225 protein-coding genes, 3 tRNA genes and 1 pseudogene (1 of these 229 cut by a window edge) are annotated in these 227,341 nt (G+C 55.5%); 89 read left to right on the top strand and 140 right to left on the bottom strand.

Annotated elements, in window-relative coordinates; translation table 11 throughout:
• Positions 1–1,892, top strand: the final stretch of a protein-coding gene (locus ACR0NN_RS13365) for an efflux RND transporter permease subunit (protein ID WP_170724004.1). It extends 1,924 nt beyond the left edge of the window; only the last 1,892 of its 3,816 coding nucleotides appear in the window; its start codon lies off the left edge, out of view; its stop codon occupies positions 1,890–1,892.
• 46 nt (positions 1,893–1,938) lie between these two features.
• Here ACR0NN_RS13365 and ACR0NN_RS13360 read toward each other — a convergent pair whose 3' ends face one another.
• The 3 genes from ACR0NN_RS13360 to ACR0NN_RS13350 form a co-directional block, all read right to left on the bottom strand.
• Complete coding sequence (locus ACR0NN_RS13360) at positions 1,939–2,262, bottom strand: hypothetical protein (RefSeq protein ID WP_170724003.1); 324 nt, start codon at positions 2,260–2,262, stop codon at positions 1,939–1,941.
• Positions 2,263–2,386: 124 nt separating this feature from the next.
• The gene (locus ACR0NN_RS13355) at positions 2,387–4,198 is read right to left on the bottom strand and encodes an ABCB family ABC transporter ATP-binding protein/permease (protein WP_170724002.1); all 1,812 of its coding nucleotides are present in this window, start codon (positions 4,196–4,198) and stop codon (positions 2,387–2,389) included.
• A gap of 61 nt (positions 4,199–4,259) precedes the next feature.
• Positions 4,260–5,606, bottom strand: a complete 1,347-nt coding sequence (locus tag ACR0NN_RS13350; RefSeq protein WP_170724001.1) for a LysM peptidoglycan-binding domain-containing protein — start codon at positions 5,604–5,606, stop codon at positions 4,260–4,262.
• A 126-nt stretch (positions 5,607–5,732) separates the two neighbouring features.
• Here ACR0NN_RS13350 and ACR0NN_RS13345 point away from each other — a divergent pair, with 126 nt between their 5' ends.
• Positions 5,733–6,284, top strand: a complete 552-nt coding sequence (locus ACR0NN_RS13345) for a TIGR00730 family Rossman fold protein (protein WP_170724000.1) — start codon at positions 5,733–5,735, stop codon at positions 6,282–6,284.
• 46 nt (positions 6,285–6,330) lie between these two features.
• Here the strand turns inward: ACR0NN_RS13345 and ACR0NN_RS13340 are convergent, their stop codons facing one another.
• The gene (locus ACR0NN_RS13340) at positions 6,331–6,783 is read right to left on the bottom strand and encodes a host attachment family protein (protein ID WP_170723999.1); all 453 of its coding nucleotides are present in this window, start codon (positions 6,781–6,783) and stop codon (positions 6,331–6,333) included.
• A gap of 283 nt (positions 6,784–7,066) precedes the next feature.
• Entirely contained in the window at positions 7,067–7,666 is a 600-nt protein-coding gene (locus ACR0NN_RS13335) for a superoxide dismutase (protein ID WP_170723998.1), read from the bottom strand.
• A gap of 101 nt (positions 7,667–7,767) precedes the next feature.
• Between ACR0NN_RS13335 and ACR0NN_RS13330 the strand changes: the two genes are divergently transcribed.
• Together ACR0NN_RS13330 and ACR0NN_RS13325 are read left to right on the top strand one after the other, a co-directional pair.
• Entirely contained in the window at positions 7,768–8,529 is a 762-nt protein-coding gene (locus tag ACR0NN_RS13330; RefSeq protein ID WP_170723997.1) for an FkbM family methyltransferase, read from the top strand.
• 99 nt (positions 8,530–8,628) lie between these two features.
• Positions 8,629–8,787, top strand: a complete 159-nt coding sequence (locus ACR0NN_RS13325) for a hypothetical protein (protein WP_480684856.1) — start codon at positions 8,629–8,631, stop codon at positions 8,785–8,787.
• 266 nt (positions 8,788–9,053) lie between these two features.
• Here ACR0NN_RS13325 and ACR0NN_RS13320 read toward each other — a convergent pair whose 3' ends face one another.
• From ACR0NN_RS13320 to ACR0NN_RS13305, 4 genes are all read right to left on the bottom strand, one after another.
• Entirely contained in the window at positions 9,054–9,620 is a 567-nt protein-coding gene (locus ACR0NN_RS13320; protein ID WP_170723996.1) for a sarcosine oxidase subunit gamma family protein, read from the bottom strand.
• Positions 9,613–12,627: a sarcosine oxidase subunit alpha family protein gene (locus ACR0NN_RS13315; RefSeq protein WP_170723995.1), complete on the bottom strand. Its 3,015-nt coding sequence runs from the start codon at positions 12,625–12,627 to the stop codon at positions 9,613–9,615. The genes ACR0NN_RS13320 and ACR0NN_RS13315 overlap by 8 nt, the downstream gene beginning before the upstream one ends.
• 67 nt (positions 12,628–12,694) lie before the next feature.
• Positions 12,695–13,024: a sarcosine oxidase subunit delta gene (locus tag ACR0NN_RS13310; protein ID WP_170723994.1), complete on the bottom strand. Its 330-nt coding sequence runs from the start codon at positions 13,022–13,024 to the stop codon at positions 12,695–12,697.
• An 88-nt stretch (positions 13,025–13,112) separates the two neighbouring features.
• Positions 13,113–14,357 carry a sarcosine oxidase subunit beta family protein gene (locus ACR0NN_RS13305; RefSeq protein WP_170723993.1) on the bottom strand — a complete coding sequence of 415 codons (1,245 nt, stop codon included), beginning with the start codon at positions 14,355–14,357 and terminating at the stop codon, positions 13,113–13,115.
• Positions 14,358–14,533: 176 nt separating this feature from the next.
• Here ACR0NN_RS13305 and ccmI point away from each other — a divergent pair, with 176 nt between their 5' ends.
• Genes ccmI through ACR0NN_RS13290 form a run of 3 tightly spaced genes read left to right on the top strand, consistent with a single transcriptional unit; the run spans position 14,534 to position 16,466 of the window.
• On the top strand, positions 14,534–15,754 hold the full coding sequence (ccmI, locus tag ACR0NN_RS13300) for a c-type cytochrome biogenesis protein CcmI (protein WP_170723992.1): 1,221 nt from the start codon (positions 14,534–14,536) through the stop codon (positions 15,752–15,754).
• Positions 15,751–16,215, top strand: a complete 465-nt coding sequence (ruvX, locus tag ACR0NN_RS13295) for a Holliday junction resolvase RuvX (RefSeq protein WP_170686238.1) — start codon at positions 15,751–15,753, stop codon at positions 16,213–16,215. The genes ccmI and ruvX overlap by 4 nt, the downstream gene beginning before the upstream one ends.
• Before the next feature lie 17 nt (positions 16,216–16,232).
• Positions 16,233–16,466 (top strand): DUF1289 domain-containing protein, encoded by a 234-nt coding sequence (locus ACR0NN_RS13290; protein WP_170723991.1) that lies wholly within the window; start codon positions 16,233–16,235, stop codon positions 16,464–16,466.
• 492 nt (positions 16,467–16,958) lie between these two features.
• Here the strand turns inward: ACR0NN_RS13290 and ACR0NN_RS13285 are convergent, their stop codons facing one another.
• The 6 genes from ACR0NN_RS13285 to ACR0NN_RS13260 form a co-directional block, all read right to left on the bottom strand.
• A complete protein-coding gene (locus ACR0NN_RS13285; protein ID WP_170686240.1) occupies positions 16,959–17,687 on the bottom strand; it encodes a SpoIIAA family protein in 729 nt (242 codons plus the stop codon).
• A 36-nt stretch (positions 17,688–17,723) separates the two neighbouring features.
• The gene (locus ACR0NN_RS13280; RefSeq protein WP_170723990.1) at positions 17,724–18,509 is read right to left on the bottom strand and encodes a hypothetical protein; all 786 of its coding nucleotides are present in this window, start codon (positions 18,507–18,509) and stop codon (positions 17,724–17,726) included.
• Positions 18,503–19,327 carry a sulfite exporter TauE/SafE family protein gene (locus ACR0NN_RS13275; protein WP_170723989.1) on the bottom strand — a complete coding sequence of 275 codons (825 nt, stop codon included), beginning with the start codon at positions 19,325–19,327 and terminating at the stop codon, positions 18,503–18,505. Before ACR0NN_RS13275 ends, ACR0NN_RS13280 begins: the two co-directional genes overlap by 7 nt.
• Before the next feature lie 29 nt (positions 19,328–19,356).
• Positions 19,357–20,376, bottom strand: a complete 1,020-nt coding sequence (dusA, locus tag ACR0NN_RS13270; protein WP_170723988.1) for a tRNA dihydrouridine(20/20a) synthase DusA — start codon at positions 20,374–20,376, stop codon at positions 19,357–19,359.
• A gap of 91 nt (positions 20,377–20,467) precedes the next feature.
• A tRNA-His gene (locus ACR0NN_RS13265) sits at positions 20,468–20,544 on the bottom strand.
• 47 nt (positions 20,545–20,591) lie between these two features.
• Entirely contained in the window at positions 20,592–21,074 is a 483-nt protein-coding gene (locus ACR0NN_RS13260) for a GNAT family N-acetyltransferase (RefSeq protein WP_170723987.1), read from the bottom strand.
• Between the two features lie 78 nt (positions 21,075–21,152).
• On the opposite strand from ACR0NN_RS13260, the gene ACR0NN_RS13255 reads away from it, so the two are divergent.
• Positions 21,153–21,341, top strand: coding sequence for a DUF6324 family protein (locus ACR0NN_RS13255; protein ID WP_170686245.1), 189 nt, complete (start codon positions 21,153–21,155; stop codon positions 21,339–21,341).
• On the opposite strand, the gene ACR0NN_RS13250 is transcribed toward ACR0NN_RS13255, so the two are convergent.
• Positions 21,338–21,769 (bottom strand): MmcB family DNA repair protein, encoded by a 432-nt coding sequence (locus tag ACR0NN_RS13250; RefSeq protein ID WP_170686246.1) that lies wholly within the window; start codon positions 21,767–21,769, stop codon positions 21,338–21,340. The genes ACR0NN_RS13255 and ACR0NN_RS13250 overlap by 4 nt on opposite strands.
• A gap of 113 nt (positions 21,770–21,882) precedes the next feature.
• Between ACR0NN_RS13250 and ACR0NN_RS13245 the strand changes: the two genes are divergently transcribed.
• Both ACR0NN_RS13245 and ACR0NN_RS13240 read left to right on the top strand, forming a co-directional pair.
• Positions 21,883–22,203 carry a metalloregulator ArsR/SmtB family transcription factor gene (locus ACR0NN_RS13245; protein ID WP_170693695.1) on the top strand — a complete coding sequence of 107 codons (321 nt, stop codon included), beginning with the start codon at positions 21,883–21,885 and terminating at the stop codon, positions 22,201–22,203.
• A complete protein-coding gene (locus ACR0NN_RS13240) occupies positions 22,200–22,625 on the top strand; it encodes an SRPBCC family protein (RefSeq protein ID WP_170723986.1) in 426 nt (141 codons plus the stop codon). The genes ACR0NN_RS13245 and ACR0NN_RS13240 overlap by 4 nt, the downstream gene beginning before the upstream one ends.
• 215 nt (positions 22,626–22,840) lie before the next feature.
• Here ACR0NN_RS13240 and ACR0NN_RS13235 read toward each other — a convergent pair whose 3' ends face one another.
• Genes ACR0NN_RS13235 through ribB form a run of 4 tightly spaced genes read right to left on the bottom strand, consistent with a single transcriptional unit; the run spans position 22,841 to position 25,360 of the window.
• Positions 22,841–23,146: a hypothetical protein gene (locus ACR0NN_RS13235; protein ID WP_170723985.1), complete on the bottom strand. Its 306-nt coding sequence runs from the start codon at positions 23,144–23,146 to the stop codon at positions 22,841–22,843.
• 59 nt (positions 23,147–23,205) lie between these two features.
• Positions 23,206–23,688, bottom strand: coding sequence for a transcription antitermination factor NusB (nusB, locus tag ACR0NN_RS13230; RefSeq protein ID WP_170723984.1), 483 nt, complete (start codon positions 23,686–23,688; stop codon positions 23,206–23,208).
• Positions 23,685–24,236 (bottom strand): 6,7-dimethyl-8-ribityllumazine synthase, encoded by a 552-nt coding sequence (locus ACR0NN_RS13225; protein WP_170723983.1) that lies wholly within the window; start codon positions 24,234–24,236, stop codon positions 23,685–23,687. The genes nusB and ACR0NN_RS13225 overlap by 4 nt, the downstream gene beginning before the upstream one ends.
• A gap of 2 nt (positions 24,237–24,238) precedes the next feature.
• The gene (ribB, locus tag ACR0NN_RS13220) at positions 24,239–25,360 is read right to left on the bottom strand and encodes a 3,4-dihydroxy-2-butanone-4-phosphate synthase (RefSeq protein ID WP_170686252.1); all 1,122 of its coding nucleotides are present in this window, start codon (positions 25,358–25,360) and stop codon (positions 24,239–24,241) included.
• A gap of 599 nt (positions 25,361–25,959) precedes the next feature.
• Between ribB and ACR0NN_RS13215 the strand changes: the two genes are divergently transcribed.
• Positions 25,960–26,748 (top strand): phosphatase PAP2 family protein, encoded by a 789-nt coding sequence (locus ACR0NN_RS13215; RefSeq protein ID WP_480684850.1) that lies wholly within the window; start codon positions 25,960–25,962, stop codon positions 26,746–26,748.
• 3 nt (positions 26,749–26,751) lie between these two features.
• On the opposite strand, the gene ACR0NN_RS13210 is transcribed toward ACR0NN_RS13215, so the two are convergent.
• On the bottom strand, positions 26,752–27,339 hold the full coding sequence (locus ACR0NN_RS13210; RefSeq protein WP_170723982.1) for a riboflavin synthase: 588 nt from the start codon (positions 27,337–27,339) through the stop codon (positions 26,752–26,754).
• Positions 27,340–27,480: 141 nt separating this feature from the next.
• Between ACR0NN_RS13210 and ACR0NN_RS13205 the strand changes: the two genes are divergently transcribed.
• The 3 genes from ACR0NN_RS13205 (at position 27,481) to ACR0NN_RS13195 (ending at position 31,995) form a co-directional block, all read left to right on the top strand.
• Positions 27,481–28,779: a capsular biosynthesis protein gene (locus ACR0NN_RS13205; protein ID WP_170723981.1), complete on the top strand. Its 1,299-nt coding sequence runs from the start codon at positions 27,481–27,483 to the stop codon at positions 28,777–28,779.
• Positions 28,780–28,902: 123 nt separating this feature from the next.
• Positions 28,903–29,994 carry a polysaccharide biosynthesis/export family protein gene (locus ACR0NN_RS13200; RefSeq protein WP_480684847.1) on the top strand — a complete coding sequence of 364 codons (1,092 nt, stop codon included), beginning with the start codon at positions 28,903–28,905 and terminating at the stop codon, positions 29,992–29,994.
• 3 nt (positions 29,995–29,997) lie between these two features.
• Positions 29,998–31,995 (top strand): capsular polysaccharide export protein, LipB/KpsS family, encoded by a 1,998-nt coding sequence (locus ACR0NN_RS13195; protein WP_170723979.1) that lies wholly within the window; start codon positions 29,998–30,000, stop codon positions 31,993–31,995.
• Positions 31,996–31,998: 3 nt separating this feature from the next.
• Here the strand turns inward: ACR0NN_RS13195 and ribD are convergent, their stop codons facing one another.
• The 6 genes from ribD to ACR0NN_RS13165 all read right to left on the bottom strand — a co-directional run bounded on the left by ribD (position 31,999) and on the right by ACR0NN_RS13165 (position 35,464).
• Positions 31,999–33,099 (bottom strand): bifunctional diaminohydroxyphosphoribosylaminopyrimidine deaminase/5-amino-6-(5-phosphoribosylamino)uracil reductase RibD, encoded by a 1,101-nt coding sequence (gene ribD, locus ACR0NN_RS13190; RefSeq protein WP_170723978.1) that lies wholly within the window; start codon positions 33,097–33,099, stop codon positions 31,999–32,001.
• The gene (nrdR, locus tag ACR0NN_RS13185) at positions 33,096–33,566 is read right to left on the bottom strand and encodes a transcriptional regulator NrdR (protein WP_170686258.1); all 471 of its coding nucleotides are present in this window, start codon (positions 33,564–33,566) and stop codon (positions 33,096–33,098) included. The genes ribD and nrdR overlap by 4 nt, the downstream gene beginning before the upstream one ends.
• A gap of 119 nt (positions 33,567–33,685) precedes the next feature.
• Positions 33,686–34,096 carry a secondary thiamine-phosphate synthase enzyme YjbQ gene (locus tag ACR0NN_RS13180; protein ID WP_170686259.1) on the bottom strand — a complete coding sequence of 137 codons (411 nt, stop codon included), beginning with the start codon at positions 34,094–34,096 and terminating at the stop codon, positions 33,686–33,688.
• A 5-nt stretch (positions 34,097–34,101) separates the two neighbouring features.
• Entirely contained in the window at positions 34,102–34,401 is a 300-nt protein-coding gene (locus tag ACR0NN_RS13175) for a hypothetical protein (protein WP_480684846.1), read from the bottom strand.
• 174 nt (positions 34,402–34,575) lie between these two features.
• A complete protein-coding gene (locus ACR0NN_RS13170; protein ID WP_480684844.1) occupies positions 34,576–35,214 on the bottom strand; it encodes a DUF4166 domain-containing protein in 639 nt (212 codons plus the stop codon).
• Positions 35,120–35,464, bottom strand: a complete 345-nt coding sequence (locus ACR0NN_RS13165) for a thiol-disulfide oxidoreductase DCC family protein (protein ID WP_480684901.1) — start codon at positions 35,462–35,464, stop codon at positions 35,120–35,122. The genes ACR0NN_RS13170 and ACR0NN_RS13165 overlap by 95 nt, the downstream gene beginning before the upstream one ends.
• A gap of 418 nt (positions 35,465–35,882) precedes the next feature.
• Here ACR0NN_RS13165 and ACR0NN_RS13160 point away from each other — a divergent pair, with 418 nt between their 5' ends.
• On the top strand, positions 35,883–36,902 hold the full coding sequence (locus tag ACR0NN_RS13160; RefSeq protein WP_170723975.1) for an AraC family transcriptional regulator: 1,020 nt from the start codon (positions 35,883–35,885) through the stop codon (positions 36,900–36,902).
• Positions 36,903–37,077: 175 nt separating this feature from the next.
• Here ACR0NN_RS13160 and rpoD read toward each other — a convergent pair whose 3' ends face one another.
• From rpoD to ACR0NN_RS13120, 8 genes are all read right to left on the bottom strand, one after another.
• Positions 37,078–39,066: an RNA polymerase sigma factor RpoD gene (gene rpoD, locus ACR0NN_RS13155; protein ID WP_170723974.1), complete on the bottom strand. Its 1,989-nt coding sequence runs from the start codon at positions 39,064–39,066 to the stop codon at positions 37,078–37,080.
• Between the two features lie 112 nt (positions 39,067–39,178).
• Entirely contained in the window at positions 39,179–41,131 is a 1,953-nt protein-coding gene (gene dnaG / locus ACR0NN_RS13150) for a DNA primase (protein WP_170723973.1), read from the bottom strand.
• Between the two features lie 80 nt (positions 41,132–41,211).
• Positions 41,212–41,508, bottom strand: coding sequence for a hypothetical protein (locus ACR0NN_RS13145; protein ID WP_170597918.1), 297 nt, complete (start codon positions 41,506–41,508; stop codon positions 41,212–41,214).
• 35 nt (positions 41,509–41,543) lie between these two features.
• Complete coding sequence (locus ACR0NN_RS13140) at positions 41,544–42,089, bottom strand: sarcosine oxidase subunit gamma family protein (RefSeq protein WP_170723972.1); 546 nt, start codon at positions 42,087–42,089, stop codon at positions 41,544–41,546.
• Positions 42,082–45,015, bottom strand: coding sequence for a sarcosine oxidase subunit alpha family protein (locus ACR0NN_RS13135; RefSeq protein ID WP_170723971.1), 2,934 nt, complete (start codon positions 45,013–45,015; stop codon positions 42,082–42,084). The genes ACR0NN_RS13140 and ACR0NN_RS13135 overlap by 8 nt, the downstream gene beginning before the upstream one ends.
• Positions 45,012–45,275, bottom strand: a complete 264-nt coding sequence (locus ACR0NN_RS13130) for a sarcosine oxidase subunit delta (RefSeq protein WP_170724243.1) — start codon at positions 45,273–45,275, stop codon at positions 45,012–45,014. The genes ACR0NN_RS13135 and ACR0NN_RS13130 overlap by 4 nt, the downstream gene beginning before the upstream one ends.
• A gap of 55 nt (positions 45,276–45,330) precedes the next feature.
• On the bottom strand, positions 45,331–46,584 hold the full coding sequence (locus ACR0NN_RS13125; RefSeq protein WP_480684840.1) for a sarcosine oxidase subunit beta family protein: 1,254 nt from the start codon (positions 46,582–46,584) through the stop codon (positions 45,331–45,333).
• A gap of 195 nt (positions 46,585–46,779) precedes the next feature.
• Entirely contained in the window at positions 46,780–48,210 is a 1,431-nt protein-coding gene (locus ACR0NN_RS13120; protein ID WP_170723969.1) for a Glu/Leu/Phe/Val family dehydrogenase, read from the bottom strand.
• A gap of 327 nt (positions 48,211–48,537) precedes the next feature.
• Here ACR0NN_RS13120 and ACR0NN_RS13115 point away from each other — a divergent pair, with 327 nt between their 5' ends.
• Genes ACR0NN_RS13115 through ACR0NN_RS13105 form a run of 3 tightly spaced genes read left to right on the top strand, consistent with a single transcriptional unit; the run spans position 48,538 to position 51,410 of the window.
• Positions 48,538–50,235 carry a TadE/TadG family type IV pilus assembly protein gene (locus ACR0NN_RS13115; protein WP_170723968.1) on the top strand — a complete coding sequence of 566 codons (1,698 nt, stop codon included), beginning with the start codon at positions 48,538–48,540 and terminating at the stop codon, positions 50,233–50,235.
• A complete protein-coding gene (locus ACR0NN_RS13110) occupies positions 50,235–50,765 on the top strand; it encodes a TadE/TadG family type IV pilus assembly protein (RefSeq protein ID WP_480684838.1) in 531 nt (176 codons plus the stop codon). Before ACR0NN_RS13115 ends, ACR0NN_RS13110 begins: the two co-directional genes overlap by 1 nt.
• Before the next feature lie 3 nt (positions 50,766–50,768).
• The gene (locus ACR0NN_RS13105) at positions 50,769–51,410 is read left to right on the top strand and encodes a pilus assembly protein (protein WP_170723966.1); all 642 of its coding nucleotides are present in this window, start codon (positions 50,769–50,771) and stop codon (positions 51,408–51,410) included.
• An 11-nt stretch (positions 51,411–51,421) separates the two neighbouring features.
• Here ACR0NN_RS13105 and ACR0NN_RS13100 read toward each other — a convergent pair whose 3' ends face one another.
• On the bottom strand, positions 51,422–51,892 hold the full coding sequence (locus ACR0NN_RS13100; RefSeq protein WP_170723965.1) for a hypothetical protein: 471 nt from the start codon (positions 51,890–51,892) through the stop codon (positions 51,422–51,424).
• A 159-nt stretch (positions 51,893–52,051) separates the two neighbouring features.
• On the opposite strand from ACR0NN_RS13100, the gene ACR0NN_RS13095 reads away from it, so the two are divergent.
• On the top strand, positions 52,052–52,963 hold the full coding sequence (locus ACR0NN_RS13095; RefSeq protein WP_170723964.1) for a pirin family protein: 912 nt from the start codon (positions 52,052–52,054) through the stop codon (positions 52,961–52,963).
• A gap of 7 nt (positions 52,964–52,970) precedes the next feature.
• Here ACR0NN_RS13095 and ACR0NN_RS13090 read toward each other — a convergent pair whose 3' ends face one another.
• Complete coding sequence (locus ACR0NN_RS13090; protein WP_170723963.1) at positions 52,971–53,558, bottom strand: TetR/AcrR family transcriptional regulator; 588 nt, start codon at positions 53,556–53,558, stop codon at positions 52,971–52,973.
• 100 nt (positions 53,559–53,658) lie between these two features.
• Here ACR0NN_RS13090 and ACR0NN_RS13085 point away from each other — a divergent pair, with 100 nt between their 5' ends.
• The 6 genes from ACR0NN_RS13085 to ACR0NN_RS13060 all read left to right on the top strand — a co-directional run bounded on the left by ACR0NN_RS13085 (position 53,659) and on the right by ACR0NN_RS13060 (position 58,491).
• Positions 53,659–53,907, top strand: a complete 249-nt coding sequence (locus ACR0NN_RS13085; protein ID WP_170723962.1) for a hypothetical protein — start codon at positions 53,659–53,661, stop codon at positions 53,905–53,907.
• A 128-nt stretch (positions 53,908–54,035) separates the two neighbouring features.
• Positions 54,036–55,322 (top strand): homoserine dehydrogenase, encoded by a 1,287-nt coding sequence (locus ACR0NN_RS13080; RefSeq protein WP_170723961.1) that lies wholly within the window; start codon positions 54,036–54,038, stop codon positions 55,320–55,322.
• Positions 55,323–55,393: 71 nt separating this feature from the next.
• Positions 55,394–56,377: a class II fructose-bisphosphatase gene (gene glpX, locus ACR0NN_RS13075; RefSeq protein ID WP_170723960.1), complete on the top strand. Its 984-nt coding sequence runs from the start codon at positions 55,394–55,396 to the stop codon at positions 56,375–56,377.
• 91 nt (positions 56,378–56,468) lie between these two features.
• The gene (gene recJ, locus ACR0NN_RS13070; protein ID WP_170723959.1) at positions 56,469–58,211 is read left to right on the top strand and encodes a single-stranded-DNA-specific exonuclease RecJ; all 1,743 of its coding nucleotides are present in this window, start codon (positions 56,469–56,471) and stop codon (positions 58,209–58,211) included.
• A 109-nt stretch (positions 58,212–58,320) separates the two neighbouring features.
• A tRNA-Glu gene (locus ACR0NN_RS13065) sits at positions 58,321–58,395 on the top strand.
• A 21-nt stretch (positions 58,396–58,416) separates the two neighbouring features.
• Positions 58,417–58,491 (top strand) — tRNA-Glu (locus tag ACR0NN_RS13060).
• 183 nt (positions 58,492–58,674) lie between these two features.
• Here ACR0NN_RS13060 and ACR0NN_RS13055 read toward each other — a convergent pair.
• Entirely contained in the window at positions 58,675–59,139 is a 465-nt protein-coding gene (locus tag ACR0NN_RS13055) for an NUDIX hydrolase (RefSeq protein WP_170723958.1), read from the bottom strand.
• A gap of 226 nt (positions 59,140–59,365) precedes the next feature.
• On the opposite strand from ACR0NN_RS13055, the gene ACR0NN_RS13050 reads away from it, so the two are divergent.
• The 6 genes from ACR0NN_RS13050 to ACR0NN_RS13025 are packed head-to-tail and all read left to right on the top strand — an operon-like array spanning position 59,366 to position 64,590.
• Positions 59,366–60,220 (top strand): DeoR/GlpR family DNA-binding transcription regulator, encoded by an 855-nt coding sequence (locus tag ACR0NN_RS13050; RefSeq protein WP_170723957.1) that lies wholly within the window; start codon positions 59,366–59,368, stop codon positions 60,218–60,220.
• Between the two features lie 13 nt (positions 60,221–60,233).
• Positions 60,234–61,208, top strand: a complete 975-nt coding sequence (gene phnD, locus ACR0NN_RS13045) for a phosphate/phosphite/phosphonate ABC transporter substrate-binding protein (RefSeq protein ID WP_170686282.1) — start codon at positions 60,234–60,236, stop codon at positions 61,206–61,208.
• A 58-nt stretch (positions 61,209–61,266) separates the two neighbouring features.
• On the top strand, positions 61,267–62,061 hold the full coding sequence (phnC, locus tag ACR0NN_RS13040) for a phosphonate ABC transporter ATP-binding protein (RefSeq protein ID WP_170723956.1): 795 nt from the start codon (positions 61,267–61,269) through the stop codon (positions 62,059–62,061).
• Complete coding sequence (phnE, locus tag ACR0NN_RS13035) at positions 62,058–62,873, top strand: phosphonate ABC transporter, permease protein PhnE (protein ID WP_170723955.1); 816 nt, start codon at positions 62,058–62,060, stop codon at positions 62,871–62,873. The genes phnC and phnE (ACR0NN_RS13035) overlap by 4 nt, the downstream gene beginning before the upstream one ends.
• On the top strand, positions 62,873–63,688 hold the full coding sequence (gene phnE, locus ACR0NN_RS13030) for a phosphonate ABC transporter, permease protein PhnE (protein ID WP_170686285.1): 816 nt from the start codon (positions 62,873–62,875) through the stop codon (positions 63,686–63,688). The genes phnE (ACR0NN_RS13035) and phnE (ACR0NN_RS13030) overlap by 1 nt, the downstream gene beginning before the upstream one ends.
• On the top strand, positions 63,652–64,590 hold the full coding sequence (locus ACR0NN_RS13025; protein ID WP_170723954.1) for an HAD-IIA family hydrolase: 939 nt from the start codon (positions 63,652–63,654) through the stop codon (positions 64,588–64,590). Before phnE (ACR0NN_RS13030) ends, ACR0NN_RS13025 begins: the two co-directional genes overlap by 37 nt.
• Before the next feature lie 300 nt (positions 64,591–64,890).
• Here the strand turns inward: ACR0NN_RS13025 and ACR0NN_RS13020 are convergent, their stop codons facing one another.
• From ACR0NN_RS13020 to ACR0NN_RS12995, 6 genes are read right to left on the bottom strand one after another with little or no spacing between them, the layout of a single operon-like run.
• Positions 64,891–65,643 carry an ABC transporter ATP-binding protein gene (locus ACR0NN_RS13020; RefSeq protein WP_170723953.1) on the bottom strand — a complete coding sequence of 251 codons (753 nt, stop codon included), beginning with the start codon at positions 65,641–65,643 and terminating at the stop codon, positions 64,891–64,893.
• Between the two features lies 1 nt (position 65,644).
• Complete coding sequence (locus ACR0NN_RS13015; protein ID WP_170723952.1) at positions 65,645–66,493, bottom strand: ABC transporter ATP-binding protein; 849 nt, start codon at positions 66,491–66,493, stop codon at positions 65,645–65,647.
• Positions 66,490–67,401 (bottom strand): ABC transporter permease, encoded by a 912-nt coding sequence (locus tag ACR0NN_RS13010; RefSeq protein WP_170723951.1) that lies wholly within the window; start codon positions 67,399–67,401, stop codon positions 66,490–66,492. The genes ACR0NN_RS13015 and ACR0NN_RS13010 overlap by 4 nt, the downstream gene beginning before the upstream one ends.
• On the bottom strand, positions 67,398–68,456 hold the full coding sequence (locus tag ACR0NN_RS13005) for an ABC transporter permease (protein ID WP_170686290.1): 1,059 nt from the start codon (positions 68,454–68,456) through the stop codon (positions 67,398–67,400). Before ACR0NN_RS13005 ends, ACR0NN_RS13010 begins: the two co-directional genes overlap by 4 nt.
• A complete protein-coding gene (locus ACR0NN_RS13000; protein ID WP_170723950.1) occupies positions 68,457–70,052 on the bottom strand; it encodes an ABC transporter substrate-binding protein in 1,596 nt (531 codons plus the stop codon).
• Between the two features lie 35 nt (positions 70,053–70,087).
• The gene (locus ACR0NN_RS12995; protein WP_170723949.1) at positions 70,088–71,143 is read right to left on the bottom strand and encodes a dipeptidase; all 1,056 of its coding nucleotides are present in this window, start codon (positions 71,141–71,143) and stop codon (positions 70,088–70,090) included.
• 115 nt (positions 71,144–71,258) lie between these two features.
• Between ACR0NN_RS12995 and ACR0NN_RS12990 the strand changes: the two genes are divergently transcribed.
• The gene (locus ACR0NN_RS12990) at positions 71,259–72,176 is read left to right on the top strand and encodes a LysR family transcriptional regulator (RefSeq protein ID WP_170723948.1); all 918 of its coding nucleotides are present in this window, start codon (positions 71,259–71,261) and stop codon (positions 72,174–72,176) included.
• A 112-nt stretch (positions 72,177–72,288) separates the two neighbouring features.
• Here ACR0NN_RS12990 and ACR0NN_RS12985 read toward each other — a convergent pair whose 3' ends face one another.
• Positions 72,289–73,158, bottom strand: coding sequence for an amidohydrolase family protein (locus ACR0NN_RS12985; RefSeq protein WP_170723947.1), 870 nt, complete (start codon positions 73,156–73,158; stop codon positions 72,289–72,291).
• The gene (locus ACR0NN_RS12980) at positions 73,155–74,159 is read right to left on the bottom strand and encodes an ester cyclase (RefSeq protein WP_480684899.1); all 1,005 of its coding nucleotides are present in this window, start codon (positions 74,157–74,159) and stop codon (positions 73,155–73,157) included. Before ACR0NN_RS12980 ends, ACR0NN_RS12985 begins: the two co-directional genes overlap by 4 nt.
• Before the next feature lie 164 nt (positions 74,160–74,323).
• On the opposite strand from ACR0NN_RS12980, the gene ACR0NN_RS12975 reads away from it, so the two are divergent.
• The 15 genes from ACR0NN_RS12975 to ACR0NN_RS12905 all read left to right on the top strand — a co-directional run bounded on the left by ACR0NN_RS12975 (position 74,324) and on the right by ACR0NN_RS12905 (position 88,975).
• Positions 74,324–75,370: a sn-glycerol-3-phosphate ABC transporter ATP-binding protein UgpC gene (locus ACR0NN_RS12975; protein ID WP_170723945.1), complete on the top strand. Its 1,047-nt coding sequence runs from the start codon at positions 74,324–74,326 to the stop codon at positions 75,368–75,370.
• Positions 75,371–75,443: 73 nt separating this feature from the next.
• Complete coding sequence (locus ACR0NN_RS12970; RefSeq protein WP_170723944.1) at positions 75,444–76,655, top strand: extracellular solute-binding protein; 1,212 nt, start codon at positions 75,444–75,446, stop codon at positions 76,653–76,655.
• A gap of 67 nt (positions 76,656–76,722) precedes the next feature.
• On the top strand, positions 76,723–77,745 hold the full coding sequence (locus tag ACR0NN_RS12965; protein ID WP_170686298.1) for a carbohydrate ABC transporter permease: 1,023 nt from the start codon (positions 76,723–76,725) through the stop codon (positions 77,743–77,745).
• Between the two features lies 1 nt (position 77,746).
• Positions 77,747–78,901: a carbohydrate ABC transporter permease gene (locus ACR0NN_RS12960; RefSeq protein ID WP_170723943.1), complete on the top strand. Its 1,155-nt coding sequence runs from the start codon at positions 77,747–77,749 to the stop codon at positions 78,899–78,901.
• A 128-nt stretch (positions 78,902–79,029) separates the two neighbouring features.
• Positions 79,030–79,560: an ester cyclase gene (locus ACR0NN_RS12955; RefSeq protein WP_170723942.1), complete on the top strand. Its 531-nt coding sequence runs from the start codon at positions 79,030–79,032 to the stop codon at positions 79,558–79,560.
• A gap of 10 nt (positions 79,561–79,570) precedes the next feature.
• Complete coding sequence (gene hisD, locus ACR0NN_RS12950; protein ID WP_170723941.1) at positions 79,571–80,902, top strand: histidinol dehydrogenase; 1,332 nt, start codon at positions 79,571–79,573, stop codon at positions 80,900–80,902.
• Positions 80,899–81,951, top strand: coding sequence for an ester cyclase (locus ACR0NN_RS12945; RefSeq protein ID WP_170723940.1), 1,053 nt, complete (start codon positions 80,899–80,901; stop codon positions 81,949–81,951). The genes hisD (ACR0NN_RS12950) and ACR0NN_RS12945 overlap by 4 nt, the downstream gene beginning before the upstream one ends.
• A complete protein-coding gene (locus ACR0NN_RS12940; RefSeq protein WP_170723939.1) occupies positions 81,951–82,715 on the top strand; it encodes an SDR family oxidoreductase in 765 nt (254 codons plus the stop codon). The genes ACR0NN_RS12945 and ACR0NN_RS12940 overlap by 1 nt, the downstream gene beginning before the upstream one ends.
• On the top strand, positions 82,715–83,758 hold the full coding sequence (locus ACR0NN_RS12935; protein ID WP_480684828.1) for a LacI family DNA-binding transcriptional regulator: 1,044 nt from the start codon (positions 82,715–82,717) through the stop codon (positions 83,756–83,758). Before ACR0NN_RS12940 ends, ACR0NN_RS12935 begins: the two co-directional genes overlap by 1 nt.
• A complete protein-coding gene (locus ACR0NN_RS12930; RefSeq protein ID WP_170686304.1) occupies positions 83,755–84,744 on the top strand; it encodes a nuclear transport factor 2 family protein in 990 nt (329 codons plus the stop codon). The genes ACR0NN_RS12935 and ACR0NN_RS12930 overlap by 4 nt, the downstream gene beginning before the upstream one ends.
• Before the next feature lie 154 nt (positions 84,745–84,898).
• Positions 84,899–85,858 carry a cupin domain-containing protein gene (locus ACR0NN_RS12925; protein WP_170686305.1) on the top strand — a complete coding sequence of 320 codons (960 nt, stop codon included), beginning with the start codon at positions 84,899–84,901 and terminating at the stop codon, positions 85,856–85,858.
• Positions 85,855–86,457, top strand: coding sequence for a class I SAM-dependent methyltransferase (locus ACR0NN_RS12920; RefSeq protein WP_170686306.1), 603 nt, complete (start codon positions 85,855–85,857; stop codon positions 86,455–86,457). The genes ACR0NN_RS12925 and ACR0NN_RS12920 overlap by 4 nt, the downstream gene beginning before the upstream one ends.
• Before the next feature lie 9 nt (positions 86,458–86,466).
• Positions 86,467–87,591: a cobalamin-independent methionine synthase II family protein gene (locus tag ACR0NN_RS12915; protein WP_170723938.1), complete on the top strand. Its 1,125-nt coding sequence runs from the start codon at positions 86,467–86,469 to the stop codon at positions 87,589–87,591.
• A complete protein-coding gene (locus tag ACR0NN_RS12910) occupies positions 87,588–88,283 on the top strand; it encodes an alpha/beta fold hydrolase (RefSeq protein WP_480684825.1) in 696 nt (231 codons plus the stop codon). Before ACR0NN_RS12915 ends, ACR0NN_RS12910 begins: the two co-directional genes overlap by 4 nt.
• Positions 88,280–88,975 (top strand): RraA family protein, encoded by a 696-nt coding sequence (locus tag ACR0NN_RS12905; protein ID WP_170723936.1) that lies wholly within the window; start codon positions 88,280–88,282, stop codon positions 88,973–88,975. Before ACR0NN_RS12910 ends, ACR0NN_RS12905 begins: the two co-directional genes overlap by 4 nt.
• 85 nt (positions 88,976–89,060) lie before the next feature.
• Here ACR0NN_RS12905 and ACR0NN_RS12900 read toward each other — a convergent pair whose 3' ends face one another.
• Together ACR0NN_RS12900 and ACR0NN_RS12895 are read right to left on the bottom strand one after the other, a co-directional pair.
• Positions 89,061–89,774, bottom strand: coding sequence for a response regulator (locus ACR0NN_RS12900; RefSeq protein ID WP_170723935.1), 714 nt, complete (start codon positions 89,772–89,774; stop codon positions 89,061–89,063).
• Entirely contained in the window at positions 89,767–91,998 is a 2,232-nt protein-coding gene (locus tag ACR0NN_RS12895) for a hybrid sensor histidine kinase/response regulator (RefSeq protein ID WP_480684823.1), read from the bottom strand. The genes ACR0NN_RS12900 and ACR0NN_RS12895 overlap by 8 nt, the downstream gene beginning before the upstream one ends.
• 287 nt (positions 91,999–92,285) lie before the next feature.
• Here ACR0NN_RS12895 and ACR0NN_RS12890 point away from each other — a divergent pair, with 287 nt between their 5' ends.
• The 4 genes from ACR0NN_RS12890 (at position 92,286) to ACR0NN_RS12875 (ending at position 95,510) form a co-directional block, all read left to right on the top strand.
• The gene (locus ACR0NN_RS12890) at positions 92,286–93,098 is read left to right on the top strand and encodes an alpha/beta fold hydrolase (RefSeq protein ID WP_480684821.1); all 813 of its coding nucleotides are present in this window, start codon (positions 92,286–92,288) and stop codon (positions 93,096–93,098) included.
• Between the two features lie 78 nt (positions 93,099–93,176).
• Complete coding sequence (locus ACR0NN_RS12885) at positions 93,177–94,007, top strand: class I SAM-dependent methyltransferase (protein WP_170723932.1); 831 nt, start codon at positions 93,177–93,179, stop codon at positions 94,005–94,007.
• A 117-nt stretch (positions 94,008–94,124) separates the two neighbouring features.
• Positions 94,125–94,484, top strand: coding sequence for a group I truncated hemoglobin (locus tag ACR0NN_RS12880; RefSeq protein WP_170723931.1), 360 nt, complete (start codon positions 94,125–94,127; stop codon positions 94,482–94,484).
• Between the two features lie 3 nt (positions 94,485–94,487).
• A complete protein-coding gene (locus ACR0NN_RS12875) occupies positions 94,488–95,510 on the top strand; it encodes an adenylate/guanylate cyclase domain-containing protein (protein WP_170686315.1) in 1,023 nt (340 codons plus the stop codon).
• A gap of 81 nt (positions 95,511–95,591) precedes the next feature.
• Here the strand turns inward: ACR0NN_RS12875 and ACR0NN_RS12870 are convergent, their stop codons facing one another.
• The 3 genes from ACR0NN_RS12870 to ACR0NN_RS12860 all read right to left on the bottom strand — a co-directional run bounded on the left by ACR0NN_RS12870 (position 95,592) and on the right by ACR0NN_RS12860 (position 98,431).
• Complete coding sequence (locus ACR0NN_RS12870; RefSeq protein WP_170723930.1) at positions 95,592–97,223, bottom strand: FAD-binding oxidoreductase; 1,632 nt, start codon at positions 97,221–97,223, stop codon at positions 95,592–95,594.
• A 29-nt stretch (positions 97,224–97,252) separates the two neighbouring features.
• Positions 97,253–97,729: a nuclear transport factor 2 family protein gene (locus ACR0NN_RS12865; RefSeq protein ID WP_170723929.1), complete on the bottom strand. Its 477-nt coding sequence runs from the start codon at positions 97,727–97,729 to the stop codon at positions 97,253–97,255.
• 81 nt (positions 97,730–97,810) lie between these two features.
• Positions 97,811–98,431 carry a glutathione S-transferase gene (locus ACR0NN_RS12860; RefSeq protein ID WP_170723928.1) on the bottom strand — a complete coding sequence of 207 codons (621 nt, stop codon included), beginning with the start codon at positions 98,429–98,431 and terminating at the stop codon, positions 97,811–97,813.
• Between the two features lie 115 nt (positions 98,432–98,546).
• On the opposite strand from ACR0NN_RS12860, the gene ACR0NN_RS12855 reads away from it, so the two are divergent.
• A complete protein-coding gene (locus ACR0NN_RS12855; RefSeq protein WP_170723927.1) occupies positions 98,547–99,446 on the top strand; it encodes a LysR family transcriptional regulator in 900 nt (299 codons plus the stop codon).
• Between the two features lie 7 nt (positions 99,447–99,453).
• Here ACR0NN_RS12855 and ACR0NN_RS12850 read toward each other — a convergent pair whose 3' ends face one another.
• The 9 genes from ACR0NN_RS12850 to ACR0NN_RS12810 form a co-directional block, all read right to left on the bottom strand.
• The gene (locus tag ACR0NN_RS12850) at positions 99,454–100,557 is read right to left on the bottom strand and encodes a Gfo/Idh/MocA family protein (protein ID WP_170723926.1); all 1,104 of its coding nucleotides are present in this window, start codon (positions 100,555–100,557) and stop codon (positions 99,454–99,456) included.
• Positions 100,554–101,630 carry a Gfo/Idh/MocA family protein gene (locus ACR0NN_RS12845; RefSeq protein ID WP_170723925.1) on the bottom strand — a complete coding sequence of 359 codons (1,077 nt, stop codon included), beginning with the start codon at positions 101,628–101,630 and terminating at the stop codon, positions 100,554–100,556. The genes ACR0NN_RS12850 and ACR0NN_RS12845 overlap by 4 nt, the downstream gene beginning before the upstream one ends.
• A 15-nt stretch (positions 101,631–101,645) precedes the next feature.
• The gene (locus ACR0NN_RS12840; protein WP_170723924.1) at positions 101,646–102,653 is read right to left on the bottom strand and encodes an ABC transporter permease; all 1,008 of its coding nucleotides are present in this window, start codon (positions 102,651–102,653) and stop codon (positions 101,646–101,648) included.
• Positions 102,650–103,588, bottom strand: coding sequence for an ABC transporter permease (locus ACR0NN_RS12835; RefSeq protein ID WP_170723923.1), 939 nt, complete (start codon positions 103,586–103,588; stop codon positions 102,650–102,652). Before ACR0NN_RS12835 ends, ACR0NN_RS12840 begins: the two co-directional genes overlap by 4 nt.
• Complete coding sequence (locus tag ACR0NN_RS12830; protein ID WP_480684816.1) at positions 103,585–105,006, bottom strand: sugar ABC transporter ATP-binding protein; 1,422 nt, start codon at positions 105,004–105,006, stop codon at positions 103,585–103,587. Before ACR0NN_RS12830 ends, ACR0NN_RS12835 begins: the two co-directional genes overlap by 4 nt.
• 138 nt (positions 105,007–105,144) lie before the next feature.
• On the bottom strand, positions 105,145–106,173 hold the full coding sequence (locus ACR0NN_RS12825) for an ABC transporter substrate-binding protein (RefSeq protein WP_170723921.1): 1,029 nt from the start codon (positions 106,171–106,173) through the stop codon (positions 105,145–105,147).
• 53 nt (positions 106,174–106,226) lie between these two features.
• Positions 106,227–107,141, bottom strand: coding sequence for a sugar phosphate isomerase/epimerase family protein (locus ACR0NN_RS12820; protein WP_170723920.1), 915 nt, complete (start codon positions 107,139–107,141; stop codon positions 106,227–106,229).
• A gap of 10 nt (positions 107,142–107,151) precedes the next feature.
• Positions 107,152–108,306 (bottom strand): Gfo/Idh/MocA family protein, encoded by a 1,155-nt coding sequence (locus tag ACR0NN_RS12815; protein WP_170723919.1) that lies wholly within the window; start codon positions 108,304–108,306, stop codon positions 107,152–107,154.
• A 12-nt stretch (positions 108,307–108,318) separates the two neighbouring features.
• Positions 108,319–109,047, bottom strand: a complete 729-nt coding sequence (locus ACR0NN_RS12810; RefSeq protein WP_170723918.1) for an SDR family oxidoreductase — start codon at positions 109,045–109,047, stop codon at positions 108,319–108,321.
• 66 nt (positions 109,048–109,113) lie between these two features.
• On the opposite strand from ACR0NN_RS12810, the gene ACR0NN_RS12805 reads away from it, so the two are divergent.
• Positions 109,114–110,277: a LacI family DNA-binding transcriptional regulator gene (locus ACR0NN_RS12805; RefSeq protein WP_480684815.1), complete on the top strand. Its 1,164-nt coding sequence runs from the start codon at positions 109,114–109,116 to the stop codon at positions 110,275–110,277.
• A gap of 1 nt (position 110,278) precedes the next feature.
• Here ACR0NN_RS12805 and ACR0NN_RS12800 read toward each other — a convergent pair whose 3' ends face one another.
• Both ACR0NN_RS12800 and ACR0NN_RS12795 read right to left on the bottom strand, forming a co-directional pair.
• On the bottom strand, positions 110,279–111,058 hold the full coding sequence (locus ACR0NN_RS12800; protein ID WP_480684813.1) for an SDR family oxidoreductase: 780 nt from the start codon (positions 111,056–111,058) through the stop codon (positions 110,279–110,281).
• Positions 111,055–112,092: a LacI family DNA-binding transcriptional regulator gene (locus tag ACR0NN_RS12795; RefSeq protein WP_480684812.1), complete on the bottom strand. Its 1,038-nt coding sequence runs from the start codon at positions 112,090–112,092 to the stop codon at positions 111,055–111,057. The genes ACR0NN_RS12800 and ACR0NN_RS12795 overlap by 4 nt, the downstream gene beginning before the upstream one ends.
• A gap of 297 nt (positions 112,093–112,389) precedes the next feature.
• Here ACR0NN_RS12795 and ACR0NN_RS12790 point away from each other — a divergent pair, with 297 nt between their 5' ends.
• The 3 genes from ACR0NN_RS12790 (at position 112,390) to ACR0NN_RS12780 (ending at position 115,001) form a co-directional block, all read left to right on the top strand.
• Positions 112,390–113,526: a fatty acid desaturase family protein gene (locus ACR0NN_RS12790; protein WP_170723916.1), complete on the top strand. Its 1,137-nt coding sequence runs from the start codon at positions 112,390–112,392 to the stop codon at positions 113,524–113,526.
• Between the two features lie 26 nt (positions 113,527–113,552).
• Entirely contained in the window at positions 113,553–113,861 is a 309-nt protein-coding gene (locus ACR0NN_RS12785) for a MocE family 2Fe-2S type ferredoxin (protein ID WP_170723915.1), read from the top strand.
• 87 nt (positions 113,862–113,948) lie between these two features.
• On the top strand, positions 113,949–115,001 hold the full coding sequence (locus tag ACR0NN_RS12780) for a hypothetical protein (RefSeq protein ID WP_170723914.1): 1,053 nt from the start codon (positions 113,949–113,951) through the stop codon (positions 114,999–115,001).
• A gap of 21 nt (positions 115,002–115,022) precedes the next feature.
• On the opposite strand, the gene ACR0NN_RS12775 is transcribed toward ACR0NN_RS12780, so the two are convergent.
• The 29 genes from ACR0NN_RS12775 to ACR0NN_RS12635 form a co-directional block, all read right to left on the bottom strand.
• Positions 115,023–118,415 (bottom strand): sialidase family protein, encoded by a 3,393-nt coding sequence (locus ACR0NN_RS12775; RefSeq protein ID WP_170723913.1) that lies wholly within the window; start codon positions 118,413–118,415, stop codon positions 115,023–115,025.
• Between the two features lie 152 nt (positions 118,416–118,567).
• Positions 118,568–118,879 (bottom strand): hypothetical protein, encoded by a 312-nt coding sequence (locus ACR0NN_RS12770; RefSeq protein ID WP_170686334.1) that lies wholly within the window; start codon positions 118,877–118,879, stop codon positions 118,568–118,570.
• Positions 118,880–119,123: 244 nt separating this feature from the next.
• The gene (locus tag ACR0NN_RS12765) at positions 119,124–120,350 is read right to left on the bottom strand and encodes an MFS transporter (RefSeq protein WP_170746976.1); all 1,227 of its coding nucleotides are present in this window, start codon (positions 120,348–120,350) and stop codon (positions 119,124–119,126) included.
• A 382-nt stretch (positions 120,351–120,732) separates the two neighbouring features.
• The gene (locus tag ACR0NN_RS12760) at positions 120,733–122,007 is read right to left on the bottom strand and encodes a TAXI family TRAP transporter solute-binding subunit (protein ID WP_170723911.1); all 1,275 of its coding nucleotides are present in this window, start codon (positions 122,005–122,007) and stop codon (positions 120,733–120,735) included.
• 119 nt (positions 122,008–122,126) lie between these two features.
• Positions 122,127–123,143: a LacI family DNA-binding transcriptional regulator gene (locus ACR0NN_RS12755; protein ID WP_170723910.1), complete on the bottom strand. Its 1,017-nt coding sequence runs from the start codon at positions 123,141–123,143 to the stop codon at positions 122,127–122,129.
• Between the two features lie 5 nt (positions 123,144–123,148).
• Entirely contained in the window at positions 123,149–124,318 is a 1,170-nt protein-coding gene (locus ACR0NN_RS12750; protein WP_170723909.1) for a dihydrodipicolinate synthase family protein, read from the bottom strand.
• A 4-nt stretch (positions 124,319–124,322) separates the two neighbouring features.
• Positions 124,323–124,631 (bottom strand): Dabb family protein, encoded by a 309-nt coding sequence (locus ACR0NN_RS12745; protein WP_170723908.1) that lies wholly within the window; start codon positions 124,629–124,631, stop codon positions 124,323–124,325.
• Positions 124,632–124,633: 2 nt separating this feature from the next.
• Positions 124,634–126,220, bottom strand: a complete 1,587-nt coding sequence (locus tag ACR0NN_RS12740; RefSeq protein WP_170723907.1) for a GMC family oxidoreductase N-terminal domain-containing protein — start codon at positions 126,218–126,220, stop codon at positions 124,634–124,636.
• Between the two features lie 16 nt (positions 126,221–126,236).
• On the bottom strand, positions 126,237–126,995 hold the full coding sequence (locus ACR0NN_RS12735; protein WP_170723906.1) for a 3-ketoacyl-ACP reductase: 759 nt from the start codon (positions 126,993–126,995) through the stop codon (positions 126,237–126,239).
• Positions 126,992–128,482 carry a GMC family oxidoreductase gene (locus tag ACR0NN_RS12730; protein WP_170723905.1) on the bottom strand — a complete coding sequence of 497 codons (1,491 nt, stop codon included), beginning with the start codon at positions 128,480–128,482 and terminating at the stop codon, positions 126,992–126,994. The genes ACR0NN_RS12735 and ACR0NN_RS12730 overlap by 4 nt, the downstream gene beginning before the upstream one ends.
• Positions 128,479–129,591 (bottom strand): sn-glycerol-3-phosphate ABC transporter ATP-binding protein UgpC, encoded by a 1,113-nt coding sequence (locus ACR0NN_RS12725; RefSeq protein ID WP_170723904.1) that lies wholly within the window; start codon positions 129,589–129,591, stop codon positions 128,479–128,481. The genes ACR0NN_RS12730 and ACR0NN_RS12725 overlap by 4 nt, the downstream gene beginning before the upstream one ends.
• Positions 129,592–129,597: 6 nt before the next feature.
• Complete coding sequence (locus ACR0NN_RS12720; protein ID WP_170422333.1) at positions 129,598–130,479, bottom strand: carbohydrate ABC transporter permease; 882 nt, start codon at positions 130,477–130,479, stop codon at positions 129,598–129,600.
• Complete coding sequence (locus ACR0NN_RS12715; RefSeq protein ID WP_170686349.1) at positions 130,479–131,372, bottom strand: carbohydrate ABC transporter permease; 894 nt, start codon at positions 131,370–131,372, stop codon at positions 130,479–130,481. Before ACR0NN_RS12715 ends, ACR0NN_RS12720 begins: the two co-directional genes overlap by 1 nt.
• A 100-nt stretch (positions 131,373–131,472) precedes the next feature.
• Positions 131,473–132,723, bottom strand: coding sequence for an ABC transporter substrate-binding protein (locus ACR0NN_RS12710; protein ID WP_170723903.1), 1,251 nt, complete (start codon positions 132,721–132,723; stop codon positions 131,473–131,475).
• A gap of 56 nt (positions 132,724–132,779) precedes the next feature.
• Complete coding sequence (locus tag ACR0NN_RS12705) at positions 132,780–134,303, bottom strand: aldehyde dehydrogenase family protein (RefSeq protein ID WP_170723902.1); 1,524 nt, start codon at positions 134,301–134,303, stop codon at positions 132,780–132,782.
• A gap of 4 nt (positions 134,304–134,307) precedes the next feature.
• A complete protein-coding gene (locus ACR0NN_RS12700; protein ID WP_170723901.1) occupies positions 134,308–135,075 on the bottom strand; it encodes an enoyl-CoA hydratase/isomerase family protein in 768 nt (255 codons plus the stop codon).
• Entirely contained in the window at positions 135,072–136,643 is a 1,572-nt protein-coding gene (locus ACR0NN_RS12695; RefSeq protein WP_170723900.1) for a CoA-transferase, read from the bottom strand. Before ACR0NN_RS12695 ends, ACR0NN_RS12700 begins: the two co-directional genes overlap by 4 nt.
• A complete protein-coding gene (locus ACR0NN_RS12690; protein ID WP_170723899.1) occupies positions 136,643–137,644 on the bottom strand; it encodes a Gfo/Idh/MocA family protein in 1,002 nt (333 codons plus the stop codon). Before ACR0NN_RS12690 ends, ACR0NN_RS12695 begins: the two co-directional genes overlap by 1 nt.
• A gap of 190 nt (positions 137,645–137,834) precedes the next feature.
• Positions 137,835–138,656 carry a TauD/TfdA family dioxygenase gene (locus tag ACR0NN_RS12685; protein ID WP_170723898.1) on the bottom strand — a complete coding sequence of 274 codons (822 nt, stop codon included), beginning with the start codon at positions 138,654–138,656 and terminating at the stop codon, positions 137,835–137,837.
• Between the two features lie 217 nt (positions 138,657–138,873).
• Complete coding sequence (locus ACR0NN_RS12680) at positions 138,874–139,290, bottom strand: universal stress protein (RefSeq protein WP_170723897.1); 417 nt, start codon at positions 139,288–139,290, stop codon at positions 138,874–138,876.
• A gap of 119 nt (positions 139,291–139,409) precedes the next feature.
• The gene (locus ACR0NN_RS12675) at positions 139,410–140,588 is read right to left on the bottom strand and encodes a UxaA family hydrolase (RefSeq protein WP_480684805.1); all 1,179 of its coding nucleotides are present in this window, start codon (positions 140,586–140,588) and stop codon (positions 139,410–139,412) included.
• Positions 140,589–140,600: 12 nt separating this feature from the next.
• Positions 140,601–140,906 (bottom strand): UxaA family hydrolase, encoded by a 306-nt coding sequence (locus tag ACR0NN_RS12670; RefSeq protein ID WP_170723896.1) that lies wholly within the window; start codon positions 140,904–140,906, stop codon positions 140,601–140,603.
• Between the two features lie 18 nt (positions 140,907–140,924).
• Positions 140,925–141,887, bottom strand: a complete 963-nt coding sequence (locus tag ACR0NN_RS12665) for an alcohol dehydrogenase catalytic domain-containing protein (RefSeq protein ID WP_170723895.1) — start codon at positions 141,885–141,887, stop codon at positions 140,925–140,927.
• Positions 141,884–142,621: an SDR family oxidoreductase gene (locus tag ACR0NN_RS12660; protein WP_170723894.1), complete on the bottom strand. Its 738-nt coding sequence runs from the start codon at positions 142,619–142,621 to the stop codon at positions 141,884–141,886. The genes ACR0NN_RS12665 and ACR0NN_RS12660 overlap by 4 nt, the downstream gene beginning before the upstream one ends.
• A gap of 8 nt (positions 142,622–142,629) precedes the next feature.
• On the bottom strand, positions 142,630–143,937 hold the full coding sequence (gene hisD / locus ACR0NN_RS12655) for a histidinol dehydrogenase (protein WP_170723893.1): 1,308 nt from the start codon (positions 143,935–143,937) through the stop codon (positions 142,630–142,632).
• A 36-nt stretch (positions 143,938–143,973) separates the two neighbouring features.
• Positions 143,974–145,305, bottom strand: a complete 1,332-nt coding sequence (locus ACR0NN_RS12650; protein ID WP_170686360.1) for a TRAP transporter large permease — start codon at positions 145,303–145,305, stop codon at positions 143,974–143,976.
• A gap of 15 nt (positions 145,306–145,320) precedes the next feature.
• Positions 145,321–145,836: a TRAP transporter small permease gene (locus ACR0NN_RS12645; RefSeq protein WP_170392538.1), complete on the bottom strand. Its 516-nt coding sequence runs from the start codon at positions 145,834–145,836 to the stop codon at positions 145,321–145,323.
• A 103-nt stretch (positions 145,837–145,939) separates the two neighbouring features.
• Entirely contained in the window at positions 145,940–147,085 is a 1,146-nt protein-coding gene (locus ACR0NN_RS12640) for a TRAP transporter substrate-binding protein (RefSeq protein WP_480684802.1), read from the bottom strand.
• 33 nt (positions 147,086–147,118) lie between these two features.
• The gene (locus ACR0NN_RS12635) at positions 147,119–147,310 is read right to left on the bottom strand and encodes a hypothetical protein (protein ID WP_170723891.1); all 192 of its coding nucleotides are present in this window, start codon (positions 147,308–147,310) and stop codon (positions 147,119–147,121) included.
• A gap of 170 nt (positions 147,311–147,480) precedes the next feature.
• Here ACR0NN_RS12635 and ACR0NN_RS12630 point away from each other — a divergent pair, with 170 nt between their 5' ends.
• Positions 147,481–148,515, top strand: coding sequence for a LacI family DNA-binding transcriptional regulator (locus tag ACR0NN_RS12630; RefSeq protein WP_170723890.1), 1,035 nt, complete (start codon positions 147,481–147,483; stop codon positions 148,513–148,515).
• Between the two features lie 231 nt (positions 148,516–148,746).
• On the opposite strand, the gene ACR0NN_RS12625 is transcribed toward ACR0NN_RS12630, so the two are convergent.
• The 8 genes from ACR0NN_RS12625 to ACR0NN_RS12590 form a co-directional block, all read right to left on the bottom strand.
• Positions 148,747–150,675 carry an amidohydrolase gene (locus tag ACR0NN_RS12625; RefSeq protein ID WP_170723889.1) on the bottom strand — a complete coding sequence of 643 codons (1,929 nt, stop codon included), beginning with the start codon at positions 150,673–150,675 and terminating at the stop codon, positions 148,747–148,749.
• Between the two features lie 361 nt (positions 150,676–151,036).
• Entirely contained in the window at positions 151,037–151,696 is a 660-nt protein-coding gene (locus tag ACR0NN_RS12620) for a DUF2461 domain-containing protein (RefSeq protein ID WP_170723888.1), read from the bottom strand.
• A gap of 12 nt (positions 151,697–151,708) precedes the next feature.
• A complete protein-coding gene (locus ACR0NN_RS12615) occupies positions 151,709–152,053 on the bottom strand; it encodes a TfoX/Sxy family protein (RefSeq protein ID WP_170723887.1) in 345 nt (114 codons plus the stop codon).
• Positions 152,053–152,451, bottom strand: coding sequence for an MAPEG family protein (locus ACR0NN_RS12610; protein ID WP_170723886.1), 399 nt, complete (start codon positions 152,449–152,451; stop codon positions 152,053–152,055). Before ACR0NN_RS12610 ends, ACR0NN_RS12615 begins: the two co-directional genes overlap by 1 nt.
• A 24-nt stretch (positions 152,452–152,475) precedes the next feature.
• Positions 152,476–152,862, bottom strand: a complete 387-nt coding sequence (locus tag ACR0NN_RS12605) for a VOC family protein (RefSeq protein WP_480684799.1) — start codon at positions 152,860–152,862, stop codon at positions 152,476–152,478.
• Between the two features lie 68 nt (positions 152,863–152,930).
• A complete protein-coding gene (locus ACR0NN_RS12600) occupies positions 152,931–154,166 on the bottom strand; it encodes a sigma-70 family RNA polymerase sigma factor (protein WP_170723885.1) in 1,236 nt (411 codons plus the stop codon).
• A 3-nt stretch (positions 154,167–154,169) separates the two neighbouring features.
• Complete coding sequence (locus ACR0NN_RS12595) at positions 154,170–154,541, bottom strand: YciI family protein (RefSeq protein ID WP_170723884.1); 372 nt, start codon at positions 154,539–154,541, stop codon at positions 154,170–154,172.
• A gap of 146 nt (positions 154,542–154,687) precedes the next feature.
• Positions 154,688–155,566 carry a LysR substrate-binding domain-containing protein gene (locus ACR0NN_RS12590; RefSeq protein WP_170723883.1) on the bottom strand — a complete coding sequence of 293 codons (879 nt, stop codon included), beginning with the start codon at positions 155,564–155,566 and terminating at the stop codon, positions 154,688–154,690.
• 119 nt (positions 155,567–155,685) lie between these two features.
• Between ACR0NN_RS12590 and ACR0NN_RS12585 the strand changes: the two genes are divergently transcribed.
• The 6 genes from ACR0NN_RS12585 (at position 155,686) to ACR0NN_RS12560 (ending at position 162,110) form a co-directional block, all read left to right on the top strand.
• Positions 155,686–156,435 carry an SDR family oxidoreductase gene (locus tag ACR0NN_RS12585; RefSeq protein ID WP_170686371.1) on the top strand — a complete coding sequence of 250 codons (750 nt, stop codon included), beginning with the start codon at positions 155,686–155,688 and terminating at the stop codon, positions 156,433–156,435.
• 17 nt (positions 156,436–156,452) lie between these two features.
• Positions 156,453–156,842, top strand: a complete 390-nt coding sequence (locus ACR0NN_RS12580; RefSeq protein WP_170723882.1) for an ectoine synthase — start codon at positions 156,453–156,455, stop codon at positions 156,840–156,842.
• A 415-nt stretch (positions 156,843–157,257) separates the two neighbouring features.
• Positions 157,258–157,965, top strand: a complete 708-nt coding sequence (locus ACR0NN_RS12575; RefSeq protein ID WP_170746977.1) for a hypothetical protein — start codon at positions 157,258–157,260, stop codon at positions 157,963–157,965.
• A gap of 249 nt (positions 157,966–158,214) precedes the next feature.
• Positions 158,215–160,137: a DUF3604 domain-containing protein gene (locus ACR0NN_RS12570; RefSeq protein WP_170723880.1), complete on the top strand. Its 1,923-nt coding sequence runs from the start codon at positions 158,215–158,217 to the stop codon at positions 160,135–160,137.
• 159 nt (positions 160,138–160,296) lie between these two features.
• On the top strand, positions 160,297–161,127 hold the full coding sequence (locus tag ACR0NN_RS12565) for a peptidyl-prolyl cis-trans isomerase (RefSeq protein ID WP_170723879.1): 831 nt from the start codon (positions 160,297–160,299) through the stop codon (positions 161,125–161,127).
• The gene (locus tag ACR0NN_RS12560) at positions 161,124–162,110 is read left to right on the top strand and encodes a HupE/UreJ family protein (protein WP_170723878.1); all 987 of its coding nucleotides are present in this window, start codon (positions 161,124–161,126) and stop codon (positions 162,108–162,110) included. The genes ACR0NN_RS12565 and ACR0NN_RS12560 overlap by 4 nt, the downstream gene beginning before the upstream one ends.
• 7 nt (positions 162,111–162,117) lie before the next feature.
• On the opposite strand, the gene ACR0NN_RS12555 is transcribed toward ACR0NN_RS12560, so the two are convergent.
• From ACR0NN_RS12555 to ACR0NN_RS12530, 6 genes are all read right to left on the bottom strand, one after another.
• Positions 162,118–162,813: an ABC transporter ATP-binding protein gene (locus ACR0NN_RS12555; protein ID WP_170723877.1), complete on the bottom strand. Its 696-nt coding sequence runs from the start codon at positions 162,811–162,813 to the stop codon at positions 162,118–162,120.
• Positions 162,806–163,537: an ABC transporter ATP-binding protein gene (locus tag ACR0NN_RS12550; RefSeq protein ID WP_170723876.1), complete on the bottom strand. Its 732-nt coding sequence runs from the start codon at positions 163,535–163,537 to the stop codon at positions 162,806–162,808. The genes ACR0NN_RS12555 and ACR0NN_RS12550 overlap by 8 nt, the downstream gene beginning before the upstream one ends.
• Positions 163,525–164,466 carry a branched-chain amino acid ABC transporter permease gene (locus ACR0NN_RS12545; protein ID WP_170723875.1) on the bottom strand — a complete coding sequence of 314 codons (942 nt, stop codon included), beginning with the start codon at positions 164,464–164,466 and terminating at the stop codon, positions 163,525–163,527. The genes ACR0NN_RS12550 and ACR0NN_RS12545 overlap by 13 nt, the downstream gene beginning before the upstream one ends.
• The gene (locus ACR0NN_RS12540) at positions 164,466–165,392 is read right to left on the bottom strand and encodes a branched-chain amino acid ABC transporter permease (RefSeq protein WP_170723874.1); all 927 of its coding nucleotides are present in this window, start codon (positions 165,390–165,392) and stop codon (positions 164,466–164,468) included. Before ACR0NN_RS12540 ends, ACR0NN_RS12545 begins: the two co-directional genes overlap by 1 nt.
• A gap of 30 nt (positions 165,393–165,422) precedes the next feature.
• The gene (locus ACR0NN_RS12535; protein WP_170723873.1) at positions 165,423–166,715 is read right to left on the bottom strand and encodes an ABC transporter substrate-binding protein; all 1,293 of its coding nucleotides are present in this window, start codon (positions 166,713–166,715) and stop codon (positions 165,423–165,425) included.
• 91 nt (positions 166,716–166,806) lie between these two features.
• Positions 166,807–168,099 carry a hypothetical protein gene (locus tag ACR0NN_RS12530; protein WP_170723872.1) on the bottom strand — a complete coding sequence of 431 codons (1,293 nt, stop codon included), beginning with the start codon at positions 168,097–168,099 and terminating at the stop codon, positions 166,807–166,809.
• 135 nt (positions 168,100–168,234) lie between these two features.
• On the opposite strand from ACR0NN_RS12530, the gene ACR0NN_RS12525 reads away from it, so the two are divergent.
• Positions 168,235–169,002, top strand: coding sequence for a copper chaperone PCu(A)C (locus tag ACR0NN_RS12525; protein WP_170723871.1), 768 nt, complete (start codon positions 168,235–168,237; stop codon positions 169,000–169,002).
• 75 nt (positions 169,003–169,077) lie between these two features.
• Here the strand turns inward: ACR0NN_RS12525 and ACR0NN_RS12520 are convergent, their stop codons facing one another.
• A complete protein-coding gene (locus ACR0NN_RS12520) occupies positions 169,078–169,881 on the bottom strand; it encodes a ferredoxin--NADP reductase (protein WP_170723870.1) in 804 nt (267 codons plus the stop codon).
• Positions 169,882–170,104: 223 nt separating this feature from the next.
• Here ACR0NN_RS12520 and ACR0NN_RS12515 point away from each other — a divergent pair, with 223 nt between their 5' ends.
• Positions 170,105–171,271, top strand: a complete 1,167-nt coding sequence (locus tag ACR0NN_RS12515; protein ID WP_170723869.1) for an amidohydrolase family protein — start codon at positions 170,105–170,107, stop codon at positions 171,269–171,271.
• A 47-nt stretch (positions 171,272–171,318) separates the two neighbouring features.
• On the opposite strand, the gene ACR0NN_RS12510 is transcribed toward ACR0NN_RS12515, so the two are convergent.
• From ACR0NN_RS12510 to ACR0NN_RS12480, 7 genes are read right to left on the bottom strand one after another with little or no spacing between them, the layout of a single operon-like run.
• The gene (locus tag ACR0NN_RS12510) at positions 171,319–171,744 is read right to left on the bottom strand and encodes a MarR family transcriptional regulator (protein WP_170723868.1); all 426 of its coding nucleotides are present in this window, start codon (positions 171,742–171,744) and stop codon (positions 171,319–171,321) included.
• Between the two features lie 8 nt (positions 171,745–171,752).
• Positions 171,753–172,337 carry an amino acid synthesis family protein gene (locus ACR0NN_RS12505; protein WP_170723867.1) on the bottom strand — a complete coding sequence of 195 codons (585 nt, stop codon included), beginning with the start codon at positions 172,335–172,337 and terminating at the stop codon, positions 171,753–171,755.
• Positions 172,334–172,915 carry an amino acid synthesis family protein gene (locus tag ACR0NN_RS12500; RefSeq protein ID WP_170723866.1) on the bottom strand — a complete coding sequence of 194 codons (582 nt, stop codon included), beginning with the start codon at positions 172,913–172,915 and terminating at the stop codon, positions 172,334–172,336. Before ACR0NN_RS12500 ends, ACR0NN_RS12505 begins: the two co-directional genes overlap by 4 nt.
• Complete coding sequence (locus ACR0NN_RS12495) at positions 172,902–173,765, bottom strand: UPF0280 family protein (protein ID WP_170723865.1); 864 nt, start codon at positions 173,763–173,765, stop codon at positions 172,902–172,904. Before ACR0NN_RS12495 ends, ACR0NN_RS12500 begins: the two co-directional genes overlap by 14 nt.
• On the bottom strand, positions 173,762–175,246 hold the full coding sequence (locus tag ACR0NN_RS12490; protein WP_170723864.1) for a 6-hydroxynicotinate reductase: 1,485 nt from the start codon (positions 175,244–175,246) through the stop codon (positions 173,762–173,764). The genes ACR0NN_RS12495 and ACR0NN_RS12490 overlap by 4 nt, the downstream gene beginning before the upstream one ends.
• A complete protein-coding gene (locus ACR0NN_RS12485; protein WP_170723863.1) occupies positions 175,246–177,981 on the bottom strand; it encodes a molybdopterin cofactor-binding domain-containing protein in 2,736 nt (911 codons plus the stop codon). The genes ACR0NN_RS12490 and ACR0NN_RS12485 overlap by 1 nt, the downstream gene beginning before the upstream one ends.
• Positions 177,981–178,808 carry an FAD binding domain-containing protein gene (locus ACR0NN_RS12480; protein WP_170723862.1) on the bottom strand — a complete coding sequence of 276 codons (828 nt, stop codon included), beginning with the start codon at positions 178,806–178,808 and terminating at the stop codon, positions 177,981–177,983. The genes ACR0NN_RS12485 and ACR0NN_RS12480 overlap by 1 nt, the downstream gene beginning before the upstream one ends.
• 167 nt (positions 178,809–178,975) lie before the next feature.
• Between ACR0NN_RS12480 and ACR0NN_RS12475 the strand changes: the two genes are divergently transcribed.
• The 7 genes from ACR0NN_RS12475 to ACR0NN_RS12445 are packed head-to-tail and all read left to right on the top strand — an operon-like array spanning position 178,976 to position 185,460.
• A complete protein-coding gene (locus ACR0NN_RS12475; protein ID WP_480684792.1) occupies positions 178,976–179,713 on the top strand; it encodes a GntR family transcriptional regulator in 738 nt (245 codons plus the stop codon).
• Positions 179,714–179,718: 5 nt separating this feature from the next.
• Complete coding sequence (locus tag ACR0NN_RS12470; RefSeq protein WP_170723861.1) at positions 179,719–180,744, top strand: ADP-ribosylglycohydrolase family protein; 1,026 nt, start codon at positions 179,719–179,721, stop codon at positions 180,742–180,744.
• A complete protein-coding gene (locus ACR0NN_RS12465) occupies positions 180,741–181,673 on the top strand; it encodes a PfkB family carbohydrate kinase (protein ID WP_170723860.1) in 933 nt (310 codons plus the stop codon). The genes ACR0NN_RS12470 and ACR0NN_RS12465 overlap by 4 nt, the downstream gene beginning before the upstream one ends.
• 41 nt (positions 181,674–181,714) lie before the next feature.
• The gene (locus ACR0NN_RS12460; RefSeq protein ID WP_170723859.1) at positions 181,715–182,755 is read left to right on the top strand and encodes an extracellular solute-binding protein; all 1,041 of its coding nucleotides are present in this window, start codon (positions 181,715–181,717) and stop codon (positions 182,753–182,755) included.
• Positions 182,756–182,783: 28 nt separating this feature from the next.
• On the top strand, positions 182,784–183,647 hold the full coding sequence (locus ACR0NN_RS12455; protein WP_170723858.1) for an ABC transporter permease: 864 nt from the start codon (positions 182,784–182,786) through the stop codon (positions 183,645–183,647).
• Entirely contained in the window at positions 183,644–184,429 is a 786-nt protein-coding gene (locus ACR0NN_RS12450; protein ID WP_170723857.1) for an ABC transporter permease, read from the top strand. The genes ACR0NN_RS12455 and ACR0NN_RS12450 overlap by 4 nt, the downstream gene beginning before the upstream one ends.
• Positions 184,429–185,460, top strand: coding sequence for an ABC transporter ATP-binding protein (locus tag ACR0NN_RS12445; protein ID WP_170723856.1), 1,032 nt, complete (start codon positions 184,429–184,431; stop codon positions 185,458–185,460). The genes ACR0NN_RS12450 and ACR0NN_RS12445 overlap by 1 nt, the downstream gene beginning before the upstream one ends.
• Positions 185,461–185,468: 8 nt before the next feature.
• On the opposite strand, the gene ACR0NN_RS12440 is transcribed toward ACR0NN_RS12445, so the two are convergent.
• Positions 185,469–185,957, bottom strand: coding sequence for a GNAT family N-acetyltransferase (locus ACR0NN_RS12440; protein ID WP_170723855.1), 489 nt, complete (start codon positions 185,955–185,957; stop codon positions 185,469–185,471).
• A gap of 101 nt (positions 185,958–186,058) precedes the next feature.
• On the opposite strand from ACR0NN_RS12440, the gene ACR0NN_RS12435 reads away from it, so the two are divergent.
• Positions 186,059–187,225, top strand: a complete 1,167-nt coding sequence (locus ACR0NN_RS12435; protein ID WP_170723854.1) for a 4Fe-4S double cluster binding domain-containing protein — start codon at positions 186,059–186,061, stop codon at positions 187,223–187,225.
• Between the two features lie 315 nt (positions 187,226–187,540).
• On the opposite strand, the gene ACR0NN_RS12430 is transcribed toward ACR0NN_RS12435, so the two are convergent.
• A complete protein-coding gene (locus ACR0NN_RS12430) occupies positions 187,541–188,161 on the bottom strand; it encodes an SDR family NAD(P)-dependent oxidoreductase (RefSeq protein WP_480684897.1) in 621 nt (206 codons plus the stop codon).
• 23 nt (positions 188,162–188,184) lie between these two features.
• Here ACR0NN_RS12430 and ACR0NN_RS12425 point away from each other — a divergent pair, with 23 nt between their 5' ends.
• Positions 188,185–188,391 carry a helix-turn-helix domain-containing protein gene (locus ACR0NN_RS12425; protein ID WP_480684789.1) on the top strand — a complete coding sequence of 69 codons (207 nt, stop codon included), beginning with the start codon at positions 188,185–188,187 and terminating at the stop codon, positions 188,389–188,391.
• Positions 188,392–188,482: 91 nt separating this feature from the next.
• On the opposite strand, the gene ACR0NN_RS12420 is transcribed toward ACR0NN_RS12425, so the two are convergent.
• Positions 188,483–189,469: an aldo/keto reductase gene (locus ACR0NN_RS12420; protein WP_170723852.1), complete on the bottom strand. Its 987-nt coding sequence runs from the start codon at positions 189,467–189,469 to the stop codon at positions 188,483–188,485.
• 81 nt (positions 189,470–189,550) lie between these two features.
• On the opposite strand from ACR0NN_RS12420, the gene ACR0NN_RS12415 reads away from it, so the two are divergent.
• Entirely contained in the window at positions 189,551–190,378 is an 828-nt protein-coding gene (locus ACR0NN_RS12415) for a LysR family transcriptional regulator (RefSeq protein WP_170723851.1), read from the top strand.
• Positions 190,379–190,395: 17 nt separating this feature from the next.
• On the opposite strand, the gene ACR0NN_RS12410 is transcribed toward ACR0NN_RS12415, so the two are convergent.
• A complete protein-coding gene (locus ACR0NN_RS12410) occupies positions 190,396–191,763 on the bottom strand; it encodes a dipeptidase (RefSeq protein WP_170723850.1) in 1,368 nt (455 codons plus the stop codon).
• Positions 191,764–192,184: 421 nt separating this feature from the next.
• The gene (locus ACR0NN_RS12405) at positions 192,185–193,105 is read right to left on the bottom strand and encodes a LysR substrate-binding domain-containing protein (RefSeq protein ID WP_170723849.1); all 921 of its coding nucleotides are present in this window, start codon (positions 193,103–193,105) and stop codon (positions 192,185–192,187) included.
• A 180-nt stretch (positions 193,106–193,285) separates the two neighbouring features.
• Between ACR0NN_RS12405 and ugpB the strand changes: the two genes are divergently transcribed.
• The 5 genes from ugpB (at position 193,286) to ACR0NN_RS12380 (ending at position 198,402) form a co-directional block, all read left to right on the top strand.
• Positions 193,286–194,596: a sn-glycerol-3-phosphate ABC transporter substrate-binding protein UgpB gene (ugpB, locus tag ACR0NN_RS12400; protein ID WP_170723848.1), complete on the top strand. Its 1,311-nt coding sequence runs from the start codon at positions 193,286–193,288 to the stop codon at positions 194,594–194,596.
• Positions 194,597–194,657: 61 nt separating this feature from the next.
• The gene (ugpA, locus tag ACR0NN_RS12395) at positions 194,658–195,539 is read left to right on the top strand and encodes a sn-glycerol-3-phosphate ABC transporter permease UgpA (RefSeq protein WP_008758537.1); all 882 of its coding nucleotides are present in this window, start codon (positions 194,658–194,660) and stop codon (positions 195,537–195,539) included.
• Between the two features lie 20 nt (positions 195,540–195,559).
• Entirely contained in the window at positions 195,560–196,396 is an 837-nt protein-coding gene (ugpE, locus tag ACR0NN_RS12390) for a sn-glycerol-3-phosphate ABC transporter permease UgpE (RefSeq protein ID WP_170685423.1), read from the top strand.
• A gap of 3 nt (positions 196,397–196,399) precedes the next feature.
• Complete coding sequence (gene ugpC, locus ACR0NN_RS12385) at positions 196,400–197,455, top strand: sn-glycerol-3-phosphate ABC transporter ATP-binding protein UgpC (protein ID WP_170723847.1); 1,056 nt, start codon at positions 196,400–196,402, stop codon at positions 197,453–197,455.
• Positions 197,455–198,402, top strand: a complete 948-nt coding sequence (locus ACR0NN_RS12380; RefSeq protein WP_170723846.1) for a glycerophosphodiester phosphodiesterase family protein — start codon at positions 197,455–197,457, stop codon at positions 198,400–198,402. Before ugpC ends, ACR0NN_RS12380 begins: the two co-directional genes overlap by 1 nt.
• A 629-nt stretch (positions 198,403–199,031) precedes the next feature.
• On the opposite strand, the gene ACR0NN_RS12375 is transcribed toward ACR0NN_RS12380, so the two are convergent.
• Complete coding sequence (locus ACR0NN_RS12375; protein WP_480684788.1) at positions 199,032–200,681, bottom strand: winged helix-turn-helix domain-containing tetratricopeptide repeat protein; 1,650 nt, start codon at positions 200,679–200,681, stop codon at positions 199,032–199,034.
• Positions 200,682–201,437: 756 nt separating this feature from the next.
• Positions 201,438–202,634, bottom strand: coding sequence for an alpha/beta hydrolase (locus ACR0NN_RS12370; protein ID WP_170723844.1), 1,197 nt, complete (start codon positions 202,632–202,634; stop codon positions 201,438–201,440).
• 151 nt (positions 202,635–202,785) lie between these two features.
• Here ACR0NN_RS12370 and ACR0NN_RS12365 point away from each other — a divergent pair, with 151 nt between their 5' ends.
• The 3 genes from ACR0NN_RS12365 (at position 202,786) to ACR0NN_RS12355 (ending at position 204,603) form a co-directional block, all read left to right on the top strand.
• Positions 202,786–203,322 (top strand): cupin domain-containing protein, encoded by a 537-nt coding sequence (locus tag ACR0NN_RS12365; RefSeq protein ID WP_170723843.1) that lies wholly within the window; start codon positions 202,786–202,788, stop codon positions 203,320–203,322.
• Between the two features lie 187 nt (positions 203,323–203,509).
• Positions 203,510–203,848 carry a cupin domain-containing protein gene (locus tag ACR0NN_RS12360; RefSeq protein ID WP_170723842.1) on the top strand — a complete coding sequence of 113 codons (339 nt, stop codon included), beginning with the start codon at positions 203,510–203,512 and terminating at the stop codon, positions 203,846–203,848.
• A gap of 185 nt (positions 203,849–204,033) precedes the next feature.
• Positions 204,034–204,603, top strand: coding sequence for a peroxidase-related enzyme (locus ACR0NN_RS12355; RefSeq protein WP_170723841.1), 570 nt, complete (start codon positions 204,034–204,036; stop codon positions 204,601–204,603).
• 552 nt (positions 204,604–205,155) lie between these two features.
• On the opposite strand, the gene ACR0NN_RS12350 is transcribed toward ACR0NN_RS12355, so the two are convergent.
• The gene (locus ACR0NN_RS12350; RefSeq protein ID WP_170723840.1) at positions 205,156–205,446 is read right to left on the bottom strand and encodes a hypothetical protein; all 291 of its coding nucleotides are present in this window, start codon (positions 205,444–205,446) and stop codon (positions 205,156–205,158) included.
• 14 nt (positions 205,447–205,460) lie between these two features.
• Entirely contained in the window at positions 205,461–206,183 is a 723-nt protein-coding gene (locus ACR0NN_RS12345) for a hypothetical protein (protein ID WP_480684787.1), read from the bottom strand.
• Positions 206,184–206,366: 183 nt separating this feature from the next.
• On the opposite strand from ACR0NN_RS12345, the gene ACR0NN_RS12340 reads away from it, so the two are divergent.
• Both ACR0NN_RS12340 and ACR0NN_RS12335 read left to right on the top strand, forming a co-directional pair.
• On the top strand, positions 206,367–206,840 hold the full coding sequence (locus tag ACR0NN_RS12340; RefSeq protein ID WP_170723839.1) for a toxin-activating lysine-acyltransferase: 474 nt from the start codon (positions 206,367–206,369) through the stop codon (positions 206,838–206,840).
• 41 nt (positions 206,841–206,881) lie between these two features.
• Positions 206,882–210,076 carry a hypothetical protein gene (locus ACR0NN_RS12335; protein ID WP_170723838.1) on the top strand — a complete coding sequence of 1,065 codons (3,195 nt, stop codon included), beginning with the start codon at positions 206,882–206,884 and terminating at the stop codon, positions 210,074–210,076.
• 145 nt (positions 210,077–210,221) lie between these two features.
• Here ACR0NN_RS12335 and ACR0NN_RS12330 read toward each other — a convergent pair.
• Positions 210,222–210,613, bottom strand: a pseudogene (locus ACR0NN_RS12330) (integrase core domain-containing protein); the annotation flags it as partial.
• 34 nt (positions 210,614–210,647) lie between these two features.
• Between ACR0NN_RS12330 and ACR0NN_RS12325 the strand changes: the two are divergent.
• Positions 210,648–210,803 (top strand): SRPBCC domain-containing protein, encoded by a 156-nt coding sequence (locus tag ACR0NN_RS12325; protein WP_170723837.1) that lies wholly within the window; start codon positions 210,648–210,650, stop codon positions 210,801–210,803.
• Between the two features lie 161 nt (positions 210,804–210,964).
• Here the strand turns inward: ACR0NN_RS12325 and ACR0NN_RS12320 are convergent, their stop codons facing one another.
• The 7 genes from ACR0NN_RS12320 to ACR0NN_RS12290 all read right to left on the bottom strand — a co-directional run bounded on the left by ACR0NN_RS12320 (position 210,965) and on the right by ACR0NN_RS12290 (position 216,708).
• Positions 210,965–211,714 (bottom strand): proteasome-type protease, encoded by a 750-nt coding sequence (locus ACR0NN_RS12320; protein WP_170723836.1) that lies wholly within the window; start codon positions 211,712–211,714, stop codon positions 210,965–210,967.
• Between the two features lie 11 nt (positions 211,715–211,725).
• Positions 211,726–212,523 (bottom strand): transglutaminase-like domain-containing protein, encoded by a 798-nt coding sequence (locus tag ACR0NN_RS12315; protein WP_170684477.1) that lies wholly within the window; start codon positions 212,521–212,523, stop codon positions 211,726–211,728.
• Between the two features lie 4 nt (positions 212,524–212,527).
• Positions 212,528–213,469: an alpha-E domain-containing protein gene (locus ACR0NN_RS12310; RefSeq protein ID WP_170723835.1), complete on the bottom strand. Its 942-nt coding sequence runs from the start codon at positions 213,467–213,469 to the stop codon at positions 212,528–212,530.
• 2 nt (positions 213,470–213,471) lie between these two features.
• Positions 213,472–214,890 carry a circularly permuted type 2 ATP-grasp protein gene (locus ACR0NN_RS12305; protein WP_170723834.1) on the bottom strand — a complete coding sequence of 473 codons (1,419 nt, stop codon included), beginning with the start codon at positions 214,888–214,890 and terminating at the stop codon, positions 213,472–213,474.
• Positions 214,891–215,316: 426 nt separating this feature from the next.
• A complete protein-coding gene (locus tag ACR0NN_RS12300) occupies positions 215,317–215,598 on the bottom strand; it encodes an HlyU family transcriptional regulator (RefSeq protein WP_170723833.1) in 282 nt (93 codons plus the stop codon).
• Between the two features lie 90 nt (positions 215,599–215,688).
• The gene (locus tag ACR0NN_RS12295; protein ID WP_480684786.1) at positions 215,689–215,811 is read right to left on the bottom strand and encodes a hypothetical protein; all 123 of its coding nucleotides are present in this window, start codon (positions 215,809–215,811) and stop codon (positions 215,689–215,691) included.
• Between the two features lie 189 nt (positions 215,812–216,000).
• Positions 216,001–216,708: an IS6 family transposase gene (locus tag ACR0NN_RS12290; RefSeq protein WP_170723832.1), complete on the bottom strand. Its 708-nt coding sequence runs from the start codon at positions 216,706–216,708 to the stop codon at positions 216,001–216,003.
• Between the two features lie 220 nt (positions 216,709–216,928).
• On the opposite strand from ACR0NN_RS12290, the gene ACR0NN_RS12285 reads away from it, so the two are divergent.
• Positions 216,929–217,681, top strand: coding sequence for an SDR family oxidoreductase (locus ACR0NN_RS12285; RefSeq protein WP_170723831.1), 753 nt, complete (start codon positions 216,929–216,931; stop codon positions 217,679–217,681).
• A 107-nt stretch (positions 217,682–217,788) separates the two neighbouring features.
• Here ACR0NN_RS12285 and ACR0NN_RS12280 read toward each other — a convergent pair whose 3' ends face one another.
• A complete protein-coding gene (locus tag ACR0NN_RS12280; protein ID WP_170723830.1) occupies positions 217,789–218,397 on the bottom strand; it encodes a DJ-1/PfpI family protein in 609 nt (202 codons plus the stop codon).
• Positions 218,398–218,460: 63 nt separating this feature from the next.
• On the opposite strand from ACR0NN_RS12280, the gene ACR0NN_RS12275 reads away from it, so the two are divergent.
• Complete coding sequence (locus tag ACR0NN_RS12275) at positions 218,461–219,477, top strand: AraC family transcriptional regulator (protein ID WP_170723829.1); 1,017 nt, start codon at positions 218,461–218,463, stop codon at positions 219,475–219,477.
• Here the strand turns inward: ACR0NN_RS12275 and ACR0NN_RS12270 are convergent.
• From ACR0NN_RS12270 to dctP, 9 genes are all read right to left on the bottom strand, one after another.
• Positions 219,474–219,620 (bottom strand): hypothetical protein, encoded by a 147-nt coding sequence (locus tag ACR0NN_RS12270; protein WP_480684783.1) that lies wholly within the window; start codon positions 219,618–219,620, stop codon positions 219,474–219,476. The two genes, ACR0NN_RS12275 and ACR0NN_RS12270, sit on opposite strands and share 4 nt — an antisense overlap.
• Positions 219,621–219,785: 165 nt before the next feature.
• Entirely contained in the window at positions 219,786–220,391 is a 606-nt protein-coding gene (locus tag ACR0NN_RS12265) for a flavin reductase family protein (protein WP_480684781.1), read from the bottom strand.
• Between the two features lie 50 nt (positions 220,392–220,441).
• The gene (locus ACR0NN_RS12260; RefSeq protein ID WP_170723827.1) at positions 220,442–221,077 is read right to left on the bottom strand and encodes a YbhB/YbcL family Raf kinase inhibitor-like protein; all 636 of its coding nucleotides are present in this window, start codon (positions 221,075–221,077) and stop codon (positions 220,442–220,444) included.
• A 55-nt stretch (positions 221,078–221,132) separates the two neighbouring features.
• Positions 221,133–221,666: a YbhB/YbcL family Raf kinase inhibitor-like protein gene (locus tag ACR0NN_RS12255; RefSeq protein WP_170723826.1), complete on the bottom strand. Its 534-nt coding sequence runs from the start codon at positions 221,664–221,666 to the stop codon at positions 221,133–221,135.
• 103 nt (positions 221,667–221,769) lie between these two features.
• Positions 221,770–222,585: a helix-turn-helix transcriptional regulator gene (locus tag ACR0NN_RS12250; protein ID WP_480684778.1), complete on the bottom strand. Its 816-nt coding sequence runs from the start codon at positions 222,583–222,585 to the stop codon at positions 221,770–221,772.
• Positions 222,586–222,640: 55 nt separating this feature from the next.
• Positions 222,641–223,426, bottom strand: coding sequence for a maleate cis-trans isomerase family protein (locus tag ACR0NN_RS12245; protein ID WP_480684776.1), 786 nt, complete (start codon positions 223,424–223,426; stop codon positions 222,641–222,643).
• A gap of 24 nt (positions 223,427–223,450) precedes the next feature.
• The gene (locus tag ACR0NN_RS12240; protein ID WP_170723825.1) at positions 223,451–224,767 is read right to left on the bottom strand and encodes a TRAP transporter large permease; all 1,317 of its coding nucleotides are present in this window, start codon (positions 224,765–224,767) and stop codon (positions 223,451–223,453) included.
• Between the two features lie 2 nt (positions 224,768–224,769).
• The gene (locus ACR0NN_RS12235; RefSeq protein WP_170723824.1) at positions 224,770–225,318 is read right to left on the bottom strand and encodes a TRAP transporter small permease; all 549 of its coding nucleotides are present in this window, start codon (positions 225,316–225,318) and stop codon (positions 224,770–224,772) included.
• Positions 225,319–225,382: 64 nt separating this feature from the next.
• Positions 225,383–226,363, bottom strand: a complete 981-nt coding sequence (gene dctP / locus ACR0NN_RS12230) for a TRAP transporter substrate-binding protein DctP (protein ID WP_170724208.1) — start codon at positions 226,361–226,363, stop codon at positions 225,383–225,385.
• Positions 226,364–226,494: 131 nt separating this feature from the next.
• Between dctP and ACR0NN_RS12225 the strand changes: the two genes are divergently transcribed.
• Positions 226,495–227,136: a GntR family transcriptional regulator gene (locus tag ACR0NN_RS12225; RefSeq protein WP_170723823.1), complete on the top strand. Its 642-nt coding sequence runs from the start codon at positions 226,495–226,497 to the stop codon at positions 227,134–227,136.
• The last annotated feature ends 205 nt before the right edge of the window (positions 227,137–227,341 follow it).

Raw genomic sequence — 227,341 nt, 5'->3', positions numbered from 1 at the left:
ACCTGTCTCTGGCCGAGAAAGACGAGATGGTTCTTGAGGCCGAGCGCGTCATCAGCGCACACCCGGCCGTGATCAACGTATTTGCCTTTGCGGGTGAAGGCGGGCTGAATCAGAACAATGGCGGTGCCGAAGCCCCTGCCGACACCATTGGCCGTGTGCAGTTCGAGCTTATTCCTTGGGAAGATCGCCCGATCAGCTCTGAACAGATCACCGGTTGGTTCTGGGGGCCGATTGCAGGCCTGCTTGGTTTTGCAAAGGAAGAAGTCGCAGCCGAATATGACGGCAATTATGTTCTGGAAGAGCTTACCGCCGAGCTGGCAACCCTTCCCGGGTTCATCGTTGATCTTCAGGCGCTGGAACAAGGCCCCGCTTCGGCCAAGCCCGTCCACCTGCGGATCAAGGGTGATAGTTGGGAAGAACTGACGGCGGCCACGCTTACAGCGCGGGATGCGTTCGATACGACCCCAGGCCTGATCAAGATCGAAGACACCCTGCCCCTGCCCGGTATCGACTGGCAGATCGACGTTGACGTCGCCAAGGCAGGCCGGTTCGGCGCAGACGTGGCAACCGTTGGTGCGATGGTGCAGCTTGTGACGAGGGGTATCCTGCTGGGTGAGATGCGCCCGGATTCAACCGATGAAGAGGTCGAAATCCGCGTCCGCCTGCCCGATCAGGACCGTGTCTTGTCGACGCTGGATACGCTCAAGGTGCGTACGCCCGACGGGCTGGTACCGCTGTCGAACTTCGTAACCCGCAAACCGGTGGCCAAGTTGGCCGAGATTAACCGTGTGGACCAGCAACGCTACTATGACGTCAAGGCGGATGTTGAACCGGGGTTGAGCAAGATCGTCACCACCGGCCCAGATGGTGCAGAGTTGCGTCTGGCCACTGTGCGCGCGGTGGTCGACGGCGTAACGCCCTCTGGCACCACAATCACAAGCGCAGATGGGGCCGAGTTTGAACTCGTGCAACTGACAGGTGCCGAGAATGTGGGCGAGGTACGCTCTGCTATCGAAAGCGGTGACGCCCGATTTGCCCTGATCAATCCAAATGAACGAATCGCGGTGCTGACGGAATGGCTGCAAAACGACCCGTTCGGCCGTACAATCACGTGGGAATGGACCGGCGATCAGGAAGACCAGGCCGAAAGCCAAGCCTTCCTGTCCAGCGCGTTTCTGGCCGCTTTGGGCCTGATGTTTGTGATCCTGCTGGCGCAGTTCAACTCGTTCTACAACTCGGTTCTGGTACTGCTGGCCGTGGTTCTGTCGACCACGGGCGTGCTCTTGGGAATGATGGTGATGCAACAGCCGTTCTCGATCATCATGACCGGGACCGGGATTGTCGCACTGGCCGGGATCGTTGTGAACAACAACATCGTTCTGATCGACACCTATCAGGAATACAGCGGCTACATGTCTCGCATCGATGCCATCGTTCGAACGGCTGAGGCGCGTATCCGCCCTGTTCTGTTGACTACTCTGACCACAATGGCGGGTCTGACCCCGATGATGTTCGGCCTGTCGCTGGACTTTATCGGTGGCGGCTATTCGATCGACAGCCCTACTGCGCTCTGGTGGAAACAGCTGGCTACGGCTGTGGTCTTTGGCCTCGGCACGGCCACGGTACTGACGCTGATTGTAACGCCCTCATTCCTGGCGCTGCGCGTATGGGTCACCACCTACGCGATATGGCTGGGTAAGGCGCTGGCGCGTGCAACAGCAGGCCGGTCCAGCCAGATCGCTCAGGACATGGCAATCGGCCAAAGCGCGCGTGATGTGCAGGCTGCCGAGATGATCTGGACTGATGAGCAGAGCAAAGTCGCCCAAGGTCAGGACACCTCGGATGACCGCCCCGATCATCCGCCGACCACACCGCTGAAGGCCGCAGAATAAAAAAAGGCGAGCCCAAGGGCTCGCCATTTAATTTCTGGTTTGGGGGTTACTCGACGAAAGCGTATTCGCCCAGATCACACAAGTTCAGGCCATAATCTTCAACCGCTTCCCCGTCGCTGAAGACACCACGGATATCGTAGACACAGGTGGTCAGCCCGTCCGCGATGAGAACGCCCACTTCATAATCCGCGCCCAGATAGCCACCCTGAAGCAGGTTCCCTTCCCAGCTGCCGGACGATGCAGGCGATACGTTGAATTCGACCAGATCATAGCTGGTTTCGTTGATAATCAGAAACTCCAGGTCCTCGGCCGCTGCCGAAGTTGCCATTAAGAGTGTCGCAGTCAATGCAACCGCTGCTCGCATTTTCATAAGGTTTTCCCTAGTCTTTGTTTCGGTCTGCACACTGTCTCGACTATAGGTCGGCGTCAAACGCAAAACCGTGCTGCAACGACAGTTTTTAAAGCTCCACCTCTGTGTTTGGAGATCGCCGCGTTCACGCCGCCTCACTGTCGGCTTGCTGGCGATTCCACAGTTGCGCGTATCGCCCTTCGTGCCCCAACAGCTCAGTATGCGTGCCTTGTTCGATGATTTCACCGCGTTCCAGCACGACAATCAGATCAGATTCAGCGATCGTGCTCAGCCGGTGAGCGATGGTTAGGACCGTCCGGCCCTCACCTGCACGTGCCAGTGCGTCTTTGATATCCTGCTCGGTATCCGTATCCAGGGCCGAGGTCGCCTCGTCCAGCAACAGGATCGGAGGGTTCTTCAGCAGAGTCCGGGCGATGCCAACGCGCTGTTTCTCACCGCCTGACAGTTTTAAGCCCCGCTCGCCAACCTTGGTGTCGTACCCTTCGGGCAGGCTGACAATGAAATCGTGGATCTGTGCAGCCTTTGCCGCAGCTTCCACATCATCCTGAGTTGCCCCTTCGCGCCCATAGGCGATGTTGTAGCGGATCGTATCGTTGAACAGCACCGTGTCCTGCGGAACGACGCCGATCGAGGCGTGCAGGCTGGCTTGACTGACGTCGCGCACATCCTGACCATCGATCTTCAACGCCCCGCCGGTGACGTCGTAGAACCGGAACAGCAACCGACCAATGGTTGATTTGCCCGAGCCTGTAGCCCCGACAATCGCCACAGTCTGTCCCGCCGGTACGTTCAGCGATACGCCTTTCAGGATTTCGCGATCAGGCTCATACCCAAAATGCACATCTTCAAGCGTCACCTCACCCCCATTGACCTTCAGGTTCGGCGCGCAGGGTTTGTCCGTCACCTCAGCAGGTTGCTCAAGCAGATCGAACATCTGCCCCATGTCCACCAGTGATTGCCTTATTTCGCGATAGACGGTGCCAAGGAAGTTCAGAGGCACGGTTATCTGGATCATATACGCGTTGACCATCACGAAATCGCCGACTGTCAGCGACCCGTTCTGTACGCCCATTGCCGCCAAAACCATCACCCCGATCAGGCCGCAGGTGATCAGTAGAGATTGACCGAAATTGAGGAAGGCCAGAGAATACGCTGTCTTAAGCGCAGCCTTGGCGTAGCCCTTCATCGAAACATCATAGCGTTCAGCTTCGCGTGTTTCGGCATTGAAATACTTGACTGTTTCAAAGTTCAACAGGCTGTCGATGGCGCGCTGGTTGGCCTCGGTATCTTGTTCGTTCATCTCGCGCCGCAGCTTCACGCGCCATTCGGTCACAGCGAACGTGAACCAGATATAAAGCGCGATCGTCACTGCCACGACGACCAGATACCAGACGTCGAACAGCCACAGCAGGATGATTGACACCAATAGCAGTTCCAGGATCAGCGGCCCGATTGAAAAAAGCAGAAAGCGCAGCAGGAATTCTACGCCTTTCACCCCCCGTTCGATAATACGGCTCAGGCCACCCGTGCGGCGGGTCACATGATAGCGCATCGATAGCTGGTGAATATGCTGGAAAGTCTCAAGCGCCAGCGCCCGCAGCGCCCGTTGTCCAACCGGGGCAAAAAATGCATCCCGCAATTGCTGGAAGCCCACGGTCATCATGCGGGCCACGCCATAGGCCACGGTCAGCCCGATCGCGCCTAGCGCAAGCGGTGGCACACCCTCGCCCGCCAAGCCGTCAACAGCGCCCTTGTACAGGATCGGGGTATAGACAGCGATCAGCTTGGCCAGCACCAACATTGCCATTGCCAAGACAACACGGCGTTTCACCCATGGCTGATCTTCGGGCCAAAGATAGGGGGCGACTTTGCGGATGGTGCGCCAGCCCGAGCGGTGCTCGTCAGGCTCGGCTTGGATCGCGGAGGGTTGTCTCATCACGTACCTTAACTGCGGTCAGAGATTGAACTGGCCCACCGAAAAGGGCCAGTGGAAATGTTCATTCGGGAATAGTGAAGATTTGTCCCGGATAGATCAGGTCAGGATCGCGGATCGAATCCTTGTTGGCCTCAAAAAGTTTGACGTACAGCACGCCATCCCCAAACCGATCCCGCGAAATCGCCCAAAGTGTATCGCCCTTTTGAACCGTGACAGAGCGAATAGCCGGGGTTTGACCCACGGTTTCTCCGGATTCACTGGCTTCGGCTGCACGCAGCGCTTCCACAGGCTCGCGTTTGAACGGCGTCTCAAGTCGGCTCACAACGGTGCCGTCCGGAGAAACCTCATCCACCCGCAAGGTATAAACTCCGGGATCGATCCCTTCGACCTCGCCACGCCACTGCCCATCCGTCGAGGGCCCAAGATCTGCCACAAGCTGATTGTTCAGATACAGACGAACCGCTGATCCATCTTTGGCACGCCCGGTCAGCTCGACATCCCCGGTGTCCGAATAACCGATAGTATCCAAGGCGATCTGCTTTGGCGGTGTGTCCTGCACGGTCGGGGGTTGGACAAGCTCAACCCCTTCTTCGCCCGAGCGCAAGATCGCAACCTGCTGATCAGGTGCGTTTTCCGGTTCAGGCTGCGTTTCTGCTGCCGGTTCGGTCGCGTCGGTCGAAGGCGTCGCGACGCGTGCAACATCGGTCTCGCTCCCTTCGGTCGCGTTATCATCGACGACTTCCGTTTCGGCGTTCGCTGCTTCGGCAACCTCAACATCCGCCTGATCGTCAGCGGGGTCAGACGGTTCTGGTACAGCCGGAGCTGGCAGGGCTGCGATCAGGTAATCGTCGGAGCGGCTGGACTGTTCACCACCACGGGTTTCCAGAACCAACCCACGAGCGTCGTTAGAAAATGGGATCGAGACGAATTCGGCGAACTGCCCGCTCTCATCGACAGTAAAGCTGTGAACGGCTTCTCCATCTAACAGCACGCTGACCTCGGAACCTGGCTCAGCATTGCCGGACAGCAGTGCGTTTCCGTCGGGTTCAACGAAAATCTGATCCAAGACCGGTGCAAGCGCGACAGGGCTTTCAGCATCTGCGCTTTCTGCCGCCTGTTCTTCAGTCTCTTGTACCTGCTCGGTCCCAATGGCTGGAGAGTCATTGGTTGCGGCCTCTTCAACTTCTGAAGCCTGCGCTTCGGGCTCCTCTTCCGTTGGTTGAGTGTCTTGCTGCGCGACGCCTTCCACCGGTTCGGATGTTTCAGTCGCTTCGACCTCGGCACTCTCGTCAAGACCGCTGAACATCCCCGACAGGTACAACCCGCCAGCGACAAGCACCACGACGATTCCAGCGACCAGGCCCCATATGAAGGTACCAGAGCCTCCGCTTCCCGAATTGGCGTTCATTCTTTTCCTTTCACTCCGCCCGGTAAATACCCAGATTGGCGTGCATTCCAACGGACGGTTGAGCCAACCTATCAATCCCGCTATCAGGGGTCAAAACCCCTAACACAAGAGCAGAGAGCCCAAATCATGTCCCAGAAATCCGTCTGTGTGTATTGCGGGTCACGCAATGGTGTAAATCCGGCATATTCTGCCGCGGCTCAGACGTTTGGCACGCTGCTGGCTAACGAAGGCTGGCGACTGGTTTATGGGGCCGGAGATGTGGGGCTCATGGGTGAAGTCGCCCGCGCCGCGCAATCATCAGGTGGCGACACATTCGGGGTGATCCCGGTCCACCTGCTTCAGCGCGAAGTGGGCAAGACCGACCTCACGCGCTTCATCGTGACTGAAACCATGCACGAGCGTAAGAAGGTCATGATCATGAATGCCGATGCCGTGGTAGTGCTGCCCGGCGGGCCCGGATCCTTGGACGAGCTGTTCGAAGCGCTGACTTGGCGGCAATTGGGGCTGCATGACAAGCCCATTCTGGTGATGAATGTTGATGGATATTGGGACACACTGCATACATTGCTGGACCAGTTGATCGGTCAGGGGTTTGCAGACGGGTCTCTGGCAGAATTCATTACTTGGGTCGATACACCGGCATCGGCAATGTCGGCGCTTCGTCAGTTGCTTAACTGACAGTGCGTAATCGGGCGGTAAGAACCGCCCGAACATCCGCACTTGTTTAAGCAGGTTTAGCCAATTGGGTCCGCAGTATTCGCTCAACCTTGTGCAAAGGGTGATTTGTAAGCGTCTTGTCGACCTCGGCCACGACCTTTGCCAACACTTCGCTGTGCAATCGGCGACGCAAAAGCCCCAGAACATGCGGGCTGGCCACAAGTACCAAACGTTTATACGCCCCTTTCAGACCCTTACGATTCAGCAGGTTGGCGACATCCTGAACGAAAAGAGATTTGGCGTGGGCCTTCCAGCTGTCCTCTTCAACAGCTGATTTCTGGTTCGGGCCTGTATCTGGCCGTCGACCAGCTCGGTCGGTTGGTTTGGCCGGTGCCCCGTCCTGTTCTTCAACAGACACGACAACCAAATTCGGGTCTTGCGCGTCGGTGATATTCTCCATCACCAGCGCCTTTTCACCATCAGCAATGATAACCCATGTTCCCTGTTCAAGTGCAGCCATTCGTGATCTCCTGTATCGCTTGGATTGGCTTTCACCTGTCCCTCAGACACACCTGCTTGGAGATGCGGCGTTTGTATTTCGCACGCATTCTAACTGGTACTAAGTTGATTGGCGGTTCTCTCCCTCCGCCTAACTTAGGTAAGGGCTGAAGGGCCCCACTCAATAGGCCATTTGCCGAAAGTTGACATACCGGCAGATTTTCACCAATTGCTCATCTTAAACAAAGAAAAGGCCCGCCGGTATTGCTGCCGGCGGGCCATTGACTTGTTGCGCTAAGCGCAGATCACATGCGCGATGCCACGTTTTCCCAGTTCACCAGATTGTCGAGGAAGTTCGACAAGTAAGCAGGACGCTTGTTGCGGAAGTCGATGTAATAGGAATGCTCCCAAACGTCGCAACCCAGCAGGGCGGTTTGACCAAAGCACAGCGGGTTTACACCGTTTTCGGTCTTGGTCACGGCCAGCGATCCGTCCGCGTTTTTGACCAGCCATGCCCAGCCCGAACCGAATTGACCGGCACCGGCCGCGCTGAACTGCGATTTGAATTCGTCAATCGAGCCAAAGCTTTCGGTCAGTGCTTTTTCCAACTCACCCGGCATTGCGCTGCCGCCGGGGCCCATCATCTCCCAGAACTGGTTGTGGTTCCACAGCTGGCTGATGTTGTTGAAAACACCGTTCTGCGCCACAGCGTTCGCGTCATAGGTGCCAACGATGATTTCTTCCAGCGACTTGCCGTCCCACTCGGTTCCGGCGATCAGCTTGTTGCCGTTGTCGACATAGGCCTTGTGGTGCAGGTCGTGGTGATATTCCAGCGTTTCCGCGGACATGCCCTTGGCTGCCAGCGCGTCATGTGCATAAGGAAGATCAGGAAGTTCAAAAGCCATCTCGGCCCCCTGTTGAAAATGAATGTTGCGGTTCCAAAGGTTAAATGCTTTGACAGCCGCCGCAGGTCAAGGGCTGCGACACAAAAACCCGGAGGTCCGCGATGCTGACACAGGCGCGCAAAATGTTCTATCGCGCCCGCGGGTACTATGCGGGCAACCTGAACGGCGAACCGTTTCGCCTGGACCCGTATCATTCGAAATTCTGGCGCAAGGCCGCCGCTGGTGACTGGGAACCGGAAACCTTTGAAGTTTTGGATCGTTTCTTGTCCCCGGAAAGCGATTATCTGGATATCGGAGCCTGGATCGGCCCGACCGTCCTCTATGGTGCCCGCCGCGCTCGTCAAGTCTATTGCTTTGAACCCGACCCGACCGCTTTCCGTCACCTTGCCTGGAACCTAGACCTGAACGAGATTCGAAACGTTTCGGCCTTCAGCGTGGCGCTGTCCGATCGGTTTGGGGTCGCGAGAATGGCATCGACTCGCGGAGAACCCGGGGATTCCACCAGTTCATTGCTGCACGACGCAGATCATGGCACCGATGCACTGACCATCGCGTGGGATCAATTCGAAGCGGCAAATGATCTGTCCGGAGTAACGCTGGTAAAGATGGATATCGAAGGGGCGGAATTCTTTGTTCTTCCGACTTTGGTGCCTTGGTTGAAAACACATAAACCTGCGTTGTTTCTGTCCTTGCACGCGCCCTTGCTACCGGATCATGACAAGCAAAAGGCAACGAAGACACTGCTTGACCTACTGGCGTTCTATCCCAGCATCAGCGATCAAAACTTACAACCTGTGACCGCTGATCAACTGCTTGAACCCGATGCTCTTTCAAGGTTCCAGACGGTTCTTTTGCACGGCTGAACAGGCCTGCCTCCAATTCTCGTAAATCGGTAATGTGAGCTTGTCATCTCGCGCCTAAAGTGTTGTCTGTCCGGTATCAAACGAAGACGACGGATACCCATGAAATATATAACTCTTTCTTTTCTGATGTTGCTGGGTGCGCAAGCAGCCTCAGCCGAAACCACGAATTATTTGTGTACGATGACCAAGCAAGACAGTCACGGTTGGATCGCACCCGAATACGCGTTCAGATCGATCCGACGGCAAGTGCCGCCTTAGCGGCAAGCTCCCATCACAACTTGGAAGAAGCAAAGTTCAAGAATCGAGGCTCAAAAGGGTATCGACTAGTCTGGAACATGGATCAGACAATGGCGGCAGGCGGAAATGTCCGCGTCCGCTACCAAGCCAATCAGGATCCGACCGATAACACTATCAAAGTGCGTATGGCGTTCTTGCAGGGAAATTTTTTGAACAAGCCATATGGCGTTGGGACCTGCGCCGCGCAATAGCAAAAAAGCCCCGGTCGAACCGGGGCTCTTTTCGTCTCAGTAAACCCCGACCTCACTGCCGGGTTGCGCCGCAACCTTAAGCAGTTTGAACACATAGTCCGCAGCCGAGCGGAAGCAGACGATGCGGAAGCTTTCAGCGTCTTCCATCCAGAATGCACCAGCCACCTGCGCCAGGCGTGAGCGGCGGATGTGCCCTGGTTGAAACGCTTCGGGCGACAGGTCAACCGGTGTCAGCTTGCCCAGGACTTCGCGTGCACTGCGCCCCGAAACCCGAAATACTGCGCGCGCATCCGAAACATTCACGGCCAACGCGTGTATACCGCTAAGCGCATTGGTCATTGTCGCCAGCTTAGCCTCGACTTCGGCGTAGGGCACTAGCACTAGCAACTCATCAGTGGACATCCAGCAAACGCCGGTTTCTCCGTCGACAAAAGCTTCGCGTTGGCCCGGCACTTTCTGCCCTGTGGCGTCTTTCACGGCCTTGGCCAGCACTTTGTCCGACAGATCCCCGCGCAGGGTGATCATTCCCTGCAGGCCGCATTCTTCGATCTTTGCAATGCCGTCATAGGAGGCGTGGTTCAGTGCGCTGATGGGTTCAGACATTCTGCTTCTCCCCGTCCTTGTCGTAGAAGATCGGGTCCACGATCTTGGCTTTGTAAGTTTTGCCATCGGTGCCCGGGAACTCGACCACTTCACCCATGCGATCCGGGCCATGCTTGATCAAGCCCATGGCGATGCCTTTACCCAAATTGGCCGAGTAATAGGTCGAGGTAACACGTCCGATCATGTTGCGTTGACCGTTGGCATTCACGCCCTCGCCCACTGCATAGGCACCGTCCGGCAGAACCGATCCATCCACAGTCTCAAGACCAATCAGTTTCCAGCGCTCCGGATCGGCCATATGGGTCCGTGAATGGGCGCGTTTGCCAAGGTAGTCCTCTTTCTTTTTCGACAGCGCCCAGTGCAGCCCAAGATCCTGCGGGATCACGGTGCCATCGGTCTCGTCGCCGATCATGATAAAGCCCTTCTCGGCCCGTAGAATGTGCAGACACTCGGTGCCATAGGGCATCACTCCGAACTCCTGCCCTGCCTCGATCAGTGCGTCCCAGAACGCCTGACCCTGCGAGGCCGGAACGGCAATTTCGTAGGACAGTTCACCAGAGAACGAGATGCGATAGGCGCGTGCATCGAAATCACCGATCTTGCCATCGCGCCACTCCATGAAGGGCAGCGCCTCTTTCGACAGGTCCATGCCGCCCAACTTCTCAAGCACCTTGCGCGCGTTCGGGCCCACGACGGCGACTTGAGCGTATTGCTCGGTCACGTTGGCGACGTAGACTTTCCAGTCCCACCATTCGGTCTGCAGCCATTCTTCCATGTGGCCATGAATGCGCTCGGCGCCGCCGGTTGTTGTGTGGCACAGCCATGTATCCTCGTCGATGCGGGCAACAACGCCGTCGTCGATCAGAAAGCCATTCTCGGAACACATCAGGCCATAGCGGCATTTGCCGACCTTCAGTGTCGACATCATGTTGGTGTACATCATGTCCAGAAACTTGCCCGCGTCGGGACCTTTGACGATGAGCTTGCCCAGCGTCGATGCATCCAACAAGCCGAGGTGTTCGCGGGTATTCTTCACCTCACGATTCACCGCGTCATGCACAGATTCACCGGGGCGCACATAGGCATAGGTTCGGCGCCAATGGCCGACCGGCTCCCAATCGGCACCGTTCTTGTCATGCCAGTTATGCATCGGCGTTTGACGGATCGGCTGGAATACCTCACCCCGCGCTTCACCCCCGATCGCCGCCATCGATATTGGCGTATAGGGCGGGCGGAAAGTGGTGGTTCCAACTTTCGGGATCTCTGAATCCAATGCATCAGCAAGGATCGCCAGACCGTTGATATTACTCAACTTACCCTGATCTGTTGCCATGCCCAACGTGGTGTAACGCTTGGTATGCTCAACGCTTTCGTATCCCTCGCGCGCAGCCAGTTGTACGTCCGAGACTTTGACGTCGTTCTGGAAATCCAACCACGATTTCATGCGCAGGCTAATCTCGGCATTTGAGGGCATCAACCAAACGGGCGCCATCGGTGCCTCTGCCATGGTCTCTCCAACCGGAGCCTTCGTCCGCTTGGCGGTGCACCCGGCCGCCTTCGCTGCCGCCTTACCCGCTGCATCTGCGTCGGTCAGAACCTCGCCCAATGCCAGCGGACCGTTAGACGACCCCGCCGCCAGCACGAACCCTTCGCCATCAGCACCTAGAGGAGGTCGTGACGGATCGGGGCGGAAATGTGCGTTCGCTTCGTCCCAAATCAGTTTCCCGCCGCAATGCGACCACATGTGCACCACCGGAGACCAGCCACCTGACATGGCAACCGCGTCGCATTCGACCTCTTCCCGAGCGCCGCCGATCCCCTCTTGGTTGCAGATCGCAACCTTCTTGACCCGCTTGCCGCCTTTGACTTTGGCGATCGCCTTGCCCGGATCAACGCGGATACCCAGCTGGCGCGCCTCTTCGGCTAGGGGGCCCGCAGTGTCGCGTGCATCAACAACCCGCAACACATCGACACCAGCCTGTTTCAGAATGATCGCAGTGCGGTAGGCATCGTCATTATTGGTTGCAACAATCACACGCTCACCCGGAGTGACACCCCAGTTGACGACATAGTCGCGCATCGCCGATGCCAGCATGACGCCCGGCACATCGTTGCCCGCAAACGACAGCGGGCGCTCGATGGCCCCGGTCGCGGTCACAACCTGTTTTGCGCGGATCCGCCACAGACGGTGACGCGGGCCTTGGGTGCCGGGCTTGTGGTCTGTCAGACGCTCATATCCCAGCACATAACCGTGGTCATAGACCCCCGCGCCCATGCAGCGGCTGCGCATGGTTACGTTATCCATTGTTTCGAGTTCGGAAACTAATTGTTCCACGAACTTATCCACAGGCTCACCACCCACGGTTCCACCATCGACCGGAGCGCGCCCACCCCAATGTGCGGTCTGTTCGATCAGCATCACCTTGGCACCGGACTGCGCCGCCACCTTGGCGGCCTGCAGGCCTGCTACTCCGCCACCGATCACAAGTACATCGGTGAAGGCGTAAAAATGTTCATAACTATCCGCATCGCGGCTGTCCTTGTCGGGCGCTTTGCCCAGACCCGCCGACTGACGGATGAAGGGCTCGTACACATGTTTCCAGAACGGCTTGGGATGGATGAACATCTTGTAGTAGAAACCCGCTGGCAAAAAGCGGGAAAGGTGCGTGTTGATCGCGCCTACGTCGAACTCGAGGTTCGGCCAGTGGTTCTGCGATACCGATGTCAGACCATTGAACAGCTCAGTCGTTGTGGCACGTTGGTTCGGCTCGAACCGGTTGCCCTCGCCCAGACCGACCAGTGCGTTCGGTTCTTCCGCACCGCTGGCAACCATGCCGCGGGGACGGTGATACTTGAACGACCGACCGACCATCATCTGGTCATTGGCCAATAGGGCTGACGCGAGTGTATCGCCCTCGTAGCCCTGCATCGAGGTGCCATTGAAGGTAAAGGTTACCTGTTTTGACCGGTCGATAAGGCGACCATGTTTTGCGAGGCGGGTGCTCATGATGCGGACCTTTCGCAGGTGGAAGCATCGATGCCTCCGGCGGGAGTATTTTCAAAAAGATGAAGCATCAGGAGAAGTCTCTCCATGCCCATCCCGGACGTTTTGCGGTGATGGCGTCCTTGATCTCTTGAGGCGGTTCGGTGACCTGGGCGGAATAAGTTCCAAAAACCTCAAGCGTATTCGTACAACGCGCGGCATGGAACCACTTGCCGCACCCATTGGCATGGCGCCAACGTTCGAAATGTACGCCTTTGGGGTTTTCGCGCATGAACAGATAGTCGTGGAACTCATCATCTGACGAGCCCGGGCCGTAACGCTTTAGATGCGCCTCGCCACCTGCGGCCAGTTCCGTTTCTTCGGCGTCGACGCCGCAATAGGGACAGTTCAGGATCAGCATATGGTCATCCTTTTGGCAGCAGGCGAGACTGATCTACCTGCGAAATTTGCTTGACGGGCGCGCCAGATTTTTCGACGAAAAATCTTCATCAGTGCGCCACCCCAGCGGCGACGCTTTCGTCGATGAAGCGGCCCTCTTTGAAGCGGTCCAGCGAGAACGCTTCGGTCAGCGGTGAATGGCCTGTTGCCATCAGCTGCGCCATACCCCAGCCAGAGCCTGGAATGGCCTTGAAGCCGCCGGTACCCCAGCCTGCGTTGATAAAGCAGCCATTCAGCGGCGTTTTTGACAGGATGGGCGAGCGGTCGCCTGTCATATCCACAATGCCACCCCATTGGCGCAGCATCTTCAGACGCGAGATCATGGGGAAAGTCTCGACCAGGGCGCGGACTGTCTCTTCAATATGATGGAATGAACCGCGCTGGGTGAAGTTGTTGAATCCGTCAGTACCACCGCCGATCACCATCTCGCCCTTATCGGACTGAGACATGTAGCCGTGAACGGTGTTGGCCATCACCACCACATCCATGCAGGGCTTGATCGGCTCTGAGACCAGAGCCTGCAGCGCAACGGCCTCAAGCGGCAGACGGAAGCCCGCCATCTCTGCAAGTTGACCGGAATGACCAGCAACCACGATCCCAAGCTTGTCGCAATCGATGGCACCCTTGGTGGTATCGACCCCTACAACGCGACCGTTCTCGGACCGCACGCCCGTGACTTCGCATTTCTGGATGATGTCCATGCCCATGGCCGAACATGCGCGGGCATAGCCCCAAGCCACGGCATCATGGCGTGCTGTGCCGCCGCGTTCCTGCCAGAGACCGCCCAGAACCGGATAACGCGGGCCTTCCAGATTAATGATCGGCACCAGCTCTTTCACGCGCTCGGGCCCGATCCACTCGGTCTGAACACCTTGCAGCGCATTCGCATGTGCCGTGCGCTGATAGCCGCGAATCTCGTGCTGGGTCTGCGCCAGCATGATCACGCCGCGCGGGCTGAACATGATGTTATAGTTCAGCTCCTGGCTTAGATCTTCATACAGCCCTCGCGCCTTTTCATAGATCGCAGCTGACGGGTCCTGCAGATAGTTCGACCGGATGATGGTGGTATTCCGGCCAGTATTCCCACCACCAAGCCAGCCTTTTTCGATAACGGCGACATTCTGGATGCCATAGTTCTTGCCCAGATAATACGCCGTCGCCAAACCATGACCACCCGCACCGACGATGATGACGTCATATCGCTTTTTCGGCTCAGGTGACCGCCAGGCGCGTTCCCACCCGGTATGATGGCGCAGCGCTTCCCGCGCAACAGCAAAGGCTGAGTAGTGTTTCATGATCGAATCCATCCGGCTCGGTAATTGGACGCAGATATGCCGCGCCCTGACATTTTAACCCTGCCACGCAACGTCGCAATAATACACTATTGCGACATGAGCGCCCTTCGCGGCCATTTGTCCCTTTTTTCTATGCCCTAAGAGGTCTAAGTCAGGACAACCAATTTGGAGGGACCATGTCGTTCTGGGTTCTGATCTTCCTGATCGCGCTGCTGATTGCCGTTTTTCTGGGTTGTACTATGCTGCGTGGGCGTCGCGACAATGGCCCGACTGCGGCCTATGATCTGCGTGTCTATCGCGAACAACTGGCGGGGGTAGATCGCGATCTTGCGCGCGGAGTGATCGCAAAAGGTGATGCTGAGCGTGTTCGCACCGAAATCTCGCGCCGCATTCTTGCTGCGGATGCGCAGATGCGTGGCGAAGTGGAGAATACTGGGCCGTCGCGTACTGTTACGATTATCGCTTTCCTTGCGATGGCCGCTGTTCTGGTGGGTGGGGCACTCGCGATGTATCGCCAACTCGGCGCTGCCGGTTTTCCCGATATGCCCCTGTCGGTCCGCTTGGAAATGGCAGAAGATCTTCGTGAAAATCGACCCAGCCAGATCGATGCCGAGGCCATCGCCACTCCGATTCAGGCACCCCCACTTGAAGAAGGCTATGAGGCACTGCTGCATCGACTGCGAGAGACAGTAGCTGAGCGGCCAGATGATCTGCAAGGCCATACATTGCTGGCACAGCATGAAACCAATGCCGGAAATTTTAAAGCAGGCTATGAGGCACAGACGCGCGTGATCGAGTTGTCGGGCGAGAATGCGCCCGCACATGCCTACTCGGATCAGGCCGAGATGATGATCCTTGCAGCCGGTGGTTATGTCTCCCCCGAAGCGGAAGCAGCCTTGATGCAAGCGTTAGAGCGCAATCCACGCTTAGGCCCTGCACGGTATTACTGGGGACAAATGCTGGCACAAACCGGGCGGCCTGACATGGCCTACCGCGTTTGGGTCGAAACCCTGAACGATGCACCCGCCGGTGCGCCATGGGCAGATGCGATCCGATCTCAGATCGATGAGCTGGCGTTTCGTGCTGGGGTGTTCAATACCCCTGATTTTTCGGCACCCCCCGGCCCCAGTCAAGACGACGTAAATGCAGCGGCCGAGATGACTGCGGAAGAGCGGCAGCAAATGATACGCGGCATGGTCGATGGCCTCTCGGATCGTCTGGCGACCGAAGGCGGAACCCCCGAGGAATGGGCCCGGCTTATTGCGGCATTGGGCGTCTTAGGTGAAGGGCAAAGGGCCATCGCCATCCGGGATGAGGCCATGGCGGTGTTCGCTGGTAATTCCGAAGCGTTGCAGATGATCGACGCCGCAGCGCTGCAAGCCGGGATTGCGCAATGATCCACGACGCTTTTGAAGATTTCGCCGCGTCCTTGACGCCTATGTCCGCCCTGATGGGGCTGGATCTGGGCGAGAAGACCATTGGCGTTGCCGTCTCGGATCGGATGCGCGGCGTGGCAACCCCGCTCGAAACAGTTCGTCGCAAGAAATTCACATTGGATTCGGCTCGCTTGATCGAGATTGTGACCGAACGTGAGATCGGCGGTATCGTCCTTGGTCTGCCCCGCAACATGGATGGCAGCGAAGGCCCCCGGTGTCAGTCAACTCGCGCATTTGCAAGAAATATGACCCGTTTGTCCGACATTCCAATTGGTTTCTGGGATGAACGGCTGAGCACAGTTGCTGCAGAAAAAGCACTGCTGGAGGCGGATACGACACGAAAACGTCGCGGACAGGTTATTGATCACGTCGCAGCGGGTTATATTTTGCAAGGCGCGCTGGATAGGTTGCGCTTTCTTTGACGGATCGGAAAACGCCCATGACGAATATGGTTTGGAAACGGGACGAGGTCGAAAGCCCTTGCATCCAGATCTGTGTCGTTCATCCCACCGAACGTATCTGCACCGGTTGTTATCGCACGATTGACGAGATTACCCGTTGGTCCAAAATGGACAGCACCGAGCGGGCTGAGATCATGCAAGACCTTCCAGAACGTAAACCCCGTTTGGCAAAGCGCCGTGGCGGGCGGGCTGCGCGTTTGAACGGAACCTGATTTTCTATCTAAGTTTTCGGTGCCGGTGGTGTTCTGAGATCATTTAGCCGGTCACGATGGCGGAGTTCTGCACCAAACAGCTCGACCAGCTCAGTTTGGGTCGTTGACCGCTTAACAGTTCTGTCGAACTCTCCCTCCAACTCGGCTAGTTCGGGTCGTTCATGCGTATTTTTGGAGAGTATGCGCTTAAGGACAGTACGGAGTATCATAGAATTTATAACTTAGAGCAATCGACGCGCCACTGCAGGTCCATTCCGAACCCCGAGGGGGTAATGAGCCCGGATTCTGTGGTTGAGTGAGTGGTAGCCCACAGCGGCGCGAAACAGTTTGATACCAATCCCTTATGAAGTGGGAAGGTTCAAACTTTCTTAAGTTATTTGATCAACCAGTCAATAATGCTGTTAGCGACAACCTGCATTCCGTGGCGTCAACCTTAGATTCAACAATAACGGGCAAAATAAAGCATTGTTTACAATGTGTTATTCAACCCATTCACCCAACAGACAGCCAAGCCTTCGCTTCGTCGAATTCTTCAGCCGGAAAATACTGAGTTCGGGTTCCCAGAACATGGCTGGCCATTCTCTGCGCCATCTTTTGCCAGGACTTGTCGCCGACAATCGCCGCACGATCCAACATTCCAATATGACCTGCCGCCAGTCGAAAATGCGCAGCCATGGCCGTTAACCCCTGCCAGCCATCAAATTCGCGCAGGTCAATCAGCAAGCGGAACCCATCACGCCCGCGCAACAGTGCGTCAAGATCGGTTTGCGCCTGGCTGTACTCCTCTGAATCCAGTTTGCCCATCAAGCTGATCTGCACACAAGGGCCACCCAAATCTGTCACGTGAATCGACCCAAGTGACTCGCGCATCCAACGTCGCGCCTCTTCCAGCTCATCCATTCCGAAGACATGCACAGGACAAGGAAGAATTGGTGCAGCCAGTCGAATGCTGGTTTGAACCCACCCTTGATCCGCAACCACTCCGATACGGTCAAAGCCGCGCCAGTGACTGAGCCCAAGCTTCGTGTCTGACCACGCTGCGCCAAGATCATATCCTTTGAATTCCGGCGTCACGATCGCCAGCAGGCGTACCGAATCGTGCTCTTTCAATGCAGCCTCAATGGCAGGCACCAAGGTTGTCGCGTAATCCGCGCTCGTCACTTCGCCCGAAAGCTCGACTTCAATCAAACTACCGTCAGAATTTGTATGGACCGTAATCATCTAACTCATCCTCCAAAGCCAAATAATGACAGGAGGCTAAGGGGATTCGAGCCATTGCGCCACTCCACCGGGAAGCTCGGGTCGGAAATAGGCAATCATCCGTCCATCCGGCCCTGCGTTAGCGTCCGCGCCCCAGGGGGCAACGCCATGCAAGCAATGGCGATGTAACAGATAGGCCTCACCCGGTCGTGCCGGCAATTCGATGCGAGTGCAGGTCTCAAACACTTGGCGGCGGGCGGCCTGGTAGATGTCAGTAATATCAGCGCTGGCCAACTGGTCTTTCGGTAAATCCCTTAACGCATCACGGAATGCCTCTCCGAGGATTTTGTGGCTGCCATCCCAAAGTACCATCGGTGCTGCGTCAGCGCTGGCTTCGGTCAGAGGGATCCCCAGTATCCATGCATGCGGTTCATCAATGCGGCGGCGCCGGTCAGGGCCCATCGGCCTTAGCCCGTCCACATGCGCCGCGTCCCGTCGTGCACGATACCGCGCCGCGCCTTCACTTTCGCCTCGCCGGGGCTTCGGGTAACCTGGATAGATCACCGACACCTGTCCTTTGTGCAAATCGATCGGCCCGTAGTGCCGATGCGCAAAGTCAATTGCAGCACCCGGCAAAACTGAGGAGCCAACCACTCTGCCCTGCGCATCATTGTCCAGGGCATCGACGCCGATGAACCACGTGCCTTCACAGTCGTGCCATTCAGCATGTTTGAGATCACAAACAGATGCCTTTGCAGCTGGTAGAACCTCTGCCACCCAGTTTGCCAACGCCTGATCGTAGGGAAACTTTAGCCAGCCCCGTTCAAAAAAGGCCTCTACCACCCCAGCGCCTTTCTCAGCATGTTCAACGCGACAAGCGTCAGAAATACTGCGAAGACCCGTTTCAGCGGTTTGGGATCCATCGCGTGGGCCAGCTTTACACCCCAAGGTGCTGTGATCATGGTCATCGCAACGACTATACCGAAGGCAACCAGATTGACCGCCCCGATCGTCAGCGGCGGGCGATGTTCCGGGGCGATGTTCAGGAACAGGAACCCGATTACCGAGGGCACTGCGATGATCACTCCGAACCCAGCAGCAGTGGCCACAGCGCGATGGATGGGTGTGTTGTACAGGCTCATCAATGGAACACCGAAACTACCGCCACCGATGCCCATGAGTACCGACAAGAACCCCACCGAAGGCGACAGAGCTGCGCGACGCAGCCCCGTCGGCATTGCATCTCCCAGCCTCCACTCGGATTTTCCAAGCCCGAGATAGAGCCCAATGACCATACCAAGTAAACCAAACAGCGCCTGCAGCCACTCCGTGCGCAGCGCTGAAGCCGCCAGTACGCCAAGCACCGCACCCGCCGCGATGCCCGGGCCCCAACTGCGCAGGATGTCCCAATCTACCGCGCCTTTTTTGTTGTGGCTCAGGACGGACCGGATCGAAGTTACGATAATCGTTGCAAGCGAAGTAGCCAGACACAGTTGCATCAGCTGAGGTCCGCCATAGCCAAGCGTTTGGAATGCATAGAAAAACGCGGGCACAAGAACGATACCGCCCCCGACCCCAAGCAACCCTGCCAGAACCCCAGCCAAAGCGCCGATCACAAGCAAAAGGCCCAGCATCTGGGCCAGCAACATCGTCTCGGGCATCATTCCCCCAATACCGGCCCTAAGCCGTCTTAGCCTACCTGTTCCACCTGCGACAACGCCGCGACAGAGTCCAGAGCCTGCAGGATCACTTCTGGGCCAGCATTCTCGCGCACGGCACCCTCAGAGAGCATCCGCCGCCACCCACGCGCACCCGGACGTCCGGCAAACAGACCCAGCATATGCCGCGTGATCTGGTGCAAACGTCCACCTTCGGCAAGATGCGCCTCAGCATAGGGTAACATGTTCTGTACCACTTTGACCGGATCGGCGATCTCACCGGTTCCAAAGATCGACGTATCAGCGCCAGCCAGAATATCCGTCGGCTGATGATAAGCCGCGCGTCCGATCATGACGCCATCCAATCCGGCCTTCAGATGCTCGTGCGACTCCGCAAGTGAGGTGATGCCGCCATTGATCGAAATATGAATGTCCGGAAATTCAGCCTTCATCTGGTGTACCAGACCATAGTCCAAAGGCGGAATATCCCTGTTCTCCTTAGGGCTTAGCCCTTGCAACCACGCTTTGCGCGCATGGATCGTGACCCGTTTGCACCCTGCAGCTTGAATCTGTCCGAGAAAAGCGGGCAGCACCTGTGCGGGCTCTTGTTCATCGACCCCGATGCGACATTTAACCGTGACCTCAACATCCACTGCCTCGCGCATCGCGGCCACGCAGTTAGCAACCTTTTCAGGCTCGCGCATCAAGACGGCGCCGAACGTGCCGGACTGCACCCGATCTGACGGGCACCCGCAGTTAAGGTTAATCTCGTCATATCCCGCATCAGCCCCCAGTTTTGCCGCCTGCGCAAGTTCCTGCGGGTCCGAGCCTCCCAATTGCAACGCAACCGGATGCTCTTGCGGATTGTGATCCAGCAAATGCAACGCACCACCGCGCACCAACGCAGGTGCGGTCACCATCTCGGTATACAGCAGGGTTTCAGAGCTAAGCAGGCGATGCAGATAACGGCAGTGGCGATCCGTCCAATCCATCATGGGCGCCACACTCAAACGTGCGCTTTTCTGGATATCTTTGGGGTTCTTTTCCGGCATATCATGCTCGCGTTATCAGAATACGGGTTTCACCAGAAACCGGATATACTGAAAGACCCGCATCCGGCAAACTGTTCTGTATATCGGGAAATGGTACCGCCTCCCTGGCTTGAACAGGGGACCTCTGGATCCACAATCCAGCGCTCTAACCAACTGAGCTAAGGCGGCACTCGTGAGGGGCGATTTAGCGAAGGCGTGCGGGGATTGCAAGGGGATTAAAGCTGAATTCGCCAGCTTTGTTCGACCAAATCACATCCAAAAGAACGCACAGGCTTACTGTCAATCAGCTGCCACCCAAACGACTGGTAGAGCCCGCAAGCAGCGGTGTGGCTTTCATGCGTCCACAGCACCATATCGCGATATCCGATCTCGCGGGCAAAACCCATACAAGTGGTCAACAACTGCTTGCCCAACCCCTGCCCTCGTGCTTCGGGCACCAAGAGAAACAAGCGCAGCTTGGCGGTTTGGTCCGTCTGCTTGACACAAAAGATACTGCCTAACCTTTGGCTAGCGTTCTCGGCGATCCAACCTTGCTCGTAAGCAGAGTCATGATTGGCAACGAAGTCATCAAGAATGCGTGCGACCAGTGGGCCGAAACTGACGTCAAACCCTTCGTCACGGGAATAAAGCGTATCATGCTGCTGAACCAGCCAAGGGGCATCTTCGGCACGGAAGGGTCTGAGGGTCGTCGTTTCCATGCCCTATCTGACCCCATAGCTGACTTGATTCTCAACCCATCGCACGTTAGCACCAAATCTCATTTCCCGGAGGCGAACATGGGCATCAACACCGAACGCGATATCGAAGCGAACTTACAAATCGGGCCAACCGATCATGGCATGGTGCGCCTGTTCATCGAAGGCAGCGGGATCGAGATTCCAATGGACTTTGATCCTGAAGAGGCAGAAGAAATCGCCGAGGAAATCCGAGCAGCGGCCCAAGCCGCACGCGCCGTCAAAGGCTAGATCCTGGGATCGCGCAGCGCCTGCAATCGCCGTGCCGCGTCTGATGCGAATTTCTGCACCATCTTCTTGCGGCGTGCGGGGGCCAGCTTACTTTCAGGCCCCATGCGGATGATCTCGGCGTCATAAGCATCGGCGATAATCAAACCCGTTTCGGCGGGCAACAGCTCGGTCGGGAAATCGGTATCCACCGCCCAGAAGAATCGATCACACCAATCCAGATAACCCTGCCACTTGGAATCCGACTGATAATCAGCGCGGCTAGATTTACATTCCACCACCCAAATCTCGCCCTTGGGACCCAGCCCCATGACATCTACCCGCAGCCCGCGGGACGGGACGAATTCTTCAATCGAAACATAGCCATGGGTCAACAAGTGACGCGAAACACCACGGGCAAGTTTCTGTCCAGGCTGCATATCCAGAGTCATTCTGAAAATGTGAACAATTCGTGAACAAAAATCAAGCACTCAAACAATTCTTGACATGATACCGTTTGGTATCTCAATTATATGATACCCAATGGTATCACATGGAGTTTATAATGAACTCACAAACTCAAAACGCATTCCGGGCGCTCGCCGACCCGACCCGGCGGGACATTGTTCAAATGCTTGCCGCCCAAGACATGACGATTGCCCAACTGACCGAGCGTTTCGACATGACCCGCGCGGCGGTCAAGAAACACCTGACGGTCCTGTCAGATGGCGGTCTGATCACGGTCGAGGCCAGAGGTCGCGAACGCATCAATCGGCTTGAACCACAGGGGATGGCTCCGGTTCTGGACTGGCTCAGCTATTTTGACCGGTTCTGGGATGATCGCCTCGCCAATCTGAAAAAAGCTATCGAAGGGAACAAGAAATGACAGACGCAGTTTTGCAGAAAACAATCTTTCTCCGCGCCACACCGGAAGTCGTTTGGGACTATTTGACCGATCCCGACCGGCTGGCCGAGTGGTTTCACAAACCCGAACGCCCCCTGGCCGCAGGACAAAAGCTTGAGATGTTCGGGACGACCAGTGGCGACCTTCTAATTTGGGGTGAAGTGCGTGAAGCGAGGCGTCCTGAATATCTTGAATATACATTCACCATTAAACCGATGGGCGGCGCCGAAAGCGTGGTCAAGTGGACGCTGGACCCCGTCGCTGGTGGCACACGTCTTGGACTGCTGCACGAGGGCCTACCTCAAGGGGCTGACGCCTTTGGCCTGATCCTTTCGCTGGATGCCGGATGGGATGAACATTTCGGCAAGATGCGCACCGCTTTGCACGAAACTGTTGATGCTTAACCCCTTGTGCGAACCTGCTTCAGGCCCTACTTAGGCCCGTGGCGGGTTCTGCCCTTCTTGTGACAGGTAGCATTCTGGTGGCCTTAAGCAATTCCGAGGGGGCTGGCTCTGTTCAGGTCCTGGCCTGATTACCTGGCGCCCACCTGTACATACAGGTCCTCGGGAATCAAACCGCACGGTTGACTGGTGGTCCCGCCACATATTTAGCAGAAATATCAGCGTCCTGCGCGCACTTCCTGCTTGATCGGCGCAGGCTTCAAACCATGCGCAATCGGTGTTCCGCCACGTGGTTTGTTCGACTTTTCAGCCATACTCATGATCGCATAGGCGAACTGCACGCCCGCAAAGACGATTCCGTTCATGAACCAGATCATCACCAAGGCGATCAGACCGATTTCCGAGCTGGTGATCAGATGACGCAGATTGGCCACGTTCAGCGCCAGCAGTACCCCGACAAAGACGGCCGAGATCACAAAGCCCCAAACGACTTGCGTGATGTAGAGACGGACCAGTTTGGGCATGGCGAACCTCCTTGCGCTGTGATGGTGAGTCTAGCGCATGTGGGCTCACGGTAAAGGCGTCAGAACGCCTCGGGCTGGGCCTCTCGCGCCATGTGGTCGAGAACGGCGTTGACGAATTTGGGCTCTTTGCCTTCGGGGAAGAACGCACGTGCAACATCGACGAATTCGGTGATCACGACCTTTGGCGGAGTGTCGCTTTGGGTCAGCTCCGCTCCGGCGGCTCGAAACAGGGCGCGCAGGGTTGGATCGATGCGCGCGATGGGCCATTTCGCCACCAGCGCGCGGTCGGTCATCTGGTCGATAGGGGCCTGATAGTTGACGGCATCATCCACCAGCTTGCGGAAGACACCGATATCGCCATCCAGCATTTCTTCGCCCTCGTAGACCGCGCCAAACCGGTGATCCAGAAACTCGGTCACGACTGCTTGGGTCGTCTGGCCCGACTGCTCCATCTGGAACAGCGCCTGCACGGCATAGAGGCGTGCGGCGGATTTCATCAGGCGTTTCTGGTTGGCCGGTTTCGGCGCGTCTGTCTGGGTCATGCTGTCGAGGGTCCGTTGCTGTCGCCCGCCACAAGGATGGACTCGGACGGCGGCTTGAACCCGACGCCCTTCTTGGAAGAGCCCCACTTACGGCTGAGCGCAATCAGATGCAAGGCCGCAGCAGCAGCCCCGCCGCCTTTATTCATCTTTTCGGGATTTGCACGAACCTCGGCCTGATCGTCATTCTCAACCGTCAGAATTCCATTGCCGATGCACAGGCCCTGAAGGCCCATCAGTTGGATGGCACGGCTTGAGTCGTTGCAGACAGTCTCATAATGCGTGGTCTCGCCTCGAATGACGCAGCCCAGTGCGACATAGCCGTCAAAGTTACACTGGCGATCTGCCATCGCGATCGCAGTTGGGATCTCCAACGCACCCGGGACTTCAACGACTTCGCAGGTGCCGCCAGCGGCCCCAATCTCTGCCTTGGCACCAGCGATCAGGTTGTCGGCGATGGCCCGATAGAACGGAGCCGCCACGATCAGCAGTTTCACCGGTTTGTCGAATGTGGGCGTTGGCAGCACGCCATGCTTGTCTTGTTCAGCCATGATCAATCATCCTTGGAGATGGCGCGGGTTCCGACGATGGACAGCCCAAATGCGTCGAGCCCGAGATAAACGGTTTCCGGTGAGTCCGTCAGAAGAATCAACTCTTGCACACCCATCTTGGACAGAATCTGGGCCCCAAGGCCAGTTTGCTTGATAGTGCGCGGCCCTTCGTCATCAGCGGCATAAAGCGAGTTGCGGGGTTGGCGGAACAGGCAAACCACGCCGCGCCCTTCTTCCGCGATCTTCTCCATTGCACGCGGCAGCTCACGAGGCGATTTCGGACCAAGCCCCAGAATGTCCGGAGCTTCGTGCAGTGCGTGGGTCCGCGTCAGAACCGGTTCGGGTGTGGTGATATCCCCTTTGACCATCACGACGTGTTCGATACCATGGGTCTGATCGGTGAAAATGCGCATCTCCCATTCGCCGCCATATTCCGAGTTTACCTTTTGGCGCGATGTTTCGACGACCAGATTGTCGTTGCGCGAACGATAGGAAATCAAGTCGCTGATCGTGCCGATCTTCAAGCCATGTTCTTTGGCAAACGCTACCAGATCGGGAAGGCGGGCCATCGTGCCGTCTGGGTTCATGATTTCGCAGATCACGCCCGCTGGGTTCAACCCCGCCAAACGCGAGATATCCACTGCGGCCTCGGTGTGCCCCGCGCGCACCAGAACCCCCCCGCGTTTGGCCCGCAACGGAAAGACGTGACCAGGTGTCGCGATATGCGCCATCGTGTTCTGTTCGTTAATCGCCGTCGCCACGGTCAGCGCTCGGTCGGCTGCGGAAATACCGGTCGAAACCCCTTCGCGCGCTTCAATCGAAACCGTAAAGGCGGTTTCGTGACGAGAAGAGTTGTTCACGGCCATCATTGGCAGACCTAGATGATCGATCCGTTCTGCTGTCATCGGCAGGCAGATCAATCCACGCCCGTGCGTGGCCATAAAGTTGATGGCGTCCGCGTCAGCAAACTCGGCCGCGATCACCAGATCACCCTCATTCTCGCGATCCTCATGATCCACAAGAATATACATCCGACCTTTGCGCGCCTCTTCGATGATATCTTCGATCGGACTGATCGCCTCGCGCAGTTGGGCCTCAACTGGTCCAGGGGTTTCAAAACTCATATGGCAGCCTTTCGCACAACGGGTTTGTATGGCGGGATAGACCAGTGTGAACGCAAAGACCAGACCTCTGGGAAGAAGCCGATCGGCAAGCTTGGCGTCAACGCCCTCTAGGGCAAGTTGAATGTTTGCCTTTTCTCAGCGCTATGGATGATCTGTAGATCGGTCACAGCGATGAAGGCCGCACAACACCCAGCAATTGTTCGCTTTGCTCGAACGTTCAGATCAATTCGAGCCGCTTTGTCCACAAAATGCCTCATTCAGGCCTCTGGATCGCCCAAGCTTGACCTCAGTAACTTAACGGAACTCTTGTAAGCGCGCGAGATACAACTGCCGTGTTATACTCAACGGAATTGCCCCAACAGTCCTCTCTCTTCGCTGGCGCATTGCGGCGAAACAGGCTGCTTCTCTCGATCGTCCTATTGTATGTTCTCGCCGGTATCGCCGTTAGTTCTTATACAGGCAATTCTTTCTGGGCATCGACGGCATCAAGGATCCTGAGTGCCTTTAGTATGTTGTCAGCCATTATCGCTGCCAACTACTTCCTTTGGCGCCTGTACGTTGCAGCTTTCAGGGTCAAACCAAAGAAGCCCATCCACTGGATGCTATCTGATCTGCGGACGACGCTATCGGATCGGGTAAGAGCCCCTGACGCGCTTGTCAGCTTTTTAAGCATCGTTCCACTCATCGTGACATATTCATATCTCAAAACTGAGATCCCGAATGTGGTTCCCTATTCGTGGGATCCAATCTTTGCTGAGCTGGACCGATTGCTGCACGGTGGCCATGATGTCTGGACACTGCTTTGGCCTCTGCTTGGATCACCATACGTCACGACCGCAATCAATGCCGCCTACAATCTGTGGTTCGTTTTCATCTACATGGCTGTTTGCCTTGCCTGCATCGATCGTCGCGACCCTGATCGTAGTACAATATTCCTTGTAGCTTTCGCGCTAAGCTGGGCGGTCGGCGGCAACCTTCTTGCAACAGCATTCGCATCGGTAGGACCGGTGTATTATGAGATTTTCGGGTTCGGCGATACGTTTGCGCCGCAGGTTGAACTTCTTCATCTCTCGCACCAGACAAGCCCGGTTTGGGCGCTGGAGTGGCATCAACTCTTGCTCGATGGGCATTTCAACGATGGCCCTGTGGGCGGTATTTCTGCCATGCCCAGCATGCATGTTTGCACCAGTGTAATTCTGGCCCTTTTTGGGTTTACCTATTCACGCTGGATTGGTTGGGCAATGACCGCGTTTACCGCAGTCATAATATTGGGTTCTGTCCACCTCGCGTGGCATTATGCGGTTGATGGTTATGCCTCCATCCTACTCGCGCTTGCGCTGTGGTGGCTGTCCAAAAAGTTGACGGCCAGATTTGGCCCTTCGACTTGACGATCAGGACATCTCGGCCAACCGCGCCACGTATCGAGCCAAAGTGTCAATCTCAAGGTTCACGCGATCACCGACCGCGACATCGCCCCAGGTGGTGACCTCTTTGGTGTGAGGGATGAAGTTGATGCCGAAATCGCAGCCTTCCACATCATTGACCGTCAGCGAAGTGCCATTCAATGCCACCGACCCCTTCGGAGCAATGAACCGAGCCAGATCTTCTGGCGCCCGCAAGGTCACCCGCGTGCTATCGCCTTCGTCGACCACTGCGACCACCTCAGCAACACCATCTACATGGCCCGAGACGATATGGCCGCCCAGTTCATCCCCAACTTTCAAGGCCCGCTCCAGGTTGACACGCTTGCCGAGCTCCCAACTGTCAAGATTGGTTTTTGAAACCGTCTCGGCGCTGATCTGTACGTCGTACCAATCATCGCCAAGTGCAATCACGGTCAGGCAAACGCCATCGCTTGCGATCGAGGCGCCGATATCAATGCCCGCGGTATCGTAACGTGTCTTAATCCGAGCCCGCAGGTCGCCCTGCTGGTCCAGTTCGGTAACAGTGCCGATATCAGTGACGATCCCTGTAAACATTTCATCAACCCTCTGAACCTAACTTCAACCGCCGAGGTAAAGGCCCGCGACCCCACCGACAAGCCCTGCCTTGCCGTGAAACCAAGAAACAGGCATATTTTTGTGCAAACGCACCACAAAGCGATCACCCGAGCAGACAGCATGTCACAATTTACCGCTAGCCCCGATCGGCGTGTGTTCCTGTTTCTGCAGGGACCACATGGCCCGTTCTTCAACGCGCTTGGTCGGATGCTTCGTGCGGCCGGGGCTCAGGTCTGGCGAGTTGGTTTCAACGCGGGTGATCAGGCCTTTTGGGGCGACAATGCGAGCTATATTCCGTACCTTGGCGAACCCGACGATTGGTCTGAAACTTTTGGCGAACTGATTACGCACCACGGTGTGACTGACATCGTGCTTTATGGCGATACTCGACCTATCCATGCCCACGCAATCCAGATCGCTAAAACGCGTGGGATCACCGTGCATGTGTTTGAAGAAGGATATTTGCGCCCTTGGTGGGTGACTTATGAACGGAACGGGTCGAATGGGAACTCGCGTCTTATGGAGTTGGACGTTGCGCATATGCAAGCAGCACTCGCGCAATCCGAAGGCCATGCACCTCCGCCACCGACCCATTGGGGGGATATGCGGCAGCACATCTTTTATGGTGCGCTTTATCATTGGTTCGTTCTGTTTCTGAACAGACGCTACAGAAATTTCCGCCCTCATCGAGAGCTTCCGGTCTCAAAAGAGTTTCGCCTGTATTTCAAGCGCTTAGCATTGATGCCAATTCATAGGTTGCAACGCGGTTGGGCCACAGCACAGGTCAGGTGGAGCGGTTTCCCCTATCATCTTGTGTTGCTGCAATTGGGGCATGATAGCTCGGTCCAATACCACTCGGGCTTTTCGTGCATGGCTGATTTCCTGGAGCAGGTCATTGCGGGATTTGCAAAAGGCGCTCCGTCGCACCATCACTTGGTCATCAAAGAGCATCCTCTAGAAAACCACCGTGAGCCACTACGGCAAAGGGCGCGTCAGATTGCAGAGCAGCACGGCATAGCGGATCGTCTTCACTATGTCCCCGGCGGAAAGCTGGCAAAACTGCTTGGCGATGCAAAATCTGCAGTGACCGTCAATTCAACTGCGGGTCAGCAAGTTCTCTGGCGCGGCATTCCGTTGCGAATTTTCGGGCAATCGGTCTATGACAAACCGGAATTCGTATCGCAGCAATCGATCAAGGCGTTTTTCGCCCGTCCGGATGCCCCGGGTGGCAAAGCCTATCGGGCCTATCGCCAATTTCTTCTGGAAACCTGTCAGGTGCCCGGCGGATATTACTCTCGCCGGGGACGTCGTCAATTGCTGAGGCGGGCTGTCGACATGATGTTGTCGCCTCAGGACCCTTATGAGGTGCTGCTTTCGGATAAAGAGGCCACAACGCCACAGTTGCGCCTTGTTGATTGAACGAGGCCAACCTGTTGCTGGATGTTTCAAAGCGAAGCGGATAACCTTTCCAAAATAAAAGACGACTGAGGTAAATTGGCAGTGCATTGCTTTCCTACCCGATGGATCCGGGGGGCGTCGCTTGTGGCGGCCCTTTGCCTGCTGGCGGCGTGTCAGCTGCCCAAATCCGGACCGAACAAGACCGAGATTCTGGCCGGTTCGGTCGAGAATGGCGGCAATGCCTTCGTTGTCGAAGTCGACGACCGCGTCGCGCGCGCAACCTCGGCAGTTCCGCAATATGGGTTCTCGCAGTCATTCCGCAGCGCACAAAGCGTCGCGTCGGACACCGTGCGACCGGGTGATGTACTGAGCCTGAGCATTTGGGAAAACGTCGATGACGGTCTGCTGACTTCGGAAACCGGTGGAGCGACCATTCTGGACCAAGTGCAGGTCGACAGTGAGGGCTATATCTTCGTCCCCTACGCCGGGCGCCTGCGGGCGTCGGGGAACACACCCGAACAGCTGCGTACATTGATCTCCTCGAAACTGGAAGAACAGACACCAGACCCCCAGGTTCAGGTGACCCGCACGCCGGGCGACGGATCGACCGTATCCCTGACCGGGACCATCGGCGCGCCGGGTATTTATCCGATTGAACGTCCGACCGGCACCTTGTCGACCATGCTTGCACAGGCAGGCGGCGTTGCGGTGGCGCCGGATATTGCGTTGGTGACGGTGATACGGGGCAAGCAGAAGGGAACCATCTGGTACAACGATCTGTTCCGCAACCCGGAAACCGATATCGCCCTGCGTGGTGGTGACCGTATTCTTGTCGAAGAGGATAGCCGTTCTTACATCGCGCTGGGTTCGACCGGCGGCCAATCCCGCGTCGCCTTTGAAAGTCAGGATTTGTCAGCCCTTGAAGCGTTGGCGCAGGTTGGAGGCTTGCAATCGCTGTCCTCGGACCCCACCGGCATTTTCGTCCTGCGCAATGAACGGCAGGACATCGCGCGCAATGTGATGGGACGGCCAGAGCTGAATGGCGATCAGCGTATGATTTATTTGTTGAACCTGACCGCACCCAACGGGCTGTTTGTAGCCCGCGATTTCGTAATCCGCGACGATGACACGATATACGTCACCGAGGCCCCATATGCACAGTGGAGCAAATCCGTCTCGTTGATTGCCGGAGGTTTGACGCCATTTGCCAATGTGGCGACGCTGACGGGTAACTGATAAATGCTCTCTGAACCGGAGAACATGGCCGGGGGCGAGCGCTCCCGGCTTTTTGTTTACAACGGCGGTTTCCTGACACAGCGGCGTGTGCGGCGCATGCTATCTTTGGCGGGATATGACATACGGCTAGGGCTGCCTCAGCCGGATGATCTGGTTGGGGTCTGGGGCAACAGTCCGACAGCCCATCGCGGCCTTCGTATCGCGCAGAAACACAATGCGCCTCTTCTCAGGGTCGAAGATGCGTTCCTTAGGTCGCTGCATCCCGGAAGAACCGGAGACGCCCCGCTGGGCTTGCTTCTGGATCGATCAGGACTGCATTTTGATCCGAGCTCATCCTCGGATTTGGAGACCCTGCTGGCCACACATCCTCTGGATGACACCGCCCTGCTGGATCGCGCACGGGGCGCAATCGCGCGGGTCCAAGAGCTGCATCTAAGCAAATACTCGGCATTTGATCCTGATCTTGCCCCCCCCGATCCCGGTTACGTCCTGGTCGTTGACCAGACCCAAGGAGATGCCGCCGTCACTGCAAGCAATGGCGATTATGCACGGTTCCGCGAAATGCTTGTCATCGCGCAAGAGGAAAACCCCGGCGCGCGCATCATCATCAAAAGCCATCCCGAAACCATATCAGGACACCGAAGCGGGTATTACTCGGATCAAGACCTCACCGATCGTGTATCAATTCTGGACAGCCCCATCAGCCCCTGGTCGCTGCTGGAGGGGGCCATCGGCGTCTATACTCTGTCATCACAAATGGGGTTCGAGGCCATCTTGGCAGGGCACAAACCGCGCGTGTTCGGGCAACCCTTCTATGCCGGATGGGGGTTGACCCAAGACGAGGCGCCCCTGCCCCGTCGGCAACGCAACCTCACCCGGGCGCAGCTTTTTGCAGCTGCCATGATCCTCTACCCTTGTTGGTATGACCCTTATCATGATCGTCTGTGCGAATTGGAAACCGTGCTCGATACGCTTGAGGCGCAAACCCGCGCCTGGAGGCAAGACCACAAGGGCTGGACCGCATCCGGGATGCGGGTGTGGAAGCGCCGCCACCTGCAGCGCATGTTCGGGCAACATGGCAAGCTGCGTTTCGTGTCTGAGCAACCGAAAGATACTGCACAACCGCACATGGTCTGGGCCAGCCGAGCCGCTGATACCGTGAACGCAACTCGGGTCGAGGATGGCTTTCTGCGTTCGCGTGGATTGGGGGCGGAACTGGTGCCGCCGCTGTCGCTGGTGACCGATGATATCGGCATCTACTACGACCCTACGCACCCATGTCGGCTGGAAGAATGGATCACCACGCGCGAGACCTTGCGCCCGGATCAAAGGCTTCGTACCGAACGGCTAGCGGCCCAACTAATTGCTGAGGGTCTGAGCAAGTATAACGTCGGCCACCCTGCCCCGGATCTGCCGAAGGGGCATCGTATTCTTGTGCCGGGTCAGGTTGAGGATGACGCTTCGATCCGCTTGGGAACCAGCAATATTCGCACCAATCTGGACCTGTTGCACGCCACACGTGAAGCCAATCCTGACGCTGTTTTGATCTACAAGCCGCACCCAGATGTTGAAGCTGGATTGCGCGAGGGCAAGATCGAAAGTGATCTGGCCGATATCATATTGGAAGGCACGGATCCCGCGACCCTTCTGACGCATGTGGATGAGGTCTGGACCATGACCTCACTTCTGGGGTTCGAGGCATTGTTGCGCGGCGTGAAGATCACGACGCTGGGCGCGCCATTCTATGCCGGTTGGGGGCTGACGACCGATCTTGGGGCCGTGCCTGCAAGACGTGGCGCGCGGCCTTCATTGATGGGGTTGGTCCATGCAACGCTGATCGATTATCCGCGTTATTTTGACCCCGCGACTGGGCAGGCCTGTCCTGTCGAAGTCGCGGTCGAACGGCTTGCACAAGGCACGCCGTCCCCCACCGGCCCTCTCAATCGCATTCTATCAAAGCTACAGGGTGCACTGGCGACCCATGCACGGTGGTGGCGCTGAGCCTTAGTGCGTCACACGTCCCCAGCGATGCAGGACGTCACCATCGACAACCTGTGTTTCGATCAGATCGAACCTCGGTGCTGTCTCCAAAGTCTCAAGACCAAGCGCCCCGAGTGCGGGGAGGCCCTCGGCCCCGATCGTCAAACCGGCTGTGAATCCAACCAGCTCATCCACCAGATCACGCTCCAGCAAGGACGCCGCCAACGCTGATCCGCCCTCACAAAAGATGCGCGTCAGCCCGACCTGCCCAAGTTGCTGCAACAGATCCGAGGCATCAATGTGATGATCATCCAAAACGCAGGGGATCAATCTTGCGCCCAGCCCTTCCCAGGCGCGCGCACGTTCAGGGTCTGGATGAGGGCCATGGCAGAGCCAGACCGGGACCTTGGACGCTGTGCGAGCGAGATGTCCCATCAAAGGCAAGTCCAAATGACGAGACACGACCACACGCACCGGCTGATATTCGATGCCAAGATCGCGAACGGTCAGCGATGGGTCATCGGCGCGCGCCGTTCCAGCGCCGACCATGACCGCATCATGTCGAGAGCGCATGGCATGCACCACGCGGCGCGCCTTAGGGCCGGTGATCCATTGGCTATGACCGGTTTCCGTAGCAATGCGTCCATCAAAGCTGCTGGCTAGTTTCAACGTCACAAACGGGCGGCCTTGTTCGGTTTTCAGAAAGAAACCTGCGTGGTCAAGTGCCGCCTGTTCTGCCAGCACCCCGGTCGTGACCTCTATCCCGGCCTCGTGCAACATGGCAAACCCTTGGCCTGCGACGCGTGGGTCACTGTCTTCAATTGCTGAGACAACGCGCGCAACACCTGCCTTGATCAAAGCCTCGGCGCAGGGCGGCGTTTTTCCGTAGTGAGAACAGGGCTCAAGTGAGACATAGGCTGTAGCCCCCCTTGCAGCCTCACCCGCCTGGGCAAGCGCCTCGGGTTCAGCATGTGGGCGTCCTCCGGGCTGTGTCCACCCACGCCCGACGATGCGCCCATCGCGCACGATGACACACCCGACAGACGGGTTCGGCCAGCACGTGCCTTGTCCGCGCCGCCCCAATGACAGAGCCAGCGCCATAAATCGCTTATCTGTTTCGCTCACTCGTCCGTCGAAGGCTGCGGCGGGCGCAACTCGTGGACAAACTCCTCGAAATCGTCGGCCGCCTGGAAATTCTTGTACACACTCGCAAAGCGAACATAGGCGACAGTATCGATCCGGGCCAGCGCTTCCATGACGATTTCACCGATTTTGTTGGATGGGATATCGGTGTCCCCCATGCTTTCCAGACGGCGTACGATACCCGAGATCATCTGATCGATCCGATCAGGTTCAATGGGTCGTTTCTGCATCGAAATGCGTATCGAACGCTCAAGCTTGTCGCGGTCGAAATCTTCGCGTTTGCCGTTGGTCTTGATCACGACCAGATCGCGCAGTTGCACACGCTCATACGTGGTAAAGCGTCCACCACAAGCCGGGCAAAACCGGCGCCTGCGGATCGCGACGTGATCCTCTGCCGGGCGTGAATCCTTGACCTGAGTGTCGATATTTCCGCAAAACGGGCAGCGCATCCGCCGTCTCCTCGTCCCTAGCTGGCCTCTTTTTGTAAGCGCTGCGGCTTACTTATCCACAACTATAGGGCAGCCGCTAGGGTTTGGGTAGTCGGAATTTTTCACCGCAATATAAAGCGTCACATAAAATGCGCAGCGACCTTTCGCGCGTGCGGCGCGCTGCGATGTTCAAACAGGTATAATCCTTGCCAAGTGCCCAGCCTGGGAACCCCGCCCGAAACCGGTATCGATAAGGACACAGGCATAACGGCGGCCTTGATATGGGCGGGCATGTCGTCCGGCCCTTCATAAGTATGGCGCAGGTAAGACATTGAGGGATGATCCGATGGCGGGACAAGCCGCTCAAAGAAGGCATGCAGATCGGTCTGGACCTCGGGATCTGCGTTTTCCTGAATGAGCAAGGAACATGAGGTATGCCGTACAAAGAGCGTCAGCAGACCGTCTGAAACCGGGCTTAGCCAACTGCGCACAGGGGCGGTGAACTCATAAAGCCCCGCGCCCTGTGTCTGGATCGTGAATTCCGTTTGCATCGGGATCAGTTGATAAAGGGGCGGACGCCGCAGCGCCCATTCGCGCCTTGAACCGACATGCTGTCACCCGGCTTGAACCCAGAAGAAAAACTGCTCTGCTGTTGAACATTGGCGGGCTGCGTCAAAGTGAACTGGACGGCTGTTCTGCGCCCTGTCGTCACGCTGGGCCCATAGCCTCGCAGGACATAGATTTGTTGCTGCCAGCCAGCGCCCAGCTTGCGCCGCGCAAAATCAGCCGCCGCACACCAGTACCCGTCGATATCCTGACGTGTCCTTGGAATGACTTCAAAGTTGTCACCACTCATGAGTTCAGTTCGATACCCGTTCGGCGCCGCTTCAACCACGACTGGGGAACTTGCCATGAGCATCGCTGCAAATGTACATAGTACTGTCTGTTTCATCGCAATCATCTTTCTGTTTCTACCTGAAATATAGACTAGCGCGCCGATATCGTCAGCAAAGCGAACTTAACGATCATGTCAGTTCGACCCTCTTTGTTCGTGATCAGATGTCAACCATCCCTTGTATCGGATCAGCTGTCCCAATCCGGGCGCGTGCGCCGAGATGTCGAACCGAAATCGCAATTGCGCATCCTCGCTTTCTGTCGATGCAGAGCTAGGAAGCAGAAACCCCGGGCATGGTAGGCCAAACAGACTGAGGCGTCGGATCTCGACGCCCAATCCCATATCGGTTTGAATTGGCTGCAACCAAATTGTCAGCCCACCAATCTGCTCTCGCACGCATTCTAGGCGCGAGTCATAACTGATCCGTGAACGGGTTCGATGCCCTGCAAAATCACGATCCCACTGCCAGTTCGAGCCGCTCTTTTTGATGCGAAGGTTGACCAGCAAATCCCTTCCTTCGGGTGGAAACCGCCCGATGCGCAACATCAAGGCAACCAGCCGCCCTCGACCTCGCGTGACGCTGCAGCGGCCGGAATACCGCCCTTCGCGGCTGTGCAACTGCTGGATCGATGCGGGTAGGCCGTTGTACTCGCCAAGCGCCTGAAGGAATGGATCAGCGTCAGAAGCCATCAGGCGCGAACCTAGACCTGAGACGAGTATCCGGCACCAGACATTTATCCTGCCGTCCGAACAAAGCGTATCGATTTCGGGCAATCACGCGATAGATCGGTTCTTTCAAAAACTTAGGCAAGAAGCGACAGATGGAGAGCACGCGCCATGGCCCGGGCAAAGCCCTCATTGCTGCGGCAAACGCGTCGAGCTTTTGATGAACCTCACCATCTACGATCACCAGATTGGTTTCGAACTCATCCGTTGGCAGGTTCAGGTGGGAATATAAATTTTGCCCAAGCGGGGATTGGGCAGTCGCAAAACAAAACCTCTCGTCCCGATCATGTTGCAGCATGAAGTGAAAGAACCCCGAGCACAGCACGCATTCACCGTCAAAGGCGATTAAATCAGTATTTATGGGCAGATTTAGGGGCACAAGAATTCAAATTTTTAGCATGCTGTTGCGCGGATGCTTTCATGCGAGATACCTCGCGACAATGCGACATGACAGACCAACCATAAGGATAGAGTGTGCCGGGGAACCCGTTGAAACGGTTTGGTGGACCGTTCGCCCAGGCTCTGACCTTATCCCCAAAAGGCGCTGACCCGACAACACCGGCTATTTAGGTATCCGATCACACGACTAACATGGCCATTTCAGCCAAATCCTTGTGATAAACAGACAGGCCTCGCGCGCGGCCTTCAAGACTGGCGCATTGAAACGAATTGCCGCTAAGGTAACAGGATTACAGGAATGAGTTTTGGACTAGGTTATGGATGTCGATGTTTCGCGTATTCAACTGCTAACTCAGACGCTTGAGAAATACGCTGACGCGCAGATGGTGAACCGGGCACTGAAAGACAGTGCGCTGACCCGCGCTGATATCGATCCGCCAGCCGAGCAGTATAGCGCCCACAAAGAGGCACTCTTTGTTCGCAATGCCTGTGATGCGCTTGGTGATATCACCTTTGGTGCCCGCGCGGGGCTGGAGTTCAGCTCATCCTCCAGCATCACTGCCTATATCAGTAAATACTCGCGCGATCTTAGACAGGTCATGGAAAACACCACGCGATTCCACGGTATCATAGACCCGGCTCTTGTCTTCAATCTGCGTGTGTCGGGTAACGCCGCCTCGCTTGAGGCGGATTGGAAAGATCCAAGCTTCTCCCGGTACCATCGGCGGACCGAGTTCCTGCTGTTCGCCGCCATCGCGCGAATGCGCGCACTGACGCAGCGGGATCTGAACCCAATCGAAATGCGGTTTCAGCACAGCGTTGGACAGCACGCCGCAACCTATCAAAAGATCGGAGGGTTTCCGGTGACCTTTGGTGCTGAGCGTCTGGAGATCATCCTGTCTCTTCCTTCGCTCGATGTCCCGATCCCAACTTATGATCCCAGCCTGCGCGCGCATCTTGTGGAATATGGCGAACGTTTGCTGGCTGAGAGGCAATTTCCCAAACAAAAGACACGGGCACAAATCGAAGGGTTGGTCACGCGTTCCATGCCCGGAGCCATTATTCACGCAGATGATGCAGCGGCACAGCTTGGTCTCAGCCCTCGGACTTTGGCGCGCCGCTTGTCCGATGAAGGAACCTCGTATCGAGAAATCGTTGAGGATCTGCGCTCCGATCTGGCGCAAACATTTATCAAGAACGGCATGCACTTATCCGAGGTTTCTTACGCGCTGGGCTATTCCGATCAGCCTGCGTTCTCAACCGCCTTCAAACGATGGACCGGGCAGGCCCCCAGTTCATTTCGCAAGCGCGTATCGCACCCGCTGTCTCGCGAATGAGAGTGGCCGGGGGTCAACAGCTCCATCACCTCGCCCCGGCCTGTCCATGAGTGGACACCAGCGATATAGGCAAAGCCTGGGGACTGCTCTTGTGAGTTCTCGCCAATTTGAATCGAAGTTCAGACAATGTGATCGGCGCAAAGTAAAAAGGCGCCTCGGATGAGGCGCCTTTGATTTACTGATCCAGGAAAGACCGCAATTTTCGCGACCGGCTGGGATGCTTGAGTTTCCGCAGCGCTTTTGCTTCGATCTGACGAATACGTTCACGTGTCACGCTGAACTGCTGGCCCACTTCTTCCAGCGTATGATCGGTATTCATGCCGATGCCAAAGCGCATCCGCAGAACCCGTTCCTCACGCGGCGTAAGCGAGGCCAGAACCCGTGTGGTGGTTTCCTTGAGGTTCTCCTGAATGGCGCTGTCCAGCGGCAGCACGGCATTCTTATCCTCGATGAAATCACCCAACTGGCTGTCTTCCTCGTCACCAATTGGCGTTTCGAGGCTGATCGGTTCTTTGGCGATTTTCATCACCTTGCGAACCTTCTCCAGCGGCATCTGCAGCTTTTCGGCCAGTTCCTCCGGCGTCGGCTCGCGGCCAATTTCATGCAACATCTGGCGGCCGGTGCGGACCAACTTGTTGATCGTTTCGATCATGTGCACCGGAATACGGATCGTGCGCGCCTGATCCGCGATGGACCGCGTGATGGCCTGACGGATCCACCAGGTCGCGTAGGTCGAGAATTTGTAGCCGCGGCGGTATTCGAACTTGTCCACCGCCTTCATCAGGCCAATGTTACCTTCCTGAATAAGATCAAGGAATTGCAGGCCACGGTTCGTGTACTTTTTGGCGATCGAGATCACCAGACGCAGGTTGGCCTCGACCATTTCTTTCTTGGCCTGCCGCGCCTCTTTCTCACCCTTCTGAACCTGCTGCACGATGCGGCGGAACTCAGGGATATCGAGGCCGACATACTGCCCGACCTGAGCCATGTCGTTGCGCAGTTCCTCAACCTTTTCGGTCGAGCGTTCGATGAACATCTGCCAGCCCCGGCCCGGCTTTTCGGCCATCTCAGCCAGCCAGTTCGGATCAAGCTCGCGCCCACGATAGGCGTCAATGAATTCACGGCGGTTGATCCTGGCCTGGTCGGCAAGCTTGACCATCGCACTGTCCAAAGACATGACGCGGCGGTTGATGCCATAAAGCTGGTCAATCAGTGCTTCGATCCGGTTGTTGTGCAGGTGAAGGCCGTTCACCAGTTCCACAATTTCGGCCCGCAGCTTTTGATAGGTTTCTTCATCTTGCGCACTAAAAGTGCCGTCTTCGTTCAACGTGGCCGAAATCCGGCTATCCTGCATCTCGCTTAGCTGAGCGAAGTCGGTCGAGATGCGCTCCAGCGTGGTCAGCACCTGATCCTTCAGCGCCGCTTCCATCGCGGCCAGAGACATATTGGCCTGATCGTCATCGTCGTCGTCATCATCGCTGGCAATCGGGTTGCCATCAGCGTCAAGCTCTGGCCCTTCATCCTTTGCTGGTTTAGCTGCCTGAACCGCTGACGTATCAACCACCGGTTCTTCGACTTCGCCATCTTCACCCATCTGATTGCCGAAGGTGGTTTCCAGATCGATAACATCGCGCAGCAAAATGTCTTCGGATAGAAGTTCGTCGTGCCAGATTGTGATCGCCTGAAAGGTCAGCGGGCTTTCACACAGCCCCGCGATCATCGTGTTGCGCCCGGCTTCGATCCGCTTGGCGATGGCGATCTCGCCCTCACGGCTCAGCAGTTCGACCGACCCCATCTCGCGCAGATACATGCGAACTGGGTCATCTGTGCGGTCCAGCTTTTCGGTAGCAGCCCCAGCCAGAGCAACTTCGCGCGGGCCTTCGGTCGTGACTAGTTCGGTCGAGCCTTTGTTCTCTTCCTCTTCGGCCTCTTCATCTTCGATGATGTTGATGCCCATCTCGGACAGCATCGACATAACGTCTTCGATCTGTTCCGAGCTGACCTGTTCAGGCGGCAGAACCTGATTGAGCTGGTCGTAGGTGATGTAACCTTTCTCGCGAGCCTCGGCGATCATCTTCTTGACCTGGGCCTGGCTCATGTCCAGCGAGATTTCCTGTTCCTGCTCGTCGGATTTGCGGTCTTCGTTCGTATCCTTGGCGGCCATTCAATGCTCCTGCAGGGATGGGTGATTCGTTAGAACCGAATCATTAGCGCGTAGAAGTGATTCGGCCACCCGTTTACCTGTTTTTCTTTTCCAGTGCCTTACGAAAACACCACTAACGGCGTTTCCGCTCGAAATTGATACCCGACATGATGGCCTCAAACGCGTCTTTCTCGTCGCGGTTGATTCGCGCACCATTGTCAGCGATGTCGAAAACGGCCCTGTCTTCATTCTGGCTGCGGCTTGTACGGTTGCGCTCTTCGGCGGCTTGCGCCAGCCGATATGTCAGCGCCTCATCGGCCAGATCAGACTGTTGTTCCTCCGCCGCTTCGGCAATCTCAGCATCCAACCCCCGGAGCGCTTTGATCTTTGCGAGTTCCTCGGCCAGCGTCATCTCGGCCTTTTCAACGTCGCCCGGTTTGTACACACAGGGGATCACAGCGACATGGCGAAGGGCCAGAAGGTTTTCAAGGGGTTCTGGCCCCAAAGTTTGCATGATGTGGTCTTGCAGATTCTCAGGATCGTCGATTGCATGGCGCAGGATTGCGTGACGCAACGCGGCGTGATCGGGATCGAGACAATCCATTTCCTCAAGCTGGTGTTCGAATTGCACCACAACCTGCGGATTTAGAATGGCAATTGCCAGAATGGCCGCTTCGCGCAACTGAATGTCAGCATTCTCGGCCGAGGCCAGAAAAGATGCCCGCGCGCCGGGCGTGGCGGGCTGAGCCGGCGGTTGCCACTTGCCGCGCGGTTGCCATGGACGACTTGGCGATTGTCGCTGCGGGCGAAACAATTGCCACCGTAGGTCCTTAATTTCCTGTCCGTAATGCGACCGGATTGAGGGATCGCGGATCAGCTTGATCTTCTCACGCAGGGATTTATCCAACGCCGCCTTTCGTTCGGGGCTGTCAAAAACCTTACCCTCTGTCTCACGCTGCCACAGCAGTTTGACCATCGGGATCGCACCTTCCAGCACCGCTTGAACTGCCCCCGGCCCGTCAGCGCGCAGCAGATCGTCGGGATCTTTGCCTTCAGGCATTAGCGCAAAGCGCAGAGATTTCCCGGCCTCTAGCAACGGCAAGGCCAAATCGACCGCCCTCATCGCCGCGCGCAATCCTGCAGTATCGCCATCCAGCGCAATGATTGGCTCATCAGAAATGCGCCACAGCAATTGCAACTGATGCTCGGTGATCGCGGTTCCCAAGGGCGCGACCGCAGCGCCAAAGCCAGCCTCAGCCAGCGCGATCACGTCCATATACCCTTCGGCCACGATCAACGGTTGCCCCATCCCCGCTGCCTGGCGCGCCGGCCCGTGATTATAGAGGCTTCGCCCTTTGTCGAATAACTCGGTCTCGGGTGAGTTCAGATATTTGGCGTTGTCATTGGGGTCCATCGCCCGACCGCCGAACGCAATACAGCGCCCGCGCGGGTCGCGGATCGGATACATGATCCGGTTGCGGAATGTGTCATAGGGTTTCTTACCCTTGTTCGATGGCTTGGCCAGCCCGGCCCCGAGGATCAGATCTTCGGCCACGTTCTTGCCGGTCAGATGATCCCATAGCGCCTGCCAGCCATCGGGGGCAAACCCGATCTCCCACCGATCCAATGCCTGTGCTTCCAGCCCGCGCCGCGCAAGATAATCGCGCGCGCCTGTCCCGGCTCCGGTCTTGAGTTGAAGGCGGAAGAATTGCACCGCCTGCTCCATCACATCGGCCAGTTGCGAGCGGCGATCCTGTTTTTCCTGCGCTTTCGGATCACGCGCGGGCATTGGCATTCCGGCCTCGCGCGCCAAAATCTCAACCGCTTCGATGAACGAGACATTCTCGGTCTCTTTCACAAAGCTGATTGCGTCGCCTTTAGCGTGGCAGCCAAAGCAGTAGTAGAATCCCTTTTGGTCATCGACGTGGAACGAGGCGGTTTTTTCATGGTGAAACGGGCACGGTGCCCACATGTCTCCTTTGCCCTGATTGGATTTACGCTGGTCCCACATGACCTTACGCCCAACAACCTGAGACAGGCTGAGGCGCGTGCGCAGTTCATCCAGAAATCCGGGGGGCAAAGACATGGGTCAAACCTGCCAGAAATGAAAACGCGCGCCAAGGGGATGGCACGCGGTTGTCCACAAAGAAATGATCTGGCTGTGGATTATTGCTGCAAACACAGCTCCAGCCATGCGGCGCCGAGGTCTTTCTTACGCACATCGCGCATCTTTTGTTCATAGACCCAAGGTGTGATCAGCGGAACCGCCGCGTTGTAGTTTTCCGGCCAAGTCGGGCCGCTATCTGCCACTGCCTGCGCCACATCACGCTCTTTCACCCGATCAAGGCGCGCCTGCTGAATCGCAGCAACAACATCGGCCTGATACTTGCAGCTCTGCTCTTTGGTTTCCTGAGCAAACGCAGGGGTGGCAAGCAAGGCCGTGACAATGGCGATACGCAACATGAAGGTCTCCGAGGATTCGTTTCGTTCAAAGAAGTCTACCCGCGCGCGGCGATGCCTTCCATCGCCCTTTTCAGATCGTGAATCAACGTCTCAGCCATTGACCGGAAGACCATGATCTGAAACGTATTTTCGCCGACACGCGTGATCGAAGCGGTCATGTGGAACAGTAAAGTCCGGGCGGTATGGCCCCGCTTGAACTGCGTTACGCGCAAATCAACTGGTACGACACGAGCCAGCACGTCCTCGACATCAGCGCCCTCTAATCGGACAACCGTCCACGCATCCGATTGATCCACGATGGCCGCATGCTCCAACAACCCAGCATCAGGCACCGGCCCCATCAGCATCGCATGCGCCGGTCCAAACCATATTGCCCGAGACCCTGCCTTTCCGGTCGCCCGGTTAGCCGACGGATAAGCCATCCCATGCGCCGCTTTCAAAGCCTCAGACACAGTCTTTTGCTTGCTTTTCAAAGGCGAAATCGAATGGATCGCCCCTGCATCCTCTTCGCTGAGCGTGACGGAACCAACGGTCAGAGGCAACATCCCGTCGCAAGGCGATTTAGCGATCAGTTTATCCACGAACGCGTCCTCCTTCAGGGTCAAAGAAGACCGGGTTTACGACTTCACACAGGGTTGTCACACCACGCAGATGGTCAACCATCTTTACGATTTCTCCATACCTTTCTGGTCCGTCTGCCAGGAATCCCAGCCCCAGCATAGATTCCATCGTTGGTGAATAACCGACCGAGGTCAGATAGCCCTGATCATTTGTCCGAACGGGCTCAGCCTCTTCGTTGTAAAGATGCGCTCCGGCCAGCAGTTCCCTGCTTTCACCGATTGGTTTCAACCCGACCAATCGCTCACGACCCAGCTCTTCGAGCCCGGGACGTTCGGACATGGTCTTGCCGATGCAGTCTTTCTTCTGAGACACCATCCGGCCCATGCCGATATCATAGGCCGTTATGCGCCCGTGAATCTCGGAATGCGTAATAAAGCCCTTTTCGATCCGCAGAACGTTCAACGCTTCCATCCCATAAAGACCTCCACCCAGCGCTTCTGCACGCTCGGTCAGAATGTCGAACAGGCTTGCGCCATAGCGGGCAGGTACGGCGATCTCATAGGCATGTTCACCCGAGAACGAGATGCGGAACAAACGCCCCTGAACCCCCAGCACTGAGATCGGGCCACAGGCCATAAAGGGCCAGCTTTCATCATCCAGAGGTGTATCGAGCAGACCGTTCAACAGCTCTCGCGATTTTGGACCCGCCACTGCAAACTGCGCCCACTGCTCGGTAACCGACGTGAACGAGACATCCCAATCCGGGCGCAGGCCTTGATGTACGAATTCCAGATGCTTCATGACGTCGCCCGCACCGGCGGTCGTCGTGGTCATCACGTAATGCGTTTCACCCAGCCGCGCGGTCGTACCGTCATCCATGACGAACCCATCCTCACGCAACATCAGGCCATAACGTGCGCGGCCGACTTTGAGGGTGGAGAACATGTTGGTATAGACAAAATCCAGAAACGCACCCGCATCCGGTCCCTGAATGTCGATCTTGCCAAGGGTCGAGACATCGCACACCCCAACAGACTGGCGCACCATATTGACCTCACGGTCGCACGACTGCCGCCATGTCGTCTCGCCATCCTTGGGGAAATAGCTGGGGCGATACCACAAACCTGCTTCGATCATCGGAGCCTTACGCGCCACTGTCGCTTTATGCGATGTGGCAAATCGCTGGGGTTTGAACCCCTCGCCTTCGGCTCCGGCACCCAATGCGGCCATGGCAATCGGAGAATATGGCGGCCGGAATGTGGTGGTCCCGGTTTCCGGTATTCCACGACCCGTCGCATCGGCCAGAATGGCCAGCGCTGCCACGTTCGAGTTTTTGCCTTGATCCGTCGCCATGCCCTGAGTGGTGTAACGCTTCATATGCTCGACCGACCGGAAGTTCTCGGTCGCGGCCTGCTTGACGTCTTTCACTGTGACATCGTTCTGGAAATCCAACCACGCGCGCCCTTTGCCGGGAACAGACCACAGCTGAGTTATTTCGTATGGCGTATCTTCAGCTTGCGGCAGCGCGGTTTTGACAACCTTCAAACCAAGGTCAGCAGCAACGGCTTCTCCCGCTTCAACCCCGTCGCGCATGCACGCCGCGGTCGAGAATGAACCGTTACACGCCCCTGCCGTCATCATACCCGGCACCGCCCCCGGTGAGGGCACAAAAGCTTCGATCTCACGCTTCCAAGTTGGGCGACCGTTCATGTGACACGTTAGATGCACCGAAGGATTCCATCCGCCAGTCATCGCCAAACAGTCGGTATGAATACGCTCCTCGCCGCTGGCGCGACGCACAGTGATCGCCTCCAGCCCTTTGCGCCCCGAGCTTCCGCAGACCTGCGCACCACGCAGCACTTCATAGTCATCTGACAATGGGGCATCATGTCGGCTGTCGATCACGGCGGCCACGTGGACGCCTGCCTCCAACAAATCCCGCGCAGTGCGGTGGATGTCATTGGTGTTGCCAAAGATCGTCACGTTCTGCCCTGGGCTGACACCCCAGCGATTCAGATAGGCCCGCACGGCACCAGCCGTCATGATCCCCGGCCGGTCATTGTCGCGGAACGCCACTGGGCGCTCCAGCGCCCCCGCTGCCAGAACCGAGCGTTTGGCCACGATCCGCCAGTATGTCTCCAGCGGCGCCCCGTTCGGTCGCCGATCCGTATGATGCAGCACTCGTTCCAACGCCGCATAAGTGCCTTGATCGTAGGCCCCTGCCACGGTCGTGCGGGTCATCAGGCGCACGTTGTCCATGCCGCCGAGTTCCGCCAGAACCTCATCCGCCCATACGTGACCCGGTTTTCCGTCAATCTCATAAGTCTCTGCCAGCAACCGCCCGCCCATGCGCGCATTCTCATCGGCCAGTATGACGTCTGCCCCGGCACGCGCGGCTGTTAAGGCCGCCATCAGCCCGGCAGGCCCCGCACCAATGACCAACACATCGCAGAAGGCATAGGCGCTTTCATATTTGTCGGTGTTATCGTCACCGGACAACGCGCCCAGGCCCGCCGCGCGACGGATTACAGGCTCATAAAGCTTTTCCCAAAAGCTCTTGGGCCACATGAATGTCTTATAGTAGAACCCTGCACCCAGAAACGGAGCGGCCAGATCATTCACGGCCATCACATCAAATCCGAGGCTGGGCCAACGGTTTTGGCTGCGCGCCTCAAGCCCTGAATAAATTTCCTGCATCGTGGCCCGCACGTTCGGTTCCTGTGCACCTCCCTGCCCCACTGTCACCAAGGCGTTAGGCTCTTCACTTCCCGCCGTCAGAACGCCGCGCGGGCGGTGATACTTGAACGACCGCCCCATCAGTCGCACGCCATTGGCCAACAAGGCCGACGCCAGAGTGTCGCCTTGAAACCCTTCATAGCTGACACCGTCAAATACAAACGGCACCGTTTTCGTACGATCAACCAGCCCCTTGCCTGCGATCCTCATGCGTTCACCTCTGAGGCCAATTGCGTGCCCAATATCTCATGCGTAACCGTGTTGCGTGTAACCACGATCCAGGCACCGCAGCCGCCCTCGTGATACCAAAGCTCGCGGGTCACTCCGGCCGGATTGTCGCGCAGATAGACAAAGTCATCCCACGCAGCTTCACCCGCGTCCGGGGCGGGGCGTTCCAGATCAACGGCTGCCCCGCGATAATAGAACTCGCGGCGATCCCGCTCACCACAACATGGACAGGTAATCCTCACACCCGCACCCCCAACTTCATCTTTCCAGAAATACTCGAATCCGACATCGCCGATCTCAATGCAGATTGTGTTGAGAGCCCTTGCCCTCTTCATCGATGATCCCGCGACCAGTGCGGAAGCGATCGAGTTGGAATCCGGTCGCATTCTCATGATACCGATCCGTTGCGATCAGATGCGCAAACACATTGCCCGAGCCCGGAACCGCCTTGAACCCACCATAGTTCCAGCCACAATTCAGATAGAGGCCTTCGATATCCGTTCGGTCGATGATCGGTGAGCCATCGGGTGACATATCCATGATACCACCCCAGGACCGCAGGACCCGCGCCTTACCAATCATTGGCATCAGGGCCATCCCGGCCTCCATCACGCTCTCCACGGTCGGCAGGTTACCCCGCGCCGCGTAGGAAGCGTAGAAATCCAGATCACCACCGAAGACCAGCCCGCCTTTGTCCGATTGGCTGATATAGAAATGCCCCATGCCAAAGGTCACGACATGATCAATGCAAGGCTTCAGCCCCTCGGTCACAAAGGCCTGCAGAACATGGCTTTCGATTGGCAAGCGCATGCCAGCCATCGCCGCCACTTGCCCTGACCGGCCTGCCGCAACCATCGCAACCTTCTTTGCCCGGATCGGCCCACGCGTGGTCTGAACCCCGCGCACCGCCCCGTTTTCTATATCTATCCCGGTAACTTCGCAGTTCTGGATAAGGTCTACACCGCGTTGATCCGCGCCACGTGCATACCCCCACGCAACCGCATCATGCCGCGCCGTGCCGCCGCGCGGATGATAAAGCCCGCCATAGAGAGGAAAGCGCAAATCATCGTAATTCAAATAGGGCAACATCTCGCGCAGTCGATCCCTGCTCAGCAGAACGGCATCATCCCCCTGGCTGATCATCATGTTTCCACGCCGCGCAGCCGCGTCGCGCTGCCCGTCCGAATGAAACAGGTTAATGATCCCCCGCTGAGAATGCATGACGTTGTAGTTCAGATCCTGTTCAAGGCTTTCCCACAATCTCAGCGAGTGTGAATAGAACTCGGAATTGCCCTGCAGAAAGTAATTTGCGCGCACAATCGTCGTGTTGCGCCCGACATTCCCTCCGCCGATATACCCCTTCTCCAGCACTGCCACATTGGTAAGGCCGTGTTCTTTGGCGAGATAATAGGCCGTGCTCAACCCATGTCCTCCACCGCCGATGATGACGATGTCATATTCAGATTTCGGCTCGGGTTCACGCCAGTGCGGTGACCAGCCTTTGTTGCCGGACAAGCCCTCTTTCAGGACACGAAGGCCGGAGAAACGCATACAGAACTCCCTACGAGTATGTTGGTATCAAACCAATTTCGCCAAGAAGTAACAATGTCGGTGTCCGACGCCACCTCTATTTTCGACTGAAACTTGTCAGTTGGCGACTAATCCACCCACGCGGGCGACATCCTCGAAACACAAAACGACCGACCCAAAGGCCGGTCGCATCTTTGTAATTGGTTTGTAGGGGGCTTAAAGCCCTTTGGCGCGATAGCTTTTGGAAACGCGGTCGATGGCAACGATATAGGCCGCTGTCCTCAGGTCATCGACGTCAGCACGATTATGCCAGACTTCACTCATGGCCTGATAAGCAATGCGCATCGTGTCATCGAGACCCGAACGTACCAGCTCCAACTCACCCGCGCCCTTCAGATATTTGGTTTTGAAGTCGGGTGACATCGTCCAAGCGTCCCCTAGATATCGATCCAACCGCTCCAGTTCGCTGACGATCAACTCGTGCCGCGCCTCTTCCTGGCGGCGCTGCATCCGGCCAAAACGAATGTGGCTCAGGTTCTTGACCCACTCAAAATACGAAACCGTCACACCGCCCGCATTGGCATACATGTCCGGAATGATGACGGTACCTTTTTTGCGCAAAACCTCATCCGCACCAGCAGTCACCGGGCCGTTCGCGGCCTCGATAATCAGCGGCGCCTTGATCCGTTCGGCATTCGACAGATTGATCACGCCTTCCAATGCGGCAGGGATCAGGATGTCACATTCTTCTTCAAGCACTGCGCCACCTTCAGCCGAATGCGTCGCATCGGGATAGTCTTTGACCCCGCCATGCTTAACGATCCATTGCCGCACGGCTTCGACGTCAATGCCGTCGGGATTGTACAGCGCACCATCCCACTCGATGATCCCAATGACACGAGAACCGTCTTCTTCGCTCAGGAATTTGGCGGCGTGATAGCCCACGTTGCCAAGCCCCTGCACAATAACGCGCTTGCCGTCCAGCGTACCTGACATGCCTGCCTTGGCAATGTCTTCCGGGTTTCGGAAGAATTCGCGCAATGCATACTGGATGCCCCGCCCGGTTGCTTCGACCCTGCCCGCGATACCGCCGGCATTCAAAGGTTTACCGGTCACACAGGCGCGCGCGTTGATGTCGGTCGTATTCATCCGCGCATATTGGTCAGCCATCCACGCCATTTCACGCTCGCCTGTCCCCATATCGGGCGCTGGGACGTTCTGAGACGGGTTGATCAGATCACGTTTGGCCAACTCATAGGCAAAACGCCGGGTGATCTGCTCCATCTCATGCTCTTCATATTGGCGGGGATCAATGCAGAGCCCCCCTTTCGAGCCACCGAAGGGCGCTTCGACCAATGCACACTTGTAGGTCATCAGAGCAGCGAGGGCTTCGACCTCATCCTGGTTCACTGCCAAGGCATATCGAATGCCGCCCTTTACGGGCTCCATATGTTCTGAGTGAACCGAACGATATCCCGTGAAGGTGTGGATATCTCCCCTCAAGCGTACCCCGAACCGAACGGTGTAGGTTGCATTACAAACCCGTATCTTTTCCTCAAGCCCGGGCGGCAAGTCCATCAGAGACGCCGCTCTGTTGAACATGAGATCAACACTTTCACGAAAGCTGGGTTCTTTAATGCCGGTCATAAAATCCTCCGTGCCGTTAGACGGGATACGTCATGACTTTTTGTCGCACTGCTTGTGTAATACCGCAATCAGTAACTGCACGTATTTTGATCAGTTTGAGAACTTCACGCCAACGATAAACAAGTGAGTCGGTCGTTAACGATTGCCACGCGATTGTCCACAAGCCAAAGACAGAGACGCGCCTAGTCGCCAAATTATCTACGAAAAGTCCGCAAACTGGCCAAAAGCAAGCATATTTCGCCCAATTCCCGCCATGTTTGAAAACTAGTTTAGTACAGTAAATTTTTCCTTGGGGGCTTTCGGCCTGCTCAGTGGAGTCACTCAGATATGAAAAAAAATCTAATAGAAAATGGCTCTGCCAAGCCAGTGAACAAATTTACAGCCATCCGGCAATTCGCCAAAAATGAGGAAGGCTCGTTTACAGTTTTCGTCTTGATCGTCTTTATAGCGGTACTTGCCGCGACTGGGATAGGCGTCGATTTGATGAACTATGAGCGTGATCGCGCAACGCTGCAGTCAACGCTTGATCGCGCTGTTCTGGCGGCCGCTGACCTTGACCAGACCGAGCCGCCGAAAGCTGTTGTCGAAGCCTATCTCGAAAAAGCGGGCCTTGGCGACAAACTAAAATCCGTCAAGGTTGTAGACAATTTTGGCACGCGCACAGTCTCTGCGACTGCAGAAACAGTGGTCAGCACCAATTTTATGCGCCTAACGGGTTACGACACGTTGACTGCGCCAGCAGCAAGCGTTGCGGAAGAATCGATCGGTGCCGTAGAGATTTCTCTTGTTCTGGACATATCCGGATCGATGAGCGAACGCTCTGCTGACCCGTCGTATTCGAAGATCGCGGTCCTGAGAGATGCAGCGACCGATTTTGTGAACCTGATGCTGAACAAGCCGGGTGAAAGCGAGATTTCGATCTCGATTATCCCTTACGCGACTCAGGTAAATGCAGGCAAAGACCTGTTGGACAAATTCACAAATGTGACTCAGGAACACAGCTATTCTCACTGTGTTAACTTTATTCCGGAACAGTATAGCGACGCAGATTTGCATCGTGCTGACACTCTGGAACGTACGGCGCATTTTGATCCGTTCACGTACTCTGAGAACGGTATTAGCATCCCGGTTTGTCCGGTGCGCGCAGGAAGTGCGATCACCGCCGTCACCAACAATCGTGCAAAATTACTGAAGCATATCAGCCAGTTGACACCCAACGGCAACACTTCAATCGATATCGGCATGAAATGGGGCGTTGCGCTGTTAGATCCCAGTATGCGTGATGTTGTGGGGCTGCTGGCTCAGCAAACAGATCCAGATCCGGAGTTTTCGTCTAATAAGATTGTTCCAGCGAATTTCAGCCAACGTCCGACCAACTATGACTCTGACGTACTGAAGATCGTTATCGTCATGACTGACGGCAAAAACACCAATCAGTACATGCTGAACCCTTCACTTCGCCAAGGCTACTCAGATGTTTGGTACAACCCGGATTCTGGTAACACCACCAACTGGCGCCCCTATTCTTACGGTTCCACTAAGACTGCTCATGGCGACTACTCAGTTTATCACTCACAAGGGAAGCCGAATTTCTTTTGGCCCCAGCGTGATCAATGGGCAGATCATCCCTATGGCACACCTGACCCTGAGAACGCTGATAACAACGAGCCCGGTGAAGCTGTGCGCCTGACTTACCCGGAACTGTTCAATCGCGTTTCGTTGGCCTGGAATGCACAGTACAACTACTACTGGCAATCCAGTGCATGGGCCGAATGGTACAGTAAAGCATTCTCGAAGGTGGAAACGTCCGCCAAAAATCAGCGCACGAAACACGTTTGCGGCGCGGCTAAAGACAAAGGAATCGTCGTTTACGGTATTGCCTTCGAAGCTCCCCGAAGCGGATATCGCCTGCTAGAGGATTGTGCGAGCTCGAAGAGCCACGTCTACAACGTAAAAGGATTGGATCTCGAAGACGCATTTGCGTCGATCGCCTCTTCAATCCGCAAGCTTAGATTGACACAATGATGGTTAAGCTCGCTTCTTTCACACGGCGTTTTTGCCGATCAGAAGATGGGAATGCGACCATTGAGTTTGCGCTAATATTCCCCGCCATAATGTTCTTCATCCTGTCAGCAGCAGAGCTAGCCCTGGTAACGATGCAGCAATCCATGCTTGAAAGAGCAGTCGACTTGACCGTTAGAGACATTCGTCTTGGAACAGGCACTGACCAGCAGCATGATGACATTAAAGATTCCATCTGTGAACGCGCTAAATTCATTAATAACTGCTCTAAAAACATGCGTCTTGAGATGATCCAGCAAAGTGCGTTTGATGGCATAAAACTGGATGAGGTACCAGACTGCACGGACAACTCTGAAGAAGTCAAACCCGTCAGAAACTTCGTCAATGGCCGGTCGAATGAATTGATGATCCTGCGTGCTTGTGCCCGGATCACTCCGATCTTTCCAACCTCGAAGCTTGGTAAAGTGATCGTTGACGATACTGGCCAATATTCTTTGACGGCCACTACGGCCTTCGTTCAGGAGCCGACTTAACCCATGAAACAAGTAAGAAAACTCCTAAGAAATTTCAGATTGTTCAAGCGCAGTGAATCCGGGTCATTGACTGTTGAAGCCGTTCTTGTTTTTCCACTACTGCTTTGGACTGCGACTGCAACCTTCGTCTGGTTTGATGGTTTTCGTCAAAGTGCCTTAAATGCGAAAGCCTCGTACACGATCGGAGACCTCATCTCACGCGAGACCGAGACCATAAATGATACGTATATCACTTCGCTCTATTTGTTGATGCAACGAATGATCAACAATGAATCGCGATTGTCGATGCGCGTTTCCCTTCTGGTTTATGACGGGGACGACAAACGCCACTATGTTCAGTGGTCGACTGCCCGTGGCTATAGTTGGATATGGACTGACGACAATGTCGGGCAGTTGCGCGATGCGCTACCGCCGATGCCGCATCGTGACACATTGATCCTTGTTGAAACATCGAACAAATATGATCCGGTTTTCAGCGTAAATCTTTTGAACGCAAACCTTTCCAAAGATATTTCATTCGAAAATTTCGTCTTTACGCGCCCGCGTTTCACAAATGAAATAGCGGCAGTGTTCAAAACCCTGATTATTGATCAGGAAGATGTCGGTAATGACCTTGATGACGCCGAAGAAGCGACCGGCACCTGAGTGGGGTTGTACTAGACCCTCTCAGCCAACATCGCTGATAGCATTTCTGACATGAACTTGGTCTCGGCGGCGGCCGTCATTCCGCCGATGCCAACCCTGCGGCCCACGCGCCACCACAGCCCTGGTGCCCAGCGATTTGAACTCGGTGCCTGCGTTTTCAGCAAAAATCCGTTTGAAGGCTTAAAGGCGAACACGCCGCGATCGACGGCTTCCACATCCTCGACATTGCAGATCACTTGCCCCGAGCCCGTTCGCAACTGGGATGGGGTGAGTTCAATCCTGTCTTGGGTTGCGTACCACATGCGATGTGCAAGCCAGAATGCGGCAGCTCCGATGACAAACAAGAATACTTGCCAGCCGAACTGAGGTGGTGATGCAAGAGCCACGTAAATCACCAGCGTTCCGACAGTGGCCAGCATCCCTACCCCGGTCCAGCGTCGTGCCGCTGAGGCCGCGACCGTGGCCAGCACTTCTTCTTGCATGTCATTCTCCTGATTGCATGCCTGCTCTAGCCGCTTTGATACGCAAAGGACAGGGCCGCGTCACCCGTCTGAGCATCTTTGCACAGCATCGGTGTTCCTGCGCAAATTGATTGCTTCAGCCCACAGCATATTTTGCGGTCAAAGGATCAGGAGGCTGCAATGTCACTCAGACCAACTCTGGAATTCCGCAAAGCGGTTCCCACGATCGAAGGTGCCGGCGTCAAGCTGCATCGGGCCTTCGGGTTTCAGGACCCATCGGAGCTGGACCCGTTCCTGCTGTTTGATGATTTCCGAAATGACAATCCTCAGGACTATATAGCTGGTTTTCCATGGCATCCGCATCGGGGCATCGAGACGATCACCTATGTCTTGTCCGGTTCGGTTGATCACAGCGACTCGTTGGGAAACAGTGGCACGCTGGGGGCTGGCGACGTTCAGTGGATGACAGCCGGGTCGGGTATCTTGCATCAGGAAATGCCCAAAGGTGCTGCAAGTGGTCAGATGCACGGGTTTCAGCTGTGGGGCAATTTGCCGTCGGATCAGAAGATGACATCCCCGCGTTATCAGGATGTTCAAAGCACCGATATTCCAGAGATTATTGATGATGACGGCACCAAGGTGCGCGTGATCGTTGGGTCCTTCTGGGGGCGAACCGGCCCGGTCGATGGGATTGCGGCGGATCCTCAATATCTGGATATCAGTATACCGGCTGGCGTGAAAAAGACTTTTCGTATCGATACGTATCGCCGGGCCTTCGCTTATATCTTCGAAGGCAACGCTGCATTTGCGGATGCGTCCAAACCAACCGGTGTTCTTCTGGAAAAAGAAGTTGCCGGGCAAGAGGTCAACATCCGCGACATGTCGGGTGACAGGACGCTGGTTCGGTTCGGAACGGGGGATGAAATCACCGTTCAGGCCGGGCCAGAAGGTGTGCGATTTCTTTTGATATCAGGCGCTCCGATTGACGAACCAGTCGCGTGGCACGGCCCAATCGTCATGAACACGCAAGAAGAATTGCAACAGGCTTTTCGCGAGTTGCGAAATGGAACCTTTATCCGTCCGGCCCACTAAGGGCCGGTCAGGCGGTAACCGCCTTGCGCACCATGTCCCAATAAACTTGTTCAACCTCGTCAAGCGACAAGCGCCCGCCACTGCGATACCAGGTGATCACGCCGTTGAGCATGGCAATCACCGCAAGGGTGGCGATCTTGGTATCGGTCACCGAGAACTGGCCGGATCGCTGACCTTCGCACAGAATACGCTCAAGCGAATCTTCATAGCGACGGCGCAGGGCCTCGATTTCGGTAAAGTTTTCGGGGTTCAAGTTGCGCAGTTCCATATAGGCGATGAACACCTCATCTGGGCGCTGTAGGTGAAAGCGAATGTGAAACCCAACAAATTGGCGCAAGGCATCTTGCGGGTCGTCAAACCGGTCAAGGTCGTCGTAGGCCGCCATCAGATCTTGCATATGCTCACGCATCAGGCGGAACAGCAGGCTTTGCTTGTCTGGTGTGTAATTATAGAGCGCCCCTGCCTGAACGCCCACCTCGCCCGCAATCTGCCGCATCGACACGGCGGCATAGCCGTGACGGGCAAATAGCCTGAGTGCCGCTTCGCGAATGCGAGGGCCGGTGATGTCGGAATGAGAACCTTGTGTACGCGCCATATCGCCACTCTATCTGAACGACCGTTCAGATAGAACCCCGCTTGAACCAATCCAGCAAAACGTGCATCACGTGGGAAACACTCGAAATCAAAGGTCAGCGATGAAGCGATTGCCACCGATATTCCTTATGCTTGCTGCAGCAGGTTGCGCGAATATCCCTGAGTTGGAAGGCAGCGAGACCGCCGCCCTGCGCAAAGCGCCCTATCCCAAACTCATCGCACTGGATCCGGCACTTGGTGCCCCCGCAGACCCGATCAGCGAAGCCGAAGAGGTTGAGGAAGATCTGACCACACGCAGCGAAGCGTTGGCGAAAAAGGCAGAAGCGCTGCAAAATGCCGAGATTGAATAAGAATTCGATCACGCCATTCCCTCAGACAGCTTAGACGGATTGCACCCCTGCCCTGAACCCGCTAAGGCAGCCCGCAAAGGACGTTTCGCCATCGCGGGCGGTATTTCGAGCAGAAAGGACCCAAGGGAATGACACAGGCGCTGAGGCTGGGAATTGCCGGATTGGGAACCGTAGGCGTGGGCGTGGTCAAAATCGTACGCCGTCACGCGGATCTTCTGCAAGCACGCACCGGACGGCCGATTGAAATCACTGCTGTCTCGGCCCGTGATGCGAACAAGGATCGCGGCGTGAACCTGTCTGATTACGCGTGGGAGATCGATCCCGTTTCTCTGGCCAAACGCGATGACGTGGATGTGTTCGTTGAGCTGATGGGCGGTGAAAACGGACCAGCGAAAGCTTCTGTAGAAGCCGCTTTGGCAAGCGGCAAGGATGTTGTCACAGCCAACAAGGCGCTGCTGGCAATCCATGGTCAGGAACTGGCAGAAAAGGCGGAAGCCGCGGGTCGCGTCATTCGGTTCGAGGCTGCTGTCGCCGGTGGCATCCCGGTTATCAAATCTTTGACCGAAGGGTTGGCAGGTAATGAAATCACACGCGTCATGGGCGTGATGAACGGGACCTGCAACTACATTCTGACCCGGATGCAATCGCAAGAATTGGGCTATAACGCTCTGTTCGAGGAATGCGCACAGCTTGGTTATCTCGAGGCTGATCCCAATCTGGACGTCGGAGGCATCGACGCGGCGCATAAACTGGCGCTGCTGTCTTCGATTGCCTTCGGCACCAAGCCCAACTTTGGTGGTATCGAGATTGAAGGCATTCAACAGATCAGCCTAGATGACATTCATCAGGCTCATGACATGGGATATCGCATCAAATTGCTGGGCGTTGCACAACGCACCCCGCGGGGTCTGGAACAGCGGATGCAGCCCTGTCTGGTACCCAGCGACTCGCCGCTGGGTCAGTTGGAAGGCGGCACCAATATGGTTGTGCTGGATGGCGACGCGGTTGAACAGATTGTGCTGCGTGGTCCGGGCGCGGGCGAAGGTCCGACCGCGAGCGCCGTAATGGGTGATGTTTGCGATCTTGCGCGCGGTCTGCAGATACCGACTTTTGGCCGCCCCGCCACATCTCTGCAGGAGGCAGCACCTGCCGTAACCGGGCTGCCTGCACCCTACTATCTGCGGCTCGGCTTACTGGACAAGCCCGGCGCGCTGGCCAAAGTGGCGGCCATTCTGGGCGACGCCGGAGTGTCCATCGATCGGATGCGCCAATACGGACATACAGAGAGCACGGCGCCTGTATTGATCGTGACCCACAAAACCACTCGGACCACGCTGGACCATGCCCTGGACGGCCTGCGCGCCACCGATGTTGTGGCCGGAGAGCCCGTCGCATTGCGCATCGAACAGGTCTGACCCCTTGCGGCCTGCACCGAACGCAGGCTATGCCGATTATAACGCCTTAGCTGTCCAAAGGATTTTCGAAGATGAACGCTGCCAAGATCGATTTCAACGACCGCCTGCTCTCTCTGGGGTTGGCAAGGGTGGCGGAACAGGCCGCTCTGGCCTCTGCCTCGCTGGTTGGTCGCGGAGACGAAAAAGCCGCTGATCAGGCTGCTGTGAACGCCATGCGCGAGCAGTTGAACCTGCTGGATATCGAAGGCGTTGTCGTGATCGGTGAAGGCGAGCGCGATGAGGCGCCGATGTTGTATATCGGCGAAGAGGTTGGCACCGGCAATGGCCCGGGCGTGGATATCGCGCTAGACCCGCTTGAGGGCACCACCTTGACCGCCAAGGACATGCCCAACGCCTTGACCGTGATCGCCATGGGGCCGCGCGGTTCGATGCTGCACGCCCCGGACGTCTATATGGACAAGCTGGCCGTAGGGCCTGGCTACCCCGAAGGTGTCGTGAGCTTGGACATGAGCCCGCGCGAGCGCGTTGAGGCCTTGGCCAAAGCAAAAGGGTGTGAGCCTGCCGATATCACTGTCTGTATTCTGGAGCGCCCGCGCCACGAAGCAATAATCGCCGAGGTCCGCGACACTGGCGCCTCGATCCGACTGATCACAGATGGTGACGTCGCTGGCGTCATGCATTGCGCCGAAAGCGAAGTGACCGGCATCGATATGTATATGGGCCAAGGTGGCGCGCCCGAAGGTGTTCTGGCCGCTGCGGCACTGAAATGCATGGGTGGTCAGATCTTTGGCCGCCTGCTGTTCCGCAACGATGACGAACGAGGCCGCGCCGCCAAAGCGGGCATCACTGATCTGGACCGGGTCTATGCCCGTGATGAGATGGTGACGGCTGATGTTATCTTTGCCGCCACTGGTGTGACTGGCGGCTCTTTGCTGCCGCGCATCAAGCGGGAACCGGGCTGGGTTGAAACAACAACGCTGCTAATGCGTTCGAAAACCGGCTCGGTCCGTCGCATGTCCTATCGCACACCGATGTGGTCGCATACGGACACATAGCGGCTTGCGCCGCTGCCTTCGGCGAGAGTATTTGTGAAAAGATGAAGAGGCCGGGTCCGAAGGGGTCCGGCCTTGGTACATGAGGTGAGATGTGGCGTTTCTGGGAGTAGAGCAGTCATTGACTGGTCGACGTTGGGTTGGACCGGGTATCGAGGTCGAGCGGTCGGCCGAGATGATGGCGCAGCAGACCGATCTGCCACGGGCGCTGTGTCAGGTTCTGGCACGGCGCGGTGTACCGGTGATGGAGGCCTCAGGATTTCTTGAGCCCAAGCTCAAAGAACTGCTGCCCGACCCACGCTCAATGAAGGATATGGAGGTGGCGGCGACCCGGTTTTTGGAAGCTGTCCGCAACCGCCAAAAGATCGCGATATTTGCCGACTACGACGTCGATGGAGGCAGCTCGGCGGCGCTGTTGCTGGTGTGGTTGCGCCAAATGGGGCTTACTGCGACGCTCTATGTGCCCGACCGGATCGATGAGGGCTATGGGCCGAATGTGCCCGCCATGCAGGAGTTGGCTGCCAGCCATGACCTGATTATCTGCGTGGATTGCGGGACCCTTAGCCACGAGCCAATCGCGGCTGCAAAGGGTGCGGATGTCATCGTGCTTGACCACCATTTGGGCGGAGAGACCCTGCCCGATTGTGTCGCCGTGGTGAACCCGAACCGACAGGATGAAAGCGGCGATCTGGGCTATTTCTGCGCTGCTGCTGTGGTGTTTCTGATGCTGATTGAGGCGGGTCGCCAATTGCGCGAGGCTGGTGCCAAAGGGCCCGACCTGATGGCGATGTTGGATCTGGTGGCGCTGGCCACGGTGGCCGATGTTGCGCCGCTAATTGAAGCCAACCGGGCCTTGGTGCGGCAAGGGCTGAAGGTGATGGCTCAGAGGCAACGGCCAGGGTTGGTCGCGTTGTCGGACGTGGCGCGTATGGATACAGCGCCCAATAGCTATCATCTCGGGTTTCTGCTGGGCCCGCGCGTGAATGCGGGTGGGCGCATCGGTCAGGCCGATTTGGGTGCTCGGTTGCTGAGCACGGACTCGGTCACCGAAGCGCAGGCCTTGTCCGAACGGCTGGATGCCCTGAACTCTGAACGGCGTGAGATTGAGAATGCTGTGCGTGCGGCGGCGTTCGCGCAGGCCGAAGAACGAGGGTTGGACGCGCCGCTGGTCTGGGCCGCCGGTGAAGGCTGGCACCCCGGCGTTGTCGGCATCGTCGCATCGCGGTTGAAAGAGACCGCAAACCGCCCCGCTATCGTGATCGGATTCGATAGGAACGAAGGCAAAGGCTCGGGCCGGTCTGTCGCGGGCGTCGATCTGGGCGCGTCGATCCAGCGCCTTGCGTCCGAAGGGCTGCTGATCAAAGGCGGCGGCCATAAGATGGCAGCCGGTCTGACAGTGACGCGCGATCAGTTGGAACCCGCAATGGCGCGCCTTTCAGAGATGTTGGCCAAACAGGGCGCAGGGCAGAGCGGGCCCGCTGACCTAAAGCTGGACGGGGCACTGATGCCGGGCGCCGCGACGGTCGATCTGATTGAACAGATTGAAAAGGCAGGCCCTTTCGGCGCTGCGGCCCCTGCCCCGCGCTATGCTTTGCCCGATCTGCAGGTACGCTTTGCCAAACGCGTGGGCGAGACACATTTGAAGCTGTCGCTGTCGGATGGCATGTCCAGCGGTCTGGACGCCATCGCCTTTGGGGCCTTTGATGGGCCACTTGGCGACCGGCTGTCCAATCACGGCGGCGCGCGGTTTCATTTCGCAGGTCGGCTTGAGGTCAATTCCTGGGGCGGACGGCAAAGCGTACAACTCAGATTGGAAGACGCGGCAGAAGCGGTCTGACACCTGTTTCAAACCGCCCCGAATACGGTCAAAAAAGTTTCGCAAGCTTGCGTTTTTCGGCTTGCGGGGGGGAAAGGTAAACCGTAAAAGGCCCTCCACAAGCCAGCGTGGCCCGTTCGTCTATCGGTTAGGACGCCAGGTTTTCAACCTGGAAAGAGGGGTTCGATTCCCCTACGGGCTACCATTTTGCTTGTCTGGTCTAGTTGGCCCGTTCGTCTATCGGTTAGGACGCCAGGTTTTCAACCTGGAAAGAGGGGTTCGATTCCCCTACGGGCTACCATTTCTTATGAAAGCCAAATCGTCACGGGGCAACTGCCCATTCGGGATTACTCAGCGCGCCGATCCTGTGTTCTGTATTTAATTGGCAAGTTTCGTGGCATTACTAGAATGTTGAAAATCCACGGTTATGGGACGTTCTAGGCTCGTTGCGCTATGGAAATTTTCAGGTTCAAAAATCACTTCCTCATGCAGCCTTTCGCAGCTTTCTAATGGCAGCCACGGTCTTTTGATCTTCTGACAAGCCCTTTAGCAAACGCGCCAGTTCTTTCTCTTCGACAAGCTTCGCGGCCTTGGCAGGTGAGAACCAGTGGCGCTTGCGCTCGTCGCGTTCTTTCCAATGCCGCTTGAGCTTTTCTACAATCAGCGGGTACAACGTCACGCGGCATGGAACGCTGTTCTTTCCTTCATACCGCTTGTCATAGTGAAAACGTCCGATCGGATTATGGGAAATGAAACCGACTGCGCCGGCCTCTTCCAGTGCTTCGATTTCGGCCGCATGCCACGGCTTTTTTCCATCCATCATCCAACCTTTGGGTATCACCCAGCGGCCACGATCACGTGAGGTAACCATCAGAACTCGCAGCTTGTTTGACTTGTCCCAACGTATCGGAAGCGCGCCAATTTGATCTGTGAACGCGACTTTACTCATGCACGTCCCCAACGCACCAAACCTGTGCGAACGGTCAAAGCGATGCCCGGATCACACCGGTTCATTTGTCTGGCTTTGCGATAACGTTGGCACACATTGAATTCTGCACCTCGAAATTGAACATGTCACCTAAAGTCTCACAATGAATCGTGACCTTTGCAACAGATTTTGTTGCAAAACGCCCGAAACCCCACAAAGCTGAGCGAAAGCCGAGTCGGGTTGCCACATGTCCAAAACAAATACGCGCGGTGAGAATTCCAACAGCGGGCAGAGTCGAATTAAGAAATCCGACCGTCGCCGCGAGATATTGTTAGAGCTGAAGCTTCGTCCGCATGTCCGGATCAGCGAACTGGCGCAGCGCTTCAATGTTTCGGCTGAAACGGTGCGCAGGGACTTTGATGCGCTGTCGGATGATGGCCTGATTTCCAGGGCCCATGGTGGAGCTTCGGCTCCAATACAGGGACGTTACCCAAGTTTGAACGAACGCACGCATTCGCGCCTTGAAGAGCGTGAAAAGATTGGAAAATGCGCCGCCGACCTGATTCAGGAAGGCGAAACCTTGATGATCGATTCCGGGTCTACCACGATTGAGATGGCGCGTATGCTCGCCTATCGTGGCACCCATTGTACGGTAATTACAAACTCGATACCGGTGGCCATGACCTTGGGCCACGCGCCGGTCGAAGTCATACTGTGTCCAGGCGAATATATGGCGGCAGAGTCTGCCACGATCGGCACGGAAACATTGGATTTCCTGGCACGATACAGCGTCGATCGGTGCGTGATCGGTGCGTCGGGTATTTCGGAAGAAGGCCCATCAGAAACTGTACGCGGATTTGCCGCCGTCAAACGAATGATGCTGGGGCGCGCCACAACACGGCATCTTGTGATCGGGTCCGAGAAATTCGGCCGCAAAGGACTTAACCAAATCAGCGCGCTTGATGGGTTGGATTCGATTTTGACAGATACCGAACCAACAGGCGACCTATTGCGTGCGATCAGTAGTGCTGGAGTGAAGATCGACGTCGCCAAGCAATCCTTACAAAGAATTACAAACCGTGGACAGGTTAGCCACGCATGACTGGGAGGAAGAAATGAATTTGGATATCAAACTACTAATCGGGGCTTCGGCCATCGCGCTATTGTCGCTTTCTGGTACGGCATCGGCGCAGGATTGCCCGCGCGGTGATCTGGATGAGCGGTTTTGTGATGCAGATGGCGATCTGATCGCGGACATCCCCACCGATCCTTCTGAACAGATTGATCCTGACACGTTGATCTTCGCTTATACCCCAGTTGAAGACCCCGCCGTTTACAAGACGGCCTGGTCTGATTTCCTGGATCACCTGAAGGCGGAAACCGGCAAGGATGTTGTCTTTTTTCCGGTTCAGAACAACGCAGCCCAGATCGAGGCCATGCGTTCGGGGCGGTTGCACATCGCGGGTTTCAATACTGGTTCCAACCCGCTGGCCGTAAACTGTGCCGGTTTCCGGCCGTTCACGATCATGGCCTCAAAGGATGGCAATTTCGGGTATGAGATGGAGATCATCACCTATCCCGGTTCAGGCATCGAAAAGGTCGAGGATATCAAGGGCAAGCAATTGGCCTTTACTTCCCCTACTTCGAACTCGGGCTTCAAAGCGCCCTCGGCGATCCTGAAAAGCGACTTTGATCTGCTGCCCGAACGCGATTTTGAGCCGGTTTATTCGGGCAAACACGACAACTCGATCTTGGGTGTCGCCAATAAGGACTATCTGGCTGCCTCGATCGCTAATTCGGTCAAATCGCGGATGATCTCGCGCGATGTGATCAACGAAGACGACGTCATCACGATCTACAAGTCGCAGACCTTCCCGACGACAGGCTTTGGAACCGTGTACAACCTGACGCCGGAACTGCAGGAGAAAATCCGCAATGCCTTCTTCAGCTTCGACTGGGAGGGAACGACGCTTGAGGCTGAGTTCTCGAAATCGAATGAAGGTCAGTTCCTTGAGATGACCTATCAGGAGTTCTGGGACGTCATCCGCAAGATCGACGCGGCCAACGGCGTTTCCTACGCCTGCCAGTAATCGATACTACATCCAACGGGCCCTGCGGGGCCCGTTACCACCCGAACCGGGGGCGTAAATGCTGCGGCTTCAAAAGCTTACAAAAACTTATAAAACTGGTGACCAGGCCCTGAAGGCAATTGATCTTGAGGTTCCCAAAGGTCAGGTTCTGGCGCTGATCGGCCCGTCCGGCGCGGGCAAATCCACTATGATACGGTGTATCAATCGTTTGGTTGAACCGACCAGCGGCGAAGTTCTTCTGGACGATGTGGACTTGGTCAAACTCGGCTCGGGTGCGCTGCGGAAAGCACGTCGTGAAATGGGGATGATCTTTCAGGAATACGCTCTGGTCGAACGCCTAACGGTTATGGAAAACGTGCTGTCCGGGCGATTGGGCTATGTCGGGTTCTGGCGCAGCTTTCTGCGGCGCTATCCGCAATCCGATGTGGACGATGCATTCCGCCTGCTGGATCGCGTCGGGCTGTTGCACATGGCCGACAAACGCGCGGACGAGCTTTCAGGTGGCCAGCGTCAACGCGTCGGCATCTGCCGCGCCTTGATCCAGAATCCCAAGCTTTTGTTGGTGGACGAGCCGACCGCCTCGCTGGACCCGAAGACCAGCCGTCAGATCATGCGGTTGATCACAGAGCTCTGCCAAGAACGCGGACTGGCCGCGATTATCAACATTCATGACGTGGCGCTTGCGCAGATGTTCGTACCACGTGTCGTTGGCCTGCGCTTTGGCGAGATCGTATTTGACGGCCTGCCCTCTGGCCTAACACCCGACATGCTGACCGAGATTTACGGCGAAGAAGATTGGGAAGCGACCATCGAAAAAGTCGATGAAGAAGAAGAGATCGAGGCCGCAGAATGAGCCATCCCGAACTTGACGACCTGCTGGGCAAAGGCTGGCGCAAACCTGCCTTTGTCAAGAACCCAGTGCTCCGTGGGACATTGATCTTTGGGTTCGTCGCCTACTTGGTCGCAGCTTTCATGACAATCACAGTCGATTGGGGCCGGGTCTATGAAGGGCTGGACCGTGGATGGGCCTTTGTTCTTGCCTTCACCAGCCCTGATTTCACATCGCGCTGGAGCGATATCTGGAGCGGCCTTTTGGAAAGCATCGTGATGACGGTCGCCGCCTCTGTCGTGGGCATTCTGATATCAATCCCTATCGGTCTTGGGGCTGCACGCAACATTGCACCGCTTCCCGTGTATGTCATCTGCCGGGGCATCGTCGCCATCAGCCGTGCCTTGCAAGAGATTATCGTCGCCATTCTATTGGTGGCCATCTTCGGCTTTGGGCCCTTGGCTGGTTTCTTGACGCTCTCCTTTGCGACCATCGGCTTCCTCTCCAAACTTTTGGCGGAAGACATCGAAGCCATGGACAAAGTGCAGGCCGAGGCGATCAAAGCCTCGGGCGCGCGTTGGATGCAATGGATCAACTATGGTGTGCAGCCGCAGGTCATGCCCCGACTGGTCGGGCTGTCGATGTACAGGATCGACATCAACTTTCGCGAAAGTGCAATTCTTGGACTTGTTGGAGCCGGAGGCATTGGGGCAACGTTGAATACGGCGTTTGACCGCTATGAGTACGATACCGCAGCAGCCATTCTGATCCTGATCATCGGGGTTGTTATGGCGCTTGAATACCTCTCGGGCATTATCCGCGCGAGGGTTCAGTAATGCCGGTCATCGAAACAGATAATGCTCCGATCTGGCGCAAACGGACGACTGGTCAAAGCCTGGTGCGCTGGTTCTGCTGGCTTTTAGGAGTCGCCGTCTTTGTCTATTGCTGGCAAATCATTTCAGCCTCGACCACATGGTTCTTTGTCTGGGATGCGCCCAGAATAGCGAACGATATCTGGACCCGGGCAACACCGCCAAAATGGGATTACATCACCCAGCTAGGGCGCCCGATCTGGGATACGCTAAACATCGCCACATTGGGGACGATCATCGCACTCATTCTTGCGGTTCCGGTTGCTTTTCTGGCGGCGCGCAATACGACACCATCTGCTTTGTTGGTTCGTCCGATCGCTTTGTTGATTATCGTCTCGACCCGGTCGATCAACTCGTTGATCTGGGCCCTTCTTTTGATTGCAATCATCGGCCCCGGAGTGTTCGCGGGCGTCATTGCCATCGCGATCCGTTCAATCGGATTTTGCGCCAAGCTTCTGTATGAAGCCATCGAGGAAATCGATCACACCCAGGTCGAAGCAATCACCGCCACGGGCGCATCACGCTGGCAGGTCATGGCCTACGGTATCGTGCCACAAATCTTGCCTGCCTTTGCGGGCATCGCGGTCTTCCGCTGGGATATCAACATTCGCGAGTCCACAGTACTGGGACTTGTGGGCGCAGGCGGCATCGGGCTGCAACTATCAGCCTCGCTGAACGTTCTGGCCTGGCCGCAGGTCAGCCTGATCCTGATCGTCATTCTGATTGCTGTCATGATCAGCGAATGGGTTTCTGCCAAAGTGCGAGGGGCAATCATTTGACCGGCTTCTCGGCCCAAGAAGCATTCGAGGCTTACGAGGCCGTTCGTCATCGGCTTCCGGTCGCAGACGCGGACACTCAACCCTATCGTTTTGCGGAAACGCTTGAGGATATTGCTGAAGGCTTCGATGTCTTCCTTCTAGATGCCTTTGGTGTTCTCAATATCGGTGAAACCGCAATCCCTGGCACGGCTGATCGGATCAAGGCCTTGAGAGCCATGGGCAAGCGGGTCCTCGTTGTCTCGAACGCCGCGGGCAAGTCGCATGGCGCGCTTGTCGAGAAATACAGGTGGCTAGGTTACGATTTCGAGCCCGAAGACGTTATTACAAGCCGCGCAACGCTTTTGGCGGGTCTGAATAGTAAACCTGAAATGCATTGGGGATTGATGGCCGCACCCCGCGCAGGTCTTCGCGATTTCGAAGACTTGAAACTAACCTATCTAGAAGAGGATTCCGCGCCCTACGCTAACGTAGATGGGTTTTTGATGATTGGCTCTTCAACCTGGACCGGGCCGCGTCAGGCCCTTCTGGAAGCCGCCCTGCAAAATCGCCCGCGACCGGTGTTTGTTGGAAATCCTGACATTGTTGCACCTCGTGAGCACGGGTTTTCGACTGAACCCGGGCTATTCGCCCATCGCCTTGCTGATCGAACCGGAATTGTTCCTCAGTTCTTTGGGAAACCATTCCGGAACATCTTTGACCTGGCTTTCGCACGACTTGGTCGCGTCGACAAATCGCGAGTTCTGATGGTCGGCGACAGCCTGCACACTGACATCCTGGGCGCGCAGGCTGCTGGGATCGCATCTGCGCTGATTGCAGGCTATGGCTTCTTCGCAGATCAAGACGTCGAAGCGGCGATCGCACGCGCAAAGATCGTACCGGACTTTGTGGTAAATCGACCATGAATTTTGGAACGCTCAAAGGTTATCACTAAAGCAGCTGCATCGCCACAGAACCTCGCCGATAACCCCCCAGTGTTCAGTCAGCAAATTCATCGCAAGTCGACGTCGGCTCGTTACTCCCCAAATTAAATAATAGACCCAAGTGGGAACTTGGGTGGGCCGATAGCGACGTGCCGGGTGATTTGGGGATCAATTCAACCACCGGATGAATCGCGACTTCAGAGCCATTGGGAAGTAGTAAAATAGCGGCATCGCTGAAATCAAGCGCGCGCCTGAGCGAACCACATACCATTGTATGGCCTGCTATTGAGTAGCAACTGAAGCCATGAGAAGTTCTTGCGAATACGCGTGTTTGGGATTGCCCGCGCGGAGAGTATCAGAAGACATCACTTCGACGATCTCGCCATTCCGCATGACTGCCAGTTGGTCACACATATGCGCAATTACAGGTAAATCGTGAGAGACCATCAGATAGGTTAACCCCCTCTGCGCACGCAGATCGGTCAGCAAGTTCAGTACCTCCGCCTGAACGCTGACATCCAGGGCTGAGGTCGGTTCATCCAGCAGCAATATGTCCGGCTCGCCAGCAAGCGCTCGTGCAATAGCGACCCGCTGACGTTGACCACCCGAAAGCTGATGCGGGTAACGAAACCTGAACCGATGCCCAAGGCCAACATCATTCAGCAGCCCGGTTACACGTTTGTCGATCTGGTCAAGCCCGTGCAAATGCAGTGTTTCGCTTAGCACCTGATCAACTGTGTGACGTGGGTGAAGCGACGCGTATGGATCCTGAAAAACCATCTGTACGGTTCTGAAGAAACTTCGATCTCGCTTCGCCCCCGGAAGCGCCTCGCCTTCGACTTGAATGGTGCCCGACCATTGCGAAGCCAGACCGGTTATGGCTCGCAATATGGTCGACTTTCCCGATCCGCTTTCGCCGACCAATCCGAAACTATCACCCTGCTTAACGCTAAGACTAGCATCCATGACCGCATCCACGCGATCATGCGCGTAACCAAACCATACGTTCAGGTGGTTGATCTCCAATGCGGTCATTTCACCCCCTCACGCTCGGCGCTTCTGACCAATCGGGATCGCGGGTCAGAACACTTAGATGCGAGCACTTTTCGTCAAGGCGCGGCAGCGAGTTCAGCAGCCCTTGGGTGTACGGATGTTGCGCCTGATGTAGCTTGTCCGCTTCACAGACTTCAACGATCCGGCCTGCGTACATAATAAGGACACGATCACAAAACTCGGACACCAGATTCAGGTCATGACTGATGAATATCAGGCCCATCCCCCGTTCTTTGACCAATCCGTCCATGATGTTCAGCACTTGACGCTGGACACTGACATCCAATGCCGAGGTCGGCTCATCCGCGATCAGAATCTTGGGGTTCGGGATCAGCATCATGGCAATCATGATACGCTGCCCCATACCACCTGACACTTCATGCGGGTAAGCCCGCATTACCCGTTCGGGATCACGGATCGAGACATTTTCGAGCATCTCGATCGCCATCTTTTTGGCCCGCGGTTTTGAGCCGGAATTGTGCTGAAGGTATGCCTCCATGAGTTGCTCGCCAACTGTGACCACGGGATTCAAAGAGAACTTTGGGTCCTGCATGACCATCGAAATCTGCTTGCCCCGCACGCTGCGCATTTCGCGCTCTGTAAACTGCAAAAGGTCGCGACCTTCCAGATTGATGTGGTTTGCCTCGACTATACCCGGTTTGCGGATCAGGCGCAGAATGGCCCGCCCCGTCATCGACTTCCCGGACCCGCTTTCGCCCACGATCCCCAGACGTTCACGCCCCAATGAGAACGAGACACCGCGTACAGCATCGAACACGCCCTGACGGGTTGGGAAGCGGACCCAAAGGTCTTCGATGTCGAGTAACTTCATTGCCCACCATCCTTTGGGTCCAGAGCATCTCGCAGCCCATCGCCCAATAGGTTGAAGGCCAGGGAAACTGTGAAAATTGCAAGCCCGGGCACAGTGGCAACCCACCAATGGTCAAGGATGAACCTGCGACCTTCGGATATCATCGCCCCCCATTCCGGGCTCGGAGGTTGCGCCCCCAGCCCAAGAAACCCAAGACCGGCTGCCGCCAGAATGATCCCAGCCATGTCGAGTGTGACCCGCACGATCAGTGATGAAATACATAGCGGCCAAATGTGTCGGGTGATGATCCGCAGTGGCCCGGCCCCTTGAAGGCGGATCGCGTTGATATAGTCGGTCGACCTGATCGTAAGTGTTTCCGCCCGCGCCATGCGCGCGTATGGTGGCCAGGCTGTTAGCGAGATTGCCAGAACCGCGTTTTCAATCCCTGCCCCGAGTGCAGCAACAAAAGCCAACGCCAGAACCAGCCGTGGGAAGGCGAGAAATATATCGGTGATCCGCATAAGGATCACATCTGTCCATCCCCCAGCATACCCCGCAACCGTACCAACCAACAGCCCAGCAATCGGCGCAATAATCGCGACCAGTGCAACGATATAAAGGGTGATCCGTGCCCCATAGATCAGACGTGATAGAAGATCGCGTCCCAGACTATCAGTCCCCAGCAAATGTCCTTCGGACCCGAGAGGAAGGAGTCGGCTGGACAGATCCTGAACAAATGGATCATGCGGCGCGAGGATAGGCGCAAAAACTGCAGTCAGAACAAGGATAACAAGGATCGCCAACCCAACCATCGCCATCGAGTTTGATCGCAAGGTCAGCCATCCTTTGTACAAGCTGGCCAATCTGGCATGGCGGCGTGATGTGGGTTCGTCGGTCAGCAGCCACTGACGCAAAGTCATGTCGCTCATTTCGACCTCGGATCAAAGAAACGGTACAGAAGGTCGGAGAATATGTTCAGGCAGATGAAAATCAGCCCAACCACAACAGTTCCTCCGAGAACGGCATTCATATCAGCACTCAGCAAAGCGGTCGTGATATAGCTACCGATCCCCGGCCAGCTAAAGATGATCTCGGTCAGAACAGACCCTTCCAGAAGATTGGCGTAGCTTAGTGCGATGACTGTAATAAGCTGCACTCGAATATTCTTGAAAGCATGGCGCCAAATAACCTGTCGCTCGGAAAGGCCTTTGACGCGAGCGGTGATGACATATTCCGCCGATAACTGCTCCAACATGAAGGATCGCGTCATCCGGCTGATGTAGGCCAGCGAGTAATACCCCAGCAGAGCGGCGGGCAGGATGATGTGTGACAGTGCATTGCGGAAGACGTTCCAGTCTCGGGCGATGGCACTGTCGACCAAGATCATCCCGGTACGCGTGGGCACGATATCCTCGTAGAAAATATCCAGCCGCCCCGGCCCACCAACCCAGCCAAGAATGCCGTAGAAGACCAGCAGTCCCATAAGCCCCAGCCAAAAGATCGGCATTGAGTAACCAACAAGGGCAACGACACGCGCAATCTGGTCGATCCAGGACCCGCGCTTAACGGCAGCAATCACTCCCAATGGAACTCCTAGAAAGATGCCGATCATTACACCCAGTGTCGCGAGTTCCAGCGTCGCTGGAAAAACGCGCGCAATATCTTCGGACACCGGACGCGCATTCAGCAGCGAGTCTCCAAAGTCTCCGTGCAAAACATCCCAGAGGTAATACCCAAACTGCACCAGCAGCGGCTTATCCAAACCGAGTTCCTGGTAGACTGCGTCGTAAGTCGATTGCGAGGCGCGTTCACCCACGATCGCCAAGACCGGGTCGATCGGCATGACCCGCCCGATTATAAAGGTCACGAACAATAGTCCGAGCATCGTAATTGCAATTGTACCAAGAGTTTTCAGGATACTCTTGATCCAATGGATAAGAGGCGCCGCGCGGCGCCCCTCAGTTGGTCTTTCGGCCAGAGCCATTTACTTGGTCACCTGCCAATATGACGCCGACGTGATCGCCTGACCGGTTGAGAAATCCGTCACATTCTCACGCATTGCTGATTGTTCGATTTGCTGGAACATCACGACAAATGGTGATGTCTCACGGAACTGAGCCTGGATTTCCTTGTACATATCTGCACGCTTCAAAGTGTCGTTCTCTACCACTGCTGCAGCCGTTTTCTCGGTCAGCCCGCCGGTATCCCACGAATTCCGCCATGCCAACAATCCGGTCGCATTGGCCGCATCCGAATTGTCCGGATTATAGGCAAACGTCCCTGCGTTGGTCTGCGGGTCAGGATAATCCGGCCCCCATGCACCAAGATAGACGTCCAACTCTCGTGCACGATAGCGTGCCAGAATTTGTTTCGCGGTACCAACGGTGATGTTCATCGTGATACCAACCTGACCTAGCGCATTTTGCAGTGACTGAGCGATCTCAATCCGCTCCTGTGCTTCGCGCACGCCAACTTCGATTTCTAGCCCACTTACACCGGCTTCATCCAGCAAGGCCTTGGCTTTTTCGACGTTGAAACTAAAGGGATTTTCATCAGACGCACCAAGATAGGTTTGCGGCAAAAAGTTCTGATGAATAGTGTACTGACCTTTCAGGAAACTATCGCGCATCCCTTCATAGTCGATCAGATATTTGAAAGCCTGGCGGACCTGAGGTTTGCTGAGCTCAGGGTGTTTCTGGTTCAGCGAGACATACATCAGACGGCCTTTCAGCTCGTCCGCGATCTTGACGCCAGCAACCGATGACACTCCAGCAACGTCCTCGGGGTTCAGGTTGCGGGCAACGTCGATATCACCACGTTCCAACAGCAGACGCTGACTGGCGCTTTCCTGTACGTGACGAACGACAACGCGCTCCATCGATGGGGCACCCAGATAGAAATCGGGGTTGGACTGCAGGGTCACACTTTCATTAGGCTTCCAGCTTACCAAACTGTAAGCGCCGGAACCTGCCGTGTTGGTCTTGAGCCATTCGTTCCCCAGATCCCCGTCCTTGTCGTGTTCCATCACCGTCTTCTTGTCGACGATACCGCCGATCGTGGCCGTCAGGCAGTTCAGAACGAAGGATGTCGCGTAGGGTTTGTCTGTCGTGATCGTCAGCGTGTTGCCATCGGCAACAATCGTTTGCTCGACGTTTTCCGGCGTAAAGCCAAACTGGGTTAGGATAAATGCCGGAGTTTTGTTCAAAATGATCGCGCGGCGCAGCGAAAACTGAACATCCTCAGCAGTCACGGGGTTACCGGAATGAAAGGTCAGCCCTTCTCTGATTTTGAAGGTTATCGATTTGCCGTCATCCGATACATCCCAGCTTTCAGCAACGTCCGGCTGATACCCAGCATCCAGTTCCAGCGGATCAAAATTAACGAGTTTTTGGTACACATTCCGGCTGACATCCGACCCGGCAAATTCAAAACTTTCAGCAGGATCCAGTGTTGTAATGTCGTCAATACGGTTCGCAATCACCAGCATGTTCGGCGGCGTTTCCGCCATCGCCGAAGTCGAGGTCACGGCCAGCGCCAGCCCTAGCGCAGCACCGGTAAGCAATCTATTAAATGCGTTCATTTTGTCCTCTCTGTCATCAAGTTATTCAATAACGGTTACGATCCCCAGGTTTTCTCAAGTACACGCAACCAGTTTTCGTGGCAGAGCTTCTTGATGAGCTCTTCGCCATATCCATGGTTTTCCATGGCATCTCTCAATCGGGGCAGCATCGAGACGTCAGTCACATCATCGGGAACCACTGCCCCGTCATAATCTGATCCAAGTCCTACGCGGTCCTCTCCTATTATCCCAATCATGTGGTCGAGGTGCCGTAGAACTTGGGTCAACGGCACGTCGGACAGCATCCGCCCATCTTCGCGCAAAAACGCCGCTGCAAAGTTCAGACCAACCATCCCATCGCTTTCCGCGATGGTGCGCAGCTGGTCATCCGTCAGATTTCGGGCGTGCGGGCATATCGCATGCGCATTTGAATGCGTGGCCACCAGTGGTGCATCGGAATGCCGCGCCACGTCCCAGAACCCTTTTTCATTGAGGTGAGACAGATCAAGCATGATGCCAAGGGCGTTGCAGCGCTGCACAAGTCGCAACCCATGATCCGTTAACCCCGGCCCGGTATCCGTCCCGGATGGATATCTGAACGGCACACCATGGCCAAAAATGTTAGGCCGACTCCAGACGAGCCCTAGTGACCGCAACCCTGCTGCATGGAAAACATCAAGTGAATGCAGATCAGCATCAATCGCTTCGGCGCCCTCAATATGGAAAATGGCAGCCATGCGACCATGCGCAATACAGTCCCGGATATCGGCGACAGACCGAACCACCTTCAATGCACCCAACCGTTCCAGCTCAAGCAATATTGCAATCTGGCTCAGGGCGGCAGGCAACGCGTCTTCGGCATCAATTGGACCAGGAAGCGGGAGGTCATAGCTCGGCTGAACCATTTCTTCCATCTTTGCGTCGGCATCCATTGGCGATGGAACCCAGATCGCAAAGAAGCCACCGCCGAACCCACCGTGCTGGGCTTTGACCAGATCAATCGCGCCATCGAGGCCGGTTAGAAAGCGGCCAGCCTCAGGCAGGCCCGCTGAGGACGACAATTTCGACAAAACGTCGTTATGTCCGTCAAAGATAGTAGGGGAAGTACTCAACCTCGCGCCACCCAAGATAGTATCATTTCGATACACGTTAGCAGGAGGTATCATCATGATTGTAAAAAAATTCGATGAGTTTTACTCATAGAGCTAGTCAAATTTGAGAGGGTGCATGGAACCCAAAAAACCACGCAATTGGCATTCGTTACCCGAATATCAGGCGTTGCGTGCACTCATGCAGGCCGGAACGACCGCGGCAGCCGCACGGCAGCTCGGATTGTCTCAGTCTGCGGTAAGCCGATCTGTCGGCAGCTTGGAATCCCGGCTAGGTAAAACCCTGTTCGAACGGGATGCCGGAAGGTTGCGACCGACACAGGAGGCCGTAAGGCTCAATATGCGTTTGGATCCGTTGTTCGAGGCCTTGGACAGGATAGACGGACCGGGTGAGACCGTGCAGGAGACGCTGCGACTTGTCGCCCCGCCCAGCTATGCCCACCGTTACATCGTTTCACTGATCGCAAGCTTTTTGCGGGGAAATCCCGGTTTTTTTGTCAATCTGGAGGTGACGACGTCAGATATGGTGACGCTTGGGGTGTTGGAAAATCGCTTTGATCTGGCGGTAACCGGCATTGAACAAAGCCGTGCAGGTATAAAACTAATTCCCTTCAGGGAATCCCCCGCTGTCTGCGTGATGCGGCCAGAGCATCCGCTGGCAAATCGCAGCAATCTTTCTCCATTGGATCTGCACGAGCAGGATTTGATCGCATTAACCTATCGCCACGGCAGGCGCGGTCAGCTTGACCGCTTGCTCCATCAGGTGCGGGCCGAACCAAAGATAGTCGCCGAAGTTTCAACGTCGTTTGCCGCCGCCGACATGGTGCGCGAAGGATTGGGGCTGGCAATCATCAACCCCTTTCCGGTCTACATGTATCGCTCACCAGACCTGACCTTCATCCCGTTTGAATCACCGATGAGATATCGTGGTCACTTTGTCGTATCAGACCAGAGGCCGGTTCCAAGAATTGCGCGCGCCTTCATGCGTCATCTTCGCTTGAACACCCCGCCAGATCCGTTCTCTGAGAAAGCCTAGCTATACAGCTCATAAAGCCGGGTTAACCTAATGGTGTCCGGCTGCAGCAGCCGCCAACAATAGATTTTTGTGCACCGCCTTTGGGCGCCAAACTAAGCGCCAAACGTCGCCGTTAAATACGGTAGAACCGTTTCGCCGTATTGTAGAATACATCATCCTGAATAGGAAACGGCACAAGTTCCAGATGCCGCAAGACGGTCTCTTCATACGTGGCACTCAGGCTGTCGACAGGGAAGTTCGAGCCAAACATGCAACGATTGGCTTCGAACTGCGACAGACATGTTGATACGATTGGCGCGACGCTTTCGGCACTCCAACCGTGATCGAACATTCCAAGCCCCGAGAGCTTGCAATAGACATGCGGCAAATCCGAAAGCGTTTTCAAGGCGTCCGCCCAAATCTGCAGGCCCTCTGGCGTTCGATCATGCGGCGATCCGGCGTGACATAGCGCGACTTGAGTGTTCGGTGCTTGCGCCAGAACACTCGCCGCTTGCGTCATCAGTTCCGGCAAAAGCTGAAGGTCAAAAGTCAGGCCACGTTCGCCCAGCTGCCTGAGGCCAGACAAGAATTTTGGGTCCTCAAGCAACGCGTTAGTGCCCGTTGCGGCATCCTCACCCGGAGCGCGGCCGATGATCTGACGAACCCCGCGTAGGGACGGCAAACTCTGAAGCCGGTCGAGTTCTTCGCTCAGATTGTACGCCGTCAAGTCGCAGAATGCGACCTGCACCAGAGGCCAGTCCGGGGATTTGTCAGCCACAGACTGGACCCACTGCGCCTCGGCCCATGGGTCGGCAGCACCAACCTGAATATGGACCGAAGCGGTAAAACCCTGAGCCTCAGCAGCAGCACGAAATTCAGGCACTAAATAGTCCCGCTGGATCGGAGCAGGATCGCCGAAAAAACGGACAATGCCTTTCTCGCTGAGCCATGGGTAGTCTACGGCACTAAGATCCCATAGGTGATGATGCGCATCGATTCTCATGAGGTTTCAATCCCTGCAGTACGTTCTAGGATATCGATGCCCTGCCCCTTCCAGAAATGCAGCAGGTCGATGAAAATCCAGTTTTCAGCCAGCTTGTCGCCCTCGCGGCGATAGATATCGATCACGCGGAATTCACCGGCTTTACCTGTCGCTGGCATGCCCATGAACCCTCCGGCCGGAACTGCGGTGAAATTGGGCCAGCCAAAGAAGCCTCCATAGTGTCCTTCGGCCAGACGACAGATATGTTTTGTCTTCGCGCGTTCAGTAAACCCGGCGCGGAACGGGCCAGCGTGCTGTTTCGCATATCGCTCAATGGTGTAGGTCGCGCCGATCCCTTCCGGGCCCCACCAGATCATATCCTTGTGCCAAGTTCGCGCCAGTTCATCCTCAAGCGACAGCCCGCTATTCCACTGCCCAAGGTCTGCGATCATCGCGTTGATAAGGTCGAGCGTCATGTGGCTCGCTTCCTGCGGCTGTTCGTCGAACAAAAGGCCATCATGGGTCGCAGGTCCGGGCTGCACGAGGTGAGCCGCTGTTTGTGGAGGGAACGGGTTCTGCCCTGCCTGCACCATCAGATGTGGAATGTCGAAATACATCGCAGTTTCGACTATTCTGCCATCAACAACTTTGTAAAACGCGCAATAGCGCAGGAAGGCCATTTTCCCGGTCGGTCGAATCCCCAACCACGAATGGTCAAACAAGCCCATCAGATGTCCCATGGTCACCACCCAGACATCGGCGTCTTCCGATAGTGAATTCTCACCGGCAAACAGAATATCCATGCGATTGCGCAAGCTAGTCAGACTGTTTTTGAGCGGCTGCCAGAATTCCTGCGCGACCTGCTTGGCACCGGTGATTTTGTTAAAGGGATGAAATCCGTGCCACTCCAATTCCGGCGCGCAGAATCGGTTCATGACATCTGGAGTTTCTTGCACGCCCGCTGTCTCCAAGGCCTGATGGAAAGCGGTGATAAGTTTTTTTTCTGCTTGGAAGGTCACGATATTTGCCATTGTGGTCAGCTGTTTACGTTTGGCGATGGGCCGGTTTGAGTCGGGGCTTTTCCAGATAATTGCATACGTATGCAAAAATGTCTTGCCTGATTTGATACATGCGAATTACAGTTTTGCAATCGTATGCAAAATAGTGATTCCTTGCAGGGGGCTCCATGGCGGAAATTCAGTTACGGAACGTCGGAAAGAGGTGGGGCTCATTTATTGGGGTCCATAACTTTGATCTGACCATTGCGGATCGCGAATTTCTGGTGCTGTTAGGCCCCTCGGGCTGTGGCAAAACCACGACGATGCGCATGATTGCGGGCCTTGAGGACGTAACCGAAGGCGAAATCCTCGTTGATGGCAAGGTTGTCAACGATCTGGAACCCAAAGATCGCGATGTGGCGATGGTGTTCCAGAGCTACGCGCTCTACCCCAATATGAACGTCTACGAAAACATCCGTTTTCCACTGAAAGTGCGTGGCATCGACCCATCGACACACGACGAAAAGGTTCGTCGTGCCAGTGCGATGGTGGAACTGGATGACTTCTTGCATCGCAAACCCGCCGAATTGTCGGGTGGTCAGCGGCAGCGAGTTGCGCTGGCGCGGGCAATCGTTAGGGAACCCAATGTGTTCCTTATGGACGAGCCGCTGTCGAACCTTGACGCCAAGCTGCGCGTCTCGACACGGGCGCAGATCAAGAATCTCAGCCACGAACTGGCGGTGACAACGATCTACGTGACCCATGACCAGATCGAGGCGATGACACTGGCCGACCGCGTTGTCGTGATGAAACAGGGTGTGGTGCAGCAAGTGGGCAGCCCGACCGAAATCTATGACCGTCCCGCCAATACATTTGTTGCCAGCTTCATCGGCTCGCCTGCGATGAACCTGATGGATGGCGAAGTGTCTGGCGGCGTATTCCGCGCTGAAAACGTGGCTATTCCGGTCGATGCCGCAGACGGTCCGATGACCCTGGGGTTCCGCGCCGAAGATGCCAGCCTTGCAGAAAGTCAAGGCGAAATCACTGCTCCAATTTATACGCTGGAGCTGTTGGGCGACGCGACCATGATCTCGGTCCGGGTTGGCGGTGCTCTGGTTTCCGTCAAAGCTGACAAAGCATTCCGCGCCGAAATCGGCGAGCCTGTCTCGTTCTCGGTGCCCAAAGAAATCTGTCACCTCTTCGAAGCTGGAAGCGGTGCGCGGATCGGGGGCTAACCCCATCACGCCCAACCGGGCAAATCACCGGTCCGGACGTCGACGACGGACCGATCCTGACAGGGAGACATTTATGAAACTCAAGACAATCCTCATGGCTGGTGCCATGTCCATCGCCTCAAGCGTCGCTTGGGCGGACTGTGCATATGACAATACAGTCGATATCAAATCACTGACAGCCAGTTTCGAAGCCTGGAAGGCGGTCACCGATGCGATGGCCGAATGCGGTAACTTCAGCGCTTCGCTGGACAATGAGTTCCGGGAAAAGCAACCCGAAGCGTTCGCAGCCAGTCCATCGCTCTATCAGATCGGCGGCGTCTCAAATGCGACCATCATTCCGCTTCTGAACGCAGGCACCATCCGCCCGCTGGACGATCTGATCGAGAAATATGGCCAGAATTTGCAGCCGAACCAGCTTATCAAAGTTGACGGTCAGACCATGGCGGTCGCGTTCATGGTGAACGCCCAGCACATGATGTATCGCGACGACGTTCTTGCCGAGCTGGGCATCGAAGAGCCAAAGACCTATGCCGATGTTCTGGCTGCAGCGGCCAAGATCAAAGAAGCCGGTGTCATGGACTATCCAATCGGCGGTACGTTCAAGACCGGTTGGAACCTGGGTCAGGAATTCGTGAACATGTACCTGGGTGAAGGCGGTTCGTTCTTTACCGACGGCAACATGCCCGCGATCAACAACCCTCAAGGTGTTGCGGCGCTTGAAACCATGAAAGCGATGACCGAGTTCATGGACCCGGAATACCTGGTCTCGGATTCGACCTATGTTCAGCAGCAGTTCCAGCAGGGCAAAATCGCTATGGCGAACCTATGGGCCAGCCGCGCCGCTGCGATGAATGATGAGGCCGAAAGCCAAGTTGTGGGCAAGGTCACCATGTCGGCAGCGCCCATGGGCTCGGCGGCACCTGCCACGACCATCTGGTGGGACGGCATCGTTTTGGCGTCGAACATCAGCGACGAAGAGGCTGAAGCTGCATTCCAGGTCGCACTGGAAGGTATCGACGGTGAAATGGTTGCAGCCAATAACGACACAGCCGTTTGGTTGAACACAGCCTACACACCCGGCGATCTGGCTGCTGGTGCTGCGGCGTCGGCTCAGAACGGCGCAAGTGCTTATCCGTCCTCTGGTCCGATGGGTATCATGCACACCGAACTGGGCAATGGTCTGGCGGACTATCTGACCGGCGCCAAGGATGCCGAGACCACGCTGGCAGATATCGAAGCGGCCTATATTACCGCCGCGAAAGAAGCTGGTCTGATCAACAACTAACACTCCCCTGCGGGAGGGCCTCGGCCCTCCTGCTCCTTTTTTCGAGAACCATGAGAAAGGCAGAGCCATGAATTTCAGGACATTTGCCGCCTTTGTAGGCCCCTCTGTCTTTATGATGCTTCTCTTTATCGCGTTCCCTCTGGTGAGCGTTTTTCAGCAGAGCTTCTATGTTACTCAACCGGTTTACGAGACGGTTGAAAAGGAAACCTGTACACCGGGATTCCTGACCCAGACCTGCGTGACCGAAGAAGTTTCGCAGCCCGTGCTGGATGAGCATGGCGAAATTGTCACCCGAACCGAATATGTCGGGCTGCAGAGCTATCGGAACGTGCTTGAGCCCGAGCGTGCCTGGCGCGCGGTGACGGAAGGCAATTGGAGCGTTCTGTCCACGATCAACTTCTGGAAAGCGCTGCGTTTTACGCTGACCTTCACACTGATCACCCTACCCTTGGTGATTGTCTGTGGATTGGGGATCGCGGTGTTGATCAACAATGCGGCGAAATCAATCCGTGGGCCAGTGATCTTCATTTCGCTGCTGCCCTTTATCATCACGCCTGTTATTGGCGCCCTTTCGATCAACTGGTTGTTCCGGGGCGATGGTATCATGACGGCCTTCCTTGAATGGTGGCTGCAACGCGATATCGCATTGTTCGCACAAGCCTGGACCATCGAAGTGCTGATGATGTTCTACCGCGTCTGGCACGTGGCCCCATTTGCCGCCATCGTCTTCTATGCCGGCCTGCAGACCGTCAATCAGGACAGCTTGGAAAGTGCTGTCATTGACGGGGCAACCCGTTGGCAACGCATGAAATACATCGTGATCCCGCACCTGATGCCACTGATCATCTTCATCTCGATGATCCACCTGATGGACTCGTATCGGGTATTCGAAGAAGTCGTCGGCTTCTCGAGCCAGGGCTACGTCATCTCGCTGCAATGGCTGACCTTTGATTTCCTTGTTCCGGATCAGGCTGGAAACCGGTCAATCAGCCGGGCCTCGGCCAGCGCGATGCTGACTATGATCGGTATCGTCATCCTGCTTATCCTTCCGCTGCGCCGGACCTGGCGCGATCACAAAGGAGGTCACTAACATGTCCTCGCGCGCCCTTCGCCAACCCCTTAGCCTGCGGCTGACCTCGAACATCTTCCTCGTGATCTGGTGTCTGATTGCCGCCTTCCCGATCGTGTGGATCACGGTTATGAGCTTTAAGTCTCCGGTTGATGCCTACGACAGCAACGCGCTTAACGTGATCCTGGGCCCTGCGACGCTTGCGACGGGCAATGGGTTATCGATACTCGACATCATCGTAGGCATCGCGGCGATCTGGGCGGCCGCGCTTCTGGTCATGAAAAAGCTGCCGTCGATGATCAAATCCTACAGCAAACCCGGGCAAGAGTGGTTGGGTTGGGTTATCGGTGTCCTGGTCACGCTGATCGCGCTGTTGCTGGTCTTCGTCGTACTTTTGCCCACTGCACTCAACATTTTGAACCCCCTGTTGGGACCGCTTGGTCGTGACGTATTGGGCCTGACCACCGAACACTACGAAACCGTATGGATTGATCGGGGGTTTACGAACAACTTTAAAAATTCTCTGATCGTGACAACCGGGGTTGTGACTGTATCACTGACTGTGGGTACTCTGGCGGGCTATGGCCTTGCGCGGTCGGGTTCAACGCTGGCATTTTGGCTGTTGATCGTCGCGTTGATCTTTCGCGCGCTGCCGCATTCGGTTCTGGTTGCAGGCTACCTGCCGGTTTTCATCAACTCGGCCGAATGGCTGTCGCCGATCCTTGGCGAAAATGCACCAACCCTGTACGGAAAACCCTTTGCCGTAATTGCGGTTCTGGTTGCGATCAATCAGCCTTTCACGATCTGGATGCTGCGCTCGTTCTTCCAGAACATTCCTGCCGAACTTGATGAGGCTGCCCGAGTTGATGGCTGCAACCACTTCCAGGCATTCCGCCGCGTGATCATGCCTGTCATGTGGCCGGGTGTGATCACCACGGGTCTGTTCAGCTTTCTGCTGGCTTACAACGACTTCCTCGTGACCTCGTTGCTCTTGGATGCGCAGAACCAGACCATGGTTCCGGCAATCGTCGGCATGTTCAATCGTGAAACCACCACCACAGACCAGGTTGTCGCTGTTGCCGCAGCTGTGTCGATCATTGCACCTCTGTTCTTCCTTGTGATGATCTTCCAGCGCCAGATTGTCAGCGGTCTGACCGCAGGTGCGGTGAAAGGCTAATGAGCAATCATGCTCGCCATAACGCCATGTCGCGCCATCCGGCGCTGAACAGGATGCCCAGGGATTTTCTGAGCGTTGGGGGACCCCTCTCCCAATCTCTTCCCTGGAAATCCTGAAAGGATATAGACATGAAAGGTTCCCGTCCCGAACAGGCGGTTCTAACCCGCGATACGGACCTGAGCAAAACTGACGATACGCGCCGCGTTATCGAGACCATGGTGGACGGTCTGAATGACCACCGGATTGACGACATCGGCGAGTTTTTCTCGCAAGGCTTTCGCTGGATGGGCAATCAAGGCTGCGGGACCAAAACCGGCCTGAAGGAATTTCAGGACAACTGGCAGCGCCCATTTCAAGCGGCGTTTTCAGACAAGACCTGCATCGATGAGGCGCGTCTTTACATGGGCGAATGGGCCGCCGCGTTTGGCCGTCAGGAAGCCACCCATTCAGGCGAATTTCTGGGTATCGCCCCCACCGGCAAGCGCGTCGAGATCCGCTATATGGATTTTTGGAAAGTGGTCGACGGCAAGATCGTCGACAATTGGGTGAATGTCGATTTCGCCCATGTCGCCGCTCAGCTGGGTGTCGACCTGTTTAACGGTGAAGGCTGGGAAGCATTTGACCGGGGGGAAAAGGTTCCGCCCCGGCCCGAAAACTGAGGATTGAAAAATGACAATCGAGTATCTGAAACGCGGTAAGTCTGACGCTGACCGGGCTGAAGATGACGCCAAAACCCGTGCAGTGGTCGAAGCAACGCTGAAGGACATTGAAACGCGCGGCGACGCAGCCGTGCGCGAGCTGAGCGAGAAGTTCGACAACTATTCGCCCGAGTCGTTTCGCCTGTCTCAGGAACAGATTGATGAGCTGATCAGTCAGCTGACTGACCGGGAACTGGCTGATATCAAATTCGCGCAGGAACAGGTGCGCAATTTTGCGCAGGCACAGCGCGATTCGATGTTGGATATCGAGGTCGAAACCCTTCCCGGTGTCATTCTGGGCCACAAGAACATCCCGGTTCAGTCGGTTGGCTGCTATGTGCCCGGCGGCAAGTTCCCAATGGTGGCTTCAGCACACATGTCTGTGGCGACAGCCTCGGTTGCCGGGGTTCCGCGCATCATCGCCTGTACTCCTCCGTTCAACGGCAAGCCCAACGCAGCCGTGATCGCGGCGATGCATCTGGGTGGAGCGCATGAGATTTACGTCATGGGCGGCATTCAGGCCATCGGCGCCATGGCGCTGGGAACCGAGACGATCGATCCCGTGCATATGCTGGTCGGTCCCGGCAATGCGTTCGTTGCCGAGGCCAAGCGCCAGTTGTTTGGTCGCGTGGGCATCGATCTGTTTGCGGGCCCCACAGAGACGATGGTGATCGCTGACGAGACCGCCGCTGATGCCGAGCTTTGTGCCACCGACCTGCTGGGACAGGCCGAGCATGGATACAACAGCCCCTGCGTTCTGCTAACCAACTCGCGTAAACTGGCCGAGGATACACTGTCCGAAGTCGACCGCATTCTGGGCATTCTGCCGACTGCTGGGACCGCGAAAGTGTCGTGGGAAGAATACGGTGAAGTCATCGTCTGCGATACTTATGATGAGATGCTGCAAGTCGCCGATGACATCGCGTCTGAACATGTACAGGTCATGACGGATCGCGACGATTGGTTCCTTGAGAATATGACGTGTTACGGCGCGTTGTTCCTTGGGCCAAGGACCAATGTCTCGAACGGTGATAAGGTGATTGGCACCAACCATACGCTGCCGACGAAGAAAGCAGGTCGCTATACCGGTGGCCTCTGGGTTGGCAAATATCTGAAAACGCACAGCTATCAGAAAGTTTTAACAGACGAAGCCGCGACGTTGATCGGCGAATACGGCTCGCGCCTATGCATGCTGGAAGGTTTTGTGGGACACGCCGAACAATGCAATGTCCGCGTGCGTCGCTATGGCGGTATCAATGTACCCTATGGCGAACCCGCGCCTTATCGGGACGCTGCTGAATGACTGACAGGCACACGCAGCACAAGGCCCTGATCGCTCCGCTCAGGGCCGCCATGTATGACTTCTCCGAGGCCGGCGTTCGTAAGACGCTGGCCGAGTTGACTGAACCGGACGCTGTGTTTCACCTATGTCACCCTTTCGGGGACAGCACAGGCAGCGATGCCTATTACAACAGCGCCTACAACGACCTTTTGACCGCATGGCCCGATCTGGAGCGCCGCGATTACATCGTCATGGCTGGCCCGGACGAAGCTGGTGCGGATTGGGTCGGTTGCGGTGGCTATTACACAGGCACCTTTAAAGGACCATGGCTGGACATTCCGCCAACAGGTCATCAGGTGACGATACGCTTCCACGAGTTCTATCGATTTGTGGACGGCAAAGTTGTGGAGATGCAGGCACTTTGGGACATTCCCGAAGTGATGATGCAAGCCAACGCATGGCCGATGGCACCCAGCTTGGGGCGCGAATGGCATGTCCCCGGCCCCGCAACGCAGGATGGGATCGTAACCGGTCCATATGATGCTGCGAAAGGCAAAGCGACCTGCCAGCACATCATCGACATGTTGGAGCACCTAAAGAAACACCCATCACAAGGCGGTCCCGAATTGATGGAGATGGAACGGTTCTGGCATCCGCGCATGAATTGGTACGGCCCATCGGGGATCGGAACCGGGCGCGGCTATGCAGGCTTTCGCAACTGGCACCAGATCCCATTCCTCAGCGGGATGCCAGACCGCGGTCAGTATGTGGACGAAATCACCTATCACTTCTTTGGTGATGGTGAATATGCCGCTGTGACCGGCTGGCCCAACATGATCCAGACCGTCACGGATGACGGTTGGATGGGCATCGCACCGTCAGGCAAGAAAATCACCATGCGCAGCCTTGATTTCTGGCGGCTGGAGAATGGCAGAATCCGTGAGAACTGGGTCCTCGTCGATTTGCTGGACGCCTATCGGCAGCTAGGTGTTGACGTTTTTGCCCGTCTGCGGGAATTCAACAAAGCCCGAAACATGGGCCGCATTGAAATACCGGATGGAATGAGATGATGACCGACCTCCCCCGCACCCCTTCGTTTTCCCTGAAAGGAAAAACCGCTCTTGTCACTGGGGCATCCTCGGGCATCGGGCAAGGCTGCGCTGTTGCATTGGCCGAAGCTGGGGCTCACGTGGTCTGTGCGGCGCGCGGTGCAAATCGATTGAACGAAACCGTTGCTGCGCTAAAGGCACAGGGCTGGTCGGCCGAGACGCAGGTGCTGGATCAGGGTGATCTAGGTGCCATGCAAGCCTTGTTTGACAGTCATACTTTCGAGGTCGTGGTAAACTCTGCTGGCCTGGCCCGTCACGGGCCAGCTGTCGAAACAACACCCGAAGACTTTGACGCGGTAACGGCGGTTAACCTACGATCGGCCTATTTCCTGTCATCATATGCGGCCAAGGTATTGATCGCGGCTGGCAAGCGGGGTTCGATCATCCATATCTCAAGCCAAATGGGTCATGTGGGGGGCGTCGACCGCGCGGTCTATTGCGCCACCAAGCACGGGCTTGAAGGGATGGTCAAAGCCATGGCAATCGAATGGGGCAAGCAAGGCGTTCGGATCAATACCGTCTGCCCAACTTTCATTCGCACGCCGTTGACCCAATCCACTTTCGACAATCCCGAACGGGCTGCCTGGATTATGGAGAAAATCAAGCTGGATCGCGTGGGTGAGGTCGAGGATATCATGGGCGCGGTCGCCTATCTGGCCTCGGACGCATCAGCCTTGGTCACTGGCACTTCGATGCTTATCGACGGGGGGTGGACAGCGGACTGATGGCCGAAAAAGTCACCTCTCTTCAAGTTGCGCAACTGGCAGGCGTCAGCCAGTCGGCGGTCAGTCGGGTGTTTACGCCCGGCGCATCGGTCAGCAAGAAGACCGAAGAGAAGGTGCGTAAAGCTGCAGCCAAGTTGGGCTATCGACCCAATGTTCTGGCAAGGGCGATGGTGTCGGGTAAAAGCCGGATCATAGGCCTGGTGGTCGGCTATCTGGACAACTACTTCTACCCCGAAGCGCTTGAGAAGTTGTCGAACAGATTGCAGGAACAGGGGTACCACGTTCTAATCTTCATGGCGTCTCGCTCAGCGGGCAATATCGATGACGTGATGGACGAGATTCTGGACTATCAGGTCGATGGGGTCATTCTGGCGTCGGTCCCGATGTCCTCAGATATCGCCACGCGCTGCCAACAAGCGGGCGTACCGGTGGTTCTGTTCAACCGTAGTCAGGATATCGAAGGCATTACCACGGTCACCTCAGATAACTATGCCGGGGGTCGCAAAGTCGCCGAGTTTCTGGTGGCCGGTGGCCACAAACGGATCGCATATATTGCCGGTTGGCAGGGTGCCTCAACCCAGCGCGACCGCGAGGCGGGATTTCGGGCCGCATTGGGCGAAGCGGGGCAGACCCTATTTGCCCATGACGTCGGTGAGTTCCATACCGAAAACGCACGCGCAGCCGCCCGCCGCATGTTTGACGTGGCACCAGAAGATCGGCCCGATGCTGTGCTGGTCGCAAATGACCACATGGCCCTTGCCGTGATGGATGTTATTCGGTTCGAGCTGGGCCTGCGCGTGCCCGAGGATGTCTCGGTCGTGGGGTACGACGATGTGCCACCTGCCGCGTGGCCTGCCTATAATCTGACAACAATCCGGCAGCGCGCCAATCTGATGGTGGCGGAAACAGTTGCTGCGCTTTTTGAACATATCGACACCCCTGAGACAGCCAAACCACGCAAGGTGGCCATTGATGGGCCGCTGATCGTGCGCACTTCAGCGCGGCTGCCAAAGGGCTGGACACCACAAAGGACCAATGGATGAGAGGCTTTTCCAACAAGTTCAAGGACTTTCCCGAGTATATCATCGGGATAACCAAGGAAATCTGGGAAGATCGCGGAATTTCGACGCTGCACCAGTATTATGCCCCGGATATCGTTGTGCGGATGCCCGGCAGCGTTTCTACCGGGAATATGGGCGTCATCGGTTCGACCATGGCGACTCTGGCCGAGTTTCCTGACCGGACGTTGTTGGGCGAGGATGTGATCTGGTCCGGCACGCCCGAAGACGGAATGTTGTCCAGCCACCGCATCATGTCCACCGCAACGCATCTGGGCGACGGCGCATTCGGACAGGCTACAGGCGCAAAGCTGCAATACCGCATTTTGGCCGACTGTCACGCCATCAACAACGCGATTGATGACGAATGGCTGATCCGAGACAATGGTGCAATCGTGCGGCAGATGGGATGGGATCCGAAAGAGTTCGCCCGCGATCTGATCGTGCGCGAAGGTGGCCCGGAGAGTTGCGTCAAGCCTCTTACGCCGGCCGATGATATCGCGGGCCCCTATTCAGGTCGTGGTAACGACAACGAATGGGGGCAGCGTCATGCCGAATTGCTGACGTCGATGATGGAAGCCGATATGGCCGCTGTCGAGCGCACTTATGACCGCGCCGTGCAATCGGAATATCCCGGAGGCGCAACCGGATATGGTCGTGAGCCGGTGGACAAGTTCTGGATGTCGCTGCGTTCGGCCTTGCCCAGCGCAACTTTCACCATCCACCACCAGATCGGCCGCGACGATCCCAATATGCCGCCACGCTCTGCGATCCGTTGGAGCCTGCATGGCAAGCATGACGGATGGGGCGCATTTGGTGCACCCACTGGTGCCGAACTGTATGTTCTGGGCATCAGCCATGCCGAATGGGGTGAGTTGATCGGCGGTGACATCAGGCTGCGCCGCGAATGGACGCTGTTTGATGAAACCGCGATCTGGAAACAGCTTGTGCTGGCAACCGGGGACGTTTGATGCCTCTGGTGCCTCACTTTCTTGACGCCCGTGAAGCGACCCGGCGGTATCATTGCCACCGGGCGTCGCTGCGGGCTAAGCGTTTGAACAATCGTCCTCCCGGTGCGCGATAGGCCAAGTCCCTATCGCATGCACCAAACCAATGGAGAGATTTATGAGCACTATCCAACAACGCATCGTCCGCTACGGTGAGCTTAAGCCCTGTAAAACCGCGTTTATCGACGCCCATACACCGGGCAGCGATCAGAAAGAGAATTTTACTATCGTCGGCGGCGGCGTGTCGGAATCACCCGATCAACACGTGCACATCACCGACAAGATCGGCTTTAACATCGGCGCGGCGGGTCAGCCTCCGAAATGCCGCAACTCACTGCACAGCCACACAACTGCCGAGGTCTTCTTTGTCGCCAAGGGCCGCTGGCGGTTCTTCTGGGGCCGTCATGGCACAGCAGGTGAGTTCATCGCTGAAGAGGGTGATATCTTTAACATCCCGACCGGTATCTTCCGTGGTTTCGAGAATGTTGGCCAGGACTACGGCATGATCATGTCGATCCTTGGTGGAGATGACGCAGGCGGCGGCGTGACTTGGGCACCGCAGGTGATCGAGGACGCGCGGGCGCATGGTCTGATGCTGGGTGACAACGGCGTTCTCTACGATTCTAAAAAGGGTCAGGAACTGCCCCACAATGTGCGCCCAATGCCGCTGCTGACCGAAGAGCAGTTGAAAGATTACCCTGAGGTCCCGGTCGAGGATGTGGTGGGCAAATACGTCGCTCGTTACTGGGACCTGATGGCTCTGTCGGCCAACAAACCGGCGGTGGTGATCGGCGAACATGGTCTGATCAAAGACAAACCGGGGTTCGAGGTCGACTTCCTCGGGCGCGGCTCGAGTGCGACCGAAGCGGTCAAAGCCGATAAGCCGGTGGTTCTGATGCCCGCCAGCGGTCATTGGCTAGTGTCGGTCGACGGGTTTGAGACTACCCTGTCCAATGGCGATACAGCTGTGGTTCTGCCCGGTGAATCTTACAGTGTCCAACCTTCGATGACAGGACAGGCAGGTCTATACCGGATCACTGCAACCGATGATCCTGCCGGGGCAACCTGGACAGGATGAGCGCAGGTCCTGACGATACGCACGGTGTCTATGAGCGGCAGGCGTCAGAGTATGACAAACGTCGCTCGAAGGCTTTGTTCGAAGCGCGCTGGTTGGCGCGCTTTACCGCCAGCCTTACACCGGGTGACCACGTGCTGGACCTTGGATGTGGCACGGGCGATCCGATCGCCCGCTGGTTCATGGCCGAGGGCTTTACTGTCACCGGTGTCGATTTTTCGGAAGCGATGCTAAAGATCGCGCGCGACCGTTGGCCGGACGGGGATTGGCGCAAAGCGGATATGCGGGAATTCGAACTGGATCAGCAGTTCGACGGGATCATTGCCTGGAACAGTTTCTTCCATCTGACGGCAGATGAACAACAGGTCTGTATCGCACGGATGGCGCGTCATCTGCGGCCCGGTGGTGTGCTGATGCTGACTGTCGGTCCCCGCGCCGGTGAGGTTACCGGCACTGTTGGCACAGAGCCTGTTTATCACGCCTCGTTGTCCCCTGCTGGCTATGCCATGTGTCTGGAAGAAAACGGGCTGCAAATGACTGGCTTTCTGGCCGAAGACCCTGAAACACAAAGCCATACGATCCTGATGGCAAGAAAGAACTAAGGTACCCTTATGACCATAAAAACCACACATGTTGGGTCTCTTCCCAGAACGCAAGAGGTCGTGGATTTCATCTTTGCCCGCGAAAACGAAGAAGCCTTCGACGCCGACGCATTTGATGCTTGTATGGCTGATGCCGTCGCTGAAACTGTGCGCAAACAGGCCGAGGCCGGTGTCGATATCGTGAGCGATGGCGAGACCTCAAAGATCTCATATGCGACTTATGTCAAGGACCGTTATACTGGCTTCTCGGGTGACAGCCCGCGCAACGCACCTGCGGACCTGAAGATGTTTCCTGGTTTCTTGCAGCGGCTGGCAGACGATGGTGGCACACCCCAATATGCCCGCCCCATGTGTACCGGCGAGGTCCGCTCGAAAGGGCAAGGTGAGCTGGAGAAGGATATCGCCAACCTCAAAGCCGCTATGGCACAGCATGGGGTTGAACGCGGCTTTATGAATGCCGCATCGCCCGGCGTGATCTCTCTGTTTCTGCAGAATGATTTTTACCCCACGCGCGAGGCTTATCTGGCCGCCTTGGCCGATGCGATGAAAGAGGAATACGAAACAATCGTAGCCGCCGGGCTGGATCTCCAGCTTGATTGCCCAGATTTGGCTCTCTCACGCCATATGCTGTTTACCGATCTGTCTGATGATGAATTCCTCAAGATCGCCGACATGCATGTCGAGGCCCTGAACCATGCGCTGCAGAACGTCCCGCAGGATCGGGTTCGGGTGCATATTTGCTGGGGCAACTATGAAGGCCCACATTGCTGCGATATCGCGATGGACAAGGTGTTCAGCACCCTGATGGCGACCAAGTCGCGCTATGTTTTGTTCGAGACCTCAAACCCCCGCCATGCCCATGAATGGACCGTGTTTCGAGACCGTAAGGCCGAAATACCTGATGACAAAGTATTGGTGCCCGGAGTGGTCGATACGACCACCAATTTCGTCGAGCACCCTGAACTGGTAGCTCAGCGGATTGAACGGTTTACCGGGATTGTGGGTGCCGATCGCGTGATTGCAGGTAGCGATTGCGGGTTTGGTACCTTTGCGGGCTTCGGTGCGGTCGATCCGCAGATCGCCTATGCCAAACTGGCAAGCTTGTCCGAAGGGGCAAAACTGGCATCGGCATGACACCCCTCATCCTTCTGCCCGGGATGATGTGCGATGCGCGGCTGTTTGGTCCCCAGATAAACGCGCTGTCGAACAGCCGACCTTTGATGACCTTTCCGCTAAGCCAGCATGACAGTGTTGAGGCGATGGTTGACGACATCCTGCGAAACGCCCCGCCATCGTTCGCGATCGCGGGTCTGTCGATGGGCGGTATCATCGCCATGGAGGTGCTGCGTCAGGCGCCTGACCGAGTCTCACACCTTGCGTTGCTTGACACCAATCCGCTGGCGGAAACGCCCGAGGTAAAGGCACGCCGCGCGCCTCAAATGGTCGCCGTGCGCGAGGGGCGTTTGCGGCATGTCATGCGCGACGAGATGAAGCCCAACTATCTGGCTGATGGGCCGCGGCAGGGCGCAATTCTGGACCTTTGCATGGAAATGGCGACCGATCTGGGCCCCGAGGTTTTCCTGCGCCAGTCGCAGGCCCTGATGAACCGTCCCGACCAGTGTGAAACCCTGGCGGCCTACTCTGGCAAAGCGCTGGTCTTATGCGGGCGCGACGATGGGTTGTGCCCGGTTGCACGCCACGAGCTGATGCACGACCTACTGTCCAACAGCACGCTCCAGATTATCGAAGGGGCGGGTCACCTGCCCACACTTGAACAACCCAATGAAACGATAGCGGCGCTGTTCCGCTGGCTGGAGGACACATGACCCCGTCCCTTTTAACCCTGCTCCGCAAAGTTGATACACCAACCGTCTGCAACGCCATCGAAGTGGCGCAAGGCAAGCGTGGGTTTGACCGGTTTACGCGCGGCACAATGCTATGCTCGGCCCCAGAAGAGCCCGCGATAGTCGGCTATGCGCGCACCGCCAAAATCGCTGCGGTCAACCCGCCGACCGAAGCCGCAGATGTCATCAAGGCCCGCCGCATGGCATACTATAGATACATGGCCGAAGCCCCCAGCCCATCGGTCGCCGTGATCGAGGATCTGGATTTCCCCGATTGCATCGGCGCTTATTGGGGTGAGATCAACACGACGGTCCACAAAGGGTTCGGCATGTCCGGCGCATTGACCAATGGCGTCATGCGTGATCTCGGGGACGTACCCGAAGGCTTCCCCGTTGTCGCCGGTTCTGTGGGGCCAAGTCATGGTTTCGTGCATATCCGTGAGATTGACACGCCGGTTTCTGTGTTCGGCCTGACCGTCCAACCAGGCGAGCTGATCCATGCTGACCGTCACGGCGCGCTGGTGGTGCCCAAAGACGTCATTGATCAACTGGAAGGCGCAATTCAAAAGCTCTTGTCGACCGAGCGGATCGTCCTGGACGCGGCCAGCAAGCCCGGCTTTGACTTCGACGCTTTCGAACAGGCGTGGACAGCGTTCGAAAAAGCACGCGTCTGACGACTGCATCTGAAGCGATTGCCACAGCTAGTCATCAGACTGATAGAAATTGCGGTTCCCGGCCAAACAGAGTCGGGAACCACACCTATTTCGGATCATACAGGTATCCGATTCCGCGCACTGTTCTGATGATCTCGGGCTTTTCCGGGTTGCTTTCAAGTTTCCGGCGCAACCGAGAAATCCTGATATCGATGCTGCGATCAAATGGGTCCCAGGACCGATCATGCGCTTGTTCAAGAAGCTGGTCGCGGTTCAACACGCGCCCTTTGTTTTCTGCAAAAACCTTGAGCAAACTGTATTCCATCGCCGTCAGCGGAACCTCGGAACCGTCGGACGCAAGGAGTTTTGCTGCCTCCTTGTCTAGCGTGTAGTCGCCGAAACTTGCCTGATCGCCGTCAGAGCTGTCGCCTGACCCCTGATCGTTGATCGCCCCGCGGCGCAGGATTGCCTTGATCCGTGCTTCCAGTTCACGAAGGTCCACTGGTTTACCCAGATAATCATCGGCTCCCATCTCCAATCCGATGATCCGGTCAACAACGTCCCCTGCTGCTGTCAGCATGATCACGGGCGTCGTATTCTCAGGACGCAGAGACCTGAGAATGGAAAGCCCGTCCTCTTTTGGCATATTGATGTCCATGATCATGACGTCGACCACAGTCGACGAAATGATGGACCTGAGCTCATCTCCGCCAGAAGCAGCCGAGACTTTGTAACCGCGCTTATTCAGGTATTCCTGAAGCATCTCACGCACGTCGACCTCATCGTCGCAGACCAAAATATGGGTCTGTTGATTATCCATCTGATTGATCCTTCTGGTCGGCGAGAAGTTTTGCGACAAGACTTCTGAGTTCGGATGGCGATACCGGCTTTTCCAGATAAGGAAGGCCAGATTCCTTGAGTAAGCCCAAAGAGCTTTCGCCCATTGTGTCGCCCGTGATGTAAGCGGTTCGTTGCAACATGTTCGGGAAGCGCGATGTCAGCGCCTCGTAGATTTTGCGCCCGTCGACACCGGGCATGTTCATGTCACTCAGAAACACGTCATAAGTGTTGGATTGCAGGCAATTCAGCGCCTCTTCGCCCGACGAGACGAAATCAACGTGAAATCCATCTCTCCTGAGAATCTCGGCATTGATCTCACCCACTTCGATCTCATCATCGACCACCAGAGCCCGGTGTTTGCTCAGAGTCACGACCGGCTCGGGCGTCTCTTCTTTTACGCCGTTTTGTGGAACAGCAACCGGCAACGTGATACGGAAACAGGTGCCCGATTTCGCGGTCTGATCAAGCCTGATGTGCCCACCATGAGACAGAATGATCCGGTGGCAAAACGCAAGGCCGATCCCGGTTCCATCACCAACTTCTTTCGTGGTGAAAAACGGCTCGAAAATACGGGGTCGTATAGCTTTGGGAATTCCCGGTCCATTGTCTTCAACCGCGATCTCAACCAAGCCTTTGTCAATCTTGACTTCGGCCGAGATTCGGATGTGATCGCCAATTCCAGATGATGTCATCGCCTGTTCAGCGTTGAAAATAAGGTTCAACACGACTTGCGTAAGTTGGTCAGTGTCCCCCGCAACAGGCGGCAAATCATCAGGCAAATCTCGTTTGATTTGAATTTCGCCCGACGTACTTCCATACCCGGCAACATCAGCAGCGGTCTCGATCATGCCGGTCACGTCAACCTGTTCGATCTTGCTGGGTTGCTGGCGCGCCATCGCAAGGAAGGTTTTGACGATCTTCGCACAGCGCTCTGCCGCGTTACCGATCTTTTCGATCCTTGTCGTCAGGTCGGGATCGGTGATCTCTTCTTTCAACATCAACGAATGACCGACAACTACAGACAAAGGGTTGTTGAGCTCATGCGCCACTCCAGCTAGCAACTCACCCAGAGCCGACATCTTTTCGTTCTGAAACAGAAGCTCGCGCTGCTTCTCCAACTCAGCTTCGATGGCCAATTCATCTGTCAGATCACGCGTATTGGATACGATGACTTCTTCGCCGTTAAATTCGATCAACCGAGAAGAATCCGCGCCCCAGAACTTGCGCCCTTTTGCGTCGACGAACTCCATCCGCCGATCCTTTAGCGCACCGGCTTGTCGAAGGTCCCTTAGATACCGTTCGCGTTCATTCGGGTCCGCGTAATATGATTTTGAGCTCTCGGCCTCGCCAAACAGTGCCTTAATCTCAGGCGTGGCAAACAGCACCTTGCCTGTATTGGCGTGCGTCATGTTTATGGCGGCAGGATAGGCCTCCATCACTTGCCGGATCAGCGCGTCAGCCTCTTTCTGGACCGTCAAATCGATGACGCTGGTAACGATGACCTCTTCACCTTTGTAGTCAATCAGCTGTGATGAAATCGTTGCTGGAAAAGGAGTTCCATCCGCTCTTAAAAGATCGAGTTTGTAGTCGTCGACGCGACCATCAGCCAACAGCTGAGTAACAAAATCCGCCCGCTCTTCGGGATTCAGATAATGCTGTCGTGCCGATTTGGATGGACCGAACATCTGCAATGCAGCAGGCGTACGATACAATATCTGGCCATCGCCGATACGCGCCATCGTGACGATTGCCGAACTGGCATCCAGCACCTTGCGGATCAGAAGGTCGCCATCACGCTCTTCAACTTCGGCTTGTTTGCGTTCGGTAATGTCTTCTCGTGTTACAACGAAACCGCCGAATTTGGTTGGATGCACTGAAACCAGATAGGTACGCCCGTCCGTTTCAGTCAGTTCAAAATCCTGAATGAACTCGACCCCATTGGCCAACCTGTCTGAAACCCATTTCTGTTCGTTGCCAATGGCGTCCGCATATATCCCGCGGCGTGCCGTCTCACGCATCAGGATTTCCCAGTCCAGCCCCGGTTCCAGAAGGTCGGCAACCCCCTTGTTCATTTCGGCATATCGTTGATTGAACAGGACAAGGCGGCGGTCGTCATCATAGAGGGCGAACCCTTCTTTGAGAGACTCGATCGCATCACGAAGAAGGTTCCTCGCCTTCTCGATTTCTTCAAGATCGTTCGCCATGCCCATCGTCATCCTGAATTTTTAGGATATCATTGTTTCAATGCCATTTCAAAATCGGCGTCGTGTGTTTCAATTGTTTCAGTAAGTGCCAAATCCGCCAAGCACCGGTCTAAATTCCTGTTTGTTTTCGAACCCCATAGCGCGTTGTGTGACCTGCTTCACAGAGCAACAACTGAAACACTGGGCACCGCTTCCAGACATCACAATGAAACATAAAAAGGTCAGTTATTACCCATCTTAAATACGAGTGGGTAAGAACGATGACTATTTCATTTAAAATTACTGAGATGACCAACGCACCTATTTTTGCGTTGCATTCTTCGGCGTCCAATAGCGGACAATGGGACCAACTGATTAATGATCTTGAAGGTCGTTTTGAGGTTCATGCTGTCGATATGCCCGGTTACGGTCGCGCACCGTTGAATGGTGACATGTCCCAAAAAGGTGCTGCAATTTCCGCAGTTGCCGTTATCCGGGAAATCGAGGCTTTCGGACGTCCAGTACATCTGGTCGGGCATTCCAACGGCGGCGGTGTTGCCATCAAGGTCGCGCTGATGCGCCCTGATCTTATCAAAAGCCTGACAGTCTACGAGCCTGCAGCGTTTCATTTCCTCAAAGACGGCAACAATGTCAGCCAAAAGCTGCTCCAGCAAATCCAACTCCTCTCGGGTGTGGTGACTGCGGCGGCAGCGGACGGCAATGCCGCCGCAGGGATGCAGCAATTTCTGGACTTCTGGAACGAAGATGGTTTCTGGGATTCACTGCCCGCGCAGGTTCAGGATCGGTTCGCTGAAATGATCCCCTCGGTCATGTCTGATTTTGCCAATGGCTTTGCTGAAAGCTGGCGCCTGAAGGATTTGTCCAAGCTTGAAATTCCGACACTGGTGATGACCGGTTTGGAGTCGCCTGAGATCGCTCAGCACGTTTCAGTCGAGATCGCAAAAGCGATGCCAAATGCGCGGATCGCGCTGCTGCCAGAGCTTGGCCACATGGCGCCGGTTTTCCAGCCCGAGTGGGTCAACGCACGAATTTTCGAACATGTGGCCAATGTCGAACGGCCCATCGAAGCCGTCAGCTGGCCACAGCAGCAAGCTGCATAATCCTACCCGCATTTCGCGATGCGGCACTTCATCAAACCACTGGTGTTGAACCAGAACTACATCAAAAGGAGCAAGAACATGGGTATTCAAACATCAATCAATGCCACCACAGACTTTGCAGCGATCAAAGCAAAACAGAATGTCGCCTGGGGGTCCGGAGATTACAGCAAGGTTGGCGTGACATTGCAAATCACCGGCGAAGAACTGGCCGAGGCCATGGATATGATGCCCGGCGCCAAAGTTCTTGACGTGGCCGCCGGGAATGGCAACGCCACGCTGGCCTTCGCCCGCCGGTTTTGCGACGTCACCTCGACCGATTACGTCGAGGCCCTGCTGGATGCCAGCAGCCAACGTGCCAAAGCCGAAGGCCTTTTCGTCTCTTACAAGGTTGCCGATGCCGAGGACCTGCCGTTCGAGGATCAGTCGTTTGACGCAGTAGTATCTACATTCGGAGTGATGTTCACACCGAACCAACAGCAATCTGCAGCGGAACTGCAGCGTGTGGTGAAATCTGGCGGCAAGATTGGCATGGCCAACTGGACACCAGACAGTTTCATTGGCCTGCTGTTCAAGACGATCGGCAAGCATGTACCGCCACCCGCTGGCGTCAGCTCTCCGGCACAGTGGGGTAGTCGGGATTGGGTAGAAGATACCTTCGGTGCTGAGTGCGATATCGTTTCGTTCCGGCGCAAAAACTTCATGTTCCGCTACCGGTCTGCTGAACACTTCCTGGATTATTTCCGGACGTTCTATGGCCCGATGCAAAAGGCCTTCGACGCACTGGATAATGCGGGGCAAGAGGCGCTGCGTAGCGATATCATGGCTTTGATCGAGAAATTTGACATTTCGACCAATGACACGCTTTGCATTTCATCCGAATATGCAGAAATAACCCTGCGACGTGGTTGATACCGCAACTAACCCGCTCATCGTTCTTTGACCTTGATGGCAGAGAACGATGAGAGATGCCGAGTGTAGGCGATCCACCATTTTCTTGTTATTAATTGGTTTAAGGGGGATTTTGTTATGGCTGAACGCACACTTTACGAAAAATACGGTGGGTTCTCACAGATCAGCAAGATCGTGTTCTCATTCTATGACATCCTTCTGGACAATGATGAGGTTGGCCCTTTCTTCGACGACGTGGACATGAGCCGGATGGTCGATCATCAGACCAAGTTCATTGCCTCGCTGCTGGGTGGCCCCGCCTCCTACACAGACAATCAGCTGCGCCAGCTACACTCGCATCTCACAATCACAGATGACCATTTCGACGAGTTGGAAGTTGTGCTCCGCGATGCGCTGGAGAAACACAGCGTGGATGCCGAGGATATTGATGTCGTCGTCGCGGAATTCAGCAAACGCCGTCCCCTGATTGTTAGGTAAACCATGACCATCGAAGCCATTAATGAACAGCTCCTTCGTGCAATTGGCGTGGGCGTCGCGCTTCTGGATCGCCAGTCGCTAAAATTCGGGTTTCGCAATGACACCTTTGATGAATGGTTCAGCGCTGATGGCCCTGCGGATCAATTGCAGCAGCTTTTCCCCGATCTCGAAATCGATACTGTTCAGACAAGCCTATCCAGCACAGGCAGACACACATCCGAAATCACGTTCAAAAAGAAACGCCGAACGCTGGTGATCGCACTCGATTTCACGGTCGCGCATGATGATGTGCTCGTTCTGGTGTGCCAGAATATCACCCGCATCAAAGAGCTGGAGTCCATGATCGATTCATATTCGATGATGGTCGAGCGGAACACACGCGAGCTAAAGCGGGAGAAAGAGCAAGTTGAAAAACTGCTGCTCAACCTGATGCCGCGATCTGTGTACGAAGAGTACAAAACATTTGGCGTCGTCACACCTCAGCTCTATGATCCCGTATCCGTCCTGATGCTGGATTTCGTCGGTTTTACCGAGATGGTTGCCTCGCAAGATCCAAGCGTCACGGTCACCGAGTTGAATGACATCTACAGCGCGTTTGATCGCATTGGTGAGCAATTCGGCTGCGAACGCATCAAGACCATCGGTGATGCCTATATCACTGTTGCAGGTCTACCCGACCCGACACCGGATCACGCCAAATCGATTGCGAATACAGCCATTCGCTTCGTTCGCTATCTGAACCGCCGCAACCTGAGCCATCCGCATCAGTGGCGTTGCAGAATTGGATTGGCTACCGGGTCTGTTGTCGGATCAGTCGTGGGCATCCAGAAATACGTTTACGATATCTTCGGACCGGCAGTGAACTTGGCGTCAAGACTTCAGGAATTCTCTGATCCGATGAACATCACGGTCCAAGACGAAGTTGCGCAGGTTCTCAAGGATCAGTTTGACCTTGAGCACGTCGGCCCACGCGAGATTCGAGGATTTGGTGAACAAGAGGTTTGGAGTCTGACCGACAAGAGCTAAAACGACCGGCCCTGCTCACTTAGATCGCCAGAAACAATCCGCCTCAAAAGCCATGCGCGTCAGAGAATAAACCATTCCTTGTCATGCTGTTGCGCCGAAGGTTTCAAAAGCAATTCGGTCTCTGCTGATCCCAACCGTTTCCAATCCTGTTGCCAATTCGGTTAAAAGACCCGATGGGCCGCACAACAAATAATGGGCCCTGACACCGGCGTTCAAACCCAACAGATATTCCGCCGAAATCCGGCCTTCAACATCGAAGTCCTGCCCAGCAATATCGCTGTCATCAGGCCGGCTGAAAAAGACCCGTTTCATGACATTCGAACTGGCTGCGATCAGTCCACTAACTTCATCGCTCAGAGCATGATAGCGCCCATTGCGGGTTCCGTGAACAAACCAAACCGGGCGATCAGGATCGTGATCCGCAATCTGGTGGAGCATCGCAAGCATCGGAGTAAGACCAACACCTGCGCTGACAAGAACCAATGGTTCATCCCCAGCGGGGATCACGAAATCACCTGCAGGTGGCTTGGCCTCAATTACATCCCCAACTTTGATCTGATCGTGAAGATAGCGCGACGCCAGACCACGGGCTTCGCGCTTTACGGTAATCCGATAGTGATCCGCGTCTAACTTCCCAGACAATGAATATGTCCGCCTCACTTTCGTGGCCTGCGCGGGAATATCAAGCGCGATTGGCAAATGCTGCCCTGCTTTGAATGATGCCAGCGCGTTGCCCTGGGACGGGGCCAGGAGAAACGATGTAATACCTTCGGCTTCTACAACTTTCTTGGCGACGACCAACCTGGCCGATGGCGTCGGATCGGTTGACCACCTTAGTGAAATCGCCTCGTTCCGCTCGACTACGGCGTCGATTTCGACATCGATCACACGAAAAATGTTTGGATCACGGGCCTCTGGCGGTGTCCAATCGATCTTGGCGCGCCCGGTCAGGTGCAACAGCCCTCCGGTTGCGAAATCGATGAAAAGAAGCCCGATGCGCGGATCTTCGATGATGTTACCGATCGTATTGAAAAAATTGTTGCCCGAATAATCAGGTATGCGCAGTCTGGATGGGCTCATGACACGGACAAACCCCGCCTCGCCCCCCCGATGCGAGGCATCATATCCATTCGATGCCGCCCCTTTCGATCCATATCGTCCCGACCCGATAAACAGCGTATCCGCCGCGCTGATACGCGCGATCTGCTCCGGGCTCAGACGGTCAGACACCACCGGTTGTGACGTGGGAGTATGGCTGACCCGCCACCAATCCCGTTCGCTGATGTTTTGCGGGCAGTTCCCGAATGATTGACGAATGTCGATTGAGATCCCGCTTTCGGTTCGCCGCGCTCTGCCGCTCAGACGATTGCGGCGCCGGGTTGCAAGCTCGATCCCGATGACGCCGATATCAGCGTCTTCGTCAAAGGTCTGCGCCAACGGGTCGGTCGGATCGATCTTGGTGTCCAGGGTCATACGACGCGGATCGGGGGATTGAATGAAGCCATCAGCCCCTTCAAGTAGTGTCGTCCATACCCGACCGTCCGCGTCGCTTGAGGACACAATCAGAAATGGTTGATCCTGATAGAATTGACGATGCTGATCAGGCATGAAATCGCGAATGAACGGGGCGATCTTGGCAGCAACTTCCCCTACACCGGCGCGGTGCTGCGCGGCAAGTTCACCTGAATGGAATGGGTTATCTCGGGTCGACATCGCCCTGCCCTCTCTAAACTTCTAAAACGTCACAGACCAAGATCGCTGAGACCTGGGTGTTCGTCCGGGCGCCGACCCAAGGGCCAGCGGAACTTTCGTTCGATTTCAGTGATCGGGTGTTCGTTGATGCTGGCAAAGCGATAGGCCATATACCCTTGTGCATCGAACTCCCAATTCTCGTTGCCATAGGCCCGGAACCAGTTGCCGCTATCGTCGTGATATTCATAGGCGTAACGCACCGCGATCCGATTGCCTTCGAAGGCCCACAATTCTTTGATCAGGCGATAATCCAACTCTTTAGCCCATTTGCGGGTCAGAAACGCCTGAATCTCGGCGCGCCCCTTGGGAAACTCGGCCCGATTCCGCCACTGACTGTCAGGTGTGTAGGCCAGCGTGACCTTGGCTGGATCACGGCTGTTCCAGCCATCTTCGGCCAGTCTGACCTTCTGGATGGCTGTCTCACGCGTGAATGAAGGAACGGGATGCCGAGGCGCTTCGGATGTCATAGGGGGCCTCCTAACGGCCTTAGAACGATGGGGAGCGGAGAGCTTGGAGGCCGGGAAAGCCGACCCCCGGCCAATATGGCATTAGGCGACCAGACCAGCGGCCGTGGCGGGCATCGGTTCGAACCCATCCAATGCCTCGAAGCGAGCGATCCAGGCGCGCACATTGGGATATGGATCAAGCGAAACGTTCCCTTCGGGCGCGTGTGCTGTATAGGAATAGGCCGCAACATCCGCGATGGTCGGACGCTCACCTACAAGCCATTCGCGCCCCTCCAGCCCCATCTCAAGCTTCTGCATGGCCTTGGCCGCAGTCGCTGCTGTAAATTCAGGGCTCAGAGGGGCACCAAATACTGTGATAAGCCGCGCCGCCGCTGAGCCAAACGCAATTTCCCCTGCGGCGAGGGTCAGCCACCGCTGAATCTCGGCTTCACCAACCGGATCATTGGCGATCCAATTCGGCGCGTATTTCCGTGCGAGATAAACAAGAATGGCATTCGAATCCGATACAACGACATCACCGTCTTCCAGAACTGGCACCTGACCATTTGGGTTCATTGCCAGAAACTCGGGCGTTTTATGCGCTCCGGCAGCCAGATCGACAAAGACGGGCTCATGCGTGATCCCGGCAAGCTTGGCAAAAACCAAGGCACGATGGGCATGGCCGGATTTTGGGAAGTGGTGGATACGAACTGCGGTGGACATTGTTGAGCTCCTGTCATTTTCGAACTGCGATCTGCCGCCACAGATATCGCTTGCCAACATAGATGATAATTGCCACTTTCGGCGGATCATTAAGCCCTGAAAGGGCGCAATTGACATGGACAAAATTGACCGCATGCGCGCCTTTGCGCTGGTTGCAAAACATGCCTCGTTCACCCTGGCTGCCCAGCGGCTGGGTCGGTCAGCACGCCTGATCAGCAAATATGTCGCCGATCTAGAGGACTCGTTGGGCGTTCAACTACTAAACCGCACGACCCGCAGCGTGTCCCTGACAGACGCAGGCGCCACCTATCTGGCCATGTGCGAACCACTTCTCGACGGGTTTGATGAACTGGAGGAGACGGTCAAAAACGCGCAAAAATCATTACGCGGTATCATCCGAATTTCCGCTCCAACTGGATTTGGGTCGGTGCGGCTGGCCCCATCCCTTGCTGCCTTCGCAACGAAACACCCAGAGGTCGAGATCGACCTCAACCTGTCGGACCGGCGTGTATCGATTATCGATGAGGGTCTGGATCTTGCGATCCGGATCGGCCCGATGCGCGATAGCTCACTCAAAGTTCGTCAGTTCGGTCCGATGCCCTTGGTTATCTGCGCTTCACCTGCCTATTTGGCGCGTGCAGGTACACCCGAACACCCGAGTGCCTTGGCAACGCATGAGTGCATTTTGGACGGCAACGCCACTGAGCCGACGATCTGGCGTTTCAACATCGAGGGCAAGGAATTGGCGGTTCCGGTAAACGGGCGGCTTCAGGGAAACGCACCTGCAGCATCGGCTCGTCTTGCGGCGGCCGGAGTGGCGGTAGCCAGATGTCCCGCCTATACTGTCGCAGATGCTCTGAAATCAGGAGAATTGGTCGAGCTTTTCGCCGAGCACCGCGTCACCCCCTACGTCGTAGCCGCGCTGTTTCCCCAGAACCGTCGACTGACCACTCGGGTGCGCGCGCTTATTGATCATCTGGCGGGAGATGATCTGATCTGCTCCGCTGGCGCATGACCTGAGCTTATGCCTGAGTGTCAACCGCTGCCGGCTGTCCACTGCGCTGTGATTTGAGCGCGGCAAAGGTAAGCGCCAAAGATTGCAGGTTTTTCCTTGCCGAATTGTCGGGTGAGCGATTTTCTTCGATGGCGCAGAGCAATTCACCCATTGCACCCTGAAATCCATCGTTGAACCACTTTCCTTGCAGCGCGGGCCGGGCAACTCCGTTTGCGGTTGTCAGAGTAATGGATTGCTGCCCCAAGTCGGGTCCTTGGGAAACTATGCTTCCGTCGGTTCCGGAAATATAAGTTGTATCCATTGGCCCATGTTTCGTGCTGCCGTCAAAGACAAGGCTTGCCTGCCCGCCGCCCAGTTGAACCACAGCCTGCGCCAAGAGCGGCACTTTGTTGGATTGGTCCAAGGCATGCGATGCGCTTGCGAAAACCGATTTCGCCCGATTGCCGACGATCGACGAAACGAAATCAAACCAATGAATCCCGAAGTCATAAAGTATCAAATCTTCGATTTCATCGAAATGTGTTCCTGCCGTCCAACCATGATCCCAATGAATGGCCGTATGGATGGTTTGAACCTTTCCAACATGGCCTGCACGACAAGCTTCGCGCATCCATGCCATGTGAGGAGACCACCGCCCATTTTGGTTCACGGCGAGCTTTAAGCCTTGAGAATCTGCCAATTCGACCAATGCTCGCCCGGTTTCCAGATCGGGCACGAAGGGCTTCTGGCTGAGCACATGCTTCCCCGCTTTCAAGGCAGCTTTGATTACGGGCGCACGTATTTCGGTTGGCAGAGTAATGTCCACCACGTCGATCTCAGGATCATCTAGTAGGTTCTGAAATTCTTCTTCAATGCGAGCGTCAGGATAGAATTCAGCTGCCTTTTCTTCAGCTTTCACGCGGCTGCGATTCCACAGCGCCACAACCTCCCATCCGGCAGTGCGATAGGCATCAAGATGACTGTTTGAAATCCCGCCAGTTCCTATCATCCCGATGCGTGGCCGATAGGTCGTTGGTTTTGGGGGATAATAGTCGACATCTGGAGCAGGGATTTCAGCCAGTTCTTTCGACTTCAATGCATAGGTGTCGGTATCGGCGGCGTCCTCACTCATGGCAACAACTCCAGAGTGCGTTTCTGAGCGGATGATTGAACCGCGGTATCGACGATCCTTTGAGCCGTTAGGCATAGTTGCGGATGCAGCGGGCCAGCCACCAGCTCACCACTTTCGATACATCCCAATACATACTCGATCGCGTTGGTCTGACCCTTTGGCAGCGGATCAGCAGGAATCTCGTGCCGCTCGGGCCGCGCCCGTGTCTGGACAGTGATGTGGTCAGCGTAGTCGGGTGAAGCGATCGTTCCGTCTGTCCCGACGAATACAAAGCCGCAGGTGGGTTGTGGTTGCGTGGTCCAGGGATCAGTGAAAGTTCCCCAGCGGGTTTCCATCTTCGACAATCCGCGCGAATAGCGACACACGGCGATGGCATGTTGATCAACTTCGATGCCCTGAGTTTCATCAACCGTACAGGTTACCTCGATCGGAGCTTCGCCATTCATGTACCAAGTTCCCAGAGTCGCCCCATACCCCAGGTAGTCCAGCAGCGAGCCGCCCCCCGAAGATTTCTTGTACCACCAAGAAGTTGGTTTTTGTTGTTCAACCTCTTCGGGGTTGACCTCAACCTTGTCGGCCAGATGGAACAATGGCCCCCGGTTGCCGTCGTAGAAATGAACCTCTCGCAGTTCCCCGATCATTCCTTCGTCGATCAAACGCTTGGCCGTGACATGGCTTTCCACCCATCGCAGCGGCCAGTTGATGATCAGTTGCCTGCCCGTCCCTTCCATGGCCGCTATCATGCGGCGGGCCTCATCCGCCGACGCCGCGAATGGTTTTTCGACGAAGACATGCAGGTTGTGGTCTGCCAGCTTTTCAGTGTAGTCGGCGTGGGACGCGGTGGCGACGCAGAGTATGGCCATGTCGTACGGTCCGGCTGCCATGCAGGCATCAAAATCGGTGAACACGCGGTCGCTTGATAGGTCAAATGTCTCGATAGCCGATGCCATCTTGGACATGTCTGGATCAAATATCCCGGCAATCTCGGCGTTGGGATGGTCGTGCACCATGCGAAGCAGGTCGCCCATGTGCATGTGGTCAAAGCTTATTCCAACAATTCGAAACCTGGACATGGGCCCTCCTCCCTTTTACCGGTTTCCAGTGATCCTGACATAGATGGCAGTGACCGCCAAAATGATCAGACCAAACAGCGCGGTTCTTGCGCCTTCGGGCATTTGCATTAGCGTCAGCATTGTATCCAATACCCTGATAATCAACGCGCCCACGATGGCGCCCGCAAAGCTTCCACGCCCTCCAAAAATCGAGGTTCCGCCGATCACCGCTGCGGCCACAGAGGGCAGCAAGAGTGGATTGGCAAGGCTAAGCGAAGTTTGCCGGATCATGCCAAGATACAGCAAACCGGCGACCGCCGCGATCACGCCCGAAAGCGCGTACAAAGCAAGGTACACCTGCCAGGATTTGACCCCCGACAGCTTGGCGGCATTTTCGTTCGAACCGAGCGCGAACAGCAACCTGCCAAATCCAGTGAACCGCATCAGCCAGAAGATGAACAAGGCGAAGGGAACGAACAGAAACAGACCGTTGGGCATAGACATAGTACGCCCGGTTCCAAGCCAGGCCAGAAAGGCTGGTATCTCGGACCCCGCGTTGATCACCATTCGCTGATACACCTGCAGACACCCGGTGGCGATTAGGCCAGTGCCCAAGGTCATGATCAACGGGTGCACCCGTACCAACCCGACGCCCAGGCCATTGACGATCCCAACGAGCAAACCGGATGCCAGAGCGATCAGCACCGCCGGGGCGACACCCCAAATCGAACTTAAGGTCGCACAGACGAAGGCCGCCACAGTCGCGACGATGCCAGCCGACAAGTCGATCCCGGCGGTTAGCATGGTCAGCACCTGACAGGCTGACAGCATCGCCAGCGGGATCGCAAACTTGATCAGATTACCGACCCAGAAGGTTGAGACCAGCCCATCGCGCCCGGCCCGAAATGGGGTGACGATTCCGGGTCGCATGATCTCTAGAACAGCGACCAGCAACACCAGAAAGGCGATCAGTGGGATCACAGGGTTATCCCGCAGATATCGGCCAAAGCGCACCATGGGCGGGTCGTTTACGGCCATACTCATCGCCCTGCTCCTCGCATGGTTGCTGCTGTTCCAAGCAACACGACTGCCACCATGATCGTACCTTCGATGATTGTGGTGACATTGGGATCGACAGCCAGAAAGGTCAGGATCGTTCTGACGATCCGGAGAATGAAAACAGCGACGATTGGACCAAGCAGGCCGCCACGTCCCCCGCCCAGAACAACACCGCCCAAAACAACTGCCGCGACCGAGGCAAGAAGGTAGGGGCCCGGCACCGGCTCGCCGATCCCTGTCAAGGCAGCAAGGCTTAGCCCTCCGAAGGCACAGAATACTCCGCAGATCCCGTAGGCCGCGATTCTCACGCGCCCGACGGATACGCCCGAACGGAAGGCTGCAAGCTCATCTGATCCTGTGGCGTAGATCGAAATGCCCAGCTTGGATCGCCGCAAAGGAAGCCAGATCAGGGCGATGCAACCAATCATGATGGCCAGCGCACTCGGTAATCCGGGCACTACACTGCCGCGAATGCTCTGCTGTACCCAATCGGTCGTCGATCCGCCTGGCGTCTCAAGGATCAACAGGGCGATCCCTTCCCAAACAAACAGCATGGCCAGTGTCACCACAATGTCAGGGACCCGCGTCAATACAATGAGCGCGCCATTGATCAAACCCATGGCCAGTCCGATACCTAACACGACAACAATGGCCGGCAACCCGGACATCCTCTCCATCAAAACAGCCGCTGAGACCGCACACACCGCCATCATCGACGCGACTGACAGGTCAATCCCACCGACGATAACAACAACGGCCATACCCGCCGTTGCAAAAGCAAAGGGCAGTGCGGCACGTGCGATGCTTTCAAGCCCGGATGCTCCGAAAGAAGGCTGTATGAGTTTAGTGATCGCCAAAAGAACCAGTAGCAGTGCAACCAAACCAATCAGCCACGCGTGTTTACGTAAAGCTTCAGTCACGCTGCACTCTCGTTTTCTGTTAGCCCATAAGCCGCGCGCAATAAGGTTTGTTCGTCAGCGTCTGTTGCTTCGATGACATCCACAACGCGGCCATTGAAAATGACCAATGCACGGTCGCAGGCTAGCGGAACCTCTTCCAATTCGGAGGTGTAGAACAGAACCGAAGCCCCGTTCTGGGCCAATTCGCGTACAAGCGGGTAGATCTGGCGCTTGGTGCGCACGTCGATTCCTCGGGTCGGGTCGAACAGTAAAAGCGTCTCGACGCCGGTGGCAAGCCATCTGCCGATGGTCACTTTTTGCTGGTTACCCCCAGACAAACGCTGCACCTCGCCCTGCGCGCGCGTGTCGATCTGCAACTTTTCGATGGCATAATCGACCCGCTCACGCTCGCGCCGCAGATTTAGTTGACCCCAATTCCGCAGGCGCGCAGAAAACGGCAGGGCAATGTTCTCGCGTACCGAACGTTGCGCCAGTAATGCTTCGGCCCGATCACCCGGCACAAAGGTCAGCCCGGCGGCAATTGCATCGGCGGGATGCCGAAAATCTGCGGACGATCCGTTGACTTTGATCTCACCCGAAGTCGGCGACAGAAATCCGGCCAGACATTCGAAAAGCTCGTCCTGGCCCTGCCCCTCAAGCGCCACAACACCAAGAACTTCGCCGGGATATAGCTCAAACGAGATGTTTGAAACTTTCGGCGCTATCGCCAGCTTCTTCGCGGACAGACGCGGGCGTTCTTTTGCGGTGGAATGTGCCGCCCTGTCTTCGCGGTCACCCAGGTCCAGCTTTTGCCCAAGCATAAGCTCAACTGCTTTTTCTTCGACGCCCGGCTCAATCATCAGATCACCAACGGTCATCCCGTCACGCAAAACCGAGGCGCGGTCGCAAAGCTCTGAGATTTCGCTGAACCGATGCGAGACATAGATGACGCCCATGCCTTTGTCCGCTTGCTCGCGCACGACTTTGAGAACCCGCTCGACAAGATCAGTGGGCAGAGCGGCCGTCATCTCGTCCAGTAAAACCACGTCGGGCTTGGACGCCAGAGCGCGCGCGAGATCAAGAATACGCAGCGTGGCCAGCGGGAGGTCGGCGATCATGTCCGAAAGGTTCAGCTCGCCAATTCCAAGTTCGCTGACCCAATGCCTGAACGGCTCAGTCGGTGTATTTGTAAGGCGAAGATTGTCGGCCACATCCAGATCGGGGATCAGCGAGGGTTCCTGATACACTGGCACAAGACCCGATTTTCGCGCCTCTGCCGGGCTTCCAACGCGCGCCACTTGCCCCCGGATCAGCACCTGACCGCTATCTGGCTTTAAGGCACCAGTGATGATTTTCACGAAGGTGGATTTGCCAGCCCCGTTTGCCCCCATCAAAGCGACAACCTCGCCTTCTGAGACGCGAAGACTGGCTTTAGTCAATGCACGGACGGCGCCGAAACTTTTGGCAATACCCGTAGCATCGAGGAGGTTTGTCACTGTCATCGGCACGCATTATTCCACATTAGCCGCTCCCCGCCCGAATTGGGCAGGGAGACGTTTTACAGTTTTCACAATGGCTTAGCTGTCGCCCGGACCTTTGCAGTCGATGATCTGTTCCATCGAATAGTCAGTCCAACCTGGCACCGTGACCGAGACGGGCCATTCAGGATCAAGGTTCGGGTTCTGGGCGGCGGTGATCGTTGCGACACCGTCATCAGTGGCGTTTTCCCAAAGCACCGGGTCCACCAGAACAGTCTTATCGCCAGGTGCGTTGCCATTCAGAATGTCGACCGCCAAGGCAATACCAGCCCCGCCCACGGACCCCGGATTGGTCACCGCAGCCCCCTGCAAGCCATCGACTTCGGTCAGGTATTGCACAAAGCCGGCATTATCCGCACCGACGATGGGCACCAACGGCGCGCCGGATTCCACGAACGCATCCACAATGACGTTATCGATGCCGCTGGTCCAAACACCATCGAACGGAATTCCAGTGGCCAGGAAGTCAAACATCTGCTGTTTGCCCTGATCTTGCTGCCAGCCTGTGAACACTTCATGAACCACATTGATGCCGTCATATTCGGCCAAGGCGCGCTTGAATCCGTTATCGCGATCGGTATCCGCCGACACACCGGCAATACCGCGCATATAGACTACATCGCCGGAACCGCCCAACTGCTCGAACAACCATTTGGCACCAAGATAGGCGTATTCTTCCTGATTGTTTGACAGAATGTAAGCTCCGTCCGCGGTCACGCCTGCGTCAACGGCAACGACCACGATGCCCTTTTCCATCGCCGCATCCAATGCGGAATTCAGCGCATCCGGGTTTGACGGGTTCAAAACGATAGCGTCCACACCGGCTTCGATCAGGTTGTTGATATCTTCCAACTGCCCCGCTGAATCGGTGTTGCGGTGAGCGACGATCAGATTTGAAACATCCGCTTCGACCAGAGCCTGTGCGCGCATCGCGCAGATCATCTGTTCGCGCCATCCATTCCCCTGAACGGTGTTGGACACGCCGATCGTGTAATCAGCGGCAAACGCCGCCGGAGTAAACGACGCAGCAACAGCTATCGCCGCCGCACCTGTGAATAGCTTTTTCATGTTAGTACCTCCCATTTGAACAGTCTTTGCTATGTTCCGAGCCTTTCAACCTTCTACTTGATGAACGGTTGCAGCACGTCGCGTGCCAGCAGAAACCCGCGCTTTACCTTTTCGTCGGTTCCCTCAAACAGCCTGTCTTCATGTTCGATGATGATCGGGCCATCATATCCAGCGCGATAAAGGCCTGAGAAGAAATCAGACCAATCAACATCGCCCAACCCGCAGAGGCGTGGCACCTGCCAGCCCATGCCCGCCGACATAATCCCGTGTTCGTACAGCCCATCGCGATCCACCATCAGGTCTTTGGCGTGGACATGTGCTATGTGCGGGCCGAACTCCTTGATGAACCTGGTTTGATCGATGAACTGCCAGATCAGATGGGACGGGTCAAAATTCATCCCGACGTCATCCTCCCATTGATCAAAAATCCTGCGCCAGATTTTTGGGGAGTAGGCTATGTTGTGTCCCCCGGGCCATTCATCATAGCTGAAGATCATCGGGCAGTTTTCAAAGCACAACCGAACACCCTGACCACGGGCATGATCTACGACCGGAGATAAGATGTCTGTCGCACGCGCCCAGTTTTCATCGATATTCAACGTCCGGTCGCCACCAACGAAAGTGTTGACGATTGCAAGCCCCATCGCCCCTGCAGCCGTGATCACCTTCTTGAGGTGCTCGATCACCTCATCCCTGTGCGATGCATCCGTGTGCAGCGGGTTAGGATAGTACCCCAGACCTGAAATCTCGATGCCCTTGTCGTGTAATTCGTCAACGATGTCTTTTCCCTGCACCGCTGTCAGACCGTCGACATTGATGTGGCTGGTCCCTGCATAGCGCCGCTTTTCACCACCCGCATACGGCCAGCACGCGATTTCAAGCGCGGAAAAACCATTCCCAGCGGCCCAAGTGGCAACCTCGGTCAGTTCGGTATCCTCAAATGGCGCAGTTAACAGCCCTAGCTTCATCGCAAACCCCCTACACCTCGTCCAATTCGACCCAACGACTTTCGCGGGCAGATTTCACAACCGCATCGCAGAACCGCATTTCATAGTGACCATCTTCAAAGCTGGCCCATGTGCTGTCAGGGCCGCGATGTCCGGCGCAAATATCCGTGTAGACGGCGCGAAAGAAGTTCAGAAAGCTATCTGCGAACCCTTCGACATGACCAGGTGGCAATGTTGCCGCCCGGGTCCCTGTGGGGTTCATGAGGGTGAAATCACGCATCAACACCTGATTGGCGCAGTCTCGATGGCCGACGAACAGGTGATCTGGCGTTTCGCTATCCCATGCGGCACTTGCTTTGCTCCCAGCAACATCCCAGACAAGCGAATTTTTGCGCCCTACGTTGATCTGAGATGTTGTCATCACCCCTTTCGCCCCGCCTTCGTAGCGTAGCATGATGGCGGCGGCATCATCAGTATCTACAGCGACCGGCTCGGTCGTTCCTTCTGCGCTTGAAAACGTCTCGACCGGCCCTTTGGGGCGCTGCCTCGTAGGCAGGAAAGTCGTCAGATCGGCAAAAACGGATTTGGCCTTCAGCCCGGTGACAAAGCTGGTCAGATCCACCCAATGGGTTCCAATATCCCCAACTGAACGCAAGGTGCCACCGATCTCGGATTGTAGACGCCAGTTCCAATCGGTTGGCTTCGCGAGCCAGTCTTGATGGTAGTGACCTGTGACATACCGGATGTCACCCAGTTCTCCCTGCTGAACCATTCCGTGAGCTTGCTGGTTCAGGGGGTAGAACCGGATGTTGTAGCACACAGCGCATACCATGCCTGATGCCTTCGACATCTCGACCATTTCAGCCGATTCCTTGCTGGTCATGGCCAGAGGCTTCTCGCAAATCACATGCTTGCCTGCCTTAAGGATCGCCATGACCTGCGGGTAATGCGCATGGTTCGGAGAGGTCACATGCACGACGTCGATACTGTCATCCTCCAACATGTCCTCCAATGTCGGATAGGCTTTGGTTACGCCGATTTCACCGGCGCGCTTTGCTCCACGATCGGCGGATGAACCAAGAACGCCGACCACCTGGACACCCAAACGACGCAATGCCTGAATGTGTACCGTCCCAATGAATCCGGTTCCGATGACTGCGGCGCGGATTTGTGTGAAATCAGTCATGTGAAACCACCCTCAAACAACCGAATATCCTCCGTCTACGGGGATACAGACACCTGTGACAAAAGCGGCCGCATCAGAGGCCAGAAAGAGAGCCGCTCCCACAATGTCTTCAGGCATCCCCCATCGCGCCATGGGTGTTCGGGTTTCGATTGACTTTGTGAATTCCGGATCCTGTCTAGCCCGGGCGGATTGCTCGGTGATGATGAAGCCCGGAGCGATTGCATTGACGCGAATACCGTCCGAGGCCCATGCAGCCGCCAGAGACTTGGTCAGTTGCGCAACCCCAGCCTTGGACGATCCGTAAGCCGGGTTTTGCGGTGAGCCAAAGAAAGCATACATGGAAGCGATATTGATCACGCGGCCACGACGCGATGACAGAGCTGAGTGCAAAGCCTGAGCACAACGCATTGTCCCTGCAAGGTTCACATCCAGAACGTGACTGAAAAAATTCGGCTCCATCTCCTCGCCACGCCGCGTGATGGATGCGCAATTCACCAGAACGTCCAATTCGTCACGTTCCTGACCAAAGGTCTGAACCGCTTGGGTGTCGACAATATCGAGCTGTGTGTAAGGAAATCGCGCTGCATCTTCGGGCAAGCAGCTTTCCTCGACGCCGGTAATCTCAACCTCGGCTCCCGCGTCTTGGAACGCGCGCGAGATCGCTGCCCCGATACCACCACGACTTGCACCAATCACGGTGACCTTTGCGCCGGAATAGTCAAACTGAGCGGCAGCCGTCAAACCTCTTCCTCCGTCGTCAATGTGCAATTCGCAGCGATCGCAGCATCAATCATCACACTCCCCAGATTGCAGCAGAAACAAGCTGCAAACGATTACATTTTGAGAAATTCATCCTTTTCACAATTTGAAATCGATTACATAATCGACAACACCAGAGATTCGAGTCAATTAAAATCTCATTCTGCGACCAGGATCATGATTCAGAAAGCAGCAACCATTCAAGACGTCGCCCGAGAGGCTCGCGTATCCACGGCCACGGTCAGCCGGGTTTTGTCCAGCCCCGATCTTGTCAAAAAATCCACGAAAGAGGCCGTTCTACAGGCCATCCAAAGTACCGGCTACAGGGTCAATCAAGCGGCTAGAAACCTAAGGATGCAGCGGGCGAATGCGGTGCTTATCTTGGTCCCGAATCTTGGTAAGCCTTTCTATTCCGGCATCCTTGCGGGCATCAGTGAGGCTTTTTCAGGCACGGGCTATGCTGTGTTGATCACCGATACCGAAAGCAACCCCATCCAAGATTCAGCATTGGCCGAATACTTCCTTGATGGGCGCATTGATGGCGCCATCTCGTTGGATGGTCAGCTTTCCAATACCGTGCTGAGCACATGCATCCAAGCCGGGGCGAAAGATCGGATTGTCTTTTTGTGTGAATGGGTTGAGGATCATTCCTTCCCTGTCATCAAAAGTGACAATGTCGAAGGCGCGCGCTTGGCCATTCGCCACCTATACGAACTAGGACACCGAAAAATCGCCCACGTCACTGGGCCGCAGGGCAATGTTCTAACAGCTGCGCGTCGCGAAGGAATGGTATCGGAACGCACTCGTCTCGGGCTTCCGGCTCCACCCGAATGGATCATCCGCGGTGATTTTTCCCTCGAATCCGGCTTTGAGGCCGCTACAAAAATTTTGGCTATGCAAAGCCGGCCCACGGCTGTTTTTTGTTCGGCTGATATGGTGGCCTTTGGTTTGATCTCTGGATTGCAGGCTGGCGGTGTGCGCGTTCCTGAAGATATCTCTGTTGTCGGATTCGACGATATCGAGATGTCGGAATATTACGTACCCGCTCTGACAACCATCCGGCAGGATAGGCATCTGTTAGGCCAACGCGCAGCAAAACTATTGCTCGACCGCCTGTCTTCGGGGCTGAGCACGCATGAGTCAGAAGCGCCAATACCAGTCGAACTCATCAAGCGGGCCAGCACGGCAACGCCCAAGCCAAGCAATAATTAGGCTATCGCGGTGCCCCCACGACTGCCTGTTCAAGGTCGATGTTTGCGCCCGTCATAGGAAATGACGCAGGACTCAATAGAAAGACAGCCAAACGCGCCGCTTCCTCTGGCATCAACAGGCGCCCCAGCGGACGGTTCTGCCCTGCCCTTTCCGCCCAATCCTTTCCCTGTCTCAGTGACTTGGTCTGAGTTTCATGTTCTGACTCCGTTAGGACCCAGCCCAAGTTGATCCCGTTTACCCGAATGCCATCGTGTAAATGTGCATTGGCAGCATTCTTGGTCAGAGTTTGCAGCGCACCTTTCGAAGCAGCGTAGACCGCCAAGTCAGGTTCGCCACAATGGGCATTCATTGACTGAATGTTCACGATCCCACCACCCGCGCCACGCGCTTTCATATCTCGAATTGCTTCGCCCATCAGCAGAAATGGCGCGCGGGTATTTGTCGAGAAAATCTTATCAAAGTCTTCAGCAGTCCCATTAATGAAACTAGCCCTGGTCGTGATACCTGCGGCATTCACCAACCCGTCGATCCGCCCAAATGCCTTACGTGCGGCGGATGCGATACCGGCACACGTGGCAACCTCGGCCAGATCCGCTACAACGGTTTCAACACGCGCAACGCCAGACAATTCCTGTGCGAGTTTTTGCAGTCCGGCACCATCTTTGTCACTTATCACAATCTCACGAACCCCTTGTCGGGAAGCTTCTTGAGCGATTGCCCGACCAATGCCCTTGGCCGCCCCGGTGACGACAACAGACATATTTTCCAGTTGCTCATTCACACGGACACCCGACCAACAGGTATATTCTCTCTCAGGATAATTCTTGGTTCGACATGCTCCACCGGCAATTGGACTGGACCCGATGCTATTGCGCCCAACAGTCTTATAACCGCTTGTTCACCGATAAGATGAGCGTTCTGGTCAATTACCGCATGGATCAAACCGTCCGCAAGCCATCGCCGCGATTCCTCAGTCAAATCATGCGTGACGACAAAGGGCCTTTCTGGTTGAGGCACCTCTTCAAGCGCTTGCACCAGCCCTTTTCGACCAGCGCCCACGCAATATACACCGACCAGATTGGCGGTCGTCCGACGCAAACGGGTCAGTTCCCGTTTCAATCGCTCTCCATTTTCACCGGTTTCGACCGAGGACAACGCATGTAGGTTCGGGGCGTAAGTGGGCAGACATGATCGAAATCCAGCCTCGCGTTCGCTGTGGCCGTGATAGGCAGGGCTCCCGAAAAAGATCGCCACCTCACCTGCCCTACCCCCGGCGAACATGCCAAGGATTTGAGCGGCGGTTCGCCCGGCCACCAAGTTGTCGACGCCAACATAGTCCGATCTGGGGGTTGCCAGCACATCTGAGGCCAGCGTGACCACGCGAATCCCAGATTCACAAACCCGGCGCAGAGCATCGCGGCTTCGTGGATCGTCGGTTGCCACTACGCCAAGCCCATCTGTGTCGGGTGGAAGGCTATCCAGCGCCTCCATCAACGCATCCGGGCCTATGCCTTTGACGGCCAAGACGGTGCAACGCGCTACCAAGGGCTGCGTTTCAGAGAACCGTATTATCGCATCTGCGAGATCTTGCAGGAAAGCATTCCCGGCTGAGGGGATCAAAAAAGTCAGGCGCGCTGGTCGCGAGGGTAATGCGAGCAGACCCTCGGACGGCAGATATCCTAAAAGCCGCGCAGCGCGCATAACGCGTTGCCGGTTGGCCGCGCTGACCCCTTTGCGCCCGTTCAGGGCCCGGTCAACCGTTGCCGTAGAAACTCCCGCCCGTTCGGATATATCTGCGATTGTGGCGCGCACCATGCGTTTGAGAATCCTGGTTCTGTGAGGCCGTAACTTCCAATCTTACACGGAAACGGAAATTCGTCTTGATCCTTGCACATCAGATTACATCGCCAATCAGGACTGGGCACCAAAAGTTGGTATGAAGTAGACGGCAATACTCGTGGTCGGCGGTCCTGTCTGATGTAATCTGATGGAGGCTGGGCTTGATGCTTTGGCACGAATTTTCAAAACTGGTTGTCTGTACGCAAGCCACTATCGTTGGCTTTTTAGAGCTAACAGACTTGGGAGAACCCGAAATCCATTGAGCCTGTACATATGACTGATATCCAACAACCAGTTTCGAGGCAGATCGCGAACCGGGACTATGCGCTAACGGGTGCATCTGGCAAGAAAGCCCAAGAGATCGGGCTTGCGGCGGCAGAGTGGTACCACAGCGAACTCCCTCGCAAAACGATGAAATCCCTTATGAAACGCCGCGATGCCCCTGCCTTGCGCGACACGGCGATTTGGCTTTTGCTTCACTTCATGTTCGCCGCGGGCGGCATATATTTTTGGGGAAGCTGGTTCTCGCTTCCGTTTTGGCTGGCATATGGGGTGGTCTATGGCTCTGCCTGCGACAGTCGCTGGCACGAGTGCGGTCATGGAACCGCTTTTCGGACACGCTGGATGAATGACGTTGTATACCACATCGCCTCATTCCAGATTATGCGAAACCCGGTGAACTGGCGCTGGAGCCACGCGCGTCATCACACCGACACGTTGATCGTTGGCCGTGATCCGGAAATCGCATGGATGCATCCAATCAATTTGATGCTGAAGGCAATCGCTTTTGTCGGCATTTATGACACTTGGCAATCGCTTGGGGTCTTATTTCGCAATGCGTTGGGCCATCTATCACCGGACGAAATGGATTACATCCCCAAGTCCGAATGGCCAAAGGCTGTCTTTTGGGCCCGGGTTCACATGCTTATCTACGCAGTTGTCTTAGTCGGCTCGGGAGCCATGTTCGCAAGCGGCATGGGATGGCGATCAACGATCCCAATCTTGTTGATCGGAGGACCCAGAATTTACGGCTGCTGGCATTTTGTCATGACCGGGTTGCTTCAACACGGTGGTCTGCCCGAGAATGTCATCGACCACCGGTTAAATTCCCGCACAGTCTATATGAACCCCATCAGCCGCTGGCTGTACTGGAACATGAACTATCACGTCGAACACCATATGTTTCCAATGGTGCCATACTATGCGCTTCCGGCCTTGCACGAGGAAATCAAGGACGATCTGCCCGCTGCAAATGCCTCAATCTGGGAGGGCTACAAAGAGATGATGGGCGCAGTGAAGCGGCAGCGTGCGGACCCGAGTTATACACTTGTCAGAGCGCTCCCGGCGACCGCGCGGCCATACAAAGCCCATCTTCATGCGCATGTGCCGGATCGGAGCGGTGATGTTTAAAGTAGTGCCATAGGCTGGAGGGACCAATGCCTTGGATCGAAGCAATAGCCGTCGATGATGTTGAGGAAGAAGATGTTATTCGTTGGGACCATGCCAACAAGACCTACGCGATTGTCCACAGCGCCGACCGGAAGTTCTTTTGTACTGATGGGTTGTGTACGCACGAGCAGGTTCACTTGGCCGATGGTCTTGTGATGGACAATGAGATCGAATGCCCAAGGCACAATGGGATATTCGATTATCGGTCAGGTGAAGCTTTACGTGCCCCCGCCTGTGAAAAGCTGGGAACTTACCCAACCAAGATCGAAAACGGTAAAGTAATGGTTCTTGTCTGACCCTGCTACGCACGGATATTTAACAGCCGAGAGCGTGCAGGGCCGCGCAGAGACAATCACATCAATTTCGGATGGAAGTTCCTTGAAATGATAGACTTATTTGCAATCAAGATTCGGCTGTCATTCGACCCTGAAATCGGCATGATCAATGGCTTTACCGTGACGGATGGCGAAGCCGAAATTTCTCCGCTGCATCGCGCCCCTTGGGTCGGATCAGACGAAGCTCTGCCAGAAGGTTTAGCGCCGCACCTGTACAAACTCGGAGGCGACTTTTTCTGTGCCCCATTTGGGCAGGAAAAAGATGGGGCTCCGTTGCACGGGTGGCCTGCCAATGCGCCCTGGTCAGTCACGGATACATCCGGCGATAGTCTTTCGGCCCGACTGGAGCATCGAGTGAATGACGCTGAGGTGATCAAAGAGCTATGGCTTTCCTCGGGTCATCCCTTTGTCTATCAGGAACACAGTTTCATAGGCGGCGCCGGATCAGTTCCCGTGGCAAACCATGCGAATATCTCACTGCCAAACGGAGGGTTAATCCGCACGTCTTCTAAATCCTGCTGGATGACGCCTCCGACACCGCAGGAATCCGATCCGAAACGCGGAAGATCAGGCTTGATCTACCCCGCATCTAGTGAGGACCCAACCCAGTTCCCGGCGAATAATGGCTGCGCAGATTTGACACGCTATCCTTGGTTTCCACAACACGAAGACTTTGTGGTCGGAATTGATGCACCAGGCCAAGAACTGGGATGGACGGCTGTAACCCGACCGGTTGAGGGCGACGTATTCATCTCACTGAAACAATCAACTTCGCTCCCCATGACGATGCTGTGGCATTCAAATGGCGGGCGGGATTTCCCGCCCTGGTCGGGCCGCCATTACGGATGCCTGGGAATCGAGGAAGGGTCTGCGGCACATATTCTAGGCCCTGATCGCGATGTATCGCTTAGTGGACTAGGTGCCTTGGCTCTTTCCGATGGCACAACAAGAACTGTCAAACATGCGATTGGCGCCATCGCCTGGCCTTCGGGGTCTGCCGTCCGATCGATCGACCTTGTCGGGGATCAGTTGGAAGTGATCGGAGAATGCGGGACCAGAAAACGCGTTGGTTTTCACCCAGGATTCTTCAGCGCTTCATAACGCCTTGGCATCGATAAGCCATTAACCCCAGTGAGGCCTCGGCGCATACCGGAACACAATCTTCTCGGGGCGTCTGTGATCATCGGGGTTAGCAAACACCGCAACAAGAATACGCTCGCGCCACGCTGTTTCAGCTAGGTCTTCGATAGTATGCTCCCGGCTTTCGAACCGTAACTTGCGACCGCCGGTGTCCAGGATAAACCCTTCGAAATCCCCCCAACGATCATAAAGCAATGAGATTACTTTACCTTCGGCAGATCGCCGAGGCTTGGTCGGATCTGGACCGTCTGGGTCTTTGATGCCGAAACCGCCTGGCAGGCCGTTTGGATCCGGCTTCACCGATCCCGGATCACCGCCAAAGCCCCCAACTCGTTGTCCGACTTCGGCAACATAGCGCTTGAAGGGCAAGAACCAGCGATCACCGGCGGGAATGCCACCCAATATCCATCGCAGAACTGACAGAAGCCTGGTCTCAGGTTCAAACAACAGGGATCGCGTGGAAACAGGGATCGCAACTTCGAAGGCGCCTGTAACCTCCTCCCAGATCGCAAATCTGCTTGTTGGCTTCGTCGCGGCGGCGACTGTAGCGGTTGTCGTCACCGCTGCCAGCCCGACAACGGCGTCGGTTGCCGTATCGACTGCCCCGTTGGTGGACTTCCGCGCACGTGCCTTATGTGTAAGCTGTCGCACGACCGCGCGGAACGTCTGACCGCGTTTCACACCTTCGGGCAAATCGATCGTCAACAATCCGGCCTGAGGCAACGAAGTTCCCGGCGGGATGGGGATATAGCTGATACCGCCAGCGTTCAGCTGGATAGTGTGCGAATCCACACGCGTCAGATCACGTGCCCGATAGAGGCGCTTGGCGAGGTCCAGCACTTCATCCGGTGCCGTGCCCGGCAGGTAAACACGCCCAACAGCGCCTTGAGGCACATTCCCCCAGTCGATCATCAACTCGTCATGGAAACCGGCCGCGGCATGTGTGGTTGGCGTCGGCTTCACCTCGAAAGTATTTGGAACTCTCCGAGAGCCAACCGCACCGGGGTTGTCGGATTCGACCTGTGTCAGATTGCGCTGCGCCAGCTTGTCTGAGGTTGAAGGCGTCTGTCCTGTTTGAATGGCATCGGGGTCAAAAGCGATCTCGGCAACCAGGCACTGGTGAGCGTTGCGTGTCAGCGCCAGGATCGACTGCAGCGTGCCGCCAAAGGGCCCATCATTCGTTGGGTTCAACGGAAACTCTGTCTCCCCCGGCTGATTGACGTCCAGGATGCAACCAAAGAAAGCCTCAACCTCGATCCCGGTGGGATCATGTATGATGTCTTGCACATTTGCAGGGTCTGTTTGGGTCGTCATGCTGACCGAAGAGGCGTCGACCCGTGGCTCTGCAAAGCAGGGAATGGATAGGATATTGCCGTTAACCTGTCCAAGCAGCGGGATGGCTTGACCATTCAGCGCGCCATCCGAGAACCGCCGGTAAGTTGTGCTCTGATCAAAGTCCAGTGACACGGCAAGCGCCGGGAACAGACGGAAGAACACCCGGACGGTTTCGGCGTCATCGACCAATGCGCGGTAACGCACGCGCGCCAGTGCAAAGTTGAAAACTGCTGTGCCCGAACTGTCAGTTTGGTAAAGCGCAATCTCATTTGCGGAATTGGTCGGGAGGTTGTCAAAATCATCGGTCGTCGATCCGTCGTTAAGATTGGAAATCGCCGCCTTGATGTAATTTGAGGCCGCACCGATCGATGACCCTGATAGCGTCGCACCAAACCTGCCGTCGCCATCTTTGACCTGAAAGACCCGCAGGTCGGTGGACAACCAGTGAGTTTGACCATCCACTTCATAAGGGTTGGGCTCTTGCCTAAGCTCAAAGACTGCCGCTGCTGTGGTGCCCCCAATCGAGGCTGATAGACCTATGTTCACAAGCGTTGCGGTGAAATCAGCGTCACTGCTTACCGTGATGTCATAGACCCACGTGAACCGCTGGGTCAGGTTTGTTGGCAGCGAGGGATCTTCTGCGATTAGTTGGGTGGGTTCACCGAAGGAAATTCCGCTCAACGCCGGAGTCGTCGTGAGATTTGGCCTGGTCGTCGGTACCCCGCTTAGATCAGACGCAGTAATGCCCAACTCGGATGCCGTAAAACCATCCACAACGACATAGACGCTCGCCGACAAGGTGAACGGGCTCGCCTGCGCAAGCATAGCGTTGACCTCGTCTTGCCCCAGTGATGAGCGATCCAAAATGAAATAGCTCTGCTTAAGGACCAGCGATAGGCGGTCGCTCCATATCTCTTCAACGCCATTACGAAAATCGGTCCAGCATGGGTAGAAAGTGCCGTGATGGCCGTGCAGCCCGTCGTAGTCACCATAGCCAAACCCATTCGGGTCGACCGCAGCACCGGTCGCGTCGCTGGGTTGGGTCGTGATTTGAGTTGCCGCGCTCCAGGTCTGCCCGTCGTCAGACGAGGTCTGATAGTAGACATGGCTCTCAATCCGGTCCGAATCTGCCACCGTGTCGTGATAGGTCACAACGATCAATCCATTGGACTGGTCAACGCAGAGACGGGAATGGAACTGGTCATTCAACCCTGACTGGTTGTTGATCATCACAGGCGCTGACCAGGTGTTACCCCCATCAGTGGAACGAGTGAACCAAACCCTGGTTTTGCATGTGGACGTGGCATCCGGGCCGGGCCCTCCTCCGGTGGTACATCCGGTTTCCCCACTCAGATCAGACCAGACGGCATAAACCATGTTCCTGGTCGCGGTGCGATAAGCGTCAGCAGAGACATAGACACGCAGCCGCCGCGAACTGCCTGCAGGGATGTTCAACCGCCGTGTGTTGGCAAATGTCGTCGCAATGACCTGAGGCGCGGTAAATGTATTGCCGCCATCGACTGAGCGCACGAAGACGATATTCCTGCTTCCATCCGCATCCGGCCAGAAGACGAATACATCGCCATTTGCGTTGGTCCGTACATCCGCGCCGATACCAACCACCGTTGTCTCGGCACCGCTGATCTGAACCGGCGCCGACCACGTGCCTCCGGGTCCGGGGGTACGGCGCGAAAAGAAGACAGGCGTGCCATTGTGCCAAACCGAGTAGACCTGATCGCGGAACGGCGAGGTCGGGCTTTTGTCAACCCAGATGATTTGCCGGTCAGCAGCCAGTTGTGCGCCCGAGACGGTTGCGTCAAAATTCCAGGTCGCTCCGTTGTCTGGTGAGCTAAACGCATAGTTCCGAATATTGAATGAGCCATCAATACCCAAGGCCAGTGACCAGGCTGTACCGTCCGAGGCCCAATCCACCTCGGGGTCGGATTGTGCTATGTCCCCTGCTTGCGCGGGTAAATTGGTCGTGGTCCAATTTGCACCGCCATCGGTCGAGACGAAGTGCGGCATAGTCGTATCGTTCAAATCGTTCGAAGCGGCAATCACACGGTCAGAATCATATATGTTCAGTCGAATGTCTGATTCACTGCGATCGTTGCTGGAAGCGCCGGAAATTCTGAAATCGGGCATAACATTTCTCGCTGAATAAAAATTACGATTGGGCTGTGCACCCGGGCTTATTTCTGCTCGGATTTATCCGGCAGATTAAGCCAAGCCTTGTTTGGTTCGGCGACCATACGTTTATGGATTTGCGACAGAGCCTCTGGATACGCCGCACCTGGATTTGTGTCGGGCATCGTGATTTCAGGATGCTGCTTTCTCCACAAAACACGCAACCACAGCGGCAAAGAGTAATCGTCGTCGAACTCGGTGGCTCCCAGAACGTCGAAATCTTGGTTGTCGCGAATTAATGTTTCTAGATTGCTGCCTTTCGGGGCCTTCGCAGCCCGGATTTGTGCGGCAACAGTCGGTGCTTTCTTATCGGCCATTCTATCCCCCATTGCCCCACCGAGCACGACTTGCGAATTCTCAGCAAAGGGGCGGTTAAATAGTTGGAAACGATACCATAAGTAACTGATATATATGCACTTTTAACAAATTATTAATTTAGATACTCTATCACGATTCGAGACATTTTGCAATATTGTCTGCACATAAGACACTTGCGCTCCGTTCTTTAACCGATGAAACCCGCCGTTCAATCCCTGCCAATGTCCGGCCGTTCAGACATGATCATCCATCTCTCAGCTTGGCGGGTTCAGCCTCTGATCTGCTGAGCAGGTTTAGCTTCAGATAAAGCATCGGAGCGAGAGCGATCAACGGGAAAACAGCCAGTGCTGAAAAGGCAAATGGAGCGGAGAAAAATGTCGTGAGGCCACCCGCGGCTATTGGGCCTACAATCTTTCCCGCATTGCGCAGCGACCCAATGACACCATATGCCAGACCGAGATGTGGAGCAGGTACGGTGTTGGCAACGCTCGATAACGCAGCGGGTCCAAAGGCACCCTGCCCGCTTCCAATCAAAACCGCAGCGATCAACATCGATGCACCTTGCCCAGTGGCTGCGATAGTCAACAACCCCGCCGACACGAGGATCAGACCCAAAACCATAGGTGTTCTTGGCCCCATACGATCAGACAAGCGCCCCATGACCGGGCGTAAGATCGCTGCCACTGCCTCTTGGGTGGCCAGGAAGGTCCCGACAGCGATGGGATGGCCCCCGCTCAACAGCATCAGGACAGGGGCAAACCCTTTCACAGCATAGATCGCAATGTGCACCGTGAATTCGACTGTACCGATTAAAATGATGGTGCGATTGGCTGCTTTCAGCTGCCGCCATCCGCCACGCAGCCCGGTGCGTAGACGCGTCTGTTCCTGCCGTTTAGGCTCATTGAGCGGTAGCAGGAAACAAAAGGCAGCCGCTGCAAAAAAACTGGTAGCGGTGTAGATGCTTTCTGGTTCAGCGACCATCAGTGCAGCGCCACCGATCATAGGACCTGCGATGTTCGCAGCAGTGCGCGCAAGGCCGAACCATCCGAATGTCTCGGCCACACCCACACGACGCGTCGCAGCAATATAAGCCAGCGTGACTGGGCCATATATCGCGGTGGCCAGACCGTGGAACAAACGCAGCGCAACAAGATCGCCAGGCGTTTCGACAAAATTGTAGAGCAGAGGCACACCGGAAAATAGAGACGCGCCAATGATAAGCCAGATCCGACGCCCAATCCGATCAGACAGCACACCGAATACGGGTTTGAGAAAGAAACCAGTGGCCGTGGAAATCGACGCAATGGTCCCCAAAAACAGCGGCGCCATGTTGAGGTCTATCGCAACACTTGTCAGAACTGGGGCCTTACCGATCTGATAGCTTGTTCGAACGATCAAGTCGGCGCAAAACAACGCCAAAATTGCCGCACTGCCATCAACTGCGTGGCTTCTGATCCACCGATGCGCCATCAGGGCATCACCAAATTATAACACTGCAGTAGGCCTTCAGTAATCGCCACCAGCAGCGGGTCGCATGAAATTTTGCAGTCAAAAAAAGTTTTATCAGCAGTCATGAATTCGCTCCCAGAAAACGAAACGCATTCAATTCGCATAGAATGAAATACTCGCACGAATGCTTAAAGACTGCCGTTAAACGTGCGTTGCGTCAACAATGACGAGTGAGGAGGCGAATTCTCCCGAAATGGTTTGGGACCCTATGCGGATGGTCGAGACCTTGACCAAACAGATTCGTTTGCGGCGCAAGTTAGGTCTTGTTGACAAATGGAATAGAGGTCTGGACATCTTTTTTTCGAACGCCAATCCACTCTCCGTCTCACATCTTACGATAATATTACGGTTCACTAAGTTTGCTCAACCGGCGGCGTTCAATATCCTGACTGATAAGCTCGATATGCAGTCGCGCGTCATAGGCTTTTTGGCGATAGGCGAGGGGCAAATTCAAACTTGCGAGCGTGGCAGCAACCTCGTCCAGTTTTTTTGCGACGGCATCAATCTCGTCTGTTGTGGTCGCTTCTTCAATCGCCGCCTCAAGCGCGGATATGCGCTGATAATGGCGCCAAACTCTTCGGTTTTGGAACCATACGTAAATTGCCGGAACGAATCTCAACAATGGTGCAAGGAAGACCAGCGGCAAAAGAAACAGCAATACTCTGCCAAACTGGGCCGCAATCCAAAATGGAAAAATGTCGTGAAGAATGCTTGGGCCAGAGTTTATCATGTGCCAAGCCACATCGTTAATTGGAGCCGGAGGTGAGTTGGTGTTTGGAAACTCCTTCGCCTCTTGTAAAACGGAGCGATCGCCGTGGATCTTATTCGCACTGTGAACGAGCCGATCAACAATCGCGGGATGTATCTGGCTGGTCGCAATCATGGACGCGGTCAACGTTAGTATTTTGACATCCTGAACAGGTCGTGGCGGTGCCAATGTGGTTGAACCTGCTGGCACCACTGCAGAATGGGCGCTGGCAAAACTGAATGAAAGTGCATCAATCAAAGCCATCTTGATCATGTCCAGTTCTGGATCAATGATCGCCTCGGTCAAGTATGGTGCCTCAAGCGGCGACACGAACAAAGCCGCGTCGACTTCCTGAGTGCGCAGTGCATCGATAGCTTCAAACCCACCAATTTCCTGCAACACAATCCCAGATTCCTGAAGGCCTGCAGCCTCGATTAGCGCAAGGGCTGCGGCCCGCGCGCCTGACCCCTCTCGCCCCGCGGCCAAGCGAAGCCCACGCCAATCGCCGGGGTACCGGCCAACCTGCGCCGAGGCACGTTTGAAAATGACCAGAGGTTCCGGAAAAAGCGCCCCGAGAGATTCAAGATTGTGTCCCTTAGGAAGCGGGATACCCCCCTGCACAAAAGCGACATCAGCCTCTCCGTCTGCCAGTTTTTGGATGTTCTCAATTGAACCCGCTGTCTCGACCAACTCCAAAGAAATGTTATCTTTGGCAAGCTTAGCTCGATATTCTGCTCCTATCTTCCAATAGCCTCCATCCTTAGGCCCGGTCGCAAGACGTATTTTGTCGGGCGGTGTAAGACTGCTGATGAGTAGAATGACCAGAACAACGACAAGGACGGGTACAAGAAGGGTCAGAAAGAGTCGCATCCGTATTCTTCGCAGTTAATGAGGACCGATCAATGCTTTGCTATGGAGCGACTCTTTGTCAATTGTAGAACGTTTAATTCCAGAATTTGATAATCCTACCTTACACCGTTTGGTTTAGCTTACCTTGGCGGTTCGATGGCCTTCGTGGTTTGCCTCAATACCAAACGGGTCGCTGACTTCCTGTGTTTTGAAGGCGTCGTTCCATCCTGCAGCCATCGCAATACGGTATCCGCAACCAGTTCTCCGAATTCAGAAACTCCACAATGCACAGTAGACAGTGCTGGCCAGCATTCTGAGGCTTCCTTGATGTCGTCGAAACCGATAATTTGAAACTCTTCACCAATCTTAATTTGAGTTTCATGGCAGGCATTGATCATGCCGAAAGCCACCAGATCGTTGAAGCAAACCGCAGCATCGCATTCCGGATGCTGGCGGAACAATTCGGTGGCGGCAGAGTGCCCAAATGATCGGCTTGATTTCCCTGTTATTACAATAGGATGCAGGCCATTTTCCTTCATCGCCTTCAGATAGCCTGAAAGCCTTTCCTGCGTGACTTCAGCGCCTTCAAGCCCTCCGACAAACGCGATCTGCCGCGAACCGGTTTCGATCAAGTGTTGAGTGGCCTCCTGCCCGCCTTTGGCATAATCAGGAGCGATAAAAGGGAACCTGCCCGTTTCGCAATCAACTTGCCGCAGCACCTGCATGGCGGGAATGCCCGCGCGCTCGACGGTCAATAGGGTTTTTGACACATCACCATATGCCGGGGAAAGTATGAGCGCCGACACGCCGTGTTCCAGCATCGCGCCCACAACCTGATCCTGGATCTCAGGGTCTTCATTTGTATTGGCCACGACAACTGCATAGCCCCGAGATCCCAGTGCCATCTGTAGCGACGTAGCAAATTCGGTAAAGAACGGGTTGGTCAGATCGTTGATGACCAAACCGATCAACGCGGTTCCCGTCGATCGCAGATTGGCCGCAGACCTGTTATAGACATACCCGATCTCTTTCATCGCGGCATGAACCAGCTTGCGCGTCTCTGGCTTCACCTGCGAACTGCCCTGCAATACAAGGCTGACCGTCGATTTTGAAACGCCTGCTGTGCGGGCAACATCTATGATCGTCGGTCTGCGCATTCAGGCTATTGTTCGACTCCGTGCAAACTGAGAAGCGTCGTCAACCGTGCTTTAGCCAGTTCCGGGTCCGATAGCAAACCGGCCTGATCCGCCAGCCGGAATACCTGTGCGTAGTGACAAATGTCGCGGCTCGATTGGAAACCACCCGGCATAATGAAATGAGATTGGGATCCGTTGAGCCACGCCAAATAGGCAATTCCAGCCTTGTAGAACCGGGTTGGCGCGCGAAAAATTTCGCGGCTGAGAGGCACAGTTGGTGTGAACAGTGCATGGTAGCGATCCATGTCGTTCTGCGCCAGTGCTTCCAGCGCCTGACTTGCCGCCGGGGCGATCGCTGCAAAAATCCCCAGAAGTGCATGGGAGTAGTGATCCCCATCCCCGGCGATAAGATCAGCATAGTTGAAATCATCGCCGGTATATAGGCGAACACCTTCCGGCAACCGCGCGCGGAAGGCTTCTTCATGCGCCTGATCCAGAAGTGAGATTTTGATCCCATCCACTTTAGCCGGGTTTTCATTGATCAATGACAGCACAAAATCGCTTGCCGCTTCGACATCTGTGCTGCCCCAATAGCCGGTCAGGGCGGGATCGAACATATCCCCCAACCAGTGCAGGATTACCGGTTCAGCCGCCCCGTCGATCAACGCACGATAGACATCATGGTACGTGTCCGGGCCAGCATTAATCGCCGGGAATGCGCGAGATGCCATTAAGATCAGTTGCCCTCCGGCGGCTTCAATCGCCTCTGCTTGATGCTCGTAAGCTGACAGGATTTCGCCTGCGGTATTCAGCGCGCTCAGCGGCAGGTGATCCGTGCCTGCCCCGCAAGCCACCCGTGGTGACAAAGGATGTGCCTGCGCCGCCTTCATGGTGCGCTGGATCAACTCTAATGCTGTTTCCCAATCGACCCCCATGCCGCGCTGCGCGGTGTCCATGGCCTCGGCCAGACCCAACCCTTGATCCCACAGACCCTGTCGGAATTGCAGGGTCGTGTCCCAATCCACTGCGGGTCGGCCATCCCATGGGTTGCGTTCGGCCAGAGGGTCCGAGACCACATGCGCCGCAGCAAAGACCGTCCGTGTCAGGGAAACTTTCGGCGCGCGCGGTATCAGCGGGGTACCAGTCAACGCATATGTTTCCAGCCGTCCATCCTGAGTTGGCAATACCAGTTGCATCGACTTAGACCTCCAAATCCAGAACCAGAATACCGTCGATACCGTCCACGGCGTTTTCGACGAGCTGCGCACCCAGTGCCTTGTGCGTTTCGTTATTCTGATAGGTTTCCAACGCGGCCCAATCTTCGAAATCAATCACGAAGCCGTGCATATATCCGCGCTCTATCTGTTCGGGGCTTTTGCTCCGACCTCCGGTAAATCCGCTGGCACCCGGCAGGGCCTCGGACAGATCAGCGAGACCTTTGTAGATGGTCCCGATGGTCTCTTCAGTCACATCGGGTCGAAATTTGGTCAGTACAATATGGCGGATCATTTTCAGAAACCTTGGTCTTGTCTGATCATGTCAGCAGCTTTCTCGCCGATCATGATGGTTGGAGCGTTGGTGTTCGAAGAATTAACGGTCGGCATGATCGATGCGTCGGCGACACGCAGCCCCTCGATCCCATTGAAGCGCAATCGCGGGTCCAGCACCGCCTCGGGATCGCTGCCCATCCGGCAGGTTCCTGCACAATGGTGAGAAGTCTTGGAGTGTACGCAGATAAAGTCGAAATATTCTTGCTCGGACTTTACGTTCGGCCCCGGCAAACGTTCAGCAAGGATGTAAGGTTTCAGCGCGTCCTGGGCCAATATGTTCTGCACCAGTTTCAGACCCCGAATGGACATTTCGCGATCATATGGGTCAGCCAGATAATTCGGGTCTATCAGCGGCATGGCCGTAGGATCAGCGCTTTGCAACTGGACGGTACCTCTGGACCGAGGGCGCAGGAAACACGCATTGAGGGTCACGCCGCCATTGGGCATTGCTTCGACCCCCGCTTCGATCCCGGTGCCGAGCCCAAGGTGCATTTGCAGGTCTGGTGAGCGCGCATCGGGGTCGGCGTACCAGAACCCTCCTGTTTCAAACAAGCTGGATGCCACTGGTCCCTTGCGTGTGAACAGGTATTGCAGACCCGCCAATGCCGATAGGTGCAGTTTGGCATAACGGTCATAGGTATGCGGCCCTGTTACTTCGCAGATCGAGTATAAATCCAGATGGTCTTGCAAATTCGCGCCCACCTGAGGCTGATGATAGACTGCATCGATACCAATACTGTCCAAATGATCCGCCGGGCCAATACCCGAAAGCTGCAGCAAGCGTGGCGAGCCGATGGCTCCAGACGACAAGATGACCTCTTTCGAGGCAGTGATCTTGTCGCCGTTCATCATCTCGATACCGGTCGCCCTGCCCTTGTCCACAACGATCCGGCGTACCTGAGCCGCCGTACGGACCGTGAGGTTCGGGCGGCTGCGGTTGGGTGCGATAAACGCCATAGCGGCAGATGATCGCCGAGCGTTGCGCTGGGTCAGCTGATAATATCCCGCACCATCTTGTTTCGCGCCGTTCACGTCGCGCGTTTCGGGAATTCCCACTTCCCCAGCAGCCTTGATATAGGCATCGCAGATCGGCAAAGGCGCTGCAGGCATGGACACGCCTAAGGGCCCGCCCTTGCCATGGAACTCATTTTCGTAGGTATCGTTGTCCTCGGACTTCTTGAAATAGGGCAACACGTCGGCATAGCTCCAGCCTTCGCATCCCATTTGCCGCCAATCATCATAATCCTGGGCTGCGCCCCGAGTGTAGATCTGCGCGTTGATCGCCGACCCTCCGCCAATCACTTTGGCTTGGGTGTAGTTGAACACCTTATTCTGCATGTGTTTTTGCGGAACTGTAGACCAGCCCCAACTGCCAATGCCCTTGGTCATCTTCGCGAACCCGGCTGGCAAGTGGAAAAACGGATGGCGATCACTTGATCCTGCTTCAAGCAGCAGCACTTTCGCCGAGGGCTCTTCGGACAGGCGCGCAGCTATGACCGAACCCGCCGATCCGCCCCCGATGACAATGAAATCAAATCCTTCAGACATGCTGATGCGCCCTAAGCTAAAGACGTGAGATCGACAGGCCGCCATCCACCGGGATGGCTGCACCGGTCGCAAAATGCATCTGGCCCCGAACCAACGGAACGACGACGGACCCGATATCTTTGGGCTCACCCCAGCGCGCAGCAGGAACAAGGCCACCTTCGATGCGGTCGGAATATTTGTCGCGCACGCCTGCGGTCATTTCGGTGGCGATGATACCGGGCCGCAACTCGAACACGCCGATGCCATGCGGGGCCATGCGCACCGCAAACAATTGCGCCATCATCGCCGCGGCCGCTTTGGACACGCAGTATTCGGCCCGTTCGATCGACACCATCGTAGCGCTGACCGACGTAACAAAGGTGATCGACCGATAAGCATCACTCGACTGCTCCAGCATGCGCCGCGCGACGTCTTGCGCCAGAAAAAATGCACCGCGCAGATTGATGTTCTGCACAAAGTCCCAGTTCTCCGGCTTCAAATCCAACATGTCACCGCGGACCGGTGCCCCGACACCTGCGTTGTTGACTAATGCAGTGATTGGTCCCAGTTGCGCCTCAACCTGATCCAGCAATGCAGGCACGTGATCGATGTCGGACACATCATGCTGCAGATAGATCGCGTTTGGGCCCAGGTCGGCCAACGCCGATTGCACAGCCGGTTTGTCGGGGGCAGAGCGTGAGGCCACCGCAACCTTGCAGCCTGCCGCAATCAAGGCGCGCGCGACCCCAAGACCAATGCCCTGCTGCCCTCCGGTCACCAATGCTGTTGAGGTCATGCGGAAAACTCCGTTTCAATAATATGGCGGCCCGCCCTGAGGGCCAGTGCAGCTATCGTCAGGGCCGGATTGACCGCTGCAGAGGTCGGAAGAACCGACGCGTCAACAATGAACAGGTTCTTGTGGTCATGGCTGCGGCAATAGGTGTCGACAACGCTGGCTGTAGGGTCAATTCCCATCCGGGCCGTGCCACATTGATGTGATGGTGTACGCCGATCAAAAGGCCGAGACAGAACCACAGGGAATCCCGCTTGCTTCAGGTGGCCTTTAAGCCGCGCGACAAGTGCCTCATGCGCCGCCCAGTTCGAACGTTTCCAATCAAGCCGTATCTGATCGCCCTCGACCGTCACCCGGCTATCGGGGTTGGGCAGGTCTTCGGACATGGCATAGAAATCAAAACTGCGGTTTGCGATCATCGCCGCGATTGGTCTGGGCAGTTGGGTTTGCGACGCAAGGATCGGTCCGGTGATCTTGCCCAGCATCTGAATGTTGCCCAAGGGCAGGCCGCCCCGCCCGTCGCTGTTGTAATAGTCGTTGAACATCAACGTCTTTTGATAGACCGCTCTGTTTCGACGAAAGGGGTGCAATGCCATTACAGCCGAGCAATTGTGGTTCATGAAGTTCCGTCCGACCTGATCGGACCGGTTTGCGAGGCCCGTTGCGCAATTGTCGTTCGCAGATTGCAGCAACAAGGCTGAGGACTGTACCGCACCCGCCGCGAGGACGACAATCGGTGCATTAAATGTACCGAGCCCATCGACGTCTACGTTCGCTATCCGACCGTCATCGCCCGCATGCAGCTTTCTAACGCGTGCGTTGGTAAACAGCTCAATATTCTTGTGTTTCAAAGCCTTAGAAAGCGCAATGGTTTCGGCATCCATTTTGCCGCCGCATGTGTTTGGATAAGCGTCCCAGGTTGTCTGGCCCCCTGCCAGCCACTTTTTGATGTCCACTCCCAGCGGAACCGAAGATGGCTTCAGACCAGCACGGCTTAACCGAACCCTCAGGTCCGCGATGTCCGGTTCGTCTGGCACGGGCGGAAATGGGTAATTGCCGCTATGTGGCGGTTCGGTAGGGTCTTCTTGGGTGGTTCCACGCACATCGTAAAATGCTTCCGCCGCTGAGTAGTCGGCTTCCAAATCGTCGTAAGGTATCGGCCACCCGGGCGCTTGACCGCCCATATGCTGACGCGGCTCAAAATCCTCTTTTCTGTAGCGGATCAAAGCCGCGCCGTAGAATTTGGAGTTTCCACCGACGCAGTAGTAGTTTCCAGGATTGAAGGACTGCCCCGCCCCATCCAACCAGGTTTCATCCGGGCGAAAGTGTCCGTTGGCGAAGATGGCCTGCGGATCCCGATCTTGTGGCGAGGGCTGCAGGCGCTCCCCTCTTTCCAGAACAAGGATGCGACGGCCCGATGGAGCCAAGGCAGCCGCCAAGGTGGCACCACCCATTCCGGACCCAATAATTATGACGTCGGCACGTGTCACGGAAGAATCCGCATCTCGCTTTCAGGATCAAAGGCCACCGCCTTTTCCATGTTGACGGCAAAGGCAAAATCCTGACCCGGAGCAACTTCGGCATCCGAACGCATCCGCGCGATCACGTCGCGCCCACCTAATTGCATTGAAACGAAAGTGTCCGATCCAGCAGGCTCGGTCACGACAATCCGATTGGTCATCTGTGCGATGTTCGAAGACTTTCTGTCGGCACCATCCATGTCAGTGATCGTTTCCGGGCGAATGCCCAAAAGGATCTCGCGTCCATCCCAGGCGGCCAGATTGTCCTGACTGAAGGGAAGCTGCGCCATCGACCCATCATGAACAGCAACCTCGGCATGTGGGCGTCCGTTCAACATTGTAACCTTCGCAGGAACTACATTCATTGCGGGCGAACCCATGAACGTTGCCACAAAGATATTGGCCGGGGTGTCATAGATTTCCTGTGGCGTCCCCAGCTGTTGCACATAGCCGCCATTCATCACAGCGATGCGGCTGGACAGAGTCATTGCTTCGATCTGATCGTGCGTGACGTAGACAATGGTGGTGCCAAGATTCTGGTGCAGCTTCTTGATCTCGGTCCGCATGTCGACACGTAGCTTGGCATCTAGGTTCGAGAGCGGTTCGTCGAACAGAAACACATCGGGGTTCCGCACCAAAGCACGACCCATCGCTACACGCTGACGCTGACCGCCCGAAAGTTGACCGGGCTTACGATCCAGCAACTGTTCGATCTGCAATAGCTTAGCGACTTCTTGCATTGCCGTGTCGCGTTCGGCCTTGGGCACGCCATGCATCTCAAGCCCGAAGGTGATGTTTTGCCCGACCGTCATGTTCGGATAGAGCGCATAGCTTTGGAACACCATTGCGATGTTGCGGTTTGACGGGTGCACCCCGTTCATCACCTGATCCTTGATGCGTATCTCGCCGCTGGTGATTTCTTCGAGCCCGGCAATCATGTTCAGCAAGGTAGATTTGCCACAGCCTGATGGACCGACAAGAACCAGGAACTCTCCTTCCTGCACCGAGATGTCGACCTTGTGCAGCACCTCGACCAAACCGTAGGATTTAGTCGCGTTATCTATGTCAAGAAAACCCATCAGGCCTTATCCTTTCACGGAACCCGCCATCAGGCCGCGGACGAAGTATCGACCGGCCACGATGTAGACGAGCAGAGTTGGCATGGCGGCCAGAATGGCGCCAGCAAAATGAACGTTGTATTCCTTCACACCGGTTGACGACTGCACCAGGTTGTTCAGAGCGACCGTCATCGGTTGACTGTTGGCATCTGCAAAAGACGCACCAAACAGAAAGTCATTCCAGATGTTGGTGAACTGCCAGATGATTGACACCACGGCGATCGGCCCAGAGCTGGGTAAGAGGATGCGCCAGAAAATCTGGAAGAATCCGGCGCCATCGATTTGGGCGGCTCGGATCAATTCAGTCGGGAAGACGGCGTAGTAGTTGCGGAAGTACAGCGTGGTGAAGCCGATCCCATAGACCACATGCACCAGCGCCAGCCCCCAGGTGGTACCTGCCAGCCCGATGATACCCAGCATCCGCGCCATAGGAATAAGCACGATCTGGAACGGAATGAAGCAGGCAAACAGCATCAGGCCGAACAGAATGGTGTCGTATTTAAACCGCCACTTGGTCAGCACATAACCGTTCAACGCACCAAGGATGGTCGAGACGATCACGGCCGGAACCACCATCTTAATCGAATTCCAGAAATAGGGCTTCAACCCGGTTGGATCGACACCGATCTGGGCCGAAGACCACGCCTTGAGCCATGGCTCCAACGTGAAGACCTGTGGCAAGTTCATCATGCCGCCACCGGTGATTTCTTCCAGTGGTTTCACCGAGTTCACCAGCATCACATAAAGCGGCAGCAGGTAGAACAGACCGAACAAGAGCAGCACCAGATAGATCAGCGTGCGCGTGACCCGGCCCGTGCGAATTGCGGTATCCTGAGTTGCTTGGGACATCAGCGTTTCTCCCGCAATTCGGCGTAGAGGTAGGGGATCATGATCGCCGCGATGGTCATCAGCATGATGGTGGCCGAGGCCGCGCCGATCCCCATCTGGTTCCGCGTGAACGTGTAGGAATACATGAAGGTTGCGGGCAGTTCGGTTGCGCGTCCTGGCCCGCCTCCGGTCAGAGCGATCACAAGGTCAAAGGTCTTGATCGCGAGGTGACTTAGGATCACGAAGGCTGACAGGAACGCAGGACGCAGCTGTGGAATAATGATCCGACGATAGAGGTTCCAGTTCGAAGCTCCGTCCATCTGTGCTGCGCGCAGAATTTCGTTATCGATCCCGCGCAAACCGGCGAGAAACATTGCCATCACGAAGCCGCTGGTCTGCCAGACGGCGGCCAGAACGACAGTATAGATCGCGTAGTCGCGGTTTTTGATCCAGTCGAACTCGAAGCTCGTCCAACCCCAGGTGTGCATCACGTTCTCAAGGCCGATACCGGGGTCAAGGAACCACTTCCAGGCGGTACCTGTAACGATGAAACTCAGCGCCATCGGATACAGGTAAATCGGACGCAACAGCCCCTCACCGCGGATTTTCTGATCGAGAAAAATGGCAAGACCGAGCCCAATACAGGTGCAGATCACGATATAAAGGCTCGCGAAGATCCCCATATTGATCAGTGAGGTTTCCCAATGACTTAGGCGCCAAAGTTTGTCATAGTTTTCCCAACCGACCCAACCATAGGTCGGCAGAATGCGGCTGTCGGTGAAGGACAGGTAGACCGAAAACAGAATGAATCCGTAGACAAAGACCAGCATCATCGCCAGTGATGGTGACAGGACCAGCTTGGGTATCCAGTTCTGAAGGCGTGTCTTGAAATCCGCGTCGGCTGAAGCAGCCATGGCGCGCCCTCCTCGTTCGAGTTTGTAAGATCAGAGCTTATGCGCCCTTTGGGTGACAGGGCGGCCAGTCCGCCGCCCCGTCGGGAGGATCACTTTGGGATCATTTGGCGATAGATACAGCGTCGACCAGTTCAACCACGGCCGTTTCGCTGTCATATTCACCATTGAAATGTGCGGTCACCACGTCATAGACCGCGTTCTTCACCGATGCCGGCGCAGCATGCCCGTGCGCCATCGAACCGAACAGATTGCCGGACGAAGCCGCAGCCGCTAGATCTTTCATGCCTTGCTGACCGCATGCATCCAGATCGCTGCTGTCCACGTCAGTACGAGCAGGAACCGAACCCTTCACCTTGTTGAAGGCAATCTGGAACGACGGCGACAAGATCGCGCTGGCAAGTGCCGCCTGCTCAGCCGATACCTCACCGCCCTGGTCGAACATCGCAAACTGGTCTGCATTGAATGTCACCTGATCGGCTGTTCCGGGGAAACGGAAGCACAAGAAGTCTTCTCCGGGCACCTTACCTGCGTTCAGGAATTCGCCCTTGGCCCAGTCACCCATCATCTGGAAACCAGCCTCGCCATTGATCACCATCGCAGTCGCCAGGTTCCAGTCACGGCCCGAGAAGTTCTCATCCACATTGTCACGAATGAAAGCCATCCGGTCGAAAGCCTCTTTCATGGCATCGCCACCCAAGGTCCCTTCGTCCAGATCAACAAAGGCCGCTTTATAACCATCAGGACCCAACGTCGACATTGCGACCGCGTCGAATATGGTTGCGTCCTGCCAGGCCTGACCACCATGTGCAATCGGCGTTACACCCGCGGCTTTCAGCGCATCAACTGCCGCGACGAATTCGTCCCAGTTGGTCGGTTGCGCAATGCCGTTTGCGTCTAGAACCGCCTTGTTCGCCCAGACCCAGTTGGTTGAGTGCACATTGACCGGAGCAGAAACCCACTTGCCGTCATGCTTGGCAAACGCCTTCAGTGCATCCGGAACGACATCGTCCCATCCTTCTTTGGCGGCAACTTCGTTCAGGTCAGCCAAAGAGCCCTGATTGGCCCAATCCAGAATATCAAAACCCAGCATCTGAACTGCGGTTGGCGCATTGCCTGCAGTAACGCGGGCGCGCAGAACGGTCATGGCTTGTTCGCCACCGCCGCCCGCTACAGGCATGTCGGTCCATCCGATGCCCTGACCGGACAGGTCATCTTTCAAAACGTTCAGCGCTGCAGCTTCACCACCTGATGTCCACCAGTGCAGAACTTCAACCTCTTCGGCTTGCGCCAGGCTGGTCGTGCACAGCAGACCCGCCACAATCAACGATTTTGTCTTTAGCAGATTACGCATTCTTGTTTCCTCCCTTAATGCGTTCTTCTTTTTCGGACCCAATTCGGTGCCCTGTCTTAGTCTTGCGGAACCCATGGCGCGCGGCTGTTGCCGATGCGCATGACCACTGATTTCACTTCGAAAAATTCCTCGAACCCGTAGCGTCCGATTTCCCGCCCCTGCCCAGATTGCTTGAACCCACCGAAAGCAACCTCGGGGAATCCGTCCATCCAGGTGTTGGTCCAAACCGTTCCCGTTTCTGCACGACGGGCAAATTCCAGGCAGGTATGTACGTTCTCGCTCCAGACCCCTGCCGACAGACCGTAAGCGCTATCATTGGTCAGCGCGATCGCTTCGTCCAGTGATTTGAACGTCAGCACGGACAAAACAGGACCAAAAACCTCTTCGCGGGCAATCGGCATATCGGGTTGAATGTTGGTGACAATGGTAGGCTGATAGAACTGATTGCCCAGCCCCTCGACTTGCATTGTATCACCGCCCAGCTCAACCGTTGCACCTGACGCTTGAGCATCTTTGACAAAAGCATCGATCTTGGTGTTGTGTTCGGGCGTAACGATCGCCCCGACTTGCGTTGTGGGATCCAGCGGATCGCCAAACTTGACCCTGCGTGACAGGGCAACAATGCGTTCGCGGAATTCATCGGCAATGTCTTCGTGAACGATGATGCGGCTGCTGGAGTTGCAGCATTGGCCAACATTGAAATAGACCCCGAAAACCACTGCGTCGGCTGCCGCGTCCAGATCGGCGTCTGGAAAGATAACCTGCGGGTTCTTTCCGCCTAGCTCCAGTGCGACTTTCTTCAACGTATCCGATGCAACTTCGCTGATCTTCTTGCCCACCGCTGTAGAGCCGGTAAAGCTGATCATATCCACGCTTTCATGGCTGGACATCACACTTCCGACGGGAACGCCGTAGCCCAGCACAATGTTGCAAACTCCCGCGGGCAGCCCCGCCTCGATCAGCAACTCTCCCAGCATCAAGGTTGTTGATGGCGTCATCTCGGATGGCTTGACGACAACGGTGCATCCCGCAGCCAACGCAAATGGCAGTTTCTGGCTCAGGATCCAGAACGGGAAGTTCCAGGGCGTGATAATTGACACGACACCGATCGGTTCCTTCAACACAACGCCCATCATGTCTGGTCCGAGCGTATTGTGGCTGTCGCCATGGGTGCCGCGCGCAAGCGAGGCTGCGTATCGCCAGAGATCCGCCGACCCACCGACCTCGCCCTTGGACTGGCTGATCGGCTTTCCGCTTTCCAGCGTTTCGATCAGGGCGATCCGCTCCACGTTTTGCTCGATCAGGTCTGCAACCTTCAGCAAGACAGTTGCGCGTTCTTTACCTGACGCGCAGCTCCAGACCCCGCTGTCGAATGCCTTGCGCGCACCATGGATCGCCGCCTCGGCATCAGCCTCACTGCCCAGAGCGGAACGGCTGACAATATGCCCATGCGAAGGCGAGCGGCGCTCGAACGTTTGACCCGAGGCGCTGTCTTGCCAAACGCCATCGATGAGATGACGGCCCTCGAACAACGGCGGCAACTCAAACGGGATGGCAGGGTTAATGGTGATATCTTTCATATTGTCACAGACCCGAGAAATTGGGGTTTCGTTTTTCCATGAAGGCGGCAACACCTTCTTCGCGGTCGGCTGAGGCAGCAATTGCAGCGCTGCCCAAAGCTTCGACAACCGCGTGGGCGTCTTCACCAACCGCAGCATGGATCATGTTTTTTGAGATTTCCGTCGCGCGCGGCGATAGCGAGACAAGTTCGGATGCAATCTCAAGCGCCCGTGAAAGGGGGGCTTCCGCCAATTCAGTCACATAGCCCAAGGCCAGGGCGCGATCGGCGCCGATCCGGCGTCCGAACAGAGCCATTTCCTTTACCGCAGTTTCCGAGATCAGCCGCGTCAGTCGTTGAGATCCGGACCATCCCGGAACGATCCCGACGCGGGCTTCAGGCAAGGCAAGCGTGGCGCGAGGCGCCATCAGACGCAAATCGCAGCAACTAGCGAGCTCCAGCCCGCCCCCGAACGCATGACCATTGATCGCTGCAATCGTCGGCTTTCCGATACGGGCCAGACGGTCAAAAATGCGATGACCATCGCGCACCCAGTGTCGCGCGAACTCTGCTGGGCTGAGGCCGCCCCATGCACCGATATCTGCGCCGCAGCAAAACGCCTTTTCACCTGCCCCGGTCAGGATAAGAGCGCGAATTGAAGTGTCGCGCTCAACCTCCTGCAGCCGTGCTTCCAGTGCATCCAGCATGTCCATAGTCAGGGCATTGAGCTTGGTCACATTGTCCAGCGTCAGGACGGCAGTTCCATCCTCAATATGAAACCCAAGATTGCTCACAGCTTCATCCCCATCGGACCTTCGGTGAACAGAGATTTCGGCATCTGCAGTGCATTTTCGGCAACCTTGACCCGCCCATCGGACGCTTGAACGATGTCGCGCTGAGCATCAATGCCTGGCATGATTTCCGTTGCAACCAAGCCCTCGTCCGTCAGGCGAATGACGCACCGTTCGGTCACATAAAGCACGTCCTGGCCGGTTTCACGCGCGCGGCTGCCAGAGAACGTGACATGCTCCACCTTATCCACCATCTTGGTGAATTTGCCGGGCGCTCCAACCCGGATACCGTCATCCGTAAGATCAATCTTGGCACCAGCCTCGAACCAACCTGAGAACACGATCTTTTTGGCGCGCACGGTGATATCAACAAAGCCACCGCACCCTGCGGTCAGATAGGGCTTTTTACCCAGCTTCGAGACATTCACATTGCCCTCAACATCAACCTCGAGGAACGAGAGGAACGACATATCGAAACCGCCCCCCTGAAAGTAGATGAATTGCTGCGGGGATGGCACATATGCATGCGCGTTGGATGCGCACCCAAAGGCAAATCCGGTCAATGGCACACCACCCACAGCGCCCTGTTCGATCGCCCAAGTCACGGCCTTGGGATACCCCTCTTCCAGTAAAACACGCGGAACCATTGCGCTGATGCCGAAGCCTAGATTGGCGCTCATGCCGGCGCGCAGCTCTTGCGCGGCACGGCGGGCGATGATTTTTTCAACGCCGTGCTCGGCCAAAGAGAAGCTGCCCCATGGACGCATGATCTGGCCGGAAATGGCGGGATCATAAGGTGTCTCGGTTGTCTGCATCTGATCAGGGTCTTCAACGATCAGATCGACCAAATGTCCCGGAACACGCACATCATGAGGTCGCAGGCTGCCTTCGGCTGTGACGCGCTGTACCTGCGCGATCACCAGCCCGCCATGGTTGCGCGTGCTGATTGCCTGTTCCAGCCCACCCAAATAGGCCCCTTCGTGTTCATAAGTCAGATTTCCGAACTCGTCCGCCGTGGTCGCGCGCAACACGCACACGTTCGGGTTGATATTGGGAAAGTGCAGCCAAGTCTGACCGTCGAATTCCTTTCTGGACACGATGGGCTCTGCCGCGCCGCGCGCATTCATCGCGCATCCCTCGCGCACGGGATCCACGAATGTCTCAAGCCCGACCTGCGTCAGAACACCGGGGCGATGTGCGGCGGCCTCGCGATGCATATCGAACAAGATACCCGAGGGCACGTTGTAGGCCGCAACACGATCCTCTACGATCATCTTCCAGATTTCCGGCATCTCCAGACTTGAGGGGCCAGAGGGATATGAGCCGGCCAGAACGCGGCTTAACAAGCCGTCCTGCGCCAGATAATCCATCCCCTTGACGCCATACATGTCCCCGGCGGCAATCGGGTGAAGCGTCGTGATATTGCGTGGATGTCCTTCAGCGCGAAACCGCTCGCCCAGCGCCTTGAGAACAAGGTCTGGACATCCCAAAGCCGAGGACGACGATACGGTCACAACCGCATCGTCGGGAATACGGGAAACGGCCTGCGCGACTGAAACAAGCTTGGACATCAGAGGCCACCATAATCGACGTCTACGCGCTGCCCCGAGGCCGCAGCCTCACGAACGCTAAGCGCAACGGAAAGTGACTTTACTCCGTCCGAGCCATCGGCCGCCGGGTGGCCGTATCCCGCTGTCGCGGCAACAAATTCTGACACGCCTTGAACGTAGAGCGAATGATCAGAGAAGGGGATGCCTTCACGACCAGCATCTGTAACCAAAGTGATTGTTCCGACCGGGCGCTGCGTCATCACTCCATCCGCGAAGATCGATCCTTTGGTCCCGTGAACTTGAAGCCCTGAACCGGCAAACGGATGGGTAAAGCTTTCGTGGGCCATGACCATAACGCCTGATGGCATCGTCCAGACAGACATGCAGGAATCTTCGACCCCCTGCCCCATCCCCGAGCTTGCCATTTGCGCAACTACCGAAACCGGGTCTTCGTTAAGCAGGAAACGGGTGACATCGGCGTCGTGAACAACGATGTCGGGGATCACGCCACCACCAGCATCGGCGGAATTGATCCGCCACCCTTGCAAGTTCTCAGGCAAATGCACGGCGTGATGAATGCGGAGTGAAAGAACATCGCCTATTCGCCCATTTGCAATGAGATCGCGGATTGCGCGATGGCTGCCTGAACAGCGCAGATGGTGGTTTGTACCAAACGTCACGCCTGCCGCCTTAGCGGCGTTCACCATCTCGATGGCTTCAGCCTGGGTCATCCCAAGAGGCTTTTCGCAAAGAACATGTTTACCAGCCGAAATGGCCGCCATTGCCTGCGAATGATGCTTCTCGTTGGTGGATGAAACATATACCGCGCGCACAGCTTCATCGGTAAGTGCCGTGTTCAAGTCTGTGGTGGCGTTAGGAATATCGCGGTCTTTAGCCCAGCTTTGAACCCGATCAGGAGAATTGCTGACGATCCAGGTTACGTCGTTGCCGTCCTGCTGGCGCACTGCGTCCAACATATGTTGCGAAGCTATTGTACTTGCTCCGACGAATGCCCAGTTCATCTACCTTCTCCACAATTGGAACGTTCCAAAATATCTAATGGAACGTTCCAATTTTAGCAAGTCAAATTTCTTCATATGCTGAACTTTAATGAAACAAGGCCGAAGAAAGCTACACGATGCTAGGTTCGATATGATTGTCGTGAAGCAATAGGGCTGCAGCAGCGCGAGGTCGTTCCTGAGTCGCAGATCACTATGACAAGGCGCATCCCTCAACCGTAACCCGGTGCATTAGTCGTCGGAACCCGTGATAGTCGTTAATCGCCTTGTGCCAGGTGGCGCGGTTGTCCCAAATCGCGATATCCCCTGTTTGCCAGCGAAGACGGCATTGGAATTCCGGCTGCCTGCAATGATCATAAATCATGTTCAACAACACAGCAGATTCATCCGCGTTTAACCCCTTGATATAGGTGGTGAAAACAGGATTGACGAACAATCCCCGCCTACCGCTCAGCGGATGCGTAATCACAACAGGATGCAAAGCGTCTTGCGTGGCCGCTTGGGAATTGCCCAGCCGACCGCTTTTAGAGGCCTCTGAATCCATAGTGTTGGCGCCAAACACATGGCGTGAGGAATGCACCGCCCAAAGTCCATCCAGAAAACTCCGCATTGCAGGCGACAAAGCCTCGTAAGCAGCAGCCATGGAAATGAACAGAGTATCGCCACCATAGGGCGGAACCTCCAAGGCGTGCAGGATCGAGCCCATCGCAGGTTCTTGATCGTAAGAATGGTCAGTGTGCCACCCCTCTCCCACGGCCTCTTTCTGATCTTTCTCTTTCAAAACTGTCGCGATCTCTGGATACCCATCCACTGGCTTGAAGAAGCGGTTCACATTGATCGGTCCGAACCTGCGTGCAAATTCCAGATGATCTTCCGGGCTGATTTGTTGGTTTCTCAGGACAATGACGGAATGCTCAGCGAAGGCGGATTGGATCTCATCAAACTGATCTTCGCAGCGGACATCCACCCCGGTAATCTCGGCCCCCAGCCCACCCGTAAGAGGTAAAACATTCATGCTGGTTCTCCCCGATCATTGAATTCAGATCGATTAAATGCCGATTAACTTATCAAAGCCAACATTATCTGGGACGATGAATTTACCCTATATCGAGCGCCAAGTTCGCACCACTCGGCCAGAGCGTCGCCTGAACTTGCATCGGATTGAAGTCGCCCAAGTGACAGCCTTCTCGGCTGGCTTGATTACAAGTGCTACCTAACGCCCAGCAGTTCTCTCAGGTATGAGGGCGCTGGATCAAGACTGAACACGATGCCCGGCGCGATACGCGCGCAGCTGTAGAACCAAGGAAATAGTCCATCGCCGAAGGGTGATGTGCCCCTACAATGATCAGATCAGCGCCGATCTCGCGCGCGACTTCGGTGATACGTACCCCGGGCTTACCGGTCTCGACCTGACAAACAACATCAGTTTCTTCTCCGGCAATCGATTTGAGAGATCCCATGATTTTGTCGGTCAGATGGTTCTCGGACTTTACGGTCACGAACTCTGCAGCAAAGCCCGGTATCTGTTCCAATACAGTGAGCAATGTAATCTTTCCACCTGCGGCCAAGAGCTTGCGCGCCGTGGCGATTTTGTCGGCAACCAGTTCTTCATGATCGATTGCCACGGGGATCAAGATGGATTTGTACATGTAGGGCACTCCTACTGGGTTGAGGTGACGTCCAAGACCAGGGCATAAATGCTATTTCAATGGGATTTCCCAAAGATACGGGCGGCCACAGCAATTGCAGATGACCGCCGCGCGGCTTCTTAGGCGCTGCGGTACAGCTTGGTCATTGAGAACTCTCGATGCCCCAGTGCTTCCGCCGCTGTGTTGCGACCGTTTGCGGTTCGACGGATCATATCGATCAGCGCATCGCCAGCCTCATCAATGGTTTGCTCACGGCGCAGAATGCCCGAGACATCAACATCTACATGCTCGCTCATAGTGCGCACCGTGCGCGGATTGGCGGTAATTTTGATGACCGGAACGATTGGGTTGCCCACCACGTTCCCCTGCCCTGTTGGGAAGGTATGGATCACCGCACCACCTGCGGCCATCAGCGTCACGCATTCCGCCGCCGCCGAAGAGCTGTCCATGAAGTAGAGCCCTTTGCCCGAGTTCGGCTGTTCGGCTGGTTCCAGAATATCAATGTATTGCGAGGTGCGACCAATCTTTTCGAGATTGCCCAGCGCTTTTTCCTCAATCGTGGTCAGACCACCCTCGATATTGCCCTTTGTCGGTTGGCTGTCGCTCAGGTCATCGGTTTGATGCGCGAAAATCACATCGTCCTGATAGGCCTTCCACATCTTGTACCAACGCTCGCCAACCTCTTCGTTGACGGCGCGCTTCTGGCAGATATGCTCCGCACCAGTGATCTCGGAGGTTTCACCAAAGAAACCGGTGATCCCTTCAGGCAGCAACTTGTCATACATGTTGCCAACGGTGGGACAGGATCCCAGCCCCGTCGTCGTGTCACTCTCACCACATTTGGTCGAGATCCACAGCTCGTTGATCGAGCATTCCTCGCGTTGAACCTCGGTCGCCTTATGGACAAAGTCCTTGGCCGCCCAAGAAGCGCGCCGGATGGTTTCGAAATCGCCATTTTGTTCGATAGAAAACTCGGCCACTTCCTTGCCGGTCTCGCGAATGCCATCGGCAATGCGCTTGGTCCATCCAGGCTCGATCCCGATGACGACCACCGAATGCACATTGGGGTTGGCTCCGGTGCCAATCATTGTGCGGAAATGAAGTTCGAGGTCTTCGCCGAACTGCAGCCGACCATAGGCATGCGGGATCGCCAGCGTGCCCTTCACGTTATTGGCCACCGCTTCGCACGCGGCATTGGAAATATCATCGACGGGCAGGATCAACACGTGGTTGCGCACGCCGACGCGGCCATTTTCGCGCCGGTAGCCCATGACGGTCATGTTCGAATATTTGCTCATGATATTAGCCCCTTACCAGCGCTTGGTCTTGCAGTTATGCGTATGGACATGCCCGCCTTGCGGAATGTCTGCGATGATTTTGCCGATGTCCTCGCCGTACTTGATCGCGGTATCCCCGTCCTTGAGGTCTTTGAGCGCAATCTTATGGCCAATCGGAACATCCGCGCCCGCGGTTAGGCGAAAGGTCGAATTGTCGTGGGTAACACAGCACAGCATGTCAGTGCCCGCGGTCAGGCCTTCGACCACCACAACACCAACATTGTCTTCATCTTCATGCACCAAAAGGTGCGGTATTTCGTTTGGGGCTGGATTTGACATGAACGTCTCCGGTTTTCGCTATGGTTTAAGGATGGTTTTCGGCGCAAGCGTTCGGCCTGCGCGAATGTCTGCAAAGGCAGCGGCCCCGTCGGACAGCCCACGCGTTTCGACCCAGTCAAGCGGGCCAAGGCGGCCATCAAACATGGCGCTGCAGGTGTCGCGGAAGTCCTGTGCGGTATAGGTGTAAGTGCCGATCAGGGTGATTTCCTGCAGCGTAATACGCCGGATATCGAGGCCCCCTTCAGAACTGCCAAGGCCGATATGCAAGATCACCCCACCGGGGCTAACGAGCGCCGAGGCAACGGCGCGGGTGGCTGCGAAACCCACAGCGTCGATCACCAAGGGGATGTCCTGCTCTGGCGCGTCCACCACGTCGATCCCACAGTGTTCGCGCAGATATGCAGCGCGGACTGCATTCGGCTCAGACAGAGTGACTTTCCTGACCCCCATCGCGTTTAGCGCCAGCGCTGCTGCCAGACCAATGGCTCCGCCGCCGATCACATGCGCCCGTCGTTCATCTGCCGGGTGCAAGGCCGCGAGCCCAAGCCGCACCGCATGCCAACTCACTGCAATTGGTTCGGCCAGTGCAGCCTGTTCAAGCGTGACGTGATCAGGCACTGCAACCAAATTGCGCTCCGGTACCGAGACGTACTCGGCGAAAGCGCCTTCGCGCGGTGGCATAGAGATGATCTGTCGCGACGGGCACAGGTTCTCGCGCCCGGACCGGCTTGCGGCACTGCTGGGGTCAGTCACCAGCGGGTTGATCGTCACGCGGCGACCATCAGCCGTCACTCCTGCCCCTTCATGGCCGAGGATCAGCGGTGCGGGTCGTCGGTCATCATGGCCCAGATAGGCGTGCATGTCGGACCCGCATATCCCGACGCTGTCGATGCGGATGAGAACTTCTTCGGGGCCGGGCTCCGGGGCCGCGAATTTGCGGTATTCCAGCGTTTCGACATCGGTGTAGACCAGAGCTTTCATTTCGCCGTGAACCCCCCGTCGACCATCAGAACCTGTCCGGTCACGTAGGCGCAGGCATCGGAACAAAAGAAAAGCAATGGGCCATCAAGGTCTTCGGGCTCACCGTTTCGACCGATGCAGGTTTGTGCAGCGTTACGGGCGGCACGTTCAGGATCATTGAACACCGCAGCCGTCAGCTCGGTTCGGAAAAACCCCGGGCCGATTGCGTTTACGCATATCCCGCTTGAAGACCAGGCCTCGGCCATTGCCCGTGTCAATTGCGCTATACCACCCTTCGACGCGCCATAGCTAAGCCCTCCGGGAAAGGCTCTGCTGGATTGAAGCGAAGCGAAATTGACGATCCGCCCCCAACCCTTGGTCTTCATTTCAGGCACAAGGTGCTGCGATAAAAAGAAAGGAACCGTCAGGTTCAATCCCAGTGTGACGTCCCACCCCTCAGGCGATACATCATCCGCAGCCTCACGCGTGTTGATCCCGGCTGCATGTACCAGAATATCCGGTGCCCCAAACGGTTGTGACGCTGCATCGGCCAACTCGGCCAGCCGATCACGATTTGAAAGATCCCATGGCAGCGCATGAACCTGATCCAGCTCGGACAACGCTTCTGCACGTCGCGCCACGCCCACGACCTTAGCGCCGACATGCGACAGTACCTCTGCCGCTCTGCGTCCAAGGCCGGAGCTGGCCCCAGTCACAAGAGCGGTATGTCCAGTGAGATCAGGATGATAGGTCACGGGTTGGGTCAGTCTTCGGCTGTCAGGTCAAAGTTTTCATCGGGAAAGAACTTGGCCAGTCGAATATCCGCAGTACGCGCGTGCCCCTCCATACCTTCAAGGCGTGAGATACGGGCCGTCGCCTGCGCAATCGGCTTCATCGCATCAGCGGTCGAGCGCTGCCAGGTCACGATCTTCATGTATTTATGGACGCTGAGGCCACCGGTGTAAGTGGCCGCCCGGCTCGTGGGCAGCACGTGATTGGTGCCCGAGGCTTTGTCGCCAAAGGCAACCGTGGTCTCTTCGCCCAAGAAAAGCGACCCATAGCACGTCAGCCGATCCAGCCACCAATCAAGATCATTGGCCATGACTGTCAGGTGTTCCGGGGCGTATTGATCCGATGTCGCCGCCATTTCCTCGCGATCCGCGCACAGGATGACTTCGGCATAATCGCGCCACGCAGCCGTAGCGTTTTCGCGGTTCACTTCGGGCAGGTCCTCGATCAGGACAGGCACCAAGCGCATAACCTCTTCGGCGAGGTCGCGATTGTCTGTCACCAGCCAAACCGGTGAGTTGTATCCGTGCTCGGCCTGCCCAACGAGGTCAGTTGCAACAACCATCGGATCAGCAGTGACATCCGCAAGGACCAGACTGTCCGTCGGGCCCGCGATCATGTCGATGCCGACACGCCCGAACAGGATACGCTTTGCTTCGGCCACAAACTGATTGCCGGGTCCCACAAGGATGTTGGCCTTGGGAAGCCCGAACAACCCGAAGGTCATCGCCGCAACACCCTGCACGCCACCCATAGCCATGATCTTGTCGGCGCCACAGATATGCGCGGCGTAGACGATCGCAGGCGCGATACCGACATCCGGGCGCGGTGGTGAGCAGGCGACGATATGTTTACATCCCGCCACCTTCGCCGTCGTCACGGTCATGATCGCGCTGGCGATATGGCTATAACGTCCACCCGGCACATAGCATCCGGCAGCGTCAACCGGGATCATCTTCTGGCCAGCGGTCAGGCCCGGCACGACCTCGACCGCGATGTCGGTCATGGATGCCTTTTGCGCCTCGGCAAAGCGTTTAACATTGCTATGGCTGAACTCGATGTCACGCTTCAGCTTTTCCGGGACAGCATCCATGGCAGCCTGGATTTCGGCATCGCTGAGAATGACGTTGCCTTCGTAGTTGTCGAATTTGGCGGCGTATTCCAACGCCTTGGCATCGCCACCTGTCTCGATGTCGGTCAGGATTCCCTGCACAATTTCACTGACATCCGACGCTCCGCTGCGCGCGGTCAGCGTGGCTTTCTTCAGGTATTCACGGGTCATGTATCGAGTCCTTTTCTTACCGCGTCTTTTGGCGGCTTATCGATAGACATCAGGCAACAGCGAGGTAGAGAACGCCGGGATATAGGCGATCATCAACGTCACGATCAGCATGAAGAAAACGAAGGGGATGGCGCGGTAGGCGATCTTGAGGATCGACTCCCCCGTGATCCCCGACACCACGAACAGGTTCAGCCCCAATGGCGGTGTGATGAAGCCCACACCCAGCGCCGTGATCATCATGATGCAGAACTGGATCTGGTTCATCTCGATCTCTTGCGCCAGCGGATAGAGGATCGGTGCCAGGATCACGATGTTGGGCGTCGTTTCCATGACGCAGCCCGCAATAATCAGGATAAGGACCATCATGGCGATCAGTACGAATTCGTTGCTGCTGACCGAGGTCAAAGCCCCTACAAATCCCTGCGGCACTCCAATGATCGCAAGCGCTTCGGCCAGTGGGATCGAGAAGGCGATGATCGGAAGGATCACACCGTTGACCTTGGCCGAACTGACCAGCATGGCCGGAAAATCCGAAAGCTTCAGGGTGCCAAGGATAAACCCGATGAATATGGTCACGACGACCGCCACAGCGCCTGCCTCGGTCGGGGTCAGTTTCCCCGAGAAGATGCCGTAGAAGATGATGCCGGGAACAAGAAAAGCATACCAGCCGGACTTGACCGTCTTCCACAGGTTCGCGCGCCATTCGGCTGCGGTCATCATGCCGCCGCCTTCCCAAAGGTTCAGTCGGTTCATCACGACGTTGGTGATCAGGATGGCCGTCAGGATTAAAAGGCCGGGGATCAACGCCGCAAGGAACAAGGTTGAGACTGCTATACCTAGCACGAGGCCAATGATGATGTAGGCGATGGAGGGCGGGATAAGGATTCCGGTACAGGCCCCCGCCGCGACCAGCGCACAGGCGTATGGGCGGGGGTAACCGCTCTCAACCAGTCGGTCGATGGTCATGCGTCCGACCGCAGCCGCGCCTGCTGCGTCCGATCCTGAGATCGCCGCGAACATACCACAGACCAGAACGGTGGCCGATCCGAACCCACCCTTAGCCCAGCAGGTCAAAGCTTCGGCCACATCAAGGAATTTTCGACTGAGCCCGGTTCGGACAAGCACGTCACCTGTCAGGATAAATAACGGCACAGCCGTTAGTGCAAAGGCGTCGATGCCTGAGAACAGCTTCTCCCCGACAAGGCTGAGTGGAAGCGCGCCCGACATGAGAAGCATCGTGATCGAAGCTGCACCGATTGCGGCCCAAACCGGGACAGCGAGCGCCACTAGCGCGACGAAAAGAATGACGGAGGCGTAGAAGTCCCACCCAAGTTCTAGCGTTTGACCGCCGAGTTGTTGCCACATCATGACTTAGGCCCCCCTTTAATCGAACAACTTGTCGCCTTCGTAAACGGGACGGCCCGTTCGAAGGTCGGCAATATCGCGGAGGAAAGATTGCACCAGCCGGAAGATGACCAGCGCGAAACCAAACGGCACCGCCATGAGGAAAAAGACCTGGCTGATCCGTAGACCGTGCGTGACGGATCCGAATTTCCAGGACACGTGAACCGTCTCCCACGACCAGTAGATCGCGACGAGAGCCACGATAAACATGACGATGTCGCCGAAGATGTAGAGCAGCGTTTTGACCGTGCGCGGGACATAGTGCATCAGAACGTCGATGCGGATATGCCCGCGTTCCTTGACCGCAGCAGCGGCACCGATCCATGCGAGATAGATAAACGCATACCGGACGATTTCTTCGCCCCAGATGGACGAGTAGGCAAAGACCTCGCGCCGGACCACTTCGATGAACATCGTGCCGACGAGCATGACGTAGAAGACTAACAGCAGCCAACGTTCAGCATTTTTATCAATCGCTCGAAAGAGCTGAGACATAGCATCCTCACTACCGCCGCGCGGGGCCGACGTGTTCTAGTGGTGTTTTGGGTGAGCAAACATCTGGTGAGCCGACGCCCAAGGCGTCGACCCAGAGACGCGATCAGGCGTCGTGCACGTAGTATTTCGCACGCGTATCTGCGGCTTCTTCCAGCTTGGCGAACGCCTCCATCGATCCGGCCAGCTCGGTCTTGAAGCTGTCCCATTCGCTGCGCTGATAACCACCGGCCTCTTTCCATTCGGCCAACTGATCTTCGCTGAGCGAGTGGAACTCCACACCGTTTGCGATCAATTGAGACATCGCATAGGCCCGTGCCGAAGGCACTTTGGACAGGTTCTGCTGCTGGGTGACTTCGCCCGCAAATTCGATACCTTCCTTGACGTCCATCGGCAGACTGTCAAACCATTCAAGGTTGATCGAATAGACCTGACTGTCAGGCACCGCTTGAGTGAAGGTCACATGGCTGAGGATCTCACCAAAGCCAAATACATGCAGCGCGCCCACTGAGGGGTCAAGCGCATCTGCGACGCCTTGCCGGATCGCTGACGGCGTTTCACCCCACGCAACAGGCGTCGGGTTTGCACCCACCATCCCGTAATACTGTTGCAGCATTTTCGAGCCAGGCACGCGGAATTTCACGCCTGACATATCGCCAGGAGTAATGATCGCGTTGCCCCCCTTGCGAACCGCGACGACACGCGGATCAATCACGATGTACATCAGCGCCTTGAACCCGGATGCAGCGATCTTGGGGTCAACTTCTGCTTTCCACGCTTCAGATGAAGTCAGGTTGGTGAACCGCTGATTGGATCCACAGAAATACGGAAGGTTGATCAGATCAACCACGCTCGCGAAAGGCGCGAAATTCGAAAGCGAATGTTGCGCGGCTTGAATGGTTCCACCTTGTACAGCCTGCGCCAAAGCGCCACCAGCGCCAAGCTGACCGCCGGGGGCCAGTTTCACATAGACCTTTCCATTCGTCATGTTCTGGATGTTTTCTTTCAGATCCAGCTGCATGATCGGATAACTACGAGACGCGCCCAGCACATAAGCCGTCGCCAAAGTCATTTTGAATTCTGCCGCGTTCTCGCGATCACGCTCCTCGGCGGCCGTCTGAGCTGCTGCCTCGCTGGACCACAAAGTCCCGGCTGCACCCGCCACCATGGCAGCTGTGAACGAACCCGTGCCCGCAAGCTTTAGAAAATTTCGCCGCTCGGCCGACGCGAGCTCCTGTTTGGTCTTGTCCATGTGTGTTCTCCTCCCGTTTGGACTTTTTCGGATTTATTCCTTTGGATTTTCCTCCGAAATTTCTTGTGCTTCGCTGCGAAGAATGCCGACCGAAAAGGCGATGGCCGCCGCAAACAAAATCAGCATTTCCCAGACATTATTGACCAGAGGCGCTTTCGTGACCGCTCCGATCACCACATTCGCAACAAACGCGAGCAGTAATATCGCTGCTATCAAGTATGGCATGCGCCCTCCCAAACCCATCCAGATCTCGCACTGAGTCGCCCGCAATGTAAGCGCTTACATAAGTTTATGCAAGCGCTTACATTTGCACTACGATACGCTTGTCGATAACTTCATCCTTTTGCTGAAACGTGACTTGGGCTAGGAGCCAGTCCATAAAGATAAGATTGATCATGGCTCAGAACGGAAACGAAAACCCAGTCCCGACCCTTGCTGATGTCGCACGTCTGGCAAACGTGTCGACCGCAACGGTCTCGCGCTGCCTGAACTCACCCGAGCGGGTTGGTCATGCCACACGCGAACGCGTGCTCGCGGCGGTAAACGAGCTTGGGTACGCGCCAAATTTCGGCGCGCAGGCCCTTGCGGCGCGCCAGACAAATACAATTGCTGCCGTGATCCCAACTATGGAAAATGCCGTTTTCGCGCGTGGTTTGCAGGCGTTCCAGGAAGAACTGGTGCGGCACGGAAAAACCCTGCTGGTCGCGTCTTCGGCCTACGATGCCGAACTTGAGGAACAACAGGTGCGTGCCTTGGTGGCAAGGGGTGCAGACGGGCTTTTGCTGATCGGCTATGATCGCAAGCCCGGAATCTACGAATTCTTGGAAAAGCGGCAGGTTCCGACCCTTATCTCCTGGTCGTTCAACCCCGATGAGGCGCGTCCAGCCGTCGGTTTTGATAACCGAACCGCGATGTCAGCTCTTGCGCGAGAGGTCATCGCACAAGGGCACCATCACATCGCCTGTATCTCTGCGCCTATTGGGTCAAATGATCGGGCACGGGGACGCGTAGAAGGCATTCGCCAAGCAAAGGCCGAGGCAGGTCAAAACCCCGGCTCGCTGCTAATCGTTGAAACTCCTTACGGCGTCGAGACTGGCGAAATCGCTTTTCGCGATATCATGGCGAGAGCACCTCAAACGACAGCCGTAATGTGTGTGAACGACGTTCTGGCTGTAGGGGCATTGCGCGCGGCCCGAGCAATGGGGCTTGAGGTGCCCAAGGATATCTCAATCACAGGTTTCGACGATATCGAAATTGCAATGCTAGCTGAACCGGCACTTACGACCGTCCATGTCCCGCACCGCGATATGGGCCGTCGGGCAGCCGGCATGCTCATCCAGATGTTGCGGGAGGGCACGAACGCTCAGAGCGTTGAGCTTCCAACGGAAATTCGGTTGCGTCAGTCGTTGGGCGCTCTTCGCGCTGTGTAGAGGCCAACAGGTTACAGTCATCTGCAAGTTGTCGAATTTCAAGCGTGCGCAAGGCCCCATATCGCTTTGAGTCAATACCGATAGCGACTTTATTAAGAGCAGTATCCGCTGCCTAAACTGTGCTCTATGCCTCGACTGTTCAGGACGCCTCAATGCTTTCTAGTAGGCAACCCCTATTCAGGCATTGAAGATCAACACACGACGGACGCAGTTTAGCTTCCCCATGCTCAGCTACTGGCTATCTTCAGTTGTAACAACAAGCGATGCCGTGACAATGTCCCCCAGCGTGCCTACCACGCAAGCGCCCGAATGCGGCGCTCGGGACAGAACTGACGGGCGTATCCGGCTTAATGCGCCAGGCGAGTTTCGCATTTCCTGAGCAACAGCAAACGACCGCAGGAAATCCGCATAGGGATCGTTGCCATTGCCGCGTGGTCTATAGTTCAAATGTCCTTCTCGTATTCCTTCTTCGAAGATTGTTTCGTCTTCTTTGATAGTAGCAACGACCCGGTTCTGATCCAGCATTTCAGGATCAATGGCGGTAGGATCTTGTGCCAAAAGGACAAAATCCGCGAGCTTTCCCACCTCGATCGAGCCTTTTTGATCTTCCTCGAAATGCTGCCAGGCTGGCCAGATCGTCAAAGCCTTCAAGGCGGTCATTACGTCAACGCGCTGGTGTGGCCCAAGAATGTCCCCTGAACGGGTCCGGCGTGTGACAGTTGCATCAAGAATGCGCATGCTGTCCGGAAACGCCACCGGGGCATCATGGTGCGATCCGAACTTCATGTCTCGTTGAACGAGCCAACCTGTGGGTGAAATGTTTTCTGCATTGACCGGCCCAACAGTATGATCGCGATGCCAATCACCCCAATAAAATGTGTGCATCGGAAAAAGCGACGGAAACACGCCGAGGCGTTTGTAGGCATCCACCTGATCTTCACGCATGAACTGACCATGGATCAGAACCGGGCGATTTCCCGGGTCACCGTATTTGGCTTGCGCGGCCTCCAGCGCCGCGATCAGCATATCCGAGGCACCTTCGCCATTGGCATGCGTTATGATCTGGAAGCCGTTCTCGTAACACCAGTTTACAGCCTCCTGCACTTGCTCCATCGTTACCGCAGCATAGCCGACATAGCCTGCCGGGTAGTCGCCTACCGGTTTGTAGTAGGGCCGGTCGCGAAGCGCGGTGAAGCCTTGCGGTGACCCATCAATAGTCAACTTACAGCCGCCAACGCGGATACCGTCTGAGTAGTCGGCTGAGGTGTTTTCGTCGATATAGTCTTGTGCCTCCAAAACGTCGGGAAACGCCACGACATCGATCGGGATTTTGCCCTCGGCGGCAACGGCTTTGAGCGCTTCAACCACCTCTGCTGAAGAGCGCCCATCCTGCGCCGTCGTATACCCAAAACTCGCCCAGAGATCGGCACCCGCCTGGGCGAATGCCAACAATGCTTCCGGTCCGAGTTGACCCAGAATTGGGACAAGCGCACCGAAGAACGCATATTCCTCAAGAACCCCATTTGGCTCGCCATTGGCATCTCGTTGAATTATGCCGCCTGCTGGATTCGGAGTGGACGCATCAAAGCCAACAAGTTCAAGCGCTTTTGAGTTGGCGACCCCGAGATGACCGGATTGATGCACTATGATGATAGGCAGATCAGTTGAAACAGCGTCCAGTTCCGTGCGGATCGGATGCCGCAGTTCATCAAGTTGAGCATTGTCATAGCCAAACCCGATTATGACCCCAGTTTGCTCGACTGCTTCGGTGTTTTCTTCCAACCACTCGCGTAACGTATCCTGAAGACTAGCTATGTCCGTGACCTCTCCGTCGGGCGGGGCCAGTAAATTGGCCGAGAGCGCTTGCAAACCACCAAATACAACGTGCCCATGACTGTCGACAAACCCCGGGAGCATCGTCCGGCCATTCAAATCGAACAGTTCGGTCGCATTAGTCCGAGCATTCATGACTTCTGCGAGATCACCTACCGCAAGGATACGTCCGTCTTTGACGGCTACGGCTTCGACTGTCGGCTGTTCATCATTGATCGTTAAGATGGGACCGCCCGTGTAGATGGTGTCGGCAATCTCTTGTGCAGTCGAAGGTCCTGCGACAATTGCGGCAACGGCAACTGCTGATCCAAAAAACTTATAATACATCAGTTCGCTCCTTCAATTTATGTCAAAATCACCCCTTAAAACCGCCAATATGACCCAATGATTGCGCTTTCGTTCACAGCCGGAATTGCAGTTGGCCGCTTGGCAACAGAGGCGAAACATCAGAGGTTTCTAATCCGACAAGAATAGTATTTTGGGTCGGATCGGTACTACTAATAAATTGATTAACTACTGCGAGACCGTCTCAATCAACAAAATTCCGCCACCTATGCGCATCGTCCTGGGTTAGATACCCACTCTGAATTGCGTGCTGAGACAACACTAAGCGTGGGGCCTCCGCATCCAGGACACAACCAGCTGCAACTTGCACAGTGCTGTTGTTCACTGAATGCATGAATTCAGGTTACTTGATCCGCGAGAGCAATTGAAACACCGGCATAAGCTCGGCGAATGCAGCGGTTGTTCGCTTTGTTAGCTTCGGCTGAAGAGCGAAAGTCGTGGACTCGACGTCCCTCCAAACCGAAAAGCCCTTGCGCCGTAACGCCTCTTGATGGGGATGATCTTTGTCAAAACCAGAAGGAACGCGTTTCAAGTCTGGCTCACCGATCCGGAAACCCTGCTTTTGCATTTCCAGGGTGATCTCGATCAACTCGCCGCCCAGAGGACCTGCCATCGCATCGCGGAACGTGTCCAAAGCCCCTTGGCCATACTGAAACACCCCACAGCCGAGGGACAGCTTTTCTGGCGAAAGGCCAAAGAACCACATCGGAGGCTGAACCGCCTGTCCGGTCGGAATGAATGCTATGTGCAGGTGCGCGTTGTAGGGCGTCTTGTCCTTCGAAAATCGCACATCGCGATGAATGCGAAAGATCTTGCTGCCATGATCCTGCCCGGTCAGTTCACGCAGGGCCAATTCCATATCTTCGACGAATAGCTTGCTGGGCGCCTTAAGGTGGGTCTCATACGTCGCTTTGTTCGCTGCAAACCAGTCCTTGGTGTTGTTTGCCTTCAACTCTCGCAGGAAACCTATCGCTTCTGGAGCGAAACAATCGAATTGGGCCATAAGTTTCTCCGTTCAATCTTTCTTGGGCAGCGCCGCAGCGTGTTCAAGGCACAGGTGCAGCCATCGCAGCAAGGCCGCATCATCGCAATCTGTTTCGTCCACGCGGACAAAACCACCCAGCTTGCGAGCTCCATGAATAACGGCCTCTGCGGTGGGGTCCTGCAATGCGGCAGGTTCGTTATTCTTTCCCACCCGGAACATGAACCGGCCCACGCCATCTTGATGACGCCGTGCACCACACAGCATGTTGCCGTTCAAAAAGAAACACGTACCACCCATCATCCGCTTTTCGGAAATGCCCACATGCGAGGCTAAAGCGTCTCGCATGCGGGCGTTGAGTGTTTCATCCGCTGGCATCAGTTTCCCAACCAGAGCTGCCAGAGTATTGCCAGCGCGAGCACCAGCATGGATAAGGTCGTCAGCGCCGCCCCAACCGCACGGCCCTTGCCGTTCACAGAGGTGCTAAGGCTGAAATAGTGGACAAGGCGAGCAAGCAGCAGCACTGCACCGCAGGTCGCGACCAGCCAGGGCGCTGTTCCCGCGATCTCGGCCCCTGCTAGGGCCAGCAGCGCAAGTGGCACATATTCGATGAAGTTCCCATGCGCCCGCATCAGCCGCAGCAAACTTTCATCCTCGCCGTGGAGCAGAGAAATCCCGGTCTTGGTGCGACGCACACCAACGGCTATCGCCATTGGAATGCTCATCAAAACGAAAATGGCTGTGACAACCAGCGCGATCTGCGGAACCTGTTCCATATGATGCCTCCTTTCCGGCCGTGCTCAGGACGCCATGCTTTCGTAGGTGATCAAAGCAAAGCGTGCCCCCTGCGGGTCAGTCAGAGTGGCCATGCGGCCAACCCCCGGCATATCCATGGCAGGTTGAACAATCGCGGCACCTTTGGCCTTAGCCTTTGCGATACTGGCGTCCACGTCGGCCACGGTAAAGAAGATCGTCCAGCTGCCGTTATCCTCTGGCATTGGGGAAAAGCCACCAATGGCAGTTTCGCCAACGACAGCGGCAGAATAGCTCGACCCATCCTGCATTGGCATGTCGTTGATCGTCCAGCCCAGCACTTCCTGATAAAAGGCTTTGGCTTTACCCTGATCTGGGCCGGAATGTCCGATCCAGCCAGAGTTTCCGACGGTGGTCATTTCTAAAATACTCATGGGTATCTCCCTTGGTTTCGCCCGTCACATACGGGTCTGATCCAAGGACGCGCGACGCGTGGCCACGCCTACATGCGGCGCAAATTTTCTTTGCTGGTTGCAATTTTTTCCATGATCGCAACACGTTCGGGCGCAGTTGGGCCAAGTGACATCACCGTTTCAAAGGCTGCGATCGCTGCCTGGTGTTCACCGGTTTCCTGCAAAAGCCCTCCACGCATTGCATGGAACCAGCGATAGGTGGACAAATCCTGCGCCAGAGGTTCCATCGCTTTCAGCGCATAATGTGGGCCGTGCAGCTTCGCCTGGGCCGCGATCTGGTTGAGACGGACAACAGGCGTTGGCTGCAACACATATAGGGCAGCGTAGTGGCTTTCGATCGAAGCCCAGTCCGTGTCGGCCACAGAAGCCGCACGGGAATGCGTTGCAGCGATTGCAGCCTGTGTGATGTAAACACCATGATGACCGGTTCGCTGGGCCTTCTGCAAAAGACCCGTCGCCTCGGCGATGTCCGCGCGGTCCCAAAGACTGCGATCCTGATCGTCCAACGGGACAAGCTTTCCGTCCGTATCAATGCGCGCATGTCGCCGAGCGTGCTGGAAAAGCAATAATGCCAGTAAGGCGGCCTGTTCCCCCATCGCCGGAAACAGCGCCGCCAGTAGACGGGCCAGCCGGATCGCTTCTTCGCACAAAGTATGCTTGATTTGTTTTGGACCTGCAGAGGTTGACCATCCTTCGCTGAACATCAGGTAGACCATCAGGGAAACTTCGCCCAAGCGCGCGCCCCGCTCAGCCGGGCTGGGTGTTTCGAAAGCAATCGGATTGCTCGCAATCTTCTTTTTGGCACGGGTGATCCGCTGTTCCATGGTCTTGGGCTTGATCAGGAAGCCGCTTGCGATTTCGTCCACGCTCAGCCCCAAAACCACACGCAATGCGATGGCAATCTGGTCTCGCCGGTCTAACTCCGAATGGCAGCAGATGAACAGAAGCCGCAACACGTCATCGCGCATTTCGTCAGGATCTGGTGTCTCAGTTGGCATCGGCTGAAACTCCTCGATATGACGGGACAGGATTGCGGCGCGGCGTTGTGATTTGCGCACATGATCAAGGCCAGAGTTACGCGCGGTCGTTAGCAGCCACGCCAACGGATCACGAGGGGCCCCATCTTTGGGCCAAACCGTCAGCGCCTTGAGGCATGCATCCGAAAACGCCTCTTCGGCCATGTCGATATCACGAAAATACCGGGTCAGGGCCGCAAGCGCACGCGGACGGTGCAGAGTGAAAGTGGCCTCAAGCCAGTCAGACATGATCTATTCCGACGAGATCACGCCGCCAGCCCAGGCCACTGGTCGCACCTCAAGCCTTGCAACAGGGGACGAAATCATTTTTGCGAATTCCAATGCCTCGTCTAGGTCTTTGAATTCAGCAGCATAAAACCCAAGGAAGTTCTCCTTGGTTTCAGCAAATGGGCCGTCGGTGATCAGCGGCATTGCGCCTTCTGTCGAAGCGGGCTCGACCATTACGGCAGAGGTCGGCGGCATCAGCTTCATCGATACGAACTCCCCGCGTTCGGATAGCGCCGATTGCAGCGCGCCATGGCCTGACATTACTTCGTCCTGTCGCTCCTTGGGCAGCGCTTCGAACACGCCCGGCTCACCATAGATTGTGATTGCATATAGCATTCTTGTCTCCCTGCATTGCTCACATGGTGCAAGGACGCGCGAAGACTTGCAAATCCTACAACTGTCCATTTCGTTGCTGGTCGCTTGCTCGCGTTTGCATGATTGCAGCGTCGAAGGATCGGCTTGGCACTTAAGAAGTCAGACTGTTAAATCGACATGAGCCATTCTTTGAATAATCTCACGGTGACCCTATCCTGATCGCCAGGCCGACAGACGAAATAGAGCCCGCGATCCAAGGGAACGCGGCTTTCGTCCAGACGGATCAACCGGCCGAGTTCCAAATCCCTTTCGGCCAAGAGATGCCTTGCCAGCGCAACGCCCTGCCCGTCTATCGCGGCCTCCAAAAGAACCGCACTATCCACATATTTGATGTTTTGCGATCTGACCCGATCAGCGCTCAGACCAACCTGCGCGGCCCAGCTTTCCCAACCGACGTTGAATGCATCGTGTAGCAATGGAAGATTCGCCACATCCTCGGACCTCATTGGTAGCGGTCTGTCTTCAACAAGTGAGGAAGCTGCGACAACAATAAGTTCTTCTTGTCTAATTCGCTCGTAATACAGCCCGCCCCAATTAGGTTCTCCGAACCGCAACGCGACATCGACCTCGGAATTGTCAAAATCCGCAAAGGCATCGTTGGTATCCAGCAACAATGAGATGCCGGGGTGCGCCTGTTGAAACGAACTGAGCGAAGGCACAAGCCACTTAAGCGCCAAAGAGGTGGATAAAGACACAGTAATCGACTGCCGGTGATGCAGCCGCTTCACCTCCATTACGCCCAATTGCAACGCTGAAAACGCACCGCGTGTTGATTGGTACAGCCGTTCCCCAGCGTTGGTCAGTTCTACGCCATTGGGGCGGCGATGAAAGAGTGTCACACCAAGGTGGAGCTCCAGCAGCTTGATTTGCCGGCTGATTGCCCCATGCGTCACGTTCAGCACATCCGCAGCCTTCGTTAGACTGGAATGGGTCGCCGTTTCATCAAATGCCTGAAGCGCACGAAGGTGTCTGAGGTTTTCAGCCATGTGAGAAAATCTAACAGTAACGTCCCTTAAATTCGATAGGTGGTTTTATTCCAAAGACGTTACACTGACGCTGGTCTGAAAAACCTCACACCGCTTTAGGCTGAAAGAAAGGAAACCCCATGCCCCAAGTCAAAGTCGCGCTGATGACAGGTACAGGACAGGGCATAGGCCGGGGCTGTGCCATCGAAATGGCCAAAGCTGGCTACAAGGTCTCGCTGATGTCGCCGTCCAATCGCTCGGTAGAACTGGCCGAAGAGCTTGGAGGCATTGGTCGCCGCGGCTCGGTTTTGGATGTTGAAGATCTGCAAGCGATGATCGACGACACCATGAGCAAATATGGCCGGATTGATGCAATCGTCAGCAATATGGGTCACGGTGGAACGGTGCCGGAAGCAATCAAAACGGTTGGTTTCGATCCTGATTTTGACGGGCCGCTTTTGGAATTGAGCGACGAGTTGTGGCACGAAAGTCTGGATATGTACGTGCTGAATGTCGTCAAGATCGCCCGGATCGTCACGCCCATATTAATCGAACAAGGCGGTGGCGCTTTCGTAAACATCTCATCCATGAACACAATCGAACCGCGCGCGCCCTACCCCATGAGCATGTTGCGCGGTGCCTTGCACAGTTTCTCAAAGTTATACGGAGATCGTTATGCGCGGCACAACATTCGAATGAACAACCTTCTGCCTGGATTCTGCGAGAACGTGAACCTTTCAGAAAGGGCACGCCAAGAAATCCCGGCGCAGCGGCCAGCCACGTTTGAAGAAATAGGACAAGCTTGCGTGTTCCTCGCCAGCGACGGCGCTCGATATATCAATGGGCAGAGTATATTGTCTGACGGCGGGATGAACCGCGCGGTTCGATAGCGATAAGGCAGCAAAGCATGATTGTTACAACCCTCAACGATGTACTTGGCACCGATCGGGACGTTTCCGGCCCGGGCTGGAGAAGCAGAAGGCTACTGCTTGCCTCGGATGGAATGGGGTATACGATGACGGATACAATCATCGAGCAAGGTGTCGTGCTTGAGCTTGAATACACGCATCATCTGGAGGCCTGTTACTGCATCGAGGGCAAGGGGCAGATCAGAGCTGCAGATGATGAAACCTGGCACTCTCTCGAACCATTCACCCTGTATGCACTGGATCAACATGATCGACACATTGTGCGGGCTACCGTGGCCGATCTGAGGCTCGTCTGCGTGTTCACCCCTCCACTCAGCGGGCGTGAAGTTCATCGAGAAGATGGAAGTTACGCACCAAATGATCTTTAATAGAGCAGAGCGTGAGTTTGCCGCTTAGTCATTCAGGTTCGTTTTTTCGACAATGCGAAATGTCCTGCTAATCACGGTTTTCATTCTCGGGCTAACGACGCCTCGGGCATTGTACGCATGCGGGGTCTGTTTTGAGCTTCCCGAGGCATCAGTTGCCGATCACATACTATCAGCCCAAGTCATCGTTTTGGCAGGCCCTGCCTCAGATAACCCATTCCGATATGGTGCTCGCAAGATACTAAAGGGGACTAGCGCAAATCTCGAAGCTGCGCCTGATATACCGTTTCTGGTCGACGGTGTCACTCGACGCGCTTTTAGGACTGATCCGACGACGACCGTTCTGCTGACCTACGGACCAAACCAAAGCAACGACCTAAAACGTGGCCTTTCAATGGTTTGGCGGCGCATTTTCATAATGAATCCTGATAGAAGTGAGTTTCTTGAAAGGCTTCGAACCACCAGCTCATTTTGGGCTGATGGCGTAACAGGTAAGCCCGAGCGGGTTTCCTTCTTTGCTGATTATTTGTGGCACCCTGATCAAACGCTTCATGATTTGGCGTTGATCGAACTTGATCGCGCACCCTATGCGTTCTTGCGCTCGATTGAAATCAAATCTTCAACTGGTCAGATTCTTTTAGAGCTGGGTGACTTGAGCCGTTTTGCATTTAGATCGGTCGCAATCCGATTACTTGGGTTGCAGACTGATCAGGAAGCCCTTTCAATCGTGCGCTCGCGCTTTGCACAATCGTTGAAAGCAGGCGGTCTTGACTCACACGCATGGGCGCTTGCAGGCATAGAAGTGGATGGTCCAAAAGCGATTAGGGCAATTGGTCTCACGCTTGGAAGGTTGCAGCGGACATCGGAAGACAGAAAGTCTCTGATACGCGCCTTGACCGACGCTGGTTCAGCACAGTCGGAGTTAAGGCCAAAGATAGCCCCAATTCTGTCCGAGGCGCTGCAGCGTGACCAAGGATTGGCCCTCCAAATTGCGCTTGAGACGCGGAGTTGGAGCGAAGCTGTGCTGCATCAACAATTCGGGGCTTTAGCTACGCAGGAAGAAACTGATCCGGCGACGCAGTTTGCAATAAAAATGGTTCTTGGGACTGACGTAACATCCGATTAGCTCGGGCATGAGTTATGTCTTTATTCGCGCTTCGTCTCCATTCGCTCGAAACGGCTGCACAATGAGAGAGATGCTTGGCCGCTCAGAGTGCTGCTGAACCCACAGGTCAAACGACCTGAACATAGCGAAAGACCTATTAAGAATTAATTCAACACGCACACTCCAGATGTGATATAAACAAAATCGAATATAAAAGAGCCAAGAATGGCTCTGTAACTGCGCTAGGTCATATTGCTTTGGGGGGCCACTATGTATCGAACTTCCGCTTGTATACTATCGCTACTACTCACACCGACAACTTTGTTTGCCGACGCCGTCCCAAGCGAAGAAGCCGCTGAAGGTCTGTTTTCAGATCAACCATACTCCCCCTATGCGCAGCGTTCTTTCCCAGAACGTCCGCTCTGGGGCGACACACATCTGCACACTGGGTTGTCGCTTGATGCTGGGGCGTTCGGGAATACATTGCTGCCTGATGAAGCCTGGCGCTTTGCCAAAGGCGAACAGGTTGTTTCCTCGACTGGACAACCTGTAAGGCTGGCCAGGCCATTGGATTGGATGGTTCTGACAGACCACACAGACCTCATGGGATTTGCCCCGGACTTACAAGCCGGGAAACCCGGCGTTCTTGCTGATCCAAAAGGTTTGGAATGGTACGAAGGTTATAAAGCGGGTGGTGAAGAGGCCGGAAAAACCGCCTTTGATATTATTACCAATTTCTCGCAAATGACACTGCCGGAAGTCCTTTTGGAATCATACAGCCCCGGCGCTGACGCCTTTGCCTTTACTTGGGAGCATATTGTTCAGGCGGCTGAACGCCACAACGACCCCGGCAACTTTACGGCGTTCATCGGATTTGAATGGACCTCAGTGCCAAAGGGTTTCAACCTGCATCGGAACGTTATGCTGCGTGACGGACCAATCCGGGCTTTGCAGATGGTGCCACCCGTCACGCAACCGCCATATGGGGATACCGACCCCAAATCCCTCTATGCCTGGCTTGAAGAGTATCAAGAAAAAACAGGCGGACGTGCGGTTGCCTTTGCGCATAATGGCAACTTGTCAAATGGATGGATGTTCCCAACCGAAGACACCTATCACGGCGGCAAGGTTGATGAGGAATACGTTGCCGCACGCGCGAAATGGGAGCCCCATTATGAGGTCACGCAAATCAAAGGCGACGGCGAAGCGCATCCCTTCCTAAGCCCCGATGACGAATTTGCCGACTATGAAAACTGGGACGTCGGCAATCTCGACATTACCGAGCTCAAGACAGATGACATGCTGGCTGGTGAATATGCCCGAGAGGCGTTGAAGCGCGGCTTGATGTTGGAAGAAAAATTCGGCGTGAACCCTTACAAATTCGGTATGGGTGGCGCAACGGATAGTCATACTTCTTTGGCTACTGCTGAAGAAGACAACTTTTTTGGCAAGTCTGTCAGTGTTGAGCCCTCGGCATCCCGGATCAAGCACCCGTTCATCGCCAATGATCTTGGCGAGATTCCCGGTGACCTGCTGGTTGCATCCGGATACACGGCAGTTTGGGCCACTGATAATACGCGTGCTGCGATCTTTGATGCGTTCAAGCGGCGCGAAACCTACGCAACCACCGGCCCTCGGATCGGTTTGCGGTTCTTTGGCGGTTGGGACTTTAGCGAAGCTGACGTTGAAACCCGCTTCCTCGCTAATGTTGGGTATACCAAAGGTGTCCCGATGGGGTCAGACCTGCGCCCGCGCGAAGGTGACGATGCGCCATCATTCATGATCGCTGCGCTACGCGACCCGATTGGTGCCAATCTGGATCGCGTTCAGGTGATTAAGGGGTGGCTCGACTCAGACGGCGCGTTGCAGGAAAAGGTCTATGACGTTGCGTGGTCGGATAACCGTGTTGCTGATGAAAACGGAAAAATTTCGGCGGTCGGGAATACGGTCGACGTGGACACTGCCAGTTGGACAAACACCATCGGAACCGCAGAACTCGTAACCGTGTGGTCTGATCCTGATTTCGATCCGAATGCACGGGCATTTTATTACGTGCGCGCTCTGGAAATCCCGACCCCGCGCTGGATCCTCTATGACAAACTGAGGTTCGGCGCTGAATTACCAGAAGATGCAGTGCTTACACATCAGGAACGCGCGTATTCGTCCCCAATTTGGTACACACCGACCGAGTGACCGTTTAGGTGCAACAACTGAGAAGCCGAGGGAGTGACAGCTACCTCGGCTTCTGCACCAAGTTAATCAAGCGTTCAAAACGTCCGTATTCTTGCAAAACCCTACCCGTTGATGCCAGCATTGACACCCAGAACCTGAGCGTTTCACGCAGGAGCTTTCATGCGCATCCTAAGAGAACCATTGTTCCATTTCTTTTTGATCGGTGCGGCTATTTTCTTTTGGTTCCATATTGTTACGCCCGAAAGCTCGATTGCCCAAGATCCAAAGGTGATAGCAGTCGACGACAACGATGTCGCGCTTTTGTCCGCCCAGTTTGAAACGAGGTGGAAACGCCGCCCAAGCAGCACTGAACTACAGGCCTTGGTCGATGCGTCAATTCGCGAAGAGGTTTTGGTTCGCGAAGCACGAAAGCTTGGGCTAGATCGCGGGGATACGGTGATCAGGTCCCGGCTGAGTCAAAAGATGGATTTCCTGACCGAAGCGATCGCCACATCGGCTGTTCCTGAAGATCAGGAATTAGAGGCGTTTCTGAACCAAAATCCCGAACGCTATGCGACACCTGACAAAGTGGCGTTCACGCAGGTCTTTCTGGGTGAAACGCCAAGCGAGGATGAAATCGCGCGCACGCTGGAGGCATTGAACGAAACGGGTGAAATATCTGAGTTGGGCAGCCCTACTCTGCTGCCTTCTTCAATGCCTTTGACCGCTACGAGAGTTGTGGACTCAGTATTTGGAGCAGGGTTCTCAGAGGGCCTCACAGAAGTTGAAACAGGTCTGTGGGCTGGTCCGTTTCAATCAGGCTATGGGCTCCATCTGGTCCAGGTGACCGCGATTGAGCCCAGTCAAACCCCCGCTTTGTTAGTGATCCGTGAAGACGTGCTGAGGGATTGGCGTCGCGCGATGAGCGAAGATTTGGCGCAGGCACAGTATGAAATACTTGCCGATACCTACGAGATCGTGGCCCCCGACTTCTCAGGCCCAGCGAAATGAGGCATCTAATCTGTCTGCTTTTTGTGCTGCTTCCATGGCCCGGAAGCTTTGCCAACGCGCATGCGCTTGATCCTGGCTATTTAGAAATACGCCAAATCGCGTCAGAAAAATGGAGCGTTCAATGGCGAAAACCGGACGTTAACGGCCAACCTATGGCGATTGATGCGGTTTTGCCTAATGGTTGCTCTCCGGCGCGCGGGTCTGAGCCGACGTCGGACGGGCGGGCTTGGTTAGCATCCTGGGTCATGGAATGCCGCGAAGATATCGCTGGTCACCCCATAGCGATTGAAGGGCTGGAGGCACAAAGGAATGATGTGTTGGTGCGCGTGCATCCATTGAATTCCGCACCCACAACCCTTCGCTTCACCCCTGACACAGCGATCCAGAACATCCCTTATGAGCAAACGACATGGTCCGTTTTCATCGGCTATTTCCAGCTGGGGTTTGAACACATACTGGAAGGCTGGGATCACCTCTTGTTTGTCTTCGCGCTGTTCATTCTGGTGCGCGATCCTTGGAGATTGGTTGGGGCTGTAACAGCCTTCACTCTGGCCCATTCCATAACGTTGGCGCTGGCAACCTTCGGCGTATTGAATGTGCCTGGTCCACCGGTTGAAGCCATCATCGCGCTATCTATCGTTTTTCTGGCAGTGGAGATTGTTAAAGGCCGCGACGGTCGTTCCCGGCTTTCTGAACAGAAACCCTGGATTGTGTGTTTCGGGTTTGGGCTTTTGCACGGCCTTGGTTTTGCTGGCGCTTTGGCTGAAATCGGGTTGCCTGCGAACGATATTCCTGCGGCATTGCTTGCATTCAACCTTGGGGTCGAGGCTGGGCAACTGTGCTTTGTCGGTGCATTGGCGGTACTCGTCGCGATCTGGCGCTTGATTGCGGTTCCCATGCGACAGGGGGCAACCGTCATTGCCGCCTATGGTATTGGCTCGATTTCAATGTATTGGCTCATAGAGCGAGTTAGCGGCTTTTGAACCAACCTCAGACACCAAGGTATTTTGTAAGGATCGTTTTATCTGCTGCGACATCCGCGGGTTCGACAGTTTCGCGATCCTGGCCATTTTCGATAAATGTAATGCGGTCAGCAATCGACAAAACCGCATCAATCCGTTGCTCGACGAGAACGATGGCATAGCCCTCAGCCTTCATTTTCACCACGACCTGCCGGATCTGTTCGATCATCGAAGGCTGTAGGCCCTCGGTTGGTTCGTCCAGAAGCAAGACCTTGGGGCGCAGGCATAGCGCGCGGGCTGTCGCCAGCATCTGCTGTTCACCACCTGAGAGTGTGCCAGCAACTTGACCCAACCGTTCCTTGAGTCGGGGAAAAAGCTCAAGCACCCAATCCCGCGTATCCGCGCCCTCACCCCGGGCCATAAGCCCCATTTCGATGTTCTCTGCGACTGTAAGCTCGGGAAAGAGCCGCCGCCCTTGTGGGATGTAGCTGATCCCACGCTTTGGCACGAGATGCGCAGGCAGACCGCTCAGGCGTTCACCATCCAGGATAACCTCGCCCTGGCTTAACGGCAGTTGCCCCATGATTGCCTTGAGAAGCGTCGTCTTGCCCGCCCCATTGCGGCCCATCAGGCAATGTATTTCCCCGGCATTGACGGCCAGAGACACTCCGAACAGTACTTTCACCTTGCCATAGCCGGTATGGATATTCTTGACCTCAAACATCGGCGGGCGTCCCCAAATACGCGGCTTGTACGGCGGCATTCGCGCGCATCTCGTCAAAGGTACCTGATGCCAAAAGGCGCCCCTGATCCAGCACTGCAACATGATCTGCGGTTTCGGCAACCACTCGCATATTGTGTTCGATCAGCAGGATCGTAGTTTCTTCAGCCATCGTCCGCATCAGCTTCACGAAGGCCTCAACTTCGCCTTCAGCCAGTCCTTGGGTTGGCTCGTCAAGGATGAACAGCTTGGGGTCCTGTGCCAGGCCCATGGCAATTTCGAGAACCCGTTGGTGACCATAACTGAGGTCCGAGGCGATTTGATCTGCTCGATCTTCCAAGCCGATTTTCTGCAAGACTGCGGCCGTTTTTTCGGCATGGGCCGCTTTGTCATGCGCAAGCCTGCGACCTGCAGCGAGGGCAACGTTGTCTTCAACCGTAAGCCCGGGAAAGATCGAGGTGATCTGGAACGTATAGGCCATACCAAGCTGGATACGTCGATGTGCAGGCAAGTGGCTAATGTCCTTGCCCTCGAACGAAACGCTGCCACGGGTCGGCGCTGTTCGCCCACTGACCATTCCGACAAAGGTAGACTTGCCGGCGCCATTGGGACCAATTAACGCCGTGATTGCATTTCGGCGCAGTGAAAAATCTACGTCGGTGTTGGCGTTCAGCCCGCCATAGACTTTGGTCAGGCCTTTGGTTTCAAGGATATTCACGGCAACCATGACACAGCTCTCTTGCGTATTGTGCCCGCAATGCCTTGGGGGGCAAACAGAGTCAGCAGAACCAAAGCAACGCCCGCAACAAGCATATACGCGTTGGTGAAACTGCTGGAGATATCGATCAGATAGAACATGAAGATGACGCCGATGAGAGGGCCGATCGTGGTCCCGGCCCCACCCAGCAATACCCATAGCAGCGGGAAGATCGAATAGTGCACCGCGGCAAAACTGGCACCGACATAACCGAACAGCATAGCATAGGCGGCCCCTGCCACGCCCGAAAACAGGCCTGATACGACCAACGCGTTAAGCTTTAGCCGCCCGACATCATAACCAAGCATCCGGGCACGTTCTTCGTTTTCCCGGATCGCGACCAGACGCTTGCCAAATGGGCTTTGAACCAAACGGGCCATGATAAGAAAGCAGATGGCGAATAGGGTAAATGCAGTGAAATACCGCGCCGTTTCTGTCGTTAGGTCAATTCCAGCAAGGTTGCGCTGAGCCTGCTGGATGATGAATCCTTCGTCACCTCGCGTGTATTCACCAAAATAGAGGATCACGAGATAGAAGGTCTGCGCGAACATCAGCGTCACAATCATAAACGCCACACCGATGGTCCGCAGCGCCAGAAAGCCGACGGCAAGAGCCAACAGCCCGGCAGCTAGGATGCCAACTGTGAAAGCTGGTAACACTGTCAGCCCGCCGAAATTCATGCTCAGCCCAAACCCGTACATTCCGGCGGCAAAGAACATGGCGTGGCCAAGGCTCAGCAGGCCGGTATATCCAAACAGCAGGTTAAATCCGATGGCATAGATCGCCAGCACCATGATCCGTGAGAAAGCACCGACGTGATAGGCAGGCAGCACGAAAAACAGCGCAAAAAGCACAAGCAAAGTGCCTAGATGCAAAGCGGATGTTCTGGACACGTTCATTAAGCTGCCACCCGCCCCATCAGACCTTGCGGCCTGAACACCAGCACCATTGCGACAAGGAAGGTCGCAATGATTTTGGCCAGAGTTGGTGAGAAAAAGACCGATATGATGCCATCGCTCATTCCAATGAGCACCGCAGCAATCACCGTGCCCGGCAAGCTCCCGAGACCTCCAATAATCACCACGATAAAGGCCAGCAGCAACGGATCTCCGCCCATCAGATAATGGGCCTGTTGGATCGGAACCACCAACACGGCACCCAATGCAGCCAGCCCTGCACCCAGGCCAAAGACCCACGAGTACACGCGGTTAACGGGCACTCCAAAGGCCTGAGCCATTTCGCGATCTTGCTGCGTCGCCCGCATGATCAGCCCGATTCTGGTGCGCGTCAGCACAAACCAAAGCACGCCCAGAACCAAAATCGCGGCAACGATAACAAACAGTTTGTAAGTCGTTACGCTCAGCCCCCAAGGCCAAATCAGCTGGAACCCGTCCGCGCCAAGTTCGAACCAGGGTAGCGCCAAGCGGGTGTTAAACGGCGGCGCGACAGGCCGTGCCTCAGGCCCATAGAGCATCAGCGTGGATTGCTGAACTATATACAGAACGCCAATCGTCGCAACGATGGTTCGGTCCACGTCATAGTCGATCCGCTTGAGGATCAACTGATCAACCCCCACCGCGATGCAACCGACCAGCACCGGCACGATAATCAGCATCGCCACGAAACCGAAAGCAGCGTGGCCTCCGATCGTCGTACTTACCACCCAGGCAAAAACTGCCCCCAGCATGAAGAACTCGCCATGGGCCACGTTCACAACACGCATGACGCCAAACACAATGCTGAGCCCCATTGCGGTAAGCACAAGAATAGCCGAGATGACCGCCCCCTCGATGGAGGCGAGCATCAGGTGAGGCCCAAAGTCCATACCCAGTCTCGCTTTAGCCTGAAGTTGGGATCAGAAGGATTGCGTGGTGTAGTCCACCTCATCCTCGTAGAGGCCATCCTCGATGGACGCGGTATGCACCACATCAAGACGACCATCCCCGACCTTCGAGATATATTGTTTACCAAAGGCCTGATGAGTCTTGCCGTTAAAGACCTTTTCACCCTGCGGATGTTCGATGGATTCCGGCATGTCAGTCATAGCCTCGACCGCCTCGATCAGTTTGGCGCGATCTGCTGGGCCTTGGTAATCCGCCGCTTCCATGCCAGCTTTGATGATATGCATTGTTTCCCAGCATCCGAACATATGGGCGTAAGTGGCGACATTGGATGGGTCATCAATCGCGGCCCCACTATCATTCACGCCAACAGCGGCACGGTAGGCCGTGGCCGCCTCTGATTCGTTGGCTTGTTTGTAGCGCGGCATACCTTCCCAGAAATATGTACCTTCAAGGAACTCAAGCCCTGGGCTTTGAACATCAACCGCTTCCAAGCTGTCGATGAAGCCAAAAATCTCCGGTCGGCTTGGCCCAAAGAATTCACCCATTTCCTTGACGAATGTCAGCACGGCCGGGCCCACCATCACGTGATAAATCACCTCGGTTTCGCGCGGGATACTTGGGAAATAACGGGTGAATGTTGTCTCAGTGGGCGGGATCGCAATCTTCGCGACAACTTCGCCACCCTGCGCCTCAATCGCCTGAGAGAAGAAATCGCGATGATCGTGACCAAAGGCAAAGTCAGGATAAATCATCGTGACCTTTTTACCCAGATTATCAGCCACAAAAGGTGCCATAGAAATGACCTGGCTTTTCACATCGGTGATGCCGGGTTGCAGCGTATATCGGTTTAACATGCCGCTGGCGACGTGGTGACCTTCGGACACAACAAAATAAGGCAGTTTCAACTCGCCCGCACGGGGTGCCGAACCGATCACCACGTGGCTGAACAAGGTGCCAAAGGCAACGTCAACCTCATGTTGGTTGGCAAATTTCTCCAACACTTCGGCACCACGCCCGGGATCGGTCGCGTCGTCTTCTGTGATAATCTCAACCGGACGACCATTGATGCCGCCCATTTCGTTGATGCGCGCGGCGGCGGCATTCGTTGCCACATCATACCACCGGCCATAAGCGGCCCCGATGCCAGTCGCGTGCTTTTGGAATCCGATCTTAATCGGTGCCGAGCTTTGAGCTTGCGCAAAACCAAGAGATCCCGGCAACACGCCGCCGGTGGCCAGAGCACCTGCACCGGCCCCCAGGCCAAGCAGTGTACTACGGCGACTGATCTTTGAAATCTTTGTCATGGCGTTCATCTCCTCTGTTGTTTTTGGGGCGATGTTTCGCCTCTCATTTTCCAGTTAGTTTGTATGTATGCTAACGAGTTGTCTACATATTTTAAGCCCCGCGCGGACTGGCAAGCAGCCACAGCCCGAAAATCGTGTAGAAAATCATCAAGATAGACAGGCCCAATTGCAACACCAAGATGTCCCTGCGTGGCATGCACAGATCCTCAGCCGTTCGGTGGCTTAGAATGACCGCCAGGACATGAGACAGTACCACAACACCCGCCTGAGTGAGCCAAATGAGCTTCACGGTTCCTGGCACTGTCAAAAACCCAACCATAACGCGCCAATCGCCAAGCCCGAACAGGTTCCAGCCAAGCGCGAAAGGATCGGCCAGAGTCGCTATCACGACCTGAATCTGGACCAGAAACGTCGTAAAATAGTGGGCAAAGTGATAGCCAATCGCAATCGGCAGCAAGGTGATGGAAAAGCGAACGAAGGCTGTTCTGAAGGGAACAGCTTCGCGGACCAGTGCGGTTCCCAAAAACACGACCAATGCGAAAACACATGTCAGCAGCAACATGCCGCCATAGAGGCCGAGTGTCGTTGGCCAGATCAGTGCTGTGCGCCCCGGATACTCCAATGGGTTAACCCCGATCTGATCCAGCCACCAGAAAGTCTCGTAAAGGCCATCAAAGCTACCAGCCGCAAGGATCACCAGCACAAAGACCGCGTGGCTCAGATCAAACCTCGTTCTGTCAAAGACCTGCCATCCGGGCAAACCGAAAGTGCCGCCGCGGGCTGACCTGATCGTACCGATCAACGCAAACAAGACCGAAAAGCACTCAACTTGACGCAGCCAAGACCTGCGCCCAAACAGTGTCATACCTAAAAGGGTAAACGCCCAATACCCGATCGCAAACCGTGCAAGCCGACCCGGATCGTTCGGTGCCGTATCAGCAAGGATAAAACCCTGAAACGCCGCCATAAGAATGACCGCGGGCCAGATAGAAAGTTGTTCAGGAAGTGTCCAAGGTGCTTTGTGGTCCGGGGCCAAAAGGCGGTGCAGGCCAGGCCAAGGGTTGACCCATTTCCAGACATCGAAGATCAATGCCTGAACAACAAACAGCAGCATCCACCAAATGGTCCACAATACCAACGGCATCAGATTTGCTTGCGGATCGGTTGGCCCTCGCAGGCCAATCAGGATCAGCAACGCCAGACAAAGCGAGGCCGCGATCTGTGTCCAGTGATGCCATTTTTCCCCACTGTGCCAATGGATCAGCGCGACGGGTCGCAGAATGGTTTCAAGCTGCCCAGGCCTCAGACAAACGAGTAAAAGAATGGTCGCCACCACAGTCAACGTGCCGCCCGTCATGTAAGCCGTAGTGGGTAAGAGAAGCACAAAACCCTGCTCGGCAGCATGTGCAAAAGCTGGTCCCGTAGCCAAGAGGGCAACAATAAATGCAGCTAGAAAGAGCTTCACAATCGGCATCACTTCGTTAGCATACACACAACTTCTTGTAAGGAGGCAACTCGGATGAGCAAACGCTGGTTTGCTGTGGCAGGCATCGCGGCGGCGTTGGGTATCGCTTACATTTTCACGGGCACGCCGCAAATTGATGTGAAAGCCAGCGACGGGCGCGCCGTGCCGATGGGGGCGTCGGGATCGCGGTTCATGGTCACTCTTAACCTGCAAAATGACGGTGACCCTCGCATTCTTCAAAGCGTCACGTCGCCGTCTGGAGCCCACACGTCATTGATGAACCCTGGCCATGACAGGCCTCTTGTAGTCCCTGGCAGTGATACAGTGCAACTGGCAATGGATGGTGCTCATATCATGTTGCAAGTGCCGGACGACAGCTTTCCCGAAGGCACCTACCACGCGCTGGCGCTTTCATTTGACGATGGCAGCGAAGTCGTGGCGCGCATCCTGCATCCAGAGGCCACTGGTGGTGCGACGGCAATGGACCACAGCCCTGCCAATAGCATCGAAATCTCGCCTAGCCCGGCAATCACACTGGTTCAGGAGCCGGATGTCAGCGCTGATGGGTTTTTCGTTCAAATCAGCGTCAAAAACTTCGAGTTTGTGATCGTCGAGGACAGTGCACCGCATGTCGATGGCCAAGGCCACGCCCATATCTATCTGAATGGACTGAAGCTTGGCCGACTTTATGAAGACAGCTTTGAGGTCGGCTCGCTAACACCGGGCGACTATGTATTAACCGTAGCGCTGAACTCCAACGATCACCGCCCTTACATGTCCAACGGCGCACCCATCGCGGTTGTTTACAGATTCAGTCTTTAGCGCAGGTCGCTTGCGCAACTATCGCTCGCTCAGCGGTATGAAGAAAGCCCAAATATCAAGCCTAAGCGCTTGCTGTTAATCGACAAAAGCGCGCTCGACAACAAATGTATCTGGTTTGCTGTTCGATCCCTCGACCAGACCGAAGCCTTCAAGCAATGCCTTGGTGTCTTTGAGCATTTCCATTGAGCCGCAGATCATACCACGGTCGGTATCTGCCGATATCGGCGGAAGCCCCAGGTCTTCAAACAGCCTGCCGTTGGCCATCAGCTCCGTGATGCGGCCCATGACCGGATAGTCTTCGCGTGTGGTCGTGGCGTAAAGACACAGGCCATTTGCGAACTCTCCACACAACGGATCGTCTTTCACCGAGGCAACCAAGTGCTTGCTATAACTAAGTTCGGTCACTTCTCGGCAAGTATGGGTGACGATGACCTGATCAAACTTCTCATAGGTCTCAGGGTCGCGGATCAAACTGGCAAATGGGGCAAACCCCGTACCGGTAGAGAACATCCAAAGCCGTTTGCCCGGCAACAGCGCGTCATTCACCAAAGTGCCTGTTGGTTTTCGACGCATCAAAACGGTGTCGCCTTCCTTAATCTTTTGCAAATGCTCGGTGAGCGGGCCATCCGGAACTTTGATCGAGTAAAATTCCAACTCTTCATCCCAACTGGGCGACGCCACCGAGTATGCCCGGAACACAGGCTTTTCTGCATTTGGCAGGCCAATCATAACAAATTCACCGGACCGGAAGCGGAAGGATGCAGGCCGGGTCATACGGAACCGAAACAACCGATCGGTGTAGTGCTGGACTTCGGTTACGGTCTGGGCAAATACACCCGCCGGGATCGGAAATTCTGTCTCATAGGAATCGAGCGTCATCTGATCACCTCCCTTAGCCACCAAAGCGACAGCCAGATTCCCCGGCATTCAGATTTCTTTGCAGCCATCTTGAGTGGGCTGGATTATTCATTAGTATACTAATGAATTAGTGACAATAAACAGTTCTGTCAATCGCTTCGCGAACTTTGCCTTTGGCTTCAGAATTGTCTTGACGCATGCATGCTTATTATATTCGTATACTAATGAATAATGGGAGGGTCATATGGAAAAGCTAGTCATTAAAAACATCGGTATGATCCTGTCAGGAAAGATGGAAGAACCGATATTCGATGGCGATTGCCTGGTTGCCGTAGACGGTAAGATCGACGCGTGGGGTAATGAAAAGGACCTTGATACCGACGACGCGACCTGCATTGTAGACGCCCATGGTGTGACGCTTGCCCCCGGTTTGATCGACAGCCATGTGCACCCGGTTGTGGGTGACTACACGCCCCGCCAGCAGCAGCTCCACTGGATCGACTCCACCCTGAACGGCGGTGTGACCACCATGATCTCGGCCGGTGAGGTTCACATGCCGGGGCGCCCCAAAGATGTGATCGGCCTCAAAGCCATGTCGATCGCGGCTCAGCGCTGGTACGAAAATTTTCGACCCTCTGGCGTCAAAGTCCACGCCGGGGCCCCTGTCATTGAACATAGTATGGTCGAAGAGGATTTTGCCGAACTGGCCAACGCCGGAGTCAAATATCTGGGCGAAGTTGGTCTGGGTTCGGTCAAGGATGGTAAAACCGCGAACCAGATGGTCGAATGGGCCCGAAAACATGGGATTCAGTCCACGATCCACACGGGCGGTCCATCAATCCCCGGGTCGGGTCTGATCGACGCAGATATGGTGATTGAGACGGGCACCGACGTGATCGGGCACATCAACGGAGGCCATTCGGCTTTGCCCGATGATCAGATCATCTGCCTGTGTGAAACTTGCACCAAGCAAGCTTTTGAAATCGTGCACAATGGCAATGAACGCGCTGCTGTTCTTACGGTGAATACCGCACGCGAGTTGGGCAAGCTGGATCAAGTGATCCTGGGGACCGACGGACCAGCAGGGTCAGGTGTGCAACCGCTTGGTATCTTGAGGATGATCGCCATGCTGTCGGCCTTCGGAAACGTCCCCGCCGAGATTGCCTTTTGCTTTGGCAATGGTAACACCGCACGGCAGCGTGATCTGGATGTTGGTCTTATCGAAAAGGGGCGTTGCGCCGATTTCGTCCTGCTGGACCAAGCCCAGCACGCGCCGGGGAAAAACATGCTTGAGAGCGTGGCGCAAGGAAACTTGCCCGGCGTAGGTATGACGATCATTGATGGCGTAATCTGCTCGGAACGTTCTCGTAACACTCCACCAGCGCAACGCCTGCCGGAACGCATACTTTAGGTCCGAAGCTAGGGTGAGTTGGCTGGATTACGGGAACCAAGCGCCGGTCAAGTGATCTTTCTTAGCAATGTCAAAAGCGCTTTTTGCTCGGACTTCTTGAGGGGTGCCAGAGTTTCCTGCGAGATACTAAATCCATCTGCATAAAGCTGTTCCATCAACTCGGCACCCGCTTCGGTCAATGAAATGATCGAGCGGCGCTTGTCCCCGGGATCGGCGGTCGCTTGCAGTAGTCCCTTAGCCTTCAGCCGGTCGACCACCCCTTTGATCGTCGCAATGTCCATTGCTGCAAGGCGGCCCAGCTGGTTCTGCGACACCTCTTTCTTCTCGGCCACACGGATCAGTGTTGAAAACTGCGTAGGCGTCAAATCCTTGGAAATCCTGTTCTGAAAAATGATCGAATGACGCTGGCTGGCCAGCCTCAAAAGATATCCGACCTGGTCTTCAAGATGGTAGGGTTCGACGCTGTCTGACATAATTGCTCCTAACGAAGCCCGTCTTTGCCCTCTGCTTGATCGTGGGTCAAGCCGCCAACCCGAGGTAAAGGCCGCCCGCTGTCGGTCACAGCCACGGCTACCATGATCTCATTGGCACGCGGCGCATCGTTCAGCCGCACTTCAATTCCATCAAAATGGCTGCGCACATAGGCCGCATCCTTGTGCCCAAGTGGCACATCCAGCACCTGACCGGGCGATCCCATCTTTTTCGATGACGGCACCAAGGCAGCCCCTTTTTCTACCTCTTTGCGCAGGGGCGCACCCAGTTTGGGATGCAGGATTGCGGCGGCATGTTCCAACTCGCCGTTCTCGCCCACCATGGCCGATTTGCCATAGCTCTCTGCCTGTTCTGGAGTGATGCCAAGCGCTTCTACGCATCTGCGGCCCAACAATGTGCCGAGTTCTGCACCGATCTCCATCAACGCGCTCAGGTCTTCGGTATAGGCACCTGCAAACGGGTTTTCGATGACTGCGACGGCAACAGCCTTGCGCGTGGCAGGGTCGATCTTTCGCCCGATTTCGGAATGCGTTTCTTCGATGTTAACAGCGATTTTGCGAATCTTAGCACTCATCTCAGGCCGTCCTCTCCTTTGATATCTTTGGCAGCCAGACCTCCGGACCGATCATGGATTCGAGGGCCTGTACTCATCACCAGAATGACAGCCATTTCATTGGCTTTGGGCGCATCATTCAAGCCAACTTCCATACTGTCAAAGTGGCTGCGCACGTAAGAGGCATTGATGTGCGTGATTGGCACATCGAGCCGCCCGCCGACACCCGTAACCTTCTTGGTCGAAGGGACAATCGCGTTTGAGTCATCCAAAAGCTCGCGCATTGCATAACCGCCTGGGGCGTGCCACAGCGCTCCGTGCTCCAGCTCTCCCGCCTCGCCGATCATCGCGCCTTTGCCGTAACCTTCGATCTTATCCGCACCGCCAAGCATCTCGACCAGGCGTTGGGCCATTTGCAGCCCCAAAGGTTTGAGGTCTTCCATGAACCACTGAATGTCAGGTTCGTACCGCCCGGCAAAAGGGTTCTCGATGATGGCAATAGCCGCTGCGCGGTACAGCGGGATTTCGGGCACCGGGCCGCCTTCGTGGAATATTTCTTCGACGGAATAGGCTGTTTTTCGAACATTAAGCTTGGACATGCTGTTTCTCTTGTTGGAACGGTAGTATGTGCGCGCCGGTTGAAACGGCACGACCCTGCAGGAACAAGCCGGCAGACGCAATGTACGCTTGGGCCTGAAGGGCAGTTGCACGATTGAGACCACGGGCCAAAGCACGGTCGCAGTCTTTGGCCGACAGCGCACCACAACCGACCGTGACCGGCAGCTCCCCCAGATCACTGTTTTCGTCAACATCACAAGCAGCGCGACGTGTCACTGCCGGATGGCCCGGCAGATCCACCGCGTTGGCGATAAGGGTCGCGGCGACATCGGCCGCGGCCGCCGATTTGGCCAGCGCCGTCACACTGTCCGCAATGCCCAAAGACAAGCTGCGCCCGTGACGCCCCGAGGTCGCGATACCCCTGATGCCATCGCTGTGCTTTACATCAATCCGGCCCAGTTCTTCGCCATCACGCGCCATGATCGAGGTTTTAAAGGCGGCTCCCGGCGTCAGATGTAACGCGATGTCCCCGCCATTGTTGACATAGGCGCGTGCGACGTCTGCGTTTTGGGTCATAGCGGCAAGCACCTCATCCGCGATGCTTCCGGCAACGGCAGCCATCCGCGTGACATATCCAACATGAACCAGTGGCAAGCACGCATCATGCATCCGACGTGCGACCGTGCCCATCGGGCGCTTGGTAAGTGGTGATAACATCGCGCGGAGGTCCGACAGTTCCTCAACAACCTCAGCAATGATCGTTTCGAACCGCTTTGCTGCCGCCCGATACGCCCGATCCCGATCTCCTTCGGCCCAAACAATCAGGTCGCTTGGGCCATGCTGCAAATGCAGCCGTTGGCCATCGGGCAAAAGGCACGCGCGCAGCGTCATTCGGCATCTGCCTTCCAATTGAAGTTTCCAAGGTCCATCGGATCCCCAGCATTGGGGTTTTGACGTACGTGACGCGCCTGATCAGAATTGATGTCGCTGACACGTCGCATGTGGTCCACATGCCCGCCCAAGGCAGCGTAGTCTCTGACGCGCAAGGTAAACTCGATGGGTGCGACAAGCGCAGGGGTCGGGACATAGCCGAACGAGTTGGTTGGCATGTCCAACACATCGACCATCACGGTGATCCCGCCGCCGGGCCAAACATAGGCATCAGCCCCGCCACATGACACGTGTGTCAGCGCGTCCTTGACCGATTTGGTCAAGCGCACAGGGTTCTCGGTAACGCCTGCGCGCAGCGATCCCCCGGCCCCGCCCATGAACAGAACCGAACAAACCGAAGGCTCGCAGTTTTCTGCAATCAACGCCGCCGATGCCGCCAGTTTCTCGGGCACATCCCGTTGTTGCGGAACAAGATCAGCGTCGAGCTCGTAATAAGAAAACTGCTCACCTGTGGTGGACACCATAAACAACCGCAGCCCTTCCCAGGCTGTTTTGGGATTGAAGGGACCAAGGATTGCCAGCGGGTCTTCGATATCGGTGCCACCCCAACCTGTGCCGGGCTCTGCAACTTGAAAATATCGCCCAGGGGTCGAGCGGCGCCCTTTGATCTTGATCCCGGTTGCAGGGACATCAAGTTGCTTGCCTGTCTCGTGCTCACTGAGCACCCCGGTAATGTGGTCATCCACCACCACAACATCATCTACATGACCGATCCACTGCTTCGGGAACATGCCAATCGTGGCTGAACCGCAGCCGACGCGCATCAAGCTTTCTGTCACGCCGTTGATGATTGGGGCTTTACCCGCCTCGATCACAACCTCAGTGGCGTGATCTTCTTCGCCGATCACCATCGTCACCGGCTCACGGTTGCATAACCGCAACAGTGCGTCACAGGTCACGCGGCCTTCTTTCTTGCTTCCACCAGTCAGGTGCTCAACCCCGCCCAAGGACAGCATTTTCGAACCGTATTCCGAGGTCATCACATGACCGATAGGTTCTCCATCCACCCGCACCACTTCGCGCTCATGCCCGATATGCCGATCAGTGTCGATTTTCACCTTCACACCGCAGTAGCTGAAGATGCCCTCGGTCACGACCGTGACCATATCAACGCCTTCAACCTCTTGGCTGGCGATAAAGGGCGCAGGTTTATAGTCCGGATATGTCGTTCCTGCGCCTACGGCAGTCACAAACTGACGCTCACCTTTGAAGATATTGCCATCCCATTCCTCGGACGCGCCTTCGCCCATGAACGGGACAAGATCCTGCCCGCTTTGGATGATGGTCAGCGGATCAAGCCGAACCAGTTCGCCGTCGTGGTTTGCATAGCGGTCACAGGCTCCGGAGTTGCCATCGGCGATATAACACATCACCGGGCACGCATCGCAGCGGATCTTTTCTGGCTTTGCAACATCCGTCATCAGGAATTTCTCTTTTTGAGGGCCGCATGAACGACACTGGGGATAGCTGGCCCTTTGAACAACCGAACACCAGTCGCATGCTTGATGGCATTCAATAGCGCGGGCGCCGTCGGAATCAGCACATGTTCCCCCAGCCCTTTGGCTCCATACGGACCATGCGCGTCAGCTTCTTCGATGATAATCGTCTCAATGGGGGGAATGTCCCCGATAGTCGGGATCAGATAGTCATGCAGGTTCTCGGTTCGGCCGGGGATGTATTCTTCCATCAGGGCCATGCCGAGGCCTTGTGCGATGCCGCCATGCACCTGACCTTCGACCAGCATTGGATTGATGGCCTGACCAACATCATGCGCCGCCACGAATTTCACCGGCTTGACCGTGCCCAGCGCTCTATCCACCTCGACCACGGCCAGATGCGCAGCATAGCCAAACTGCGCGTAAGGATGCCCCTGCCCGTCCTTGTTCAAGGGTTTGGTCGGCGGATCATAGGTTTCTTCTGCGCGCAGAACATAGCCTTCTGCATCTGCGGCAAGGAGGGAAAGGTCAAGCACCTGAGTTCCCGCGGCATCAGTTGCCTGAATTTCTCCGGCCCTGAAGTCCAGCACCGCATCTTCGGCTATATTCAAGCGTTCTAGGATCATCGTCCGCAATGCCTGACCCGACAGTCGCGCCGCATTGCCCGACACAAAAGTCTGGCGCGAGGCCGAGGTTTTGCCTGAGTCAGGTGTCACATCCGTATCCGCGCCGACGCGCATGATCTGGCCTGCCTCAACCCCAAGCGCGGTGGCAAATATCTGTGTAATAACGGTATTGGCCCCTTGGCCGATATCCATCGCACCCTGATGCAACACAACTGTGCCATCTGCGCGAATACCGCATTTGATGGTCGAGGGGTTGGGCAAAGACGTGTTGCCACACCCATACCATCCGCTGGCGATACCAACACCGCATTTCACCGTATCATTTTTGCTGTTGAATGCATCGGCAACTGCGCGCTCTTCCACCCAGGCAGACCTTAGCGCTTCAAGGCAGGCCTTGATCCCAACGCCCTGTTCAAAAACCTGTCCGCAAACGGTCGGCACACCATTGTCCAATGCGTTCAAAATGCGAAATTCCAGCGCATCCATTCCTAGCTTTTCAGCCAGATCATCGAAAAGGCTCTCTTGCGCGATGGCTGCCTGAGGTACACCAAAACCACGAAACGCACCGGACGGCGGGTTGTTGGTGTGCACGCCCTTGGCCTGCGCGATATAGTCAGCCACGCGGTACGGTCCCGAAGCATGGACCGGCACACGATTGGCCACTGTTGGCCCCCAACTGGCATAAGCCCCTGTGTCAAAGCTGCCACGAAACTCAAAGCCACAGAGCTTTCCCGCCTTATCCGCGCCAACCCTAAGCGTGATGTCCGAGGGGTGTCGCTTGGTCGAGCTTTGCATGGATTCAGCGCGTGTATAGCAAAGCCGCACCGGCTTACCCGTCTTCAGCGCGGCAAGCGCCAAGTAAGGCTGCACACTCATATCCAGCTTGGCACCGAAGCCCCCGCCGGTCGCAGTGGGGATCACACGTATGTCCGATCGATCCAGTCCCAGAACTCGTTCAAGCCCCTCGAGATCCATAACCGGGGCCTGGGTGCAGGCGTGCACCTCAACTCGACCATTCACAACCTCGGCGAAACCGGCCTCGGGTTCGATATAGGCATGCTCAACAAACCCGCTTTCAAACCGACCTTCGACCGTTACATGCGCGCGCGCCAAGGCCGCATTCGGATCACCACAGGTTACAAACCCCGTGCACATCACATTGTTATCGCGCCCATCGTGGAGCTGCACCGCCTCTTCGTCCTGGGCTGTACCCATGTCCCCTAGCGCGGGTAATTCGGTCCAGGTGATCGGCAATAATTCCGGGTCGACCACGCGCAATGCGTCCCGCGTGCCGATCAGGGCCGCGACGGCCTCGCCCCTGAAACGCGTTTCCCGCTCGGCAAAAACGGGCTGGTCTTCAAAGCCTGGTATCACGCCGAAATTGTTCTCTCCGCTCACGTCTGAAGCTGTCAGAACGGCTTCCAGCCCGACCGCCTGCGCGAACCCCTCCAGGTTCCCAATATCAAAGGCCGCGCGGGCAAAGGGCGAACGGATAACCAAAACTTCGAGGCATCCCGCAGGCGCAATATCATCCCCGTATTTGACAGTTGCCGACACTTTTTCGATCCCGTCCAGATGCTGGACCGCATCACCCACCTGCCCCGCCGTCGCGGCGGCAACCGAAGGCGCACCCATGACAGCGTCAATGATTTTACGGTAGCCTGTGCAGCGACACAGCACACCCCCCAAGGCATCCTGCACTTGCGCTTCGGTGGGTTCGGGCAAGTCCCTTAGCAAGGCGACTGCGGATACCAACATACCGGGTGTGCAGATCCCACATTGCGCTGCTCCATGATCCAGAAAGCTCTGCTTTAGCTTGGCAGCGACCGGATCATGAGCATGCAGTCCCTGCACCGTCTCAATTTCGCGCCCTGCAACCTGATGCGCCGGGGTCAAACAGGCGCAAACAGGCGCACCATCAACCAGCACGGTACACGCCCCACAATCGCCCGCATCACAGCCAATCTTTACATCGCGTTGGCCCAAACCTTCGCGCAGAACGTCAGACAAACGTTGGCCTGGGTAAAGCAACGGGGCCTCATCGCGTCCATTTAGGCGAAATGGCGTCGGAGTACCTGAAAGCGCTTTGTTCATCACGACACCGCCCTATGAATGGCCCGCTCAATCTGGTGCCGCACGGCATCGAACCGATACGCGCTCGAACCTCTGACGTCATCAATCGGCGTCAGCGCCGCAACATCATCAGGTGAAATCCTGACATCCGAGGGTTTCTGGCCGATCAGTCTCGCCTCTAGCGCAGTAAGCCGCTGAGCGACGGCGGAGCAAGAGCCAACGGCGATGCGCGCCTCGGCAATCCTTCCGTGCACATCCAATAGGATGTTTGCCGCGGTCATAGCAATGGAGATGACCAAATAGCGGCGGCTGCCCAATTTCTCGAAACCAGATGTCATGCCAGCGGGCAGTTTCGGCACAATGATCGCAGTAACCAATTCATCTTCTTTCAGCGCCGTTTGCCGGACACCCCTTATGAATGCACCAAGGGGCAATACGCGCGGGCCCTGCGCTGCACTTGCGATCTCTACCTCAGCATTCAGTGCAAGCAGCGGTGGAACGCCATCTGCCGCTGGAGATGCGTTGCATATATTCCCAGCTACTGTGCCTGCGTTCTGAATTTGCAAGCTTCCCACCTCGCGGGCAGCCTGCTTCAGCGCATCGAAAGCCCGAGGGAGATCTGCCTTCACCACATCCGACCACGTGACCGCCGCACCAATTCTGATAACGCCTTCAGACTGCGCGATGTCCCCGAAACCCTTAATTCTGGTGATGTCCAAAAGATTCTCGGGATGCTGCCCTGCTTTCAACGCGGGGTAAAAATCTGTGCCCCCCGCTATAACGCGGACCCCAGCCTGCTGAAGAAGTCCCAGCGCATCTGGCAGCAAGCTTGGTTGAGAATAGGCCATGCACTAATCCACTTTCGTTAGCGTACTAATGATAGAAGTGGAAGTTTACCAAAGTCAACAAAACTGTCCCGTGAACATTCGCGGCTGGATATGGATCGCAGGGGGACCCGAACCAAGTCCCCAAGCGCCCGAGTTGACAGATGGGCGAATCGGGATAAGGTACAAGCATGAACATGTCTGAACATGAGGTAACAAGCACTGATCGGATCGGCGCGCCGAAATCCGTCAGGATCGCGCTTGAGCTTGAGCAAGAGATCCGGTCAGGCGGATTGGACACGGGTGCCCCGCTGGCCAGTGAGAACGCGCTGGTCAAGCGGTTCTCGGTCAGCAGAAATACAATACGGAAAAGCCTGGACATCCTCAGCCGCAAAGGCCTGATCACCACCCGGCGCGGCATCGGGTCGTTCGTTACCTTCGGGGGCAAAACAATCGATGATCGCAAGGGATGGAGCGTTGCGCTGTCCTCAGGCGAGACAGAGCTTGGCACGCGAATTTTACGACTCGCACGCGGAGAAATGGATCTTGCGGACGCGCCTGAAACTGTTGGCAACGATGTCCTGATGGTTGATCGTTTGCGGTTTCGGGTAAACACCGGTCAGGGTGTCTCGCTGGAACGCAGCCGAGTCCCCTGGCGTTCGGAATTTTCCGAAATCATCGACACAGGTCTGGAAAACGGGTCTTTGACCGAAACGCTTCGCATTCGCGGATTGGTCGTAAACGGCGGCAGCGAATGGGCACGCGTGTTACCCGCCCTGAGCGCTGAGGACGCTGCATTGATGGGTCGCGTGGCGGGGGAACCGATGTTGCGGTTGTGCCGGCTGACACGCTCGGCAGACGGGGACGCGCTGGAATTTGTCGAGAGCATTCTGGACCCGGACCTGTTTGGTCTGCACATGGAGTTTTGACGAACGTGACCGCCCGGGACCTAGCATATGATCGCGCTTCTGGTGCCCTTGCGGGAATGGCCATCGGGGACGCATTGGGAATGCCGTCGCAAACTCTGTCGCGCCCTGAAATCGTGCAACACTATGGCGAGATCACAACCTATGTTGCGCCATTCCCTGACCATCCAGTTTCACATGGCCTTCAGGCGGCGCAAGTTACAGATGACACCGAGCAGGCAATTCTGTTGGCCCAGCGGCTTGTAAAAGACGGCGATGAGTTCGATGAGGCCCAGTGGGCCCAAGACCTTTTGGATTGGGAACGCGACGTTCATGCGCGGGGCTTGCGCGATCTTTTGGGTCCGTCCTCCAAAGCAGCCCTGGCAGCGATGTTGAACGGAGAGCCTGCCAGCGAAACAGGGCGAAACGGTACGACGAATGGTGCCGCGATGCGAATAACGCCGGTTGGGGTCGCGTGCAGATGTGAACCCATGTCCGATTTTTTGGACCGCGTGGAACTGGCCTGCCGAATGACGCACAACACGGGCGAGGCCATCGCGGCGGCCGCGGCTGTTGCCACGGTTGTCAGCTGTGGCGTGGATGGGTTTGATTTCGAAGCGGCGCTCGGCCCGGCGTTGGACGCGGCAGAACAAGGACAGAAACGCGGCTATCCGGTAGGCGAGGCAAAAATGCGTCGCCGGATATCAGATGCGCTGGACCTGGCCGATCAAGGCCTGCCCGAGGCTGACTTTGCACAAGCTGTCGGAACTTCGGTCGCCTCGTTTGAATCTGTTCCGGCGGCATTTGGCATCGCACGGATGGCGGCAGGCGATGTCTGGAAAGCCGCCCGGATCGCGGCCAATATCGGTGACGACACCGATACAATCGGTGCGATTGCCGGTGCAATGACCGGAGCCTGCACAGGAATAGAGGCCATAGCGCCCGCTGTACTTGCGCCGGTTCGTGCTGCCAACTCCTTGCCCATCGAAGCGATTGCGGAACAGTTGCTTTCGCTTCGGGACTCGTCTGAGAAAAAGATGAGGGTCGCGCGATGACGAACCGACTTTTGCAAATGTCGGGTGTTGTGGCTGACCTGCTCTATCAGGTCGAAGCTGTTCCTGCGGCAGGCGAAGAAGCCATCGTCAAAGGTTTTTCAATCACACCCGGGGGCGGGTTTAACGCCATGGTGGCCGCAAAGCGCGCCGGCATGATGGTGTTCTATGGTGGCTCGATCGGGTCTGGCCCCTTTGCCAAGATCGTGCGCGAAGGTCTTAACACCGAAGGTATCCCTTTTCTGCGGTCGCAGGACCTGACGCGCGATCAGGGCTGCTGTACCGTGATGATCGACCCCCGGGGTGAGAGGACATTTGTGGCCAGCGACGGTGCCGAAGGGCACGTTACTGCCGAGGACCTCGCGCAGATCAGCTTTGCCGAGTTCGACTGGACGTTGTTGTCGGGCTACGCGCTGCACTATCCCGGCTCGCGGGATGCGTTGTGCCAGTGGCTGTCTGCAGTCGAGGGCATCAAAAATCTGGTTTTTGACCCCTCACCCATTGTCGCCTCTCTCCCTCGTGAAATGCTGCAAACAGCGCTGAAACGAGCCACTTGGGTTAGCGCAAATGCGTGCGAAGCGGCCGTTCTGTCAGGTCACACGGACCCTGTTGCCGCTGCCAAAGCGCTTGCTGCCACGCGCCCCCGTGAAGGCGGTGCGGTGGTACGGCTGGGGGAAGAAGGCTGCATTCTGGCGCTGCCCGATGCCCTTCATCATATCCCGCCTTACCGCGTTCAGGCGGTGGACACCAATGGCGCCGGGGACGCTCATATCGGCAGTTTCATCGCGCGATTGGCGCACGGAGACCCCCCAAAAGAAGCCATCACTTACGCAAACGTCGCGGCGGCGTTGTCAACGACACAACAAGGGCCGGCAACGGCCCCGACCCATGCGGTCGTGGCAGAGGCCCTAAACAAAAAAGAGGCAGGTTGATCGAGAACCAAAGCTAAAGACCATTCAACCGGGAGATCACGATGAACAAACATATCCTTTTGGCAACCACTGTTGCCCTGACAACAACGGGCGCGGCCGTTCTGGCCGACGAGATCCGAGTTCTCAACTGGCAAGGCTATGGCACCGACGAAGATTGGGCCATCGCCGCCTTTACCGAAGCCACCGGCCACACTGTCGTTCATGAATACTTCAATTCAGAACAAGAGATGCTGACCAAACTGCGGACCAACCCTGGTGCCTATGACGTAGTTCTGATCAATGCGGCCTTCACTCCGCAGGCGCAGGCAGAGGGGTTGATTGGACCTGTGGACAGTTCGTTGGTTGCAAACTTTGGTGACGTGCCCGAAAACCTTGCCGCCAATCAGGACCTCAATGCAGGTGGTGCGCTGCATGGAATGCCGTGGACCTGGGGCCTGACATCGTTTGCCGTGAACACCAACGAATTCAACGAGATGCCGACATCAATTGAAGTGTTCTGGGACTCGGCGCACGAAGGCAAGGTCTCGATCCGTGATGACGCGTTGGAAGCTGTCCAATTCGCGGCAATTGCCACAGGTCAGAACATAAACGACATTCAGGATCTCGATGCGATCGAGGCCAAGCTTGCCGAGCTGATGCCGCAGATCAAAACCTATTGGGGCTCGGAAAACGACTGGAACCAGTTCATGGCCGCGGGTGATCTGGATGTAGCTACCTTCTGGTCCGGTTCTGCCAGCCGATCAATGGCGTCCGGTTTGCCGGTACAGTTCATCGTGCCGGATGAAGGTGCAATCGGCTGGTTGGACGGCCTTTCCATCCCGACCTCATCCACCAAGAAAAAGGCAGCGCACGCTTTTATCAACTGGATGATCGATCCGGAATTCTATGTGAAATGGGCCGAAAGCGGTGCCCCGGCTTCGGCCAACGCAAAAGCCGCCGCTGCGCTGCCTGATGACGCCTTCAACAAGCGCATTCTGGGGGATCCCGCCGTTGTAGCGCGTGTCCAGTTCCAGCGCCCGGTTTCCGATGAAAACCGCGAAAAATACCTTGAGCTTTGGCAAGGGTTGAAAGCCGCCCAGTAAGCGTAAGCGCCCAAAGGAGAAAGCAGACATGTCAACGATTCTCGCCCGGCAAGACAGGCTAAAGATCGTCAGCTTGCTTTCTCCGGCCTATATTTGGCTGACGGTGGCGATTTTCTTGCCGCTGTCAGCGATGCTTTACTTCAGTTTTCTGTCCGACGTGCCATTTGGCGATGCCGAATGGCATTATACGTCAGAGAACTATCAGGCCTTTTTCCAAACATCGACCTACGCGACATTGCTGTGGAAATCCATAAAACTGGGCCTGACTGTGACGGTGATTTCCGTGCTGGTCGGTTTTCCCTGCGCTTATGTTCTGGCCAAGGCCATTAAGGGCAAGTCACGCGAAGCGCTGTTCCTTCTGGTCATCCTGCCCTTCTGGTCCAATTCTCTGGTCCGGATCTTCTCCTGGGCCATCGTTTTGCGCGGAAACGGGGTGCTAGAGCTGGGCCTGAATGCGATCCTGCCATTCGAGGTCGATGTGAACCTAATGTTCTCGACCCCTGCAATCGTAATCGGCCTAGTACATTCGTACCTGCCCTACGTGATCCTGACGTCTTATCTGGCGCTACAAGCCATCGACGACAATCTGATTGACGCGGCCCGATCAATGGGCGCGAACAAACTGACCATCCTGTGGCGCATCATCCTGCCCCTGTCCCTGCCGGGACTTCTGGCAGGTGCAGTGCTGATTTTTGTCCCCGTCGTCGGCTCATTCATGGAGCCACGCATATTGGGTGGACGCGTCGGAACCTACTTTGGCACCGTCATCGAGGATCAGTTCGTGGCCGTTTTCAATTGGCCATTGGGGGCTGCGCTATCCTTCATTCTGCTAGCGGTGGTTTTGGTGATCCTGGCAACCGCAAGCCCTGTACTGCGGAGGGCGCAGACATGAGGAACTCCTATCTGGTTTTAGCAGGCAAGATTTGGCTGGGGTTGATCCTGTTCTTTCTCTACGCGCCGATCATTGTCATGGCTTTCATGTCCTTCAATGCATCCCAATATTATCAACTGCCCTTTGAGTTTTCGCTGAAATGGTACGAAAAACTGGGCCAGAATACCGAAATCCTGAATGCGGCCACCCGCTCGGTCCTGATCGCCCTAGCCACAACGATTATTGCCACAATCTTGGGCACAGCCGCCTCGCTGGCCCTGTTCCGGTTCGAGTTTCGCGGCAAGCGGTTCCTGCAAGTGATGCTGTTCCCGCCGATCGCAATTCCATGGCTGATCACCGGCACGGCAATGCTGATCTTCTTTTATGGCGTCGGACTTGGCCGCGGAACGCCTTCGGTTCTGATCGGCCATGTCGCCCTGGCCCTGCCTTACGTGATCGTTGTCGTCAGCGCCCGCTTGGCCACATTTGATCCTACGTTGGAGGAGGCCGCACGATCCATGGGGGCCGACAGCTGGACCGTGACACGCCGCGTCACCCTACCCTGGATCGCCTCGGGGATTATCGCGGGTGCGCTGTTTGCCTTTGCGGTCAGCTTTGATCAGTTCGTCGTATCCTACTTTCTCTCCGAACCCGGAGACAGCACGTTGCCTGTGTTGATTTACACGTCGATCCGCAAAGGCTTTACACCGGAAATCAACGCGATCTCGACAATTATCATCGTAATCTCGATGGCCGTGATGCTGTTTGCGGCCCGGTTCTCAAACTTCGGAGGAGAACGCTGATGGCTGATGTTTCTGTTCAAAACGTCACCAAAACCTTTGGGACGCTCAAGGCGTTGAACGACGTCACAATGCACTTCCCGGATGGTGGATTTTTTGCGCTTCTCGGCCCATCGGGTAGCGGTAAGACGACGTTGCTGCGCGCCATTGCGGGCTTTATTTTTGCGGATAGCGGCTCGATCCACATTGGGGATCAGTCGGTCGAACACGTTCCCGTAGAAAAGCGCGACATCGGGATGATGTTTCAGAACTATGCACTGTTTCCGAACATGACCGTCGCCGACAATGTGGGCTTTGGCTTGCGCGTGCGAAAAGTGGGCGCAGCTGAGGAACGCCGCGGCGTCGGCGAAGCGCTGGAATTGGTTCAACTTGGGCACCTTGGTGACCGCAAGCCCCACCAGCTGTCCGGCGGCCAGCGACAGCGGGTTGCTTTGGCGCGCGCAATTGTCACGAATCCAAAAGTGCTTCTACTGGACGAACCTTTGTCCGCCTTGGACAAATCCTTGCGCATCGACATGCAGATCGAGTTGAAGCGCATTCAGCGCGAGATTGGCATTACTACGATCTTTGTGACCCACGATCAGGAAGAGGCGCTGACTTTGTCAGACAAGATCGGCATCCTCAGACAAGGCACCATGATTCAGGCCGGCCCGCCACGCGAGGTTTACAATAATCCTGTCGACGTCTTCACCGCCGAATTCCTGGGAGAAGCCAATATCCTGACCGGACAACTGGCCGCCGAAGGCGCGAGCATCAAGCTGCCAAATGGCGCCACTCCGCAATCGACCTTGGCCGTAAGACCCGAGAACATGAGCATATCAAACTCAGAACCTGACGGCGACGAGATATCAAAACTCCCCGCAACTTTGGTGCGTCGCATCTTCGCCGGTGCAATGGCGACCTGCGTTCTGGAATACAACAACAACACGTTCAAGGTCATCGCGCGCGATCAGGACATCCCGGATTTACCAGAAGGTGGCCAGATTTGGCTGAGCTGGAAGCCCGAGCACACAATCGTTGTACCGAACGAGTGAGACAAATCCTATCGGCTGATCTTCATCGGCAATATCAGCCCCCAAGGGGTTTGCCGCGCAGGACCGAATGCAGCAAGACCAGCCTTCTTATACGCTGCATTCGCACGCGCATTATCAGGATGTGGATCAGTCGCGACAACCGGGGCACCGGCAACAAATAACCGATTGATGTGCTCTGAAATAAAGGCCGGGCCATGCCCACACCCTATCAGGTCGGGCTCACCAATGAATTGATCGATCCCCCGAGACCCCGGCGGCAGAGAATAAAAATGGTGATCGTCCCAGCCATGAACGGTGTAGTCTTGAATATAGGCGAAGGGGCGTTCCGCAAGTGACACGATCCACCGTTCAACACGCCTGTCCTCTAATTCCTTGACCGTGCTCGGCTCATCGGAATCCCACCACTCACGAACATGCGGGCGGGACTGCCAAACCGACATCATCTCAAAATCCGCCGGTGTTACTTTGCGAAATGCGTATCGATTTGAAGACGTCATGGCGAACAATAGCAAAATAACGGAGGTATGGGGCACATATCGTCAGATATTTGCGCCCGACACCCTTTGACAACCGCCCCGCCTCACCGCATCGTCCCGCTATGAACTATCCTTCCAACCACCCCCAAAGACCCGACGACTCTGACGCAGGAATTGAGGTCACGGATGACTTTGAACGCTTTCAACAGCGCAATGACATTTTTACCCGAGCATTCTGGGATGAACGAATTCGCACCAAACAAACCGACGCTTTCTTTGCCTCATACCGGATGGAGGCGACCCCCAGGCGTGGTGACGGTTTCACCCAACGCGACTTTGCGCTCAGAAATGCGGCTTGGCTGATTTCAGATTTGATCTCGGAACGCGGGGGCGAAACCGGCAGACGCGAGGGCTTTCAAGCACCTATCAACAACGACACACCGGTCGCCCCAACGCAGCAAGAGGTCGACGATCCTGTTGCGATGGCAAATGAAATCAAACGCATCGCAAAATTCTTTGGGGCGGATCTTTGCGGCATCACGGATCTGGACACACGCTGGCTCTATGCCACCCGCGTGGACACCCGGGATTTCTCGGACGCGCCCAATGACCTGCCAGAAGGCATGACATCGGTCATTGTGATGGGCCATCAGATGGATGAGGACCTCGTCGCCACCTATCCCTCTGCCCTGGCAGGGGCCGCCACCGGGCGTGAATATTCCCACGAAGCCAGCATAGTTATGCAGCTTGCAGCCTATATCAGGAATTTGGGCTATGAGGCCACGGCTTCGATGAACGACACCGGCCTTGTGATCCCCTATGCGATCAAGGCGGGATTGGGCGAATATGCCCGTAACCAGATGGTGATAACACCGGAATTCGGTCCGCGTTTGCGGTTCTCGAAGGTGTTTACCAACCTCCCGCTGGCCCATGATGCATCTAAACCCTTGGGCGTCCGTGCGTTTTGCGACATCTGCACCAAATGCGCCGATGCCTGTCCTGTCAAAGCGCTCCCCTACGGTCCACCAGAAACGACCGATGATCCTTCGGCCATCAAAGGCGTGCGTAAGTGGACCTCTGACGCTGCAAAGTGTTTTGGATTTTGGGCCAAACTGTCATCTGACTGCGCGATTTGCATGCGCGTCTGTCCATTCAACCGCGATTTTTCGACGTGGCGTCACCGTATCTGGTTAAAGCTGGCTCTCTCACCATTTCGCAAATTCGCCCTCTGGCTTGATCGCAACCGCGGAAAACGCACAAATCCAGCTGATTGGTGGAATAGACCTTGATCGCGAACCGGGTAGATGTTTCGGACATAGAACCATGTATGCGCCGCTTGTTGGGCCTACCGGAAGCGACCTGATATGATAGGCACTTCACGCATTTGGATTTATTCGCACGACTTCTCCATGACACCTGACAGGAAGTGCTCGGTGGGCTCAGATTTACTTTGATCATTCTGAGTTTTGATCAAACCAAGGTCCGACTACTACAATTCGTTGAGACACGTCGCAGGGGTTCTCAGTGTTTGCAGTTCAACTGATCAGAGTTGCCTTCAATCTCTGATGAGATGAACGATGAGACGCACCATGTTCAATTTGCAATCATAATTGCCAAGTGAATCCTGTCGCTTCTTCCGAAACGTCCCACAGTTTTGTCATGACCGCATTGTCGTAAGCATGAGCATGCAGTGTACCTTTGCCAACCGGGCCCACGAATTCCATAAGGCCGGTTGGTTCAAAAAGCGCAAGCTGTTCCAAACCGTACTCGGTCGCGCACATGACTTCTGGCCAGGACCCCTTTTCGGCCGATTGCATGATCGGTAAAAGCGACATGAAGCCGAATATGATCCGCGTCGCTCGGTTTCCGCTGGTCGTGACAAGGGATGTCCGCGAGGCACCGGGATAGCAGACATAGACCTCGACGTTGGCTCTACCCACCGCCTCCAGCCGATCCTGCAACTCATAGGCAAACATCTTTTGTGCCAGCTTGCTCTGACAATAGGTCCGGTTCTGATGATAATTCTGATCCCAGTTCATGTCTTCAAACTGGATCGTTTTAGTGCCCATATTGCAGCCCAGACTACTGACCACAACGATCCGACCATTCGAGGCGTCGATCCGCTCAAAAAGCAATCCGCACAGCAAGAAGAGGCCATAATGGTTTGTACCCAGCATACTCTCATGGCCGTCCTTGGTGAATTGCTGCGTGGGCACCTGTGCGATCGCTGCGTTGCAGATATTCCAGTATGCTGAAAGAGTGGCGAAAGCAACGCAGGATGAGCCAGCTGGACCTGGCGATCGAAGCCGAGGTCAGCGCGCGCCACATCTCCTTTCTTGAAACCGGGCGGTCTTGGCCCAGCCCGGATATGATCCTTCATCTGTCGGAGGTCTTGAACCATCTAGTCGAAACCCGAGACCAGATGATGCACGCCGAAGGGTTGATCCACCGGTAGCAGACCTTGAACAGCAAGCTGAAATGCCGCGGTAGCAGCCCGGGTTGCCGACGTTCGCTGCAAGGGCACAGTTTTGATACAGTTCTCAAATTTACCTGGGGCGGTCTGGCTCGTTGCGCGCGCGCGTGATCAAGTTTTCTATTTCGTTCATTACTTCAACCGGCAAAGCACCAAAAGTCAGCGCTCCTGAAATGCCTTCAATTTGTTCTTCTGTCCGAGCGCCTGGAATCGGTACGTATGTTTCAGATTGGCCCCATATCCACCCGAGAGCCCCCTGCACAAGCGTTCGACCATTTGTGGTCAGCAAATCCCGAACCGCTTCGAGTTTTTGCATGAAATCAGGGTTTACCCTTCCATCCTTGTAGTACTCCATCCAGCTTTCGCCGGATGCGCGCACATCGTCCGGCGCCATGATACTGTTCTGATCGTACTTGCCCGAGAGTAACCCCATCGCAAGAGGTGAGCGGATGAGGGATAATAGCCCTTTCTCTTGGACAACCTGTTGCATGCGGGGCGCATCGAAAAAGACGTTCAACACGTATTCTACCGCCTCAAAACCATCTCGGATTGAGGCCGCCCGGGCGTTTTGTGAATGGTCGGTGCTCCAACCATAAGCGCGCAACTTGCCGGCCTCTTTAAACCGGTCTAGTTCGTCAAACACCGCCTCGGCCTGGGCAACTCGCATATCGTTCACATGTAACAGCAAGAGATCGATCCGATCCCTTCCCAGCCGCGACAGGCACCCGTCTAAAGCAGGGCCAACCTGGTCCGGGGTGAAAGGGTCAAACGAGATCTGCTTGCTTGCCTCATCGATCCCAACCCCAATCTTTGTGACAACTAGGGCTTCGGGCCGGTGCTTTAACGCTTTGCCCAACAAACGTTCCGAATGCCCGGCACCATAGGCGGCAGCGGTGTCAAACAATGTAATCCCACCATCCAGAGCGGCGTGGATCGTGCGAATGGAGCTTCCGTCATCTGATCGTGTGTATCCCAGCGACTGATCGCCCCAATACATCTTGCCGCCGATCGGCCAGCATCCCATGCCAAGGGGTGAGACTTCGGTTTCGAGAAAGTTCATCTGTGGGCCTCCTAACTGATCCTCAGGAAAAAACGCCATCACAGTCTTTTCATCAACAACACAGAGTGTAATCTTTGTTTCATGCATGAAAGTAACTTTGACTGGGATAACCTGCGGCTTTTCCTTGCGGTTGCCAGAGCGGGTGGGCTTGGGCCAGCAGCTGATCAGACTGGCAAGAGCGCCCCCACCCTGGGACGACGCATGATCGAGCTTGAGCGCAATCTGGGAAGCGAGTTGTTTCACCGCAAACCGCGAGGGTATGACCTGACTGAAGATGGGCAAGCGCTTTTGAAGAAGGTCGAAAGCATCGAAGCGCGCGTCCTGCCCGTCACCGAAAGCAGCCTTGCCACTGCACCGCCGTTAGTAAAAATTTCAGCTGGAACATGGGTAACCAAGGTTTTGATCGGTGCGGTCGGTAAACTTAAGGGGTCAATGCCGGTTCGGTTGCGGTTCATCTCGTCAGAAGAGGTGTTGAAGATCGGACACCGGGAAGCCGCGATCGGCATTCGAAACCACCGACCAGAAGAGATCGGTCTGGCGGGTCGCAAGATCGGGCGGGTTCGATTTGCGGTCTATGCTACGGATGACAGCGTTTCGAACTGGGCGCGGGTTATGGCCAACACGCCTTCCGCAAAATGGCTGAGGACGCATTCGCAAAACGACGACGCCATCGAAGTGACGGCGCCGCAAAATGCGCTGGAGCTTGCAAAAGCAGGATTGGCTCGCGCGGTTCTGCCCACCTTCATCGGAAACACGCAACAGGGCCTTAAACCTGTGTCACCTCTGATCGATGATCTGGAGCATGACCAGTGGTTGGTCACGCATCATGAAGACCGGTTTCTTGCAGAGGTGCGGCATGTCATTGACCGCGCCCAAGCCGTGATGTCGGAAGCTTGTGAAAACGGGTGAACGGAGGCTGCAGATGTCTATTCTCCCAACCGTTCCATCAACCGGGCATAGGCTGTCTGCCCGCGCCGGAAGGTTGGCAGACGAAAGAACTCGTCCGGGGCATGTTGGTTTTCATCCTCATGTCCGAACGCGAACATGACGGCGTGCAAACCCAGCTCGTCCAGCAAGGTCGACATCACAGGGATCGAGCCCCCAACTCGGGTTTTGTACGCGGGCTTGCCATAAACCTCTTCGAGAACCTGACCCGCGATGGCAGTTGCGTTGTGTCCGGCCGGTACAAGGAACGGGTCCGCGCGGCCAGGGTTGCGCGATACCTGAGCGGTCACACCCGGAGGGCAGTGAGCCTCGACATGGGCGGAGATCAGATCAAAGACCTTTTCGGGATTTTGATTGGCGACCAAGCGACATGTGATCTTGGCCGAGGCAATTGCGGGCAAAACGGTCTTTGTGCCTTCACCTTGCCAACCGCTGGTCAGGCCATTGACCTCTAGCGTTGGACGGGCCCAGAGATTTTCGCGCGTTGTGTATCCTGGCTCACCCAGCGTTGCCGGGGCGCCTGTCTGGGTAAGATAGGCTGCTTCGTCCCATGGCACCCTTGCAATTGCAGCGCGGTCCTCATCCGTCAATTCGACAACATCGTCATAGAAGCCGTCCACCGTGATACGTCCATCGGTAGATTTCATGCTCGCCAACAGCTGGGCCAACGCCATCGCGGGGTTAGCGACACCGCCGCCATGCATACCAGAGTGCAGATCGGATTTCGCGCCTTGAACCGAGATCTCAAGCGAAGTAAGCCCCTTCAGACCCAGAACCAGTTGCGGCGTTTTGGTATCCCACTGACTGCCATCGGCGGAAAAGATCATATCAGCATGCAGCCGGTCGAGATTCGCCTCTATAAAAGGCGGCAAGTCGGGGGATCCAATCTCTTCCTGGCCCTCAAAGAAGAACCGCACATTGATTGGCAGTTTTCCGGTATCTGCCAACAAAGCCTCAGCGGCAAGGATCGGGATGAACATTGCACCCTTGTCGTCGGTCGCCCCGCGCCCGTAAATCCGATCTCCACGGATCGTCGGCTCGAACGGAGGTGATGACCAGAGATCGAAGGGCTCGGCAGGTTGCACGTCAAAATGGCCATATATCAGGATTGTAGGCGCATCGGATCCGGCATGCAGCCAATCAGCACAGACCACCGGATGTCCTGCTGTCTCCATCATCTCAACGTTTTCCATTCCCGCCGCGACCAACCGATCAACGACCCACTGCCCGGCCTTTCGAACATCGCCCGCGTTTTCGGGTTTGGCTGAAACCGATGGAATACGAATGAAGTCGCAAAGCTCTTCGACAAAACGCGATTGGTTTATGTCAAGATATTCGGTCCAGCTCATTCCATGTCCTAACTGAGGTTGGCGCTTAACATACGAAACTGGGCGTGGCCTGCAAGCCTACGGAAGACACCTAATATTCGTAACAACCCGAAATAGACTGGCGATACTAGGTGGGCCCATCCCGCACGTTCATCCACACTTAGGAATGCTGCGTTATTTCCCCATTGCTGCCATTCGCTGCGGTCGCATAGTCTGGGCTTGTTCGAACTCGCAGATCGCGATCAAAGCGGGCGCTAAAGTGCCCTAGGATTAGGAACTAAATCATCCATGCTCAATTGCAGAACCACTCGGCTTTTCGCCGTTTTTGACTGTTAATCTGAGATCGATCTCGGGAGCCACTCCAAATGCTCAAGTATTGGTTTCAAGCTATAAAGATCGAAAATGTACGGCTAGCTGGCAGCGAACATTGGCGTTTGCCGCCCTACGATCCGTGATGGAGTTTGCCTGCCTTGAACGGGGCTAGACTCTCTTGGAACTGCTCGATGAACTCTAGCGTCACCAATGACGGGTGCTTCAAAATCGGACGCACAAGGGAAAGCGTATGTGACAAGAGCGGTTTGAAGGGTCGGTAGCTCAATCCGTCGTCTGCATATTGGACGGCGTCCAACTCGCTGACCACGGAAATTCCGACACCTTTTACAACCAACTCACAAGCCGCCGTGAACTGTCTGACTTCGATGTGGGAATTCAGTTTGACGTTGGCATTTTGAAACGCTTTTGAAAGCTGTCCAAAAAAGTCACTGTCGCGCCTTGTGTGAATAATCTTGGCATTCGCAAGATCCCTAGGTGACACCTCGGAGAGTTCTTCCAACTCATGCCCGGTAGGAAACACGCAAACTGTACGGACATCGACGTCTCTGCTTTCGACGGCCGGATGCCCGTTAAAACTATCTGTGATTCCGAAATCATATTGCTCACCGATCATCCACTCGAGGATGCGTTCCGGTCTGTCTGGTTCGATCGTCATTGTTACACCTGGCCGATCTTCTAAAAACTTGGCGATGACGTTGGGAAGGTGACTGGTGGCGAACCCAGGCAAACATGCGATGCGGATGTGTCCCGCTTTGCGTTGCGTTATGTCCTGACTGACATCCGAGATTTGTTTCATCAGTTCCAAAACACGCTCTACGCTGGGTTGCAGATAACGCACCTCCTGTGAAGGTACTAAGCGACCTTCACGGCGATCAAAAAGTTGAAAGCCAAGCGATTTTTCCAGATCAGAAAGCAGTCGGCTGACCGCAGGCTGGCTTATCCCAAGATCCGTAGCTGCGGCAGTGACCGACCCATTTGTAGAAACTGCCATGAGCGCTTCCAATTGGCGGATCCTCAAAGTTTGACTCATGCTTTAAACTTGGTTCGTTGTTTGCTTTGTAGGTTTATAATGTAATGTTATGTTTTTCTCAAAAATTAAATGCTTGAATTATAAAATTGTAACGTTAACGTCGTGAAATCGTCATGTGTGCTGATTACGCGTTGCGGTCGGTATTCAACGAAGCATCAACATTGATGCATGGGAGGAATCATGAATAAGCAATTTCTCGGCGCTCTCGCCGTAACTACTGCGTTGTCCCCCGTGGCGGCGATGGCCCAAACTGAAGTTCAGTTCTGGCACGCCTTCACCGGCCGACTGGGTGAGCTTGTCAAAGCGCAGGTCGAAGAGTTCAACGCCAGCCAGGATGAGTTCGTCGTGGTCGAAAGCCACAAAGGCAATTACTCGGAAACTCTGAACGCAGGTATTGCGGCTTTCCGCGCCGGTGAGCAGCCCCACATTCTAATGGTTTTCGAAGTGGGCACTGCAACGATGATGTCGGCCGAAGGTGCGATCAAACCCGTCTTTGAAGTGATGGCTGAAAGCGGTGCATCGTTTGATCCTGACGCGTACATTGGCGCAGTCAAAGGGTACTATACTACAACGGACGGAGAAATGCTCTCACTGCCTTTCAACTCGTCTACACCGGTTCTGTGGGTAAATCGCGATGCCTTCGAAGCGGCGGGTGTTGATCCGGACACAGATCTATCGACCTGGGAAAAGGTTGGCGACGTACTTGAGCAGCTTAAGGCTGGTGGCGAGGACTGCCCGCTGGTGACGGCATGGCAAAGCTGGATTCACCTCGAGAACCTGTCGGCCTATCACGACGTTCCATTCGCATCGCAGGACAACGGTTTTGCCGGTCTGGATACTGAACTGATGTTGAACGGTCCGGCGCAGGTCGCGCACCTGACAGCAATGGGTGACTGGGCCAAGGATGGCAAGTTCATCTATACCGGGCGCAGAAATGAAGGTGGTGCAAACTTCCGGGCTGGCGAATGCGCATTGTTTACCGAAAGTTCGGCCGGTTACGCTGGCATCAGCTCCGAAGCCGAGTTCAAATTCGATGTGCGTCCGCTGCCCTATTGGGAAGCCTTGGTGAGCGAGCCGCAGAACACCATTATCGGTGGCGCTTCGCTTTGGGTGATGGAAGGCCACGATCCTGAAGCATATAAGGGCGTGGGTGAATTCCTCAGCTTCCTATCATCGTCGGGCGTACAGGCTTCGTGGCACCAGAATACTGGTTATCTGCCGATCACGGCGGACGCAGGCGATGTTACGCGAGCTGCAGGTTTCTATGAGCAAAACCCCGGTACTGATATCGCTGTAATCCAGATGACAGCGAAAGAGCCGACGGCCAATTCAAAAGGTCTGCGTTTGGGTTCGTTCGACCAGATTCGCGGCATCATTGACGAAGAGCTTGAGGCAATCTGGTCCGGCGAAAAAACCGCTCAGGAAGCGATGGACAGCGCGAAAGAGCGCGGTGACGCGCTGCTGCGCCGGTTCGAATCCGCCAATCAATAAGACCTAACTCAAAGCGGGCCTGTTTAGGGCCCGCATTTTCTTTATTCGGTGGTTTATCGGGATGGAAAAACGCGTCACCTTTCGCGGCTGGCTGTTGCCACTGGCGCTAATCGCCCCGCAGGTCATCATTTCCGCTGTATTCTTTTTCTATCCGGCGGGGCAGGCTGTTTGGCAATCTTTGTTCATACCTGACCCCTTTGGTCTGTCGTCCCAGTTCGTGGGACTCGGTAACTTTGAATTCCTGCTGAGCGATAAATTCTACCGAGCCTCTTTCGTAACGACGGCGGTGTTTTCAACGCTTGTCACCCTATGCTCGATGATCCCGGCGTTGTTTCTGGCGGTCATCGCAGACCGCCTGATCAAAGGATCGGGCGTTTATCGTACGCTGCTGATCTGGCCTTATGCCGTTGCCCCTGCGGTCGCAGGTGTGCTGTGGCTGTTCATGTTCAACACACGCGTGGGCGTTGTGTCATGGTACCTCAGCCAGCTTGGCTATGACTGGAACCACGTCCTGAACGACACCGAAGCCATGGGGTTGGTCGTCGTCGCCTCGGCCTGGGGCCGCATCAGCTATAACTTCCTGTTTTTCTTTGCAGCGCTTCAATCCGTACCACGCTCGGTCATAGAAGCGGCGGCAATCGACGGCGCGCATTTCTGGCGCCGGTTCTTCACCATTGTGCTGCCGCTGTTGTCACCAACCGCGTTCTTCTTGCTGGTGGTGAACGTTGTCTATGCCTTCTTTGAGACTTTCGGTGTTATCCACACGATTACCGGAGGCGGCCCGCAGCAGGCGACGACGATCCTGGTCTACAAGGTCTTCTCAGACGGGTTTGTGGGGCAGGATCTCGGATCGTCTTCGGCACAATCGGTAATCCTATTGATTGTCGTGGGTCTGTTGACCGTAATCCAGTTCAAATACGTGGAAAAGAGGGTGCATTACTGATGGCTGCCCAACAACACGGAATGGTAGAAAAGCGCGGCGCCGGCATCTGGCTGACCCATGCGTTCATGATCCTTGGCGTTTTGATCATCTTCTTCCCGATCTGGCTGGCCTTTGTGGCTTCGACCGTAACACAAGCCGACATCGTCTCACCGCCTATGCCTGTAGTGCCGGGCGATCAGTTCTGGGTGAACTATAAGGCGGCGCTGTTCTCAGGGATAAACGTGCCTGTCGCGACCATGCTGTTCAACAGTCTGGTGATGGCTATTGGCATTGCTGTGGGCAAAATTGTCATCTCGCTGCTGTCCGCTTTTGCGATTGTCTATTTCCGTTTTCCCGGTCGGACGACGTTCTTTTGGCTGATCTTCCTGACATTAATGTTGCCGGTCGAAGTCCGTATCGTTCCGACGTTCGAAGTTGTTGCTGGGTTCGGTATGCTCAACAGCTATTATGGTTTGATCTTCCCTCTGATTGCGTCGGCCACGGCAACGTTCCTGTTCCGGCAGTTCTTTCTGACGATCCCGGATGAACTGGCCGAAGCTGCCCGCGTGGACGGGGCCCGTCCGATGCGGTTCTTCATCGACATCGTGGTGCCCATGAGCCGGACAAACATCGCGGCGCTGTTCGTGATCCTGTTTATCTACGGCTGGAACCAATACCTGTGGCCCCTGCTGATCACGACTGATCCCGAAATGAACACCATCGTGATGGGTATCAAACAGATGTTCCCATCCGGCGATGATTTTGCACATTGGCCAACGATCATGGCCACCTCCATTCTAGCGATGATCCCTCCAGTCATCGTGGTGGTGTCAATGCAAAAGCTCTTTGTCCGCGGCCTTGTCGATAGCGAGAAGTAAGAAATGGCAACAGTAACCCTTGAGAATGTCAAAAAGAGCTTTGGCCCGACGGACGTTATCCACGGCATCGACATAGATATCGCGGACGGTGAGTTCATTGTAATCGTCGGCCCCTCGGGCTGCGGCAAGTCCACGCTGTTGCGGATGGTTGCTGGCCTGGAAACCGTGACATCCGGCGAAATCCGGATTGGAGAAGAACGGGCCAACGACAAAGAGCCGATGGATCGCGATATCGCGATGGTGTTCCAGAACTATGCGCTCTACCCACATATGTCCGTGCGCCAAAACATGGGATATGGCCTGAAAATCGCAGGGTTGCCGAAGGCCCAGATTGACCAGAAAGTGACCGAGGCCGCCAGGCTATTGCAGCTGGAACCCTTGCTGAATCGCAAACCCAGACAACTTTCAGGCGGTCAGCGTCAAAGGGTGGCGATGGGTCGGGCCATTGTCCGCGAGCCAGCAGTTTTCCTGTTTGATGAGCCGCTTTCGAACCTCGATGCCAAGCTGCGTGTTCAGATGCGTCTGGAAATTCGCGAACTCCAGGAAAAGCTGGGGATCACGGCGCTCTATGTGACCCACGATCAGGTCGAGGCCATGACGATGGCCGACAGGATGATCGTGATGAATGGTGGCATCGCCGAGCAGATTGGAACGCCATTAGAGGTCTACGAAACACCGAGAACTCTGTTCGCGGCACAGTTCATTGGCAGCCCTGCGATGAATGTGTTTGATGCCCAGCGTGAAAACGGGACGATCAAGATTGGTGAAATTGCGGTCGGCCAATCTGCAGGTCCTGATACCGTGTTGAAGCTGGGGATACGCCCAGAGCACCTGCTGCTCGATGATAATGGTCCGCTAGAATTGGCGATTCAGATGGCAGAACCGTTAGGAGCCAACACTCTGTTGCACGGTCAACTCGCGGGAGTCGGCGGAGCGATCACGATTAGCCTTCCGGGAGTCCATCCGATCGAGGGCCGGCACCCGAATATGCGGTTTTCGGTCGCCCCAGAGCACATGCACCTGTTTGACCAATCAAGCGGTAAAAGACTGGGCGGCTAATGGCGTTTCCCCAAGTCGAAGCCTTCCGTGGTGGAGAAAACCTGATCCGGGTCGTGGGCCATCGAGGGGCAAGAGGGGTTTTGCCTGAAAACAGCATGATTGGTTTTGATTTCTCGCTGTCTATCGGTGTCCCTCTTCTCGAGTTTGATGTTGTCCTGACGGCCGATAATGTACCGGTCATAACCCATAATCATCGTCTGCACGCCCCGAGCTTTCGCGGCGCAGATGGCCTGTTTCTGACCGGCGAGGAACCGAAAGTTTCATCACTGACTTTCGAACAGATTCAGCAATTCGATGTTGGACGGTTAAACGGGCATTCTACCTACGGCCAACGCTTTCCAGACCAGGCCCAATTGGAAGGCGTTCGAGTCCCAAGGCTGATGGACTTGCTCAATTTGGTAAGTGAACCAAAATACGGCGATGCCTATCTGATGCTCGAACTGAAGTCGGATCCTGACGTGGCCCATGATCCGCTTCATAGGGAGAACTTTGTCGGGCGAGTTCTACAGGAAGTCCGCGCCAAAGGTCTTTCGTCGCGCGCGGTACTGCACAGCTTTGATTGGAATCTTCTTGAGGAATGTCAGCGACAAGCTCCTGAAATGCCGTCTTCTTACCTTACACAGCTTCCAGATAACGCGGATGATGTTGGAGAGGATTCCTCGAAAGCGGTTTGCCCAGATTTTCGCGGTCGCCGCGACGAAATTCCAAATTTGGTCAAGCAAGCTGGCGGTTCGCTTTGGTGCCCGTATTACGCGGATGTAACTACTGAAAATGTGGCGCGCGCAAAAGATCTCGGCCTTTGTGTTGCTGTTTGGACGGTCAATGAGCACGAAGAAATAGACAAGATGATCGACTTGCGCGTGGATGCAATTGTATCTGACTACCCTGGGCGGGTTCAAAGGCATCTGTCGGATTTAGGCATGGGGTGGCATGTCGACAACCAGTGAATTCTTAATCGCTAATTCGTGACGTTTTTTTGTGTTTCTGCCAGTCACAATCGGAAAGAATCGGTCACATCATCACTTCAACATGCTGTAGAGGGTGAGCACCGAAAAAACCTGATTTATCTTCCACGCAGTGCCAGTTTAAACGGAGGCCCCAGAATTCAATAGAGGCTTCGGATTTGTGCGATTAAGTCTATGGCGTAAGACAACGTTGTCATGTAAACCTCGCGCCCAGTGCTCTATCGCTGCACTTGGTCCGCTTTAGGGCTCAAGAGCTGGCATCGGAGGCCGCACAGCATCTGCAATCGCGTGGCAAGACGGACACTTCGAGGGCGGCCCATACGCGGAACTGACCTGTGAGACGGATGCCTTCTAACACCGAAACAGTCATTCGTCGCCTTCCGGAAAACGTGAATTTTGGGTTCTCTGCCGCCATTGGATCGGTCGCAACATGTTCAGCGAAGAATTGCTTGCAACATATAGGACGGCCCTTTGCAGACTTTGGCGCAACACCCGCGTTGCTGCAACTGTTATTCCCAATAGCTGACGTTCGCCATGGTTGCGATTCCGGAGCAACGTTCGAATGCTCAGCGATTATCTTCCTGTCCAACACTTGAAACAGGACATTTTCCTTAGTGTTCCAATCCAGCAATAAGCAGCCCACTAATGACACGCTGTCGATCCTGATCTCGCCCAAATGGGGCGACGGTTCTCATAAAATGAAGTGTGAAGTCAGGATTTATTCGTAAAGCACTCTGCAACGCTGATTTTGCTTCGTCTGCACGAGCCATCTCGCCCAGTACAGCGGCGCGAAGCAAGTGCGCCCAAAAGTAATCCGGATTGCGCACAAGGGATCGGTTCAGAGTATGAAGTGCGTCTTCGTTTCGCTCAGCAAAAAAGTGTCCCAATCCCATAAGCGTGAGTATCCAGCCATTGTCATTTGGGCTTAACCGTAGGCTCCGCTCCAATGCGACAAAGGCTTCATCAGGCTTCCCACTCCAAACGAGGATGTCCCCTAGATGCCCCTGTGCGCTGTAATTGTTGGGCGCCAGAGAGACTGCTTTTCGCAATTCTGCCTCAGCTTCAGTGTGTCGCTGCTGCCAAAGAAACACCTTTCCTCTGAGGGCGCGGGCCGAAGGCAGTTTGTCGTCCAATGCCAACGCCTGATCTGCATGAGCCAGTGCGACGTCTAGAGGCTTGTTGTCCCAACCTGAAACGCTCGCCATCCAATGGCTCCACCCCAAAAGCACTTCCGCGCGTGCGTAACCAGGATCGATATCAAGAGCATTCTTAAACAAGTCCTGCGCAATCGGATTGTCCTGTGGGGTCATTCGTCTGAATAACTGATGACCACGCAATACATAGTCATGTGCTTCCGCATGCTCAGTTTCGACTTGGCGAAGCTGCGATGCGTCAACTTCACTCAACCGCACATCAAGCGTTTCGACGACATTGTGGATGATGCGAGCCTGCGTGTCCAAAAAGTCCTCCGCAGTTGCGTTAAAGCGTTCCGCCCACAGGTTTTGGCCGCTGTTGGTATCGACAAGCTGCGCATATATGCGAAGCTGGTCGTTGTGTTGTTGAAGGCTCCCCTGCAAAACGTAGCGCACACCAAGCTCCTCGGCGATCGCATCCAAGGGCATTGCCTTATCTGCATAAACGTCCGTTGAGTTCCGGGCGATAACAACGAGCCCCGTCAGTTTTGAAAGCTCTGTAATCAAGTCTTCGGCAATGCCTTCAGCCAGGTAACTTTGATCGGGATTGGGTAATAAATTGTCGAAAGGAAGTACCGCGATTGAGGGGCTGTCCGAGAGTCTATTGTCAGGGTTTGGCGGGCGATATGAAAATGCGAATACAACACTGAGTATAACCACTGCCGCCACAGCAACCCAGCGCAATGGAAATGGCAGCTTCGTTGAATAAAAGCCGTCGTTGCGAGTGGCAGGACTTTGTGCAACCGGCTGCGGCTCCCCTTCGGCAAACGCAACCTCGCCTTTGAATCGATATCCAACACCCCTCTTTGTCTGAATGAATCGGGGGTTGTGTGGATCATCGTCAAGTGCGCGGCGCAATTGCTTTACCACATCCTTGACCGAGCCTTCCGTCACATGCGTCTCAGGCCAGACGCCTCTTAAGATAGCTTCTTTGCTAAGAAGACGCCCCGGGTTGCGAGCAAAAAACACCAAAAGTTCAAAGGTTTTGCCCTGCAACGCGACCGGTGAGCCATCACAGGTAACTCGGTGCTGTTGCAGATCGATTGTTATCCTTGGTCCGCAGCCCATGCCCCCTCCGCTCGGTGGCAGATCATGATCCTACCAAAAGACTACCAAAACTCTACCCCAATCTCACCAACGCATTGATAGCGAAAAGGAGCGCCATTCGAACACTCAACTCAGGGAACCTTGAAATGTTGTATCGTAACCTTTTTGCAAGCTTGTCGTTTCTGATCGCACCAGCCGTACTGCTGGGGGACGCAGCTCCAAGGTCAACACCCTCATGGTGTTGCCCAAATCAGTGCCAAACTGACGATGGTCACGCGAAGCTCGTGCCCCGCGAAGATGGTTCGGGAGAATTCGACCTTATTCTCAACAATGTTCGAGTGCCCGTAATGTCTGATGCTTTTGTCGGCTCCTCTGAGGACGGCAACATTAGATATTGCATTGGGTATGACTCGTTTGGGAGCCGACAGATCAAATGTCTGTTTGTTTCAGCTGCCGTTTGAGGCAACTCAACTGGGCTCCAACGAGCGCTAGGGTTCGACGAATTGCGCGAACGTTCCTTTTACGGTTGCGGCCTAATTGGATGGACCCGCAATTTAGTTTTGCTTTCGGCGGAGCACGATGGATGGGGTTCTGGTAGTATGACACTTTTTTTGTGAGGATTGACGGCCCGAAGTCGACCTTGAGCGCTATGTTCGAATGCTGCGTTTGCGCCCGCATTGCTGCCGTTCGCTGCGCAGGCAATATACACGGAGTTATGAACTCACCAAATGCGGACAAAGCAGCCGCTCTTCAAATCCCACCTCAAATATTCCAGCTCTATGGGCTGTCAGCCTGCGAGCCCCGAGCGATGAACTCCAGCGTTGCCACAACGATCTCATCCCAGACCGGCGATGACTGTAAGATAATGTGGTTGTTGCTCTCAACCACATGAAACTCTGAGCCTTTTATTCCCCCCGCCAGCAAACGTCCCTGTGACAAGGGGTGTATCGCGTCCCCACTTGCATGAATGACGAGGGTGGGCGCTTGAACGTTGTGCAGCCGGTCGGTCACATCGAATTGATCGATTGTCCTGCGAATGCGGGCCGCCATTTCGGGCGTTGCTGATGCGAGCTGGCTTTCGGCAATACTCGCTCGCTCCTCGCGTGATGCGTCCGGACAAAACAGAGACACGAACGCCGACATGAAAGGGCTGTCTGATTTGCCCCACCCTTTGTTGATAAGGGTCATCAATGCGTCCGCATCGTCGCGAGAGAAATCATCTTCGCGGACCATCCGGCCTTGTGCGAAACCTCCAAAGAGCACGAGCCTACTGACACGTTCCGGGTATGTCGCGGCGAAATGGACAGATACGGGTGCACCCTGCGACGTGGCAAATATTGGAAACCTGTCAAGACCGGCCGCGTCTGCGACCGCCAACATGTCATTCGCATATGCCTCCAGGGACAGGTCGTCGACATCGGTCTGCGACAGACCTGTGCCACGTTGATCGTACCGGACCAGAGCATGCGACGCGCTGAGCGCCGCTATCATCGGTTGATAGACCGATCCCTCCCAATCTCGCTTCAAATGCGTGAGAAAGTGTCCGGCACGCAGCAGAGGCGGACCTTCTCCCGATTTCGCATATGCGATTTGGGTTCCGTCTTGAGAAGTCGCGAACTGAACGACTTGCTTTACCGTCGTTTCTGAGTTTCGAGGCTCGCCAGCGTCACTGGAAACCCGAGCCACCATTGAGAAGCCGCGGCGCGGGATTGTCCTTATAACTTTCTGGTCTGTTCCGTTGTCGCCGACGGCCTTGCGGGCTGCATTGATGCGGGCACCGATTGTCGCTTCTGATACAATGCGCCCTTTCCAAACCGTATCGACCAGATCGTCCTTTGTAACAAGATGACCGGCTCGCGCCGCGAGCAAATGAAGCAGATCAAATACTTGAGGTTCGATAGTCGCTACCTTGCCTTCCCGCGAGAATGAATGGCTCGCGATGTCGAGAACGCAATCGGCAAAGAAAAACCTCATAGCTTAACAACATCCTTTCATAACCCAGCCGTGATTGCCCCAATATTAGGGAACAAATAAATGAAATCCCAAGGGCTTCTAAAAAGCTTCTTCAAGCGCATAGCGGTCAGATGGTCAAAATCGACCGAAAGTGCTTGCCGGAGATGCTGGAATGTTTGATCTCGAAAAGTTCGTTGAGGACTGCAAAACTACAATTCAGAAGGATGCGACGCACAGCACAATTTCCGAACTCCTGAGGTCCGTGATGTCCGACCCCGGTGCTGTAACCAACGCTCTCGGAAAGCCGACATCAGGTGGCCTCAATACGATCTACAAATCGCCAGAGCTGACAATCCTCAATATGGTTTGGCGGCCCGAGATGATACTCATGCCCCATGATCATAACATGTGGGCCGTCATAGGCATCTACACAGGGCGCGAAGACAATATCTTTTGGCGTCGCTCCAAAGGTTCCCAAGATAGCCGTATTGAGGCGGCTGGAGCAAAGGCATTGAGCGCGGGCGATGTGGCGTCGTTGGGAAAGGACGTGATCCACTCTGTGATCAACCCACTCACCAAGTACACCGGCGCAATCCATATCTATGGGGGTGACTTTTTTGAGGCCGAACGCCTCGAATGGGAGGCCGAGGGACTGATGGAACGCCGTTGGAACCCAGAACGCGCAAAGGCACTTTTTGAGGATAGGTAGCTTTGGGTCAAATAACCGCTCCGGGCTTGTAGTCGACCTTCGCTATCTCCGGTCTCTACGATTGGAGGCAGCCCCAAGCGGAAATTTACATATATACTTTGTAGTTGCCGAGAGGCGGGACAAACCTGAAGTAAAGCTGTATTTATTTGTAAGCAAGGGACATCTCTCAGGAGATTAGATATTTGCGATGAATATTTTTCGGCGAGCTGATTGGGCCTCGGATGAAGGTTGGAACGGAAAACTCGAAGGGCAGAACGCTGGTACGAGCATTTCGTTTCTTTTCAATGAAGTGACAGAATCCGGCAAAGGCCCACCATACCACAAGCATCCATATGATGAAGTTTATCTGGTGCGTCAGGGAGAAGCCCGTGTCACTGTTGGAGACGAAGAAGCAATTGTGAAAGAAGGCGACATCTTGGTCATTCCTGCAAATACGCCACATAAGGTTTTGACCTCAGGAGAAGGACCCATTGAGATTATTAGCGTCCATGTATCTAACAAGTTTATGATGGAAATTCTTAAATGAGTTCATCCCTTGTCCAAGAGTGGATTGAAGGGTTCGGTGCAGTTCTTTGCTGTCCCTGGCTTGGGCCCCTTTTTGCGGGCCAAGCTGGCAATCGAGAAAACTATGCGAGATGTTAGTCGAATGCCAAAGTGGCGTTTCAGCCGACACATACTTCTGTCAAGATTTCTTGTCGTGGAGGACACCAAATGAAAAGGCTTTTCCCGTCACTTTCTGATGATGCGACGCTCGGTGACATCTTTCAGATGTTTCCAAAAAAGTTGGCTCCCTGGTGTGAGTATGAAAGCCTAGTTATGCGGGGAGAAAGCGAACTTTCTGCTTCTGAGCGGGAGCTCATTGCCGCGTATGTTTCCGGATTGAATGCGTGCTCATATTGTTACGACGCCCATACGGTCTTTGCCCGTGCTTACGGCATTGATCCAACGGTGATTGAGGCGCTATTGGAGGATTCAAGTTCGGCACCGGTGGACACTCGGATCAGGCCCATTCTCGCCTACGTCGCAAAACTCACGCTCTCACCTTCGCGTATTACAGAAGAAGACTCCCAGGCGGTCTACGATGCTGGATGGTCAGAAGAAGCATTGTTCGATGCTATTCAGGTCTGCGGCGTGTTCAATTTAATGAACCGTCTCATTGAAGGTTGTGGTATCAGCAAAATTTCGCGTGAATCCGGAACACTCGATGAGCAAACGCGCTCAAAACTAACCGGCGATTCATTTTACACCGATTTTGGCCGAGCCAACGGTCTCAATGTTTAAGTTGGGCTCAGTGCAGACTTCTGAACAGACGCCGCAAACGCTCCTGACCTGTTTTCCGCGGCATACCCAACGGCCCATAGCCGGCATCCAGCGTGCTGCCTCGGTGCTGCAGTCGCGCCCATTAGTGCCGTTCGCCGCAAGTGCGCTATTTATGACAAGTCGAACGGACAAAACGCGGGACGAACCGCTCGATGCTAGCGCAGCGAAAAGCTTGACTATGTCTCGACGTTGCCCGCGGCAGTGCAGTAGCGTGCTGAAACTGGACCTTCAAATCGTATAAATGCACTAAATCCAAATCCAGACGTTCTCGGCGCTTGCATTCTATGTCTCACATGCGGAATAAGCAGCCTAAACAGTTGTATCAATCATGACATCTGCCAAGTTAGGTGTCATTTTAGTACCAGGCCAGCAGTGGACTTAGCCAAAGCACAAGTTGGACAACTTATAGGCAATTGCAGCGAGCTATGCGATCATGGGAATAATGCCAGTGAGTATCTTGAGTAATGGGAGTATTCGGCGGTTTCGCTATCTTTCAAATGTATGTCGAAGCAGCTAGTTGGTCTTCCCGGCTTTCAAAATACGTTCAATTAATTCCAGTGTTGCTTCAGGGTCTGCCCTATATGCATCCCGAAGCAACTGCATTTCATCCAGTGTTCTGACACTTCTAGTGCCGCAAACATTTGAGTAGCGCCGATTTTCTGCGACATTCGCGATATTCTCCGCTTCCTCGATCAGGAGACACGCCTCCATATTGCTGCCCAGCCCAAAAATACCGGCCTCTTGTGCCTGGGCTGGTAGCTGGAGAATGAACACGGCCACCAAAGCGTGAAAGAGGGATTTCATGGCTTGCCTCCAAGCTAAATTACGGCTGAGTTGCTGATTTCGGACAGGTAACTGCCTACGGCATCCACAAGAACATCATCGGCCTCGATGAGTTTTCTGTTTGAGCCTGACAAAGGGTCGGAATCTTCCTCGATCAACAGGCCCGCCCTTACCAGTAGGTCAAGTGTTTTGACAGCACTGTCACGGCTCATGTGATCAAAGAGCAATGCCGCTATTTCTGTCTTAGCAAGAACCACCTTGCCCTTTTCCTTGACTGTTTTCACGCAGACATATTGCTGTGCATCTTTAAAGACCGACTTCTGCAGTTCTTTGCGCGTCCTGAAGCGGAAGTCTGAGGCCTCAAGCAAGCGTTTGACCTTCAGATTGTGAGCTTCGATCAATGCTTCAATTGCCGCTGGGCTCGAGCAATCCAGTGCCTTCAGAAGGAAAAAGAAGCGCGCAATGTGAACCACGTTTTCGTGGTTCATCTCACGCTGAATGACTTCGATGTCTCCCTTGACCTTACACATCTCTGCCGTTCTTGCCCGCAAGCAAGACAGGAACCTCGATTCTGCCAGCAATACCGTCTGGAGCGTATTCACCAACTGCGATGATGGCAGTTCCTGGGTCTTTTTTGCCTCTTCAGACAAATAGTTTCTCCTGACAATTCTCAGCTGTGTATTTGCGCGCTGGATCCGTTGACAGGTTAGCGGCGCCGAGTTGGATATTGCAAGCGTTGGGTAAAACTTCTCGGCCATGGCCAAAGGTAAATCCTATCTGTCATTTTGACGAATTTACCGCAATTGACCTGTTTGTGGCGGGGCAATCTGTATTTCAGATTACCCCGCCTGACGAGCAGACCATTCCAGTCAAATCGCCGCTTCTGATGCACGCTAAGGTTATGGGGGTGCCTTCTCCAATCAATTTCGTCCGGCTTTCAAATGAAAGGTTTGATTATGAATTTCTCTGCGCCCGAATTCACCATACTCGGCGAAGCGCTGGCATTGATGAGCCAATGCGGACTCTATCGCGACCGCGACCTGTCCGAGTTCTGCCAACTGATAATGCCACCGTTGGCACTGGGTCAGATGCGGATCTGGCGCTCAGGCGAAATGCCGGTTGGGTTGGCTACATGGGCCTATCTCGACGCGGACACCGAAGCCACCGTTTTGAACGAAGGGCAATGCCTGACACCCGAAGAATGGAATTCCGGGCTATGCCCTGTGGTCATGGATTTCGTCGCTCCGTTCGGTAACGGTTTCAAGATGGCACGCGATCTGACCCGCACCGTATTCCCCGGTGTGGCGTTCCGGGCTGCCCGCCGCAGTAGCGACGGTCAACTCAAAAGGATCGTTCAGTTTCCGGGTCGTAACGCCCACGGTAGCTGGACTTCAAGCGCGGCCGTTGCCGCATAACTTCATCTTTTTAAACAACTTCTACTGAAAGGAATTTTCTCATGGGTAGTTCAAAAAAATCACCGCATCAGACTTACAAGCTGTACGGAATTAGCGTATCCAAGGACGCCGGCAGCGGCAATGACAAGATGTATAGTTATGCGGCCAAGAGCTATCTCAAAGGTGGCTCGGGCAATGACTTGGTCTATGGCTATGGCGGCTATAACAAGCTTTATGGCGGGTCGGGCAACGATGTCGTCAAGGGTTGGGGTGCCAAGAACTACCTCTATGGCGATTCAGGGCATGACAAGCTTTATGGCTATGGCGCGTATAATCGTCTCGACGGTGGTTCGGGCAATGACAAAGTCTACGGCCTAGGAATCAAGAACTACGTCTATGGCGGGTCCGGCCATGATTATTTGGAAGGCAAGGGCGCCTACAATTATATGAACGGCGGCACGAGCAATGACACGATCAAAGGCTACGGTGCCAAGAACGACATGCATGGCGGCGACCATAACGACAAGCTCTACGGCTATGGCGCAGTCAACAACATGTATGGCGGCAACCACAATGACACGCTCAAGGGTTACGGTGGTTACAACAAGATGGATGGCGGCGCCCATAATGATGCGCTCTATGGCTACGGCGCCAAAAACTACATGACCGGTGGATCTGGCAACGACCACTTGGAAGGTCGTGGCTTGTGGAACAAGATGAATGGCGGGTCGGGCAATGACGCGTTGAAAGGCATCGGCGCTTATAACGAGATGTATGGTGACAGCGGTGATGACAAGATCGAAGCCATTGGTGCTGTCAACAAAGCTTACGGGGGCACCGGCAATGATGAGATCACCGGCATTGGCGGTGTCAACGTGCTGCATGGAGATGACGGCCACGACACGATGAAGGCCGTTGGTGGCGTTAACACCGTATTTGGCGACGCAGGCAACGACACCATGATCAGCGCAGGCGGTGTCAACGTCATGTTCGGCGGAGCAGGCGACGACAAGATGGTAGCAAGTGCCGTCGTGGCGACCACCCAAAGCGGCCAAGACGGAGCTGACACGATGGTTGCAATTAGCAACGCCAACTGGCAGTCCGGCGGCAATGGTGAAGACGCTATGGTCGGGGTCGGGAACCTCAACCTGCAATTTGGCGATGCTGGCAACGACATGCTTCTGGCGGCGGGCAATACAAACATCCAGGTCGGGGGTGTCGGTGATGACAAGCTGTTCGCCATCGGCAGTACGAACGTGCAGTTCGGCGGCGACGGTAAGGACCTAGCGGTCGGCGCAGGTGGAACTAACATCCAGTATGGCGGCAATGACAACGACGTTTTGATCGGTGGTGGCGCAGCCAATATACAGATCGGTGGCACCGGTGTTGATTGGCTCGTTGGTGCTGGAAAAGGTAACCTCCAGCTTGGTGGTGAGATATGGTCGACTATTCCAAAGGACGTGGACCTAGGCGCTTTCGATCTGGACAAGGCGGCGGATAAGCTGGCCGAATACGCCAACTCAATCGGAACAGATGGCCTCAACGTCATGCTGGCCGGCGGCGAAGCAAACATCCAGATCGGCGGGTCGGAGACCGACATCACAATTGGCGCAGGTAAAGGCAACCTGCAGGTCGGTGGCGACGGCGCCGACCTTATGGTCGGTGGCGGCACAGCCACCGCACAGTTCGGCGGCGAAGGTACTGACCTGATGGTGGGCATCGGGCGGCTCAACGTCCAGGAAGGCGGCGAAGACACCGATGTAATGTTTGCGATGGAACGCGGTAAGGACGCTGGTATCCAGTTGCAAATGGGTGGCAGCGGCAGCGACTTCATGATTAGCCGCGGCGGTGATGGCGAAGCTGACCCATTCGGCGTGCTTGCCGATCACATCAAGGAAAAGATCGAGAATGCACAGAAAGACGATGCTGAAGTGTCGACATCGGACGACGTCAGCACAGCAGAGGATGAGATGTCTCGTCCGGACACGGATACCGACAAGCAGTCTCTGAAGGAAAAGCTCATGGAAAATGCGCCGTCGCTCAACCTTCAGTTCGGAGGAGCGGGTGAAGACGTCTTTTCGACTGGCGGTGATCTAGGCTTCCAAATGGGCGGCCAGGACAACGATATTTTTCTTGGCGGCGGTGCCTACAATTTCTCCTTCGGCGGCACCGGCGATGACCTGATGCTCATGACCGGTGACAAGGCGAACTTCTCGTTCGGCCAGGACGGAGTGGACTGGATGATGGACAGCGGTACGTTCACCGATCTCGTTTGGAACATGCTGAAACCCAACAAAGACGGTGAGAGTACACCGGTAGATAACCCCTTTGATACCGTCTTCGGTAGCGCGCTGAGCACCGTGACTGGCAAAGTCGATGATCTGAAGGCAACACTCGACGCACTTAACCCGCTGAATAAGCTCACTGATGCAGTTGGCGATCTTGTCCATGATGCAAAAGACGCCGTCGCCAACATCCAAACAACAATCAGCTCTCTGATGGACTATGATAGTACGCAGTTCTTTGGCGGCGCTGGCAACGACTTCCTCTCCGTTTCCGACGCGGGAGGCGATGTAGTCGGCGGTCAGGGTAATGACACTTACCTTTACACATTCGGATCGACGGGCTCTATGGATGTGGACGAGGCTGGGCTGGATGCGGCCCGTGAACTCGGTGATTTCCTGAAACTTGCCAGTGATAAGCTCGACACGATCTCCGGAGGCGGAGGCGGTGAAAACGACGTTCTTGAGCTGCGCGATGCCGGCGCGCTTGATGGCAGCGACCTGCGTTTCTTTGTTGAAGGCGGCAAGGATCTGGTGATCGAAGGTGAAAATGGCGAGGTGCGCATTAAGAACATGCACGAGGACGACACCCGCATCGAAACCCTGCGCATCGTCGGCGAAGACGGTGTGCAAGAGATTGATCTTGGCGAGGCCTTCGAAGATGGTCTTTTTACAGCCACTTGGGCTGATCGTACCGGTCAAACCGGCATTGACGCGGTCGACAGTTTCGAGTTCAAGACCAGTGATCCGACTTTAGGCCAGGTTGACCTCGACGCGTATCTCGGGAGTGCAACCGACACAAGCGCCACTGACATCGCCTTTGCCGACGCCTTCGAAGATTGGATGCTGAATCTGATCGAAGCGGGTTCGAGCCTGCCCATCGTCGGCGGAGTCGTCGACGGGGCTGTTGAGATTGCGACAGACATTTTAAATCTGGAGACGCCGTCTATGCCCGACACCATAGATTTTATCTAAACAATACTTGGGCTGGAACCTATGAATAGGCTCCAGCCCAAACGACGGTTTCCTACCAACAACTAACAAAAAAGATAAACGAGGCTACTACCGAGTTGCGGGCAAAGACTGCAAGCAGCCTCATCTGTCTGGTCGAAATTGACTGTTAGTGCATCGTTGGCCTGTGGTCTATTGGGATGATGGTTTCGGGCGCTTGCGGGCGATAGCCCAATGCACTGTGGGGTCGTTTTCTGTTGTAGTGTTTTCTCCATTGTTCGATCAGAATTTGAGCCTCGCGCAAGCTGTAGAAAATCTCGCCGGTGAGCAGTTCATCCCCATTCTCCCGTTGAAGCTCTCGCAATATCCGTTCTCCCACGGGCTGCCAGGTTCGATGTAAGCCGTCCACCCAACGGCGGCGATCCAGTCTCGGACAACCTGGGCGACAAATTCCGGCCCATTGTCAGAACGTACGAAACTCGGCGCGCCGCGTAGTACGAACAGGTCTGTCAGGACGTCGATTACATTGGTCGAGTTCAGCTTCCGCTTCACTCTAACCGAATGCCGTGTGGTCGCAATAGATCCCCCAAACTCGATGACATGGGAATGGCGCAGTACGGACCTCGATTTACCAACCCTGGTTACATTTGAACTTTCAGCCATAGAAGGCGGCACACGACTGACCTCGACACACCAGGGCAAAACGACGGCGTCCGACCGATCCAGCCTGTCGCAAGGCTGGCCGGAATAACTGCTCCATCTCAGCAGGTTCCTCGGTCACGAGTTAGAAGGCACTTCCTGCCATTGACCACTGGCGCGCGATGCTGCGGTCGCAGCCCGCTTTACGGTCATTCGCTGCAAATACAATATCCGATGCGGGTCAAACTCACGCAATGCGGACTTAGCAGACGTTCAACCGTCCAGTTTTCCCGATAAATTGTATTCTGGAAGCTTGGATAACGCAGATTTCAACGCGTCACCCCACCCTTCTGAAATAGCGCGAAAGTAGTGATCGTCGGGTTCAAACCTGGATCGCACACCACTTTCAAGGCTGTCTTCATTGTACAGAAGCAGATCAAGCGGAGCTCCGACGGATAAATTGGCTTTGATTGTAGAGTCGAAACTCACAAGCAAGAGTTTAACAGCTTCCGGAAAGCTCATTTCCGGATCATAGGCTCGTACTAGAATTGGGCGACCATACTTTGTCTCTCCGATCTGAAAGAACGGGGTGTCGTCACCCGCTTCGATAAAGTTGCCTTCAGGGTAGATCAGAAACAAGCGAGACGGGCCGCCCTTGATCTGGCCTCCCAGAATGAGTGTCGCGTGAAAAGCGCTGTCAGCTTGTTGGCCAGACCGGGCATGCTCCTCGATGACGTCGTTCAGCGTAGCCGCGACCAGTTGCGCGACTTGAAACATTGTCGGCGCCTCCAAGATCGATGGTGAACGATCTGCCGGCGCTTTTGTTCGCTCTTCCAGAAGGCTTATTGTGGCTTGAGTAGTAGCCAAGTTGCCAGCCGTTAGGATTGTGATCGACCGGTCCCCTTCGATTGTCCAGTTGAACATCTTGTTGAAGGTCGAAACATTGTCCACGCCTGCATTCGTGCGCGTATCGGACATGAACACCAGCCCACGATTCAGCCGCATGCCCACAGCATAGGTCATCAAACTCTCCGTTACTGCTGTGCGACCTGCAACTGCACTGTCAATTGCTCGCCCGCTGTCCCAATTCTATTCCCTATTACCGGTGCGGCTTGGGCATAGTCCAGCCCGGTTGCGACGCGTACGTATCGATCGTCAGGCGAAATCCCGTTTGAAACGTCAAACCCGACCCATCCAAGCCCGTGCAAATGCACTTCGGCCCAGGCATGGGTCGCGTCTTGAAGTTCCGTTTCGTTCATCATCAAGTAACCCGATACGTAGCGTGCTGGCACTCCAATCTGTCGCGCGCATGTAATGAAGATATGCGCGTGGTCCTGACACACGCCGCGCCCAGCTTTGAGTGCATCTTCCGCGCTCCAGCTTGGGTGCGAACCTCCAATTTGGTACGCGACCTGAGCTCGAATTTTTTCGGACAGAGCATGCATCTGTTCCAGCAGTTCACATTTGGGCAAAGCGCCTATCAATTCGGCAACCCCTTTTCCAGGCGTCGTCTGCGTGGTGCCCCTTTTGAACAGCCACAAGGGCGTCGACCCTTCGTGACGCCCCAAAACGCCGTGGGTGTCTTCTACCTCTACAACGCCTTCGGAGATCAACGAGATACTTTGGGTGTTCGCGTCGAAACTAATCAATTCCACGGTGTTGCGATGGTAGTCTTCAAATGCCAGCTCTTTGCGACCGCCGGTGATTTGGGTGTTCCAACTCACAATGCTCTGATTGCGAAATGACTTTGGAGTCTTCCTCAGTTGCTGCAGCCCGAAGGGGACCGGCGCGTCGAAGTCGTATCGTGTCTCGTGTCGAATGTGCAGTTTCATTTGGCTACTCGTAGAACCGATAATCAATCTCGATTTGACGGCTTAAGTTGCCGAGATCCGTCAAAAAATCCTGAATGTACTCATGAAGCCCAAATTCAAAGATATCGGAAATCTTCTGGTCCAGGTATTTCTCGTAGAGAGTATTTGACGCCTCACACGAAGGTCCGGCAAAACCATAGTCTTTTTTCAGATAAGATAGGTTCTCTTGAATCTTTCTGCAGCAGAAGTGAAGACTGCGCGGCATTCGCTGATCCAGGATCAGGAACCGAGCAATATCTGACGGTCGGGTTTTTTCACCATGTGTAATCCGATACCCCCCGCCCGCGCCGACGGAACGGAGGATGCTTTCCCATTGGATATTGTCCAGAGATGAGCCGACTGAGAAGGCTGTGGGCAAAAGAACGTAATACTTCACATCCAATATGCGTCCGGTGTTGTCGGCCCGCTCGACAAACGTACCAATGCGAGTGAAGTCGAACATGTCATTGCGCAGCATGGTTCCCAATGTGGCACCACGGACCAGAGCCGCCTGCTGGCGAATAAGCTCCAGCATCGCCGGCAAGTCTCGCTCATTCACGCGACGCTTCATGGAATTATCAATCTGCATCCAGGTGGAATTTACCGCGCTCCAAACATCATGGGTCAGCGCAGTCCGAACGAGGCGCGCGTTGTCTCTTGCCTGTTTGATAACGGACTTGATCGAGGATGGATTGTCCGCATCCCGTAGGACCCAATCGACAGCGTTGTCTTTCGATACCTCATCGTACTTGATATAGTACCCGTCTAGTACTCCGGCTGTTTTCAGAACAGAACCCCATTCCTCAGCCGAATTCTTGGTTCGGGTCAACGCCATCCTCTGACCCGTTTCAAGCAGCCGGGCCGTGTTTTCCGCCCTCTCAAGATATCGGGACATCCAGAACAAACCACCAGCAGTTTTTCCCAGCATGGTCAGTCCTCCAGAACCCAGGTATCTTTGGTCCCGCCGCCCTGACTCGAGTTCACGACCAGTGATCCTTTCTTCAAGGCGACCCGGGTCAGACCGCCGGGTGTTATCTTGATCCCGTCTGGAGACACCAGAACAAACGGCCGCAGGTCAACATGTCTGGGCGCAAGTCCCGAACGCGCGAAAATCGGAACTGTCGAAAGCGACAATGTCGGCTGGGCAATATAGTTCGCAGGCCGCGATTTGAGCTTATCCCGGAAAGCCGAAATCTCTTTTTTGCTGGCAGTCGGCCCGATCAGCATCCCGTAGCCGCCCGACCCATGCACTTCTTTCACAACAAGCTCGGATAGATTGTCCAGTACGTAGGACAGAGAGTCGGGGTCGCCGCACCGCCAGGTAGGAACATTCTGAAGCAAAGGCTTCTCGCCCGTGTAAAACTCAACTATCTCGGGCATGTAGGAATAGATAGCCTTGTCATCGGCTATGCCTGTTCCCGGCGCGTTGGCGATCGTGATGCCGCCCGCGCGGTAAACGTCCAGAATGCCTGGCACGCCCAATGCGCTATCAGGGTTGAAATTCAGCGGATCCAAGTAGTCGTCATCAACCCGGCGATAAAGCACGTCGATGGGAGTATAGCCTCTGGTTGTGCGCATGCAGACGCGACCATCTACAACCCGAAGGTCGTGGCCTTCGACCAATTCCACGGCCATTTGATCCGCAAGAAAGGCATGTTCGTAGTAGGCCGAATTATAGATGCCGGGGGTTAACACCGCGACGGTCGGCTCTCCGTCTGCGCAAGCTGGTGCGCAGGCTGCAAGCGACCGCCGCAGATTGCGGGGGTAGTCAGAAACATTCCGAACATTTGTCGCGCTAAAAAGCTCGGGGAACATCTTTAGCATCGTTTCCCGGTTCTCTAGCATATAGCTGACCCCGGATGGCGTACGGGCATTGTCTTCCAGAACGAAAAACTCGTCTGGTCCGGTTCGCACCAGATCGACGCCGACAATGTGCGTATAAACCTGGCCGGGCGGTGAGACACCAAGCATCTGCGGCAGGAACGCTTCGTTACCGGCAATCATCTCAGCCGGCACGCGCCCGGCCCGTACAATTTCCTGACGATGATAAATGTCATGTAAAAATGCGTTAATTGCCCGTACCCGCTGCTCGATACCGCGTTCCAATCGCTGCCATTCTCGCGCCGAAATGACACGTGGCACGATATCAAACGGTATCAGACGTTCCTCGGCCTCGGCTTTGCCGTACACGTTAAAGGTGATACCTGTTAGCCTGAAAACTTCTTCGGCTTCGCGCTGTTTCGCCCTCAGCCGTGAGGCGTCTTCAGCATTGAACCAGCGGCCTATTTCTTCATACGGACCTCTGAGCGATCCATCGCCGTTGATCATTTCATCAAAATACTCACTCATAACATAAGTCTCACGATCAACTCAGAATATTCAAGTTATTTGAGTTCGGTTGTCCGGGGTCTTCCGATTAAACGCATAAAATAAAGGCATCTTGAGATGTATGATGGTCTTAGCAACATAGCGCAGTTGGCGTCGTTAGCTCGGACCAAATTTATTGAACTGCGCTGAGCAGTGCCTGGTTTTCCCGGAACCGGAACGTCCAATTTGGGCTCTCTGCCGCCATCGATGGCAGCGCAGCATCGCCACGTCCAGGGCAGGGGCTGACTTCCAGGCCGGTCCATTCCTGCCGTTCGACCCTGGTCACCTTCGCTGCGGTGCGGCCCGCCTAAGGCCTGCAGCAGTCCGACTTGCAAGTTGTAACCTACTCATACGTGGCTCGCCAGATGCCGTCCAAATGGCACCCGTCGATTGCGCGCTTACATTAGGTTACCTGTTTACTGAGGCGAAAATGCGTTCGCCCTGCTCGTCAATCACCTGCTTCGCCTTGGCGATGCTGAAGCTTTCACCCTGATCCCGGGTTTCAAAAACATCTGCCCGGATCACCGTATGGGTCTTGCGATCTCCATCGATGGTTTTTTCGATACGGGCCAAAAGACGGTACTTGCCGCCTTCGGGCATCAGGTCGGGGAAGATCTCAAATCCTTTGTATGAGACTGGCTCCGACTCCGACTTTTCGACGCCACCGAAGAGCTTAGAGAATAGGGACATTGGGCGGCTCCTTTTCAGCGCTTCTATGACCGGAGACTAACGCCGATTAAGGCATACGTGAACCATGTCGTGCTATCAGAGCACTGGTTCTTAGTCTGATAGCGCGGTCCGTGCGTAACCCATTACGTCCCGATCCGCAGTGAAGGCCCATTCCTCGGCACCACTTTCCTTTGCACGGACGGTCCAGAGCGGACTTTCATCGCATAGTCTCATTGCTGCGGCGCGCGCCCGTCATTCCAGACCTTCGCCGCGCCTGCGAAATCTGTGGTTGGACGAATTCACAGAGCGCGGACAAATCGGAAGTAAAGCTGTATTTGTAAGTTAGGGACATCTGTAAGGAGCCTAGAAAGGTGCTGTCAGACGAATTCGAATCAGTGTCAGTTTGCCGCGGAAGCCGTGAACCTATCCGGAACAAAGTTTACGCCACTCGGTAAGAGCGGCGGCGCGGGTCAGCTTGAAGGTGTCTCGACTGGTGAGCGATCTTTCCTGATTGAAGTGGTTGTAGACGGAGGAATGAACGGAGGCGAATTTCTGTAAACTTCGCATGCGCCTGAAACGTTGCATCGCGCGTTCGCGTCGTCGGAAAGGCAGGTGCGAGTTCTCGACGCGGTTGTTGAGCCACCTGCCCGTCCTTTGTTTTTCGAGCACGCCCATTTCTCTAAGCGCAGCCTTGTAAGAAGCGAAGCGATCTGTGAAGACCTCCTCGGCGCAACCGTGCCGCTTCATCAATTTCTTGAGGAATTTCAATGCCGCTTGCTTGTTTCGGCGATTGGTGACAACGGCTTCCAGTACCTCACCTTCGTGATCAACAGCCCGCCAAAGATAACGCCGCTTGCCATTTACCTTCACGAAAACCTCGTCCACGTGCCACTTCCATTTCGAGAACGCGCGCAGTTGCTGAACACGCTTCCGTCTGATCTCAGCAGCAAACACCGGCCCGAACCTGTTCCACCAATATCGGACAGTTTCGTGGCTCACGTCGATGCCTTGCTCGTGCAACAGATCTTCGACATTCCGAAGCGAGAGCGGGAAACGGACGTACAACATCACAGCAAGGCGGATGATCTCGGGACTGGTTTTGAAGTATTTGAAAGAGGCAGGTCTGGTCATGGGCAAAAGTTACGCAACCGCCCTGCCCGCCTCAAGCCAAGTTACTCTTACAAGACCGCAGACGTTCTGTAGAATTCAATGTATGTTGCTGCGCGGACCAACCGCCCTGCAGCGCTCAAGCAAAGTTCTTCTGACAAGACCTCAGGAAGCGCAAGAAATGGATCGTTCCGACATTGGCACAAACGTATCTCCTGCTCGAAAGTTCAGAACTGGAGATATTATGCTACTTGAGAACAAGACTGTGATCATCACAGGTGCAAGCAGAGGAATTGGTGAGGCGGCGGCTGCGCTTTTTGCCGCAAACGGCGCCAACGTTGTGCTTGGAGCTCGGAGGGAAAGCCGTTTGGCTGGCCTCAGCTACAAGATCCACGACAGCGGCGGACGAGCGGCCTTTCTGGCGGGAGATGTCGCTGATTTGTCCTACGCGGAAGAGTTAGTCGAATTGGCGAAAGCTGAATTCGGCGGGCTTGACGCAGCCTTCAATAACGCCGGTGTCATGGGAGACATGGGACCGATTACAGAAATGACAAACGCCAATTGGGACAATGTCATTGCAACCAACCTGACCAGTGCGTTTCATGCGGCAAAGCATCAGATTCCGTCGCTGAACAAGCGAGGCGGTGGCTCAATCGTGTTCACCTCAACATTTGTGGGTCACACAATCGGTCTCCCGGGCATGGCGGCCTATGCCGCTTCCAAAGCGGGTCTTATTGGGCTGACACAGGTTCTGGCCGTAGAACATGGTACCGAGAACATTCGTGTAAATGCTCTCTTGCCGGGTGGAACTAAAACCGAAATGGCGGGCGACGACCCCAAGGCGCACGAGCGGGTCGCCAGCATTCATGCTCTTAAACGTATGGCGGAAGCAGAAGAAATTGCGAAGGCCGCTCTGTTCCTAATCTCGGATCAGTCCTCGTTCGTTACGGGCAGCGCCATGACCGCTGACGGTGGCAACTCCGTAACGAAAGGCTAGAAGCGCAATCCACAGCTCGGCCTTCTGGCAAGCCGTTGACGCAAAACCAGTTGTGTGCCTTCGTTTCTGGCTGCTTTCACGATGAGGGAACGGGTCCACCTCAACCATCACACCAACCCGGCGAGTTTTGCAAAAGGGTCCTGATGTGGATTTCGGTGCCATGAATATTCCGTACCAACTGCCGTTTCTTCGGCTTTCTGTTCACCATAGAGATTTGCGAGGACAGCCAAAGCCATATCCATGCCTGCTGAGACACCAGAGGACGTATAGAACTTCCCGTCTTCAACCCATCGTGCCTCTTTCACCCAATCGACCTTGGGCGCGTGATGGATAGTCGCAGTATAGTCTTGCTTGTTGGTTGTTGCACGTCTTTCATCCAGCAGGCCGGTCATTCCTAAGACAATTGTGCCTGTGCAAACGGCCATCACACGTTCCGCTGAAACGGAGACGTCCCTTATCCACTGAAGCATCTCTGCATTGGTACATTCTTTTAACGCAGCATCCCCACCAGGGATCAATAGAAAGTCGTAAGTGGAACGTTCAGCGATAGTGATGTCGGGCACGATCCTTTGACCATGGCGGCTAGTCACCGGGGCGTTCTTTTGTGCAACGGTTATGATCTCGATCTCATATTTAGGATCTCCCAGCATCTCCATCGGCCCAAAGAAATCCAGCGTTTGGAACCCGGGAAAAACCAAAGCGGCCAGCGTTTTCATAGCGTGTCTCCATCAACTGCCTTTCACTAGATAAATGGTCCTGCCGGTGGCATAAATGACAACATGCCCCCTAATCATGCCAATCTACCTAATCCCGACCCCGACAAACCGAACGTCGTGTTTGTTGTCTATCCTGGCATCGTTCTGCTTGACCTAGTTGGGCCTCTGCACGTCTTCAGCCGAGCTTGCGAGAGCGGCACCGGTGATCTTGCCTACAACACCCATGTCGCATCCGTTGAAGGAGGTCCGGTCTCAACGAATACAATCGTTCCGATAGACACTGTGCCCCTTTTCGAGCTCTACGATGGATCAAATGCGGTGCGGATCGACACTTTGGTTGTTGTTGGTGGCGACGGGGCGGAGGTTGCGGAAACCGATGCGAGGTTGGTCTGTGGAATAAAAGAGATGTCGAGACACGCAAGGCGCATCTGCTCAATCTGTTGCGGTGCGTTTGTCCTTGCGAAGGCGGGGTTGCTTGATGGGTGTCGAGCAGTGACCCATTGGGAGGATTGCAGCCTGCTTGCAGAGCGGTTTCCTAGCGTCGAAGTCGAAGAGGACCCGATCTTCATAAAGGATGGCTCGGTCTGGACGTCTGCTGGCATCACTGCAGGCATTGATATGGCACTCGCCATTGTCCGTGAAGACTTGGGGTCCGCGCCTGCCTTGCAATTGGCCAGATCACTGGTCACGCCCATGATCCGATCATCGGGCCAGTCGCAATTTAGTTCTGATCTTGCGCGCCAAACGCGCGATGCTGAAGGCGAGTTTGCGGCGTTGCATGACTGGTTGAGGCACAACTTGGCCCAATCCATCAGCGTCAGCGATATGGCCGAAAGATGCTCAATGAGTTCCCGAAGTTTCTCGCGTCGTTATGCCGCGAGCGTGGGTTTGCCCCCCGCCCACTCCCTTGAGAAGATGAGGGTGGATGCCGCACGCAACCTTCTAATTGAGGCGAAGCACAACATGAAGTCTGTGGCGAAGACCTGCGGCTTTCGCGATCAAGAGAGGATGCGCAGAGCGTTCCACAGACACCTCCGCACATCACCCTCAAACTACCAGTCGATGTTTCGAGACGGCTAATCCAGATGCCAGTTTGGTTCGAGACCTATTAGCTCAGCGCCGTCACTTGCCAGCATGGCGCCCACGGCCTGAAAATGAGTGTGGCGAACGGCCCTTAGCAGACCTTGGGCACCCTCTCCATATGCTGCGGTCGCAATATGCATAGCTGCCGTTCGCTGCAGTGTGGCACGGCCATTGGTCAAATAACTCTCTAAGCGCAACAAAGCTACTGATGGCCGACGTGAAGTAATTTGCCAACCTAGGAGTTTTTGTCTCTGTCTGACTGGCTTGCCCAGAAAAAAATCAATTCCTCTGCCCTTTGAAGAGATTTACCCGCTTGGCCGCTTGAGGCTGAACAGCTCTGTCACGCGCGCATAGTCCTGGTAGCCCAAACGTGCCAAGGGTTGGAACTTGGTAACATCGAAGATGCCATTGATCAGATATTTTTCGTTGAGGTGAATGCCTGTGACTTCACCAAAGGCTACGATATTGGAGCTGCCAGGCAGGTCTACAACCTTGGTCAGTTTACACTCCATACTCGCAGGGGCGTGGCCCACACGTGAACAAGGGATCGTTTCGCATTCAGTGCGTTCGAGCCCGGCGAGTTCAAATTCATCGACATCGCGGCTAGCCGACAAAGAGGTCTTGTTCATCGCGTCGCGCATTTCGTGCCCGACTACGTTGACACAGAATACCCCTGTATCGATCACGTTGCCGATAGAGTCTTTACCGCGTTGGCGGCCCTCTTTGCTGGACGTTGATGCAAACATGACCTGCGGAGGGGAGTAAGAGACACCATTGAAGAACGAATACGGTGCGAGGTTCTCCGATCCATCTGCGCCGCGGGTGGAAATCCAGCCAATCGGTCTTGGTGTGATGAGCGCGTTGAAGGGATTGTGCGGCAGACCGTGGCCGTTTTGCGGTTCGTAAAACATGGGTCGACCCTTGGGGAGCGGAAGCCTCGCCTTTAAGAGGCTCCCGGTGATTAGACTGCTAAGGCAACTACGTCGGGGTTCATGCTGTAGGTGCCGATATGGGAGACATTTGCCAGGACATGACCTTTCATGGCCGCCAGCGCGTCTGCCCCGGTAAAGGATCCGTGTAGATCCAGCTGGTCAATGTCCAATGCATAGACAGTAAAGTGGTAGTGATGGATGATGCTGTCGTTCCAAGGTGGGCACGGGCCGTCATAACCGCCGTAGTTCCCGCCCATTTCATCATCGCCAGCAAACCAGTCTGTGTAGCTGTTGATCCCGGTACGGCCGTAGGAACGCTGGCCCGCGGTTTTGCCTTTGGCCGTAACCCCAAGACTGTCTGCGCCCTCTGAAATCTCGGATACATTCGCTGGAATGTTCACTACAACCCAGTGGTAAAAATCAACACGTGGCAGATCGGCTGGAACCGTTCTACCCTCTTGATTAACATCGTCTCCGGATGATGGAACATCTGGGTCATGGCAAATGATGGCGAAGGACTTTGTACCTTCAGGTGCGTCGTTCCACGCGATCGAAGGGTTCACGTTATTCGACAATGCGAAGCGACCTTTGGTCGGAATTCTTCCAAAGGCGAACTTAGCGGGTATCGGTGAGCCATTGGCAAAGCTGTTGATTGTAGTTTTCATGGGTGTTCTCCTTAAGGAAACGTCACGCCCCGGTGCCAACCCGAGGCGCAAGTGGTTAACGATTGTAGACGGCTGTGATGGTGGAAGAGGCCAGGCTGTTGGCGTTCACCATGAACCCGGCCAGTGCATTGCTGACGGAGTTGTCCAACTCCAGAGTGGTGCCGAGAGCATGAACCGTGAAGTTGTAGCGGTGCACCTCACCCGGCGGTGGGCATGCGCCGCCGAAGCCTTCCGCGCCATAGTCGTTGGTCAGTTCCACTACACCTTTCGGGACCGCCGCGCCGCTGGGCAATTCACTTACTTCTGCCGGGATGTTGAAAGCGAACCAGTGCCACCAGCCAGAACCAGTTGGCGCATCTGGGTCGTAGACCGTGACCGCGAAACTTTCAGTACCCTCAGGTGCGCCGGTCCAGGCCAGTGTCGGGGCAACGTTACCGCCTTCACAACCAAAGCCCTGGAAAACCTGGGCTGCGTCAAGCTGCGTGCCTTCTGCGATATGAGGGCTGGTCAGTTTGAAGGTATCCGCCGCAGCAGAGGAAGCCAAACCGCTTGCGGCCAGCAGGGACGCAAGAAGAGTTGTGCGTAGCATTGTTCAGTTCCTTTCCCGAACTTTGGTATTGTCGATGGAACTAAATTAAACACCACGCGCAGGTGCCGCCTCCGGCAGCCACGCAACTAATGTCGAAATTCGATCAACCTTTCGCTGAACGGATGTCTTTTGGCCTGATCCCGAACCTATTTTGGAAAGCGTCCGAAAAATGAGATGGCGTTTTAAAACCGCAATCCATTGCGATTGCGGAGATTTGGCTGTCTGTGGTTTGCAGCAGACTCAACCCTCGTTCCAATCGCGTGTGCAATAAAATCTTCGCAAACCCGTGACCTGTTTTTGACAGCCATCGTCGCATGGTGGCTTCGCTCTTCGCGAAATGGTCGGCGACTTCCCCGGCCATCCATGGATGGCTAAGGTCCGTTTCAATCAAGCGGCGGACTCGACTGATTGGATCGTCTTCAACTTGCGTCGGCAGATTGAATCCCTGAGCGCGCAGCCAGAGCAAAGGCTCCAGTAGTCGATGCTGTTTGATCATTTCCGGAAGCGAGGCGTTGTTCAGCGTATCTGTGATCAAGCTGAGGATATCAGACGGATTATGCTCTGAAGCTCTAACAATTTGGACGCCCCTTTCAGCCTGCGTTTTGGGCACATCAGAGAAAACGCCATCCACCAAATCGTGAGAAAAGCAGACTCCCAAAGCGCGGTAGGTTTCATTCATGACCGGCCGGTTTTCCATGGTGACCATGGCGCCCGGTGGAAAGATCATCAAATCCCCTTCTTCGCCAAGCATTTCGCCTTGGGTCGGGTGCAGAACGTATTTGCTGCCGCGTTGAATAAAGAACAGGAAAGTCAGCCGAAAATAGAGTTCCGTAAACGTTGCTGTTGTCGCTTGAGTAATCGGATAGATGGATACCTGATGCGACACTTCTAAAGCTTCAGTTTTCGGTTTACGGTTCACGATTTGGTCTCGCTTGGAAATACGCTGCCCCACGGGAGAGCAGCGCAGAAAATAATCAGGCCACTTCTTGCAAGGACGCTGTCATGCCGTTTGACAGCAGTGCACCGCCGCCCGGTGCAACCTCAGTCAAATCCAGACGACGTAATATTTGGCGCGTCGTTGCAACGGCGGCTGACAGAGTTGGAAGTCCGGACGCACGTTCAATCATTTCGATTGATGGGAGCGACGGCATTTGGACACAGGCAGATGCAACAATGGCATCGACACCGCGTGTATCAAGCTTGCGCCAAAGCTCGGCAGGAGCTGTTGGGTCTTGTGACGCGACTTTGAGGTTGTCCGGAATTTCCAGTGCAAGGAAGTCCTGCACTTCGATACCCTCGTTCTCGATATAATCCACAACCATTTTCGTGAGCGGCTTCATATACGGGCAGATGATCGAGACCTTTTTGATCCCGAGATCCTTCATTCCATCGATGAGCGCGCCCGCAGAGTTCAGGACAGGAGTCGGGCATCCATTGTCGACGGTCGCTTGATTGAGTTTGGCTTCGGATTTTCGGTGATAGCCCAACCCCATGGACATAATCGCGACCAGACACGCATAAGCCTGTACTTCGACTGCTGCGTCGGACAGCTCGACCGCGCAACGCTGGCTATCTGCGTCCATAGCCTCAAGCTCTTCCTTCACCACACTTTTCATCCGCATGCGAGACGAGTGGAACGCGAAACGATCAGGCAGGATCGTCCCCCGCGCTTTCAAAAGCGCAGGAATTTCCGTTTCCATGGTGACGTTAGAGCTGGGAACAATCAGGCCAACGCGGCGGTACTTTGTAGCAAAAGACATGGTCTTTCCTTTCAGGAGATAGGGTTAGAGCGCGGGGCCCATGACGGCTTCGGGCAACCAGGTTGCGATGCCCGGGAAGACACAAAGCAAAATGATGGCGATCAACATGCAGGCGACGAAAGGGAGGGAACCGGTAAGGATGGTCTTCAACGAAATATCCGGGGCGATACCGTTTATGACATAAAGATTCAGGCCAACGGGTGGAGAGATCAGCCCGATTTCCATGTTGATCGTCAGGATCACTGCAAACCAGATTGGATCAAAGCCAGCAGTCGTGATGATCGGCAACAAGATCGGCGCCGCCATCAGGATCACTGCAACGGGTGGAAGGAAGAAGCCCGCAATGATCAGGAAGATGTTCACTGCAATCATCAAAACCCAAGGGTTCACATCCAGCGTCCCGATCCAGGTCGCAATGCTTTGCGTGATGAAAAGGCTCGACAGCATGTAAGAGAACACGCCAGCCGCGGCGATGATGAACAGGATCATCACGCTTTCCTTGGTGCTGTCCTGCAGGATCATCCAGATTTTGTGGATGTCCCAAAGTTTGTAGATAACGATGGCCACGACAAGGCACAGGATCGCGCCGACTGCTGCCGTTTCTGACGGCGTGGCAACGCCGCCGTACATGGTGTAAAGAACGCCGATGATGATGGCGACGAACGGCAGAACACGCGGCAGAACTTCGAACTTTTGCCTCCAGGAATAACTGCGCGCGGTCAGCAGCGCGGTATCGCCGGATCGCCAGGTCGCGTAGAGCGACCAAACCATGAAGAGCCCCACCAAAAGCAGACCGGGTAAGACACCAGCCAGGAACAGACGGCCAATCGAAGTCTCTGTCGCGATCCCGTAGACGATCATCGTGACCGAAGGCGGGATCAGGATACCCAGCGTGCCGCCTGCCGCGATAGAACCCGTTGCGATCCCTTCCGGGTAGCCGCGTTTGCGCATTTCTGGAATGCCCATTTTGCCAATCGCAGCGCAAGTTGCGGGGCTCGAACCGGACATTGCAGCGAATAATGCGCAGGCACCCAGGTTCGAGACCACCAGCCCGCCGGGGACGCGCGTGAGCCATCTTTCGAGTGCTTCATACAGGTCCGCGCCCGCTCGTGTGGATGCAATAGATGCCCCCATGATGATGAACATCGGGATCGAGAGAAGCGCAAAGCTGTCGAGCTTTCCAAAGAAAATCTCTGGCATCAGCTCTAACGACCGAATGCCATCGAAGACCAACAAAAACCCAGCAGAGACGATCATCAAGCCTATGGCAACGGACACGCCAGAGAAAAGAACGAGGATAGTGCAAACGCCAACAAGGGCGCCAAGGATGAGGGGGTCCATCGTTATGCCTCCAACCCAAATGGGGTTTCAGATTTTGTAAAAAGGGCAACAAGATCAGCGAGAAGTTGGAGAAGCAACAAACCGAAACCGACAGGTAGCGACAGATACGGGATCCACAGCGGAACGGCTGTGACCGTGTCAGATGTCCAACCACGCCTGTAGGCAAAGTGCCAATACTCGTAGCCGTAGAATAGCAGCACCGCCGTGATGATGATGGACAAACTGAGGGTCAGAACTGCAAGGCCAAACCGAGCGCGCCCCCGCAGTGCCAATGGGATCAAGTCAACATTGACGTGCCCCCGCTGATATTGAACGAATGGCAACCCGACCAGAGTTGCGGCGATGACGAGATAGACGACGATCTCTGTTTGCCACACAGTCGATCCATTCAGGACAAATCGAACAAAGATCATCTGACAAGTCAGAACGACAGCTGTCAGGATCATCAAAGCAGAGCACCAACCGGCGGCGCTTGAAACTTTGTGGATAGATCGAACGATTTGGTTGTCACTTGTCGTTCGAGCAATTGCTGCAGGGGCGTGTCCGGACATGGCGGGCGTCCTTTGCTGTAGTGAAAATGTTGTCCGAGGCGCATTGGCCCCGGACGCAACAGGGCTATTCGACGGCCAAAGCGAGATCCAAAAGCTCCTGACCGCCGGGAACTTCGGCGACAAAAGTGGCATATGACGTCTCTTGCGCCAGCGTTTGCCAATCTTGGAAGTCCTCCACGGTCATTTCAGCGATCTCCACGCCGGCCGCGCTGAAGACCTCAACCGATTTCGCGTCCTGAAGCTTCGCCTGTTCGAGGTAATGCGCCTCGGCTTTCTCCGCTGCGGCGAGGAGTGCGGCCTGCTGCTCATCCGACAAGCCTTCAAACGTGGATTTGTTCATCAGAAGCGGCTGATACAGGAACCACAGCGCAATGTCGGAGGCCGGCGTATAACACGCGACCTGTTCGAAAATCCGGTAGGACACAAACGAAGAAGATGATGTGTTTGCTGCGTCTAAAACACCCGTCTGCATGGCCGAGTAGATTTCTGACGAGGCCATCGACGTAATCGATGCACCCGCCCCTACCAACATTTGCTCAAAAGACTTTCCGGCGGCGCGGGTTTGCAGTCCTTCGACATCGGAGGGATTGGTGATGCACTTGTCCTTACCGACAAAGCCGCCTGCCAGATAACCGTGCACAAGAACCATCACGTCATCTTCAGCCATCTTTTCTTCGAGCGCCTCCATGAAGGGAGACTGGCTCAAACGCGCAGCATGATCGTGGTTCTTCACAAGACCCGGCATCAGGGTGAGGTTGAATGACGGTTGTTGCCCACCTGCATAGGACAGCGGGAAAACCGTCATATCAAGCTGCCCCCGTGACAGAGGTCGATACTGTTCACGCGGCTTAAAGAGCGACTTGGACGGGAAGATCTTGATCTCAAGATCCACATCCGCGGCGGCGACTTCATCAGCAACGATTTGAGCGACCTCATGCCTGACATCTGCGGTCGACCATTGGTGAGAGAGGCGCAGCTCTTCCGCCTGTGCGTTGCCCGCAAAAAGCGCCAAGCCCAATGCAGTTGATCGTGCAAAATATTTCATTGTGATTCCTCCTTGTGGATTATTACATGGCTTATATGTATACATATAGCAACTAAAAAAATCCTTTTGATGCTTTTTTGTATGGAATTGGAATCCGCTGCACTGTATGAAAATGTTGGAAAGGAGCAGCCATGCCGCGCGCATCAGATATGCTTATCGAGCAGATAAAAAACGAGATTTTCAGTGGGTTACTGAAGCCTGGCGATCAGTTGGAAGAGGCTGAACTGTCCAAAAGATTTGGCGTCAGCCGCACTCCAATACGCGAAGCGATAAGGTCAATGGTGGATGGCGGGTTTCTCGAAACGAGGCCTCGCAAAGGTGCCATAGTACGCGTTTTGTCTGCGAAAGAGTTGAACGACTTATTCGAAGTCGCGGCGGAACTTGAAGGGATGGCGGCGCGTTTAGCCAGCGAGTCTTTGACGCTTTCACACAAAAAGTCGATCCAAGAAGGCTTGCAACAATGCAAGGACGCAGCCGCGAAAGAAGACCCAACTGCCTACGCCGCTGCAAACCTCGTATTTCACGCAGCCATTCACCGAGCAGCCGGAAACGAATGGCTCAGTGATCAACTGGAGCGACTTCAAGCTCGCATCAACGTCTACCGGCTTTTGCCATATGAAGTTGTCGGTCGACTGGAAAAATCGGTCGAAGAGCATGAGCAGATTGCCGACGCGATTTTCAACAAGGATGGAGCAACTGCGAACACTTTGATGCGCGATCACATCATGCTGCAAGGCGCACGATTACCAAGTTTGCTGAAAGCCTTGGAATAATTCCTTGAAGCACCATTTGAGTTTTGGGTTCATAGCGGCCCAAACCTGCCTTTCAGATACCAGTAAATTTGCTGCGTTCGCAGCCCGCTTTCCTGCCATTCGCTGCAGACGCAGAATCCGATGGTCGTCCAACTAGCACTTCGCGGACTTATATGAACGGCTCAGGTCAAGTGTCGAAAGCTGCAAGGCCTTTGAAAGCGCCAGC

The sequence above is a fragment of the Ruegeria sp. BA2 genome, assembly GCF_056539605.1.
This window is presented reverse-complemented; position numbering and strand designations above follow the sequence as displayed.

Excerpts from the sequence above, each read along its gene's own strand:
- ACR0NN_RS13360 (WP_170724003.1), bottom strand. The coding sequence starts at position 2,262 with ATGAAAATGCGAGCAGCGGTTGCATTGACTGCGACACTCTTAATGGCA.
- ACR0NN_RS13355 (WP_170724002.1), bottom strand. The coding sequence starts at position 4,198 with ATGAGACAACCCTCCGCGATCCAAGCCGAGCCTGACGAGCACCGCTCG.
- ACR0NN_RS13350 (WP_170724001.1), bottom strand. The coding sequence starts at position 5,606 with ATGAACGCCAATTCGGGAAGCGGAGGCTCTGGTACCTTCATATGGGGC.
- ACR0NN_RS13345 (WP_170724000.1), top strand. The coding sequence starts at position 5,733 with ATGTCCCAGAAATCCGTCTGTGTGTATTGCGGGTCACGCAATGGTGTA.
- ACR0NN_RS13340 (WP_170723999.1), bottom strand. The coding sequence starts at position 6,783 with ATGGCTGCACTTGAACAGGGAACATGGGTTATCATTGCTGATGGTGAA.
- ACR0NN_RS13335 (WP_170723998.1), bottom strand. The coding sequence starts at position 7,666 with ATGGCTTTTGAACTTCCTGATCTTCCTTATGCACATGACGCGCTGGCA.
- ACR0NN_RS13330 (WP_170723997.1), top strand. The coding sequence starts at position 7,768 with ATGCTGACACAGGCGCGCAAAATGTTCTATCGCGCCCGCGGGTACTAT.
- ACR0NN_RS13325 (WP_480684856.1), top strand. The coding sequence starts at position 8,629 with ATGAAATATATAACTCTTTCTTTTCTGATGTTGCTGGGTGCGCAAGCA.
- ACR0NN_RS13320 (WP_170723996.1), bottom strand. The coding sequence starts at position 9,620 with ATGTCTGAACCCATCAGCGCACTGAACCACGCCTCCTATGACGGCATT.
- ACR0NN_RS13315 (WP_170723995.1), bottom strand. The coding sequence starts at position 12,627 with ATGAGCACCCGCCTCGCAAAACATGGTCGCCTTATCGACCGGTCAAAA.
- ACR0NN_RS13310 (WP_170723994.1), bottom strand. The coding sequence starts at position 13,024 with ATGCTGATCCTGAACTGTCCCTATTGCGGCGTCGACGCCGAAGAAACG.
- ACR0NN_RS13305 (WP_170723993.1), bottom strand. The coding sequence starts at position 14,357 with ATGAAACACTACTCAGCCTTTGCTGTTGCGCGGGAAGCGCTGCGCCAT.
- ccmI (WP_170723992.1), top strand. The coding sequence starts at position 14,534 with ATGTCGTTCTGGGTTCTGATCTTCCTGATCGCGCTGCTGATTGCCGTT.
- ruvX (WP_170686238.1), top strand. The coding sequence starts at position 15,751 with ATGATCCACGACGCTTTTGAAGATTTCGCCGCGTCCTTGACGCCTATG.
- ACR0NN_RS13290 (WP_170723991.1), top strand. The coding sequence starts at position 16,233 with ATGACGAATATGGTTTGGAAACGGGACGAGGTCGAAAGCCCTTGCATC.
- ACR0NN_RS13285 (WP_170686240.1), bottom strand. The coding sequence starts at position 17,687 with ATGATTACGGTCCATACAAATTCTGACGGTAGTTTGATTGAAGTCGAG.
- ACR0NN_RS13275 (WP_170723989.1), bottom strand. The coding sequence starts at position 19,327 with ATGCCCGAGACGATGTTGCTGGCCCAGATGCTGGGCCTTTTGCTTGTG.
- dusA (WP_170723988.1), bottom strand. The coding sequence starts at position 20,376 with ATGCCGGAAAAGAACCCCAAAGATATCCAGAAAAGCGCACGTTTGAGT.
- ACR0NN_RS13260 (WP_170723987.1), bottom strand. The coding sequence starts at position 21,074 with ATGGAAACGACGACCCTCAGACCCTTCCGTGCCGAAGATGCCCCTTGG.
- ACR0NN_RS13255 (WP_170686245.1), top strand. The coding sequence starts at position 21,153 with ATGGGCATCAACACCGAACGCGATATCGAAGCGAACTTACAAATCGGG.
- ACR0NN_RS13250 (WP_170686246.1), bottom strand. The coding sequence starts at position 21,769 with ATGACTCTGGATATGCAGCCTGGACAGAAACTTGCCCGTGGTGTTTCG.
- ACR0NN_RS13245 (WP_170693695.1), top strand. The coding sequence starts at position 21,883 with ATGAACTCACAAACTCAAAACGCATTCCGGGCGCTCGCCGACCCGACC.
- ACR0NN_RS13240 (WP_170723986.1), top strand. The coding sequence starts at position 22,200 with ATGACAGACGCAGTTTTGCAGAAAACAATCTTTCTCCGCGCCACACCG.
- ACR0NN_RS13235 (WP_170723985.1), bottom strand. The coding sequence starts at position 23,146 with ATGCCCAAACTGGTCCGTCTCTACATCACGCAAGTCGTTTGGGGCTTT.
- nusB (WP_170723984.1), bottom strand. The coding sequence starts at position 23,688 with ATGACCCAGACAGACGCGCCGAAACCGGCCAACCAGAAACGCCTGATG.
- ACR0NN_RS13225 (WP_170723983.1), bottom strand. The coding sequence starts at position 24,236 with ATGGCTGAACAAGACAAGCATGGCGTGCTGCCAACGCCCACATTCGAC.
- ribB (WP_170686252.1), bottom strand. The coding sequence starts at position 25,360 with ATGAGTTTTGAAACCCCTGGACCAGTTGAGGCCCAACTGCGCGAGGCG.
- ACR0NN_RS13215 (WP_480684850.1), top strand. The coding sequence starts at position 25,960 with ATGCTATCTGATCTGCGGACGACGCTATCGGATCGGGTAAGAGCCCCT.
- ACR0NN_RS13210 (WP_170723982.1), bottom strand. The coding sequence starts at position 27,339 with ATGTTTACAGGGATCGTCACTGATATCGGCACTGTTACCGAACTGGAC.
- ACR0NN_RS13205 (WP_170723981.1), top strand. The coding sequence starts at position 27,481 with ATGTCACAATTTACCGCTAGCCCCGATCGGCGTGTGTTCCTGTTTCTG.
- ACR0NN_RS13195 (WP_170723979.1), top strand. The coding sequence starts at position 29,998 with ATGCTCTCTGAACCGGAGAACATGGCCGGGGGCGAGCGCTCCCGGCTT.
- nrdR (WP_170686258.1), bottom strand. The coding sequence starts at position 33,566 with ATGCGCTGCCCGTTTTGCGGAAATATCGACACTCAGGTCAAGGATTCA.
- ACR0NN_RS13180 (WP_170686259.1), bottom strand. The coding sequence starts at position 34,096 with ATGCAAACGGAATTCACGATCCAGACACAGGGCGCGGGGCTTTATGAG.
- ACR0NN_RS13175 (WP_480684846.1), bottom strand. The coding sequence starts at position 34,401 with ATGAGTGGTGACAACTTTGAAGTCATTCCAAGGACACGTCAGGATATC.
- ACR0NN_RS13165 (WP_480684901.1), bottom strand. The coding sequence starts at position 35,464 with ATGCTGCAACATGATCGGGACGAGAGGTTTTGTTTTGCGACTGCCCAA.
- ACR0NN_RS13160 (WP_170723975.1), top strand. The coding sequence starts at position 35,883 with ATGGATGTCGATGTTTCGCGTATTCAACTGCTAACTCAGACGCTTGAG.
- rpoD (WP_170723974.1), bottom strand. The coding sequence starts at position 39,066 with ATGGCCGCCAAGGATACGAACGAAGACCGCAAATCCGACGAGCAGGAA.
- dnaG (WP_170723973.1), bottom strand. The coding sequence starts at position 41,131 with ATGTCTTTGCCCCCCGGATTTCTGGATGAACTGCGCACGCGCCTCAGC.
- ACR0NN_RS13145 (WP_170597918.1), bottom strand. The coding sequence starts at position 41,508 with ATGTTGCGTATCGCCATTGTCACGGCCTTGCTTGCCACCCCTGCGTTT.
- ACR0NN_RS13135 (WP_170723971.1), bottom strand. The coding sequence starts at position 45,015 with ATGAGGATCGCAGGCAAGGGGCTGGTTGATCGTACGAAAACGGTGCCG.
- ACR0NN_RS13125 (WP_480684840.1), bottom strand. The coding sequence starts at position 46,584 with ATGCGTTTCTCCGGCCTTCGTGTCCTGAAAGAGGGCTTGTCCGGCAAC.
- ACR0NN_RS13120 (WP_170723969.1), bottom strand. The coding sequence starts at position 48,210 with ATGACCGGCATTAAAGAACCCAGCTTTCGTGAAAGTGTTGATCTCATG.
- ACR0NN_RS13115 (WP_170723968.1), top strand. The coding sequence starts at position 48,538 with ATGAAAAAAAATCTAATAGAAAATGGCTCTGCCAAGCCAGTGAACAAA.
- ACR0NN_RS13110 (WP_480684838.1), top strand. The coding sequence starts at position 50,235 with ATGGTTAAGCTCGCTTCTTTCACACGGCGTTTTTGCCGATCAGAAGAT.
- ACR0NN_RS13105 (WP_170723966.1), top strand. The coding sequence starts at position 50,769 with ATGAAACAAGTAAGAAAACTCCTAAGAAATTTCAGATTGTTCAAGCGC.
- ACR0NN_RS13100 (WP_170723965.1), bottom strand. The coding sequence starts at position 51,892 with ATGCAAGAAGAAGTGCTGGCCACGGTCGCGGCCTCAGCGGCACGACGC.
- ACR0NN_RS13095 (WP_170723964.1), top strand. The coding sequence starts at position 52,052 with ATGTCACTCAGACCAACTCTGGAATTCCGCAAAGCGGTTCCCACGATC.
- ACR0NN_RS13090 (WP_170723963.1), bottom strand. The coding sequence starts at position 53,558 with ATGGCGCGTACACAAGGTTCTCATTCCGACATCACCGGCCCTCGCATT.
- ACR0NN_RS13085 (WP_170723962.1), top strand. The coding sequence starts at position 53,659 with ATGAAGCGATTGCCACCGATATTCCTTATGCTTGCTGCAGCAGGTTGC.
- ACR0NN_RS13080 (WP_170723961.1), top strand. The coding sequence starts at position 54,036 with ATGACACAGGCGCTGAGGCTGGGAATTGCCGGATTGGGAACCGTAGGC.
- glpX (WP_170723960.1), top strand. The coding sequence starts at position 55,394 with ATGAACGCTGCCAAGATCGATTTCAACGACCGCCTGCTCTCTCTGGGG.
- ACR0NN_RS13055 (WP_170723958.1), bottom strand. The coding sequence starts at position 59,139 with ATGAGTAAAGTCGCGTTCACAGATCAAATTGGCGCGCTTCCGATACGT.
- ACR0NN_RS13050 (WP_170723957.1), top strand. The coding sequence starts at position 59,366 with ATGTCCAAAACAAATACGCGCGGTGAGAATTCCAACAGCGGGCAGAGT.
- phnD (WP_170686282.1), top strand. The coding sequence starts at position 60,234 with ATGAATTTGGATATCAAACTACTAATCGGGGCTTCGGCCATCGCGCTA.
- phnC (WP_170723956.1), top strand. The coding sequence starts at position 61,267 with ATGCTGCGGCTTCAAAAGCTTACAAAAACTTATAAAACTGGTGACCAG.
- phnE (WP_170723955.1), top strand. The coding sequence starts at position 62,058 with ATGAGCCATCCCGAACTTGACGACCTGCTGGGCAAAGGCTGGCGCAAA.
- phnE (WP_170686285.1), top strand. The coding sequence starts at position 62,873 with ATGCCGGTCATCGAAACAGATAATGCTCCGATCTGGCGCAAACGGACG.
- ACR0NN_RS13025 (WP_170723954.1), top strand. The coding sequence starts at position 63,652 with ATGGGTTTCTGCCAAAGTGCGAGGGGCAATCATTTGACCGGCTTCTCG.
- ACR0NN_RS13020 (WP_170723953.1), bottom strand. The coding sequence starts at position 65,643 with ATGACCGCATTGGAGATCAACCACCTGAACGTATGGTTTGGTTACGCG.
- ACR0NN_RS13015 (WP_170723952.1), bottom strand. The coding sequence starts at position 66,493 with ATGAAGTTACTCGACATCGAAGACCTTTGGGTCCGCTTCCCAACCCGT.
- ACR0NN_RS13010 (WP_170723951.1), bottom strand. The coding sequence starts at position 67,401 with ATGAGCGACATGACTTTGCGTCAGTGGCTGCTGACCGACGAACCCACA.
- ACR0NN_RS13005 (WP_170686290.1), bottom strand. The coding sequence starts at position 68,456 with ATGGCTCTGGCCGAAAGACCAACTGAGGGGCGCCGCGCGGCGCCTCTT.
- ACR0NN_RS13000 (WP_170723950.1), bottom strand. The coding sequence starts at position 70,052 with ATGAACGCATTTAATAGATTGCTTACCGGTGCTGCGCTAGGGCTGGCG.
- ACR0NN_RS12990 (WP_170723948.1), top strand. The coding sequence starts at position 71,259 with ATGGAACCCAAAAAACCACGCAATTGGCATTCGTTACCCGAATATCAG.
- ACR0NN_RS12985 (WP_170723947.1), bottom strand. The coding sequence starts at position 73,158 with ATGAGAATCGATGCGCATCATCACCTATGGGATCTTAGTGCCGTAGAC.
- ACR0NN_RS12975 (WP_170723945.1), top strand. The coding sequence starts at position 74,324 with ATGGCGGAAATTCAGTTACGGAACGTCGGAAAGAGGTGGGGCTCATTT.
- ACR0NN_RS12970 (WP_170723944.1), top strand. The coding sequence starts at position 75,444 with ATGAAACTCAAGACAATCCTCATGGCTGGTGCCATGTCCATCGCCTCA.
- ACR0NN_RS12965 (WP_170686298.1), top strand. The coding sequence starts at position 76,723 with ATGAATTTCAGGACATTTGCCGCCTTTGTAGGCCCCTCTGTCTTTATG.
- ACR0NN_RS12960 (WP_170723943.1), top strand. The coding sequence starts at position 77,747 with ATGTCCTCGCGCGCCCTTCGCCAACCCCTTAGCCTGCGGCTGACCTCG.
- ACR0NN_RS12955 (WP_170723942.1), top strand. The coding sequence starts at position 79,030 with ATGAAAGGTTCCCGTCCCGAACAGGCGGTTCTAACCCGCGATACGGAC.
- hisD (WP_170723941.1), top strand. The coding sequence starts at position 79,571 with ATGACAATCGAGTATCTGAAACGCGGTAAGTCTGACGCTGACCGGGCT.
- ACR0NN_RS12945 (WP_170723940.1), top strand. The coding sequence starts at position 80,899 with ATGACTGACAGGCACACGCAGCACAAGGCCCTGATCGCTCCGCTCAGG.
- ACR0NN_RS12940 (WP_170723939.1), top strand. The coding sequence starts at position 81,951 with ATGACCGACCTCCCCCGCACCCCTTCGTTTTCCCTGAAAGGAAAAACC.
- ACR0NN_RS12935 (WP_480684828.1), top strand. The coding sequence starts at position 82,715 with ATGGCCGAAAAAGTCACCTCTCTTCAAGTTGCGCAACTGGCAGGCGTC.
- ACR0NN_RS12930 (WP_170686304.1), top strand. The coding sequence starts at position 83,755 with ATGAGAGGCTTTTCCAACAAGTTCAAGGACTTTCCCGAGTATATCATC.
- ACR0NN_RS12925 (WP_170686305.1), top strand. The coding sequence starts at position 84,899 with ATGAGCACTATCCAACAACGCATCGTCCGCTACGGTGAGCTTAAGCCC.
- ACR0NN_RS12920 (WP_170686306.1), top strand. The coding sequence starts at position 85,855 with ATGAGCGCAGGTCCTGACGATACGCACGGTGTCTATGAGCGGCAGGCG.
- ACR0NN_RS12915 (WP_170723938.1), top strand. The coding sequence starts at position 86,467 with ATGACCATAAAAACCACACATGTTGGGTCTCTTCCCAGAACGCAAGAG.
- ACR0NN_RS12910 (WP_480684825.1), top strand. The coding sequence starts at position 87,588 with ATGACACCCCTCATCCTTCTGCCCGGGATGATGTGCGATGCGCGGCTG.
- ACR0NN_RS12905 (WP_170723936.1), top strand. The coding sequence starts at position 88,280 with ATGACCCCGTCCCTTTTAACCCTGCTCCGCAAAGTTGATACACCAACC.
- ACR0NN_RS12900 (WP_170723935.1), bottom strand. The coding sequence starts at position 89,774 with ATGGATAATCAACAGACCCATATTTTGGTCTGCGACGATGAGGTCGAC.
- ACR0NN_RS12895 (WP_480684823.1), bottom strand. The coding sequence starts at position 91,998 with ATGGCGAACGATCTTGAAGAAATCGAGAAGGCGAGGAACCTTCTTCGT.
- ACR0NN_RS12890 (WP_480684821.1), top strand. The coding sequence starts at position 92,286 with ATGACCAACGCACCTATTTTTGCGTTGCATTCTTCGGCGTCCAATAGC.
- ACR0NN_RS12885 (WP_170723932.1), top strand. The coding sequence starts at position 93,177 with ATGGGTATTCAAACATCAATCAATGCCACCACAGACTTTGCAGCGATC.
- ACR0NN_RS12880 (WP_170723931.1), top strand. The coding sequence starts at position 94,125 with ATGGCTGAACGCACACTTTACGAAAAATACGGTGGGTTCTCACAGATC.
- ACR0NN_RS12875 (WP_170686315.1), top strand. The coding sequence starts at position 94,488 with ATGACCATCGAAGCCATTAATGAACAGCTCCTTCGTGCAATTGGCGTG.
- ACR0NN_RS12870 (WP_170723930.1), bottom strand. The coding sequence starts at position 97,223 with ATGTCGACCCGAGATAACCCATTCCATTCAGGTGAACTTGCCGCGCAG.
- ACR0NN_RS12865 (WP_170723929.1), bottom strand. The coding sequence starts at position 97,729 with ATGACATCCGAAGCGCCTCGGCATCCCGTTCCTTCATTCACGCGTGAG.
- ACR0NN_RS12860 (WP_170723928.1), bottom strand. The coding sequence starts at position 98,431 with ATGTCCACCGCAGTTCGTATCCACCACTTCCCAAAATCCGGCCATGCC.
- ACR0NN_RS12855 (WP_170723927.1), top strand. The coding sequence starts at position 98,547 with ATGGACAAAATTGACCGCATGCGCGCCTTTGCGCTGGTTGCAAAACAT.
- ACR0NN_RS12850 (WP_170723926.1), bottom strand. The coding sequence starts at position 100,557 with ATGAGTGAGGACGCCGCCGATACCGACACCTATGCATTGAAGTCGAAA.
- ACR0NN_RS12845 (WP_170723925.1), bottom strand. The coding sequence starts at position 101,630 with ATGTCCAGGTTTCGAATTGTTGGAATAAGCTTTGACCACATGCACATG.
- ACR0NN_RS12840 (WP_170723924.1), bottom strand. The coding sequence starts at position 102,653 with ATGAGTATGGCCGTAAACGACCCGCCCATGGTGCGCTTTGGCCGATAT.
- ACR0NN_RS12825 (WP_170723921.1), bottom strand. The coding sequence starts at position 106,173 with ATGAAAAAGCTATTCACAGGTGCGGCGGCGATAGCTGTTGCTGCGTCG.
- ACR0NN_RS12820 (WP_170723920.1), bottom strand. The coding sequence starts at position 107,141 with ATGAAGCTAGGGCTGTTAACTGCGCCATTTGAGGATACCGAACTGACC.
- ACR0NN_RS12815 (WP_170723919.1), bottom strand. The coding sequence starts at position 108,306 with ATGACTGATTTCACACAAATCCGCGCCGCAGTCATCGGAACCGGATTC.
- ACR0NN_RS12795 (WP_480684812.1), bottom strand. The coding sequence starts at position 112,092 with ATGGTGCGCGCCACAATCGCAGATATATCCGAACGGGCGGGAGTTTCT.
- ACR0NN_RS12790 (WP_170723916.1), top strand. The coding sequence starts at position 112,390 with ATGACTGATATCCAACAACCAGTTTCGAGGCAGATCGCGAACCGGGAC.
- ACR0NN_RS12785 (WP_170723915.1), top strand. The coding sequence starts at position 113,553 with ATGCCTTGGATCGAAGCAATAGCCGTCGATGATGTTGAGGAAGAAGAT.
- ACR0NN_RS12780 (WP_170723914.1), top strand. The coding sequence starts at position 113,949 with ATGATAGACTTATTTGCAATCAAGATTCGGCTGTCATTCGACCCTGAA.
- ACR0NN_RS12770 (WP_170686334.1), bottom strand. The coding sequence starts at position 118,879 with ATGGCCGATAAGAAAGCACCGACTGTTGCCGCACAAATCCGGGCTGCG.
- ACR0NN_RS12765 (WP_170746976.1), bottom strand. The coding sequence starts at position 120,350 with ATGGCGCATCGGTGGATCAGAAGCCACGCAGTTGATGGCAGTGCGGCA.
- ACR0NN_RS12760 (WP_170723911.1), bottom strand. The coding sequence starts at position 122,007 with ATGCGACTCTTTCTGACCCTTCTTGTACCCGTCCTTGTCGTTGTTCTG.
- ACR0NN_RS12755 (WP_170723910.1), bottom strand. The coding sequence starts at position 123,143 with ATGCGCAGACCGACGATCATAGATGTTGCCCGCACAGCAGGCGTTTCA.
- ACR0NN_RS12750 (WP_170723909.1), bottom strand. The coding sequence starts at position 124,318 with ATGCAACTGGTATTGCCAACTCAGGATGGACGGCTGGAAACATATGCG.
- ACR0NN_RS12745 (WP_170723908.1), bottom strand. The coding sequence starts at position 124,631 with ATGATCCGCCATATTGTACTGACCAAATTTCGACCCGATGTGACTGAA.
- ACR0NN_RS12740 (WP_170723907.1), bottom strand. The coding sequence starts at position 126,220 with ATGTCTGAAGGATTTGATTTCATTGTCATCGGGGGCGGATCGGCGGGT.
- ACR0NN_RS12735 (WP_170723906.1), bottom strand. The coding sequence starts at position 126,995 with ATGACCTCAACAGCATTGGTGACCGGAGGGCAGCAGGGCATTGGTCTT.
- ACR0NN_RS12725 (WP_170723904.1), bottom strand. The coding sequence starts at position 129,591 with ATGGGTTTTCTTGACATAGATAACGCGACTAAATCCTACGGTTTGGTC.
- ACR0NN_RS12720 (WP_170422333.1), bottom strand. The coding sequence starts at position 130,479 with ATGTCCCAAGCAACTCAGGATACCGCAATTCGCACGGGCCGGGTCACG.
- ACR0NN_RS12715 (WP_170686349.1), bottom strand. The coding sequence starts at position 131,372 with ATGGCTGCTTCAGCCGACGCGGATTTCAAGACACGCCTTCAGAACTGG.
- ACR0NN_RS12710 (WP_170723903.1), bottom strand. The coding sequence starts at position 132,723 with ATGCGTAATCTGCTAAAGACAAAATCGTTGATTGTGGCGGGTCTGCTG.
- ACR0NN_RS12705 (WP_170723902.1), bottom strand. The coding sequence starts at position 134,303 with ATGAAAGATATCACCATTAACCCTGCCATCCCGTTTGAGTTGCCGCCG.
- ACR0NN_RS12695 (WP_170723900.1), bottom strand. The coding sequence starts at position 136,643 with ATGTCCAAGCTTGTTTCAGTCGCGCAGGCCGTTTCCCGTATTCCCGAC.
- ACR0NN_RS12690 (WP_170723899.1), bottom strand. The coding sequence starts at position 137,644 with ATGAACTGGGCATTCGTCGGAGCAAGTACAATAGCTTCGCAACATATG.
- ACR0NN_RS12685 (WP_170723898.1), bottom strand. The coding sequence starts at position 138,656 with ATGAATGTTTTACCTCTTACGGGTGGGCTGGGGGCCGAGATTACCGGG.
- ACR0NN_RS12680 (WP_170723897.1), bottom strand. The coding sequence starts at position 139,290 with ATGTACAAATCCATCTTGATCCCCGTGGCAATCGATCATGAAGAACTG.
- ACR0NN_RS12675 (WP_480684805.1), bottom strand. The coding sequence starts at position 140,588 with ATGAGCAAATATTCGAACATGACCGTCATGGGCTACCGGCGCGAAAAT.
- ACR0NN_RS12670 (WP_170723896.1), bottom strand. The coding sequence starts at position 140,906 with ATGTCAAATCCAGCCCCAAACGAAATACCGCACCTTTTGGTGCATGAA.
- ACR0NN_RS12665 (WP_170723895.1), bottom strand. The coding sequence starts at position 141,887 with ATGAAAGCTCTGGTCTACACCGATGTCGAAACGCTGGAATACCGCAAA.
- hisD (WP_170723893.1), bottom strand. The coding sequence starts at position 143,937 with ATGACCCGTGAATACCTGAAGAAAGCCACGCTGACCGCGCGCAGCGGA.
- ACR0NN_RS12650 (WP_170686360.1), bottom strand. The coding sequence starts at position 145,305 with ATGATGTGGCAACAACTCGGCGGTCAAACGCTAGAACTTGGGTGGGAC.
- ACR0NN_RS12645 (WP_170392538.1), bottom strand. The coding sequence starts at position 145,836 with ATGTCTCAGCTCTTTCGAGCGATTGATAAAAATGCTGAACGTTGGCTG.
- ACR0NN_RS12640 (WP_480684802.1), bottom strand. The coding sequence starts at position 147,085 with ATGGACAAGACCAAACAGGAGCTCGCGTCGGCCGAGCGGCGAAATTTT.
- ACR0NN_RS12635 (WP_170723891.1), bottom strand. The coding sequence starts at position 147,310 with ATGCCATACTTGATAGCAGCGATATTACTGCTCGCGTTTGTTGCGAAT.
- ACR0NN_RS12630 (WP_170723890.1), top strand. The coding sequence starts at position 147,481 with ATGGCTCAGAACGGAAACGAAAACCCAGTCCCGACCCTTGCTGATGTC.
- ACR0NN_RS12625 (WP_170723889.1), bottom strand. The coding sequence starts at position 150,675 with ATGTATTATAAGTTTTTTGGATCAGCAGTTGCCGTTGCCGCAATTGTC.
- ACR0NN_RS12620 (WP_170723888.1), bottom strand. The coding sequence starts at position 151,696 with ATGGCCCAATTCGATTGTTTCGCTCCAGAAGCGATAGGTTTCCTGCGA.
- ACR0NN_RS12615 (WP_170723887.1), bottom strand. The coding sequence starts at position 152,053 with ATGCCAGCGGATGAAACACTCAACGCCCGCATGCGAGACGCTTTAGCC.
- ACR0NN_RS12610 (WP_170723886.1), bottom strand. The coding sequence starts at position 152,451 with ATGGAACAGGTTCCGCAGATCGCGCTGGTTGTCACAGCCATTTTCGTT.
- ACR0NN_RS12605 (WP_480684799.1), bottom strand. The coding sequence starts at position 152,862 with ATGAGTATTTTAGAAATGACCACCGTCGGAAACTCTGGCTGGATCGGA.
- ACR0NN_RS12600 (WP_170723885.1), bottom strand. The coding sequence starts at position 154,166 with ATGTCTGACTGGCTTGAGGCCACTTTCACTCTGCACCGTCCGCGTGCG.
- ACR0NN_RS12595 (WP_170723884.1), bottom strand. The coding sequence starts at position 154,541 with ATGCTATATGCAATCACAATCTATGGTGAGCCGGGCGTGTTCGAAGCG.
- ACR0NN_RS12590 (WP_170723883.1), bottom strand. The coding sequence starts at position 155,566 with ATGGCTGAAAACCTCAGACACCTTCGTGCGCTTCAGGCATTTGATGAA.
- ACR0NN_RS12585 (WP_170686371.1), top strand. The coding sequence starts at position 155,686 with ATGCCCCAAGTCAAAGTCGCGCTGATGACAGGTACAGGACAGGGCATA.
- ACR0NN_RS12580 (WP_170723882.1), top strand. The coding sequence starts at position 156,453 with ATGATTGTTACAACCCTCAACGATGTACTTGGCACCGATCGGGACGTT.
- ACR0NN_RS12575 (WP_170746977.1), top strand. The coding sequence starts at position 157,258 with ATGAATCCTGATAGAAGTGAGTTTCTTGAAAGGCTTCGAACCACCAGC.
- ACR0NN_RS12570 (WP_170723880.1), top strand. The coding sequence starts at position 158,215 with ATGTATCGAACTTCCGCTTGTATACTATCGCTACTACTCACACCGACA.
- ACR0NN_RS12565 (WP_170723879.1), top strand. The coding sequence starts at position 160,297 with ATGCGCATCCTAAGAGAACCATTGTTCCATTTCTTTTTGATCGGTGCG.
- ACR0NN_RS12560 (WP_170723878.1), top strand. The coding sequence starts at position 161,124 with ATGAGGCATCTAATCTGTCTGCTTTTTGTGCTGCTTCCATGGCCCGGA.
- ACR0NN_RS12555 (WP_170723877.1), bottom strand. The coding sequence starts at position 162,813 with ATGTTTGAGGTCAAGAATATCCATACCGGCTATGGCAAGGTGAAAGTA.
- ACR0NN_RS12550 (WP_170723876.1), bottom strand. The coding sequence starts at position 163,537 with ATGGTTGCCGTGAATATCCTTGAAACCAAAGGCCTGACCAAAGTCTAT.
- ACR0NN_RS12545 (WP_170723875.1), bottom strand. The coding sequence starts at position 164,466 with ATGAACGTGTCCAGAACATCCGCTTTGCATCTAGGCACTTTGCTTGTG.
- ACR0NN_RS12540 (WP_170723874.1), bottom strand. The coding sequence starts at position 165,392 with ATGGACTTTGGGCCTCACCTGATGCTCGCCTCCATCGAGGGGGCGGTC.
- ACR0NN_RS12535 (WP_170723873.1), bottom strand. The coding sequence starts at position 166,715 with ATGACAAAGATTTCAAAGATCAGTCGCCGTAGTACACTGCTTGGCCTG.
- ACR0NN_RS12525 (WP_170723871.1), top strand. The coding sequence starts at position 168,235 with ATGAGCAAACGCTGGTTTGCTGTGGCAGGCATCGCGGCGGCGTTGGGT.
- ACR0NN_RS12520 (WP_170723870.1), bottom strand. The coding sequence starts at position 169,881 with ATGACGCTCGATTCCTATGAGACAGAATTTCCGATCCCGGCGGGTGTA.
- ACR0NN_RS12515 (WP_170723869.1), top strand. The coding sequence starts at position 170,105 with ATGGAAAAGCTAGTCATTAAAAACATCGGTATGATCCTGTCAGGAAAG.
- ACR0NN_RS12510 (WP_170723868.1), bottom strand. The coding sequence starts at position 171,744 with ATGTCAGACAGCGTCGAACCCTACCATCTTGAAGACCAGGTCGGATAT.
- ACR0NN_RS12505 (WP_170723867.1), bottom strand. The coding sequence starts at position 172,337 with ATGAGTGCTAAGATTCGCAAAATCGCTGTTAACATCGAAGAAACGCAT.
- ACR0NN_RS12500 (WP_170723866.1), bottom strand. The coding sequence starts at position 172,915 with ATGTCCAAGCTTAATGTTCGAAAAACAGCCTATTCCGTCGAAGAAATA.
- ACR0NN_RS12495 (WP_170723865.1), bottom strand. The coding sequence starts at position 173,765 with ATGACGCTGCGCGCGTGCCTTTTGCCCGATGGCCAACGGCTGCATTTG.
- ACR0NN_RS12490 (WP_170723864.1), bottom strand. The coding sequence starts at position 175,246 with ATGACGGATGTTGCAAAGCCAGAAAAGATCCGCTGCGATGCGTGCCCG.
- ACR0NN_RS12485 (WP_170723863.1), bottom strand. The coding sequence starts at position 177,981 with ATGAACAAAGCGCTTTCAGGTACTCCGACGCCATTTCGCCTAAATGGA.
- ACR0NN_RS12480 (WP_170723862.1), bottom strand. The coding sequence starts at position 178,808 with ATGGCCTATTCTCAACCAAGCTTGCTGCCAGATGCGCTGGGACTTCTT.
- ACR0NN_RS12475 (WP_480684792.1), top strand. The coding sequence starts at position 178,976 with ATGAACATGTCTGAACATGAGGTAACAAGCACTGATCGGATCGGCGCG.
- ACR0NN_RS12465 (WP_170723860.1), top strand. The coding sequence starts at position 180,741 with ATGACGAACCGACTTTTGCAAATGTCGGGTGTTGTGGCTGACCTGCTC.
- ACR0NN_RS12460 (WP_170723859.1), top strand. The coding sequence starts at position 181,715 with ATGAACAAACATATCCTTTTGGCAACCACTGTTGCCCTGACAACAACG.
- ACR0NN_RS12455 (WP_170723858.1), top strand. The coding sequence starts at position 182,784 with ATGTCAACGATTCTCGCCCGGCAAGACAGGCTAAAGATCGTCAGCTTG.
- ACR0NN_RS12450 (WP_170723857.1), top strand. The coding sequence starts at position 183,644 with ATGAGGAACTCCTATCTGGTTTTAGCAGGCAAGATTTGGCTGGGGTTG.
- ACR0NN_RS12445 (WP_170723856.1), top strand. The coding sequence starts at position 184,429 with ATGGCTGATGTTTCTGTTCAAAACGTCACCAAAACCTTTGGGACGCTC.
- ACR0NN_RS12440 (WP_170723855.1), bottom strand. The coding sequence starts at position 185,957 with ATGACGTCTTCAAATCGATACGCATTTCGCAAAGTAACACCGGCGGAT.
- ACR0NN_RS12435 (WP_170723854.1), top strand. The coding sequence starts at position 186,059 with ATGAACTATCCTTCCAACCACCCCCAAAGACCCGACGACTCTGACGCA.
- ACR0NN_RS12425 (WP_480684789.1), top strand. The coding sequence starts at position 188,185 with ATGCTGAAAGAGTGGCGAAAGCAACGCAGGATGAGCCAGCTGGACCTG.
- ACR0NN_RS12420 (WP_170723852.1), bottom strand. The coding sequence starts at position 189,469 with ATGAACTTTCTCGAAACCGAAGTCTCACCCCTTGGCATGGGATGCTGG.
- ACR0NN_RS12415 (WP_170723851.1), top strand. The coding sequence starts at position 189,551 with ATGCATGAAAGTAACTTTGACTGGGATAACCTGCGGCTTTTCCTTGCG.
- ACR0NN_RS12410 (WP_170723850.1), bottom strand. The coding sequence starts at position 191,763 with ATGAGCTGGACCGAATATCTTGACATAAACCAATCGCGTTTTGTCGAA.
- ACR0NN_RS12405 (WP_170723849.1), bottom strand. The coding sequence starts at position 193,105 with ATGAGTCAAACTTTGAGGATCCGCCAATTGGAAGCGCTCATGGCAGTT.
- ugpB (WP_170723848.1), top strand. The coding sequence starts at position 193,286 with ATGAATAAGCAATTTCTCGGCGCTCTCGCCGTAACTACTGCGTTGTCC.
- ugpA (WP_008758537.1), top strand. The coding sequence starts at position 194,658 with ATGGAAAAACGCGTCACCTTTCGCGGCTGGCTGTTGCCACTGGCGCTA.
- ugpE (WP_170685423.1), top strand. The coding sequence starts at position 195,560 with ATGGTAGAAAAGCGCGGCGCCGGCATCTGGCTGACCCATGCGTTCATG.
- ugpC (WP_170723847.1), top strand. The coding sequence starts at position 196,400 with ATGGCAACAGTAACCCTTGAGAATGTCAAAAAGAGCTTTGGCCCGACG.
- ACR0NN_RS12380 (WP_170723846.1), top strand. The coding sequence starts at position 197,455 with ATGGCGTTTCCCCAAGTCGAAGCCTTCCGTGGTGGAGAAAACCTGATC.
- ACR0NN_RS12375 (WP_480684788.1), bottom strand. The coding sequence starts at position 200,681 with ATGGGCTGCGGACCAAGGATAACAATCGATCTGCAACAGCACCGAGTT.
- ACR0NN_RS12370 (WP_170723844.1), bottom strand. The coding sequence starts at position 202,634 with ATGAGGTTTTTCTTTGCCGATTGCGTTCTCGACATCGCGAGCCATTCA.
- ACR0NN_RS12365 (WP_170723843.1), top strand. The coding sequence starts at position 202,786 with ATGTTTGATCTCGAAAAGTTCGTTGAGGACTGCAAAACTACAATTCAG.
- ACR0NN_RS12360 (WP_170723842.1), top strand. The coding sequence starts at position 203,510 with ATGAATATTTTTCGGCGAGCTGATTGGGCCTCGGATGAAGGTTGGAAC.
- ACR0NN_RS12355 (WP_170723841.1), top strand. The coding sequence starts at position 204,034 with ATGAAAAGGCTTTTCCCGTCACTTTCTGATGATGCGACGCTCGGTGAC.
- ACR0NN_RS12350 (WP_170723840.1), bottom strand. The coding sequence starts at position 205,446 with ATGAAATCCCTCTTTCACGCTTTGGTGGCCGTGTTCATTCTCCAGCTA.
- ACR0NN_RS12345 (WP_480684787.1), bottom strand. The coding sequence starts at position 206,183 with ATGGCCGAGAAGTTTTACCCAACGCTTGCAATATCCAACTCGGCGCCG.
- ACR0NN_RS12340 (WP_170723839.1), top strand. The coding sequence starts at position 206,367 with ATGAAAGGTTTGATTATGAATTTCTCTGCGCCCGAATTCACCATACTC.
- ACR0NN_RS12335 (WP_170723838.1), top strand. The coding sequence starts at position 206,882 with ATGGGTAGTTCAAAAAAATCACCGCATCAGACTTACAAGCTGTACGGA.
- ACR0NN_RS12325 (WP_170723837.1), top strand. The coding sequence starts at position 210,648 with ATGACATGGGAATGGCGCAGTACGGACCTCGATTTACCAACCCTGGTT.
- ACR0NN_RS12320 (WP_170723836.1), bottom strand. The coding sequence starts at position 211,714 with ATGACCTATGCTGTGGGCATGCGGCTGAATCGTGGGCTGGTGTTCATG.
- ACR0NN_RS12315 (WP_170684477.1), bottom strand. The coding sequence starts at position 212,523 with ATGAAACTGCACATTCGACACGAGACACGATACGACTTCGACGCGCCG.
- ACR0NN_RS12310 (WP_170723835.1), bottom strand. The coding sequence starts at position 213,469 with ATGCTGGGAAAAACTGCTGGTGGTTTGTTCTGGATGTCCCGATATCTT.
- ACR0NN_RS12305 (WP_170723834.1), bottom strand. The coding sequence starts at position 214,890 with ATGAGTGAGTATTTTGATGAAATGATCAACGGCGATGGATCGCTCAGA.
- ACR0NN_RS12300 (WP_170723833.1), bottom strand. The coding sequence starts at position 215,598 with ATGTCCCTATTCTCTAAGCTCTTCGGTGGCGTCGAAAAGTCGGAGTCG.
- ACR0NN_RS12295 (WP_480684786.1), bottom strand. The coding sequence starts at position 215,811 with ATGAGACTATGCGATGAAAGTCCGCTCTGGACCGTCCGTGCAAAGGAA.
- ACR0NN_RS12290 (WP_170723832.1), bottom strand. The coding sequence starts at position 216,708 with ATGACCAGACCTGCCTCTTTCAAATACTTCAAAACCAGTCCCGAGATC.
- ACR0NN_RS12285 (WP_170723831.1), top strand. The coding sequence starts at position 216,929 with ATGCTACTTGAGAACAAGACTGTGATCATCACAGGTGCAAGCAGAGGA.
- ACR0NN_RS12280 (WP_170723830.1), bottom strand. The coding sequence starts at position 218,397 with ATGAAAACGCTGGCCGCTTTGGTTTTTCCCGGGTTCCAAACGCTGGAT.
- ACR0NN_RS12275 (WP_170723829.1), top strand. The coding sequence starts at position 218,461 with ATGCCCCCTAATCATGCCAATCTACCTAATCCCGACCCCGACAAACCG.
- ACR0NN_RS12270 (WP_480684783.1), bottom strand. The coding sequence starts at position 219,620 with ATGCATATTGCGACCGCAGCATATGGAGAGGGTGCCCAAGGTCTGCTA.
- ACR0NN_RS12265 (WP_480684781.1), bottom strand. The coding sequence starts at position 220,391 with ATGTTTTACGAACCGCAAAACGGCCACGGTCTGCCGCACAATCCCTTC.
- ACR0NN_RS12260 (WP_170723827.1), bottom strand. The coding sequence starts at position 221,077 with ATGAAAACTACAATCAACAGCTTTGCCAATGGCTCACCGATACCCGCT.
- ACR0NN_RS12255 (WP_170723826.1), bottom strand. The coding sequence starts at position 221,666 with ATGCTACGCACAACTCTTCTTGCGTCCCTGCTGGCCGCAAGCGGTTTG.
- ACR0NN_RS12245 (WP_480684776.1), bottom strand. The coding sequence starts at position 223,426 with ATGTCTTTTGCTACAAAGTACCGCCGCGTTGGCCTGATTGTTCCCAGC.
- ACR0NN_RS12240 (WP_170723825.1), bottom strand. The coding sequence starts at position 224,767 with ATGGACCCCCTCATCCTTGGCGCCCTTGTTGGCGTTTGCACTATCCTC.
- ACR0NN_RS12235 (WP_170723824.1), bottom strand. The coding sequence starts at position 225,318 with ATGTCCGGACACGCCCCTGCAGCAATTGCTCGAACGACAAGTGACAAC.
- dctP (WP_170724208.1), bottom strand. The coding sequence starts at position 226,363 with ATGAAATATTTTGCACGATCAACTGCATTGGGCTTGGCGCTTTTTGCG.
- ACR0NN_RS12225 (WP_170723823.1), top strand. The coding sequence starts at position 226,495 with ATGCCGCGCGCATCAGATATGCTTATCGAGCAGATAAAAAACGAGATT.